Source organism: Streptomyces sp. CA-249302 (genome assembly GCF_050936785.1).
GTDB lineage: Bacteria > Actinomycetota > Actinomycetes > Streptomycetales > Streptomycetaceae > Streptomyces.
The window spans coordinates 2,274,133-2,499,562 of sequence record NZ_JBNJMG010000001.1 but is presented as its reverse complement, the minus strand read 5'-3'; the positions used below and the strand labels follow the sequence as shown (position 1 = coordinate 2,499,562).

The window sequence follows — 225,430 nt, the reverse complement described above, 5'->3', positions numbered from 1 at the left end:
CGCCTGACCGCCCCACACCTGCGAGGCACGCAGCACGGCGAGTACCAGGTTCACCCGCGGCTCACCGACCGGCCCGCCGCCGAGAATGTGCAGCCCGTCGCGGATCTGCACGTCCTTGATCTCGCACAGATAGCCGTCGATGTGCATCACGAACTCGTCGAAGTCGCCGTCGTCCGGCTGCTCGGCGACATGCAGGTCGTGGTGCAGCTCGGCCGCCTTGACCAGCGTCCAGATCTGCGCCCGCACGGCCGGCGCCTTGGTCGGGTCGAGGTCGGAGACGAGCGCGTACTCGTCGAGCAGCTGCTCCAGCTTGGCCAGGTCGCCGTACGTGTCGGCACGGGCCATCGGCGGCACGAGGTGGTCGACGACCGTGGCGTGCCCGCGCCGCTTGGCCTGGGTGCCCTCGCCGGGGTCGTTGACGATGAAGGGGTAGATGAGGGGGAGTTCACCGAGGACGGCGTCCGGCGCGCAACCACCACTCAGCCCAAGTCCCTTGCCCGGCAGCCATTCCATCGTGCCGTGCTTGCCCATGTGCACGATGGCGTCGGCCCCAAAGGAATTCTCCAGCCACCGGTAGGCCGCCATGTAGTGGTGCGAGGGCGGCATGTCGGGGTCGTGGTAGATCGCGATCGGGTTCTCGCCGAAGCCGCGCGGCGGCTGGATCATCACGACGACGTTCCCGAACCGGAGAGACGCGAGGACGATGTCGTCCCCGTCGACGTAGAGGTTGCCCGGTGGCTCGCCCCACGCTTCCAGCATTCCGTCCCTCAGCTCCGGGTCGAGCTTGTCGAACCACGCCCGGTAGTCCGCGAGGGGCACCCGCGCGGGCGCGGCGGCCAGCTGGTCCTCGGTCAGCCACTCGACGTCATGACCGCCGGCCTCGATGAGCCGGTGGATCAACTCGTCGCCGTTGTCGGGGTATTCGGTGAGCGAGTACCCGGCGGCGCGGAGCGAGTCCAGGACCCGTACCGCCGAAGCGGGCGTGTCGAGACCGACCGCGTTCCCGACCCGCGAGTGCTTCGTCGGGTACGCCGTGAAGACGAGCGCCAGCTTCTTGTCGGCGTTCGCCTTGTGCTTCAACCGGGCGTGCCGTACGGCGATCCCGGCGACCCGCGCGGCCCGCTCGGGGTCGGCGACGTACACCGGAACCTCGTCAGGGCCCTGCTCCTTGAAGGAGAAGGGCACGGTGATGAGGCGCCCGTCGAACTCCGGGATCGCGACCTGCATCGCCGCGTCCATGGGGGACAGTGCCGCGTCCGACTCGTCCCAGGCCGCCCGGGACGACGTAAGGCAAAGTCCTTGCAGGACAGGGACGTCGAGGTCGGCGAGGGCCCCGATGTCCCAGGCCTCCTCGTCACCGCCGGCCGAGGCCTGCGAGGCGTGGGTGCCGCCGGCGGCCAGGATGGTGGCGACCAGGGAGTCGGCCTCGGCGAGGATCTCGTACAGCCCCGCGTCCGCGCCGCGCAGCGAACCGCAGTACACGGGAAGGGCGTTGGAGCCACGGGCCTCGATCGCGTCGCACAGGGTGTCGACGAAAGCGGTGTTGCCGCTGAGCTCATGGGCCCGGTAGAAGAGCACGCCCACGGTCGGGCGGCCGTCGACCCTTTCGTACGAGCCGTGGACGCCGTACTCCGGCATCTTCCGCGGCTCGACGAACCCCTCACCCGTCAGCAGCACGGTGTCGGAGAGGAACCGCGCGAGCTCGGTGAGGTTCTCGGGCCCGCCCTCGACGAGGTACCGCAGCGCCTCCGCGACGACACCGGCCGGCACCGACGACTCGGCCATCAACTCCGCGTCGGGGACGGCCTCTCCACCGAGCAGCACCGTGGGGATCCCGGACGCCTTCAGCGCGGCCAGCCCGTCCTCCCAGGCCCGCTTGCCGCCGAGCAGCCGTACGACGGCGAGGTCGGCGCCGTCGAGGAGACCGGGCAGCTCCTCGGTCACGTCCACCCGGGTCGGGTTGCCGATCCGGTAGTCGGCACCGGCTGCGGCCCTGGCCGCCAGCAGGTCCGTGTCGGCGGTCGACAACAACAGCACTGTGCTCATGCGGGCGCTCCCGGTGGAATGAAAGGCAGTCCTTGCGGCGCGCCCGACTCGATGAGCCGCCACAGCGCGTCCGTGTCCGCGTGTTCTTCGATCAGGTCGCCGAGCCGCTCGAGCTGCTCCTCGCGCAGCGCGGCGAACGAGGTGTCGGGGGCCGGCACGAAACGACGGCCCGCGGCGGCCGCCACCTCCCGCAGGAACGCCCGCCGGAACCCGTCCGACTCCAGCGAACCGTGCCAGTGGGTACCCCAGGTCTGCCCGACCCGGCAGCCGTCCAAAAAGGCGCCCCCGCCCGTGACTTCGGCGACCCCGTGATGGATCTCGTACCCCTCGACCCGCTCGCCGAGGGCCTCGCCCACCGGCCGGGTGAGCGTCTTCTCGCGCGCGAACCGCACGCGCACGGGCAGCACCCCGAGCCCGTCCACGGCCCCCTTGCGGCTCTCGACCTCGTCCTCGATGTGCTCCCCGAGGATCTGGAAGCCACCGCAGACGCCGAGGATCGGCCGCTGCTCGGCGGCCCTGCGGACCAGGGCCTCGGCAAGCCCCCGCTCCCGCAGCCACTCCAGGGCCTTGACCGTCCCCCGGGTCCCCGGAATGACGACGAGGTCGGCGTCGGAGAGCTCCTCCGGCCGGTCCACGAACCGCACCACGACACCCGGTTCGGCGGCGAGCGCGTCCACGTCGGTGAAGTTGGACATCAGCGGGATGGCACAGACGGCGACCCGCAGTACGTCCTCGCCGAGGGGCGGAGCCGTGTTCGACTCCCGGACCGTCCCCCGCAGGGACACCCGCAGCCCGTCCTCCTCGTCGATCCCCAGCCCGTGCCGGAACGGAAGCACCCCGTACGTCCGCCGCCCGGTGAGCCCGTGCAGCATGTCGAGCCCCGGCTCCAGCAGCGAGACATCCCCTCGGAACTTGTTGACGAGGAACCCCGCGACGAGCCGCTGGTCCTCGTCCGACAGCAGCGCGACGGTCCCGAAGAAGGAGGCGAAGACGCCCCCGCGGTCGATGTCGCCGACGACGAGCACGGGCAGCCCGGCGTTCCGGGCGATCCCCATGTTCACGATGTCCGTCCGCCGCAGGTTGATCTCGGCCGGACTGCCCGCCCCCTCACAGATCACCGCGTCATAAGTGCCCCGCAACTCGGCGAGGCACTCCAGCACGGTCCCGAGCAGCTGCTGCTGCCGCCCCCCGTGATACCCGCGGGCGCTCAGCTCCCCCACGGGCTTCCCCATGAGCACGACCTGACTGCTCTGCTCGCTCCCGGGCTTCAGCAGCACGGGATTCATCAGCGCGGTCGGCTCGACCCGGCAGGCCTGCGCCTGCATGGCCTGCGCCCGCCCGATCTCCGCACCCTCGCGCGTCACGAACGAATTGAGGGACATGTTCTGCGCCTTGAAGGGCGCGACCTTGACCCCCTGCCGCACCAGCCACCGGCAGATCCCGGCGGTGACCACACTCTTGCCGGCGTCGGAGGTGGTACCGGCGACGAGCAGCCCCCCGCTCATTTCGTACGTCCCTTCACCAGCAGCCGCGCGGCGACACCGACGCCGAGCGCGAGGAGACCGACGCGCCGGGACAGCCGTACCGCCCGCTCGATGTCCTGTACGGCGACGGCGCGCCCCGGCGTGTTCAGCACGGGCCGGTGCTCGACCCGCCCGCCGTACGACAGCGTCCCGCCGAGCCGCACGCCGAGCGCCCCCGCGAAGGAGGCCTCCACGGGTCCGGCGTTGGGGCTCGGATGCTTTCCGGCGTCGGTACGCCAGGCACGTACCGCTCCGCGCGGATCGCCCCCGGCGACGGTCGCGAGCGCGGCGGTGAGCCGGGCACCGGGCCACCCAACGACGTCGTCGAGCCGGGCCGAAGCCCACCCGTACCGCCGGTACTTGGCCGACTTGTGCCCGACCATGGCGTCCAGCGTGTTCACGGCCCGGAACCCGAGAAGCCCCGGCACCCCGCCGACGGCCCCCCACACCAGCGCCCCGACGACGGCATCGGAGGTGTTCTCGGCAACGGACTCGACGACGGCTCGGGCGATCCCGTCGGCGTCCAGCGCCTGCGGATCCCGCCCGCAGAGATGCGGCAGCCGGGCCCGGGCACCCTCGACGTCCCCGGCATCGAGGGACTTGCCGATCCCGCGGGCCTCCCGCGCGAGCGAGGTCCCCCCGACAACGGCCCAGGTGGCGGCGGCGGTCAGTGCGACGGAAGCGGCACGGGACGGTCGTACGACTCGCTCCGCGACGGCACCGAGCCCGACCGTCCCCCCTGCACACACGGCGATGTGCAGCGCGCCCCACCCGCGGTGGTCCCGCCACAACACCCGTTCCACGGCGCCCGCGGCCCGCCCGAAGACGGCGACCGGATGCCCGCGGCGCGGATCGCCGAGCAGGTGGTCACCGAGAAGTCCGGCGGCGGCGCCGTACGCGAAGACGCGATCGGCACGCATCGGCTCAGCCGGCCGTGGGGTGGGGCAGTGCTCGGGCGTTGACGCTCAACAGGCAGCCGCGCATGGCGATATGTCCTCACTCAGGGTGTCCACGCCCTGGTTCGACGAGACCGGCGGTGGGAGTTCCTGGCTCCCGGGGCTACCTACCCCGGTGACAGTGGCGGGACCGCGCCGGACTCGCACCGGCTTCCTCCCTTGCCGCCGTAAATGGCTCCGGCAGTCCACCACGCCCCCGAACGGCAGTCAACTTGCCGTTGACCTGCGGTGGGGGAGTGTGCTGAGGCCCACAGCGCACATGACTGCGCCCCCTGGCGTGGATGCGGTCAGGGGGCGCCGTGCGCAGGTGAGTTGTGGGGTGGCCTCAGGCCACGATCAGTGAGATCCCGTACGCCACCGCCGCCGCGCACGCCGCGAAGCAGACGTACGCGCCGGTGACCGCGAGGGGCGCCGAGCCGCCCTCGGCGGTGGCCCGCTCGCGGCGGGACAGGCCCATGATGCCGAGGGTGAACAGGGCCACGAGGCCCACGGTGACCACGAGGCTGACGCCGAAGACGGAGCCGAGCGCTTCCCAGTCGATCTTCATGGTGAGGGTTCCTTCTACCGGGGTGCGGGGCTCAGACGGCGGCCGGCGGGGTGGCCGGCTCGGTCGTGGTGGGGGCCGGGGCGGCCGGCGCGGGCGCGGGGATCGTGGCCGTCAGGCCCTCGGTCACCGTGCCCGCCGGCGGCGGCGTCACGGCGGCGATCGCCGTGGTGACCACGCCGGCCGGCTCGTCCGCGTCGTTGACGTTCGACGCGTCGACGACCTCGCGGCGGGAGAGCTTCCAGATCGCGGCGCCGGAGGCGACGAGGAAGACGGCGACGACCGCCGTGCCCCAGTCGCCGAGGTCGGTGACCGACTCGGCGAGCGCGCCCACCAGGGCGGCGGCCGGCAGCGTCAGGGCCCACGCCACGAACATCCGGGTCGCCGTGGACCAGCGGACCACCCCGCCCTTGCGGCCCAGGCCCGCGCCCATCACCGAACCGGAGACCGAGTGCGTGGTGGAGAGGGACAAGCCGAGGTGCGAGGAGGCCAGGATGACCGTCGCCGCGCTGGTCTGGGCGGCGAAGCCCTGCTGCGGCTGGAGCTCGGTCAGGCCCTTGCCCATCGTGCGGATGATGCGCCAGCCGCCGAGGTAGGTGCCGAGCGCGATGGCCAGGCCCGCGGAGAGGATGACCCAGGTGGGCGGGTCCGAGTCGGGGGCGACGGCACCGCCGGCGACCAGGGCGAGGGTGATGATGCCCATCGTCTTCTGCGCGTCGTTGGTGCCGTGGGCCAGCGAGACCAGGCCGGCCGAGGCGATCTGGCCCGCCCGGTAGCCCTTCGCGGCGGCCTTGCCGTCGGCCTTCTTGCCGAGGGTGTAGGAGAGCCGGGTCGCGAGCATCGCGGCGACGCCCGCCACCACCGGGGCCGCGATCGCCGGGATCAGGACCTTGGTGACCAGCGCGTCACCGTGCACCGCGCCCAGGCCGGCCGAGGCGATGGTGGCGCCGATCAGACCGCCCATGAGGGCGTGCGAGGAGCTGGAGGGCAGGCCCACCAGCCAGGTCAGCAGGTTCCAGAGGATCGCGCCCACCAGGGCGGCGAAGATGACCTCGGGACGTATGCCGGTCTCGTCGACGAGACCCTTGGAGATCGTGTTGGCGACCTCCACGGAGAGGAAGGCACCCACAAGGTTGAGGACGGCGGACATGGCCACCGCGACCTTGGGCTTGAGCGCACCGGTCGAGATGGTCGTGGCCATCGCGTTGGCGGTGTCGTGGAAACCGTTCGTGAAATCAAACGCGAGTGCGGTGATCACCACAATCGCGAGGATCAGCGAGAAGTTTTCCATTTACCCAGGCAATCGTTCGAGGTCATTGGTCGTACGAACGTACGTAACCTGGGTAAACGGAAGGTGAACTGAGGTGGGCTTCGCGGTGTCCAGAACGGTCAGTAGCCGCGCGCGAACCGCTTCAGTTGGGCCAGGGACCCGTTGAAGAGATTCTGGTCACCCGGCAGGCTGCCGCTGTTGTCGTACTGCCAGAAGGTCCAGAACGACCAGCCGGCCGGCAGCGACCCCGCGTCCGCCGAGTCGTGCCGCGCGATCCACAGCGCGTGGTTGGCGGCGAAGGCGCGGCTGCTGCCGGTGCACGTGTTCCACCAGTGGGCGGTCGTGTAGATCACCGGGCGGCGGCCGGTCAGCCGCTTCACCTCGTTGCTGAACGAGGCGATCCAGTCGACCATGCTCGAGTGGCTCAGGCGGTAGCACTTGTGCTTCTTGTCGTACGGGTTGTACTCGATGTCGAGCGCGGGCGGCAGCGTCCAGCCGTCCGCGGTCCAGGCGCCGCCGTGGCGCACGAAGTACGCCGCCTGCGCCTTGCCCGACGACTTGTTCGGCAGCGCGAAGTGGTACGCCCCGCGGACGATGCCGGCGTTGCGGGCGCCGTTGTACTGCTGGCCGAAGTAAGGGTTCTGGTAGTTCGTGGACTCGGTCGCCTTGATGTAGACGAACTTGGCGCCCTTGGCCTTCGCCTTCGACCAGTCGACGTTCCTCTGGTGCGAGGAGACGTCGTGTCCCTTCGGCAGGCTCGCCGCCGAGGCCGGTAACCCGGCGAGGACGCTCCCCCCGGCCGTCAGCGCCGCGACGGCGACCGCGATGACGCGGGTGCGGCGGCGGAACGGTTTGCGATCACGGGCCATATTTCCCCCCGGAATGGCGACGTGCACGACAAATCACGGGGAGATTACTGGAAGATCCACGAACGCTCGCCGATCTCCGGCCAAGCATGGGGAAGGGTGGATATGTCAGGGAACGTACCCTGTCGGAGGCGCGCCTTCCGCCCTAAAGTGCGTCCGCCCGACGGCGACTTGCGGGCGTCCCTGGCAGGATCGCGGCATGGCTGAGCAGCGGCGGGACCAGCGGGACGGGCGGGATGCCGGGGAGGGCGCACAGCATGTGCCCGAGGGGTGGGGGAGGGGTGCGCTCCCTGAGGAGGCGCACGCCTGGGAGGCGCTCGTCGCCACCGCCCGCCGCACCGTGTCCGACGGGCTGGTCGTCGGCACCTCCGGCAACGTCTCCGTGCGCGTCGGCGACATCGTGCTGGTCACGCCCTCGGGCGTCCCGTACGACCGGCTCACGCCGCACGACATCACCGGCGTCGACCTCGACGGGTGGCGGCTCCTCGGCACCCTGGTCCCGACCAGCGAGCTGCCCATGCATCTCGCCGTGTACCGCACGACCGACGCCCGCGCGGTCGTCCACACCCACGCCGTGCACGCGACCGCCGTCTCGACCCTCGTCCCCGAGCTCCCGGCGATCCACTACATGGCCGGCGCCCTCGGCGGCCCCGTCCGAGTCGCCCCTTATGCGACGTACGGCTCCGACGAGTTGGCCGAGAACATGCTCCGGGCCCTCACCGACCGCACGGCCTGCCTCCTCCGGAACCACGGCACGATGGCGTACGGCGCCACCCTCGACCAGGCCTACGACCGCACGGCCCAGCTGGAGTGGATGTGCCACCTGTGGCTCACGGCGTCCTCGGTACCGGGCATGTCCCCGCACCTGCTGTCACGGGAGCAGGTGGACGAGGCGGGCGAGAAGCTGCGGGGGTACGGGCAGCAGCGCTGAACCGCTGCCTCGCCACACCTTCGGTGATTTTCTTCCGCCGCAACGGCGCTCGGGCACGACGCTCCTGCCCGGCGGTGCCGAACCCCGCCGCACCCCGAACGCTTCACCCGACCCCTCCCTCCCGCTGGCCGGTCGCCGTGTCGGCCAGGACACTGGACGGGTGCGCACTGTCAAAGCGACGGCCGCCGCCGTCACCGTAGCCCTGGCCGCCGGCGCAGCCTCCGTGGCGGTCGGCCGGTTTGCCAGCGACGCCGCACTCAAGGCGCCCGCGGGCCGGCCCCTGCCCACCGAGCCCCGGCTCACCGTGCACGCCACGGCCGCCGGCCAGATCGCCCTCACCCGCGACCTGGCGGCCCTGCGCCCCGGCGTCTACGGCCTCACCGGCGACGCCACGCACGCGGTCGTCGGCCCCGTCCTCGGCACCGCCGTCCACTCCGCCGACACCGTCGTACGCCGCCTGGAACGCGTCACGACCGGCACCCTCGAACCCGGCGACAAGGTGTGGCTCACCCCGAACACCCACGTCGGCACCCCGCGCACCGCCCTCGGCCTGGACCACCAGGACGTCGGGATCCTCGGCGAACTCGGCACCCTGCCCGCCTGGTTCGTGCCCAGCGTGCGCAACACCTGGGTGATCACCGTGCACGGCCTCGGCGCCACCCGCGAACACCCCATGAACGTCATGGACTTCCTGCACGGCCGGCGCTTCCCCGTGCTCGACCTCGCCTACCGCGGCGACCCCGGCGCCCCCCGCTCCCCGGACGGCCTGCACCACCTCGGCGAGACCGAGTGGCGCGACCTGGACGCGGCGATCCGGTACGCCGTCCAGCAGGGCGCGGACCAGGTCGTCCTGTACGGCTGGTCCACCGGCGCCACCATGGCGCTGCGCGCTGCCGCCCACTCCGGGCTGCGCGACCGGATCTCCGGGCTGGTCCTGGACTCCCCGGTGCTCAGCTGGCCGACAACGCTGCGCGCCCTCGCCTCGGCCCGCCGCACCCCGGGCGCCCTGCTGCCGCTCGCGGTACGGGCCGCGCAGGGACGCACGGGCCTGGAGGGCGACCGCATCGCCGAGTCGACGCGGCTGACCGTCCCGACCCTGATCTTCCACGGCCCCGACGACCACCTCGCCCCCTGGGAGCACTCCCGCCGCCTCGCCGACGCCCGCCCGAACCTCGTAGCCCTCCACACCGTCCGCAACGCCCCGCACGGCGCCATGTGGAACGCCGACCCGAAGGCGTACGAGGAGGCGCTCCGGCGCTTCCTGACGCCGCTGATGTGAGCCCTCGCGGTGGCGCCGAGGTAGACGGTCGCCCTGATTCCGTTTAATGCCGTACCGCTGGCCTGAACCCGTCCCCGAGGCCCCCTCAAGGGCCCGGCGTTGGCCAGTCCCGTCGCCCCCCGTGACATTCCGTTTGGGTTTTCGGACCGTCAACCGGAAGACTGCACCCGTGACGTCCCGTATCCCGCGCGACTCCAGGCTTCGACTCGTCCGCCCGCGACCCCTGGCCGCCGCCCCCTCAGCTGTGAACCAGCGGCGCCCACGCCGCCCCGCACCCCGCCCTCCGGAGGGCACACCGGCACCCGCGGAGCTGGCCAGAATGGCTCGCTCAGGTCTGGCCGCCGCGGCCCGCGTCGCCCACTGGGCCGACGCCGCGCTGGGCCCGGGCCGCGACAGCGCCACCGCCGACGGCAAGGCCACCCTCGCCGACGCGACCGCCGAACGGGCCGCCGCCGACCTGGGCCTGACCGTGGCTCAGGTCCGCGCCGACTGGGACACCGCCCGGCTCGCCGGTCTCGTCGAGGTGCACGGCGACAGCGCCCGCCCCGGCTGGCGGCTGCGCGCCTGGGACCGGGACGACAGCGCCGTACTGCGCGGCTGGGTCGCGCTCTTCGACGCCTGGTCGCTCGCCTACCGGGAGCCCGCGGACCACGAGCCCGCCGCCGTCGCCGAGGTCGTCTCGGCGATGCCGCAGGTGCTCTCCTTCCTCCAGCTCTCCGCCGGCCCCGTCCCCGTGGACCAGCTCCTCGACCTCCTGGAGCAGCGGGTCACCGAACTGCGCACGGAGCGCTGCGAGATCCCTTACGGCCCCCAGCCGGAACCTGTCGAGCAGCCGCAGCCCTCCGACGCGCCGCTCGCCCCGCTGCTCGACTGGGCGCTGCACGCCCTCGCCTCCGTCGGCGCCCTCACCTGCGGCGACGCACAGGCCACGCTCACCCCGCTCGGCAGCTGGGCGGTCTGGGTCAAGCTGGAGCAGATCTGCGTGGCCGCGCAGAGCCCGGCCGGCAACATCGAGGTCGCCGCCGACGAGATGCTCCGCGGCTGCGCCCAGCTCCGCCCGAACGCGGCCCGCGCCGAGTACCGCGCCTGGCTCGCCGCCCGCACCGTCTCCAGCGCCGTCAGCGAGCTCATCGACGCGGCCCGCGGCGACGACGCCCTGCTGCGCGGCCTCGCCTTCGAGGCGCTCCGGGTCGTTGGCGCCCCCGCCGAGCCGGACGTCCGCGCGGTGGCCGACGAGCCCACCCTGCGGCCGTACGCCCTGCTCTGGCTCGCCGAGCACGACGGCATCGACCCGGAGGACGCCCACGAGGTCCTCACCCGGGAAGAGGCCACCTGGCTGTGGGTCGACACCGCGGCCGCCGTCACCGACCACGGTGAATCCCCGATGCTGGTACGGCACCTGGAGTCCGCGGTGCAGCCCACGGTGCCGATGCTCCTCGACGAGATGCGCGCCGTCGGCCACCCCCGCACCGTCCAGGTCCTGGTCGCCCTCGCCGCCGCCCACCCCGATCCCGCACTGGCGAAGGCGGTCCGCCGGGCCGCCTTCCAGGTGCACACCGGCGGAAGTTAGGTCAGAAGGTGTTGCACCGGGCCATGTCCCCGGACCGGTACCCGGTGTAGAACCACTTCCGGCGCTGCTTCGCCGACCCGTGCGTCCAGGTCTCCGGCGTCACCCGGCCCTGGAACCGTTCCTGGATGCGGTCGTCGCCCACGGCCGCCGCCGCGTCCAGGCCGTCACGGATGTCGGCGTCCGTGAGGCTGGTGATCAGGGGGCGGCCGGTCGACTCGTCCCGTCCTGCGAGCGGCTCAGCGTGCCCACCAGGTCCTGCACATGGTGCCCGTACTCGTGCACCACGACATACGCACGACATACGCCTGCGCGAACGCCCCGCCGCTCGCGACGAACTTCGTCCGCAGCTCGTCGAAGAAGCCGAGGTCCAGACAGACTTGCAGTTGCACGCACCAGCCCCCGCTCGACTTGGCCGGTCAGCGCCGTTTCTCACAGCCGGCCTGATCCGCCGGACAGGTCCTGGTGCCCCCGGCCCTCGCCGTCCCCCACCAGGCCCGCCCGGCACCGTACGGAGACCGCTTCACTGCCCACGCGGGGGCGGACCACACCTGTGTCTTCGTGCCGGCGCGTGCCGTTCGTCACTCCGGGGCGCTGCTCGTCGCCCAGCCGTGCTGGACGGACGCCGCCTGGACCGCGCAGGTCGTCGCCGTGGACCACCTGGGCCGGATCACCCCGGACCGCAGACCCCTCGGCAACGGAGTCCCGGGGCGGCCGCCCGAACACCCGAGCGCAGAAAAAGTGCTTGCACACCCCCGTTAGACTTGGCCCATGGCCATTCTCCTCGCGCATTAGACGGCGGGAACGCCTCAGCCGCCCATCCGTCAACCTCATGTCCGCCTTGGAGTCTGTCCGTGATCTCCGCCTCCGGTATCGAGCTGCGCGCCGGCGCCCGAGTCCTCATCGAGTCCGCCAACTTCCGTGTCGCCAAGGGCGACCGCATCGGCCTGGTCGGCCGTAACGGCGCGGGCAAGACCACGCTCACCAAGTGCCTGGCCGGCGAGGGCATCCCCGCCGCGGGCACCATCACCCGCTCCGGCGAGGTCGGCTACCTGCCCCAGGACCCCCGCACCGGCGACCTCGACGTCCTCGCCCGCGACCGCATCCTCTCCGCCCGCGGCCTCGACGTACTCATCCGCAAGATGCGCGACAACGAGCAGCGGATCGCCAACGGCCAGGGTGCCACCCGCGAGAAGGCCCTCAAGCAGTACGAGCGCCAGGAGACCGAGTTCCTCACCAAGGGCGGTTACGCCGCCGAGGCCGAGGCCGCCACCATCGCCGCCGCGCTGAGCCTGCCCGACCGGGTGCTCGGCCAGCCGCTGCACACCCTCTCCGGCGGTCAGCGCCGCCGTATCGAGCTGGCCCGGATCCTGTTCTCCGACGCGGACACGCTGCTCCTCGACGAGCCCACGAACCACCTCGACGCCGACTCGATCATCTGGCTGCGGGACTACCTGAAGACGTACCGCGGCGGCTTCATCGTGATCTCCCACGACGCCGACCTCGTCGAGACGGTCGTCAACAAGGTGTTCTACCTGGACGCCAACCGCGCCCAGATCGACATCTACAACATGGGCTGGAAGCTCTACCAGCAGCAGCGCGAGGCCGACGAGAAGCGCCGCAGGCGCGAGCGGCAGAACGCCGAGAAGAAGGCCGCCGCCCTGCACTCGCAGGCCGACAAGATGCGCGCCAAGGCCACCAAGACGGTCGCCGCGCAGAACATGGCCAAGCGTGCCGACCGGCTGCTCGCCGGGCTCGAGGCGGTGCGCGTCTCCGACAAGGTCGCCAAGCTGCGCTTCCCGGAGCCCGCGCCCTGCGGCCGGACCCCGCTCACCGCGGAGAGCCTGTCGAAGTCCTACGGCTCGCTGGAGATCTTCACCGACGTCGACCTGGCCATCGACAAGGGGTCGAGGGTCGTCATCCTCGGTCTCAACGGTGCCGGAAAGACAACCCTGTTGAGGCTCCTCGCGGGCGTCGAGACCCCGGACACCGGCGCCGTCGTCCCCGGCCACGGCCTCAAGCTCGGCTACTACGCCCAGGAGCACGAGACCCTCGACGCCGACCGCTCCGTCCTGGAGAACATGCGCTCGGCCGCCCCCGACATGGACCTGGTCGAGGTCCGCAAGGTGCTGGGCTCGTTCCTGTTCTCCGGCGACGACGTCGACAAGCCGGCCGGCGTCCTCTCCGGCGGCGAGAAGACCCGCCTGGCCCTCGCCACCCTGGTCGTCTCCTCGGCGAACGTCCTGCTCCTCGACGAGCCCACCAACAACCTCGACCCCGCCAGCCGCGAGGAGATCCTCGGCGCGCTGCGCACCTACAAGGGCGCGGTCGTCCTGGTCACCCACGACGAGGGCGCCGTCGAGGCGCTCCAGCCGGAGCGGATCATCCTGCTCCCGGACGGCGTCGAGGACCTGTGGGGCGCCGACTACGCGGATCTCGTCGCCCTGGCTTGATCAACGGCGTATGGATCATTCGGCTTATCGGTGATCCATCATCTGTGTGAGATCTCCTCGTACCGAGGTGTGTCCTACATCCATTTCGCGGCCGAGCCCTTTATCGACAAGGGCTCGGCCGTCGTACGTCGCTGACCTGGTACTTCGCGAAAGAACCCGTTCGGCGGTACGAACGACACATGGTGGAATTACAGATTCCGCTTGTGGGGACCGGCTCCTGTCGTCAAAACCCTGTCTCACGGACCTTGCCGAATGGGTGGCCATGAAGCCCTGGAGGGGTGATCATGAGGAGACCAGAGCGCACTTCCCATGAGGAGGCACGGGTGGCCGAGACTCTGAAGAAGGGCAGCCGGGTAACCGGCGCCGCGCGCGACAAGCTCGCGGCAGACCTGAAGAAGAAGTACGACTCCGGTGCGAGCATTCGGGCGCTGGCCGAGGAAACCGGCCGCTCGTATGGCTTCGTACACCGGATGCTCAGCGAGTCCGGCGTCACGCTGCGTGGGCGTGGCGGGGCGACGCGGGGCAAGAAGGCCGCAGGCTGATTCGCGGGCGGCCATCGTCTTCGCTGGTGGCCACCCGGTCGGTTGTCCAATCGGCCGGGTGGTTACTGTGCAGTCACTTAGCAAGTAGCTTGCTCTGCTGACCGCACTCATCGGAGGCACCCATGGCCACGCCCGCGAACGACCTCGGTCCGCTGCTCGACAAGGACGGCGTACGGCTCACCGTCGACGACGCGATCGCCACGGTGACGCTGACCAATCCGGCCAAGCGCAACGCGCAGAGCCCCGCCATGTGGCGTGCGCTCGCCGAGGCCGGGCGGGTCCTGCCGGGGTCCGTCCGCGTCGTCGTGCTGCGTGCCGAGGGACAGTCCTTCTCGGCCGGGCTCGACCGGCAGATGTTCACGCCCGAGGGAATCGAGGGCGAGCCGACGTTCATCGACCTCGCTCGCAGCAGCGACGGTGAACTCGACGCGAGCATCGCCGGGTTCCAGGACGGCTTCACCTGGTGGCGACGGAGTGACCTCGTGTCCATCGCCGCCGTCCAGGGGTATGCCATCGGCGCCGGTTTTCAGCTGGCGCTCTCCTGTGACCTGCGCGTCGTCGCCGACGACGTGCAGTTCGCCATGCGCGAGACCAGCCTCGGCCTGGTGCCGGACCTGACGGGCACGCACCCGCTCGTCGGGCTGATCGGCTACGCCCGCGCGCTGGAGATCTGCCTCACCGGCCGCTCCGTCAAGGCCGAGGAGGCCGTGAGCACCGGCCTCGCCAACGTCGCGGTCCCGGCCGACCAGCTCGACGGCGCCGTAAAGGACCTGACGACTGCCATCCTGGCGGCGCCCCGGGACGCGGTGATCGAGACCAAGGCGCTCATTCGCGGTGCGGCCGGTCGTTCGTACGACGAGCAGCGCGCCGCGGAGCGGACCGCGCAGGCTCGTCGGCTGCGGGACCTGGCCGGTCTCGGGGAGTGACGGTTCAGCCGACGGCCGTCACCAACACCGCCACCGTCGGATGACGCGGTAGCGCCTCGGCGACCGCCGTACGGACCCGCCGGGCCACCTCCACGGCCCGGTGGTCCGCCTCCACCGCCAGCTCCACGCGCGCGTGGCGGTGCGCGAGGCTGCCCTCCGCCCGGTGCTCCTCGATCTGCACCGCGCGGCCGAGGCCGTGGGTCAGGTGGGCGACGCCCGGGACCATCAGCGCCGCGGACGCCGCCCGGTGCCCGTCCTCGTCGGCCGGCTCCGTGGCGCGGGGCGGGTCGGGCGGTCGTACCGGAGCCGGTTCCGGTTCCTCGTCCAGCAGAGCCGTCGCGAGCAGGTCGACCTCCGTCACCGTGAGGCCGAGCCCGTCCGCCGCGGCGGCCAGCGTCGTACGCAGCAGAGCCGCCGTCTCCGGCAGCGGCTCCGCCGCCGTGGCCGCGAACTCCGCCGTCACCCGCAGCGGTCCCGGCGGCAGCGCGCTCGGCGGCGGGGGTACGACGGGATCGTGCGCGTCCTCCGGGTCGGCCAGGGCGATGCGGAGCGCGTCGAGACGCAGCCCGCGCAGTTCCTCGCAGGCGCGCCGGAGCACCGCCTCGGCCGCCTCCTCCGTGATCCACGCGCCGTCGTGCGCGCCGCCCAGGGGCAGCAGTCTGCCGAGCCCCAGCCGATGCCGCACCGCCGCACGAGTCCATTGCTCCGCCGTCATTCCTCCAGCCTGCCGCATCCCCGGCGCGCGGGACCGCAACCCCGCATACGGTGGTTCGAGGACGACGAACCGGAAGGGACGTACGGCGATGAGCGACACGACGGAACAGAACCGCACGAGGGCCTCCGGAGGCGAGAAGGAGGCTCCCGACCCGCCCGCCACCCGCAAGTCACAGGTGACCCGGCGCGGCGGAGGCGACCCCGGCACCCGGGGCCGTACCACCATCGCCGACGGGGTCGTGGAGAAGATCGCCGGGCTGGCCGCCCGGGACGTGGTCGGCGTGCACGCCCTGGGCAGCGGGCTCAGCCGCACCTTCGGGGCCGTGCGCGACCGCGTCCCCGGCAGCTCGAAGTCCGTGACCCGCGGCGTGAAGGCCGAGGTCGGCGAGGTGCAGACGGCCCTCGACCTGGAGATCGTCGTGGACTACGGCGTCTCGATCGCCGACGTGGCCCGGGCCGTGCGCGAGAACGTCATCGCGGCCGTGGAGCGCATGACCGGCCTCGAGGTCGTCGAGGTCAACATCGCCGTCAGCGATGTGAAGCTGCCGGAGGAAGAGGACGAGGAGCCGGAGCCCCGGATCCAGTGACCGGCCGACGAGCGGACAACCGTGAGGGGAGCGCACGATGAGCATGGCCGTGGTCGGCATGATCGCCGGCATGGCACTGGGCTTCGCCGGATACTTCGGCGGCTTCGGGGCCTTCCTGCTGGTGGCCGCCCTGGGCGCCATCGGTTTCGTCGCCGGCCGGTTCCTGGAGGGGGACCTGGACTTCGGCGACTTCTTCCGTACGCGTGACGACCGCAGGCGGTGACCTCGGTGACCTCGGTGAGCGAGGGGGTCGGTGAACTGCGCAGACCCCCGGCCGCCGTCGCGCCCGGCGAGCGCGGCGCCACCAGGATCGCCGACCGGGTGGTCGCGAAGATCGCCGGCCAGGCGGCCCGCGAGCGGCTCGCCGACCAGTCCGCGGACACCGCCCGCCCGCAGGCCACCGTGGTGGTGCACCACGACGCCGTGCACGTCCGGCTCCACCTCGAACTCGACTACCCCTGCGACATCGGCGCCCGCTGCGCGGATGTGCGTCGACATGTCGCTTTGCGGGTACGCGCGTTGGTGGGCATGGAGGTGCCGGAGGTCGCCGTCCACGTGGAGCGGCTGCATCTGATCCCGGCGCACGGCGTGGCACAGGGGAGGGCGCGATGAGCGAGTCCCAGGGCACCGAGGGCACCACACAGCGGCTGCCGGTCATCGAACAGCAGGCACCCGCGCAGGAACCGGCATACGGACCGGCATACGAACCGACCCACGGGCCCCCGCCGGCCGGCCAGGACGGCGACCAGGGCCGCTTCTGGTCCGCGCGCCGCATCCCCGCGGGCGTCGTGGCGGTGCTGCTGCTCGCCGTCGCGGGCACCTTCCTCTACGACATCGCGGCCGTACGGGCGAACCGGCCCGCGATGAGCTGGCGCCGCGGGCTCGCCCACCAACTCGCCGAACGGCCCCTGGACGACACCTGGGTGCTCGTCGGCGCGGGCGTCGCGGTCGCCCTCGGCGTCTGGCTGATCGTGCTCGCCGCGACGCCCGGACTGCGCGCGGTCCTGCCGATGCGCCGGACGCAGACCGACGTACGCGCCGGGCTGTACCGCGAGGCCGCCGCACTGGTGCTGCGCGACCGCGCCATGGAGGTCGCCGGCGTCCAGTCGGTACGGGTCCGGGTGCGCCGCGCCCACGCCGACGTGTACGCCGCCTCGCACTTCCGCGAACTGGACGAGGTGCGCGCCGACCTGGACACCACACTCGCCGACGCGATCAAGGGGCTGGGGCTCGCGCGACCGCCCGCGCTGACGGTCCATGTACGCCGTCCCGGACGGAAGGGGTGACGGCGATGCTGAGGATCGTCAACCGTGTGCTGATCGGTCTCGTGGGCCTCGTACTCCTCCTGCTGGGCGGCTCCGTCCTCGCCGTCGGCCTGGGCGCGAAGCCGCCGTCCTGGTGGATCCACGACGGCCGCCACGACGTCCTGCTCACCGACGCCGAGCGCACCCGCTGGCAGGACCACGGCTGGTGGTGGCCGACGGTGATCGCCGCACTCGCGATCGTCGTCCTGCTGACCCTGTGGTGGCTCACCGCGAACCTGCGCCGACGCCGCCTGGCCGAGGTCCTGGTCGACACCGGCGACGGCGAGGGCGCACTGCTGCGCGGCCGGGCCCTGGAGGGCGTACTGGCGAGCGAGGCAGGCGACTTGGACGGCGTGGCCCACGCCCAGGTCCACCTGACGGGCCGCCGCGCGGCCCCCGAGACCCGCGTACAACTGCTGCTGGAGCCGCACGTGGACCCGGGGACGGCTCTGCAACACCTGACGGACGAGGCCCTCACGCACGCCCGCAACTCGGCGGGCTTGGCGGCGCTACCGGCAGAGGTCCGCATGAAGGCCGTGAAGCACCGCGCGGAGAGGGTCAGTTGAGACTCAGAATCCGTGTCGCGTTCCGCCGTCGACGGGAAGCATGATCCCGGTCAGGTAGGAAGCGGCGGGTGACATGAGGAATGCCGCCGCGCGTCCGAACTCCTCCGGCGTTCCGTAACGGCGCAAGGGAATCCGGGACTCGTGCGCGGCCCGGGTCGCCTCCGGGTCGGCGGACAGTCCGTCCAGCTCGCGCACGCGATCCGTGTCGATGCGCGAGGGAAGCAGACCCACCACCCGGATTCCCCGCGGCCCCAGTTCGTCCGCCAGGGACTTGGCGAAGCCGGCGAGTCCGGGCCGCAGCCCGTTCGAGATCGTCAGCCCGGGAATCGGCTCGTGCACCGACGCGGACAGCACGAACCCGATGACACCCCCGGCGTCCAGTTCGGAGGCGGCGGCCCGAGCCAGCCGTACCGCCCCCAGGAACACCGAGTCGAACGCCGCCTGCCACTGCTCGTCCGTGTTGTCGGCGACGAACCCCGGTGCCGGCCCGCCCACGCTCACGAGAATCCCGTCGAAGCCGCCGAACCGCTCACGCGCGGCCGCGATCAGCCGCCCCGGCGCGTCCGCCTCCGCGTTGTCCACGGCCACCCCCACCGCGTTCGGCCCCAACTCCGCCGCCGCGTCCGCGACCCGCTTCTCGTCGCGCCCGGTGACGACCACCTTCGCCCCGTCGGCGACCAGCTCACGCGCCGCGGCGTTGCCGAGGCCGCGGGTGGCCCCGGTGACGACGTACACCCGGTCCTTCAGTCCAAGATCCATGGCCCCTATCCTGCCTCCTCGTCCCCGAACAGGGCGAGGGCGGTGTTCACCAGCCCGATGTGGCTGAAGGCCTGCGGGAAGTTGCCGAGCTGGCGCTCGTGCACGGGGTCGTACTCCTCGGCGAGCAGCCCCACGTCGTTGGTGAGCCCCAGCAGCCGTTCGAACAGTTCCCTGGCCTCCTTGCGCCGGCCCGTCATGTGCAGGGCGTCCGCGAGCCAGAACGAGCAGACCAGGAAGGTGCCCTCGTCACCCGGCAGGCCGTCGACCGTGGCGCCCTCGGTGCTGTAGCGGCGCAGGAAGCCGTCGTGGTCCAGCTCCGCGCGGATCGCGTCGACCGTGCCGACGACTCGGGGATCGTCCGGCGGCAGGAAGCCGACGCGGGGGATGAGGAGCAGCGCGGCGTCGAGTTCGGCCGAGCCGTAGGACTGGGTGAACGTGTTCCGTTCGGCGTCGAAGCCCTTCTCGCACACCTCGCGGTGCACCTCGTCCCGCAGCTCCCGCCAGCCGTCGAGGTCGCCGGGCAGCTCGGGGTTCTGTTCGAGGGTGCGCACGGCCCGGTCGGCGGCCACCCACACCATCACCTTCGAGTGCACGAACTGCCGCCGCCCGCCGCGCACTTCCCACAGCCCCTCGTCCGGCTGCCGCCACTGGGACCGCAGCCACTCGACCAGCGAGACCTGGATCGCCCACATGTGCGGCTTCGTGGACAGGCCCGAACTCCGGGCCAGGTACAGCGAGTCCATCACCTCGCCGTACACGTCCAGCTGCAACTGGTCCACGGCTCCGTTGCCGATGCGTACGGGCGTCGAGTCCGCGAAGCCGGACAACCACGGCACCTCGAACTCGGGCAGCCGTCGCTCGCCGGCCAGCCCGTACATGATCTGCAGGTCGGCGGGGTCGCCCGCGACCGCGCGCAGCAGCCAGTCGCGCCAGGCCTCGGCCTCCTCCCGGTAGCCCGCCGACAGGCCCACGTTCAGAGTGAGGGTGGAGTCGCGCAGCCAGCAGTAGCGGTAGTCCCAGTTGCGGACGCCGCCCGGTTCCTCGGGGAGCGAGGTGGTGGGGGCGGCGACGATGCCGCCGGTCGGCCGGTAGGTGAGGGCCTTGAGGGTGATCAGGGAACGGACGACGGCGTCGCGGTGCGGGCCGTCGTAGCGGCAGCGCTTCACCCACTTGTGCCAGTCCTTGACGCTGGAACGCAGCGCCTTGTGCGCGTCGACGAGCGGTGGGCGCGGCTCGTGCGAGGGATGCCAGGTGAGCACGAACGCCACCTTCTCGCCCTTCTTGACCGTGAACTCCGAGTGCGTGCCCTGGTCTTCGCCCCAAGTGTGCACGGCGGGCTCACTGCGCAGCCACACCGAGTCCGGTCCGGCGACGGCCACCCGGTGGCCGCCGGACCTGCGCATCCACGGCACGACCGAGCCGTAGTCGAAGCGCAGGCGCAGGATGCTGCGGACGGTGACCCTGCCCTTGAGGCCCTCGACGATGCGTACGAGGTCGGGGGCGCGGTCGCGCTGCGGCATCAGGTCGGTGACGCGGATCGCGCCCTCGTCGGTCTCCCACTCGGTGTCCAGGACCAGGGTGTCGGGGCGGTAGGCGCGGCGGGTGCAGGGGCCCTCGGCGCCTTTGGGCGCGATGCGCCAGTGGCCGTTCTCCTCGTCGCCGAGCAGCCGCGCGAAGCAGGCCGCCGAGTCGAACCGGGGCAGACAGAGCCAGTCGACGGAGCCGTCCCTGCCGACCAGGGCCGCCGTCTGTTCGTCGCCGATGAGCGCGTAGTCCTCGATACGGGGGTGCACGGAGTTGCGGGTTCCCGGCGGGACGACGGAGCAATCAGGGGTGGGGCCGGGGGAGTGACGCGTGGCTCACCGCGGTCGTCGAGAAGATGATGCCCGGGTGCGCCGGCGCCTGGTTGAGCACCCACAGACCGATCAGCGTGGCCAGGGCGAAGACCACCGCGATCAGGACGGCCAGCACGAGCCGGCGCCTGCGCTCGCGGCGCAGCCACTCGCCGCGTGCCGTGCGGTAGGCGTCGGGGGCGGCCCGCACTCCGTCGGCGAGCGCGGCGAGTGCCTCGCTCAGTTCCCGTTCGGTGCGGTCGGGTTCGGTGCCGTGCGAGGGAGTCGCGTCGCGGTGCGTCATCGCCGGGCCTCCATCGCCTGGGTCAGGGCGGCGATGCCGCGTGCCGTGTGGGTCTTCACCGAACCGCAGGAGATGCCCATCGCGGCGGCGATCTCGCTCTCCTTCAGCCCGAGCCAGTGGCGCAGCACGAGCGCCTCCCGCTGCCGGGACGGGAGTTGCTGCAGCGCGTCGATGAGCACCCGCTGGTCGTCGCGGAGCAGCGCCGTGCTCTCGGCGGAGGCGACCGCCTCGTCCGGCACCACCGGCGGGTTCTCCACGTGCTTGCGGGCGACCTGCAGATGACGTATCCGCATCCGCGTCAGATTGCACACCGTGGAGCGCAGATACGCCTCCGCCGCCTCGACGTCCCTCAGGCGCCGCCACTTGCGGTAGATCTGGTAGAACGCCTCGGCCACCACGTTCTCCGGGTCGTCCGCGCCGAGCAGCACCGCCAGGCGCAGCATCGAGGAGTAGTGCAGCTCGAAGAGCCGGGCGAGGGTCGCCTCGCGCTCCAGTTCGGCCGGGTCGGGCAGCGCCGGCGCCAGCGGCTCGACGCGTGGCTGCGGTACGGGGACGGATGGTCTGCGTCTCACGGTCGGTTCGCTCCGGTCTCCGGACGCCGCCCGATGCGCAGGCGGGACGGCAGGTCGGTCAGGTCGGCACCGCGCGGGACGCCGAGACGTTCGAGGACGGCGGTGCCGGCCACCGTGACGGTCAGGTTGAGCAGCAGGGCGGCGAGGCCGACGTAGATCGCCGGCGCTCCGGAACCCAGCGGCACGATGGACGAGAAGCCCTCGCGCACGACCAGGTAGGTCCCGGCCGCCATGCCCGCGCCCCACCCGGTGAGCAGCGCGCGCGGATGCAGCCGTCCGGTGAACAGGCCGATGGCCACCGCCGGGAAGATCTGGAGGATCCAGACCCCGCCGAGCAGTTGGAGGTTGACCGCGTCCTGGTCGCGCAGCCCGAACACGAAGGCCACCGCCCCCACCTTCGCGGTGAGCGAGACGGCCTTGGCGATCCGCACCTGCCGCTTGGGAGTCGCGGTCGGGTGCACGTATTCGACGTACACATTGCGTACGAAGCTGGTGGCGGCCGCGATCGACATCACCGCCGCCGGGACCAGCGCCCCCACGGTGATCGCGCCGAACACCAGCCCGGCCAGCGGCCCCGGCATCAGCCGGTCGACCAGCATCGGTACGGCGGCCTCGGCGCCGCCCTTCGGCGCCCGCACCCCCGCCGCGAGCGCCGCGATGCCGAGGAAGCCGAAGAGCGCGAGCAGCCCGGTCCAGGCCGGCAGCGCCACGGACACCTTGCGCAGGGTTCGCGGGCCGTCGGCGGCGAACCCGGCGGTCAGCACATGCGGGTACATCAGCAGGGCGAGCGCGGAGCCGAGGGCGAGGGTGGCGTAGGCGGGCTGCTGGGCGGGGGAGAGCAGGAGCGCCGGGCTGCCGAGCCGTTCTGCGGCGCCGTCGAAGACGGGCCGCGGGCCGCCGAACCGTTCCAGCACCAGCCAGGTGACCGCGGTCAGCGAGACGAAGACGGCGACCGCCTTGAGCGCCGAGATGACCGTCGGCGCCCGCAGCCCGTGCCGGTAGGTGGCCACCGCGAGCCCCGCGAACAGCGCCACCATCACCAGGTCCCCGACCGCGCCCCGAGGATAGACGCCACCGGCCGTCAACACCGCCCGTATGCCGAGCAGTTGGAGTGCCAGATACGGCATGGTCGCGAGGATCCCGGTCAGCGCGACCACCAGGGCGAGCGACGGCGACCCGTACCGCCCGCGCACGAAGTCGCCGGCGGTGACGTAACCGTGCCGGCGGGCCACCTCCCACAGGCGGCTCAGCAGCACGAAGGCGATCGGGCAGACGATCACCGTGTACGGCACCGCGAAGAAGGCGGGCGCGCCGTTGCCGTAGGCCAGCCCCGGCACGGCGGTGAAGGTGTACGCCGTGAAGATCGTGCCGCCGAGCAGGAACCAGGTCCACACCGGGCCCAGGCTGCGGTCGGCCAGCGCCCAGCCCTCCAGGGACGGGAGGCGGTCGCTCGGCCGCAGCCGCCGCGCGGTCACGGCGAGCAGCGACGCTCCGCCGATCACGGCGAGGAACGTCGCGGTCATGGCGCCGTCGGCCATGGGTCACCGTCCTTGGTGTGGGCCCTCGCGGGAGAGTTGCGCGGAGGGCCGGAACGGATGACACGGAACCGGCGGGAAATTTCCCGGAAATTCGCTGTCAACCGGTCTCGGGGGGTGGGCAACTCTTGCACAGACCGACAGTGAGCGGGAGAGGAGCGCAGGTCATGGCACGGACCGGTCATCACCGGCTACGGCGCGTCGCGATCGCCGTACTGCTCCTCGCGCCCGCCGCAGGCCTGCTGTGGGTCCCCTGGTACGCCGGCGCGGAGCCGCGGATCGCAGGGACGCCGTTCTTCTACTGGTACCAGCTCGCCTGGGTGCCGGGGTGCGGCCTCTGCCTCCTCGCCGCGTACGCGCTGACGGACCGACATCGCCGCTGACCGTCCTGCCGACCTGCTTGTTGTCACACCGTTTCCGGTGAGTTTTCCGGTGAGTTTTCTGTTGAGGAGCCGCCATGCCCGCTACAGCCCTGCCCGAAATCGATCCTCAGGTGCCTGAAAAGTCTCGTATGTCACCGCGGTCGATCCTGCTCTGGACCACCGTCGCCCTGCTCGGCGCCGTCGCCTGGGGCGTCCTCGCCCTCGCCCGCGGCGAGAAGATCTCCGCGGTCTGGCTGGTGGTCGCCGCCCTCGGCTCGTACGCCATCGCCTACCGCTTCTACTCCCGCTTCATCGTCCGCCGGGTGCTGAGGCCGGACGACCGCCGGGCCACTCCCGCCGAGCGTCTGGAGGACGGCGTCGACTTCCACCCCACCGACCGCCGGGTGCTCCTCGGCCACCACTTCGCCGCGATCGCCGGGGCCGGACCGCTGGTCGGCCCGGTCCTCGCGGCCCAGATGGGCTACCTGCCGGGCACTCTCTGGATCGTCGCCGGAGTGATCTTCGCGGGCGCCGTGCAGGACATGGTGGTGCTCTTCCTCTCCATGCGGCGGGACGGCAAGTCGCTCGGTCAGATGGCGCGGGACGAGATCGGCCGGGCGGGCGGGGCGGCCGCACTGGTCGCGGTCTTCGCCATCATGATCATCCTGCTCGGGGTGCTGGCGTTGGTCGTCGTCAACGCCCTCGCGCACTCCCCGTGGGGCACCTTCTCCGTTGCGATGACCATCCCGATCGCGCTCTTCATGGGCTTCTGGATGCACCGCATCCGCCCCGGCCGGGTCGTGGAGACCAGCCTCATCGGTGTCGCACTGCTCCTGCTGGCGATCATCGGCGGCAGCTGGATCCAGGACTCCTCCCTGGCCTCCGCCTTCACCCTCAGCCCGACGACCCTCGTGTTCTGCCTCATCGGCTACGGCTTCGTCGCCTCGGTCCTGCCCGTGTGGATGCTGCTGGCTCCGCGCGACTACCTCTCCACCTTCATGAAGATCGGCACCATCGCGCTGCTCGCGGTCGGCGTGGTCGTGGCCGCTCCGGTCCTGCACGCGGACGCGGTCAGCAAGTTCGCCACGTCGGGCACGGGCCCGGTCTTCGCCGGCTCCCTCTTCCCCTTCCTGTTCATCACCATCGCCTGCGGCGCCCTGTCCGGCTTCCACGCCCTGGTCTCCTCCGGTACGACTCCGAAGCTGATCCAGAAGGAGTCCCAGGTCCGGATGATCGGCTACGGCGCCATGCTGATGGAGTCGTTCGTCGCGATCATGGCGCTGATCGCCGCGGCGGCCCTGGAGCCGGGCCTGTACTACGCGATGAACGCCCCCGCCGGACTTCTCGGTACGACGGCCGAGTCCGCGTCCCACGCCGTGGCCGGCCTCGGCTTCACCATCACGCCCGACCAGCTGACCCACGCGGCGAGCGCGGTGGAGGAGCAGACCCTGATCGCCCGCTCCGGCGGCGCCCCGACCCTCGCGGTCGGCATGTCGGAGATCTTCTCCGGAGTCTTCGGCGGCACCGCGATGAAGGCCTTCTGGTACCACTTCGCGATCATGTTCGAGGCCCTGTTCATCCTGACCACCGTCGACGCGGGCACCCGGGTCGGGCGCTTCATGCTCCAGGACATGCTCGGCAACGTGTGGAAGCCGATGGGCCGGGTCAACTGGAAGCCGGGCATCTGGCTGTGCAGCGGCCTGGTCGTGGCGGCCTGGGGCTACTTCCTCTACACCGGCGCCACCGACCCGCTCGGCGGGATCAACCAGCTCTTCCCGCTCTTCGGCATCGCCAATCAGCTGCTGGCCGCCGTCGCCCTCACGGTCTGCACGACGGTCCTGATCAAGTCCGGCCGGCTGCGCTGGGCCTGGGTCACCGGGATCCCGCTCGCCTGGGTCACCGCGGTCACCTTCACCGCGGGCTGGCAGAAGGTCTTCTCCGACGACCCCAAGGTCGGCTTCTTCGCCCAGCGTGCCAAGTACGCCGACGCGCTCGACGCGAAGCAGGTGCTCCCGCCCGCCAAGACCCTCGACGACATGCACACCGTGGTCACCAACTCCACCGTCGACGGTGTGCTGATCGCGCTGTTCCTGCTGCTGGTGGCGGTCGTGATCGTGAACGCGGCGGTGGTGTGCGTGCGGGCCGTGCGGTCGCCGGGCGCGCTGCCCACGACCGAGGCGCCGTACGTCGAGTCCCGTATCGACGTGCCCGCGCAGGCCGGCGAACCGCTGGTGGGGACCCGCTCGTGAACGCCCGGCAGTGGATGCGGGCAGTGACCTGGTATCTGCGCGAGCTGACCGGGGAGGCCGAGTACGACCGCTACTGCGAGCGTCACCGGCGCCATCACCCGCTCGCGCCGGTCCCGACCCGCCGCGAGTACCAGGTGCTGCGCACGCTGCACCGGGAGGCTCATCCGCAGGGCCGCTGCTGTTGACGGGGGCTCACCCGCTGGCAGTCGCTGTTTGGGGGGCTGGTCCGTCGGAGTTGCTGGTGAGCGGGGCTCGTTCGTCCGCAGTCGCTGTTGACGGGGCCTCGCCGCCAGTCGCTGTTGGCGGGGGCTCACTCGTCGGCAGACCTCGGGCGGGCGCCCCGACCGGCGCGCCGGCCCTTCCGCACGAGACCGGGACCGGGATGTTCAGACGCCGTCCACCTCTGCTGATCCGCCCCGAACTCGACGACCGGGCGCTGCACTCGACCCTGGCCGAACTCCGCCCCGGGCAGCAGCTGCACGGTCTCGGCGCGGGCCGCAGCCGCCCGCTCTGGCAGCCGGCCGCCGAGCTGCTCGCGAAGACGGGGCGGGACTGGGACCGCCGGGTGCACCGGGTTTCCGTGCTCGCGCGGAACCTGCCGCCCTCGGTCTGCGAGCACTGGTCCGTCGACCGTCCCGGCGACGGGGACGCCCTGGTGCTGGCGGCCTGGGTGCGGTCGGTCCGGGCCGCGACCGAGGGACGGGGCGCCGCACAGGATGCCGAACGGGCGTGTCTGCGGGCGGCCGAGCACTGCCCCGAGGATCCGACCCCGTGGCTGGCTCTGCTGGAGCTGATGTACTCCTTCGCCGTCCCGCCCCGGGCCGCGGTCCCGGTGTGGAGCGAGGCCGTCACCCGCGCCCCCTGGCTGCGGGCCGCCTACCACCAGCTGCTGCGCTACCTGTCCCCGCGCGGCCAGGGCACGGTCGTCGACATGCTGGACTTCGCCCGGCAGGGCGCGGCCCGCGCGCCGCACGGCTCACCGCTCGCCCTGCTCCCCGTCGCTGCCCGCGTGGAACTCGTCGCCCACCGGCAGCGGCAGCTGCCCCTCGGAGCGGAGAGCCACTGGAACGAACCCCGGGCGGCCGAGGAAGTGGCCGTGGCCCTGACCGACTGGTTCCTGTCCGCTGCCACGCCACACGCCGAGGCCGTCGCCGACCTCAACGTCCTTGCCTTCGCCCTGATCCGCGTCCATCGCCCGGCCGACGCCGCCGCCGTGTTCGCGCGCATCGGCCGCCACATGACGCCCCATCCGTGGGAGCTGCTGCCCGAACCGGAGCGCACGTTCCTGTACTGGCGCGACCGTCTCGGGCGATGAGCCGGGAGGCTGGGCGGTTCAGACCGCGGCCGGCTCCGCCTCCGCCTCGGCCTCCGCGGCCGCCGCCTCCGCCCGGTCCCGGCGCTCGCGCTTGACCAGCACCCACCAGCCGTACGGCACACCCGCCGCGAACAGCCACCACTGGATCATGTACGCGTAGTTCAGCGGCGCGTCTTCCTTGCCCGGGTCGGAGATCTGCTCCGGGGTGTCGCCCTTCGGCTCGGGCCCCGTCTGCTGGAGGTAGCCGCCGAGCACGTCGACGTGCAGACGGCGGGCCTGCTCCTCGCTGTTGATCAGCATGATCTGCCGGTCCGGCAGGCCCTTGAGGTCCTTGATGCCGCTGGCCGCGGTCGTCTCGTCCGGCATCAGCCGGCCCTTGATGGTGACCTGGCCGCTCGGCGGCGCGGGGACCTTCGGGAAGGTGGTCTGGCTCGGTCCGTCGGACGCGATCCAGCCCCGGTTGACCAGCACCACCTTGCCGTCCGTCAGCACGAACGGGGTCAGGACGTGGTAGCCGACCTCGTCGTCGGAGTTGGTGCGGCGGCGGACGACGACCTCGTCCTTCGTGTCGAAGTGACCCGTCGCCGTCGCCGTGCGGTACCGGTCGTGGGTGGTCACCGTGTGGCCCGGCGAGGTCAGCTCCTCCACCGGCACCGGCTTGGCGTGCAGCGCGTCGGAGACCAGCTGGTTGCGGGCGCTGCGCTCCTCGTAGCGGTGCATCTGCCAGATGCCCAGCCTGATCATCGTGGGGATGAGGAGGAGGGCGACCAGCGTGAGGATCACCCACTGCCGGGTCAACAGGAAGCGGTACACCCCACGACCGTACAACTCGGGTCGCGGGGTGCTGTCGCCAGGGGTGGTCCGGGAGGGTGCTCAGACCTTGTCGACGATGCCGGCCTTCCCGGCCGCACGGGCGCAGTGCGCACCGCAGTACCACTGGCCCTCGGCCTCCACGCCCTGTCCGATGATCTGCACCCGGCAGTGCTCGCAGATGGGTGCCATGCGATGGATCGCACAGGAGAAGCAGTCGAAGACATGCACCGCGCCCTGCGCGTGCACCTCGAAGGACATGCCGTAGTCATTGCCGCAAACTTCGCATCTCGCCATGCGCCACAGGGTGAGCCGTCGGCGCCGCGCGGGCGAGCGGGCGCCGGGCGAGTCGCGTGGCAATCACCCGTCCGTACGGGTCACGCACCCTCGCCGGTACGGGTCATCCGTCCGCCGGTTCGACATCCCTGAGCAGCTGTCCGAAGGCCGCCTCGTCCACCACCGGCGTCCCGAACTGGCGTGCCTTGACCACCTTCGAGGTGCCCGAGTCCGGGTCGTTGGTGACGAGCAGGCTGGTCAGCCGGGAGATGCTGGTGGCGACATGCAGCCCGGCCTCCACCGCGCGGTCCTCCAGCAGGTCCCGCTCTACGGAGGTGTCCCCGGAGAAGGCGATCCGCATGCCCTGCTTGAGCGGTCTGCCGTCCTCGTACCGCCCCGGGTTGGGATACGGGCAGGCGGGCCGCTTGCGGGCCGGGCGCCAACTGGTCGGCCGATAGCTCCCGTAGCCGCCGGACTGGCGCGGCACCGGCCGGTCGGTCCACTCCGTCAGCGGCCGGCACTCCAGCAGCGGCAGCCGTACGTCCCCCGCCGCCGCGGCCATCAGGCTCGGCCGGAACGCCTCCGCCAGCACGCGCGCGTCGTCCAGCGCGTGGTGCGCCCGCTGTTGTACGACGCCGAAGTGGGCCGCCAGTGACTCCAGCTTGTGGTTGGGCAGCGGCAGACCGAGCTCCTTGGAGAGTGCGATGGTGCACAGCCGCTGCCGCACCGGCGCCTCGCGCTCCGCGCGCGCGTACTCGCGCGCGATCATCTGCCAGTCGAAGACCGCGTTGTGCGCGACCAGCACCCGGCCTTCGAGGCGCGTCGCGAACTCCTCGGCGATGTCCGTGAAGAGGGGCGCGCCCTCCAGCATCTCGCTCGTCAGACCGTGGATCCACACCGGGCCCGGGTCCCGCTCCGGGTTGACCATGGTGTACCAGTGGTCCTCGACCTCGCCGCGCGCGTCCAGGCGGTATACGGCCGCCGAGATTATCCGGTCGTCCCGGGCCAGACCCGTGGTCTCGACGTCAACGACCGCGTATCCCTGGGGATACGCGGTCGGCCACGCCGTGGGGGAGGACGCTGCGGTCGTACGGTCTTCGAGCATGGTTCCTGAGGATACGGGCCGGGACTGACACTCCCGGCCAACAGGGGCCGCGCGCACGGAATGTCCGGGCTCGCGGCTATGGACCTTTCGCGCACCTGGTGCAAGCGTGCTCCCCGCCCGACGGTTGACGGTCTGTGAGGGGCGGGACGACGGATGACACGCGTACGGTACGGCCCACGCACCGAGGCGGAGATCACCGCCGCCCGCACCGCGAGCGCACGGCTCCCGGACATCTGGTCCACCGGGGTGGTGGCCGTCTGGGAGACCGACCCGGACGCGCTCGCCGCGGTCCTGCCACCCCCGCTGAAACCGGCCGACCGGCCGCTGGCCCGGGTCAACATCAGCAAGGTCGACCTGCCCGGATACCCGCTGGGCGCGGGCTCGTTCGCGGTCGCCGCCCGGCACGACGACGTCGACGGCTGGTATCCGCTCGTCATGCCGATGACCCACGAGCGGGCCCTCACGGGCGGGCGCGAGGTCTTCGGGGAGCCGAAGAAGCTGGGCGAGGTGACGGTGGAGCGGGACGGGCTCCTGGTCCGTGCCTCGATGACCCGGCACGGCATCGCCTTCGTCGAGGTGCGCGGCGCGGTGAGCGAGCGACTGCCCCTGCCGGAGCCCACCCGGAAGACCGACTTCTACTTCAAGTTCCTTCCCGCGGTGGACGGTTCGGGCTTCGACGACGACCCCGTGCTGGTGCACTGCGTCCGCAACGAGAAGGTGCGCCGACTGGAGCGCGTCACCGGCGACGTCGTCCTGCGCGAGTCCATGTACGACCCGGTGGCCGACCTCCCCGTCCGCCGCCTGGTGGACATCACCATCGGCGAGAAGACCAGCGATCAGCGGGGCAAGGTGGTCGAACGGGTCAGTGCGGAGGGCCTGTTGCCGTACATCCATCAGCGTTACGACGATCCGCAGCAGGTCCATGACGGGCCGCCCGCGTCTTCGGTGTCCTCAGAGTCCTCCGAGTCACCCGAGGTGAGCGCCTGATGGAGCTTCAGGCCGGACAGGTCGCCGTCGTCACCGGGGCGGCGAGCGGGATCGGGCTCGCGATGGCCCGGCGGTTCGCGGCCGAGGGGCTGAAGGTGGTCCTCGCCGACGTCGAGGAGACCGCGCTCGACAAGGCCGCCGCGGATCTGCGGGCCGATGGCGCCGATGTGCACGCGCGCGTGGTCGACGTCGGGGAGCGCCAACAGGTGCTGGACCTCGCCGAGTCGGCGTACGAGACGTACGGCGCCGTCCATGTGCTGTGCAACAACGCCGGGGTAGGCTCGGGCGCCGAGGGCCGGATGTGGGAGCACGAACCGAACGACTGGAAGTGGGCCTTCTCCGTCAATGTGTGGGGCGTCTTCCATGGCGTCCAGGCGTTCGTGCCACGGATGATCAAGTCGGGTCAACCCGGTCATGTGGTCAATACGTCCTCCGGAGACGGCGGCATCGCCCCGCTCCCCACCGCCTCCGTGTACGCCGTCACCAAGGCGGCCGTCGTCACGATGACCGAGTCCCTGTACGCCCACCTGAGGGCGGAGCACGCGCGCGTGGGCGCGTCGGTGCTCTTCCCGGGGCCGCACATGCTGCGCACCGGCCTGTGGGAGTCGCACCGCAACCGGCCCGAGCGGTACGCGAAGGAGCGCCCGCGGAAAACCCCGTACCGCACCCTCGACCAGTGGGAGAGCGCGATGCGCGCGGCCGGCAAGGAGGTCGACTTCACGCCCGTCGAGGAGGTCGCCGAGTTCGTGGTGGCGGGCATCCGCGCCGACCGCTTCTGGCTGCTGCCGCCCAGCGAGCACAGCGACGCCCAGATCCGCGCGCGGGCCGGATCGATGCTGGACCGCACGAACCCGTCGTACCTGGAGAGCTTCATCCTCGACTGACCGCATCCTGGACCGACTTGGGGGTCGATGTGACCGACCGGGAGCCGTATCTGATCATCTCCTCCGACTGCCACGCCGGACTGCCCACCGAGGAGTACCGGCCCTATCTGGACGCGCGGTTCCACCGGGACTTCGACGAGTTCCTCGCCGGACGCGAACGGCGTCGCGAGGACATGACCCGGCTCGGCATCCGCAACGAGGCGTTCGCCACCAAGTGGTTCCACGACAACGAGGAAGGCCTGCGTGGGGGTTGGGAGACCGCGCAGCGGCTGAAGGAGCTCGACGGCGACGGGGTGGCGGCCGAGGTGGTCTTCCCGGACGCCGACGCCGTGGACAGCCAGACGGCCGCGCCCTTCGGCGTGGGCCTGGGCCTCTCCGGCGACCACGACCCGGAACTCGGCATGGCGGGTGCCCAGGCGCACAACCGCTGGCTCGCCGACTTCGTCTCGGAGAACCCCGAACGGCACTGCGGAGTCGCCCTGTTGCCGATCACGGCCGAGGCGTCGAAGGTGGTCGCCGAGATCCACCGGGCCAGGGAGTCCGGACTCCGCGCGATCATGATCCCCTCGCTGTGGGGCAGCAAGGAGCCCTACCACGACCGCCGTTACGACCCCGTGTGGGCCGCCGCGGCCGACTGCGGGATGCCGGTGATCACGCACTCCGGTTCGGCGCCGCGCCACGAGTACGGCGACCATCTCGGCATCTTCGTCAGCGAGGTGACCTGGTGGCCGGCCCGGCCACTCTGGTTCCTCCTCTGGTCCGGCGTCTTCGAACGCCATCCCGGTCTCAAGTTCGGTGTGGCGGAGTCGGGTTGCTGGTGGCTGCCGAACCTCCTGTGGTTCATGGACCGCCTCTACCTGGGCGCGCACGGCGGCAAGAAGCTCTCCCCCTTCGAGGAGCTGAAGAGGCCCCCGAGCGAGTACCTCGACCGCCAGGTCTTCATCTGCGCGACCAACACCAAGCGCCGCGAGCTCGCCCAGCGTTACGAGATCGGCGTCGACAACATCCTCTGGGGCAGCGACTTCCCGCACCCCGAGGGCACCTGGCCCGACACGCGCGCGTGGCTGCGCCGCACCTTCCACGACATCCCGGTGGCGGAGACGCGCCGCATGCTGGGCCTGGCGGCGGCCGAGGTCTTCGGCTTCGACGTCGAGCGGCTGACCCCGCTGGCCCATCGCATCGGCCCCACCCCGGCCGACCTCGGCCAGTCCGACGACCAGGAGACGGTGGAGGCGTCATGGGCGCGCTCGCGCGAGGTGGGCCGGCACTGGCTGACAGAGCACGACTTCCCTGTGCTGGGCAACGACTTCCCCGAGTTGGGAGCGGATCGATGAGCGCTCAGGACCGCTACACGGTCATCTCGGCCGACTGCCACGCGGGAGCCGACCTCCTCGACTACAAGCCGTACCTGGAGAAGCGCTACCACGACGAGTTCGACATCTGGGCGGCCACCTACGTCAACCCGTACGAGGACCTGCTCGCCGACACGGCCGACAAGAACTGGAACTCCGAACGCCGGCTGGCGGAGCTGGAGCAGGACGGCATCGTCGCGGAGGTGGTGTTCCCGAACACCATCCCGCCGTTCTTCCCGTCCGGCTCCCTGATGGCGCCCGCCCCGGCGCCCGAGGAGTTCGAGCGGCGCTGGGCCGGCCTGCGCGCCCACAACCGCTGGCTCGCGGACTTCTGCGCGGCCGCACCGGGCCGTCGTGCGGGGGTCTTCCAGATCCTCCTGAACGACGTCGAGGAGGCCGTCAAGGAGATCCGCTGGGCGGCCTCGGCGGGCCTCAGGGGCGGCCTGATGCTGCCCGGCACCCCGCCGGGCTCGGGCCTGCCGGAGCTCTACTCACAGTCGTACGACCCCATCTGGGCGGTCTGCGAGGAGCTCGGCGTCCCCGTCAACCACCACGCGGGCTCGGCGTCCCCGCCGCTCGGCGACGAACCGGCCGCCCGCGCGGTCTTCATGGTCGAGACGACCTGGTTCTCCCACCGCGCCCTGTGGCACCTGGTGTTCGGCGGCGCCTTCCGCCGCCACCCGGGCCTGAAGCTCGTCCTGACCGAGCAGGGCTCCGGCTGGATCCCCGGGGTGCTCGACATGCTGGACTACTACCACGGCCGCTTGGTCGCCGCCGCGACGAAGGCGTCCACGGCCGAGTCCAAGTTCGGCGCGGGCCTCGCCGCGCGCATGGGCAGGCCGCCGTCCGAGGTGTGGCAGGACAACTGCTTCGTCGGCGCCAGCTTCATGCGCCCCCACGAGGTGCCCCTGCGCGACCGCATCGGCGTCGACAAGATCATGTGGGGCAGCGACTACCCGCACGACGAGGGCACCTACCCGTACACCCGCGAGGGCCTGCGCTTCGCCTACGCGGGCGTACCGCGCGAGGAACTCACGGCGATGCTCGGCGGCAACGCGGCCCGCGTCTACGGCTTCGACCTCGACCTGCTGGACCCGATCGCGGCGAAGGTGGGGCCGACGGTGGAGGAGCTCGCGGAGCCGCTGGAGGAGCCGCCGGCGGACGCGACGAGCCCGTTGTTCGCTCGGGGGGCGAGGGTGCGGGTCTGGTGACGGTGGGGAAGCGCGGCGGGTCCGACGAGGTCCGGGGCGGTGGCGCAGGCGGCGATCGCGACACGGAGTCGCCGATGCCGATGTGACCGCGGCCCGGGCGCGTCGGCGGCGGTGCTGCCGCGGCTGGGGGAGCGTCGGTGCCTGTGCGACCGCCGTCGGAGTGGCATCCTCCCCGTGTGACGGAACCAACGCACAGCGGCGAGGCCCACAGCGGTGCCCTGGCGGAGCGGCTGAACTGGCTGCGTGCCGCCGTGCTCGGCGCGAACGACGGCATCGTCTCCACCGCGGGCCTCGTCGTAGGTGTGGCCGGTGCGACGGACGACCGCTCGGCGCTGCTCACCGCCGGCCTCGCGGGGCTGCTCGCCGGGTCGATGTCGATGGCCGCCGGCGAGTACGTGTCCGTCTCCACCCAGCGGGACTCGGAGATGGCCGCCCTCGCCATGGAGCGGCGGGAACTGCGCGAGCAGCCGGAGGCCGAGCTGGAGGAGCTGACCGGGCTGCTCCAGGAGCGCGGGATGTCCCGCGAGGTGGCCCGGGAGGCGGCCGAGCAGCTGACGGAACGCGACGCGCTCAGGGCGCACGCGCGCGTGGAGCTCGGCATCGACCCCGACGCGCTCACGAACCCCTGGCACGCGGCGTGGGCCAGCTTCCTGTCGTTCACCGTGGGCGCGCTGCTGCCGCTGCTCGCGATCGTGCTGCCGCCCACCGACTGGCGGCTGTGGGTCACCGTGGTCTCGGTGCTGGCCGCCCTCTCCCTCACCGGTTGGTCCAGCGCACGACTGGGCGCGGCGGAGACGGGACGTGCGGTGCTGCGCAACGTTGTCGGTGGCGCACTGGCGATGGGCGTCACCTATGCGGCCGGAACACTGCTGGGAGCGGCCGGCGTTTAGCCGCGGGGGTGGGGCCGCGGGGCGCGCAGTGGCCTCCCTCGGGCCCTCGATGCGCGCCCCGCGCAGGTCACGGCGTACCGTGAAGTGCGCCCGACCACCCCCAGGGCGCGCCTCCCACCCCGCACGAGAAGGATCCTCGCCATGCGCGCCACCACCATCCACGCCCCGTACGACATGCGCGTGGAGGACGTGCCCGAGCCCGTGGTGCAGCTGCCCACCGACGCCGTGGTCCGGGTGCTGCGCGCCTGCATCTGCGGCAGCGACCTGTGGGCGTACCGCGGCGAGGCGGCCCGGCAGCCGGGGCAGCGGATCGGACACGAGTTCCTCGGCCTCGTCGAGGACACCGGCTCCGAGGTGGGCACCGTGAAGCGCGGCGACCTCGTGGTCGCGCCTTTCATGTGGTCCGACGGCGTCTGCGACTACTGCCGCGAGGGCCTTACGACCTCCTGCGAGCACGGCGGCTTCTGGGGCTCCGTCGGCCACGACGGCGGCCAGGGCGAGGCGGTACGCGTGCCGTTCGCCGACGGCACACTCGTGCAGCTGCCCAAGGAGGCCGCCTCCGACGACCACCTGCTGACCGCCCTGCTGACGCTCTCCGACGTGCTCGGCACCGGCCACCACGCGGCCCTCGGCGCGGGCGCCCGCCCGGGTGCCACGGTCGCCGTCGTCGGCGACGGAGCCGTCGGCCTCTGCGCGGTGCTCGCCGCCAGGCGGCTCGGCGCGGAGCGGATCATCGCGCTCGGCCGGCACGAGGTCCGCACCGACATCGCCCGCCGCTTCGGCGCCACCGACGTCGTCGCCGAGCGCGGAGACGCGGCCGTCGAGGCCGTCCGCGAACTCACCCGCGGACAGGGCGCACACGCGGTCGTCGAGGCCGTCGGTACCGAACAGTCAATGAATACGGCCGTCAACATCACCCGCGACGGCGGCGCCATCGGCTTCGTCGGCGTACCGCACGGCAGCGGCACCGGCCTCGACCTCGGCGTCATGTTCGACCGCAACATCGCGCTGCGCGGCGGCGTCGCACCGGTCCGCACCTACATCCCGGAGCTCCTGCCCGACGTACTGGACGGCACGATCGATCCCTCGCCGGTCTTCGACATGACGGTCGACGTCGAGGGCGTCCCGGACGGCTACAAGGCGATGGACGAGCGCACGGCACTCAAGGTGCTCGTCACCAATGGTTGATCATCAACTATTGACCACCAGGTATTGATGTCACGACCACCGGATCGGTAGCGGCAAGGCCGTCAACAATCCCGACACCACGACCACCACGCCCAGGGCCACGACCTCGGCACGCGCGGGGGAGTAGGCGGACAGCGGGTCGGCGGCGCGGCGCAGCCGGATCCGCGCCCACAGGGCGAGCACGGCGACGGCGGCCACGAGGAACACCTTGGCGAGCAGGGTGCGCCCGTAGGCCGTCGTCGTCAGCTGGTCCAGGATCGTCCCCGACGGCATACGGCGCAGCGCACTCCACACGCCGGTCGCGGTGATGAGGGCGAGCAGTACGGCCGCCACCCGCGCGTAGAGCCCGAGCAGGGCCGCGCCGGCCGCGCCGCCGGGCCGGTGCCGGAGCGTCCGCAGCGCGTGCAGCAGACCGCCCGCCCAGAGCGACGCGCAGGTCAGGTGCACCAGCGTCAGCCCGGACCCGAGCAGCGGGCTGTGCTCCGTTGCCGGATGGGCGCGCAACGCCTCGGCGACGATCACCGCGGCCACCGGCCACAGTTGGGTGGCGGGGCGGTGCGAACGGGCGCAGAGGGCGGCCGCGAGGAAGGCGTTGACCTCGACCAGCGCGAGCTTGCCGTCCCGCGAGTCGTAGAGGCCGCCGACGTCGATCTCGGCGAGGCCGTGCGGCACCAGGTTGCCCGTCGACACGACCGAGGCGAGCCCCAGGGCGGCGATGAGACCGGCGACGCCCGTGTACGGGGCCCAACTGCGCGGCACGTCATCGAGGGCTTCGGGCAGCGAACGGGCCAGACGGTTCACGAAGAGCTCGCCCACCGGGACGCACAGCGCGGCGAAGAGCACGGCCCGCAGCAGCGCGATACCGCCGACGCCGGGGGCGGCCGCCTCCCCGGTGCCGTGCAGCGCGGCGGAGGGGCCGAGGAGCGGTATCAGCGCGCCCAGCGCCGCCAGGACGAGGACGGCGACGGCCCGGCCCACACCGGGACGCCGTACGGGCCCGCTCGCGTCGGCCACCCCGGCCGTGGGTCTTATCAAGGTCACCTCAAGATCTTCACCAGCCGTCGCAGAACCGGGCAAGTGCAGTAAAACAACTGGGGGTACGGCATTCCGGCCGTAGGTACGTTTTTGGGCACCCCGTGACTCACCGCCACCGCGCCGGCTGTGATCCCCAGGGCACCGGCGGACGCGCCCAGTCGGCCGGCCCGCCCTCGAAGGAAACCGGTGGCAGTGCGTACCGCAGCCGCCCCAGCGCGCTGTCCGTCTCGCCGAGCCAGGGTTCGGGACCGTCGTACGAGAGCTCCCCGACCCCGCCCGTCCCCGTGCCGTTCACGAGCCACTGGGCCGTCCGGGCCAGCGCCATCCGCACGGACCGGCTGCCACCCTCGTCCACCTGCTCGGTCAACGCCCGCAGCACCGCGGCCGCCAGCAGATAGCCCGTCCCGTGGTCGAGAGCCTGCGCGGGCAGCGCGCCCGGCCGCTCCGCCGAGCCCTCCAGTGCGGCGATCCCGGTCGCCACCTGCACCAGGCTGTCGAAGCCCCGCCGCGCACCCCACGGCCCGTACGCGCCCCACGCCGACACCTGCGCCACGACCACGCCCGGCCGCCGTTCCGCGAGCGCCTCCGGCGACAGCCCGAACCGGTCCAGGGAGCCCGGCCGGTACCCGGTGACGACGACGTCCGCCGCCGCGAGCAGCTCCTCGAAGGCGCGCCGGTCGGCCACCAGGTCGAGGGTCGTGGACCGCTTCCCGAAGCCGGTGTCGGCGTGCTGGTCGGGGAGTTCGGGCAGGTGTGGGGAGTCCACCCGCAGTACGTCCGCCCCGAGCAGCGCGAGCGTGCGGGTGGCGACCGGGCCCGCGAGGACGCGGGTCAGGTCCAGGACGCGCAGACCAGCGGCGGGCAGCAGGGGAGACCCGTCGACCGGCGCGAGCACACGCGCGCGTGCGGAGTCGAGCCGCGCGCGCTCGACCAGCGGCCGGGCCGACACCGCGACCGCCTGCTCGTGCGCGGCCCACTCCTCGGGCGTCCGGAGCGCGACGGCCAGCCCGCCGGCCGCGTACACGGCCTCCTCGACGTCGAGCGCGGACCGCTCCGCGAGGGCCGCCTCGACGGCGCCCACGTCCTCCGGCACGCCCAACACGCCCAGCAGCCGGGCCCGGTGATGCGGATAGTTGGCGTGCGTCCGCACCCAGCCGTCGGCGGTCCGCCAGAACCGTGACAATGGCGCAAAGCCGACCGGCGCCCGCCCGTCGACCGTCAGCTGCCGCTCGCTGTGGAAGGCCGTGGCCACCGCCCCGTCGTCCACCCGCACCCCGGGCACCTCGGCGAGCCCGGCCCGCCGGGCCCCGAGCTCGGCGGCGGCCAGCGCACAGGCCCCGACACAGGCCCGCGCCAGCTCCCGTACGGGAAGGCACCCCTCAAGAGCGCCTTCCCGCACCACGGTCGACACCCGCGGGAGAAGGGCGGGATCGCCGCCCACCGCGGACCAAGCCAACTTGATTCGAGTCATTACTTCACTATGCAGTATTGACTGAATCAATATATGGAGGAGTCCAGTGCGGAAATCAGCTCTACTTCGTCACCGCGTCCAGCGCGTCCACAGTGCCCCAGCCGTAGAAGCCGTTGCGGTTCTTCGACCCCTCGCACACCGCGTCGACCTTGCCGTCGCCGTTGATGTCGTACGGATCCGTGCACGGCGTGGCGTCGGCCTCGGCGTACAGCAGGGCCTTCACCAGGGCCGCGGAGGCGTGCGGATGGGTTGACTTGATCAATGCGGCGACCGCCGCGACATGCGGCGAGGCCATCGACGTACCGGCCATGTAGCCCCACTTGCCGCCGGGGAGCGTGCCCAGGATCAGGCCGCTGGTGGCCGGCGGGGCCGGGGTCTGGTAGGCGGTCGCGTCGCCGCCCGGCGCGGCCACGTCGATGACGCCCAGGCCGTAGTTGGAGAAGGACGACTTGAGGCCCTTCGCACCGGTCGCCGCGACCGTCACCACACCCGGCAGCTGGGTCGGTATGTCGAAGCACTTCGACGGGTCGATCACCCGGTCCGAGGGCGTGCCGTCGTTCGGCGAGACCGGGTCGGTGATCTCGTCGGCGTTCAGGTCGTAGTTCTCGTTCCCGGCCGCCGCGACGTTGACCGTGCCCTTCCGCTCCGCGTACTGCGAGGCTCGGGTGATGGCGTCGACGAGCGCCTTCTGGTTCGGGTCGTCGGTGCAGTTGAAGTACCAGGGGTCGGTGTAATAGCTGTTGTTCGTCACGTCGACGCCGTGCTCGGCCGCCCACACGAAGCCGCACACCACGGCCTCGGTGTAGAAGTAACCGGCGGTCGTGGCCACCTTGATGCCGGAGACCTTCACCCCGGGCGCCACGCCGGTCATGCCGACACCGTTCTTCGCGGCGGCGATCTCGCCCGCCACGTGCGTGCCGTGCGGGCTCTCCCCGGTGGTCGGCCGCCAGGCGCCGTCCGTGGTGTCCGGCTTGCCCGACACGCAGTTGACCGACGCCTTGCGGTCGAAGTTCGGGGCGATGTCGGGGTGGGTGTCGTCGACGCCGGTGTCGATCACGCCGACGGTGACCTTCGGGCTGCCCAGGGCCACCTCGTGCGCCTTGTCCGCCTTGATGGCCGGCAGGTCCCACTGGAGGGGCTCCAACGGGTCCTGCCCGTCGGTGGCCTGAACATCCGTCACCTCGTCCGCGGTGAGCGCCTTCGGCGTGCCCACGTCGGTCGTCGACTGCGCGGGCAGCGGGGCGTTGCGCGTGTTGCCGGCCGACTGCACGCCCGGCACCTTGCGGATGATGAGGCCGAAGTCGGGGTTGGCCGAGTGGACGACGATCACGCCGATCTGGTCGTACGACGTCAGGATCGTGCCGCCGGCCTCGGCGATCGCCTTCTTGACGTGCGTCGAAGGGCCGTGCCCGGGGCGGACGTTGACGACATAGCTGAGCGAGGTCGCGTCCGCCGCAGCCGCGGTCGTGGTCGCGGAAGCGGGTTCCGCGGCCGACGCCGTGACGTTGGGCAGGAACGCGAGGGCCGTCGCCATCGCCATCCCGAGCGGGAGGGCGATGGCGCGACGGTGGCGCGGGTGAAGCGCGGTCATGTGTCTGTGTCTCCCTACTTCACCGCGCGCAGCGCGTTGACGATGCCGAAGCCGTAGAAGCCGTTGACCCGCTTGCCGCCCACGCAGGTGGCGTCCACGACGCCGTCCCCGTCACCGTCGTACGGGTCGGTCGGGCAGCCCGGGTTGTCCGCCTGCGCCTTCAGCAACGACTGCAACTGGGCCGGAGTCGCCCACGGGTGCGTGGACTTCAGCAGCGCGGCGACGGCCGCGACGTGCGGCGAGGCCATCGAGGTGCCCTGGAGGAAGCCGTACTCGTTGTTCGGCAGGGTGGACAGGATGCGGCCGTTCTTCGACGGCGTGTCCGGGATCTTGTACTTGTCGCCGCCCGGCGCCGCGACGTCGATCACGCCCTTGCCGTAGCTGGAGTAGTACGACTTGGCGCCCGTGACACCGACCGCGCTCACCGTCACGACACCCGGCAGCTGCGTCGGCACGTCGAAGCACTCGTGCGGGTCGACCGTCCGCGTCACCGGCGTCGAGTCGTCCGGGCTGGAGTCGTCGACGAGGGCGTCGGAGTCGAGGTCGTCGTTGGAGTTGCCGGCCGCGGCGACATTGAGCGTGCCCTTGCTCTGGGCGTACAGCTGGGCCCTGTTGACCGAATCAACGATGGCACGTTGATCGGGGTCATCCATGCAGTTGTACAGCCACGGGTCAACGTAGTAGCTGTTGTTGGTCACCTCGACGCCGTGGTCGGCGGCGAAGACGAAGGCGCACACGACGCTCTCCGGGAAGAACAGCACGCTCGCGTCCGGCTGCGCCACGGTGATGCTCGCGACCTTCACGCCGGGCGCGACGCCGGCGACGCCGATGCCGTTGCGGGCCGCGGCGATCTCGCCCGCCACATGCGTGCCGTGGTAGTGCTCGCCGTCGTTCACCGGCCGCCAGGAGCCGTACGTGGTGTCCGCCTTGCCGCTCACGCAGTTCGCGGACTGCGAGGCGGAGAAGTTGGGCGCGATGTCCGGGTGGGTGTCGTCGACGCCGGTGTCGATCACGGCGACGGTCACCTTCTTGCTGCCCGGGTCGATCTGGGCGGCCTTGTCGGCGCCGATCGCCCTGAGGTCCCACTGGTCGGCCTCCAGCGGCTCCTCCCCGGCCGCCGAACTCTTCGCGAGCTGCGCGACCTCCGCCTTGGAGAGGTACTGCACCCCGCCCTCGTCCGTCGTCCCGGCGGCCGTCACCGGCGCGGTCCGCGAGGCACCCGCCGACTGCACGCCGCGCACCTTGCGTATCTGTGCGGCGAAACCGGGGTCCGTCGAGTGGACGACGATCACGCCGATCCGGTCGTACGACACCACGACGGAACCACCGGCCGCCTTGATCGCCTTCTTGACCGACTCGATCGTGCGGTGGTCCGTCTTCGTGTTGACGAGATAGGCAAAGGTGTCCGCGTCGGCCGCCGTGGTGGCGGACTCCGCGCGCGGAGCGGCCTGCGCCGCCGCCGGCAGGAAGCCGAGCGAGGCCGTCAGGGAGAGCACGACGGGTACGGCGAGGGCGAGCCGGCGTCTGGAACGCAGATGAGCCATGGGGTCTCCACATCATCCGGAAACGAAAACCGCCCGAGACACAGGTGGTGCTCGGGCAGGTACATGACTGGCGGTACAGGCCCGAAGCTATCCCCCGAAGTCGCTGGTCAGCAATGAGTTCCCCATGGCGAGTTCGGAAAAGGGTCAAGGGTGTTGAACCTGCCCTCGCGTGGCGCCGTGACCTTGGGCAGGGAGCGCGAGCACGATCGAGGCCCCCTGATCGCAAACGAGGAACAGAGCCGCCATGTCCGTCGTACCGAACCCGTCCCCGACTCCGGAACAGCCGCCGTCCGCAGTCGCAACAGCATCCGCAACGCGAGGAGACTCCGTGGCCACCGAGACACCGCCACCCTCGAAATCCCCAGTCCAACTCCCCTCCACCGAGGAGTTCGAAGCGGTGCAGGAGAGCGCGGAGTTCGGTGAACTGCGCCGCTCCTACCGCTCCTTCGCCTTCCCGCTCACGGTCGGCTTCATCACCTGGTACCTGCTGTACGTCCTGCTCTCCAACTACGCGGACGACTTCATGGGCACCAAGCTGTTCGGCAACATCAACGTGGCCATGGTCCTGGGCCTCGCCCAGTTCCTGACCACCTTCCTCATCGCCTGGTGGTACTCGCGGCACGCCGCCGCGCAGCTCGACCCCAAGGCCGAGGCCATCAAGTCCCGGATGGAGGGCGGCGAATGAGCCCCGCGATCACCTTCGCGGCCGGTGAGGCCAGCGAGCACCGGCCACTGATCATCACCCTGTTCTCGATCTTCGTGGTCGCGACGCTGGTCATCACCGTCTGGGCCGGCCGCCAGACCAAGGACGCCGCCGACTTCTACGCGGGCGGCCGCCAGTTCACCGGCTTCCAGAACGGCCTCGCCGTCTCCGGCGACTACATGTCCGCCGCGTCCTTCCTCGGCATCGCCGGCGCCATCGCCCTCTTCGGCTACGACGGCTTCCTGTACTCCATCGGCTTCCTGGTCGCCTGGCTGGTCGCCCTGCTCCTGGTCGCCGAGCCGCTGCGCAACTCCGGCCGCTACACCATGGGTGACGTGCTGGCGTACCGCATGCGCCAGCGCCCGGTCCGCACGGCGGCCGGCACCTCCACCATCGTCGTCTCGATCTTCTACCTGCTGGCGCAGATGGCGGGCGCGGGCGTCCTGGTCTCCCTGCTGCTCGGCATCACCTCCGACGGCGGCAAGATCGGCATCGTTGCCCTGGTCGGCGTACTGATGATCGTGTACGTCACCATCGGCGGCATGAAGGGCACCACCTGGGTCCAGATGGTCAAGGCGGTCCTGCTGATCGCGGGCGCCCTGCTGCTGACCTTCCTGGTCCTGCTGAAGTTCAACTTCAACGTCTCCGACCTGCTCGGCTCGGCCGCCGACAACAGCGGCAAGGGCGCGGCCTTCCTGGAGCCCGGCCTGAAGTACGGCGCCACGGGCACCACCAAGCTGGACTTCATCTCCCTCGGCATCGCCCTGGTCCTGGGCACCGCGGGCCTGCCGCACATCCTGATCCGCTTCTACACGGTGCCCACCGCCAAGGCCGCCCGTAAGTCCGTCATCTGGGCCATCGGCCTGATCGGCGCCTTCTACCTGATGACCCTCGCCCTCGGCTTCGGCGCAGCGGCGCTGATCAAGCCGGACGAGATCATCGCCTCCAACAAGGCGGGCAACACCGCCGCGCCACTCCTCGCCCTCCATCTGGGCGGCGTCGACTCCAACTGGGGCGCGATCCTGCTCGCCACCATCTCGGCGGTCGCCTTCGCCACGATCCTCGCGGTCGTCGCGGGCCTCACCCTCGCCTCGTCCTCGTCGTTCGCGCACGACATCTACGCGAACGTCATCAAGCGGGGCCAGGCCACCGAGAAGCAGGAGATCGGCGCGGCCCGCTGGGCCACCGTCGGCATCGGCGCGGTCTCCATCCTGCTCGGCGCCCTCGCCCGCGACCTGAACGTCGCCGGCCTGGTCGCCCTCGCCTTCGCGGTCGCCGCCTCCGCCAACCTGCCGACGATCCTCTACAGCCTCTTCTGGAAGCGGTTCACCACCGGCGGGGCCCTGTGGTCGATCTACGGCGGCCTGGTCACCGCGGTCGGCCTGGTGCTGTTCTCGCCGGTCGTCTCCGGCAAGCCGACCTCGATGTTCCCCGACGTCGACTTCCACTGGTTCCCGCTGGAGAACCCGGGCATCATCTCGATCCCGGTCGGCTTCCTGCTGGGCGTCCTGGGCACCTACCTGTCCAAGGAAGAGCCTGACAAGGGCAAGTACGCGGAGCTGGAGGTCCGGTCCCTGACCGGCACCGGAGCCCACTGACGACCCCCTGGTACGCCCTCTGAGCGGCCGCGTCGTAGATCCCTACGACGCGGCCGCGTCGTACCTCGTGGGATCGGGCCGCTGTCGATGTCGGTCCGGTCACGTAGGCTCGCAAGTGACGGAAAACGATTGATCCACGCTGATCCGCTACGAGGGAGGGGGCCCACGTGCTCATCGACACATACGGCCGAGTGGCCACCGACCTGAGGGTTTCGCTGACCGACCGGTGCAACCTCCGGTGTACGTACTGCATGCCCGAGGAGGGCCTGCAGTGGCTGGCCAAGCCCGACCTGCTCACGGACGACGAGATCGTCCGCCTGATCGACATCGCCGTCACCTCCCTCGGCATCGAGGAGGTCCGCTTCACCGGCGGTGAGCCGCTGCTGCGCCCGGGCCTGGTCGGCATCGTGGAGCGCGTCGCGGCCCTGTCCCCGCGCCCCCAGATGTCGCTCACCACGAACGGCATCGGCCTCAAGCGCACCGCGACGGCCCTCAAGGCGGCGGGCCTGGACCGGGTGAACGTCTCCCTGGACACCCTCCGCCCGGACGTCTTCAAGACCCTCACCCGCCGGGACCGTCACCAGGACGTCCTCGACGGCCTCCAGGCCGCCCGCGACGCGGGCCTGACCCCCGTCAAGGTCAACTCGGTCCTGATGCCGGGCCTGAACGACGACGAGGCCCCGGACCTCCTGGCCTGGGCGGTGGAGCACGAGTACGAACTGCGCTTCATCGAGCAGATGCCCCTGGACGCCCAGCACGGCTGGAAGCGCGACGGCATGGTGACGGCGGGCGACATCCTGACGTCCCTGCGCACCCGCTTCGACCTCACCGCCGAAGGCGCGGGGGAGCGCGGCTCGGCCCCGGCGGAGCGCTGGCTGGTGGACGGCGGCCCCCACCGCGTCGGCGTCATCGCCTCGGTCACCCGCCCGTTCTGCGCGGCCTGCGACCGCACCCGCCTCACCGCGGACGGCCAGATACGCACCTGCCTCTTCGCGCAGGAGGAGACGGACCTCCGCGCCGCCCTCCGCTCCGACGCCCCCGACGAGGAGATCGCCCGCATCTGGCGCCTGGCGATGTGGGGCAAGAAGGCGGGCGCGGGCCTGGACGACCCGACGTTCGTACAGCCGACGAGGCCGATGTCGGCGATCGGCGGCTAGCCCTCCTCGGCTGCCCGCCACTCCTCGAACTTCACGACGTCCTTCAGGAACCCCCGTACGCCCAAGAACTGCGACAGATGCTCCCGATGCTCCTCGCACGCGAGCCACGTCTTGCGCCGCTCCGGCGTGTGCACCTTCGGGTTGTTCCACACCAACACCCACACGGCATCGGCACGGCAGCCCTTGGCGGAGCAGACAGGGGTCTCGTCACTCACAGATTCGTCTCACAAGCGCGCTGAACAACGGCCACAAAAGGCGACGCCGAGCAGCCACGGGGGGAGCTGCCCGGCGTCGGTCTGTCGCTCCGACGGGGGATGCGGAGCGCTTAGGAAGTATGTCACGGGTAGCCCGCCGCATGGCACTAGAACGGCATGATCAGTTCTGAGCTTCTTTTGAGGTTGGCGTGTAGCGCGGATTCCGTTTGTCGCCCGTCCGCGCCGGTCACGCCTGCTCGCGCGGCTCGCTTCGTGCGCCCGTCGCGGCCTCTCCCGGGACATCTTCCGGGACCGATTCCGTGAAACCGTCGTTCGTCCGCGGCGGCGCGATCATCGGCCGCATCGGAACCGTCACGAAGGTCGACGGAAGCGACGGCGCGTTCTCCCGCCCCGCGTTCGCGATCACCACGGCGATGTACGGCAGAACCAGTCCGAGGACCAGCGCAACGATCGCGACATGCCGTTCGACGTTCCACAGCGAGGCCGCGAGGATCACCGACACCGTACGGATCGACATCGAGATGACGTACCGCCGCTGCCGCCCGCGCACGTCCTCGTCGAGGCTGGTGCGCGCTCCGGTGATCCGGAACACCTGGCCGTTGCCGCCGCCGTGCTGCTTCCGCATCACATTCCACCATCCGCCCGCATCGGCCCCGCCCCGCCCCGTACACGGTCCGTACCCGATCGGGGAACGAGGTCCGGACACGTCCCACGTTACGCCGCGCCTGCGTCGCCTACGAGACCGGGTCGTCTCCTGCCTGGGCGAACGACGTCAGTCGTAGCACGTACGGCGGTACCCGACATGCGCCGTACGGCGTACGGGCCAACACTGGGCGTAATGCTCACGTCGAGCCGTACAAGGAGGCAGCCATGGGCTGGTTGTGGGCGATCATCGTCGGATTCGTGCTGGGCCTGATCGCCAAGGCGATCATCCCGGGCAAGCAGCACAGTCCCCTCTGGCTGACCACCATCTGCGGCATCCTCGGCGCCATGGCCGGCAACGCCATCGCACGGGCCTTCGGTGTGGACGCGACCCGCGGCATCGACTGGAGCCGCCACGCCTTCCAGCTGGTCGCCGCGATCGTCATCGTGTTCCTGGTCGACATGCTGTACATGGCGACGCTGGGCAAGCGCAAACAGACGACCTGAGAACAGCAGGGTGGGCCTCCCGCAGAGGAGGCCCACCCTGCTGTCGTCGTACCTAGGCGGACGTGACCTCGACCGCGGCGAGGTTCTTCTTGCCCCGCCGCAGCACCAGCCACCGCCCGTGCAGCAGGTCCGCCTCGGCGGGGACCGCGTCCTCGGCGGCGACCTTCACGTTGTTCACGTAGGCCCCGCCCTCCTTCACGGTCCGCCGCGCGGCCGACTTGCTGGCCACCAGACCGACCTCGGCGAACAGGTCCACGACCTGACCGAGCTCGGCGACCTGGATGTGCGGCAGCTCGGAGAGCGACGCGGCCAGCGTCTTCTCGTCCAGCTCCGCCAGCTCGCCCTGCCCGAAGAGGGCCTTGGACGCGGCGATCACGGCGGACGTCTGGTCGGCCCCGTGCACCAGCGTCGTCAGCTCCTCCGCCAGCGCCCGCTGAGCGGCCCGCGCCTGCGGACGCTCCTCGGTCTGCCGCTCCAGATCCTCGATCTCGTCACGCGACCTGAAACTGAAGATCCGCAGGAACTTGGAGACGTCCCGGTCGTCCGCGTTCAGCCAGAACTGGTAGAAGGCGTACGGCGTGGTCATCTCGGGGTCCAGCCACACCGTGCCGGACTCGGTCTTGCCGAACTTCGTGCCGTCGGCCTTGGTGATCAGCGGCGTGCCCAGCGCGTGCACCACGGCCTCGGGCTCGACCTTGTGGATCAGGTCGGTGCCCGAGGTGAGGTTGCCCCACTGGTCGCTGCCACCGGTCTGCAGCGTGCAGCCGTACCGCCGGTACAGCTCCAGGAAGTCCATGCCCTGGAGGATCTGGTAGCTGAACTCGGTGTAGCTGATGCCCTCCTGGGACTCCAGCCGCCGGGCCACCGCCTCCTTGGCGATCATCTTGTTCACCCGGAAATGCTTGCCGACGTCCCGCAGGAACTCGATGGCCGACATGCCCGAGGTCCAGTCCAGGTTGTTCACCATGACCGCCGCGTTCGGACCCTCGAAGTCCAGCAGCGGGGCAATCTGCGCGCGCAGCCGCTCCACCCACTGGGCGACGATCTCGGGGGCGTTGAGCGTGCGCTCCGCGCTCGGCTTCGGGTCACCGATCAGACCGGTGGCACCCCCGACCAGGCCCAGCGGACGGTTGCCCGCGTCCTGGATCCGGCGCATCGTCAGGATCTGCACGAGGTTGCCGAGGTGCAGGCTGGGCGCGGTCGGGTCGAAGCCGCAATAGAACGTGACGGGACCGTCCGCGAACGCCTTGCGCAGTGCGTCCTCGTCAGTGGAGAGGGCGATCAGCCCGCGCCACTTCAGCTCCTCGACGATGTCCGTCACGGTTCTCGTATCTCCTAGAAAGTGCCTCGGGCAGTCGAGTGACTACCGGCTACGAGGTTATACGCCCTGACTGACAGAACTCATATTGAAATCCGGCACCCGCAGCGCGGGCATCGCGGCCCTGGTGAAGTAGTCGCTCCACTCCCTCGGCAGCGTCTTCTCGGTGCGCCCGGCCTCCGTCGCCCGCCCCAGCAGGTCGACCGGCGACTCGTTGAACCGGAAGTTGTTGACCTCGCCGCTCACCTCGCCGTTCTCGACGAGGTAGACGCCGTCCCGGGTCAGGCCGGTGAGCAGCAGCGTGGCCGGGTCGACCTCGCGGATGTACCAGAGGCAGGTCAGCAGCAGCCCGCGTTCGGTGTTCGCGACCATCTCCTCCAGCGAGCGGTCCTCGCCGCCGGTGAGAATCAGGTTGTCGATGGCGGGAGCGACCGGCAGCCCGGTCAGACCCGCCCCGTGCCGGCTGGTGATGAGGCGCTTCAGCTCGCCCTCGCCCACCCAGTCCGTCGCCGTGAGCGGCAGCCCGTTGTCGAACACCGACTGGTCGCCGCCCGAGGAGTGCGCGATCACGAAGGGCGCCGACTCCAGCCCCGGCTCGTTCGGGTCGCTGCGCAGCGTCAGCGGCAGCTCGCTGAGCCGCTCACCCACGCGCGTGCCGCCACCCGGCTTGGAGAACACCGTGCGCCCCTCGACCGCGTCCCGGCCCGACGCCGACCACATCTGGTAGATCAGCAGGTCCGCGACGGCGGTAGGCGGCAGCAGCGTCTCGTACCGCCCGGCCGGCAGCGCGATCCGCCGCTCCGCCCATCCCAGGCGTACGGCGAGCTCGGCGTCCAGCGCGGCCGGGTCGACGTCCTTGAAGTCCCGCGTCGACCGCCCCGCCCACGCCGAGCGCGTACGGTCGGGCGACTTGGCGTTGACCTCCAGCGTGCCGTTCGGCTGGTCGTGACGCAGGCGCAGCCCCGTCGACGTACCGACATAGCTGGACACGAGCTCGTGGTTGGCGAACCCGTACAGCTCACGCCCACCCGCACGCGCGCGTGCGAAGGCCTCGCCGAGCGCGGGCGCGAAGTCGGCGAACACGGCGGAGGTGGTCTCCGCGGGCGCGTCCGTGAAGTCCGGAGACGCCGGTACGTCCGCCACCAGCGGCTGCGCGTCCTCGGCGGGCCCGGCACCGCGCGCGGCGGCCTCGGCGGCCCGCACCAGGGACTCCAGCTCGTCCGCGGTCACGGCCGACCGGGACACGACACCGGAGGCGGTTCCCTCCTTACCGCCGACGGTGGCGACGACCGTGAGAGTACGGCCCCTGGTCACCCCGTTGGTGGTGAGCGCGTTGCCGGCCCAGCGCAGGTTGGCGGTCGAGTGCTCGTCGGCGATCACGACACACCCGTCGGCGACGGACAGTTCCAGCGCCCGCTCGACGATCTCGTGCGGCTTGCTGCTGCGGGCGCTCATCGACCGGCCTCCTGCGTGGTGTTCAGAATGTTGACGCCCTTGAAGAGAGCCGACGGACAACCGTGCGACACGGCCGCGACCTGCCCCGGCTGAGCCTTCCCACAGTTGAAGGCACCCCCGAGCACATACGTCTGCGGCCCACCGACGGCCGCCATGGACCCCCAGAAGTCGGTCGTCGTCGCCTGATAGGCCACGTCCCGCACCTGCCCGGTGATCCGCCCGTTCTCGATCCGGAAGAACCGCTGACCGGTGAACTGGAAGTTGTACCGCTGCATGTCAATGGACCAGGACCGGTCCCCGACCACATAGATCCCGCGGTCGACCCCGCCGATCAGGTCCTCCGTCGCCATGCCGGCCGGGTCCGGCTGCAACGACACGTTGGCCATGCGCTGTACCGGCACATGGCCGGGGGAGTCGGCGAAGGCGCAGCCGTTGGAGCGGTCGAAGCCGGTCAGTTTCGCGATGCGGCGGTCCAGTTGGTAGCCGACGAGCGTGCCGTCCTTGACCAGGTCCCAGGACTGGCCCTCGACGCCCTCGTCGTCGTAACCGACGGTCGCGAGGCCGTGTTCGGCGGTGCGGTCGCCGGTGACGTTCATCAGGTCGGAGCCGTAGCGCAGCTTGCCGAGCTGGTCGAAGGTGGCGAAGGAGGTGCCGGCGTAGGCGGCCTCGTAGCCGAGGGCGCGGTCCAGTTCGGTGGCGTGGCCGATGGACTCGTGGATGGTCAGCCAGAGGTTCGAGGGGTCTACGACCAGGTCGTACAGGCCCGCCTCGACGCTCGGCGCGCGCATCTTCTCGGCGAGCAGCTCGGGGATCTGTTCGAGTTCGCTGTCCCAGTCCCAGCCGGTCCCCGTGAGGTACTCCCAGCCGCGCCCGACCGGCGGTGCGATCGTCCGCATCGAGTCGAACTCGCCGCTCGACTCGTCGACCGACACGGCCGTCAGCTGCGGGTGCAGCCGGACGCGCTGCTGCGTCGTCACGGTCCCCGCGGTGTCGGCGTAGAACTTGTTCTCGTGGACGGTGAGGAGGGAGGCGTCGACGTGGTTGACGCCGTTGGCGGCGAGCAGCCGCGCGCTCCAGTCCGCCAGGAGTGCCGTCTTCTGCTCGTCGGGCACCGAGAAGGGATCGATGTCGTACGACGAGATCCAGGTCCGGTCGGCGTGCACGGGCTCGTCGGCGAGCTCGACGCGCTCGTCCGAACCCGCCGCCTTGATCACCTGGGCGGAGAGTTTCGCCATGGCCACCGCCTGGGAGGCGACCTTGGCGGCGGCGTCCAGGCTCAGGTCCACGCCGGACGCGAAGCCCCAGGTCCCGCCGTGCACGACCCGCACCGCGTACCCGAGGTCGGTGGTGTCCGACGAGCCGGCCGGTTTGGCGTCCCGGAGGCGCCAGGACGCGCTGCGCACCCGCTCGAACCGGAAGTCCGCGTGCTCGGCACCGAGCGCACGCGCGCGTGCGAGTGCCGCGTCGGCGAGGGCGCGCAGAGGTAGAGCCGTGAAGGCTTCGTCGATGGTATGAGGCACCGAGGTCTCTCCTTGTTGTCGTGACCTGTGGTCGGACCGGCGGTACCCCGATCATTTCGTGCCGGCGGGGCCACGGGCCACAGGTTTCGGCCCCGTGCCGGGAACTTTCTGTAGGGACCCGACAGTGAGTCCCGTAAGCCACTGTCGGTGCCCGAATGTCCGTGGACGCGACCGGCCCGATAGGTTTTCGGAGAAGCCGCCTGTCCTTCAGCTGTTCGGGCGGGTGTGTCAGACCCCTATCGAAAGGGTGATCCGTTGAGCCGCTCGGTTCTCGTCACCGGAGGCAACCGGGGCATCGGCCTCGCCATCGCCCGCGCTTTCGCCGACGCCGGCGACAAGGTCGCCATCACGTACCGCTCCGGTGAGCCACCGGCGGGCTTCCTGGCCGTCAAGTGCGACATCACCGACACCGAGCAGGTGGAGCAGGCCTACAAGGAGATCGAGGCCGAGCACGGTCCGGTCGAGGTCCTGATCGCCAACGCCGGCATCACCAAGGACCAGCTCCTGATGCGCATGTCCGAGGAGGACTTCACGTCCGTCCTCGACACCAACCTCACCGGCACCTTCCGCGTGGTCAAGCGCGCCAACCGCGGCATGCTGCGGGCCAAGAAGGGCCGGGTCGTGCTCATCTCGTCGGTCGTCGGCCTGTACGGCGGCCCCGGCCAGGCGAACTACGCCGCCTCCAAGGCCGCCCTGGTCGGCTTCGCGCGCTCCCTCGCCCGTGAGCTGGGCTCGCGCAACATCACCTTCAACGTCGTCGCGCCCGGCTTCGTCGACACCGACATGACCAAGGTGCTCACCGACGAGCAGCGTGCGGGCATCGTGGCCCAGGTGCCGCTCGGCCGGTACGCGCAGCCCGAGGAGGTCGCCGCGACGGTGCGGTTCCTCGCCTCGGACGACGCCTCGTACATCACTGGAGCCGTCATCCCCGTAGACGGCGGACTGGGAATGGGTCACTGAACACCATGAGCGGAATTCTCGAGGGCAAGCGCATCCTGATCACGGGTGTGCTGCTGGAGTCCTCCATCGCCTTCCACGCCGCCAAGCTGGCCCAGGAGCAGGGTGCCGAGATCATCCTGACCGCCTTCCCGCGGCCCACGCTGACCGAGCGCATTGCCAAGAAGCTCCCCAAGGCCACCAAGGTCATCGAGCTCGACGTCACCAACGACGAGCACCTCGGGCGCCTGGCCGACGTCGTCGGCGAGGAGCTCGGCGGCCTCGACGGCGTCGTGCACTCCATCGGCTTCGCGCCGCCGGACGCCCTCGGTGGCAACTTCCTCAACACGCCCTTCGAGTCCGTGGCCACCGCCATGCACGTCTCGGCGTACTCCCTGAAGTCGCTGACCATGGCCTGCCTGCCGCTGATGCAGAACGGCGGCTCGGTCGTCGGCCTCACCTTCGACGCCCAGTACGCCTGGCCGCAGTACGACTGGATGGGCCCCGCCAAGGCCGCCCTGGAGGCCACCAGCCGCTACATCGCGCGCGACCTGGGCAAGCAGAACATCCGCTGCAACCTGATCTCCGCGGGCCCGATCGGCTCGATGGCCGCCAAGTCCATCCCGGGCTTCAGCGACCTCGCCGCCGTGTGGGACGAGCGCTCCCCGCTGGAGTGGGACCTCAAGGACCCGGAGCCGGCCGGCAAGGGCATCGTCGCCCTGCTGAGCGACTGGTTCCCGAAGACCACGGGCGAGATCGTCCACGTGGACGGCGGCCTGCACGCCATCGGCGCCTGATCTCCGGTACGTCGTCGACGCCCCGTTCCGCCGAGGAGCGGGGCGTCCCCCGTTCGGCCTAGCCGACCAGGCGCCGCCGGGCAACAACTGCGCACTCTGGATTACGCGTTCACCACACGCTCCCCTCCCCAGCCCGGCCGAGGAGGTCCCCTTGTGCGCCTGTCCCGCAGCCTGGCCTCAGTGACCGTCGCCGTCGCTCTCGTGCTGTCCCTGCCGTACGAGGCGGTGCCGCACGCGCGCGTGAAGAGATCCGTCTCGGTGCAGCCCTTCGGCGCCGAGTGCCGCACCAGGGTCACCGGGTCCCATGTGACCGCGTACTGCCACAACCCCTATCCGCAGACCGACGGCGTCACCCTGCACGTCGAGTGCGACAAGTGGTGGGACCTCGACACCGACGGCACCCGGGTCGACACCGGGCCGGCCATGACCGTACGGCTGACCGGCCGCTGCTGGGAGGACGTGCGCTCGGTGTGGGTCAGCCACCAGCGGCGGTGAACCGCCCGGGGCGGCACAGGAACGGATAGCTCGCCGCCTCCCGGCCCGCGGCCTCCGCGTCGCCCGCGCGGATCGCGTCCACCAGCCGGGTGTGGTCCATATACGTCTCCGGGGTCAGCTCCTGGCCCACGTCCTCGCGCAGCCAGTCCCGCAGCACCTCGCCGAGGTCGGCGTACATCGCCGTCATCACGTCGTTGTGGGACGCCGACACCACCGCCAGGTGGAAGGTGGCGTCCGCCGTTACGAACGCCTCCGCGTCGCCCGACCCCCACGCCTCCTCCCGGCGCACCAGCAGCGCGTCGAGCTGCTTGAGGTCCTTCTCCGTGCGCCGCTCGGCGGCCAGCCTGGCCGCGGCCGACTCCAGGGTGGAGCGCAGCTCGGCGACGTGTTCGGGGTCCGCGTCGGCGAACCGGCGGTGCATCACGCCCGCCAGCTCGCTGGTCGCCACGACATAGGTGCCCGAGCCCTGGCGGATGTCCAGCAGACCGTTGTGCGCGAGCGCTCGGACGGCCTCGCGGACCGTGTTGCGCGCGACGCCCAGCTGCTCGACGAGCTCCGGCTCCGTGGGGATGCGCGCCCCGACCGGCCACTCGCCCGAGGTGATCTGGTTGCGCAGCGCGGCGATGACCTGCTCGGAGAGCGCCGAACGACGGGGATGACTCAGGGGCATGGCACACCTTCGCACGAGGTGGCCGGGTGCGGCCGACCAAGGGGTGGACAACCAATCATCCCATGATTCTATGATGGACTCATGGCAAGCCAGGAAACCCGGATGACGACGTCCACGGCAATACGCAGTTCGGCCGCGGACGAGCCCCAGCCACCCACCACGCGCGCGTGGACGACACGTCTGCTGATCGTCGGCATCGTGCTGTCGGCCCTCAACCTCCGTCCCGCCATCACCAGCCTCGGCGCGCTCCTCGAAGAGGTCCGCGACGGGCTCGGCATGAGCGGCAGCGTGGCCGGGCTCCTCACCTCGGTGCCCCCGCTCTGCTTCGCCGTCTTCGGCGTCATGGCCCCACGCCTGGCCCGCCGCTTCGGCCCGGGCGCGGTGGTCTGCGCGGGCATGGTGGCCATCACCGCGGGCCTGTTGATACGGCCGTACGCGGGCGGTACGGCCGGATTCCTGGCCGCCAGCGCCCTCACCCTGATGGGCATCGCCGTCAGCAACGTCCTGATGCCGGTCATCGTCAAGCGCTGGTTCCCGGACCGGGTCGGCTCCATGACCGGCCTCTACTCCATGGCACTGGCCCTGGGCACCTCGGCCGCGGCGGCGGTCACGGTGCCCATGACCGATGCACTGGGCGGCAGTTGGCAGACCGGACTCGCGGTGTGGGCGGGGCTCGCGGCGGCGGCCGTACTGCCGTGGACCGCTTTTGTACGGGACCCGGGGCGGGCCGGGAAGCAACGGCACGCGCGCGTGGACGGCGCGGGGGCCGCTGTCGACGGGCACACGCGCGTGGAGGTCGCCGGAGGCTCGGCCGGTGCCCACGCGCGCGTGGAGGCGCCCGCGCTGCGGATCACCCGGAGCCGTACCGCCTGGGCGCTCGCCGTCTTCTTCGGGCTCCAGGCCACCGCCGCCTACATCACCATGGGCTGGATGGCGCAGATCTTCCGGGACGCGGGCGTGGCCGCGAGCACGGCCGGGCTGCTGCTCGCCGTCACCATGGTGATGGGCGTGCCGCTGGCCTTCGTCATCCCGCGTGTGGCCGCCAGGCTGCCGCACCAGGGGCCGATCGTGCTCGCGCTCGGCGCGTGCGGCCTCGCCGGTTACGCCGGTCTGTACTTCGCGCCGGCCGGCGGCGCCTGGGCCTGGGCGCTGCTGCTCGGCGTCTCCAACTGCGCCTTCCCGCTGGCCCTCACCATGGTCGGCATGCGGGCCCGCAGCGGCGCGGGCGTGGCCCAGCTGTCCGCCTTCGCGCAGAGCACCGGCTATCTGATCTCCATCCCGGGGCCGCTCCTGGTCGGTGTGCTCTACCAGCACAGCGGCGGCTGGGGCCTGCCGATCGCGCTCATGGCCGCGCTGATGGTGCCGCAGATGGTGGTCGGCGTGCTGGCCGGGCGCGACCGCACGGTGGAGGACGAGGCGGCCCGCTGACCTCACCCCGGCGGAGCCGGTGCGGGGGAGGGGTGCGAGACTTGCCGTATGCCAGTGCTCGACCCGAACCCCAAGAACGGCCAGAGGAAGATGCTGCTCGTCTTCGGCTCGTTCTTCGCCATCTTCGTGATCATCGCCGTCGTCGCGACGATCGCCTCGCCCTGACGCCAGGATCATCTCGTTCCCGGTCGATGGTGGGGCTAGCCCCACCATCCCCTAGGGGGTGAGTGTCAGGGTCAACTGGGTGGACCTCCGGATGGGTTGGGGGCCGCGGATTCCGTAACTTCGAATCGTGACCGCGAGACGCGGACCACGGACCACTCGAAGACCAGCGGAGGCACCCATGTCGGCCCCTACGTACCCCCGGCCCCGCCCGGCGACCACGGGCGGCGTCGACATACGGCTCCCCTGGTGGGCCCTCGCCCTGCCGGCGCTCGCCTTCATCGTGCTCCTGGCGCTGATGCTGAACCCCACGGACGCGCACGCGGCGAGCGACCCCGCGATCACCCATCTGTTCGAGCGCGCCCAGCAGCTGCTGGGCCGCTGAGCACCGGCTGAGCCGCCGGTCAACTCCCTGCGCCCCATGGCCTGTTTCATGCGAAGCTGGGTTCCATGAGCGTCGCAGAACCCCGCAGGATCGTCCTCTTCCGCCATGCGAAAGCCGACTGGCCACAGGTGACCGACCACGAGCGCCCCCTCGCCGAGCGGGGCCGTATGGACGCCGCAGTCGCCGGACGCAAGCTGACCGACACCGCCATCCCCTTCGACCTGGCACTGTGCTCCACCGCGATCCGGACCCGCGAGACCTGGAAGCTCGCCGTCCACGAGTTCCCGCAGCGGCCGAAAACCGTCTACGAGGAGCGGATCTACGAGGCCTCGCCCGGCGAGCTGATCGCTCTGCTGAACGAGACGCCCGACGACGCGCAGAACCTCGTCCTGATCGGCCACAACCCGGGCGTGCAGGGTCTCGCCGACATCCTGGCCGGCGCCGCCGAGAGTGACGCCCGCGAGCGGATGAACCGCCGCGGCTTCCCGGCCGCCGCCTTCGCAGTCCTCTCCTTCGAGGGCTCCTGGAAGAGCCTGGAGCCGGGCGTGGCCACGCTGCGCGACTTCTGGGCGCCGACCGACTGAGCCCCATGGACGCGAAGGGGCCCGGCACCGTCGCGGTGCCGGGCCCCCTTCACTGTGCGCCGTACGGCTGCGGTCGGCTCACTCCTCGTCGTGCGTGTCCGCCGCCTCGACCTCTTCGCGGGTGACGCCCAGCAGATACAGGACGGTGTCCAGGAAGGGCACGTTCACCGCGGTGTGCGCGGCCTCCCGGACGACCGGCTTGGCGTTGAAGGCGACACCGAGACCGGCCGCGTTCAGCATGTCCAGGTCGTTGGCGCCGTCACCGATCGCCACGGTCTGCGCGAGCGGTACGCCCGCCTCGGCGGCGAACCTGCGCAGCAGACGTGCCTTGCCCGCGCGGTCGACGATCTCGCCGGTGACCTTGCCCGTGAGCTTCCCGTCGACGATCTCCAGGGTGTTGGCCTGGGCGAAATCCAGCCCGAGCCGCTCCTTGAGGTCGTCGGTGACCTGCGTGAACCCGCCGGACACCACGCCCACTTGATAGCCGAGCCGCTTCAGCGTCCGGATCAGGGTCCGGGCACCCGGTGTCAGCCGCACCTCGCTGCGCACCTTGTCCACCACCGACGCGTCCAGCCCCTCCAGCAGCGCCACGCGCGCGTGCAGCGACTGCTCGAAGTCCAGCTCCCCGCGCATCGCGGCCGCGGTCACCTCGGCGACCTTGTCCTCGCAGCCGGCGTGCGCCGCGAAGAGCTCGATCACCTCGTCCTGGATGAGCGTCGAGTCGACGTCCATGACGACGAGCCGCTGCGCCCGCCGGTGCAGCCCCGCGGCGACGACCGCCACGTCGACACCGAGTGCCGCCGCGTCCGTCACCAGGGCGGTGCGCAGGGGCTCGGTCTCGACGCCGGACACCGCGAACTCGACTGCGGTGACGGGGTACTTGGCGAGGCGGAAGATACGGTCGATGTTGCCGCCGGCCTTGGTGATCCGCGCGGCGATCTGGGCGGTGGCCTCCGAGGTGAGCGGGTGGCCGAGGACGGTGACCAGGGAGCGCCCGAGGCCGCGTGGCCGGTTGTCGCCGCGGCCGGAGATGATCTCCGCCTGCATCTTCATCGAGTCCGCCCAGCTGTGGACGGTCGCGCGCAGGTCGCCCTCCAGGCCGGCGGGCGGCGGGGTGACGAGCGCGCACAGCACGATCCGGCCACGGGTGACGACCTGCTCGATGTCGACCACGTCGACGGAGTAGGCGGCGAGGGTGTCGAAGAGTCCGGCCGTGATGCCCGGCCTGTCCTTGCCGAAGATCTTGACGAGGAGGGTGGGAACGTCAACAGGGACGTCAACGGGAACGTCGGGGGTCTGTGAAGCGCTCATGGTGTATCCACCGTATCCGGCACCCAGTGCCGACCGCCGCCGCGGTCCGCCTAGCGGACACGGAACAGTGGGTGTCGACACGGTGGCGATCACCTTACGCGCGGGCCACGGGGGTGCCATTGGGTGACGCCTGCCTCTTTCGTCACGCGGGAGGTGGTGGGGTGGTGGGGCGTGGCGGGCTGTGGTGGGTCGCGGTGGTGGGGCGCGGTGATGGGGCGCGGTGATGGGGCGAGGGGGGCGTGGTGGGGCGAGTGGGTGTGGGGCAGCGGGAGGGCGGACGTATGGCGGTGTACGGCTGGTGCGTCGCCGATCAGCAGCGTGGTCGGGGGCACGGCGAGGGCTGGGGGATGGCGATGGCCGCGGGGGCGGTGATGGCTGGGGGAGGGGACGGAGATGGCAGGGGCGCGGAGACGGCTGAGGGCTCCGGTGAGTGCTGAGGGCCCCGGTGCGAATCGGTGGCCCTAGCCATCTCCGGGGCGAATCGGTGCCCCTCGCAGCCTCCGGGGCGAATCAGTGCCCGTCGCAGCCTCCGGGGCGAACCGGCCGTCGCCGACGCTGAGCCGTATCCGTCGTCGCGGCCGTCTCCCTGTGGTGCCCGGTCCGCCGCGTCCGTTCCCCGGGATGCCTACTCGTCGTCCTCCGGCCTCCTCGGGGGCGGCGGTGGCTGCGGTGGTGGTGGCGGCTCGTTCCGTGGGCGGTATCCGCGGCGGGGGCGAGGCGGCTGGCGTGGCGACCGGGGCGGGGGGCCGTCGAAGGGCCGGGCCTTGGTGGGGGCGCCGTACATGTCGGTGCTCCCGGCATCGGGCGACGACGCCTCGTCGGGCTCCCGACCCTCCTGCCCCCGCGACCGCGCCCACCGCCCGAACCGTCCGGTCGCCTCGGACCGACCTGCCGCGTCGGACTGCCCCGCCGCATCGGGCCGACCGGTTGCCCCGGACCGACCCGTCGCGTCGGGTCGACCCGACATGTCGGACCGCCCGGCCGCATCAGACTGCCCGGTTCCGCCGAGCTGACCCGCCTCGCCGGCAGGCCCGGCCTTACCGAACAGACGCCCGCGCCGATGCGACGGCGAGCCCTCACCTGGTCGCGCCGCGCCGGGCGCTGGAGCATTCCCGGCCCAGGGCGCGCCCGGTGGAGGGCCCTGGCCTGCCCGACCTGCGCCTGGCGACTGACCTGCGCGGCCTGCACTTGGTGACTCGCCTGGCGACTGACCTGCGCGGCCTGCACTTGGTGACTCGCCTGGCGACTGACCTGCGCGGCCTGCACTTGGTGACTCGCCTGGCGGCCGACCTGCGCGGCCTGCACCTGGCGGCTGACCTGCCCAGCCTGCGCCTGGTGGCGGCTCGCTGGCCCCCGTCCAGCCCCCGCTCGGCGCTGTTCCGTCCCCCGCCCGGCCCGTACCGGCTCCCGTCCAGCCCCTGCCCGGCGCTGTTCCGTCCCCTGCGCGGCCCGTGCCTGGTGGCTGGCCCGTGTCCGCCCAGCCCGAGCCCGGCGGCACTCCCTCGCCCGCCTGGCCCCGGCCCGGCGGCCTCCCCCCACCTGCTCGGCCCCCACCGGACGGCGTTCCCCCACCCGCCCGGCCTCCGTCCGGTGGTCGCGCATCCTCCGGTTCCCGGAGTTCGTACGGCAGTTGGAGGTACGGGTTGGTGGAGGGGTTGGGCGGCCGGTACGAGGTGCTGGGTGTGTACGGCCCCGAGGTGTCACCCTCGTACGTCCCCGCCTCCCTCACCGGCACCCCCGACTCCCGCGCGTACTGCGGCTGCCCGGCGCCCACACCTTGCGCTGCCCCGGCTCCCGCTCCCGCCGCCAGTGCCAGCGGCGCCGCCCGCCGTCCCGCCGCCCCGGTCGCCCACGCCAGCAACCCCCCGACGCCGCCCGCTCCCGCACCCCACAGGGCACCGAGCAGCAACGCCATCCCGAGGTTCCCGTGCAGCTGAATCCCGGCCCCGAACGCGTCGAACCCCAGCACCGACAGCGAGGCATCCACCGACACCTCCGTCAGCCATGCGAGCAACGGCAAGGTCAGCGCCGTAACAACCCCCAACCGCAAGGCACAACGCCCGGCAAAGCCGAGCGCCCCCGGACCCCGAGCACCCCCTGCGCCCGTACTCCCCGAACCCCCACCTTCCGCGCCACCGCCGCCCCAGGCCGGGCCGCCCCCAGAACCCCCAGCTCCCGCCGCACCGCCGCTCCAACCTTGGCCGCCCCCAGCCGCACTACCTGCCCAGCCCCCAGCCCCCGCAGGACCCGCCAAACCGCCGCCGCCCCCAGCCCCCGGCCCCCAACCGGCACCGCTCCCGTGCTCCCCCTGCCCCGCACTCGTCCCGCTCCCGGCAGCCGTACCCCCGGCAGCCGTACCTCCAACCGCCCAGCCCCCGCCGCTCCCCACCGGCGTCCGCACCGCCGTCAGCACCCCCGCCAGCAGCATCATCAGTGCCGCTGCCACCGCCAGTAGCCACACCCTGCCGTCCAGGTCGGCCAGGCGGCTCAGGGTCACCGACTGGTTTGTCTTCGCTGTGAGGAGGTCGTCCAGGGGGTCGGGGAGGAGTTTTGTCAGGGCGCCCGTGGCCTTGCCGTCGTACGGGACGAAGAGGCCGATCGGGATGCCCAGCCACGTGCCGTTCGGGGCGCCCAGCAGTGCCGCTCCGAAGATCCTCTTCGGGTGGTCGTCGCCGATCGCCGCGTACGCCGCCGCCGCGAGGCCCGCCGCGACCGCCACGAGGAGGACCGTGACCAGGGCCGAGGCCGCCGGTCGTACCACTCGGTGGACCGCTTCCCAGCCGTGCGGCAGGGGCGTGCGGCGTGAGGCCAGCAGGGCGATCAGGAGGATGCCGGCCGACCAGGCGAGGCCGCCGAGGAGGGTCGGCGCCGTGTCGACCGTGAAGCCGACCGCCGCCTTCGCGTCGATGAGGTTGCCGATGTTGTCCGGAAGCAGGCCGCCGATGTCCCCCAGGTCGCCCAGGCCCGGGATGTCGACCCCGCCACCGCCGCCACCCGCGCCGGGGAGTTTGTCCAGGCCCAGCGAGGCGCCGTCGATCGTGATGACGTCGTGGCCCGCCCACGCCAGCCCACCCAGCGTCGCCACGAAGAGGGCGACCACCGCGCCCGCGCGGGCCAGGAGTTCGGCCGGCTCGATCACAACTCCGGCCGCCCGCAGGGACCGTAGGAAGAACCAGGCAAGCAACAACGCCCCCACCAGGCTGACGCCCAGTGGTGTGATCGTGACGGCCGTGTGCGCCTCCGCGCCTTTCAGGCCGAATGCCGACACATCCCCGGACGGTGTGACCGAACCACCCGCCGCAAGAGCCACCGCAGCCGCAGTCATCGGGCCCAACGAGCCCGCCGAATCCGCCTCCAGCAGATGCAGGGCGAGCGCCGCCGTGCCCGCCATCCCGATCAACGCCCAGCTCACGGAGGCGATCGCGGACAGCAGAACATCTCCCCACGGCACCCTCGAGCCCCTGCTCACGGACCCGACACCCGACGACGCGCTCATGGCAGACCCCCCGATCCGCGGCGCGGCACGTTGGCCGCGCATGTCCCCCTCGCGTGGATTACCACTCTCCGGGTCGGTTTCAACCCCGTCAACGGAACCGGTCGATGCGTCCGTGCGTGGTCTTCAAAAGGCCCGACTTTCGGTCAGGGGGGCGAGCCTGAAATAGTTCCCGACGATGTTCGACATCCCTAGACTCCCTGTGTTGGGGGTAACTCGGGGGACTACTCAGTGGGGCTTGGAGTGCCGGAACTCGTACTGGAATTGAATGGCCGCACCTGGACGCTCGATCCGTCCAGGCCGTACACCCTCGGACGCGATCCGCAGGGCGACATCGTGCTGGACGACGCGAGGGTGTCCTGGCGTCATGCCACGATCAGCTGGGGGGGCCGTAGTTGGGTCATCGAGGACCACGGCTCGACCAACGGCACGTTCGTGCAGGGCCAGCGGGTCCATCAGATGGAGATCGGCCCCGGCTCGGCGGTCCATCTGGGCAACGCGAACGACGGCCCGCGGCTGACCGCCTCGGGCACCGCCGCGGCCGTCCCGACACCGCAGGCCCAGCCGCAGCAACAGCCGTACGCCGCCCAGGGCGCGGCCCCCGGCTGGGCGCAGCAGGCACCGCCGCAGCAGGCACCTCAGCAGCACGCGGCCCCGCAGGCCGGCTGGCAGCAGCCGCAGCAGGCCGCCGCACCGATCCCGCAGCAGCCGGGCCCCGGTGGTGGCGCGGGGGCGCCGCCGGTCTACGGCGACCGCAGCCCGACCACGTTCCACCAGTTCTCCATCGGCCGTGTGATGCGCATCGGCCGTGCCCTGGAGAACGAGCTGGTCGTCTCCGACCTCCAGGTCTCCCGGCACCACGCCGAGTTCCACTCGACGCCCGACGGGCGCATGGAGATCCGCGACCTGGGCTCGCACAACGGCACGTACGTCAACGGTCAGCCGATCGCCAAGGGCGGCTCGGCGCTGCTCGGCCCGACCGACATCGTCGGCGTCGGCCACTCCACCTTCCGGATCGTCGGCGACCACCTCGAGGAGTTCGTCGACACCGGTGAGGTCTCCTTCTCGGCCCGCCACCTGACGGTGACCGTCGACGGCGGCAAGCAGATCCTCAAGGACGTCTCCTTCGGCGTACCGGAGAAGTCGCTGATCGCGGTCATCGGACCGTCCGGTTCCGGCAAGTCGACCCTGCTCAAGGCGCTGACCGGCTACCGGCCCGCCAACCAGGGCGACGTCCTCTACGACAACCGGAACCTCTACAAGCAGTTCGCCGAGCTGCGCCAGCGCATCGGTCTGGTCCCGCAGGACGACATCCTGCACAAGGAGCTGACCGTCAAGAAGGCCCTCAAGTACGCGGCCAAGCTGCGCTTCCCGGCCGACACCACCGGCGCCGAGCGCGAGGCCCGCATAGACGAGGTGCTGCGTGAGCTGAAGCTCGACGTGCACAAGGAGAAGAAGGTCACCTCCCTCTCCGGCGGCCAGCGCAAGCGCGTCTCGGTGGCCCTGGAGCTGCTCACCAAGCCGTCGCTGATCTTCCTGGACGAGCCGACCTCGGGCCTCGACCCGGGCATGGACCGCGACGTCATGCAGCTGCTGCGCGGCCTCGCCGACGACGGTCGCACGGTCCTCGTCGTCACCCACTCGGTGGCCGAACTGGCGCTGTGCGACAAGCTCCTGGTGATGGCCCCGGGCGGCGCGGTCGCCTACTTCGGTCCGCCGGAGGAGGCACTGAACTTCTTCGGCTACGACACCTGGGCCGACGTCTTCTCCGCCTTCGAGAACTACCGTGACTACGACTGGGCCGGACGCTGGAAGGGCTCGCAGCACTACCAGATGTACGCCGCGGACATCGACGCGGTCGCACCACAGTCCGTACAGATGCCGCCGATGCAGGCGATGAAGCCGCCGAAGCCACAGGGCTGGATGAGCCAGCTGGGCACCCTGGTGCGCCGCTATGTCTCGGTCATCGCCTCCGACAAGGGCTTCCTGGCGCTGACGGTGATCCTGCCGCTCGTCCTCGGCTCGGTCAGCCTGCTCATCGACTCGGGCAAGGACCTGCTGGTCAACACGGAGATCAACCCGGCGACCAAGCAGCCCGTCCCGAACGGCACGGCCACCACGGTCCTGCTCATCCTCGCGGTCGGCGCCTGTTTCGCCGGCGCCGCGAACTCCGTCCGTGAGCTGATCAAGGAACGGGTGATCTACGAGCGGGAGCGCGCGACCGGCCTGTCCCGCTCCGCGTACCTGATGTCCAAGGTCCTGGTGCTCGGCTTCATCACGGTGCTCCAGGGCCTGATGGTCGGCATGATCGGCTTCGCCAGCCGGACCATCCCGAAGGAGGGTGTGGTCCTCGGCAAGCTCACGCTCCTGGAACTCTCCATCCCGGTCATGGCGCTGGGCTTCACCTCGATGATGTTCGGTCTGATCATCTCCGCGCTGGTGAAGACCTCGGAGAAGACCATGCCGCTGCTGGTCATGTTCGCGATCGTCCAGGTGGTCTTCACCGGCTGCCTGTTCGCGCTGAACGGCGCGGTCGGCGTCAACCAGATCTCGTACCTGATGCCGTCGCGCTGGGCGGTCGCCGCCGCGGGCGCCACGCTGGACTTCAACCGGATCAGTCCGCCCGGCAAGGGCAAGCCCGACGACCCGCTGTGGGAGCACACCGCGGCCGCCTGGAGCATGGACATGATCGCCCTGATCGCCCTCGGCGTGATCTGCGCCTTCTTCGTGGCCCGCTTCCTGCGCCGCCACGAGCCGGAGGTCATGCGGAAGTAGTCCGGATACGACCGCGAAGGGCGGCACCCGTCAGGGGGTGCCGCCCTTCGGCGTTCGCGTGCAGAGGTCCGCGCCGACCTCAGTACGCGCTGTTGACGTTGTCGATCGAGCCGTACTTGTCGGCCGCGTAGTTGGCGGCGGCCGTGATGTTGGCGACCGGGTCGTAGATGTTCGTCGACGTACCGGAGACGTGGTACGCGTTGAAGGTCGGCTGGATGACCTGGAGCAGACCGATCGACGGGGTGCCGTTGATCGCGTTGACGTCCCAGCCGTTGACGGCGTTCGGGTTGCCCGAGGACTCGCGGATGATGTTGCGGTACAGGCCGTTGTAGGTGCCCGGGATGCCCTTGGCCTTCATGATGGCGAGGCTGTGCTTGATCCAGCCGTCGAGGTTGTTGGCGTAGGTCGGCGTGGCGGCGGCCTTCTTGAGCGCGGCACGCTTGGCGGACCGGCTCGCGGCCTCCTTGGCCTTGCGCTCGGCGGCGGCCTTTGCCGCGGCCTTCTTCTGGGCGGCAGCTGCGGCCGCCTTCTTCTTCGCGGCGGCCTCGGCGGCGGCCTTCGCCTGGGCCCGGGCCTTGGCGGCCTCGGTCTTCAGGCTGTCGGCGGCGAGCTGGTCGGTGACGCTGGCCTTGACGCCCTTGATCTGCTCGGAGCTGTAGGCCACGTGGGCCGAGGAAGCAGCCTCGCTCGTGGTGGTCTCGGCGTTGCTGGGCACCGCGGAGAAGGCGAGGGCGGCGGCGCCGAGGGTGGCGACACCGGCGATCGCGATCTTGTGCTGGCGGGTCAGCTTACGACTGTGACCACGAGTACTGGAGTTCTTCGGCATGGCAGACGGACCTCTTCGAATAGCGCGGAGGTCGCTCGACGTCCGGCGGGGGACACGGGTCCTTCCCGCACGAACGCCGCGGGGGAGACCCGCGGCGCTGAGCGACGGCTGCCATTCTTAGCGGCCGCAAAATGTGGTGGCAAAGGTGTGACGTACGATCCCGGGTAGTTGATCCGTGAAGGGCAAAACCGGACAGAGTGGACCGTCTATCCCGCTCATGTGGTGAGTCCGTATCTCCTATCGACCTTCGTACGTGACGTGCGCCCTATGCGCGGGCTCACATCGAGCGCGTAACGGCCTCACCGGTAGTTGCTGGAGCAATGCTCTGCGTGAGGATCCTCCTCCGGGAGGAGGAGATGGGCGTCCCCGAACTCGTGCCACAGGTAGAGCCCGCGCAGCGCCTCGTCGTAGCCACGGTCGATCGCGGCCCGTCCGGCGATCGCCTCCAGCATCAGCAGATGCGAGGCCTCCGGCTCGTGCAGCCCGGTCAGCAGCCCGTCCACGACCCGCACCCCGCGCTCCGGGGTCACCACGAGGTCCGTCCACCCCGCACGCGCGCGTACGACGCCGTCGTCGCCGACGGCCGACTCCACGGCCCGCACGGCGGTCGTCCCGACGGCGACCACGCGCCCGTCCCCGGCCTTCACGGCGTTGATGAGCCGGGCCGACGCCTCCGGCACCGAGAACCGCTCCGGATACGGTGGCTCGTGTGCCTCCTGCGAGGCCACTCCGGTGTGCAGCGTGATCGGCGCGAACTGCACGCCCCGGCTCACCAGCTCCGCCACCAGCCGCGCCGTGAAGGGCCGCGCGGCGCTCGGCATCTCCGCACTGCCCGCCCCGTCGGCGGACGGCAGCGCGAACACCGTCTGGTAGACGGACAGCGGCTGGTCCCGCTCCGTATAGGAGTACCGAATGGGCCGCCCGTGCTCCCGCAACATCCCGAGCACGTCCGCCCCGGCGACCCGCGCCCACCACAACCGCCCACTGCTCGCGCTCAGCGGCTCCTCCAGCACCAGCCGCACGCCCCCGGGCAGCCGCACCTCCAAGCCGACGAGCCCACCGACACCCGAGCCGACCGCGCCCGCCCCGGCGGCCGTGTCTGCCCCGGCGGTCGGCCCTGTCCCTGCGGCCGTCCCCGTCCCCGCGGCCCGTTCGGCCTCTGGGGCTCGTCCTGTGCTCGCGGCTCGTCCCGTCTCTGAGGGTCGTCCTGTCCACGCAGCACGTCCCACCCCCGCGCCCGGTCCCCTCTCTGCGGCCAGCCCTCTCTCCGCGTCCCGCCCCGTCCACGCGCGCGTGGTCCCCTTCCCGTCCGGCTCCCGCAGCTCCACCGCCCACTGGCCGTCGTCCCCGCGTGTGGAGAAGTGCACCACCACGCGCGCGTGCCCGACCCGTCCGTCCACGGCCGCCGCCAGCGTGGGCGACGTGTTGACGACGAGCAGGTCCCCGGCCCGCAGCAGCCGCGGCAACTCCGTGAACACGTGGTGCGACACCTCCGTCCCACGCGACACCAGCAGCCGTACGGCGTCCCGGTCGAGCCCGGGACCGCGCTGCTCGACCGGAACCCGCGCCGAGAGCTCCTCCGGCACTCTTACCGCCAGCGTCATCGCCCCTCCACCAGGAGCGACGGCGCCGAGTAGCGGCCGCTCGCCGGCCGCTCGTCCAGCAGCCGCAGGAAGGCCGGCACCACACTGGCCGGCGCCGGCCGAGGATCCCCGTCGTCCGGTACGGCCGCCGCGTACAGGTCGGTCGCCATGTCCCCGGGGTCGACCGCCCACACCCGCAGCCCGGGCTCCTCCGCGCCGAGCACGGCCGCGAGATGGTCCAGGGCAGCCTTGGACGCCCCGTACCCGCCCCAGGTCTCGTAGGCCTCGGCCGCCGCGTCCGAGCTGACCGTGATCACCGCGCCCGCCCCGGACGCCCGCAGCAGCGGCAGCGTCTCCTGGACCAGACCCAGCGCGGCCACCACGTTCACCTCCAGCGCCGTCCGCAGGCCCTCCAGTGGCAGCCCGGCCAGCCGGACGAGCGGCTCGGCGCCCAGCGCGCTCGCGTTGTTCACCAGCAGATCGACGCCGCCGAGCTTCCAGGCCGCCGCCACCAGCTCGGACCGGTGGGCGGCGTCCGTGACGTCCCCGGGCAGCGCCGTCACGCGCGTGCCGTACGCGTCGAGCCCGGCCGCCGTCTCCTGGAGGACCTCCGCCGTCCTGGCGTCGAGCACCAGGTCCCAGCCGCGCGCGGCGAGCGCCTCGGCGAGCGCCCGCCCCAGCCCCTTCGACGCCCCCGTGATGATCGCTACCGGCATGACCCACGTCCCCTCGTCTCGCCCGCCCCTCGATCGGCGGTGACCTCAACGTAGGAACCGGGGCACCCGCCCCGCCTCGGACGCGGGCCGCAAAGCACCGGGGCCCTTCGGCCTACGCCGCCGGTCCCGGGTCCCCGGCCTAGGTCACCGGTCCTAGGCCCAGCGCCCCGGTCCATGCCGTCACAGGTCCGATCCGCGCTGTCACACCCCGCCGGTACCTTGAGGTCATGAGTCACGGCCCCCGGTCCGGCCTCGCAGCGGTCAGTGCCGCGCTGCTGGCCATGAGCAGGCACCTGGAGGTGCGCGACGTCCTCAAGACGATCGTCGCCTCGGCCCGCGAGCTGCTCGGCGCGCAGTACGCCGCGCTCGGCGTCCCCGACGACCACGGCGGCTTCGCCCAGTTCGTCGTGGACGGCGTGAGCGACGCCCAGTGGAAGGCCATCGGCCCGCTCCCGCGCCAGCACGGCATCCTCGCCGCGATGCTCCAGGAGGCCAAGGTCGAGCGCCTGGCCGACGTACGCAACGACCCTCGCTTCGAGGGCTGGCCTTCCGCCCACCCCGACATGTCCGACTTCCTGGGCCTGCCGATCAGGGACGGCGATGAGGTGATCGGCGCCTTGTTCCTCGCAAACAAGAACTGCCCGAAGCCGGAAGGCGGTTGCGGCTTCACCGAGGAGGACGAGGACCTGCTCGCCATCCTCGCCCAGCACGCCGCGATCGCCCTCACCAACGCCCGCCTCTACGAGCGCAGCCGCGAGCTGACCATCGCCGAGGAGCGGTCCCGCCTCGCCCACGAACTGCACGACGCGGTCAGCCAGAAGCTGTTCTCGCTGCGCCTGACCGCCCAGGCCGCCGCCGCACTCGTCGACCGCGACCCGGCCCGGGCCAAGGGAGAGATGCAGCAGGTGGCCGCGCTCGCCGCCGAAGCCGTCGACGAACTGCGCGCCGCCGTCGTCGAGTTGCGCCCCGCGGCCCTCGACGAGGACGGCCTCGTCGCCACCCTGCGCACCCAGATCCAGGTCCTCGACCGCGCCCACACCGCGCGCGTGACCTTCGACAGCCACGGCGTGCGCGCCCTGCCGGCCGCCCAGGAGGAGGCGGTCCTGCGGGTCGCCCAGGAGGCCCTGCACAACGCCCTGCGGCACTCCGGCGCACAGCACGTGGACGTGACCCTGGCCCGGTGCGGCACCGCTGCCGTCCTCCGCGTCACGGACGACGGCAGCGGCTTCGACCCGAGTTCGACCCGGCGGGCGGGCCGCCACCTGGGCCTGGTGTCCATGCGCGACCGCGCGAGCGGGGTCGGCGGCGCGCTGACCGTCGAATCGGCGCCCGGAAAGGGCACCACGATCGAGATGGAGGTCCCCGGTGGCTGACGCAATCAAGGTGCTCCTCGTCGACGACCACCAGGTGGTCCGTCGCGGACTGCGCACCTTCCTGGAAGTGCAGGACGACATCGAGGTCGTGGGCGAGGCCGCCGACGGTGCCGAAGGGGTCGCCCGCGCCGAGGAGCTGCGGCCCGACGTCGTCCTCATGGACGTCAAGATGCCGGGCATGGACGGCGTGGACGCCCTCCGCAAGCTCCGCGAACTGGCGAACCCCGCGCGCGTACTGATCGTCACCAGCTTCACCGAACAGCGCACGGTGGTCCCGGCCCTGCGCGCCGGCGCCGCCGGATACGTCTACAAGGACGTGGACCCGGACGCCCTCGCCGGCGCCATCCGCTCGGTGCACGCCGGCCACATCCTGCTCCAACCCGAGGTGGCGGGCGCCCTGTTGTCCCAGGAGGAGGCCAACTCGGGCCAGGGGAGAGGCGGTTCGCTCACGGAACGGGAGCGCGAGGTACTGGGCCTGATAGCGGACGGCCGCTCCAACCGCGAGATCGCCCGCGCCCTCGTGCTCTCCGAGAAGACCGTCAAGACCCACGTCTCCAACATCCTGATGAAGCTCGACCTCGCGGACCGCACCCAGGCCGCGCTCTGGGCCGTACGACACGGCGTGACCGGCTGAAACGCGCCGTGCGCGCCGGTACGGCGACGGCAATACGGAGGGTTCCGTTCCGGGCTGAGATTCATACCGTCGTGGGAATGTCCCCCGGATGGCGCATCCTCCGTGGATCTCCGCCGTTCTCCAGTGCGTGCTGCGGCGACTGCCGCGGCAATCGCTAGGAGGGGTCAGAAGTGAAGAACCTGAAGAAGGCAGCGGCCGTGACGATGGTGGCCGGCGGGCTGATCGCCGCCGGGGCCGGGATGGCCTCCGCCACCGACGGCTCGCACGCCGACGGCCAGGCCGTGGGCTCCCCGGGCGTCGTCTCGGGCAACCTCGTCCAGGCCCCGGTGCACATCCCGGTGAACGCCGTGGGCAACAGCGTGAACGTCATCGGCGTGCTCAACCCGGCCTTCGGGAACCTGGGCATCAACCGCTGACGTCCGCCACGCGGCGGACAGTGACCTCCGGTCTCCCGGGCGCCCCCGGGAGGCCGGTCAGCTAGTCGTTCGAATGATCCGAACGGGCAGTTGACGTCAGTTTTCCGTGCCATCGCTCCACCCTCCCGCGTTGAGCCATGCACGACCCGCGGCCGGGTCGTCACGCAATCGCAGGAGGAACGCTTCTCATGAACATCGCCAAGAAGGCCGCCGTGGCCCTCACCGTCGCCGGTATGGCTACGGGTGCCGCTGCCGGTGCCGCTGTCGCGGACTCGAGTGCCGACGGCGCGGCCGTGAAGTCGCCGGGCGTCGGCTCGGGCAACCTCGTCCAGGTCCCGGTCCACGTCCCCGTCAACGTGGTCGGCAACACCGCCAACCTGATCGCCCTGCTGAACCCGGCCTTCGGCAACAAGGGCATGAACGACTGACGCAGGCAGACCGAGAAGGGCCCCACCAGTCAACGACGACTGGCGGGGCCCTTTTGCACGTACGGGACTCCCCAGCCCGTCTGGGGGTACCCCCTCTGGGGGAGTTTGAGGACAAGGCCCCTTCAGGGCCGAAGCGGGGGCCTGGGGGCGGCAGCCCCCAGTGGGCGGCCACATCAACGCAGGCTCACCGGCAAACCGAGGGTCACCCCCGCTCCCGCTCCTCCACATACGCGTTGTACGCAGCCACCAACGCCCGCCGAGCCGTCCGCTCCACCGGGCGCAACGCAGCACCCCGCGCCGCCATCTCCCCGGCGCTCACCGCAGCCCCGTGCCCGTTCTCGGACGCGAGGGACACCAGCAACCCCACCCGCTGCGCCAGCTCCAGCACCCGCACCGCCCGCGGCGGATACCCCGGCGCCAACACCTCCCGCCCGCGCTCGGCCCGCGCCCGGTACGCGTCGATCGCCGCCTCCGCCACCGGCCCCGACCCGGCCACGTCCAGTCGCGACAACACCTCCGTCGCGTCCCGCAGAGCCTCCGCCAGCTCCCGCTCGGCCTCGCCCAGCGAGGGCACATCGGCCGGCGGCGCCTCCCGTACCGGCAGGCAGTGCCAGACGACCTCGACATGGACATCGCCGTCGGGCCCGGCCTCGTACACCTCGGGAACCAGCCCGAGCGCGGCGCCGTAACAGATCACTGCCTCCTCGGCCTCCATCGCCCGCGCGTTGAACTCCGGCGGCCCGCTCAGTCCCAGCGGATGCCCGGGCGCGGGCAGCGCGACCCGCAGTCCGGTCACCCCGAGCGCCCGCAGCCGGCCCAGCGCGAGGGTGAGCCCGACCGGCCCCGACTCGCCGGGCAGCCCCTCCATCCGGTGCACGGCATCGTCCCCGACGATCGCCAGCACGGCGTCGTCCGGTGAGACAAGTCCGGCCAAGAGGGCGTTTCCCCAAGCCGCGAGGCGTCCTGAACGTGGTTCCGAGAGCATGCCCCCACCCTAAGGACCACACCGATGGATTGGACCGGCCGACCGGTGGCGTAGATTTCATCGAGGGCTGCGCCCGAAAGCGCGCACGCGACAGCCGAGACGCCGAGACCGGTCACACTGCAAGGGGAGACAACGCGCTCATGAGCGATGTTCTGGAGCTTCAGGACGTATCCGTGGTCCGGGAGGGCCGGGCTCTGGTGGACCAGGTCTCCTGGTCGGTCAAGGAGGGCGAGCGCTGGGTCATCCTCGGCCCCAACGGCGCCGGCAAGACCACCCTCCTGAACGTCGCCTCCAGCTACCTCTACCCCAGCAAGGGCACCGCGACCATCCTCGGCGAGACCCTCGGCAAGCCCGGCACCGACGTCTTCGAACTGCGCCCCCGCATCGGCATGGCCGGCATTGCCATGGCCGACAAGCTCCCCAAGCGCCAGACCGTCCTGCAGACCGTGCTGACCGCTGCCTACGGTATGACCGCCGGCTGGCACGAGGACTACGAGGACGTCGACGAGCAGCGCGCCCGCGCCTTCCTCGACCGCCTCGGCATGACCGAGTACGTCGACCGCAAGTTCGGCACCCTCTCCGAGGGCGAGCGCAAGCGCACCCTCATCGCCCGCGCCCTGATGACCGACCCCGAGCTGCTCCTGCTCGACGAGCCCGCCGCCGGCCTCGACCTCGGCGGCCGCGAGGACCTGGTCCGCCGCCTCGGCCGCCTCGCCCGCGACCCGATCGCCCCTTCGATGATCATGGTCACCCACCACGTCGAGGAGATCGCCCCCGGCTTCACCCACGTCCTGATGATCCGTCAGGGCAAGGTCCTGGCCGCCGGCCCGCTGGAGCTCGAACTCAGCTCCCGCAACCTCTCCCTCTGCTTCGGCCTCCCCCTCGTCGTCGAACAGGTCGGCGAGCGCTGGACCGCCCAGGGTCTCCCGCTGTCCTGACTCCCCTTGCAAAGAAGCCGGTTACGGGATTTGCGCCCTGTCCGTGACGTGACCGGCGGTCATACCATGACCATGTGAACGACATCGACGCATGGGTGTGGTGGCTGGTCGGCGCGGCCGCGCTCGGAATCCCGCTCGTGGTGACGGCGATGCCGGAGTTCGGCATGCTCGCAGTGGGCGCCCTCGCCGCCTCGGCCTTCGCCGGACTGGGCTTCGGCGTCGTGGCCCAGGTACTCATCTTCGTCGTCGTCTCGGTCGCGCTGATCGCGGTCGTCCGGCCCATCGCGGTCCGGCACAGCAGACAGCGTCCCCAACTGGCCACGGGAGTGGACGCGTTGAAGGGCAAGCAGGCCGTCGTACTCGAACGCGTCGACGGCTCCGGAAACGGCCGGATCAAGCTGGCCGGAGAAGTCTGGTCGGCCCGCGCCCTCGACACCGAACGTGCCTACGAAGTAGGGCAGGAAGTGGATGTCGTGGAGATCGAGGGAGCGACCGCGATCGTCATCTGACCTCGTAGGACTCAACTGAACCGAACGGCACACGAGTTGCACGACGGTCTGTCACACTCGACCAGCAAGATCTTCAACAAGCATAAGATCTTCCGAGAGCGCCGAGGCGGAGAAGGGTACGGGGAACGACGATGGAACCGGTCATCATCGTCCTGATCATTCTGGTGGTGTTGGTCTTCATCGCCCTGATCAGGACAATCCAAGTCATCCCACAGGCCAGCGCCGCGATCGTCGAGCGCTTCGGCCGCTACACGCGCACGCTGAACGCGGGCCTCAACATCGTCGTCCCGTTCATCGACACCATCCGCAACCGCATCGACCTGCGTGAACAGGTCGTCCCGTTCCCGCCGCAGCCGGTGATCACCCAGGACAACCTGGTGGTCAACATCGACACGGTCATCTACTACCAGGTGACGGACGCCCGCGCGGCCACCTACGAGGTCGCCAGCTACATCCAGGCGATTGAGCAGCTGACGGTCACCACGCTCCGCAACATCATCGGCGGCATGGACCTGGAGCGGACCCTGACCTCCCGCGAGGAGATCAACGCGGCCCTGCGCGGCGTCCTCGACGAGGCCACCGGCAAGTGGGGCATCCGCGTCAACCGCGTCGAACTCAAGGCGATCGAACCGCCCACCTCCATCCAGGACTCGATGGAGAAGCAGATGCGCGCCGACCGTGACAAGCGCGCCGCGATCCTCACCGCGGAAGGTACGCGACAGGCGGCCATCCTCACCGCCGAGGGCGAGAAGCAGTCCCAGATCCTGCGCGCGGAGGGTGAGGCCAAGGCCGCGGCCCTGCGCGCCGAGGGCGAGGCCCAGGCGGTCCGCACGGTCTTCGAGGCCATCCACGCCGGCGACCCGGACCAGAAGCTCCTCTCCTACCAGTACCTCCAGATGCTCCCGAAGATCGCCGAGGGCGACGCCAACAAGCTCTGGATCGTCCCCAGCGAAATCGGCGACGCCCTCAAGGGCCTCTCCGGCGCCATGGGCAACTTCGGCCCGATGGCGGGCGGTTCGGGCGGCGGAGGCGGCGACAAGACCCCGGAACGCCGAGAGAAGCCGTCGATCGACTGACCTGGACTTCTCCTGTACGACACTGGGGCCCACCTCTCAGGAGGTGGGCCCCAGTTCCACGTACGCTCTAGGCGGCCTCGCGCGCCAGCCAGTCAGGCAGCGCCTCGAAGTCCTCGGTCCCCAAAGCAAGCAGCATCGCATCCTGCGGCGTCGGCTCGAACGGCTGCCGCAGCAGCGGCATACCCGCCTGCTCCGGAGTCCGGTCCGCCTTGCGGTGGTTGTCCTCCGCGCAGGAGGCAACCGTGTTCAGCCACGCGTCCTGACCACCCTGCGCCCGCGGCACCACGTGGTCCACGGTCGTGGCCCTGCGCCCGCAGTACGCGCACCGGTGCCGGTCCCTGATCAGCACACCCCGCCTCGACCACGGAGCTTGTCTTCGGAACGGCACCCGTACATACCTGCACAGTCTGATCACCCGCGGCGCCGGTATGTCGACCGCGGCTCCGCGCATACGCAGTTCGGGGTGGGCCTGCTCGACGACGGCCTTGTCCTGGAGCACCAGAACGACGGCTCGATTCAACGTCACCGTAGACAGCGGCTCGAAGCTCGCGTTCAGCACCAGCGTGTCCCGCATCCAGCCCACCTCCCATGCTCACCGGCCCACCCCCTGGCGGGCTTGGATCAACTCTGGCCGGGCACGCCGAGATGGACAACGCAATAAAAACTGCCCGCCCCTGATCACTTCCATGACCAGAGACGGGCAAACGTTCAATGAACGCTCGGCTTATTCAGCTCTCCGCTTCAGCTCTCCGCGGGGTGCTCGTACTCACCGATCAGCTGGGCCCGCGCGATCGCGTGGAACCGCAGGTTGAAGCCGACATAGGCGGGAGACGCATCGGCATCCGGACCGAGCTTCTCCTCGTCCACGGCGTACACCGTGAACACGTACCGGTGCGACCCGTCCCCGGGCGGCGGCGCGGCACCGCCGAAGTCCTTGCTCCCATAGTCGTTACGAGCCTGCACCGCACCCTCGGGCAGCCCCTCGAACTTCCCGCTGCCCGCGCCCACCGGCAACTCGGTCACCGAGGCCGGGATGTCGAACAGGACCCAGTGCCAGAACCCGCTGCCCGTGGGCGCGTCGGGGTCGTAGCAGGTCACGGCGAAGCTCTTGGTCTCGGCCGGGAAACCCTCCCACCGCAGCTGCGGCGAGGTGTTGCCGGCCGCGTAGACCTGAGCGTCCTTGAGCGTGCCGCCCTCCTGCACGTCCTCGCTCGTCACCGTGAACGACGGCACGGGCGGGTGGAAGTCATGGGGGAGCGGCCGCCGCTTGAGCTCGGTCACCTCGGTACCTCCTGATCGATTACGGAATCAGCAGCTCCGAGCCTAGAACCAGTTCCGCTTGCTGCCGACCTCGGACAGCCACTGGTTCAGGTACGCCGCCCAGTCGGTCCCGTGGAAGTCGTGCAGACCCACCTGGAAGGAACGGAAGGTGTCACTGCCCTCGCTGAACAGCCCCGGCTTCTTGTCCATTTCGAGGATGACGTCCATGGCGTGCTCGTCGGCCACGAAGCTCAGCTCGACCTGGTTCAGCCCCCGGTACTGCGACGGCGGGTAGAACTCGATCTCCTGGTAGAACGGCAGCCGCTGCCGCGTGTTGCGGATGTGACCGCGCTCCATGTCCGCGTTCTTGAAGCGGAAGCCCAGCTGGATGAAGGCGTCCAGAATCGCCTTCTGCGCCGGCAGCGGGTGCACGTTGATCGGGTCCAGGTCACCGGAGTCGACGGCACGGGCGATCGCCAGCTCCGTCGTCACCCCGATGTTCATCCCGCGCAGCGCCTGCCCGTCGATCATCGTGACCGGCGTCTCCCACGGGATCTCGAGCCCGAACGGCACGGCGTGCACGGCACCGGCCTGAAGCTCGAAGGCCCCACCGAGCCGCACCTTGGTGAACTCGATGTTCTGCTTGTACTCCTCGTCGCCGCTCTCCACCTCGACCTTGGCCTGGAGGCCGACGGACAGGCCCTCGATGTCCTGGTTGACGGACCCGCCCTGGATCCGCACCTCACCCTGGACGACGCCACCCGGAACCACGTTGACCTCGGTCAGCACCGTCTCGACCGAGGCCCCACCGGCCCCCAGGCTCGCGAGCAGCTTCTTGAACGCCATGTCTCTCCCTATACGAGATACGAGCTATTACGACTGGACCCTTGATCCCTACAAACGCGATCCGGGTACGACCGGTTCCGCGCCCTCACCCTGGCAACCAGACCGAAGCTTGACCACCCCTTGGCCCCCACCCGTCTGGACTAGGCTCGGACGCCATGATCACGCCCCCGGACCGTACGCCACTCCCAAGGGACTTCTTCGACCGCCCCGTCCTGGAAGTCGCCCCCGACCTCCTGGGCCGCATCCTCGTGCGTACGACACCGGACGGTCCGATCGCGCTGCGCCTCACGGAGGTGGAGGCGTACGACGGCCCGAATGACCCCGGCTCCCACGCCTATCGCGGCCGCACGGCCCGCAACGGAGTGATGTTCGGTCCGCCTGGGTACGTGTACGTCTACTTCACCTACGGCATGTGGTTCTGCATGAACCTGGTGTGCGGTCCCGAAGGCCGGGCGAGCGCGGTCCTCCTCCGGGCCGGAGAGATCGTCGAGGGTGCCGAACTCGCCCGTAAACGTCGACTCTCGGCCCGAAATGACAAGGAACTGGCCAAAGGCCCTGCCCGCCTGGCCACGGCCCTGGGTGTGGCCCGTGACCTCGACGGCACGGACGCGTGCGCTCCGGGGGACACCCCCTTGCGCATCCTGACGGGTACTCCGGTCACGTCCGACCAGGTACGCAACGGTCCCCGCACGGGAGTGGCCGGCGACGGGGGCGTCCACCCGTGGCGCTTCTGGGTCGCCAACGACCCCACGGTGAGCCCTTATCGGGCCCACGTCCCGAGGCGTCGCTCAAGTTGACGCGTCCTTGGAAGCTGCGTAATGTAGCCCGAGCCGCTTGACCCGGGTACGGCAATCGCCAGCAGCCGGAAGCGGCCAAACCACTACCAACGATCACCCCTTAGCGGGGGCGAATTCGGCGTGCCCGCATGCCTGAATTCGAACTCGCGGAACTCGATTATGAGTTGCCAGGGGAATCGGCTAACGTAGTGAATGTCGAAAGGCCCCGCCGACAGGGAATCAGGCCCGAAAGGATCTGATAGAGTCGGAAACGCAAGATCGAAGGGAAGCCCGGAGGAAAGCCCGCGAGGGTGAGTACAAAGGAAGCGTCCGTTCCTTGAGAACTCAACAGCGTGCCAAAAATCAACGCCAGATATGTTGATACCCCGTCTCCGGCCGTCATGGTCGGGACGAGGTTCCTTTGAAACAAAACACAGCGAGGACGCTGTGAACTGCCGGATCATTCCTCCGGTGGTTCCGCTCTCGTGTGTGTGGTCCCGATTACGGGAAAACATTCACGGAGAGTTTGATCCTGGCTCAGGACGAACGCTGGCGGCGTGCTTAACACATGCAAGTCGAACGATGAACCACTTCGGTGGGGATTAGTGGCGAACGGGTGAGTAACACGTGGGCAATCTGCCCTTCACTCTGGGACAAGCCCTGGAAACGGGGTCTAATACCGGATATCACTCCTGCAGGCATCTGTGGGGGTTGAAAGCTCCGGCGGTGAAGGATGAGCCCGCGGCCTATCAGCTTGTTGGTGAGGTAACGGCTCACCAAGGCGACGACGGGTAGCCGGCCTGAGAGGGCGACCGGCCACACTGGGACTGAGACACGGCCCAGACTCCTACGGGAGGCAGCAGTGGGGAATATTGCACAATGGGCGGAAGCCTGATGCAGCGACGCCGCGTGAGGGATGACGGCCTTCGGGTTGTAAACCTCTTTCAGCAGGGAAGAAGCGCAAGTGACGGTACCTGCAGAAGAAGCGCCGGCTAACTACGTGCCAGCAGCCGCGGTAATACGTAGGGCGCAAGCGTTGTCCGGAATTATTGGGCGTAAAGAGCTCGTAGGCGGCTTGTCACGTCGGGTGTGAAAGACCGGGGCTTAACCCCGGTTCTGCATTCGATACGGGCTAGCTAGAGTGTGGTAGGGGAGATCGGAATTCCTGGTGTAGCGGTGAAATGCGCAGATATCAGGAGGAACACCGGTGGCGAAGGCGGATCTCTGGGCCATTACTGACGCTGAGGAGCGAAAGCGTGGGGAGCGAACAGGATTAGATACCCTGGTAGTCCACGCCGTAAACGGTGGGAACTAGGTGTTGGCGACATTCCACGTCGTCGGTGCCGCAGCTAACGCATTAAGTTCCCCGCCTGGGGAGTACGGCCGCAAGGCTAAAACTCAAAGGAATTGACGGGGGCCCGCACAAGCAGCGGAGCATGTGGCTTAATTCGACGCAACGCGAAGAACCTTACCAAGGCTTGACATACACCGGAAACGGCCAGAGATGGTCGCCCCCTTGTGGTCGGTGTACAGGTGGTGCATGGCTGTCGTCAGCTCGTGTCGTGAGATGTTGGGTTAAGTCCCGCAACGAGCGCAACCCTTGTTCTGTGTTGCCAGCATGCCCTTCGGGGTGATGGGGACTCACAGGAGACCGCCGGGGTCAACTCGGAGGAAGGTGGGGACGACGTCAAGTCATCATGCCCCTTATGTCTTGGGCTGCACACGTGCTACAATGGCCGGTACAATGAGCTGCGATACCGTGAGGTGGAGCGAATCTCAAAAAGCCGGTCTCAGTTCGGATTGGGGTCTGCAACTCGACCCCATGAAGTCGGAGTTGCTAGTAATCGCAGATCAGCAGTGCTGCGGTGAATACGTTCCCGGGCCTTGTACACACCGCCCGTCACGTCACGAAAGTCGGTAACACCCGAAGCCGGTGGCCCAACCCCTTGTGGGAGGGAGCTGTCGAAGGTGGGACTGGCGATTGGGACGAAGTCGTAACAAGGTAGCCGTACCGGAAGGTGCGGCTGGATCACCTCCTTTCTAAGGAGCAATAGCCGACTGCAGGCAAATGTCTTGCACGGTTGCTCATGGGTGGAACGTTGATTATTCGGTCCGGTTCACGGGTCGGAGGCTGTGAGTACTGCCCTCTCGGGGGCGTGGAAAGCATGATCTCCGGGCGGGACCGGTCCGGGCACGCTGTTGGGTGTCTGAGGGAATGAAGTCCCTCGACGCCGGCCCCAGTGAACTCGAGCCGATGGCTTGGGGTGATGGGCGACTGGTCGTTGTTTGAGAACTGCACAGTGGACGCGAGCATCTGTGGCCAAGTTTTTAAGGGCGCACGGTGGATGCCTTGGCACCAGGAACCGATGAAGGACGTGGGAGGCCACGATAGGCCCCGGGGAGTCGTCAACCAGGCTTTGATCCGGGGGTGTCCGAATGGGGAAACCCGGCAGTCGTCATGGGCTGTCACCCTTGCCTGAACACATAGGGCAAGTGGAGGGAACGCGGGGAAGTGAAACATCTCAGTACCCGCAGGAAGAGAAAACAACCGTGATTCCGGGAGTAGTGGCGAGCGAAACCGGATGAGGCCAAACCGTATGCGTGTGAGACCCGGCAGGGGTTGCGTATACGGGGTTGTGGGATCTCTCTTCTGTCGTCTGCCGGCGGCAGGACGAGTCAGAAACCGTTGATGTAGGCGAAGGACATGCGAAAGGTCCGGCGTAGAGGGTAAGACCCCCGTAGTCGAAACGTCAGCGGCTCGTTTGAGAGACACCCAAGTAGCACGGGGCCCGAGAAATCCCGTGTGAATCTGGCGGGACCACCCGCTAAGCCTAAATATTCCCTGGTGACCGATAGCGGATAGTACCGTGAGGGAATGGTGAAAAGTACCGCGGGAGCGGAGTGAAATAGTACCTGAAACCGTGTGCCTACAAGCCGTGGGAGCGTCGGGCGAGCACTTGTGCTTGCCTCGTGACTGCGTGCCTTTTGAAGAATGAGCCTGCGAGTTTGCGGTGTGTTGCGAGGTTAACCCGGGTGGGGTAGCCGTAGCGAAAGCGAGTCCGAACAGGGCGTTTTAGTAGCACGCTCAAGACCCGAAGCGGAGTGATCTAGCCATGGGCAGGTTGAAGCGGAGGTAAGACTTCGTGGAGGACCGAACCCACCAGGGTTGAAAACCTGGGGGATGACCTGTGGTTAGGGGTGAAAGGCCAATCAAACTCCGTGATAGCTGGTTCTCCCCGAAATGCATTTAGGTGCAGCGTCGTGTGTTTCTTGCCGGAGGTAGAGCACTGGATAGGCGATGGGCCCTACCGGGTTACTGACCTTAGCCAAACTCCGAATGCCGGTAAGTGAGAGCGCGGCAGTGAGACTGTGGGGGATAAGCTCCATGGTCGAGAGGGAAACAGCCCAGAGCATCGACTAAGGCCCCTAAGCGTACGCTAAGTGGGAAAGGATGTGGAGTCGCACAGACAACCAGGAGGTTGGCTTAGAAGCAGCCACCCTTGAAAGAGTGCGTAATAGCTCACTGGTCTAGTGATTCCGCGCCGACAATGTAGCGGGGCTCAAGCGTACCGCCGAAGTCGTGTCATTGCAGCAATACTCCCAACGGAGGCTGTGATGGGTAGGGGAGCGTCGTCTGCCGGGTGAAGCAGCCGCGGAAGCGAGTTGTGGACGGTTGACGAGTGAGAATGCAGGCATGAGTAGCGATTCACACGTGGGAAACGTGTGCGCCGATTGACTAAGGGTTCCTGGGTCAAGCTGATCTGCCCAGGGTAAGTCGGGACCTAAGGCGAGGCCGACAGGCGTAGTCGATGGATAACCGGTTGATATTCCGGTACCCGCTGTGAAGCGTCAAACATCGAACCAGGCGATGCTAAGTCCGTGAAGCCGCCCCGGAGCCTTCGGGTGAAGGGGAGTGGTGGAGCCGACGGACCAGACCTGTAGTAGGTGAGTGATGGGGTGACGCAGGAAGGTAGTCCAGCCCGGGCGGTGGTTGTCCCGGGGTAAGGGTGTAGCCCGAGTGGTAGGCAAATCCGCCACTCACATGGGGTGAGACCTGATGCCGAGCCGATTGTGGTGAAGTGGATGATCCTATGCTGTCGAGAAAAGCCTCTAGCGAGTTTCATGGCGGCCCGTACCCTAAACCGACTCAGGTGGTCAGGTAGAGAATACCGAGGCGTTCGGGTGAACTATGGTTAAGGAACTCGGCAAAATGCCCCCGTAACTTCGGGAGAAGGGGGCCATCACCGGTGATGAGTCTTGCACTCTGAGCTGGGGGTGGCCGCAGAGACCAGCGAGAAGCGACTGTTTACTAAAAACACAGGTCCGTGCGAAGCCGTAAGGCGATGTATACGGACTGACGCCTGCCCGGTGCTGGAACGTTAAGGGGACCGGTTAGTCACATTTCGGTGTGGCGAAGCTGAGAACTTAAGCGCCAGTAAACGGCGGTGGTAACTATAACCATCCTAAGGTAGCGAAATTCCTTGTCGGGTAAGTTCCGACCTGCACGAATGGCGTAACGACTTCTCGACTGTCTCAACCATAGGCCCGGTGAAATTGCACTACGAGTAAAGATGCTCGTTTCGCGCAGCAGGACGGAAAGACCCCGGGACCTTTACTACAGTTTGATATTGGTGTTCGGTTCGGCTTGTGTAGGATAGCTGGGAGACTGTGAACTCCGGACGCCAGTTCGGGGGAGTCGTCGTTGAAATACCAGTCTGGTCGTGCTGGATGTCTAACCTGGGTCCGTGATCCGGATCAGGGACAGTGTCTGATGGGTAGTTTAACTGGGGCGGTTGCCTCCTAAAGAGTAACGGAGGCGCCCAAAGGTTCCCTCAGCCTGGTTGGCAATCAGGTGTTGAGTGTAAGTGCACAAGGGAGCTTGACTGTGAGACCGACGGGTCGAGCAGGGACGAAAGTCGGGACTAGTGATCCGGCGGTGGCTTGTGGAAGCGCCGTCGCTCAACGGATAAAAGGTACCCCGGGGATAACAGGCTGATCTTCCCCAAGAGTCCATATCGACGGGATGGTTTGGCACCTCGATGTCGGCTCGTCGCATCCTGGGGCTGGAGTCGGTCCCAAGGGTTGGGCTGTTCGCCCATTAAAGCGGTACGCGAGCTGGGTTTAGAACGTCGTGAGACAGTTCGGTCCCTATCCGCTGCGCGCGCAGGAATATTGAGAAGGGCTGTCCCTAGTACGAGAGGACCGGGACGGACGAACCTCTGGTGTGCCAGTTGTTCTGCCAAGGGCATGGCTGGTTGGCTACGTTCGGGAGGGATAACCGCTGAAAGCATCTAAGCGGGAAGCCTGCTTCGAGATGAGTATTCCCACCCACTTGATGGGGTAAGGCTCCCAGTAGACGACTGGGTTGATAGGCCGGATCTGGAAGGCAGGTAACTGCTGGAGGTGACCGGTACTAATAGGCCGAGGGCTTGTCCATATTTGCTCGCGTCCACTGTGTTAGTTCTGAGGCAACGACCGTTGCCGGCTTTGAGCTGAACGCATAATTGAAGAGTGTGCTTGTTCGCTCGAAACCATTAGGGTTTCGGTGGTTATAGCGTGAGGGAAACGCCCGGTTACATTCCGAACCCGGAAGCTAAGCCTTACAGCGCCGATGGTACTGCAGGGGGGACCCTGTGGGAGAGTAGGACGCCGCCGAACAATCTTTGGAAGGACCCCTGGTCCCAGCGTTCAGCTGGGCCAGGGGTCCTTTTTGTTTTTACAATGCTTGTGGTACCGAAGACAGGAGTCACCGATGTCCACCAACTCTCCCGACGACCGACCGGAGCGCGACCAGCGGCGACGGGACAGTGGGGACCGCGGAGACCGCGGCGACCGTGGGGGTTACCGCGGGGACCGCGGCGCTCGAAGTGACCGTGGTGGCTTCCGACGGGACGACCGTCGTGATGACAACCGTCGTGACGACAGTCGTGGTGGGTCCGACCGCGGTGGCTCCGGCCGGCGTGACGACCGTGGTGGCTTCCGGCGTGACGACAACCGGGGCAGCGGTGGCGGTTACGGACGGCGTGATGACCGTCGGGATGATCGCGACCGTGGTCCCCGTCCGTCGTTCCAGCGTGACGATCGTGACCGTGGGCCGCGTCGGGACGACCGCGATCGTGACCGTGGTGGCTTCCGGCGTGACGACCGTGGGGACCGCGGTGACCGTCCGGCCTTCCGCCGCGACGATCGACGTGACGACCGCCGCGATGACCGCCGCGATGACCGTGGCGAGCGTCGTGACGGTGACCGTGGTGGCTTCCGCCGCGACGACAACCGCGGTGGTGGATACGACCGTGGCGGCTACGGCCGGCGCGACGACCGCCCCAGTGACGACCGGGGCGACCGTGGCGGGTTCCGCCGTGACGACCGGCGTGATGACCGTCGTGATGATCGCGACCGTGGTCCCCGTCCGTCGTTCCAGCGCGATGACCGGGACCGTGGGCCGCGTCCGTCGTTCCAGCGTGACGATCGTGACCGTGGGCCGCGTCGGGACGACCGCGACCGTGACCGGGGTGGCTTCCGGCGTGACGACCGTGGGGACCGCGGTGACCGTCCGGCCTTCCGCCGCGACGACCGGCGAGACGACCGGCGTGACGATCGCCGCGATGACCGTGGCGAGCGTCGTGACGGTGACCGTGGTGGCTTCCGCCGCGACGACAACCGCGGTGACCGTGGTGGGTTCCGTGGCCGGGACGACCGCGGTGGACGCGGGCCCCGGCGCGACGACCGTAGGGACGACCGTGGCGGGCGTCCCGGAGGCTTCCGTGGCCGTGACGACCGGCGCGGTGGTGGAGGCGGCGGTGGCCGGTTCCGTGACGACCGGGACCGTGACCGCGATCGCGAGCCGATCAGGCGGCTGCCGATCCCCGAGGACGTCACCGGCGAGGAGATCGACAAGGACGTACGGCAGGAGCTGCAGAGTCTGCCGAAGGGGCTCGCGGAGGACGTCGCCAAGAACCTGGTGATGGTCGCCCGGCTCATCGACGAGGACCCCGAGGGCGCCTACGGCTACTCCAGGGTGGCCCTGCGGCTGGCGTCACGCGTTGCCGCCGTACGAGAGGCCGCCGGGTTCGCGGCGTACGCGAACCAGAAGTACAGCGAGGCGCTCGCCGAGTTCCGGGCCGCGCGGCGGATGACCGGCAGCGCGGAGCTGTGGCCCGTGATGGCCGACTGCGAGCGTGGGCTCGGGCGGCCGGAGAAGGCGTTGGACATGGCCGGCGCTCCCGAGGTGCACAAGCTCGACAAGGCCGGGCAGGTCGAGATGCGGCTCGTCGCGGCCGGCGCCCGGCGTGACCTGGGCCAGCTCGACGCGGCCATCGTGACGCTGCAGAGCCCCGAGCTCGCCTCCAACTCCGTACAGCCGTGGACCGCTCGGCTGCGGTACGCCTACGCCGACGCACTGCTGGCCGCCGGCCGGGAGGGCGAGGCGCGGGAGTGGTTCGCCAAGGCCGTGGAGTCGGACAAGGACGGCAGCACCGACGCCTCCGACCGGCTCGCCGAGCTGGACGGGGTCGAGTTCGTCGACGCCTTCGACGAGAGCGAGAGCGAGAGCGACAACGAGAGCGACAACGAGGTCGAGGTCGAGAACGAGAGCGAGGGGGACGGCGAGAGTGAAGACGTCGTCGTCGGCGCCGAGGTCGAGACCGATGTCGAGGACGACAACAAGGGCTGATCTCTGAGCGAGGGGCGGGGCCGTATGGTCCCGCCCTTTCGCGTTTTCAGACGTCCAGCGTGCGCAGGACCAGGCCCGAGGCCGGTTTCGGGCCGAAGGACGTCGACTTGCGGGGCATCGTCACGCCCTGGCGGGCCAGGTCGCGTACGACCTCCTCGCGGACCGGGTGCATGAGGACGGCCGTACCGCCGTCGCGTTCCGCCTTCTCGACCGTGGCCGCCGTGTCGTGGATGTAGGCGATGTGGGCCGGGGAGTCCTCGGGGATGTGCCACACGTGGTCGAGGAGGGTGGCGTGCAGGACCGTCGCGTCCAGGGTTCGCCAGGCCGTGGGGCGGTCGGCGGGGATCGTGCGGGCCAGGAGGTCCGGGTCGGGGCGGTCGACGAGGTGGAAGGCGCCGTCGCCGGTGAGAAGGAAGGCGTTGCCCGCGCAGGCCGCGTCGGCGAGGACGTCCAGGGCCTCGGCCAGGGGCACGTCCAGGCGTCGTATCCGGAACAGGCCATCGAGGGCGGCGAGCGCGTCCGCCACCGGCAGGCCGTGCAGGAGGCGGTGGATGGCGCGGACGCGCAGCGGGTAGCGGGCCGTGTCGACCAGGAGGACCAGGCCGTAGTCCCAGGGGCTGGGGGAGGGGTGCTCCGCGCGTAGACGTCGATAGGTCGCCCAGCGGTGGTGGCCATCGGCGATCAGGGCCTGGTGCTGGGCCAGGTCGGACTGGACGCGGGCCAGGTCGGACGGTGCCGTGATCGCCCACAGGCGGTGGCTGTAGCCGTCCTCGGTGGTCGTGGAGAGGATGGGGGGCTCGGCGGCGATGCGTTCCACGGCCTGGGTCGCGGCCGCCGTCGAGCCGTTGCCGCGGTACGTCAGGAGCAGCGGCTCCAGGTTCGCGGAGGTCGCGCGCATCAGGGCCGCGCGGTCGGCGACCACGTGCGGCATGACGTCCTCGTGCGGCAGGACCACGCCTTCGGAGGGGTCCGAGACGCGCAGGGCGCCGATGATGCCGCGCTGGAGCATGCCGTCGTCGTGCCGTTGCTCGTAGACGTACAGGCCGGGATCGGTGTCGGCGGCCAGGACGCCCTCGGCCTGCCAGCGGCGCAGGGTGTCCGACGCCTGCTCGTTGCGGGCGGTGGGCGTCGGGGCCTGCGGCAGGATCAGGCGGACGATGTTGTGCGGATCGGAGTCCTGGAGATGGTGCAGGCCGTCGGGGCGTACGACGACGTCGTACGGTGGTGACGTCACCGCGGCCAGGCTGCCGACCCGGTCCGGGTCGTAGCGAAGGCCTCGGAACGGGGTGAGTTCCAGGCCTCGGCGCTCCGTTGCTTCCGAGTGACCTGCAGTGTTCATCCCGGCATCGTACGTGTGTCAGTGGCGTGAGGGATGATCGGGGGAAAGCCGTCGAACGAGGAGCGATGCGGAATGAGCCAGGTCGTCAGGACGAGGCCCGAGGGCAGTGGGCAGGCCCTGAACGAGGCGTACGACACCGCACTGCTCGATCTCGATGGTGTGGTGTACGCCGGTGGCAATGCCATCGTGCATGCCGTCGAGTCGCTGGCCACTGCTCGCGCCGGCGGGATGCATCTCGCGTACGTCACCAACAACGCGCTGCGGACGCCGGACACGGTGGCGGACCACCTGACCGAGCTGGGGATACGGACGGGTGCGGACGACGTCATCACCTCCGCCCAGGCGGTCGCGCGGCTGATCAGTGAGCAGGTGCCGGCGGGGTCGCGGGTGCTGGTGATCGGCGGCGAGGGGCTGCGGGTCGCGCTGCGCGAGCGCGGGCTCGTGCCCGTCGAGTCGGCGGAGGACGAACCGGCGGCGGTCGTACAGGGGTACGGCGGGCCCGAGTTGCAGTGGGCGCGCTTCGCCGAGGCCTGTTACGCGATCGCGCGCGGGGTGCCCTGGTACGCGTCCAACACCGACCTCACCATTCCGAGCGCGCGCGGGATCGCGCCGGGCAACGGCGCGGCGGTGGAGGTCGTGCGGATCGCCACCGGCGCCGAACCGCAGGTCGCGGGCAAGCCTTTGCCCCCCATGCACCGCGAGACGATCCTGCGCACGGGCGCCGAGCGGCCGTTGGTCGTCGGCGACCGGCTGGACACGGACATCGAGGGGGCGTTCAACGGTGAGGTCGACTCGCTGCTCGTCCTCACCGGCGTCACCGACGGAGCTCAGCTGCTGGCCGCACCGCCGCAGCACCGGCCGACGTATGTCGACGCCGATCTGCGCGGACTGCTCACGGGACAGCCGGAGGTCGGCGAGGCGGACGGCGGCTTCCGGTGCGGGGGTTGGACGGCCACGGCGGGCGCGGACCGGCTGGAACTCGACGGTGACGGGGAGGCCTTGGACGGGCTGCGGGCGCTGTGCGCGGCGGCCTGGACGGCGGCCGGGGACGGTGTGTGCCGGCTCGACTCGGGGAAGGCGCTGGCGCGGCTGGGCTTGTGAGGCGGGGCGGGTGCTTCACCGTGCGTGTGAGTACGGGGAGTTGTGAGCCGTACCACACGGCTGGCGGCCGTATCGATCCTGTGAATCCGGAAGCCGTCGCGACCAGGGATCGAAGGGGAATGCGAGGGTAGGCTAACCTAACTGCGTGTTGGTCGACAGTCCTCCAGAACAGCGCGCGGAGACCGCTCCCGCGCCCCCAACCCGCCGGGCGGTACGTGGCCTTGGGCTGCTCGCCTCCGTCGCGGTGCTCGCGCTCGTCGCCGTGGCGAGCATCGCGATCGGGGCGAAGGGGCTGTCCCTGGAACAGGTGTGGCACGGGCTGTTCCAGGACACGGGGACGTACGGCGACGTCGTGGTCGACGAGCGGCTGTCGCGGACCGTGCTCGGGCTGCTAGCCGGCGCCGCGCTCGGGCTCTCCGGGGCCGTGTTGCAGGCGCTCACCCGCAATCCGCTGGCCGATCCCGGGCTGCTCGGCATCAACGCGGGCGCGTCCGCCGCGGTCGTCACGGCGATCACGTACTTCGGTGTCACCTCGCTGACCGGGTACGTCTGGTTCGCCTTCGGCGGTGCGGCGGCCGTCGGGGCGCTGGTCTGGTTCCTCGGGGGCAGCCGGGGGGCCACGCCCGTGCGGCTCGCGCTCGCCGGGACCGCGATCAGCGCCGCGCTCTACGGCTATCTCCAGGCCGTGATGATCACGGACCAGGCGGCGCTCGCCAGGATGCGGTTCTGGACGGTCGGTTCGCTGTCCTCGGCGAACGACTCGACCATCCTTCAGGTGCTGCCGTTCCTCGCGGTCGGCACACTGCTCGCCCTCGGGCTCGCCCGGCCGCTGAACGCCGTGGCCATGGGCGACGACACCGCCAAGGCCCTCGGCGCGAACCTCAACCGCACCCGGGCGCTGTCCATGCTGGCCGCGACCGTGCTGTGCGGGGCGGCGACCGCCGCGTGCGGGCCGATCGCCTTCGTCGGGCTGATGGTCCCGCACGCCGTACGGTCCTTCACCGGCCCCGACCTGCGCTGGATCCTGCCGTACGCCACGATCCTGTCACCCGTGCTGCTGCTCGGCGCCGACGTCGTCGGCCGGGTCGTGGCCCGTCCCTCGGAGTTGCAGGTCGGCATCGTCACCGCGCTCATCGGCGGGCCGGTCTTCATCTTTCTGGTACGACGGCGGAGGACGGCGCAGCTGTGAAGGGCAACCGTGTGCTGAGGACGCCGGGCGGGCTCTCGCTGCGTCTGGACGTCCGTGCCGCCACCGTCGTGGGCCTGCTGGTGCTCGCCGCGTTCGCCGCGAGCGTCGTGCTGATCGGGACCGGGGACTTTCCGATCTCCGCGAGCGACGTGGTCAGGACGCTGGCCGGGAACGGCGACGCCGGGCAGGAGTTCATCGTCAACGAACTGCGGCTGCCGCGGGTCCTGGTCGGGCTGCTGGTCGGCGCCTCGCTCGGGCTCGGCGGCGCCCTGTTCCAGGCCCTGACCCGGAATCCGCTGGGCAGTCCCGATGTGCTCGGGCTCGGGCAGGGGGCGACCGCCGGGGCGCTCGTGATGATCGTGCTGTTCAGCGGCAGCGCGGCCCAGGTGACCATCGGTGCCCTCGTGGGCGGGCTGGTGACCGGGCTCGCCATCTATCTGCTCGCCTGGAAGCAGGGCGTGCACGGATATCGACTGGTCCTGGTCGGTATCGGCGTCTCCGCGATCGTCACGGCGGTCAACGGCTATCTGCTCACGATCTCCGACATCATCGACGCCTCCCGCGCGCTCGTCTGGATGACCGGGTCGCTCAACGGCCGCGACTGGGAGCAGGTCTGGCCGCTGCTCGCGCTGTGCGCGGTCCTCGTGCCGTTCGTCCTCGGCAACGCGCGCGGGCTGCGGATGATGGAGATGGGCGACGACGTGTCCAACGCGCTGGGCGTGCGCGTGGAGCGGGTGCGGGCGCTGCTGATGGTGGCCGCCGTCCTGCTCACCGCGACCGCCACCGCCGCGGCCGGCCCGGTCGGCTTCGTGGCGCTCACCGCCCCGCAGCTCGCCCGCCGGCTGACCCGCTCGCCCGGCCCGAACCTGCTGGCCTCCCTGTGCATGGGCGCCGCCCTCCTGGTCACCGCCGACTGGGCCTCCCAACGCGCCTTCGGCGCCGACCAGCTGCCCGTGGGCGTGGTCACCGGCGTCCTCGGCGGTGTCTACCTCCTGTGGCTTCTCGTCACCGAGCGCAGGGCGGGCCGGATATGAGCAACGACAGCACCACCAACAGCGGGCTGAACAACCGAAGGAGCACCGTGAACCGTCTGTCCGCCGAGAAGGTCACCCTCGCCTACGACCAGCGGGTCATCGCCGAGCAGCTGTCGGTGGAGATCCCCGACAACTCCTTCACCGTGATCGTCGGCCCCAACGCGTGCGGCAAGTCCACGCTGCTGCGGGCCCTGTCGCGGATGCTGAAGCCGAGCCAGGGCCGGGTGCTGCTCGACGGGCAGGTCATCCAGTCGATGCCGGCCAAGAAGGTCGCCCGGACGCTCGGCCTGCTGCCGCAGTCGTCCATCGCGCCCGACGGCATCACCGTCGCCGACCTCGTCGGCCGCGGCCGGTACCCGCACCAGGGCATCCTGCGCCAGTGGTCGACCGAGGACGAGCGGGTCGTACAGGAATCGATGGCCCAGACCGGGGTCGCCGAGCTCGGCGACCGCTATGTCGACGAGCTGTCCGGCGGTCAGCGGCAGCGGGTGTGGATCGCCATGGCGCTCGCCCAGCAGACCCCGCTGCTGCTGCTCGACGAGCCGACGACCTACCTCGACATCCAGCACCAGATCGACGTCCTCGACCTCTGCGCCGAGCTGCACGAGGAGCAGGGGCGCACCCTGGTCGCCGTGCTGCACGACCTCAACCACGCCGCCCGGTACGCCACCCACCTGATCGCGCTCAAGGACGGCCGGATCATCGCCGAGGGCGCGCCGAACGACATCGTCACGGCCCAGCTGGTGGAGGAGGTCTTCGGACTGCGCTGCCAGGTCATCGACGACCCGGAGACGGGGACACCGCTGGTGGTGCCGGCGGCGCGGAAGGCACGCGCGCGCGTGGTGGCTACAGAAGCTTCCTGAGCTGGAACAGGTCGCGCAGACCGGCCTCCAGCTTCACCCGGCCCGAGCCCCAGGCCTTGGCGAAGTTCAGCTCGCCGTTCACCAGGGCCACCAGGTCGTCGCCCTTCATGGTCAGTCTGATCTGCGCCTTGTCGGGCGGCGGCCCCTGAAGGGTGTCGTCGACCCTGATCCGCCCGCCGGTCATCCGGCCGACGAAGGTCACGTCCAGATCGGTGATACGGCAGCTCACCGAGCGGTCCAGCGCGGCCGCCGCGCGGACGTCGCCCTCGGCGCCCTGCATGTTGTCCGACAGTTTCTCGAGTGCGGCGCGGCACTCCTCGATCGTTGCCATCGCGATCGACGGTACCCCAGGGCTTCGGGGTAGCGTCTGGGCATGAGCGACTCTGTGCCCGAGGCCACGGCCGAGGAGACGCCGGTCGAGGTCGAACCCGCGTACGACCCGGCCGTCCCCGCCCCGCTGAACGTGGTCCGCACCCCCACCGGCAACGCCGAGATCGACGCGCAGCTGGAGCGGCTCGGCGACGCCGACCACCTCGCCACGGACGGACATGTCGAGGTGTACGAGGATGTACACCGGGGGCTGCGCGACGCGCTCACCGCGCTCGACGCCCGCCCGGGACCTCCGGCGCCCTCACCGTCGTATGACCAGAGGGCCCCTTCACCCTCGTATGGCAATAGGAGCTGAACCGAACGTGGCAGGAGTCGCACGTCGTCGTCTGGACGCCGAGCTGGTGCGGCGGAAGCTCGCGCGCTCGCGCGAGCATGCCGGCCAGCTGATCGCGGCCGGGCGGGTCAGCGTCGGCAAGACCGTCGCGACCAAGCCGGCCACCCAGGTGGAGACCGCGGCGGCGATCGTGGTGTCGCAGGACGACGGCGATCCCGACTACGTCTCCCGAGGCGGGTACAAGCTTGCGGGCGCGCTACAGGCGTTCGTACCGCGGGGGCTCGTCGTCGAGGGGCGGCGGGCGCTCGACGCCGGCGCCTCCACCGGCGGTTTCACCGATGTGCTGCTGCGGTCCGGGGCCGCGCACGTGGTCGCCGTCGACGTCGGGTACGGGCAACTCGCGTGGACTCTGCAGAGCGATGAACGCGTCACCGTCAAGGACCGTACGAACGTACGCGAGTTGACGCTTGAAGCGATCGATGGGGAACCTGTGGATCTTGTCGTGGGTGATCTGTCCTTCATTCCGCTCGGGCTGGTGCTGCCTGCCCTGGTGCGTTGTGTGAAGCCGGACGCCGACCTGGTGATGATGGTCAAGCCGCAGTTCGAGGTGGGGAAGGAACGGCTGGGCAGCGGGGGAGTCGTACGCAGTCCGCAGTTGCGGGCGGAGGCCGTCCGGGGAGTGGCCCGGAAGGCGGGGGAACTCGGGCTCGGGGTGCAGGGTGTCACCGCGAGTCCGCTGCCCGGGCCCTCCGGGAATGTCGAGTACTTTCTGTGGCTGCGGGCCGGGGCACCCGAACTGGACCCGGCCGATGTCGATCGTGCAGTGGCGGAGGGGCCGCGTTGACTCAGAAGTTGACACAGAACCGAGCTCGTACTGTTTTCCTGCTCGCCCACACCGGCCGGCCCGCGGCGATCCGCAGCGCCGAGCTGGTCGTGAAGGGGCTGCTGCGCGAGGGCATCGGGGTACGGGTCCTGGAGTACGAGGCCGCCGACCTGCCGCTGCCCGAAGAGGTGGAGCTGGTCAAGGAGGCGACTGCGCAGTGCCTCGAAGGGTGCGAGCTGCTCATCGTGCTCGGTGGTGACGGGACGCTGCTGCGGGGCGCCGAGTTCGCCCGTGCGTCCGGGGTGCCGATGCTCGGCGTCAACCTCGGGAGCGTCGGATTCCTCGCGGAGGCCGAGCGGGACGACCTCGACAAGGTCGTCGACCGGGTGGTCTCCAAGTCGTACGAGGTCGAGGAGCGGATGACCGTCGACGTCGTCGTTCACCGGAACGGGGACATCGTCCACACGGACTGGGCGCTCAACGAGGCCGCCGTGCAGAAGGCCGGCGCCGAGAAGCTGCTCGAGGTCGTGCTGGAGATCGACGGGCGGCCGGTCACCGGGTTCGGCTGCGACGGGATCGTGCTGTCCACGCCCACCGGGTCGACGGCCTACGCGTTCTCCGCGGGCGGGCCCGTGGTGTGGCCCGAGGTCGAGGCGCTGCTGATGGTGCCGATCAGTGCGCACGCGCTGTTCGCGAAGCCACTGGTGACCTCGCCGAACTCCGTGCTCGCGGTGGAGCTGCTGCCGCACATTCCGCCGGGGGTCCTGTGGTGCGACGGGCGGCGGACGTTCGAGCTGCCGCCGGGGGCCAGGGTCGAGGTGCGGCGGGGGGCTGTGCCGGTGCGGCTGGCCCGGCTGCATCACGCTTCGTTCACGGATCGGCTCGTCGCGAAGTTCGCGCTGCCGGTGTCCGGATGGCGGGGAGCGCCTCACTAAAACCTCCACTCGCCCGGGTGACAGGGTGCCTCGCGCTCGTCCTGCCCTACCTCGTAAGGTCTTCATCGTGCTGGAAGAGATGCGGATACGGTCGCTCGGCGTCATCGACGATGCGGTGGTCGAGCTGTCGCCGGGGTTCACCGCCGTCACCGGTGAGACGGGTGCGGGCAAGACCATGGTGGTCACCAGCCTCGGGCTGTTGCTGGGCGGACGGGCCGATCCGGCGCTGGTGCGGATCGGCGCCGAGAAGGCCGTGGTCGAGGGGCGGATCACCGTGCCCTCGGGCGCCTCGGCCGTGGTGCGGGCCGAGGAGGCCGGGGCCGAGCTCGACGACGGCGCCCTGCTCATCAGCCGTACCGTTTCCGCCGAAGGGCGGTCGCGGGCACACGTCGGTGGGCGCAGCGTGCCCGTGGGGCTGCTCGCCGACCTCGCCGACGACCTCGTGGCCGTGCACGGGCAGACCGATCAGCAGGGGCTGCTGAAGCTGTCCCGGCAGCGGCAGGCGCTCGACCGGTACGCCGGTGACGCCGTGGCCGGGCCGCTCGCCAAGTACGGCGAGGCCTATCGGCGGCTGCGGGCCGTGGCGGTCGAGCTGGAGGAGATCGTCACACGCGCGCGTGAACGGGCCCAGGAAGCCGACATGCTGCGCTATGGGCTCGAGGAGATCGCCGGGGTCGAGCCGCGGGCCGGTGAGGACGTGGAGCTCGCGGAGGAGGCCGAGCGCCTTGGACACGCGGAGGCGCTGTCGTCCGCCGCAACGGCCGCCCATGCCGCCCTCGCCGGGAATCCCGAGGACCCCGAGGGCATCGACGGCGGCACGCTCGTCGCGGGCGCCCAGCGGGCGCTGGACGCCGTGCGGTCCTACGACCCGGCGCTGTCCGTGCTCGCCGACCGGATCGGGGAGATCGGGATCCTGCTGGGCGACGTGGCGGGGGAGTTGGCGGGATACGCCGACGATCTCGACGCGGATCCCCTGCGGCTGGCGGCAGTCGAGGAACGGCGGGCCGCGCTCACCGCGTTGACCCGGAAGTACGGCGAGAACGTCAACTCCGTGCTGGCCTGGGCCGAGCGGAGTGCGGCGCGGCTGACCGAGCTGGACGGCGACGACGACCGGATCGACGAACTCACGGCCGAGCGGGACGCGCTGCGGGCCGAACTCGGGGGTCTCGCACAGGCGTTGACCGATGCGCGGGCCGAGGCGGCCGAGCGGTTCGCCGCCGCCGTGACCGCCGAGCTGGCCTCGCTCGCGATGCCGCACGCGCGTGTGTCGTTCGAGCTCCGGCAGACCGAGGATCCGGAGGGCGTCGAGGTCGGCGGCCGTACCGTCGCCTACGGCCCCTCCGGGGTCGACGAGGTCGAGCTGTTGCTCGCCCCGCATCCGGGGGCGCCGCCGCGGCCGATCGCCAAGGGCGCGTCGGGCGGTGAGCTGTCGCGCGTGATGCTCGCCGTCGAGGTCGTGTTCGCGGGCACCGACCCCGTGCCGACCTACCTCTTCGACGAGGTCGACGCCGGTGTCGGCGGCAAGGCCGCGGTCGAGATCGGGCGGCGGCTGGCGAAGCTCGCGAAGACCGCGCAGGTCGTGGTCGTCACCCACCTTCCGCAGGTGGCCGCGTTCGCCGACCGGCAGCTGCTGGTCGAGAAGACCAACGACGGATCGGTGACCCGGTCCGGCGTGAAGGTGCTCGAAGGCGAGGACCGGGTACGGGAGTTGTCCCGGATGCTGGCCGGTCAGGAGGACTCGGAGACGGCCCGGGCGCACGCGGAGGAGCTGCTGGCGACGGCCAGGGCGGACGCGTAGGGCGGTCGGCCGACCTGGGTTCTAGGGTGTTCGGATGGTCAACCTCGTACGCACGACTGCCTCGTTCGGACTCGCCGCTTCCCTCACCCGTGCCGGGATCGCCGGGCTGCGCGCCAAGGCGCCCGGTGGGCGCGGGCGTTGGGAGCGGAAGAACTACGCCGGGCGGACGGTCGAGCTGTACGCCGGTCCGGCCACCGCGGTCGGTACGGCCGTCGGGGTCGGGCGGGTGCGGCCCGCCGCGGGGCTCGCGGTGCTGGTCGCCGGGGTCTGCGGGGCGTACGACGATGTCGCCGGGGCCGGTGATTCCCGGCGCGGGTTCCGGGACCATCTCGGGGCGCTGCGGGACGGTGAGATCACCAGCGGGGCCGTGAAGCTGTTCGGGATCTCGGCGGCCGGGCTCGTCGCGGGGGCGCTGCTCAGGGAGCGGGCCGTCGACAAGGTGCTCGCGGGGGTCGTGATCGCCGGGGCCGCGCACTTCGTCAACCTCGTGGACGTACGGCCGGGGGCGGCCGCCGGCGCGGTCCTCGCGCTCGGCGTGCCGGGGCTGCTGCGCTCCGGTCCCGGCGCGGAGATCGCCGCCGCCACGATGGGCGCCGCCGCGGCCGTACTGCCGGACGACCTCGGCGAGCGCGCGATGCTCGGCGACACGGGGGCGCATGCGCTGGGCGCGGCTCTGGGGGCGGCCGTGGTCGTGGGCAACGGGCGGGCCGGGCTGGCCGCCCATGCCGTCGCCTTGGTGGCCGCGGCGGCCTGCGGGGAGCGGGTGAGCGAGGCCGCGCGGACGGTGGTCCTGCCGGGGGCGCGCAGGCCGGCGTGAGGTGTGGCGGTTTGCTGGGGTGCGCGGGCCGGCGTGAGGTGTGGGGTTGCTCGGGCGGCACGCGGCGTGAGGTGCCGGGCTTGTGATCCGATCCGGTCCATTCCCTCCCCGGCTCCTTCACCGGCCCACCCCGGAACCACCCCCTCCTCACCCGTGTGAGTGACGCCGGGCCCCGTCCTGTCCGGGCCCCGTCGTCTCCGCGTTGCCCGAACCCCCGTCCGTGCTGGCATCCTTGGCGTAGTACGTGGAGGAAACCGCGCGGTACACCCCCTCCGCCCGGTCCTTCTGTACCTTCTTCGTGACCGCCCGACGCCGAACCAGGAGCCCCGGCCACGTGAGCCCCGTGAGCAGCCACTCACCGCACGGCCAGTCGTCGCTGCGCACCGTGCAGGTGCTGGGCGGCGGCAACGCCGGCAGCAGCGCGCACGTGCGCTCGCTGGCCTCCGGGCTCGTCGCCAGGGGCGTGCGGGTGACGGTGTGCGCCCCCGTCGAGGCGGATCGCGCCTACGACTTCACGGGCGTCGGCGCCGAACACGTGCACGTGCCGCGCAGCACCGACCCGGGCTCCGTGGCCGCCCTGCGGGATGTGTGCAAGGACGCCGACCTGGTCCACGCGCACGGCCTGCACGCCTCCTTCCGGGCCGTTCTCGCGCTCAGCGGCCGCAGTACGCCGCTCGTCGTCACCTGGCACAACCGCGCCCACGCCGAGGGCGCCCGCGCCCATCTGCTGCGCCTGCTGGAGCGGCGGGTCGTGAAGGCGGCCACCGTGGTGCTGGGCACCAGCTCCGACCTGGTGGACCGGGCCCGGCGCACCGGCGCGCGGGACGCCCGGCTCGCCGCCGTCGCGCTGCCCGGCCCGCGCCGGTCCGAAGGGCCCGAGGACCCCGACCCGAGCTCCAAGATCCGGGCCGAACTCGGCGCCACCGGCCGCCCGTTGCTGATGGCCGTCGGCTCCCTCGACCGCCATCGCGGTTACGACACCCTGCTGGACGCCACGCGCGCGTGGCGCCGCCTCGACCCCGTGCCGCTTGTGGTGATCGCGGGGGAGGGGCCGCTGCGGACGGTCCTGCAGCGCCGTATCGAGGACGAAGGGCTGCCCGTACGGCTGATCGGGCGGCGGGACGACGTGGGCCGGCTGCTCGCCGCCGCCGACCTCGCTCTGCTGTGCAGTAGTTGGGAATCCCGGTCGGTGCTCGCCCAGGAGGCGCTCCACGCGCGCGTGCCGCTCGTCGCGACCCGGGTCGGCGGCATCCCCGAACTCGTCGGCGACGCCGCGGAACTCGTCCCCTACGGGGACGCGGAGGCTCTCGCCGACGCCGTGGCCGGGCTGCTCGACGACCCCGAACGGCGTGACGTGCTGCGGGAGAAGGGCACCCGGCAGGCGGCCACCTGGCCGACCGAGGACGAGACGGTCGCCCAAGTGCTGAGCATCTACGACGAGTTGACGCAGCCCCTGCCGTTGATCTGACCCGGAGACGCTAGGACACGTGTCTGCGGGCCCGCAGCGCCAGGCTCAACGCCAGGACCGTCTGCGGGTCGTCGAGGTCGGTGCCGAGCAACTCGCCGATACGGGCGAGGCGGTTGTAGAGGGTCTGGCGGTTGAGGTGGAGTTCGCGGGCCGTCTCCGCCTTGCGGCCCGCGTGCGCCAGATACGTCTCCAGGGTGGGGAGCAGCGGCGGGCGGGAGCGGTTGTCGTGGTCGCGCAGGGGGCCGATCGCGCGGTCTACGAAGGCCGCCAGATCGGGGTGGTCGCGCAGCCGCCACAGCAGGAGGTCGATGTCGAGGCGGCGGGCGTCGTACCAGGGGCGGTCCGTGAGGCCCTGTGCCGCGGTCGCCGTCTCCGCCGCGTGCCTGAGCCCCGCCGAGGCCGCCGCCCAGCCGCCCGCGACGCCCACCACCACGACCGGCGGCTGTGCGCCCGGCCGCTGCATGCCGGCCCGCTCCACCCCGGCCCGCAGCGCCGCCGAGACCCGGTCCGCGACGGCCGACCGCTCCGACTCCGAACGCAGGCCCAGCAGCACCAGGACACGGCCCTCGACGGGTCGTACACCCAGAAGTACGGGTACTCCGACCGAGGCCAGCTCCTCGGAGACCGCGCGGGCCAGTACCGCCCAGCCTCCGCCGGGGGAGAGGGCGTCGCCGAGCCGCATGACGACCGGGAGGAGGGGGCTGTTGCCGGGCTTGAAGCCCAGGACGCGCGCCTGCGCGGGGGCGTCCTCCGCGGCGATACGGCCCTCGGCGAGGTCGGTGAGGAAGTCGCCGCGCCCGCGCGCCGCCAGCTCCTCCTCCTGGCGGGCCTGCATCAGGACGACGGCGAGTATGCCGGCGGCCCGCTCGGCGGCCATCCGGTGCACCGGGCCGAGCGGGGCGCGTACGGGGAGCAGGACCAGCCGCGCCCGTACCGAACCCGTGCCCGGACCACCGCCGGGCACGTCCACCAGCGCGGAGCCGGCCGGGGGCGTGTCCTTGTGCTGGCCGCGCAGCCCCTCCCACACCTGGAGCGGATCCGCGCCCTCGGGACCCGCGCCGGCCGCGTACAGCAGCTGGCCGTCGGTCGTCTCCAGGAAGACCGGGTTGCCGCTGAAGTCGGCCAGGATGCCCAGGACTTGGGGTACTCCACCGCCGCCCAGGAGGGCCTCGGTACATCGGCGGTGCACCTCCTCGGCGCGCTGGAGCAGGGCGTAGTGGCCGTTGACGATCTCGGTGTGGATCTCCTCGGTGACCGTCACGAAGGGCACCTCGCGGTGCAGCTGGACCAGCGGGAGGCCGGCCGCGCGGGCCGTGTCGACCAGGGCCGCGGGGAGGCGGGTGAAGCGGGGGCCGAGTTCCATGACGAGGGCGGCGATGCCGCGTTCGGCGAGGGTGCGGACGAAGGCGCGCTGTTCGGCCGGGCGGGTGCCGAGTCCGTAGCCGGTGGTCAGCAGGAGTTCGCCGCCCTTCAGCAGCGAGGCGATGTTGGGCACCTCACCGGCGTGCACCCAGCGCACGGTGCGCTGGAGCCGGTCGGCGCCCGCGAGCACCTCGGGCAGCCCACTGCGCAGCCCGGGCAGCTCCAGCGCCCGCTGCACGGTGATCCCTGCGCCCTGGGTGTCGAATCTGCTGTCCGTAGCGCTGTCCATAGGCGGACGCTACCTGCGGAGACCGGGTGGGGACATCTCCGGGGGGTTGACGTGTATGCCGTCGGGTAGCGGGCCCGGCATGGACTTCAGTGTGGTCGCCGTGGCGCGGGAGGACGACAGTCCGGTCGAGGAGCCGTTGCGGGTGGCGGTGGTCGCCGATCGGCTGGGATACCGGGAGGTGTGGGCGGGGGAGGGGCCGACGTGGGACTCCTTCGTCCTCGCGGCGGCCATCGGGCGGGCCACGGAGCGGATCGCGCTGACCGCGGGGCCGGTGCCGGTGTCGGTGCGGGACGCGTACACCGTCGCCCGGGGTGCCGCCTCCGTCGCCGCGGTCACCGGACGGGCGGTCGGCGTGGCGCTGGGTACCTCCAGCAGGCGGGTCGTGGAGGGCGTGCACGGGCGGCCGCGGGTGCGCCCCGCCGCCGTACTGGAGGAGACGGCGGCGGCCGTGCGGGGCCTGCTACAGGCCGCGCCGGGTGGGCCCGTCGTGCCCGGCAGCCCCTTCCGGCGCCGGCTGCCACCGCCCGGTGGGCCGCTCACCGTCGCCGCGTTCGGCGACCGTGCGATCGCCACCGCCGCCGCGCACGCGGACCGCATGCTGCTGGACGTGGTCTCGCCCGAGCAGGTGCGTGAGCTGCGCGGCAAACTGGACGCGGCGGCCGGGCGGGTCGGCCGTACGCCCCCGACGCTGGCCGCGTGGCTGCCGGCCGCCGTCGACCCCGCCCCCGAGTCCCTCGCCCAGGTCCTGGGCGGCATCGCCGGCTATCTGACGGTGCCGGGCTACCGCGAGGTGTTCGCCGAGGCGGGCTTCGCCGAGGCCGTCGAGCTGGCCGCGTCCGGCGCCGACCGCGGCACGCTGGTCCGCGCGCTGCCACCGGAGGCGGCCGGCACGGTGGGCCTGGTCGGCGACCTCGCGACGGTACGCGCGCGTGTCGCCGACTACGCGGAGGCCGGGCTGGACGAGATCGCCCTGGTCCCGGCGACGGCGGGAGACCGGGCGGGGGAGCGCACCCTGACGGCGCTGAGGCCGGCGGCGTCCTGAGACGGGCGCGCGGTGCGGGGCGGCCCGGCGTCCGCGCCGCCCCGCGGGACCCTCACCCCGGCTTGATGTTGTGGTTGAAGCGGAACACGTTGTCCGGGTCGTACCGCCGCTTCACCGCGCCCAGCCGCGCCGTGTTCTCCGCGCCCAGGCCCGCCACCACCCGCTCCTCGCCCTCGTCGCCGATGAAGTTCAGGTAGGTCGCGCCGGTGCTCCACGGCTGTACGTCGGCCCGGACGTCACGGACCCACCGCATGCAGCGTTCGTCGTCCGCCGGGTCCTCCCAGATGCCGAACGGGTGGACCGCCCAGGGGGCGTCGCGGTACGGGACCGGGAACTCGTGCGGGCCCGAGGCGATCGCGCCGCCCTGCGGGAACAGGACGTGCTGGGTGCCGGTCGGCGCGGGAATCGAGTCCGCGCGGGCGCAGAAGACGTCCACCAGCTCGTCGGGGAGGCCGGTCAGGTACTCGGCCGACCAGTAGTTCCGCATGCCCTCCGGGTCGTCGAACATCGTCTGGAAGTCGGCGTACGGGACCGCGGTGACGATCTCGCCCTCGTGCGGCAGGGCGAGCAGCGGCTCGGCCGTCTTGCGCATGTCCTCCTCGGCACCGGCGTAGGCCACCAGCGCACCGCACATCAACTTGCCCACCAGAGACGGCGGTACGAACTCCTCCGGCGGCCCGGTCACGTACAGGACCCCGCCGCTCGCCTCCGCCGGACCGGACTCGATGACCTCCCGGTAGACGCGGGCGACCTCGCGGCCGTACTCCGGCTGGTACAGCACCATCGCGATGGAGAACGCCGGGAGCGGGTGGAGCTTGAGGGTGATCGCCGTCGCGACGCCGAAGTTGCCTCCGCCGCCGTGCAGCGCCCAGAAGAGTTCCGGGTTCTCGTCGGCGTTCGCGTGCACGCGCGTGCCGTCGGCGGTGACCAGTTCGACGCCGAGCAGGTTGTCGACGGCGAGCCCGCAGGAGCGGTCCAGCCAGCCCGTGCCGCCGCCGAGGACGTACCCGCCGACGCCGGTGGTGGAGGCCCGGCCGCCGGTGGTGGCGAGGCCGTGCGGCGCGGTCGCGCGGTCCAGCTCGCTCATCGTGGCGCCGCCCGCGACCCGTACCGCGCGGGCCGCCGGATCGACGGTGACCGCACGCATGTGGCGCAGGTCTACGACGACACCGCCGTCGCCCAGCGCCATGCCGGCCACGCTGTGTCCGCCGCCGCGCACGGCGATCGGCAGGTCGAGGTCGCGGGCGAAGCGGACCGTCCGTACGACGTCCTCGTCGGTCACACACTGGGCGATCACCGCCGGACGCCGGTCGATCATCGCGTTGAAGACGGTCCGGGCCTCGTCGTAGCCCGCGTCCCCCGGGGCGAACACGTCGCCGACCAGATCCTCGCGCAGCGCGGCGAGGGCCGCGCCCGCCTTCGAGAGGGAAGCCATGGCCGCCCCCCTTTCCGGAAAGGGGGAATTGTCGGCTTCCAGCCTAGGTGTAGCGCCCCAAAGGGGCGCGGGGAACTGCGCGACCAGCCATGATGAGACCGTCGGACGGCCGCGCAGCTCCCCCTCGCGGCCGCTAGCCTCCGTACGCGCCCGACGCAGTCAGTCGCAGCGCCGTGTCGATGAGCGGAACGTGGCTGAACGCCTGCGGGAAGTTGCCGACCTGGCGCTTGAGGCGCGGGTCCCACTCCTCGGCGAGCAGGCCGAGGTCGTTGCGCAGATCGAGGAGCTTTTCGAAGAGCTTGCGGGCCTCGTCCACGCGGCCGATCATCGCGAGGTCGTCCGCCATCCAGAACGAGCAGGCCAGGAAGGCCCCTTCGTCGCCGGGGAGGCCGTCGACGCCCTCGCTGGAACCCTCCGTCGGGTAGCGCAGGATGAAGCCGTCCGGCGTGGACAGCTCGCGCTGGATCGCCTCGATGGTGCCGATGACACGCTTGTCGTCGGGCGGCAGGAAGCCCATCTGCGGGATCAGCAGCAGGGACGCGTCCAGCTCCTTCGAGCCGTACGACTGCGTGAAGGTGTTGCGCTCCTTGTCGTAACCCTTCTCACAGACATCCCGGTGGATGTCGTCCCGCAGCTCGCGCCACCGCTCCAGCGGGCCGTCCGCGTCACCGGACTCGATGAGCTTGATGGTGCGGTCGACGGCGACCCAGGCCATGACCTTGGAGTGCACGAAGTGTCGGCGCGGGCCGCGCACCTCCCAGATGCCCTCGTCCGGCTCGTCCCAGTGCTGCTCCAGGTAGCGGATCAGCTTGAGCTGGAGCAGGGAGGCGTAGTCGCTGCGGGCCAGGCCGGTCATGTGGCCGAGGTGCAGGGCCTCGGTGACCTCGCCGTACACGTCGAGCTGGAGCTGGTGGGCCGCGCCGTTGCCGACGCGGACCGGCGCGGAGTTCTCGTAGCCCGGCAGCCAGTCCAGCTCCGCCTCGCCGAGCTCGCGCTCGCCCGCGATGCCGTACATGATCTGGAGGTTCTCGGGGTCGCCGGCGACCGCGCGCAGCAGCCACTCGCGCCAGGCGCGGGCCTCCTCGCGGTAGCCGGTGCGCAGCAGCGAGGAGAGGGTGATGGCCGCGTCGCGCAGCCAGGTGTAGCGGTAGTCCCAGTTGCGGACGCCGCCGATGTCCTCGGGCAGGGAGGTGGTGGGGGCGGCGACGATGCCGCCGGTCGGGGCGTACGTCAGGGCCTTGAGCGTGATCAGCGAGCGGATCACCGCCTCGCGGTACGGGCCGTGGTACGTGCAGTGTTCGACCCACTCGCGCCAGAAGTCCTCGGTCGCCTCCAGCGAGGCCTCCGGCTCCGGCAGCGGCGGCGGCTCCTTGTGCGAGGGCTGCCACGAGATGGTGAACGTGATCCGGTCACCGGGGGCGACCGTGAAGTCCGAGTACGTGGTCAGGGACTTGCCGTAGGTCTCGCACTCGGTGTCGTACCAGACCGAGTCCGGGCCGGCCACGGCGACCGTGCGCCCCTCGTGCTTGTGCACCCACGGCACGACGCGGCCGTACGAGAAACGCATGCGCAGGGCCGAGCGCATCGGGACGCGGCCCGAGACGCCCTCGACGATGCGGATCAGCTGGGGGGCGCCGTCACGCGGGGGCATGAAATCGGTCACCCGGACCGTGCCGCGCGGGGTGTCCCACTCGGATTCCAGGATCAGCGAGTCGCCGCGGTAGGTGCGCCGGGCCGCCCTCGGCGGCTGGGCGTCGGAGGCGTGGGCCGGGCCCAGGCGCCAGAATCCGTGTTCCTCCGTGCCCAGCAGACCGGCGAAGATGGCATGCGAGTCGAAGCGGGGCAGGCACAGCCAGTCCACTGTGCCGTCCCGACAGACCAGGGCTGCGGTCTGCATGTCTCCGATGAGTGCGTAGTCTTCGATGCGCCCGGCCACGTGCAACTCCAGTCGAACGGCCACGTCACCCCCCGAGCAAAAAGGGGGCTGTCGCTGGTGCGGTCAAGGGGTCGTTGTAATGCGTCGTTGAGCGGTGAAGCAAAGCAGTCGTTCCGGCCGTGTGGCAAAACGACAATCGATGCTCAACGAACTGACGAGCTCTCGTTGTTCCGGGGCGTACGGACGGGGGTGGTGCCGTGTCGCCGGCCGGGCTCGGCAGCGAGTGTCCGAGCAGGATACGACGCACGTAGATGATCTGTGTGCCGCTCCGGGCAACCCGGATCGGCCGATCGGGTGAGCGCCGGGTGAGAAACCGGTGCGGTGGTGCGGGTTCGTGTCGACGCGTGTGCAGAGCGTGGCCGGAAGCCATCGGTCCTCGTCGCTGATACCCTGGTAGCCCGTGGACCGGTGGGAGAGAAACCCCCGAACCGCCACCCCAGACCGCGACCACGGGAGCCCCCTCTTGGCCATGACGCCCAAATCCACGACGACCAAGCACATCTTCGTCACCGGGGTGTCGCCTCCTCGCTCGGCAAGGGCCTCACGGCCTCCAGCCTGGGGATGCTGCTCAAGGCCCGGGGCCTGCGCGTCGTGATGCAGAAGCTCGACCCGTACCTGAACGTCGATCCCGGCACGATGAACCCCTTCCAGCACGGCGAGGTCTTCGTCACCAACGACGGCGCCGAGACCGATCTGGACATCGGACACTACGAGCGCTTCCTCGACCGTGACTTGGACGGCAGCGCCAATGTCACTACAGGCCAGGTCTACTCGACCGTGATCGCCAAAGAGCGGCGCGGCGAGTACCTCGGGGACACCGTGCAGGTCATCCCGCACATCACCAACGAGATCAAGCACCGCATCCGCCGCATGGCGACCGACGAGGTCGACGTCGTCATCACGGAGGTCGGCGGCACGGTCGGCGACATCGAGTCGCTGCCGTTCCTGGAGACGGTCCGCCAGGTCCGCCACGAGGTCGGCCGGGACAACGTCTTCGTCGTCCACATCTCCCTCCTCCCGTACATCGGCCCGTCGGGAGAGCTGAAGACGAAGCCGACCCAGCACTCGGTTGCGGCCCTGCGCAACATCGGTATCCAGCCGGACGCCATCGTGCTGCGCTGCGACCGCGAAGTCCCCACCGCGATCAAGCGCAAGATCTCCCTGATGTGCGACGTCGACGAGGCCGCCGTGGTCGCCTGCCCCGACGCCCGCTCGATCTACGACATCCCCAAGACCGTGCACGGCGAGGGCCTGGACGCCTATGTCGTCCGCAAGCTGGACCTGCCGTTCCGCGACGTGGACTGGACGACCTGGGACGACCTGCTCGACCGCGTCCACAAGCCCGACCACGAGATCACCCTCGCCCTGGTCGGCAAGTACATCGACCTGCCCGACGCCTACCTCTCGGTCACCGAGGCGCTGCGCGCCGGCGGCTTCGCCAACCGGGCCCGCGTGAAGATCAAGTGGGTCACCTCCGACGACTGCAAGACCCCGGCCGGTGCCGCGGCGCAGCTCGCCGACGTCGACGGCATCTGCATCCCCGGCGGCTTCGGCGACCGCGGTGTGCTCGGCAAGGTCGGCGCGATCAGGTACGCCCGCGAGAACAAGATCCCGCTGCTCGGCCTCTGCCTCGGCCTCCAGTGCATCGTGATCGAGGCGGCCCGCAACCTGGCCGACATCTCCGACGCCAACTCCACCGAGTTCGACTCCGCCACCGGTCACCCGGTCATCTCCACCATGGCCGAGCAGCTCGACATCGTCGCCGGCGAGGGCGACATGGGCGGCACCATGCGCCTGGGCATGTACCCGGCCAAGCTGGCCGAGGGCTCCATCGTGCGCGAGGTGTACGACGGAAAGGAGTACGTCGAGGAGCGGCACCGTCACCGGTACGAGGTGAACAACGCCTACCGCGCGGAGCTGGAGAAGAAGGCCGGCATCGTGTTCTCCGGCACTTCGCCCGACGGCAAGCTCGTCGAGTACGTGGAGTACCCGCGCGAGACGCACCCTTACCTGGTGGCGACCCAGGCCCACCCCGAGCTGCGCTCGCGCCCGACCCGGCCGCACCCGCTCTTCGCGGGCCTGGTGAAGGCGGCTGTCGAGCGGAAGACGTCGAACTAGCACAACAGTTGTACGGTGGCCGGGGCGCGCACATTCAAAAGGTGAGCGCCCCGGTTTCTTTTGCGCACGTCGGGAAGGGCAGGGCATGACGATCAAGGACACCCCCGAGGAGTGGGAGATCCGGGCGACGGAGACCCCCTTCCGGGGCAACAAGACCTCCGTGCGCACCGACGACGTGGTCATGCCCGACGGCTCGGTCGTCCGCCGCGACTACCAGGTCCACCCCGGTTCGGTCGCCGTGCTCGCCCTCGACGACGCCGGCCGCGTCCTGCTGATCCGTCAGTACCGCCACCCCGTGCGCCAGAAGCTCTGGGAGATCCCGGCCGGCCTGCTCGACGTGCCCGGCGAGAACCCGCTGCACGCCGCCCAGCGCGAGCTGTACGAGGAGGCGCACGTCAAGGCCGAGGACTGGCGGGTGCTGACCGACGTCTACACCACGCCCGGCGGCTGCGACGAGGCCGTGCGCGTCTTCCTCGCCCGCAACCTGGCCGAGGCCGAGGGCGAGCGCTTCGCGGTCGAGGACGAGGAGACCGACCTGGAGTACGCGCGCGTACCGGTCGACGAACTCGTCCGGGGCGTCCTCGCGGGTGAACTGCACAACAACTGCCTCGTGGTGGGCGTCCTTTCACTCGTCGCCGCACAGAACGGCGACGGCCTCGACGCACTGCGCCCCGCGGAGGCGGAGTGGCCGGCGCGTCCGTTCGAGTCCTGAACGCCTCCTTCCGCGTGCCGGTGTGACCATCGGCTGATCCGATCGAGGGACCTGCCCGCCGCGCTCCACCAGGAACGTTGCAGAGCGTGAACTAGGCTCTGTAAACGCCCGACACCGGAGTCCCGGCGGGCTTGCGCGTGCGGTGGGACGGGAGCGTGGCCCGTGACGGATCAGGCGGTGGACACAGGCGGCGTACGGCTGTCGGGGCACGCTGTGGCGGAGAGTCAGTTCCTGGGCCGTACACGGGAGTTGAAGGAGCTGCGCGCCGACATCGAGCGCGCGGGCCTGGACACCCTGTCCGGAAAGAAGCCGCCACGCGCGCGCGTGCTGCTCATCGCGGGCCGCTCCGGCTCCGGCCGCACGGCCCTCGCCGAGGAGCTCGTACGACAGGTCGCGGACGGTTACGGCGACGGGGTGCTGCGCGCCCGGCTGAGCGAGCCCGACGGCACGCCCGTACCGGTCGAGCGCGCCGCCCGCGAACTCCTCGCAGCCCTCGACCGGCCCACTCCCGCCGGCGCCGCCGAGGACGACCTCACCGAGGCGCTCCGCACGGCCCTCGCCGACCGCCGGATGCTGATCCTGCTCGACGACGCCACGGACGCCGAACAGGTCGACGCGCTGCTGCCCGACACCCCGGACTGCCTGGTCGTCGCCGTCTCCGACGGCCCCCTGACCGGCATCTCCGACGTCCGCCCCTGCACGCTCGGCGGCCTCGACACCAAGTCCGCCATCGAGCTGCTCACCCGGTACACCGGCTCGGTCCGCATCACCGTGGACCCGCGGGCCGCCGAGGGCCTGGTCGAGGAGTGCCAGGGCCAGCCCGCCGCGCTGACCCTGGCCGGCGGCTGGCTCGCCGCCCGCCCCAAGGCGGCCGTCGCCGACCTCGCCAAGCAGCTGCGCGCGGAGGTCGACGACGGCACCCCGCTCAGCCGGGCGTTCCGCCTCGTATACGCCTCCCTGCCCTCGGTGGCCGCCCGGATACTGCGACTGCTCTCCCTCGCCCCGGCCGGCCTGGTCGACCCGCACACCGCCTCCGCGCTGGCCGGCTGCTCGGTGAACGGCGCGCGGACCACCCTGGACGACTTCGTCGCCCTCGGCCTGCTGCGGGCGGTGGAGTCACCGCTGCCGCAGTACGAGGTCCCGGCCTGTCTGCACCCGTTCCTCAAGGCCCTCACCGAGACCCAGGACCGCCCCGGCGAGCTCCAGCTGGCCCGCGCCCGGATGCTGGAGCGCACGGTACGGCTGCTCCAGTCCTGCCGGGCGATCACCGAGACCGACAACCCCGAGGCCCGCGAGAAGCTCCAGGGCATGCCCCGCTCGCTGCGCTTCCCGAACCCCCGGGCCGCCGAGGACTGGCTGCGCGTCCGCAGGCCCGCCCTGCTGGCCGCGGCCCGGCTCGCGGTGGCCGACGGGGAGCTCGACACGCTGGCCCGGCGGCTGATGTCCCAGCTGGTCAGGGCCATGGTCGCGCACTTCGGCACGCAGGCCGCCGCGCCCGACCTGTACGGCATCCACGGGCTGGTCCTCGATGTCGCCGAGCGTCGCAAGCTGCCCCGGGAGAAGGCCGCCGCGCTGCTGAACCTCGGCGACCTGGACGCCCAGACCGGCCGCACGGCGGACGCTCTGCTGCGATACCGGTCGGCTTTGGATGCCGGACGCCAGGCAAATGACCCGTACGCGACCGGCCGCGCAATGGAATCCGTAGGTGGTGCGCATCAGGAGCTCGGGGACTACGACCGGGCGGCCGACTGGTTCGGCCGCGCCCTGGCCCAGCGGCTGGCCCGGGACGAGCGCGCCGAGGCCGCCCGGCTGTACGGCCGTATCGCCGCCGCGTACACCTACGCGGGCCGTTACGGCGAGGCGCTGCGGAACTGGAAGGCGGCGGTCGCCGGATACCGCAAGAACGGTGATGTGGCCGCCCACGCACGGGCGTTGAGCGAGCTCGCGCGGGTCCAGGAGTACGCCGGGCGGCCCGAGGAGTCGCTGCGCACCTGCCACGAGGCGGTGGAGTGGGCGCGCCGCGCCGAGGACGTACGACTGCAGGCGGCGCTCCAGCTGCGGCTCGCCGACACGCTCGAGCACCTCGGGGATCCCGCCGCCGCTCAGCTGCACCGCGGCACCGCCGAGCGGCTGCTCGGCGAGGAGCCCGAGCAGGGCGATGAGGCGAAACAAGACGCTGATGCCTGCGAAATCCGTAGTACATCCGCAGAAGATTGATGCAATGAAAGGCTAGACAGCGGGAACACCTTCATTAAACTGGATCCGCCGCACCTTCTCCTGCGGTGCATCCTGGTGTGCTCATGCATGGCCGGGTATGTGTTGTATTGCCCCCTGTATCGCCCCATACCCTCTGAGCCAAGGACCGTGATCGACGTGAAGGTCGGCATCCCCCGCGAGGTCAAGAACAACGAGTTCCGGGTGGCCATCACCCCCGCCGGTGTGCACGAGCTGGTGCGCAACGGTCATCAGGTCGTCATCGAGCGCAACGCCGGTGCCGGCTCGTCGATCACGGACGCGGAGTACGTGGCGGCGGGCGCGAAGATCCTGGAGACCGCCGACGAGGTGTGGGCCACCGCCGACCTGCTGCTGAAGGTCAAGGAGCCCATCGCCGAGGAGTACCACCGGCTCCGCAAGGACCAGACGCTCTTCACCTACCTGCACCTGGCCGCCTCCAAGGAGTGCACCGACGCGCTCATCGAGTCCGGCACCACCGCGATCGCATACGAGACCGTCGAGCTGCCCTCCCGCGCGCTCCCGCTGCTCGCCCCGATGTCCGAGGTCGCGGGCCGCCTCGCCCCGCAGGTCGGCGCCTACCACCTGATGCGCTCGGTCGGCGGCCGCGGTGTCCTGCCCGGCGGCGTCCCCGGCACCCAGCCCGCGCGCGCCGTCGTCATCGGCGGCGGTGTCTCCGGCTGGAACGCCACCCAGATCGCCGTCGGCATGGGCTTCCACGTCACGCTGCTCGACCGCGACATCAACAAGCTCCGCGAGGCCGACAAGGTCTTCGGCACCAAGGTCCGGGCGATCATGTCCAACGCCTTCGAGCTGGAGAAGGCCGTCCTGGACGCCGACCTCGTCATCGGCGCGGTGCTCATCCCGGGCGCCAAGGCCCCGAAGCTGGTCACCAACGAGCTCGTGTCGCGCATGAAGCCCGGAAGTGTCCTTGTCGACATCGCCATCGACCAGGGCGGCTGCTTCGAGGACTCCCGTCCGACCACTCACGCCGAGCCGACCTTCCAGGTCCACGACTCGGTCTTCTACTGCGTCGCCAACATGCCCGGCGCGGTGCCCAACACCTCCACCTACGCGCTCACCAACGCGACGCTCCCGTACATCGTCGAGCTCGCCAACCGCGGCTGGGTCGAGGCGCTGCGCCGCGACGCCGCGCTCGCCAAGGGCCTCAACACGCATGACGGCAAGGTCGTTTACCGCGAGGTCGCGGAGGCGCACGGCCTGGAGCACGTGGAGCTCGAGACCCTGCTGGGCTGAGCCCCGACCTCGCCGAACTGCTAAGTCACCTTTTCGTAAAGGCGATACGTCAACAAGGCGCGTCAACCACGCACATGCGGCCGGACCTTGCCCACAAGGTCCGGCCGGATGTGTGTATGGTCACTTTGCGACGCTCGGTCAACTCGCCTCGAACGTAACCCTTTGGTCGATTCGCGCACCGGTGAAACCTGCCGTGCGACGGCCGTACGCCCTTGACAGAGGGATGTTTCATTGCCGACACATCCTGCCGGGTCCGGCGGATTGTGTTGCTGCGGACGCCCGACACGCCATAGAGTCGCCAACCGTCGGCATGGTGCCACGCCGACCTGTCTAGAAGTTTCCTGGTCACCAAGGAGGTAAGACGACTTGTGAATGAGTCGACATTTTCTCCCGGGGGTGGTCAACCAGGAACGCCGGTAGGGGACCAGGGTCCCGCGGGGTTCGAGGCTGTCGGCTCCGTTGCTGTGCGCACCTTCGCAGCCCGACAGAGCCCGGGTCCGCAGGTGATCCGGACAGCACACAAGAGCATGGATGGCCATCACGTGAACGCCATGGCCGGCGACGGAAGTGGCGCGCCCCACAACCACTTCGCCGACTACGACGAACTGCCCGAAGGGCACTTCTACGACCCCGACGCAGAGTACGAGCCCGACCCCGAGTACGCGGCCACCCTCGCGCCCGACGCTGCCCGGCAGCGCCGCGAGCGCATCGGCCCGACCGGGCGCCCGCTGCCGTACTTCCCGATCCCGGGCCCGCTGACCGACCACGGCCCCGCGAAGATCATCGCGATGTGCAACCAGAAGGGCGGCGTGGGCAAGACCACGTCGACCATCAACCTGGGTGCCGCGCTCGCGGAGTACGGCCGGCGCGTGCTGCTCGTGGACTTCGACCCGCAGGGCGCGCTGTCGGTGGGCCTCGGTGTCAACCCGATGGAGCTCGACCTCACGGTCTACAACCTGCTCATGGAGCGGGGCATGGCGGCCGACGAGGTGCTCCTGAAGACGGCGGTCCCGAACATGGACCTGCTGCCCAGCAACATCGACCTGTCCGCCGCCGAGGTCCAGCTGGTCTCCGAGGTCGCGCGCGAGTCGACGCTCCAGCGGGCCCTGAAGCCGCTGATGGCCGACTACGACTACATCGTGATCGACTGTCAGCCCTCGCTCGGCCTGCTCACGGTCAACGCCCTGACGGCCGCGCACAAGGTGATAGTGCCTCTGGAGTGCGAGTTCTTCGCGCTGCGCGGTGTCGCCCTGTTGACGGAGACCATCGAGAAGGTCCAGGAGCGGCTCAACCCGGAGCTGGAGCTCGACGGGATCCTGGCCACGATGTACGACTCGCGCACGGTCCACAGCCGCGAGGTCCTGGCCCGTGTGGTCGAGGCGTTCGACGACCACGTCTACCACACGGTCATCGGACGCACGGTCCGCTTCCCGGAGACCACGGTCGCCGGCGAGCCGATCACCACGTACGCCTCCAACTCCGTCGGCGCCGCCGCCTACCGCCAGCTCGCCAGGGAGGTGCTCGCCCGGTGTCACGCCGAGTGAGTCTGCCGGGGGCCGACGAACTCTTCCGTACGACAGGGGGAATGGCGCTCCAGCCGTCCACTCCGCGGCGGGGGGCCAACGGCGAAGCCCGTGTGCCCGCGCCCGCCGGGGAGAGCGACCCGGCCGCGAACGCGTCGGAGGACGCGCCGCAGTCGGTGCCCGCGCAGGGCGGCGACGGCGAGGGCGCGGAGCATGTGGCGGCGGAGCCGGACGCGGCCGACGCGGGCGAGTCCCGCAGCCGGGCCGCGGCCGCGGAGCGCTCCGGTCGGCGTCCGGAGGCGCAGGAAGGTTCTGCCCAGGCCGACCCGAACGCCCAGCCGCGCGGCAAGCGCGGCCGGGCCGCCAACCGGCGCCCCAGCGGGCGGGAGCGGCACGACGAGAAGATCACCGTGTACGTGTCCGCCGAGGAGCTGATGGACCTGGAGCACGCCCGCCTGGTGCTCCGCGGCGAGCACGGGCTGGCCGTCGACCGCGGGCGGATAGTGCGTGAGGCGGTCGCCGTGGTCCTGGCGGATCTGGAGTCCCGCGGGGACGCGAGCATTCTGGTACGCCGGCTGCGCGGGCGGTAGGCGGTAGCCTGCGGGGGCCATGACCTCGAACGACGTTCCCGCCCCCGGCCCAGCAGCCGGCCGTCGGCGTGCGCTGGGCAGGGGAGCGGCCGCGCCGGAGGCCGAAACGGTCGCAACGGTCGAACCGGCGGCTCCGGTGGAGGAGCCGCCCGTCGAAGAACCTCCGGTCGTCGTACCGGAACCCGAGGAACCGGGCGGACCCGACGAGCCCGACGACGGCGTCTTCAAGGTCCGCCTCGCCAACTTCGAGGGCCCCTTCGACCTGCTCCTCCAGCTGATCTCCAAGCACAAGCTGGACGTCACCGAGGTCGCGCTGTCCAAGGTGACCGACGAGTTCATGGGGCACATCCGGGCGATGGGCCCGGACTGGGACCTGGACCAGACGACCGAGTTCCTGGTCGTCGCCGCCACCCTGCTCGACCTCAAGGCCGCCCGGCTGCTGCCCTCCGCCGAGGTCGAGGACGAGGCCGACCTGGCCCTGCTGGAGGCGCGGGACCTGCTCTTCGCGCGGCTGCTCCAGTACCGCGCGTACAAGCAGATCGCCGACATCTTCAACGCCCGCCTCGACGAGGAGGCCCGGCGCTACCCCCGTACCGTCGGACTCGAACCGCACCACGCCGAGCTGCTGCCCGAGGTCGTCATCAGCATCGGCCCCGAGGGCTTCGCCAAGCTCGCCGTCAAGGCGATGCAGCCCAGGCCCAAGCCGCAGGTGTACGTCGACCACATCCACGCCCCGCTGGTCAGCGTGCAGGAGCAGGCCGGGATCGTGGTCGCCAGGCTGCGGGAGCTCGGGGAGGCCAGCTTCCGGGACCTCGTCGAGGACACCGACGACACGCTCACCGTCGTGGCGCGGTTCCTGGCGCTGCTTGAGCTGTACCGGGAGAAGGCCGTCGCGCTCGACCAGGAGACCGCGCTCGGCGAGCTGATCGTGCGGTGGACCGGCGGGGAGGGCGAGGAGACGCCCACGGTGACGGACGAGTTCGACCGGCCGCCCGAGGTGCCCAAGGAGGAGAAGAAACCATGACCGAGGAGACCGAGGAACTCCCGGCAGGGCTCCGCGGCGTCGCCGACCTCGACCTCAAGCCGGCCCTGGAGGCCGTCCTCATGGTCGTCGACGAGCCCGCGACCGTCGAGCACCTGGCGAAGATCCTGGAGCGGCCCAAGCGGCAGATCGCGGACGCGCTGCGGGCGCTGGCCGACGAGTACACCGTGCAGGGGCGCGGATTCGAGCTGCGGCTGATCGCCGGCGGCTGGCGCTTCTACAGCCGCGCCGAGTACGCGCCCGCCGTCGAGCGGCTCGTCCTGGACGGCCAGACGGCCCGGCTCACCCAGGCGGCGCTGGAGACCCTCGCCGTCGTCGCCTACCGCCAGCCGGTGAGCCGCAGCCGTGTCTCGGCCGTACGCGGAGTCAACTGTGACGGGGTCATGCGGACCCTGCTCCAGCGTGGTCTGGTCCAGGAGGCGGGCACGGAACCTGAAACAGGTGCGATCCTGTACACGACGACGAACTACTTCCTGGAGCGGATGGGCCTGCGCGGCCTGGACGAACTCCCGGAGCTCGCGCCCTTCCTCCCGGAGGCGGAGGCGATCGAGGCCGAGACACTGGAAGGGGTCCCGTCGTTCGATCCGGACGCTCCGGATTCGGAAGACGCAGACGACAAGACGGAAATTTGATGCGAAGCAGCAGCGGCAGGAACAGCAGCGGAAACAACGGCGGGAGCCGTGGTGGCAACAGCGGCGGCCGCGGCGGGAGCAGCGGGGGCCGCGGAAACTACCGTGGCGCCGGCAACGACCGCGATGACAAGCAGGGCGGCCGGCCGAAGAAGCCCCGCCCGGAGGAGCGGCGCTACGACGTGGGCCCCGGCGCCTCCCCGGAGGGCCCCAAGTCCGGGCGCGGCGCTTCGGCGCGCGGCGGGGCCAAGGGCGGCCCGAAGCAGTCCCCGGGCACCGGGCGGGGGCGCTGGGCGCCCGCGACCTCCCGTGAGTACGACGCCCGCGCCGAGGAGCGCAACCGGGAGCGGTACGCCGGCAAGAAGGACGTCAAGCTCCCCAAGACCTTCCCGGGCGCCGAGCAGGAGGGCGAGCGGCTCCAGAAGATCCTCGCCCGCGCCGGCTATGGCTCCCGGCGCGCCTGCGAGGAGCTCATCGAGCAGGCCAGGGTCGAGGTCAACGGCGAGATCGTCCTGGAGCAGGGCAAGCGGGTCGACCCGGAGAAGGACGAGGTCAAGGTCGACGGCCTGACGGTCGCGACCCAGTCGTACCAGTTCTTCTCGCTGAACAAGCCCGCCGGTGTCGTCTCCACCATGGAGGACAACGAGGGCCGGCAGTGCCTCGGCGACTACGTCACCAACCGGGAGACGCGGCTCTTCCACGTCGGCCGGCTCGACACCGAGACCGAGGGCGTCATCCTGCTCACCAACCACGGCGAGCTGGCCCACCGGCTGACCCACCCCAAGTACGGCGTGAAGAAGGTCTACCTCGCGCACATCGTGGGCCCGATCCCGCGCGACCTGGGCAAGAAGCTCAAGGACGGCATCCAGTTGGACGACGGGTACGCGCGTGCGGACCACTTCCGGGTCGTCGAGCAGACCGGCAAGAACTACCTCGTCGAGGTCACCCTGCACGAGGGCCGCAAGCACATCGTCCGGCGCATGCTGGCGGAGGCCGGCTTCCCGGTCGACAAGCTGGTGCGGGTCGCCTTCGGCCCGATCACCCTGGGCGACCAGAAGTCGGGCTGGCTGCGGCGGCTGTCGAACACCGAGGTCGGCATGCTGATGCAGGAAGTCGACCTGTAGACACCACGGGTGCTGTGAACGGCCGGTTCCGGATTCTCTCCGGGGCCGGCCGATTCGTTTTCGGTCCGCCGCCGGTCTGTACTGATGACCGGCGAGAGGAATGGCCATGCCCGCGACGACGACGGACCGCGACGAGTTCGTACGGCTGACGGACCCGTACCGGCGGGAGCTGCTGGCGCACTGCTACCGGATGCTGGGCTCGGTCGACGAGGCCGAGGACCTGGTGCAGGAGACGTATCTGCGGGCCTGGCGGTCCTACGACGGCTACGAGGGACGCGCGTCGCTGCGGACCTGGCTGCACCGGATCGCCACCAACACGTGTCTGACGGCTCTGGAGGGCCGCGCGCGGCGTCCGCTGCCCGCGGGGCTCGGGGGGCCGTCACAGGCGCCCGAGGAGCCTCTGAGGGGCCCTGTGACGGATGTTCCGTGGCTCCAGCCGCTGCCCGACGCGCTCGTCGACCCGGCGACCGTGGTGGCCGCCCGGGGCAGCCTGCGGCTCGCGCTGGTCGCCGCGCTCCAGCACCTGCCCGCGCGGCAGCGGGCGGTGCTCATCCTGCGGGACGTCCTGGCATGGCGGGCGCCCGAGGTCGCGTCGCTGCTCGGGACGTCGACGGCGGCCGTCAAGAGCAGCCTCCAACGCGCGCGTGCCCGGCTCGACGAGGTCGCCCCGGACGAGGACCTCGTCGTGGAACCCGACGGCGCGGCCGACCGCGAGGTGCTCGACCGGTACATGGCCGCCTTCGAACACGCCGACATGGACGCCCTGCTCGACCTCCTCCAGGACGGCGTCGAACTGGAGATGCCGCCCAACCTGGAGTGGTTCAGCGGCCAGAAGGACGTCCTGCTGTTCCTGCGCTCGCGCGGACACGGCGAGGGCCGCTACCGGATGCTGCCCACGCGCGCGAACGGACAGCCCGCCGTCGTCATGTACGTGCGCGGGGTGGACGGCGTACTGCGGGCGCACTCGGTGCAGGTGCTCACCGTGGCGGGCGGCACGGTGGCCCGCATCACCGCCTTCATCGACCTCGACCAGGTCGAGCGCTTCGGGTTCCCCAGGGTGCTCGGGTGAACGCCGGGGAGCTGCTGGAGCGTTCGCTCGCCTACGCGCTGGGGAGCGTCGCCGAGGTGGCGCCGGACGGGCTGGAGCGGGGCACGCCGTGCGGGGAGTGGGACCTGGGCGAGCTGCTCGGGCATCTCGACGACTCGCTGGACGCCCTGCACGAGGGGCTCACGGGCGGGCGGATCGGGCTGGTTCCGGGGCACCCGGGTGCCGATCTCGCGTGCGCGTTCCGCACGCGCGCGTGCGCCGTGCTCGGCGCCTGGGCGGCCGGACCGGGGGAGCGGGTGCTCGTGGGTGAACTGCCGCTGGACGTGCGGGTGATGGCGGCCGTGGGGGCCGTGGAGATCACCGTCCACGGTTGGGACGTGGCGCAGGCGTGCGGGCGGCCCCGGCCCATACCCCCCGGGCTGGCGGCCGACCTGCTGCCCGTGGCGCGGTGCGTGGTGGCGACCGAGGACCGGGGCGTGCGGTTCGCCGCACCGGTCGCCGTGCCGCCGTCCGCGGGGCCCGACGCGCGGCTGCTGGCCTTCCTCGGGCGGCGCGATTCCTTTCCGGGGTGAGCGTGGTCTGCCTTCCGTGAGCGACCTCAAGAGCTCATGGAAGGAATCCCCGTCATGACCGACACACTGAGTGTCTCCGTACCGAAGACACCCGCCGAACCGCCCCCGACCCGACGCGTCTGGACCGTGCTCCTGGCCGGCCTCGGCGCCCTCCTGTGCTCCCTCGACGTGGTGGTCGTGTCGACCGCGCTGCCCGCGCTGCGGGCCGATTTCGGGGCGAGCCTGTCGGACCTGGAGTGGACGATCAACGCCTACAACCTGGTCTTCGCCTGCCTCACCCTGACCGGCGCCGCACTCGGCGACCGCTTCGGGCGGCGGCGGATGTACGTCGTCGGGCTCGCCGTCTTCACCCTCGGCTCCGTGACCTCCGCGCTGGCGGGCGGCCCGGGCCAGCTCATCGGTGCACGCGTGGTGCAGGGCGCCGGGGCGGCCGTACTCCTCCCGCTCACCCTCACCCTGATCAGCGAGGCGTTCCCGGCCGAGAAGCGGGGCGTCGCCATCGGTGTCTGGGGCGGGGTGACCGGCCTCGGCGTGGCCGCCGGACCCGTGCTCGGCGGAGCCGTCACCGAGGGCCTGTCCTGGCAGTGGATCTTCTGGCTGAACGTCCCGATCGGCCTCGCGATGCTGCCCTTCGCAGCCACCAAGCTCCACGAGAGTTACGGCACCCGGCCCCAACTCGACCTCGTCGGGCTGGTGCTGGCCGCCGCCGGGCTGACCGGACTGGCCTGGGCGCCGGTCCGGGCGCCCCAGGTGGGCTGGGGGAGCGCCGAGGTGCTGTCCGCGCTGGCCGCGGGGATCGTGTTCACGGCGGCCTTCCTCGTCTGGGAGCGCCGGGGCGCCCGCTATCCGATGCTGCCGCTCGGGCACTTCCGCAACCGCGGCTTCTCCGCCGCCAACGCGGTCGCGTTCCTCCTCTTCGGCTCCCTGCTCGGCGCCCTCTTCATGATCACGCAGCTCTTCCAGACCGGGCTCGGCTACTCCCCGCTGGAGGCCGGCGTGCGCATCCTCGTCTGGACCGGCATGCCGCTGCTGATCGCGCCGGTCGCGGGCGCCCTCGCGGACCGCTTCGGCACCCGGCTCTTCATGCTGGCCGGCCTGCTCCTCCAGGGCACGGGCCTCGCCCTGCTCGCCCGGCAGGTCGAACCCGGCGTCGGCTACGACCAGTTGGTCCTCCCGCTGATCATCGCCGGCATCGGCATCTCCATGGTCTTCCCGAGCGTCGCCAACGCCGTGACCTCCGCCGTCCCCCTCGGCGACGCGGGCGTCGCGGCCGGCGTCAACAACGCCCTGCGCGAACTCGGCGGTGTCTTCGGAGTCGCCGTCGCCGCCCTGGTGTTCACGCAGTACGGCGGCTACGGCTCACCCGCGTCCTTCCTGGACGGCTGCGCACCGGCGCTGTGGGTGTCGGCGGGGGCCGCGGGGGTCGGGGCCCTCGTGGCGGCGTTCGCGCCGTCCAGGGCAACGGAGTTGTGACGTAGGGGTTGTGCCGCCACACCCACCCTCTTTATAGTCGTGTTGACTATTAAGAGGGTGGGTGTGGAGTACGACAAGTACGCGTACGAGCCCTTCGCCGTCACCGTCGACCTCGCCGTGCTCACCGTCCGCGACGGCGCCCTGCACGTCCTGCTGGTGGAGCGCGGTCAGGAGCCGTACGCCGGTCGCTGGGCGCTGCCCGGTGGCTTCGTGGAGCCGGACGAGTCCGCCGAGACCGCCGCCCGGCGGGAGCTCGCCGAGGAGACCGGGCTCGCGGACGTCACCGGACTGCACCTGGAGCAGCTGCGGACCTACAGCGAGCCCGGCCGTGACCCCCGTATGCGAGTCGTGTCCGTCGCGTTCGCGGCGCTGCTGCCGGACGCGCCGGAGCCGCACGGAGGGAGTGACGCGGCGGACGCGCGCTGGGTGGTATGTGACATAGCACTGTCGCTCGCCTTCGACCACGACCGGATCCTCGCCGACGCCCGCGAACGCGTCGGCGCCAAGCTCGAGTACACCTGCCTCGCCACCGCCTTCTGCCCGCCCGAGTTCACGCTCGGCGAGCTCCAGCACGTCTACGAGACGGTCTGGGGCACCGCCCTCGACCGGCCCAACTTCCGCCGCAAAGTGCTCGCCACGCCCGGATTCGTCGAACCGGTGCCGGGGGGCGCCCGGTTGACCGGCGGCCGCGGCAAACCGGCCGCGCTGTATCGCGCGGGCACCGCCGCCACCCTCCAGCCGCCATTGTTCCGGCCGAACCGGGAAGGAAACACCGTATGACCATCACGATCGTCGACAAGCGCGCCGCCACCGGGGCGTTGGCCGGGCTCGCCCTCGGGGACGCGCTCGGTTTCCCGACCGAATTCAACGACGTGCCGTCGATCCTCGCCAAGTGCGGGCCATGGCGGCAGATGCGGCTGCCGGAGCCCGCGATCGTCAGCGACGACACGCAGATGACGCTGGCCCTCGGGCGGGGCGTGCGGACGGCGATGGACCGGGGTGTGCTGACGCCGACAAGGCTGGAGCGGCCGGTGCGCGAGGAGTTCGTGGACTGGTATCAGTCCCCGCAGAACAACCGGGCGCCCGGGAACACCTGCCTGCGAGCCTGCAACCTGCTCAAGGACGAGGGCCGTCCTTGGCAGGACGCCAGCCAGATCGGCTCCAAGGGCTGCGGTGCCAACATGCGGGTCGCGCCGGTCGGGCTCGCTCCCGGTCTGAGCGACGAACAGCGCGCGGGCGCCGCCCAGTTGCAGTCCGCGCTCACCCACGGGCATCCCACGGCACTGGCCGCCTCCGACCTCACGGCACGTGCCGTACGCCTGCTCGCACAGGGCACCCAGCCGGCCGAACTCGTCGACCTGCTGCAGCTGTACGCGCACGACAACCGCAGCCAGTACCACCAGCGCTGGCTCGGCGATCTGTGGACCCGCAGCCAGGACCCCACGCCCGAGCACTTCATCGCCCGCGGCTGGGACGAGTGCCTGGAGATCCTCGCCCGCCTCCGGGACGCCGTGCAGTCGGTCGACCCGGAGACCGACCCCTGCCTGGCCACCGGCGCGGGCTGGATCGCCGAAGAGGCCCTCGCCACCGGCCTGTTGTGCTTCCTGCTGTTCCCCGACGAACCGGTCACGGCCATCCGCCGCGCCGCCTGCACCTCCGGCGACTCCGACTCCATCGCCTGTCTCACGGGGGCCTTCGCGGGCGCGTGGCTGGGCGCTGACGCCTGGCCGACGGAGTGGGTGGACCGCATCGAGTACCGGGGCGACCTGCTGACCCTGGGAGCCCTCTGGGACGCTTGACGGATGATCGACGCCCTGGACATCGACCTGGCGCCGGTGGTCGCCGAACAGCCCGACCCGGTGCTGTTCGCGACCGTCTCCGGCGCGCACCTCTACGGCTTCCCCTCCCGCGACTCGGACGTGGACCTGCGGGGCGTGCACCTGCTGCCCACGGCCGCCCTCGTCGGCCTGCGCGAGCCGGACGAGACCCGCTCCCGCATGTGGGACCGGGACGGCGTCGAGATGGACCTCGTCACCCACGACCTGCGCAAGTTCGTACGGCTCATGCTGCGCCGTAACGGCTATGTGCTGGAGCAGCTGCTCTCGCCCCTGGTCGTGCATACGACGGACGCGCACCGGGAACTGGCCGCGCTCGCGCCGGGCGTCCTGACCAGTCACCACGCTCACCACTACCGGGGGTTCGCGACCACCCAGTGGCGGCTGTTCGAGAAGACCGGCGAACTCAAGCCGCTGCTCTACACCTTCCGGGTGCTGCTGACCGGCGTACATCTCATGCGCAGTGGTGAGGTGCAGGCCCATCTGCCCACGCTGCTCGGCGAGGTCGGCGAGGCTCCCGGGTATCTGCCGGAGCTGATCACCGCGAAGGCCGAACGGGAGCACGGGGGCGCCGATGTCGACCACGCGCGCGTGCAGGCCGATGTCGAGCGGCTGCACGGCGTGCTGGACGAGGCGCAGGCCGCCTCAGCGCTGCCCGACGCCCCCGCCGTCCACGACGCGCTCCACGACTTCGTCGTAAGGATCCGGCTGGAGCGCTGACGCGCGGCGGACGCGGACCAGGAAGTCCTCGACCCGGCGGTGGTCCGGGCTCTCCGGGAGCGGGCTGCGAGCGAGGGCCTCGTCGGCCTCCGTGGCCAGGCGGTTCATCCACGACTCGACCTCGGGCCAGGAGACCTCGCCGCGCTTCACCGCCAGCAGCGGCTCGCGGCGGTCTCCCACGTCGATCGTGAGCGTGCCCGTGCGGAGCAGGTCGGCGGCGGTCGTCAGGAGGCGCAGCAGGTGCATCGCGTGTTTCCAGCGCGGGGCGCCGTGGGTGCGGACGTCGGACTCCAGCTTCTTGCGCTGGCCGAGCGCGTAGCGCGTGAAGGTCTCGTGGGTCCGGCGGGAGAGGAACGCCCCGCGCAGGGCGAGGAGTTCGCGGCCGGTGTCGGTGACGTGCTCCACGAGCGGGGAGTGCAGGCACTCCAGGATGTTCGGGTTGGCGCGCAGGGCCAGCTCGCAGAAGCGCTCCAGCTCCCAGCCGAACTGCTCCTCGGCCGGCCCCTCCACGTGCGTCGGCGGCTTCTCGAAGCGCCAGAACAGGGCGGTGGGCGCCAGGTAGACGCCCCGGCGGTCGGTGTCGCTCCCGTCCGTCGCGAGGCCGAAGGCGCGCGAACCCATCACACAGGCGTAGATCGTGTGGTCGCGTACCAGGGTCTCGGGCTGCATGGACGGGAGCGTACGCGGTACCTCACGCCAGCTTGATCGAATTTCCCTCCACCTTGATCTGCTCCGCGGGCAGCGGCTTCGGCGCCGGGCCGCCCGCCACCGAACCGTCGGCGATGCGGTACTTGCTGCCGTGGCAGGGGCAGTTGATGGTGCCGTCCGCCACGGCGCTCACCGTGCAGCCCTGGTGCGTGCAGATCGCCGAGAAGGCCTTGAACTCGTCCTTCTTCGGCTGGGTGACGACGACCTTCTCGTCCTTGAAGATCTTTCCGCCGCCCACCGGGATGTCGGAGGTCTTCGCCAGCTCCTGGCCTCCGGAGGCTTGCACCGACGAGGATCCGGAGTCGCTGTTGTCCCCGTACTTGCTACAGCCCGCGGCGAGCGCCGACGCGCCCGTCGCGAGGAGAACCGTGCGCCGCGTCGAGCGGTGGGTCATGTCGTCACTCCGAACGTACGGAAGAACCAGAGGGCCGAGGTCAGCCAGATGAGCGTGAGGACGGTGAAGACCAGCCCGCCGACGAGCGGCAGCAGCCAGCCGGGCAGCCGCTGCGAGCGGAGCAGCAGCATCTTGGCACTGAAGGCACCGAAGAAGAAGCAACCCAGGATCGAGTGGAGCAAAACGCGCGTTTCGTACGTCTGATAGCCCAGCGCGTACAGGCAGTGCACGGCGACCGGGACGGCCACCAGGAACGCGATCCGGCCCGACCAGCGGTGCAGCTTCGACGCCCAGCGCGGGCCCGGCAGCTTGCCGTACACCATGAACGCGCTGACCAGCTGGACGAGCGCGAAGAAGAACGCGGTCGTCGCCAGCCACGACTTCACCGCGCCGGTGCTGCTGAACCCGGCGATGTTGAAGGCGGTGCCGGCCGGGTCGTGGACCTTGCCGTACACGCCCAGGCCGACGGCCACCGCGGCGGCGACCAGGGCCGGGACGAGATAGCGGGCCGGGCTCGGCGGGCGGCGAGCCGGTTCCGGCGGCGGGAAACTCTGGGTGGCGGCGTTCGGATCGACACTCATGTCGGCTCCCTGGTCAGAAGGGTCAAGGAGTTACGGGACGTGCCGTGAGCTGCTCTCCGTCGACCGTCACCGCGCCCGTGTCCGGGTCGATGGCGGGCGCGGCGGATGGTTTCCCGTCGCGGGTGAGGATGCCGACCTGCTTGCCGTTCGGCAGGATGATCCAGCCGCCCTCGATCCGGGCGCCGGCCACCTGGCTGTTCGCCCGGAACAGTCCCGACGGTTTCTTCGCCCGGTCGATGGTGAAGGCGTAGTGCCCGCCGCCGACGTCGGCCGAGCCGCTGATCCGCTTGTCCTCCTTCACCGTGCCGGTCAGCTTCGCGCCGTCCTTGCCGGTGAGCCGCATGGTGCCGTCGGCTTTGACGTCGCCCTGCAGCCAGGACTCGATGTTGTGGCCGTCGCAGAAGTACGCGATCGCCTTGCCGCCCTTCAGCGAGACGGCGACCGCCGAGGAGTCGTCGTCGGTCCGGCCGGTGTAGACGCCGGTGTGCGTGGCCGTCGGCGACGGCGACGGGCTCGGTGGCGCGGTGGTCTTCGTGGGAGCCGGTGACGACTTGGGCGTCGGCGACTCCTCCTGGTACGAGGACGAGGCCGTCTTCGTCCCCGTGGTCGCGTTGAGCGACAGCATGAACAGGCCGAGCAGCAGTCCCGCGAGCAGAGTCAGCAGCGGTCCAGGACGCTTCATGTAAGGGCCTCCCCCGAGGCGAGTTTCCTGCCATGAGAGCGGACCGGCGGCCCCGGAGTAAAGAGGCGCACGGGGGCGGCCCACGCCAAGTAGCGAAATTGGGGCGATTCGGTGACATTGGCAAGATCCCGGCGACATGTCTCAGCGGGCGGGCGGCGCGCACCCGCCCGCGCGTCGCTGACTACGCTGGACGGGCGAAGAGCCGATCCGTGAGCAGTCGTGAGCAAGGAGCAGAGCCGTGGCGGTACGAGCGGTCCGGGGAGCCGTCCAACTGGAACGGGACGAGGCCGGACACATGGACGAGCAGGTCGGCGCCCTGCTCACCGCCGTCCTGGAGCGGAACGGGCTGACCTGCGACGACCTGATCAGCATCTGGTTCACGGCCACGCCCGACCTGCACAGCGACTTCCCGGCGGCCGCCGCCCGCAAGCTCGGCATCGTCGACGTGCCGCTGATCTGCGCCCAGGAGCTGGACATCGAGGGCGCCATGCCCCGGGTCGTCCGGATCCTCGCGCACATCGAGTCCGACAAGCCCCGCGCCGACATCGCGCACGTCTACCTCGGCGCCGCGGCCGCCCTGCGCAAGGACATCGCCCAGTGAGAACCGCACTCGTCATCGGCACCGGCCTCATCGGTACGTCCGCCGCGCTCGCCCTCTCCCAGCGGGGCGTCGTCGTCCACCTCACCGACCACGACCCCGAGCAGGCCCGTACCGCGGCCGCGCTGGGCGCCGGCACGGACGAGGCGCCCGAGGGCCCGGTCGACCTCGCGATCGTCGCCGCCCCGCCCGCGCACGTGGCGGCGGTCCTCGCCGACGCCATGGGCCGGGGCCTGGCCCGCGGCTACATCGACGTGGCCAGCGTCAAGGGCGGCCCGCGCCGCGAGCTGGAGGCCCTCGGCCTCGACCTGTCCGCGTACATCGGCACCCACCCCATGTCCGGCCGCGAGAAGTCCGGCCCGCTGGCCGCGACCGGCGACCTCTTCGAGGGCCGGCCCTGGGTGCTCACGCCCACTCGTGACACCGACACCGAGGTCCTCAACCTCGCTCTGGAGCTGGTCTCGCACTGCCGTGCCGTGCCGGTCGTCATGGACGCCGACGCCCACGACCGCGCGGTCGCCCTGGTCTCCCACATGCCCCACCTGGTCTCCAGCATGGTCGCCGCGCGCCTGGAGAAGGCCGAGGAGGCGGCCGTACGGCTGTGCGGTCAGGGCATCCGGGACGTGACCCGGATCGCCGCCTCCGACCCCCGGATGTGGATCGACATCCTCTCCGCGAACCCCGGGCCGGTCGCCGACCTGCTCTCCGACGTCGCCGCCGACCTGGAGGAGACGGTCGAGGCGCTGCGGTCCCTTCAGTCCTCCGACGAGGCCAAGCGGGGCGAGGGCGTCGCCGGGATCGAGGACGTGCTGCGGCGCGGGAACGCCGGGCAGGTCCGGGTGCCCGGCAAGCACGGGTCCGCGCCGCGGGTGTACGAGGCCGTGACCGTCCTGATCAGCGACGAGCCGGGCCAGCTGGCCCGTATCTTCGCGGACGCCGGCCGGGCCGGGGTCAACATCGAGGACGTACGCATCGAGCACGCGACCGGGCAGCAGGCCGGTCTGATCCAGCTGATGGTGGAGCCGCAGTCGGCGCCGGTGCTGACCGCGGCGCTCCGCGAGCGGGGCTGGTCCATCCGGCAGTGATCCTCCCGATCATCCGCCTGTAAGAGGGGACCCGGGAAGCCAGTAACCTTGTGCGGGGCGCTTTCGCGCCCACCACCACTCGCCACACCGCACCAGGAAGGTGTCCCCACGTGGAAAACGGCGCCGCCCAGTCCGTGATCGTCGCCATCGACGGTCCCTCCGGCACGGGCAAGTCGAGCACGTCGAAGGCCGTGGCCGCGCAGCTCGGCCTGAGCTACCTGGACACCGGTGCGCAGTACCGGGCGATCACCTGGTGGATGGTGGCCAACGGGATCGACATCGAGGACCCGACCGCGATCGCCGCCGTGGCCGGCAAGCCGGAGATCGTCTCCGGCACCGACCCGGAGAACCCGACGATCACCGTCGACGGCACCGACGTGGCCGCCCCGATCCGCACCCAGGAGGTCACCTCCAAGGTCAGCGCCGTGAGCGCGGTGCCCGAGGTGCGGGCCCGGATCACCGAGCTGCAGCGCTCGATCGCGGCCGCGGCCGAGAAGGGCATCGTCGTCGAGGGGCGTGACATCGGTACGACCGTGCTGCCCGACGCCGACCTGAAGATCTTCCTCACCGCCTCCGCGGAGGCCCGTGCGGCCCGCCGCAGCGGTGAGCTGGCGGGTGCCGACGTCAACGCCACCCGTGAGGCGCTGATCAAGCGGGACGCGGCCGACTCCTCCCGCAAGACCTCGCCGCTCGCCAAGGCGGACGACGCGGTCGAGGTGGACACCACCGAGCTCACCCTCGCGCAGGTCATCGAGTGCGTCGTCACGCTCGTCGAGGAGAAGCGGGCCGGGAAGTGACCGAGGCCACGTCAGCGAAGCCCGCGTCCGAGCGGGGTGCCGAGGTCGGGCGCCGGATCGGCGTCGGCCTGATGTACGGGCTGTGGAAGCCGCGTGTGCTGGGCGCCTGGAAGGTGCCCGCGACCGGCCCGGTGATCTTCGCCGTCAACCACTCCCACAACATCGACGGCCCGATGGTCATGGGCGTGGCGCCCCGGCCGACGCACTTCCTGATCAAGAAGGAAGCGTTCATCGGCCCGCTCGACCCCTTCCTGACGGGCATCGGCCAGGTCAAGGTGGACCGGTCGGGCGCCGACCGTACGGCCATCACCCGGGCGCTGGACGTCCTCGCGGCCGGCGGCGTCCTCGGGATCTTCCCCGAGGGCACCCGCGGCGAGGGCGACTTCGCCGCGCTGCGCGCCGGGCTCGCCTACTTCGCGGTCCGCAGCGGTGCGCAGGTCGTGCCGGTCGCCGTCCTGGGAAGTTCCGAGCGGGCCGGACGGTTGATAAAGGGGCTGCCTCCGCTGCGCAGCCGTATCGACGTCGTCTTCGGCGACCCCTTCGAGGCGGGCGACGGAAGCGGACGGCGTACCCGCAAGGCCCTCGACGAGGCGACCGAGCGCATCCAGAAACAGCTCACCGGCCACCTGGAAAACGCCAGGCGCCTCACCGGGCGCTAGGCGACACTAAGTAGTGGATCAACCGGGAGAAACCGGGTGGTCCACCGATCACCACGAATGAACGACGAGGTACGGACTTCATGAACGACCACATCCACTCCGACGGCTCGGGCGCAGAGCACGACCACGGAGCGCTTGGCGATGCCGAGTACGCGGAGTTCATGGAGCTCGCCGCGGAAGAGGGCTTCGATCTCGAGGACGTCGAGGGGGCCATCGAGGCGGCCGGTCATGGGCCGCTGCCCGTGCTCGCCGTCGTCGGGCGGCCGAACGTCGGCAAGTCGACCCTCGTGAACCGGATCATCGGGCGCCGCGAGGCCGTCGTGGAGGACAAGCCCGGTGTCACCCGCGACCGGGTGACCTACGAGGCCGAGTGGTCGGGCCGCCGCTTCAAGGTCGTCGACACCGGCGGCTGGGAGCAGGACGTCCTCGGCATCGACGCCTCCGTGGCCGCCCAGGCCGAGTACGCGATCGAGGCCGCCGACGCCGTCGTCTTCGTGGTCGACGCCAAGGTCGGCGCGACCGACACCGACGAGGCGGTCGTACGACTGCTGCGCAAGGCCGGGAAGCCGGTCGTGCTGGCCGCCAACAAGGTGGACGGGCAGAGCGGCGAGGCGGACGCGGCCTACCTGTGGTCCCTCGGCCTCGGCGAGCCGCACCCTGTCTCCGCGCTGCACGGCCGCGGCACCGGCGACATGCTCGACGCCGTCCTGGAGGCCCTGCCGGACGCCCCCGAGCAGACCTTCGGCGCCGCCGGGATCGGCGGCCCGCGTCGTATCGCGCTCATCGGCCGCCCGAACGTCGGCAAGTCCTCCCTCCTCAACAAGGTGGCGAACGAGGAGCGCGTCGTCGTCAACGAGATGGCGGGCACCACCCGCGACCCGGTCGACGAGCTGATCGAACTCGGCGGCGTCACCTGGAAGTTCGTCGACACCGCCGGCATCCGCAAGCGCGTCCACCTCCAGCAGGGCGCCGACTACTACGCCTCGCTGCGCACCGCGGCAGCCGTCGAGAAGGCCGAGGTCGCGGTCATCCTGATCGACGCCTCCGAGTCCATCTCGGTGCAGGACCAGCGGATCGTGACGATGGCCGTCGACGCCGGGCGTGCGCTGGTCATCGCGTACAACAAGTGGGACACCCTCGACGAGGAGCGCCGCTACTACCTGGAGCGGGAGATCGAGACCGAGTTCGGCCAGGTGGCGTGGGCGCCGCGGGTCAACGTCTCGGCGCGCACCGGCCGGCACATGGAGAAGCTGGTCCCGGCGATCGAGACCGCGCTGGCGGGCTGGGAGACCCGGGTTCCGACGGGCCGGCTGAACGCCTTCCTCGGCGAACTCGTCGCCGCCCACCCGCACCCGATCCGCGGCGGCAAGCAGCCCCGCATCCTCTTCGGCACCCAGGCCGGCACCAAGCCCCCGCGGTTCGTGCTCTTCGCCTCCGGCTTCATCGAGGCGGGCTACCGCCGCTTCATCGAGCGCCGGCTGCGCGAGGAGTTCGGCTTCGAGGGCACGCCGATCCACATCTCGGTGCGGGTGCGCGAGAAGCGCGGCAACAAGAAGAAGTAGGCGCGGACAGCGAGAGGGCGGCCCCGGTGCGGGGCCGCCCTCTGCTGACGTCCGGGACGCCTCAGATGCCTCTGCGCGAGCCGGGTGGCAGGGCCGCCGGCACATGGTGCATGCCCGTGGGCTGCGGCCCGATGTGCCCGATCCGCTGCCACTGCGACTGCTGCCGGGCGCTGTAGGCCCCCGCGCTGTACGCACTGTAGGAGCTGCTGAACGAGCCCGGCCGGTGTCCGCCGAATGCCCCCGCGCCGTGCGGAATGCTCCCGAAGGCGGTGAAGCCCAGCTCCTCCTCGCCGCTGCGGTCACCCGGCAGCGTGCGGAAGGACTTGACGTACTCGGCGTAGAGCGCGTCGTAGATCGGCGTGGCCGATGGCCCACTCTGGAAGGAGGGGCGGAGGGGAACGTCGTATGCGTGCACGTATGTCCAAACGACCCCGCACCTGAAGAGATGCGGTTCGCGACGCTCCCCGTTGTCTTCCTCAGGTCCCCGCGAGAGGCATCGCCGCGGCGACCAACTTCCCGTTCGCGGCCGCCTTGTCGAGCGCGCCGCGCAGCAGGTCCTCGCGCGGCTGGCGCCCGATGGACCCCACCGGCGCCGCGAACATCAGCACCTGCTGGTGCTTGTTGGCGGCAGCCCGCCAGCTCTCGGTGACCTGGAGCGGCTGGTGCGCCTGCCACCAGGCGACCGGCTGGCCGCCGTTGGCGTTCGGCTGCAGCACCGCGTGCAGCTGGCCGACGGCGAGCAGTACCGACCAGCCGTGCAGCACCGGCGGCACCTCGGTGATCTCCGGGAGCGGCATGAACCCCTGCTCGATCAGCAGCGGCAGGAAGTCGTCGCCGAGTCCCGTCGCGCCGGGACGGACGATCGGGCCGGTCGGCTCGACCACCAGCGCCGGGTGCAACTCCCCGGCGATCAGGACCAGTCCGCTGGTCACGCCGAGCACCGCCTGCTCGGGTACGACCTTGTCGGGGTCGAGGTCCACGGTGTCTCCGGAGATCGAACGGACGGCCCCCTGGAGCTGCTCCTCGGTGACCTGGACGACCTGTGAGGGCAGGCAGGTGGCGTGGGCGAAGGCCAGGACGGCGGTCTCGTCGCCGATGAACAGGACGGTGCTGGTGCGCTCCTGTCCGGAGTCGCCCGGGGTGCGGCAGGACGTGCAGTCGTAGCTGCCGGGGGCGTTCTCTCCGGCGAGCAGCCGGTCGGCTTCTTCGTCGCCGATCTCGGCGCGTACCTCGTCGCTGACGTCGAGCATGCGCGGCACGGGTGGCTCCCCTCGGGAAGTGTGAACCGGGCGGGTCCCGGGCTCATGAAGAAGACAACGGGCGATCTGTGGCGAGAGTCACGCTCCAGGGCGAACGGAATCAATCCATCCAGCCCAGACCGTCACCTCGGGCACGGAATTGGTCACTCACCGTCAACTGCTTGGAAATGCAAGAGAGTTGGTTGCGTGAAGTGAGTCACAGTCAGATGGGGGCGCTGGTCGAAATATCGGGAAATCACGGAATGAAGTGGGTGGCCGGAAATCACCGCTACCCCCGGTAACGGTCAACTGGCCTGCCGCGACGGCCCGTTGGTTGTCGTCCGCCCCACCGCTCCTTAGATTCCTCGGCCGTGTGCAACGAGCACCGCTCGGGAACGTCCGTCGGCCGCACCAAGCCAGCAAGCAGCAAGACCTCCGGCGGACGGGGCGGAGCGCGAGGACCGCGCAGATGCGTGGGAGACGCGCCCCGCTCTGGGGGACCCCGGGTTGTTCGAGAGGGAACTTCATGTCCGAATGTGCCGATACCACCCGCAACAGCGCTCGTGACGACAACGCTCGCAAGACGCAGAATCGTACGACGGCGGTCCTCGCCGGGGCCGCGCTGCTCGCCGCCCCCCTCGGACTGCTCGCCGCGACCGGCAACGCCGTGGCGGCGGACGGCGGAGTGTGGGACCGCATCGCCCAGTGCGAGAGCGGCGGCAACTGGCACATCAACACCGGAAACGGCTACTACGGCGGACTTCAGTTCTCCGCCGGCACCTGGCGCGCATACGGCGGCTCGGCCTACGCGCCGACCGCCGACAAGGCCTCCAGGGAAGCGCAGATCGCGGTGGCCACCAAGGTCCAGCGCGCCCAGGGTTGGGGCGCCTGGCCCACCTGTTCGGCACGGGCCGGAGCGTACGGCAGCGCACCCGCGGCCTCCACCGGCGGCTCGGCGACCACCAAGTCGGCCCCGGCCAAGCCGGCGGCGAAGCAGTCCAAGAAGCAGACAAAGAAGGTCACCCGCGCCACGGGCCACACCAACCGCGGGGCCTCCCGGGGCGACTACACCGTCCGCGCGGGCGACACGCTCAGCAAGATCGCCGCCCGGCACGGCACCACCTGGCAGAAGCTCTACGCGGCCAACAAGGCGGTCATCGGCGGCGATCCCGACCTGATCGTGCCCGGGCAGCAGCTCGAACTCTAAGGGCGCTCCCCCCCCTGATCCGGGCACGGGGCCCCGTCCGGTCGTCCGACCGGGTGGGGCCCCTCGGCACACCGGACGCGCCGGGACGGCCGTACCGCATCGGCTGCTTAGCGTGGGCCGATGTTCCGCACGTCGATCGTCCTCGCCGCAGCCCTCCTCACGGCCCTGGTCCCCGCAACCGCGCACGCGGCTCCACCGCCGCCGGTGCCGGGCCCGGTCCTCGCGCGCGTGTCCTACGACTGCGTGCGGGACGAGTGGCCCTGGGGTGCATCGCCGAGTGCGAGAGCAGCGGGCGGTGGGACGTCGACACCGGCAACGGCTTCTACGGCGGGCTCCAGTTCTGGCCGTCCACCTGGGAGGAGTTCGGCGGTCTGAAGTACGCCCCGCGCGCGGATCTCGCCACCCGTGAGCAGCAGATCGCCGTCGCCCGCGAGGTGCTCGCCGTGCAGGGCTGGGAGGCCTGGCCGTCCTGTTCCCGGCGGTACCGGCTCAAGGGCCGCATGTACACGGTCCGGTCCGGCGACACCCTGGTATCCATCGCCGCCGAGTACGGCGTCCAGGGCGGCTGGCGGGCGCTCTACCGGGCCAACAAGGACATGATCGGCCGCCGCCCGGACCGGCTGAACCCGGGCACGCTGCTGCTCATCCCGAAGGGCTCGGCCCGCGCCCGGGAGCCGCACCGGGCCCCCGCGGTGTTCGGACCGCCGCTCTCCGCCGCCCCAGCTCGCCCGCCTCTCCGCTGAACACGACGGCCCCGCGCCGCAGTTCGTGCACGAAGACGGGTGTACGGCCGTGCAGGCCCGGTGGCAGGCGCTGCTCGGCGACGATCACGCACGCGTCGAGTCCGCTCAGCAGCTCGTACGTGCGGGCCGCGACCGCGGGCGACATGCCCTGGGCCGGTTCGTCGACGAGCACCACGCGCGCGCGTGCCAGCAGGGCGCGGGAGAGGGCGAGCATGCGCTGCTCGCCGCCGGAGAGGGTGCCGGCCCGGCGGGGGAGCAGGGGCTTGAGCTGGGGGTAGGCCTGGAGGGCGAAGTCGTGGTCCCGGGCGGCCAGTTCGAGGTTCTCGTGGACCGTGAGCGAGCCGAAGACGGCTTGGCGTTCGGGGACCATGCAGATGCCGCGGCGGGCTCGTTCGTATGCGGGCATACGGCTCACGTCGGCGCCGTCCCACACCACGGCGCCGCCGGACAGCGGCACGGTGCCGGCCAGGGCGCGCAGGGCCGTCGTACGGCCTGAGCCGTTACGGCCCAGCAGGACCGTGAGGCCCTTGGCCGGGGCGGCGATCGTGACGCCGTGCAGGGCCTCCAGGGGGCCGTAGCGCACGCGCGCGTGGCGCAGGGAGATGGTCGTGGCGGCCGTCATGGGGCGGGCTCTCTCGCGCCGAGTGTGTCCAGTACGTGGTCCGGTGGGCCGGAGGCGATGATGCGGCCGGCCGCCATGACGTGGACCACGTCGGCCAGGTCGGCCACCAGGTCGAGGTCGTGTTCCACGACGAGGAGGGCGGTGCCGTCGGCCGCGAGGGCCTTCAGGATGCGGGCCATGGCGGTGACTTCGGCGTTGTCGAGGCCGGCTGCGGGTTCGTCGAGGAGAAGGACGCGGGGGGTGCCTGCGAGGGCTCTGGCGAGTTCGACGCGGCGGAGGGTGCCGGTGGGGAGGGCCGCGGCGGGGGCGTTGCGCAGGCCGTCGAGGTTGAGGAGACGGAGGGTTCGTTCTACGGCTGCCGGGTCGGGGATGTGGCCTTGTTCTGCGCCTACCCGGACGTTATCGGCGACTGTGAGGGTGGGGAAGACGGAGAGTTGCTGGAAGGTGCGGGCGATGCCGAGGCGGGTGCGGGCGTGGGCGGGGAGGTGGGTGATGTCGCGGTCGGCGAAGTGGATGTGGCCGGTGGTGGGGCGGAGGGTGCCGGCCAGGCAGTGGAAGAGGGTGCTCTTGCCTGCGCCGTTGGGGCCGATGATGGCGGTGACCTGGGCGGGGTGGACGGTGAGGTCGACTCCGTCGAGGGCGGTGAAGCCGTTGTAGCGGGCGTGGAGGTGGTGGGCTGTGAGGGCGGGCCGGCCTTCGGCCGGATTTGTTTTCCCACCCGCACCACCCGTGACGCTTTCGTGGTCGGGTGCGGGTGGCCCTGGTGGGTGTGGCCCGCCGTCGGCGGCTGCGGGTCGGGTTTGCGCTTGGGCGGTTGCGGGTCGGGTTCGCGCTTGGGCGGTTGTGGGTTCAGTGGCCTCGGATGGTTCCGTCGGCCTCAGCCTCGCCCGCACCCGTGCCCCCACCTCCGTCAGTTCGGCCCTTCTCCTCAGGCGCAGTCGGCCCGCCGCCGTGCGCAGCGCCTCGTACGGGCCCCCGGGGAAGCGGCCCACCAGTACCGCCAGTACGCCGATCAGGGCCGCCGCCACCCCGCCCCTCGCGCCCGCGTCCAGGCCCACCAGAAGGGCTGCCGCCAGTAGTGCTCCCAGTGTGCTGTCCGCGCCCAGGACCACCACCGCCGCGAACCACAGCAGGCTGCGTACGGGGTCGTAGGCGCTCGGGTCGAAGGCTCGTACTCCCATCGCGAGCATTCCGCCGCCCAGGGCGGCCAGCGCGGCGCCCGCCACGAAGGCCAGTAGTTTCAGGGACGGGACCCGGACGCCGGTCGCCGACGCTCCTGCCTCGTGGTCCCGCATCGCGGCCAGCGCGCGGCCCGTGCGGCCCCGGCGGAGGGCTCGGGTGGCCAGCAACGCGACCGTCAGCAGGGCCAGTTCGAGGACGTAGTAGGCGTGGTCTCCGTCGAAGCCCGCCGGGCGGTCCAGGGACAGGCCCGACGTGGCGTACGGCTGGGCGAAGACGAAGCGGCTCACCCCGACGCCGACCGCGAAGGTCGCGAGGGCCAGGGCCAGGCCCTGGCGGCTGATCGCCGGCCAGCCGGTGAGGAGGCCCAGGGGGGCCACCAGGATCACCGCCAGGGCGAGGGCCGCGAGTTCGGGGAGGCGGGGAAGGCCCGGGAAGCGGCCTGCCGCCAGGAGGGCCGTGAACAGGGCGCCCAGGCCCGCGTAGGCCGCCTGGCCGAGGGAGATCTGGCCGCCGCGGCCCGTCACCACGACCAGGGACAGGAGGACCACGCCGAGGGCCGGGACCTGGACCGACGTGTGGAGGTCGGAGCCCGCGAAGCCCAGGGGGAGGAGGAAGAGGACGATCGCCACGATCCAGGCGCCGGGGGGCGTGGGGACGCGCGCGGTGGCCGTGCGGGGCAGGGCGTCCCGGGTGCCGATGCGGGGGAGGGCCAGCGCCGTCACCAGGAGGGCCACCACGAACAGGTTGGCGCCCACCGCCTGGAGCAACGGTTCGGCCCAGCCCGACGGGTGCAGGCGCGTCAGCTGGCTCTGCGCGACCCCGATGGCGAGGGCCACGAGGACGGCGACCGGCAGGCTGCGCATGCGGGCGGCCACCGCTACCGCCACGACCTCCATGACCAGCAGCGGGAGCCCGTACGGGTCGAGGCGTACGTACGGTGCCAGGAGCACGCCCGTCAGGCCCGCCGTGAACGACCCGAAGGCCCAGCCGGCCGCGGCCACCCGGTCCGCGTCGATCCCGCCGAGCACGGCGAGTCCGCGGTCGTCCACCACGGCCCGCAGTTCCCGCCCGAACCGCGTCCAGCGGATGACCATGCCGACCCCGGCCGCCAAGACGAGGACGACGGTCAGTTGGCCCCAGGGGTCGTCCGACACCAGTTCCGGAGCGTCGTCCCGGGCGCCCTGGCCCCAGAGCAGCGCCGCCCCGCCGACCAGGAGCACGAAGACCCCGATCGACGCGACCAGGGTCTGCGCCGGATCGCTGCCCAGGACGGCCAGGGGGCGGAAGACGAAGCGTTCCAGCGCGACGCCGATCGCCGGGGCCAGGAGGACGAGCGTGACCGTTGCCGCGAGCCACGGCGGCCAGCCCCACTCGACCACGCACTGCCGCAGCACGTACGCGCACACCATGGCGATCGCGCCGTGCGCGAAGTTGAGCACGCCGGTCGCGCGGTACGTCACGATCAGGCCGATTCCGGTGAGCGCGGCGGCGCTGCCGACGGAGAGACCGGCCAGGGTGAGGTCGTACGTGAGGGAGGACATCGGGGACGTCAGCCGGTTTCCTCGGCGGGGTCGCAGATGGGGCACGGGCCCAGCTCGCCGCTGGTCAGGAGCTTGGCGTCGACCGGGACCGCCTCCACCTTGCCGGCGACCAGCGGGCAGTCCGCGCGGTGCCACAGGGTGCCTCCCGGCACCATCAGCAGGTCCCCGCTGACCGCCAGGGGGATCGCGGCCACCTGCCCGGACTCCTCGGCGTCGGCGGGCTCCGCGGCGACCAGCAGGCCGTACAGCTCCTCCACGCGCGCGGCGGCGAGGGCGCCCCGGCCATGGGTGAGCAGGACCGCGCCGGCGACGATCAGGGCCGCGCCCGGGACGGTGCAGGAGGCGAGGTAGGGGAGCTGGCGCTCGGCGTAGCGCTCGCCGGAGACGCCGTACCAGCCGATGACGCACAGCACCGCGCCCGCGGCGAGCGCGGCCCAGCCGGCCCACAGCACGGGGTGCACGGTCCGCAGTCGGCCTGTCCGCATCGTTGGCTCCTCGTCCGTTCACACACGTCGTGTGTCTGTCCATGTCAGCCAATGGCTTGCACTATGCCTTCTGGAAGCTGACCCTGAAAGCACCGGGCGCACCTTGCCCGGACCGACACCCGGTGGTGAGCCAATTGGTTCTCGGGAGCGACCTCAGGCGGGGGACGGCCGGACGGGGTGCGGTGGTCGTCGCAGCCCTTGTCGTCGTCCTTGTGGCGTGCAGCGACGACAGCGGTGGAGGGAGTTCCGGCCCACCGCCCACGCCGACCGTGGAGAAGCCGACGACCAGCGCGCCGGCCACCGCGCCCGCCGATCCGGCCGCGGCGAAGCAGCAGGTCACGGAGAACTGGCAGAAGTTCTTCGATCCGAAGACGTCCCTGGCCGAGAAGCAGAAGGTGCTGGAGAACGGCACGAAGATGGCGCCCGTGCTGAAGGCCTTCAGCGGGGACAAGCGGGGCGGGCAGGTGCAGGCGAAGGTCCAGAAGATCGAGTTCACCTCGCCGACCCAGGCGACCGTCACCTACGCGCTGACCCTGAACGGCGCCACCGCCCTGCCGAACGCCTCCGGGACCTCCGTCGAGCAGGACGGCACCTGGAAGGTGTCCGTCAACACCCTGTGCGCGCTGGTCCAGCTGAGCGGCGATGCGTCGGGCTCGCCCGCAGCGGGCTGCTGAGGCCGCCGCCGCGGTGCTGCTGCTCGCGCTGGGCACGGCCTGCGGCAGCCGCCTCCCGGAGAGCGACTTCGAGCACGGAGGGCGGACCGCCACGCCCACCAGCGGTACGCCGATTCGTGTCGGCATCGTCACCAGCGCCACCAGCCCGGTCGGCGGCGACACCTTCACCGGCCCCCGCGACGGCGCCAAGGCGTACTTCGACCGCCTCAACGCGCGCGGGGGCATCGACGGTCACCCCGTCGAGGTGCACGAGTGCGACGACGGCGGCAGCGGCGTCGGCGACAACACGTGCGTGCAGAGGCTGATCGAGGAGGACAAGGTGGTCGCCCTGGTCGCGACCACCGCCCTCGACTACGCGGGCGCCTCCCGTGTCTCCGACGCCCGCGTGCCCGACGTCGGCGGCCAGCCCATCGGCGCCGCCTACGACACCTGGCCGCACCTGTACGGCATCTACGGCAGCCTGGCGCCCAGGAACGGCACCCCCGGCTGGGACGGGAAGCTGTACGGCGGCACGGAGGTCTACCGCTACTTCAAGCGCGAGCAGGGCGCCCGTACGGCCGCCGTGGTGTCGTACAACCAGGCCTCCTCCGCCGCTTACGCCCGCCTTGTCGAGCAGGGGCTGAAGGCGGAGGGCTACAAGGTGGTCACCGAGCAGGTCGACTTCGCGCTGCCCAACTTCCGTGCCGTCGCGGCCGACCTGAAGGAACAGGGCGCCGACCTGGTCTTCGACGCCATCGACACACACGGCAACGCCCAGCTGTGCAAGGCGATGGACCAGGTCGGCGCCAAGGTCATCGCCAAGGTGACGAACGTACAGAACTGGACCTCCACCGTCCCCGAGGACTACAAGGACTCGCCGCGCTGCCGCAACGCCCTCTGGGCGACCGGCTCCAGCCGGAACTTCGACGACACGGACGACGCGGCCGTACGGGAGTTCCGGGACGCCACGAAGGGGCTGAAGACGCATTCCCAGTGGCAGTTGGAGGGCTGGGCGGCGGCGATGTGGTTCACGGACGCGGCGAAGTCGTGTGCGAAGAGCGGCGTCACGCGCGCGTGCGTGGACGGCTTCATGAACCGCAGCGAGAACTACACCGCCGACGGTCTGCTGGTTCCCGTCGTCTTCCAGCGGCTGGCCGAGCCACCGAAGACCCGCAGGACGTGTCTGTCGGTGGCCCGTTGGCAGGACGGCAAGGGGTGGGTCGCACAAGGGGACATGGACCACACCTGTTTCGATGTGCCGCAGCTGCCGTACGCCCCCTGATAGACACATGACCATGCTGGAGACCTCGGCCCGACTGCTGCGCCTGCTCTCGCTCCTCCAGGCCCACCGCGAGTGGTCCGGCGCCGACCTCGCCGACCGGCTCGGTGTCACCGCGCGCACGGTCCGCCGGGACGTGGACCGGCTGCGCGAGCTCGGCTACCCGGTCAACGCCAGCCCGGGCACCGGCGGCGGCTACCAGCTGGGCGCGGGTGCCGAGCTGCCGCCGCTGCTCCTTGACGACGACGAGGCTGTCGCTGTGGCCGTCGGCCTGCGCACGGCCGCCGGGCAGGGCATCGAGGGCATCGGCGAGACCTCCGTACGCGCCCTCGCCAAGCTGGAGCAGGTGCTGCCGAGCAGGCTCCGCCGACGCGTCGGCGCCCTCAACGCCTTCACCGTGCCGATGTTCCGCGGCCCCCAGCCCTCCGCCGTCGACCCGGCCGTCCTCACCGAACTCGCCAACCTCTGCCGGGACTCCGAGCGCCTCCGCTTCGAGTACAGCGACCACGGGGGCTCCACCACCCGCCGTACCGTCGAACCCCACCGCCTGGTCTGCACCGAGCGCCGTTGGTACCTGGTCGCCTGGGACCTGGACCGCGACGACTGGCGTACCTTCCGGGTCGACCGCGTCACCCCGAAGCCGCCGCACGGCCCGCGCTTCGCCCCGCGCACACCGCCCGCCGAGGACCTCGCCGCGTATGTCTCGAAAGGCGTCTCCACGCGCGCGTACGCCTCGCACGCGGTCGTGCGGCTGCTCGTGCCCATCGAGCAGGCCGCCGAGCGGATCTCGCCGAGCGCCGGGCAGCTGGAGGCGGACGGCCCCGGCGCCTGTCTGCTGCGCACCGGGGCGGCGAGCCTCGACGTGATGGTCATTCACGTGATGCTGATGGGCTTCGAGTTCGAGGTGCTGGAGCCCGCCGAGCTGACCGAGTCGATCAGGACGGCTCGTGACCGGCTGTCTCGCGCTCTGGCGCGGAGTCCGCGGGAATCGCGCCGTACTCCGGATGGTGCAGGTCGAACGCCGGGGACTCGGAGCGGATCTTCGGCAGTGACGTGAAGTTGTGCCGCGGGGGCGGGCAGGAGGTCGCCCACTCCAGGGAGCGGCCGTAGCCCCAGGGGTCGTCGGTGTCGACCTTCTCGCCGTACTTGGCGGTCTTCCAGACGTTGTAGAGGAACGGCAGCGTCGACATGCCGAGCAGGAACGCGCCGATCGTCGAGACGGTGTTGAGGGCCGTGAAGCCGTCGGCGGCCAGGTAGTCGGCGTACCGGCGGGGCATGCCCTCCGCGCCGAGCCAGTGCTGCACCAGGAACGTGGTGTGGAAGCCGACGAACAGCGTCCAGAACTGGATCTTCCCGAGCCGCTCGTCGAGCATCTTCCCGGTGAACTTGGGCCACCAGAAGTAGAAGCCACCGAAGATCGCGAAGACGACCGTGCCGAACACGACGTAGTGGAAGTGCGCGACCACGAAATAGGTGTCGGAGACGTGGAAGTCCAGCGGCGGCGAGGCCAGGATCACCCCGGTCAGACCGCCGAACAGGAACGTCACCAGGAAGCCCGTGGCCCACAGCATCGGCGTCTCGAAGGACAGCGAGCCCTTGAGCATCGTGCCGGTCCAGTTGAAGAACTTCACGCCCGTCGGGACCGCGATCAGGAAGCTCATGAAGGAGAAGTACGGCAGCAACACCGCGCCGGTGACGAACATATGGTGCGCCCACACCACCACCGACAGACCGGTGATCGCCATCGTCGCGCCGACCAGCGTCAGATAGCCGAAGATCGGCTTGCGGCTGAAGACCGGGATGATCTCCGAGATGATGCCGAAGAACGGCAGCGCGATGATGTACACCTCGGGATGGCCGAAGAACCAGAACAGGTGCTGCCACAGGATCGCCCCGCCGTTGGCCGCCTCGAAGACCTGCGAGCCGAACCGCCGGTCGGCCTCCAGGACCAGCAGCGCCGCCGCCAGGACCGGGAACGCCATCAGGATCAGGATCGACGTGAACAGCGTGTTCCAGGTGAAGATCGGCATCCGGAACATCGTCATGCCGGGGCAGCGCATCCCGATGATCGTGGTGATGAAGTTGACCGCGCCGAGGATCGTGCCGAAGCCCGCCAGCGCGAGCCCCATGATCCACAGGTCGGGGCCGATCCCCGGTGAGTGCACCGGGCTGTTGAGCGGCGCGTAGGCGAACCAGCCGAAGGCGGCCGGGCCGCCCGGCACCAGCAGCGAGCCCAGCACGATCAGACCGCCGAACAGGAACAGCCAGTACGACAGCATGTTGAGGCGCGGGAACGCGACGTCGGGCGAGCCGATCTGCAGCGGCATCAGCTCGTTGGCGAAGCCCGCGAAGCTCGGGGTCGCGAAGAGCAGCAGCATGATCGTGCCGTGCATCGTGAACAGCTGGTTGAACTGGTTGTTGTCCACGAGCTGCAGCCCCGGCCGGGCGAGTTCGGCCCGCATCAGCAGCGCCATCACCCCGCCGGCCAGGAAGAACAGGAACGACGTGATCAGGTAGAGATGCCCGATCTTCTTGTGGTCGGTGGTGGTCAGCCAGTCCACGATCAGCCGGCCGTGCCGCCTCTTCGGTACGGGTCGCGCCCAGGTCTCCATGGTCTCGGTCCCCATCACGTCATGATGCTCGCGCCGCCGCGCGCTCCGACAGGGTGCGTGCGGGGGTTCTGTGCTCGAACCGTGTATTTCTCATGCGGCGTCAGCTCCCGCGGACCCGCGCCGAATCGGCCGGGAAAGCATTCCCGGCGGCGTCCCGGCGCAGTTCTCACGGCACTTTCCGACGGGGTATTCGACAAGCCGTCGCGACACGCGGGAATTACGTTCGAAAGCGTGCGTAAGGCCTACGCAACCGCCCGTCCGTGTGACGGAGAGCGGTCGAAACCCGTGTCGTGATCCTGTGACAGAAGCGTGACCGGAGAGGGACGCGTGACGTGTGGGAACAGGCCGGACTTCCCCGCCCGCGGGGCAGGGCCTAGCGTGGCCGCATGGCACCGATTCCCACTCCGCAGGCGGAGCCCCAGGACAGTCCGGAGTCGTACGTCGGCCTCGACGCGGCCGGCGCCGAGCGGCGCGCGCGAGAGCGCGGCTGGCAGACGGTGCGCTCGCTGCCGCCGGGGGCGATCATCACGATGGAGTACCGCACGGGCCGGCTGAACTTCGAGGTGAAGGACGGCCGCGTGGTGCGGTCCTGGAAGGGCTGAACCGGTTGATACGGGACGAAGGCCCCGGTTCCTGTGACAGGAACCGGGGCCTTCGTCGTGCGGGGGTTGGCTGTGCGTACCGGACCCCGCTGCTTCGGTGGCGTCAGCCGCCCGTGAGAGGGCGGGCCGGCGCCGGCGTGCCGCGTGGCACGCGGTCCGAGTGGGGTGGTCTCCGGCTGCCGACGGGAGTGACCGGCGTGCGCTCCGAGCGGGCCAGGTGCGGGCCCGGGGCCAGGTGGACCGGCGCTCGCGGGGAGCGGGCCGCGGGCTCGCGCGGCGCGGACTCCTCCTGCGCGGGCGTACGCGGCTTGAGCAGCACCGGCGTACCGACCGGGGCCGGGGCGGTGGCGTCGCCACGGGCGCGCCAGCGGTCGCGGAGGTCGAAGAGCCCGACCTCGGCGCGGGCGATCAGCGGCTCGCACCACGGGAGGGCGAGCAGGACCAGCAGACCGGCGGCCCAGCCGAGGAGCACGTCGCTCAGCCAGTGCGTACCGAGGTACACGGTGGCCATCCCGACGCCGAGCGAGGTGAGTGCGGAGATCGCGGACAGCCAGCGGCGGGCTCTCGGGGTGGAGGCGAGATAGGCCAGGATTCCCCAGGTCACGACGGCGTTGGCGGTGTGGCCGCTGGGAAATATATCGCCGCCCAGACCCATCTCGTTCGAGCCGATGGTGGTCGCGTAGTGCGGGCCGAGGCGGCCCATGCCGAGCTTGGCGGCGCCGACCGTTATGTTCAGCAGCAGCAGCGAGGCGCCCAGGGTGAGCAGCGGACGCAGGGTGTGCTGCCGCCAGGAGCGCCAGCCCAGCCAGGCCGCGACCATCACCGCGGTCGGGCCGCGCTGGCCGAGGACGACGTAGTAGTCGACGAACCAGTGGATTCCCTGCCACTGCTGGTACGGCCGGAAGAACATGACCTGCCAGTCCAGGCGGACCAGCCACGAGGTGGTCACCACGGCCCACACGATCGCCAGGTAGAACGCCAGGGTTCCGGTCAGCAGCGCCACCCGGTGCCGGCTCATCTTCGGCACGTCGATGAGGGCCGGTCGTTCCGGCTCCCTGTCGAGTCTGGCGAACACCCGGTCCAGACGGGTGAGCCTTCGTTCGGTACGCACCCAATCGACGTTACAGCGAGTGAGCTCGGTACCCGGTCGAATCAGCGGCTTTGTGATGACGATGTGATGTGGGATTCCTCTCAGGTGGGGGTTTATTTCCTAGGAATCCGCAATGCGCGGTGCGACCCTCCTTCAATTCCTTTGATCATTCTGGGAATCTGTTTTATGGGACTTATGAATTCGTTCACCGAATGATGGGGTGGATTTACCCGGCCGGTCACGGCGGACCGGAGCCGTTCAGCCAGAACGCTCCGTACACGGCCGACGCCACCGCGACACCGCCCACCACCAGCGCCGACCTGGAGGTACGCAGCCGGGACAGGGGCAGGGCGAGCGGCAGCAGCAGCGGGAAGGCGGGCAGCAGCAGGCGCGGTTTCGAGCCGAAGTAGCTCGACGCGCACAGCGCGAGCGCGGTGACCGCACCCGCGTACACCAGCAGCGGGAGCGGCTGGCGCTGCCGCACGCAGACGACGTACAGCCAGACCACGAGGCCGACCCCGACGATGATCCCGACGCCCGCGAGGGCGCCCGGGAACGACGTGAACCTGTCGGCGACGAAGCGGGCGAAGGCGGCGCCGCCGTCGAAGCCGTTGCGCCAGCCCGCCTGGACGTCGAGATAGCCCAGGGGGCCCTTGCCGGTGCGGTGGCCGACCCACAGGACGTAGCCCGCGGCGCCCAGGGGGGCCAGGAGCAGCGCTAGGGCGCGTCGCGCGGCCGAGGAGGCGCCCGGCGCGTCCGGGGCGCTCACGGCCGCCTCGACGCGCTCCCCGGGGCCGTCTCCGGCCGGCGCGGGGGCGCGTCCGCCCGCGTGGGCGCCGTCCGGGTCCGCCGCGCTTCGCTCCCGCACGAAAGAGGTGATCCCGGCGACCCAGACGGCCGCCACGACGGCCAGCCCGACCGGCCGGGTCAGCCCCGCGAGCGCGGCCAGCGCGCCCGCCGTCAGCCAGCGGCCCGTCAGCACCGCGTACAGCGACCACGCGGCCAGCGCGGTGAACAGCGACTCGCTGTACGCCATCGACTGCACGATCCCGACGGGCAGTACGGCCCACACCAGCACCGCGCAGACCCCCGCCCGGCGGCCGTACACGTGCTCCGCGACCGCGAAGATCCCCCAGGCCGCCGCGAGCGAGGCGAGCAGGCTCACCGCGAAGCCCGCGTCGGCGTACGACAGCGGGGTGACGGCGTGCAGCAGCCGCTCCAGCCAGGGCAGCAGCGGGAAGAAGGCGAGGTTCGAGTGGACGTCGCCGTTCGGCAGCCGGACCTGGTAGCCGTAGCCCAGCTCGGCGACCCTGACGTACCACAGCGAGTCCCAGCGGGCCGTCAACAGCGTGTACGCGCTCTTGCCGCGCGCCGCGCTCCACAGGGCCAGCACGAGCAGGCCCAGGGCGCGCACGGCCGCGTACCCGAGGAGGGCCGGGGCCGCGCGGCGCAGGGCGGTGCCGCGGGGTGGCGCCACGCGCGTCGCAAGATCGGTCACGGGCTCGATTATCGACCGCTCGCGGAACCGGGCGTCCGGTCGGGGCGTGGTCGCAGGTGAGGGGGAGTGGCGTACGCCACACCAGTTCCGTACCAGTCTGAGAGGTCCGCCACGTGACCGTGGCGCGAACTCGCGTACGCTGACGTGTCACTCGCCTTCGTTGCGCGGGCCGGAGACCACCGCTCCTCTCCGGCCGAGATCACGGGGAGTCCCCACCCCGTGTGCCCGCCGACCGCGAGGGAACATCTGGGAGGTACGTACATGTCCGGGACGACCACGGCCGCCACTGCGCTACGCCGTCGGGCGGCCGGGGCCGGTGCCAACCGCTGGGTCGTCCTCGTCGTCCTCTGTACGAGCCTGCTGCTGGTCGCGGTCGACGCGACCGTGCTGCACGTGGCCGTGCCCGCCGTCACCGAGGACCTCAAGCCCGGCGCGATAGAGCTGCTCTGGATCGTCGACATCTACCCGCTCGTCTGCGCCTCGCTGCTGATCCTCTTCGGCACGCTCGGCGACCGGGTCGGCCGCAGACGGATCCTGCTGCTCGGATACGCCCTCTTCGGCGTCGCCTCCGGTCTGGCCGCCCTCGCCCACGACCCCCAGGTGCTGATCCTGGCGCGGGCGCTGCTCGGCGTCGGCGGCGCGATGATCATGCCCGCGACGCTGTCGATCCTGCGCCAGGTCTTCCCCGACCGACGGGAACGGGCCCTCGCGATCGGCGTGTGGAGCGCCGTGGCCGCGGTGGGCGCGGCCGTCGGACCGCTCCTCGGCGGCTTCCTCCTCGAACACTTCTGGTGGGGCTCGGTCTTCCTCGTCAACATCCCGCTGATGCTGGTCAGCCTCCCGGTGGGCCGTCTTCTGCTGCCGGAGTCACGGGGCGCGGGCGACGGCCCCTGGGACGTCACCGGCGCCCTGATGGCGGCGGCCGGCCTGTTCGGCGTCGTCCTGGGCGTGAAACGGCTCGGCGGCGGAGAGGCCCCGACGGGTGTGTTCACCCTCGGGTCGCTGCTCCTCGGCGCGGTGCTCCTGGTTCTCTTTGTACGACGTCAACGGCGGCGCACGCATCCGCTGGTGGACCTCGGCATGTTCGCCCGGCCGGCGTTCTCCACCGCCGTCGGCTGCATCGTGCTGGCGATGCTGGCCCTGGTCGGCCTGGAGCTGATCGCGGCCCAGTATCTGCAACTGGTCCTGGAACTCTCCCCGTTGGAGACCGGTCTACGGCTGCTGCCGCTGACCTTCGCCGCGATGGCGGCCGGGCTGGCGGGCGCGCGCATGCTGCGTCGCTTCGGCCCGCGCCGGATGGTCTGCTTCGGCTTCTCCCTGACGGCCGGCGCGGTGGTCCTGATGACCGCGATGGGCAGCTCGGACAACACGGGACTGCTGGTGTCCGGCTTCGTACTGCTCGGCTTCGGCCTGGAGACCACGCTCTTCGGGGCGTACGAGTCCATGCTGAGCGAGGCCCCGCCGGAGCAGGCGGGCGGCGCGGCCGCGATCGGCGAGACCTCGTACCAGCTGGGTGCGGGCATCGGCATCGCGCTCCTCGGCAGCGTGATGAACGCGGCGTACGCGCCCGGGCTGAAGTCCGTGCCCGGCGTTCCGGCGTCGGCGTCCGCCTCGGCCGGGCACTCGCTGGGCGAGGCCTACGACGTCGCCGACCACCTGAGCGGCCCGGTCGGCGTCGCCCTGCGCCGGGCGGCCCGCGACTCCTTCGTGCACGGCCTGCACGTGACCCTGCTGGTCAGCGCGGGGCTGCTGGTGCTGGGCGCGGTGATGGCGCTGCGCCTGCCGCGGACGATGCAGTGCGGGGAGGTCGTGGGGCCGGTGGAGCTGCCGGCACCCCGGGAGGTGGCGGAGTCCCGCGTCTCGGCCTGACCTTCGATCCGCGCTCCGGTTCTCAGCCGTAACTAGCGGTGCTAGTTTCGTGGTATGTCTTCGTCCTCGAAACTGCCGCCGTTCGACCCCGCCGACCCCCTCGGCATCGACGACCTGCTGGAAGCGGAAGACCTGGCCATCAGGGACACCGTGCGCAGCTGGGCGGCGGACCGGGTGCTGCCGTATGTCGCCGAGTGGTACGAGAGCGGCGAGCTGCCCGGGATCCGCGAACTCGCCCGTGAGCTGGGCGGGATCGGTGCACTCGGCATGTCGCTCAGCGGGTACGGGTGCGCGGGCGCCAGCGCCGTGCAGTACGGCCTCGCCTGTCTCGAACTCGAGGCCGCCGACTCCGGGATCCGGTCCCTGGTCTCCGTGCAGGGCTCCCTCGCCATGTACGCCATCCACCGCTTCGGCAGCGAGGAGCAGAAGCAGACCTGGCTGCCCCGCATGGCCGCCGGCGAGGTCATCGGCTGCTTCGGGCTGACCGAGCCCGACCACGGCTCCGACCCCGCCTCGATGCGCACGTATGCCAAGCGCGACGGCGGGGACTGGATTCTCAACGGCCGCAAGATGTGGATCACCAACGGCTCCGTCGCCGGCGTCGCCGTCGTCTGGGCGCACACCGACGACGGCATCCGCGGCTTCGTCGTCCCCACCGACAGCCCCGGCTTCTCCGCCCCCGAGATCAAGCACAAGTGGTCGCTGCGGGCGAGCGTGACGAGCGAGCTGGTCCTCGACGACGTGCGGCTGCCGGCCGATGCCGTACTGCCGGAGGTCGTCGGGCTCAAGGGTCCGCTGAGCTGTCTGTCCCACGCCCGGTACGGGATCGTGTGGGGCGCGATGGGCGCGGCCCGCAGCTGTTTCGAGACCGCCGTCGAATACGCGAGGACGCGGGAGCAGTTCGGGCGGCCGATCGGGGGCTTCCAGCTCACCCAGGCCAAACTCGCCGACATGGCGGTCGAACTGCACAAGGGGATTCTGCTCGCCCATCACCTGGGGCGCCGCATGGACGCCGGCCGCCTGCGTCCCGAGCAGGTCAGCTTCGGCAAGCTCAACAACGTACGGGAGGCCATCGACATCTGCCGGACCTCACGGACCATCCTCGGTGCCAACGGGATCTCGCTCGAATACCCCGTCATGCGGCACGCCACCAACCTCGAGTCGGTGCTGACGTACGAAGGCACCGTCGAGATGCACCAGCTCGTGCTGGGCAAGGCGCTCACCGGACTCGACGCGTTCCGGTAAAGCCTCCGACAACCCTGCGCGGGGGCAGGGCCGGTGAGCGGCCCTGCCTCAGCTCTGGTTGAAGAAACCGTCCTCCCGGCGCGCGGCCGGCTCTCCGCTGACGATCTCCGTGTTGGCCGGGGTCAGCAGGAAGACACGGGTCGCGACCCGCTCGATGGTGCCGCGCAGGCCGAAGGTCAGCCCGGCCGCGAAGTCCACGACACGCTTGGCGTCGGTGGCCTCCATGGCCGTGAGGTTCACGATGACCGGCACGCCCTCGCGGAACAGCTCGCCGATGGCGCGCGCGTCCCGGAAGCTGTCCGGGGTCACCGTGCCGATCCGGCGGCCCTTCTCCTCGGCGACGTCCGTGGCCACCTTGACCCGCGGGTCGGTGACCCAGGCATCCCCGGGCTGCTCGGTCCCTTCGGAGTAGTCGTCGTCGTAGTAACGCTCGTCATCGTTGTCGTCGACGAGGCCAAGCCAGGCACTCGCCTTGCGTACCGATCCCATGGACGCCTCCTCTCACAGCGGTCTCTCTTGCTCTTCGCATCCCTATGGTCATCCATGATGCGGATCGCGCGCCAAGTGGATAGACGCCGCGCGGGGGGTTTGTGACGGTACTGGTGCACAGCGAATACGTCGAGAGCCCGGATACCCCAAGGGTCGTGCAGTACACCGCTGCTGACTGTGAGTGAAATATGATTCTTCGCGGCGTACGGGTGAGTATCGGTCCGTACGGGTGAACGGGGTGGTCGTTACGATGCTGCAGCTCAACGCAGTGTCAGGAGCGCTACGGATCACGGGGGATGGTCATGTTCGGAATCGTCAGGCCCTGCCGTCACCGGCTCGGAGAAAATCTCAAGACCCAGTGGATGGCGCATTTGTGCGGGCTGTGCCTCGCGCTGCGCAAGGATCACGGCCAGTTCGCCAGAGTCGTCACGAACTACGACGGCCTGCTCATATCGGTTCTGACGGAGGCTCAGGCGGGGAAGGCGGGCGGCCGGCGGCGCAAGGCGGGCCCTTGTCCACTGCGCGGGATGCGTACAGCGTCCGTCGCCCAGGGTGAGGGTGCGCGGCTCGCGGCCGCCGTGTCTCTGGTGCTCGCCTCGGCCAAGGTGCGTGACCATGTGGCCGACGGGGACGGGCTACTGGCCCGCAGGCCGGTGGCGGTCGCGGCGCGCCGGGTGGCCGCGAGCTGGGGTGCGGCCGGGGCCCGTACCGGATCCGACGTCGGATTCGATACGGCGGTGCTGGTCGACGCGGTGGAACGGCAGGCCGGCGTCGAGGCGCTGGCCGGGCCCGGGACGTCGGTGCTGACGGTCACCGAGCCGACCGAGACCGCGACGGCGGCCGCCTTCGCGTACACCGCGGTGCTGGCCGGGCGGCCGGGGAACGCCGAGCCGCTCGCCGAGGCGGGGCGGTTGTTCGGGCGGCTCGCGCATCTGCTGGACGCCGTGGAGGACGGGGAGGCCGACGCGGCGGCCGGGGCGTGGAATCCGCTCACGGGGACCGGCACTTCACTCGCCGAGGCGCGGCGGCTGGCCGACGACGCGGTGCGGGGGATCCGGCTCGCGCTGCGGGAGGTGGAGTTCGCGGACGGGAAGTTGGCGCACCGGCTGCTCGTGCACGAACTGCCCACGTCCGTCGACCGGGCCTTCGGCGGCGCGTCGTGCGCGCACGGGAGCCGGGCGACCGGGCCGACGCTCGCGGGACCGTACGCGCCACCCGGCGGCCCCTTCGGCCCGCCGCCCCCGCAGCCGCCCCGACGGGACCGCCGCGGGCTGCTGGCGGGGTGCGCGGTGTGGGCGGGGCTGGCCTGTACGTGCCAGATGTGCTGCGGCGAGTACGAGGATCCGTGGAGCCGTGACCGCAAGGACGGGCTGTGCAAGGGCACGGACTGCGGCGACTGTTGTGACTGCTGTTCGTGTTGCGACTGCGATTGCTGCGACGGTTGCGATTGCTGCGACTGCGGCTGCGACTGCTGAGCCGCCTACCGAGGGTGTCGTATACGGGATACGGCGGGTCCGTCGGCCACCTGGCGGTTCCCGGAGATCCTGTTTCCGCAACGTAAAACAAAAACATGATCCGGTGACCGGTGCCTCGTGAGCTTCGTTGGGCGGGAGCAGAACCATTTCTGCCCCTGTCCCAACTCGCCCCCATATAAGGCACCTCAGTGGACGTCACAGCAAAAGCGACCACCAGCATCCGCACCAGGCTGCTGAGGATCCTGATCCTCGCCCTGGCGGTACTGCTGGCGCTGCTCGGCCTCGCGGCCGCCGATCAGATCTCCGCCTACCGCAACGCCGCCGCCACGCAGGGCAACGCGCGACTGGAGATCACCCTCCAGGGCCTCGTGCACCAGTTGCAGAAGGAGCGCGGCCTCACCACCGGATACGTGGGCGGAGTCTGGCAGTTCAAGGCCAAGCTGCCCGCCCAGCGCAAGGCCACCGACACCGCGCGCACCGAGCTCGGCACAGCATTGAAGGGCCGCGACGACAGCGCCGCCGACTCCGTGCGCGAGTCCCTCGGACGGCTCGACGGACTCGCCGGGATCCGCGGCCACGCCGACGACCACACCGGCGTCGTCAAGGACACCTTCGACTACTTCACCACCACGATCACCGTCCTCGACCGGCTCGACCTCGGCCTCGACGAGGTGCACGACGGCACCCTGCGCAACGCCTACCAGTCCCTCCAAGTACTGGGCAACGCGAAGGAGTTCATGGGCGAGGAGCGAGCGATCGTGCTCGGCTCGGTGCGCGCCCGGGGCGGCCGGTTCCGCGGTGACGACTACAGCCGCTTCATGCAGATCAGGGCCGGCCGGCTCGCCGCCCTCGCCGTCTTCCCGCGCACGGCCACCGGCGCGCAGGAACGGCGCCTGGACGCGGGCCTGACCACGCCGGACGCGGAGCGCGCCTTCGCCTACGAGAGCGCCGCGGTGCACGGCGCGGGGCGGCTGAGCTCCCGCGACATCCCGCCCATGGCCTGGTGGGACGCGACCACCTCGACCATCAACGGGCTCCGGGACGTACAGATCGGGCTCGGCGCGGACGTCGAGAACCGCGCCACCGCACTGGAGAGTGACGCCCAGCGCGACCTGCTCCTGTTCGTGCTGCTCGCCCTCGCCACCGTCGGCGCGCTCGGCGCCCTCGCCCTCGACTGCGTCCGCTCCGTCTCCACACCGCTGGCCGAACTCGCCCAGCAGGCACGGGAGATGGCCGGAGAGCGGCTGCCGCGAGCGGTGGCCGCCGTGCAGCACGGCGGCTCCGGGCAGAGCCCCGAGGCGCCGGCCCCGCTCGTCCTGCCGGGCCGGGCGGGCGCCGAGGTCCGGGACGTCGCCGAGGCCTTCGACCGGGTGCAGCGCTCCGCCTTCGAACTCGCCACCGAACAGGCCGTACTGCGGCGCAACGCCACCGACTCGCTGGTCAGCCTCGGCCGTCGCAACCAGAACCTGGTACGCCGTCAGATCAGCTTCATCAACAAGCTGGAGCACGAGGACGCCGACCCGGCGACGCTGGCCAACCTCTTCGAACTCGACCACCTGGCCACCCGGATGCGCCGCAACGCCGAGAGCCTGCTCGTGCTCGCCGGGGAGTCCAGCCCCCGGCCCTGGGCCACCCCGCTGGCCGTCACGGACGTGCTGCGGGCCGCGCTGGCCGAGGTCGAGGAGTACCGCCGGGTCACCCTGCGGCGCATCGAGCCCGTCCACGTCACCGGCTCGGTCGTCTCCGAAGTCGCCCATCTGCTCGCCGAGTTGGTCGAGAACGCGCTGAGCTTCTCGCCGCCGGACTCCGACGTGGAGATCGAGGGGCGGCGGACCAGCGCCGGGTACCTGGTCGCGATCGTCGACCACGGCCTCGGCATGGACGCCCAGGCGCTCGCCGAGGCGAACGTACGGCTGTCCGGCACGGCCAGCTTCATGGCCGAACCCACCCGGTTCCTCGGCCACTTCGTGGTCGGCGCCCTCGCCCGCAAGTGCGGCATCGAGGTACGGCTGGGCGAGGCGCCGGCGGCCGGTGTGGTGGCCCGGGTGCTGATCCCGGCAGCACTGCTGACGGATGCTCCGCAGGGGAAGGCGGCGGAGGTCGCGGTGCCTGCGCCACGTGAGGAACGGCCAGTGGTCGAGGGCGAGTTGGCGGCCGTCGCCGCCGAAGCGGGGGAGAGCGCAAAGGTGAGCGAGAGCAAAGGCGCGGGCGCCAAGGGCACTTCGGCGGCCCGTACCCGTAACGGACTGGTCAAACGGCCGCAGCGCAGTGCCATCTCGGACGCCGTCAGCGAGACCGACCGGCCCGGGCGTCCGGCGCCCGCCGGGCCCACGACCGAGCGCAGCCCCGAGGAGGTCTCCGGGATGCTCGCCACCTTGCGCAGTGCGCACATGCGGGGCGGGATCAGCGTGGAGAAGGAGAAGCAGCAGAAGGCCGAGAAGCAGGGCGAGGGTGACGCCAAGTGACCACCGTCGACGCCCACAGCGAGTCCCGGACCTTCAACTGGCTGCTCGCCAACTTCGTCAAGAGCACCGACGGCGTACGGGACGCGGTCGCCGTCTCCTCCGACGGGCTGCTGATCGCCGTGTCCGACGGGCTCGGGCGGACCGAGGCCGACCATCTCGCCGCGATCGTGTCGGGGCTCAGCGGTCTGGCGCGCAGCGCGTCCCGGCGGTACGGCTTCGACGGGGTCAAGCTCATCATGATCGAGATGGGGCGCGGATTCCTGCTCGTCTCCGCGATCCGGGACGGCAGCTGTCTCGGTGTGCTCGCCGACAGCAGCGGTGAACTGGGCCTCGTCGGCTACGAGATGGCCGTGCTCGCGGAACGGGCCGGCGATCTGCTCACGCCGGCGCTCATCGCCGATCTGCGGCAGGCGCTGCCGCGGTGAACGACGGGGAGTCCATGGACGTACAACTCATGGAGGACGACGCGACGTTCGTCCGGCCGTTCATCATCACCGGCGGCCGGGCCGAGCCGCTCCAGGCCGATCTGCGGCTCGAGACGCTGGTCGTCGCCGTCGGGGTGCCCGACGAGACGCTGACGTTCGAGCGGCGGCACATCGTCGCGGTGTGCGAGGAGCCGACGACGGTCGCCGAGGTGGCGTCGCGGGTCGGGGTTCCTCTCGGAGTCGCCAAGGTGCTGGTCTCCGACCTCGTCGTGGCCGGTCGGCTGGACTGCCGGCAACCCGCGGAGCTGCCGCTCCAGACGCTCGAAAGGATCAGGGACCATGTCCGGGCGCTCTGACAGGATCGTTCCGCTCGCCGTGAAGGTCGTGGTGAGCGGGGGACTCGGGGTCGGCAAGACCACGTTCATCGGGGCGATCTCGGAGATCGAACCGCTGGACACGGAGGCTGCCATTACGCAGGTCTCCGTCGGCGTCGACTCGTTGGACGGGGTGGAGTCGAAGACCACGACGACGGTCGCGCTGGATTTCGGGCGGATCACTCTTGATCCGACGATCGCGCTGTATCTGTTCGGGACGCCCGGGCAGGACCGGTTCTCGTTTCTGTGGGACGACCTGGTGGAGGGGGCGTTGGGGACGGTCGTCCTGGTGGACACGCGGCGGATCGAGGAGTGTTTTCCGGCGGTGGACTACTTCGAGGGGCAGGGGGCGCCGTTCGTGCTGGCGGTGAACCGGTTCGACGGGGCGGAGCGGTTCGAGGTGGAGGAGATTCGGGAGGCGTTGGGGTTGGGGGTGATGTGCCTGTGCTGGAGTGTGATGCGCGGGAGCGGGGGTCGGTGCGGGATGTGTTGGGGGCCCTGATGGATCGGGTGATCGGGGTTCGGGCTGCGCCGCCCAGGAGGAGGGCGATGGTTGCGCGCTAGTCGCCGTGGGTGCGCGGGTGGTGCGGCGAGTGCCGGTCCGTCGTGGCTTGTCGCGCAGTTCCCCGCGCCCCTTGGTCGGCTGTCGCCTCGTCAGTTTCCTAGTTCTGGGGGTGAGATCTGCGATTTCTCGATCGCCGAGCCCGTCGTTCCCCACTTCTTGAGGATCTTCTGGTAAGTCCCGTCCGCTATCAGCTTGTTGACCGCTGTCTGGAAGGCCGGGGCCAGCTTTGTGTTCTTCTTGAAGGCGAAGCCGACGTCCAGGCGGTGGTATTCGTTGAGGAACTTGACGCCCTGTTGGTGGGCCACGGCGTAGCGGAGGCCGTTGATCGTGGACATCAGCACGTCGCTGCGGCCCTGCTGGAGCGAGGACCAGATGGCGCCCTGTTCGCTGTAGGTCTGGATCTTGTACGGCTTCTTGCCGGCCTGCGTGCAGAGCTTCTTGTTCTCCTCCAGCGTGGCCTCGAAGGTGGTGCCGGCGCCGGTCGCCACGTTCAGGCCGCACAGCTGCGTCAGGTCCGTGACCTTGGCGAGCTTGCTGTCCGAGCGGGTGGCGAAGCCCTGGCCGTCGTTGATGTAGGTGACGAAGTCGATGGTCTTGCGGCGTTCGTCGGTGACGCCGAAGTTGCTCGCGCCGAAGTCGTACTTGCCGCTGTCGAGGGCCGGGAGGATCGCCTCGAAACTGGCCTGCTCGGTCTTGAGCTTGATGCCCAGGACCTTGGCCACCGCGTCCGCGAAGTCGACGTCCTGGCCGGTCAGCGTCTTGCCGTCGTCCAGATAGGTGGTGCCGGGCGGGGTGCCGCCGACGCTGATCGCGACGGTGAGGGACTTGGTGCCGGCGGGCAGCAGGGCGGCGGCCGACTCGTCCTTCTGGATCGCCGAGACGACGTCCGTGGTCGGGATCTTGTCCGCCTTGGCCGAGGTGCCTGCGGCGTCGGCCGGGTCGTTCGAACCGGAGCCGCACGCGGTGAGCAGCAGAGCGGTCGAAGTGATTAGGGCAAAAGGGGCAAATCCATGTCTGCGGGTACGCGTGGGCGTGCGCATCGTGTGCGGTCTCCTGGGAGCAGAAAGGAGCAGAGAGGAGCTGAAAACGGCGAGAGGGGAGGGGTGCGCGTGTGAAGGCGGAAAAGGGAGAACGCGAAGGGCGCTCCGTCAGGAGCGCGCAGTGGGTCGGCTCAGCTCAACAGGAACAGGACCACACTCGACCGAAGTCGATGTGGGAGCGCGTGACCAGCCACTGCTGTGGATGCATGGGCCAAGTGGAACAGGCATCCGGTTCCGCGTCAACCGACCTGAGACGTGCGGCTCACATGATGGACAGCCTTGACAGTGAGGGGAAACGGCACCGTACAGTCGACGGACGGTCCTGCTGAGGGGCTCGACCGTAGCGCGCCGCGAGGCGCGCCCGTGTGAAGGCAATCACCGTGCATGACTCACGTCATGGAGCCTTCGCATGTCTTCCGACACCCTCGCCAAAGTCCCGGCGGCACCGGACATACCCGAGCGGGCCGACCCCCTGCGGATCGTTCCGCAGCGGCGGTACGGGCAGTGGACCGCCGCCGTGGTCGTGCTCGCGCTGCTCGGTCTCGCCGTCAACTCCGTTCTGCGCAACCGGGCGTTCCAGTGGGACGTCGTCGCCGACTACTTCACCTCGGACTCCGTGCTGCGCGGGCTCTGGCTCACGCTGTGGCTGACCGCGGTGGTGATGGTGCTCGGATTCGCGCTCGGCACCCTGCTCGCCGCGTTCCGGCTGTCCGCCAACCCCGTGCTGAGATCGGTCAGTTGGGGGTACGTGTGGCTGTTCAGGTCGATTCCGATCCTGGTGCAGCTGCTGCTGTGGTTCAACATCGGGGCCCTGTATCCAGAGTTGTTCGGCGTGCGGACCGTCAACCTGCTCGGGCCCGTCGAAGTCGCCATCGTCGGACTGACGTTGCACGAGGCCGCGTACGCCGCCGAGGTGGTGCGCGGCGGGATCCTCGCCGTCGACCGCGGGCAGATCGAGGCCGCGCAGGCGCTCGGGCTGAGCCGGTGGCGGCGCTGGCGGCGGATCGTGCTGCCGCAGGCGATGCGCTCCATCGTGCCGCCCGCCGGGAACATGCTGATCGGCACCCTCAAGGGCACCTCCATCGTCAGCGTCATCGCGGTCAGCGACCTGCTCTTCTCGGTGCAGCTCGTCTACCACCGCACCTACCAGGTCATCCCGCTGCTGATGGTGGCCACCCTCTGGTACACGATCGTCACCTCGGTGCTCGGCGTCGGTCAGTACTACGTGGAGAAGCACTACGCACGCGGTTCGGAGCGGGCGCGATGAGGGCCTCGTTGGTGATCGTCGGGGCCGGGCCGCGGGGGACCGGTCTGATCGAGCGGATCGCCGCCAACGCGCCCGATCTGTACGCCGGTTCGGGACTCGACATCCATCTCGTCGACCCGCATCCGCCGGGCGCCGGACGGATCTGGCGGGCCGCGCAGTCGCCGCTGCTGTGGATGAACTCCCACGCCGAGGACGTCACCATGTTCACCGACGAGACGGTGGCCATGGAGGGCCCGGTGCGCGAGGGCCCCACACTGCACGAGTGGGCCGGCATCGACGGCAGCGTCTTCGCCGACCGGCAGCTCCAGGGCTCGTACCTGCGCTGGGTGCACGAGCGGGCCGTCGTCGGCCTCCCCCCGGACGTCACCGTCCACCACCATCCGCGCCGCGCCCTGCGGATCAGCGGCCCGCGCGAGGGGCGTCAGCAGGTGTGGCTGGAGGGCCGGTCGCGACCGCTCCTCGCCGACCTGGTCGTGGTCGCCATCGGCCATCTCGACGCCGAACTCGACGAGCAGCAGGGTGAGTTGGCGGAGTACGCGCGCACCCACGGGCTCGTCCATCTGCCGCCCGACTTCACCGCCGACAGCGACCTGTCCGCGCTGAAGCCCGGCGAACCCGTCCTCGTGCGCGGCTTCGGGCTCGCCTTCGTCGACCTGATGGTGCTGCTCACCGAGGGGCGCGGCGGACGGTACGAGGGGGACACGTACCTGCCCTCGGGACGGGAGCCGGTGCTGTACGTCGGGTCGCGGCGCGGAGTGCCGTACCACTCGAAGATCGGTTACGAGTGGAGCGGTGAACGGCCGCCGCTGCCACGGTTCTTCGGCCCCACGCAGGTGGCGGAGCTGCTGGCCCGGCCGGAGCGGTTCGCCTTCCGACGGGACGTGTGGCCGCTGGTGGAGAAGGAGTTGGGGTTCGCCCACTACCACCGGCTGTTCACCGTTCATCCCGAGCGCACCGGCATGGCCTGGGCCGACTTCGAGGAGAAGTACGCGGCCGTCGAGGACCCGGCCGAGCGGGCGGCGCTGGTGGAGGCGGCCGTGCCCGATCCGGCGGACCGGCTGGACCTGGACGCGATCGACCGTCCGCTGGAGGGGATGCGCTACGGATCCTTCGAGGAGTTCCAGGAAGGGCTGCGCGGGTATGTCGAGCGGGATCTGAGCAGGAGTCATGATCCCGAGTACAGCCAGGACCTGGCCGTCTTCCTCGGACTGCTTTCCGTCTACGGGCAGTTGATCCGACTCGGGGATGTCGGGCCCTGGTGGCACGGGTTCTTCAGCTATCTGGCCTCCGGTCCGCCCGGACCGCGGCTGCGGCAGCTGCTGGCGCTGTCCCGGGCGGGGATCGTGAAGTTCCTCGGCGCCGACATGGCCGTCACCGCCGAGGACGGGGTGTTCCGGGCGTCCAGTGTCACCGTGCCCGGTGCCTTCGTCGAGGCGCGGGCGCTGGTCGAGGCGCGGCTGCCCGAGCCGACCGTCGGACGGGCCCGCGACCCGCTGCTGCGTGAGCTGGCCGCCGACGGCGCCGCCGGGACACCGGACGGGCTGCTGCGGGTGGATCCCGGCGACGGACGTGTCCTCGACCGGGCCGGGCGACCGCACCCACGGCGCTTCGCGCTCGGCCCGTTCACCGACGGACGTACCCCCGGCGCCTTCACCCGGCCGCGCACCGGCGGGCCCGCGTTCCGGCAGAACGACGCGACCGCGCGGGCCGCACTGCGGTTCCTGGCCGAGCTGACCGCCCGGGCGGCCGCGTGAACTCCCCGCGCAGGCAAGCGACTTCACCGAACCCCGACGTCAAGGACCCCGCGATGAGCGTCATGGTCGACATCAGATCCGTCCACAAGAGCTTCGGCTCGCTCGAAGTCCTCAAGGGCATCGACCTCCAGGTGCGCACCGGCGAGGTCACCGTCGTCCTCGGCCCGTCCGGCTCCGGCAAGTCGACGCTGCTGCGCACCATCAACCACCTGGAGAAGGTGGACCACGGTGCGATCAGTGTGGACGGCGCGCTGATCGGCTACCGGCGCGCCGGGGACAGGCTGCACGAACTGCCCGAGCGCGAGGTGCTCAGACAGCGGACGCGGATCGGCTTCGTCTTCCAGAACTTCAACCTGTTCCCGCACCTCACCGTGTTGGAGAACGTGATCGAGGCGCCGGTGTCCGCGCTGAAGCGGCCGCGAAAGGAGGCCGTCGACAGTGCGCGTCGGCTGCTGGAGCGGGTGGGGCTCGGGGAGAAGACGGACGCCTATCCCAAGCAGCTCTCCGGTGGCCAGCAGCAGCGGGTCGCCATCGCGCGGGCGCTCGCCCTGGAGCCGAGACTGCTGCTCTTCGACGAGCCGACCTCCGCGCTCGACCCCGAGCTGGTCGGCGAAGTCCTCGACGTCATACGGGACTTGGCCCAGCAGGGCACCACGATGATCGTCGTCACGCACGAGATCGGCTTCGCCCGCGAGGTCGCCGACACCGTTGTCTTCATGGACGACGGACGGATCGTCGAAGAGGGCGCACCGGCGGACGTACTGGACAACCCGCGGCACGAGCGCACGCGGGCGTTTCTCTCGAAGGTGCTGTGATGCTGCATCTCTCTGCCGCACTCGACCAACCGTCCGCCTACGACGCCGGTTCCTACGTCGAGCTGGCGCGGCTCGCCGAGCGCGGCGGGCTCGACTTCGTGACCCTCGGCGACACCTTCGCCCGCCCGGGGCCCGACGCGCTCGCCGTGCTGTCCCGCGTCGCGCCCGCAACCAGCCGGATCGGCCTGGTGCCCACCGTGACCACCACGCACACCGAGCCCTTCCATGTGCAGGCCGCCGTCGCCACCCTCGACTGGGTCAGCCGGGGCCGGGCCGGCTGGCGGATCGACGTGTCGACCACCGAGGGCGAGGCCCGCCTCTTCGGCCGCCGGCACGCGGCCCCCGTCGAGGCGCTGTGGCACGAGGCCGGCGAAGTCGCCGACGTGGCCGCCAGGTTGTGGGACAGCTGGGAGGACGACGCCGAGATACGGGACCTGCCCACCGGCCGCTTCATCGACCAGGACAAGCTGCATTACGTCGACTTCGAGGGCGCCGACTTCTCGGTGAAGGGCCCCTCGATCGTGCCGCGCCCGCCGCAGGGCCACCCGGTGCGGGTGGTCGACGCCACCGAAGGACACGCCCGGCGCACCGCCGCCCGGTACGCCGACGTGGCCCTGGTGCGCGCCGCGAGCCCCGCGCAGGCGGCCGCCGTACGCGAGCAACTCCGGGAGGAAGCCGGTGAGTTCGGGCGCGACCCCGACACCCTCCGGGTCCTCGCGAGCCTCCTCGTCGACCTCGGCGACGGCGAGCACGCGGCCGAGCCGGGCCACGGCGGGGGCGGCCCCCGGCAGACCGCGCAGGGCCCGCTGTACCGGGGCGGCCCGGTGGACCTCGCCGAACTCGTCGCCGCCTGGCACGCGGACGGCATCGTCGACGGCTTCCACCTCACGCCCGCCGAGCCCCGCCGTGACCTGGAGCGGCTCGTCAACGGCACGGTCGCGCTGCTTCAGCACCGCGGCCTGTTCCGCACCTTCTACCCGGGCAGCACCCTCCGGGAGCACCTGGGCCTGGCCAGGCCCGCCAACCAGTACGCCGGGCAGTACGCCGTGACAGGGGGAGCGTCATGACCGTACGGCCTCGGAGGCAGATGCATCTCGCGGCGCACTTTCCCGGCGTCAACAACACCACGGTGTGGGCCGATCCGCGGTCCGGGTCGCAGATCGAGTTCTCGTCCTTCGAGCACCTCGCCCGCACCGCCGAACGTGGTCTGTTCGACTTCTTCTTCCTCGCGGAGGGGCTGCGGCTGCGCGAACACAAGGGCCGTATCCACGACTTGGACGTGGTGGGGCGGCCCGAGTCGCTGACCGTGCTGAACGCCCTGGCCGGGGTGACCGAGCGGCTCGGGCTCGCCGCCACCGTCAACGCCACCTTCAACGAGCCGTACGAACTCGCCCGCAGACTGGCCACGTTGGACCACCTCAGCGGCGGCCGGGCGGCCTGGAACGTGGTGACCTCCTCCGACGCCTTCACCGGTGAGAACTTCCGCCGCGGCGGCTTCCTCGACCGTGCGGACCGGTACACGAGGGCCGCCGAATTCGTCGCCACGGCACGGGAGTTGTGGGACTCCTGGACGCCGGACGGAGTCTCCCGGCCCTTCGCGCACCGCGGTCGACACTTCGACATCGCGGGCGAGTTCACCGTCCCGCGCTCGCCGCAGGGGCACCCGGTCGTCATCCAGGCCGGCGACTCCGACGAGGGGCGGGAGTTCGCCGCCGCCACGGCCGACGTGGTCTTTTCCGGCTGGGGGTCCGGGGGTTATCCCCCGGGAAGACGCAGCACCAGGCAGAGCTCGCTGGAGTCGGGGCGTGCCTTCTACGCCGATGTGAAGCGCCGCCTCGCGAAGTACGGCCGTACATCCGACGATCTCAAGATCATGCCCGGGGTCTCGGTTGTTCTCGGGGACACCGCCGCCGAGGCTCAGGAGAAGGCCGCCGAGATCCGGCGGCAGCAGGTCTCCCCGCAGAACGCCGTCCTCGCGCTGGAGCAGATCTGGGGCGTCGACCTGTCCGCCTACGACCCGGACGGGCCCCTGCCCGAGATCGACCCCGTGGACGGGACCGGCATCACCCAGGGCCGGACCCGGCGCGGTGACACGGTCGCGATCGCCGAGAAGTGGCGGGCGCTGTCGAAGGAGAAGGGGCTGTCGATCCGGCAGACCGTGATCGAGGCGGGTGCCCGGCAGTCCTTCATCGGCACCCCGGAGGCGGTCGCCACCGAGCTCGACGGGTTCGTGCGGCGCGAGGCCTCCGACGGCTTCATCCTCGTACCGCATCTCACCCCGTCCGGACTCGACGAGTTCGTGGACCGGGTGGTGCCGCTGCTCCAGGAGCGCGGCGCGTTCCGCACGGAATACCGGGGCGCCACCCTGCGCTCGCATCTGGGGTTGTCCGACCCGGTAGGGAAGAGTTGATCACTATGGCGACAGGAATGATCGCATGAGTTCGGACGCGTCCGACGAATGGAAGAAGTGGCATGAGCAGCGGGTGGAGGCCGTCTCGGAGCCCTATGGGCCGCTCGCGCTGACCGGCACGCACTGGCTCGACGACCATCCGGGCGGGCGACTTCCGGACATCCCCGGGATCTGGGCCGCCGACGGGGACGGTCTGGTTCTGACGGCCGCCGCGGCGGACGGTCTGACGGTGGACGGGCGGACGCCGGCCGGTGAGGTGCGGCTTGCCGCCGACACCGGGGCGGTGGCCGCGGCCCGGGTCGCGTACGGGGAGCGGCGGCTGGTCGTGCTGGTGCGGGAAGGGCTTTGGGGGGTACGGGACTTCGACCCCGGGGCCGAGACGCGGCGGGTCTTCGGGGGGATCGACGCGACGCCGTACGATCCGCGCTGGTCGGTGCCGGGGCGGTTCACGTCGTATGGCGAAGACCGCACGGTGCGGGTGAAGAACCACGACGGACGTGAGCGCGGGCTGGAGCTCGTCGGCTCGCTGGCTTTCGCGTTGGGCGGGCGGGAGTTCAGCCTTCAGGTCGCGGCTCAGGGGGATGTCCTGTGGGCGGTGTTCGCCGACTCGACCAGCGGTGACGGCAGTTTCCGCTTCCGGTTCCTCTATCCGGCGGCGCCGGACGCGGAGGGGCGTACGACGGTCGACTTCAACCGGGCCCAACTGCCGCCCTGCGCCTTCGCCGACCACTTCATCTGCCCCTTCCCGCCGCCCGGGAACACCCTCGACATCGCGATCGAGGCGGGGGAGCGCAACCTGGTCTGAACCAGGGCGCAAGTGGCCAAAAAGCATGGTTCGTTCAGCGGCCGACGGCCGAAAGGCGCCCTTGCGTCTACCGGTCGTTCGGCCGAATACTCCCCGGAAGCGCTTGTCAGGGGCACGGCGTGTCCGAAATCCGGACGATCAGAGCCCTGGCTGCGCCTCACGGGGCCCCGACCCCACGCGGGCCCCCCGACTTCCCCTTGGGAGGAACGAACGTGAGGATCAAGCGCACCACCTCCCGCAGTGGCATTACGAGACGGACCCGGCTGATCGCCGTCACCACCGGACTCGTGGCCGCCGCAGCGATCGCGGTCCCCAGCGCGAACGCGTCCACCGCCACGCCCTTCAGCACGGCGCAGCTCAAGACCGCCAACGCCTCGGTGTTGAAGGCCGACGTCCCCGGCACCGCCTGGGCCGTCGACAGCAAGACCAACCGCGTTGTCGTCACCGTCGACAGCACCGTCTCCAAGGCCGAGATCGCCAAGATCAAGAGCGCGGCGGGGAGCAACGCCGGCGCCCTCACCATCAAGCACACGGCGGGTCAGTTCAAGAAGCTGATCACCGGTGGCGACGCGATCTACGGTGGCGCCTACCGCTGTTCGCTCGGCTTCAACGTGCACAGCGGGAGCACCTACTACTTCCTGACCGCCGGGCACTGCGGTGAGGTCGCCTCGACCTGGTACTCCAACTCCGGGCACACCACGGTGCTGGGTACCAACGTCAGCTACAGCTTCCCGACCAATGACTTCGCGCTGGTCAGGTACACCAACACGTCGATCGCGCACCCGAGCGCGGTGGGCAGCCAGACCATCTCCAGCGCGGCCACGCCGAGTGTCGGTACGACCGTGTACCGCCGCGGCTCCACCACCGGCACGCACAGCGGTCGGGTCACCGCCCTGAACGCCACCGTCAACTACGGCAGCGGTGACGTGGTGTACGGCATGATCCAGACCACGGTCTGCGCCGAGGGCGGCGACAGCGGCGGTCCGCTGTACGGCGGGACCGTGGCGTACGGTCTGACCTCCGGTGGCAGTGGCAACTGCACCTCCGGCGGTACGACCTTCTTCCAGCCGGTCACCGAGGCGCTGAGCTACTACGGCGTGAGCGTGGGCTGACGATCCTTTCAGTGGCCCCCGTGCGCAACAGGCGTGCGGGGGCTCCCTCTTGCCCGGGTGACGGAGTTACCTTCGAAGTACAGATTGCTCAGTCCCCTGGGGGCCGGCATGGTCGAGGAGCTGGTGGCGGCGGGAGTGACCCTCGCGTCCGCCGGCGTGGTGTACGCGATGGCCGCGGCACGGGTCGTCAAGCAGTACGAACGTGGTGTGGTGTTCCGGTTGGGCAGACTCCGGGACGAGGTGCGTGAGCCGGGGTTCACGATGATCGTGCCGTTCGTGGACCGGATGCAGAAGGTCAACATGCAGGTCGTGACGATGCCTGTGCCCGCACAGGAGGGCATCACCCGGGACAACGTCACGGTGCGGGTGGATGCCGTTGTGTACTTCAAGGTGACCGGGCCGGCCGAAGCGATCGTGCGGGTGGAGGACTACCGGTTCGCCGTGGCGCAGATGGCTCAGACTTCGCTTCGGTCGATCATCGGCAAGAGCGAGCTGGATGATCTGCTGTCGAATCGGGAGAAGCTCAATCAGGGGCTGGAGTTGATGATCGACAGTCCTGCCGTGGAGTGGGGGGTGACGATCGACCGGGTCGAGATCAAGGATGTCTCGTTGCCCGAGACCATGAAGCGGTCCATGGCCCGGCAGGCCGAAGCCGATCGGGAGCGGCGGGCTCGGGTCATCAACGCCGATGCGGAGTTGCAGGCTTCCGTGAAGCTGGCCGAGGCCGCGCAGCAGATGGCGGATACGCCGGCTGCGCTTCAGTTGCGGCTGTTGCAGACCGTGACCGCGGTGGCTGCGGAGAAGAACTCCACGCTTGTTCTGCCGTTCCCGGTGGAGTTGTTGCGGTTCCTGGAGAGGGCGCAGCAGCCGGGGCAGCCTCAGGAGCCGGTGCAACCTCAGCAGCCGGTGCCGCCGCAGCAATCGGTGCCGTCGCAGCAATCGGTGCAGCCGCAACTTTCGGCTGGTGAGGATCGTTCGGATGAGGGTTCCGAGGGGGCGAATTCAGGACAGGGCTAGACCTCACGGAGTGCGCATGGGGCATTCGCTTGCTGTGTTTGCAGTGCGAAGATGTGGGGTGACCGTGGACAGTCAAGTGGGTGGGGGCGTGCGGGGGGCTGTTCTACGCGCGTCCTGAAGACGCCCTTGTGTGCTCCCTGTGAGGCTCGGAATAGTGGGCGCCGTTCAACGCCTTCCGGTCCGGCGGGGTCCCCACAACCTCGCGGGCCGATCCCCCCACAGGAGGACGCAAGTTGAAGCATCGACGCATACCCAAGCGGCGTGCGGCCCTGGCGGGTGCGGGTGTCGCCGCGCTCGTGGCGGCCGGAGTCACCTTCCAGTCTGCGAACGCCAGTGAGCCGGTGAAGACCTCGGCGCCCCGGACCCTGTCTGTCGCTGCGGCCGGAAAGCTCGCCTCCACGCTGGGCGCGGACCTCGGCGCCGCGGCGGCGGGAACGTATTACGACGCGAAGGCCAAGAGCCTCGTCGTGAACGTTCTGGACGAGAGTGCCGCGAAGACCGTTGCGGCGGCCGGCGGCACGGCCAGAATCGTCGCCAACTCGCTGGCCGAGCTTGATGGTGCCCGGGCAGTGTTGACCGAGGACGCGACTATCGCGGGTACGTCCTGGTCGACCGATCCGGTCAGTAACAAGGTTGTCGTGACGGCTGACAAGACCGTCTCGCAGGGGGAGTTGGCCAAGCTCTCCAAGGTCGTGGACGGGCTGGGTGCCAAGGCCGAACTCAAGCGCTCGAAGGGGGAGTTCAAGCCCTTCATCGCCGGTGGCGACGCCATCTCCGGGTCGGGTGGGCGGTGTTCGCTCGGGTTCAACGTGACCAAGGGCGGGGAGCCGTTCTTCCTGACCGCCGGGCACTGCACCGACGCGATCTCGACGTGGTCGGACTCCAGCGGGAACGAGATCGGTACGAACGCCGACTCTCAGTTCCCCGGGAATGACTTCGGGCTGGTCAAGTACACGGCGGACGTGGACCATCCGAGTGCGGTCGATCTGTACGACGGGTCCTCGCAGGACATCACGCATGCGGCCGAGGCCACGGTGGGCGAGAAGGTGACGCGGAGCGGGTCCACGACGCAGGTGCACGACGGTACGGTCACCGGGCTGAACGCGACCGTGAACTACTCCGAGGGCACGGTCAGTGGGCTCATCCAGACCGATGTGTGCGCGGAGCCGGGGGACAGCGGGGGTCGCTGTTCGACGGGGACGCGGCTGTCGGGCTGACGTCGGGGGTAGTGGTGACTGCACCTCCGGTGGGGAGACGTTCTTCCAGCCTGTGACCGAGGCGTTGTCGGCTACGGGGACCTCGATCGGCTGAGGCGGCTGGTGTGATGGCCCGCTCCCGTGGTGGGGGCGGGCCTTTGCGCTTTCGGTGGGTTGTGGGTCGGGGTCGGGGCGGTACGGCGAACCCGCCGCCGACGGTACTGCTGTGGGTCGGGAGGGGAACGAGCCCAACGAACCACGTAAGCGGCGGGTTGCGCCGTACCGCCCCGACCCGCTCCTGTGCGAGAGCGGCTGCGGGTGTGTGGGGCGGCCCGAACCGCTCCCGGTGCGTTCGCGGCTGCGGGGGGCTTCCCGGCAGGGTTACGGCGCCTGGGTCGGTAGGGGGGCGTTGTCCTGGCGTTTTGCGCGCAGCGTCGAGGCGAGGAGCGTGATGGCGATGCCGGCTGCTGCCCAGGCGGACAGGACCAGCAGGGCGCCTGTTGTGTCGTTGCCCTTGAAGTAGGCGATCGAGCGGGCCACCCAGGTGCCGGCGCCCGGGGGGAGGGCTGGGCCGATCGCCTTCCAGAACGGGGGGAGCATGGGGAGGGGGAAGGCTCCGCCCGCGCTCGGGTTGCCCGCGATCACCACGAGGAGGATCGCCAGGCCGATGCCTACGATTCCGAAGATTCCCTGGAGGGCCAGGGTTGCGGCTCCTACGGCGAAGGTGACCAGGGCGCCGAGGCCCCAGTAGGCCATGACGCTGCCCGGCAGGGCGCCCAGGATCGGGCCTACGATCACCGCGCCGCCCAGGCCGCCGACGATCGAGACCAGTGCCATCACGGCCAGGCGGATCGCCGCGCGGCGCGGGTTGGCGGGGCGGGCGCCCGTGCTGATCGCCAGGATCGAGGCGCACAGGTAGCCGCCTACGCACCAGCCGACGACCACGTAGAAGGACGACAGTCCGTCGAAGTCCTCTGCGGAGGCCGGGGCCACGTCCACCGTCTTGATCGCGCGTTGCTGGGACGCCTCCAGGACGGTGAGGTATTTCTCGAGCGTGGTGGCCAGGACCGTGCCGCCGCCGCTGGCCACCAGGAGGGTGTCGGTGGTGCGGGCCGGGTTGATGATCAGCGCGCCGTCGATGTCCCGGTTGAGGATCTTGGCGCGTGCCGTCGCTTCGTCGGAGACCGTCCGCGGGTCGAAGGGGGAGCCCGGCAGTTGGTTCAGCCGGGTCACTGCTTGTTGGGCCACGGCTTGTGGTGCGACCACTCCGAAGGGCACGTCCTTCGGTTTCGGGTTGTGCAGTGCGCCTACGTAGGAGGCGATGAACAGCAGCTGGAGGGCGAGCACACCGAGGACGAGGAGGGTGGCCCGCGGTGTGACGGCGTCCCTCACCTCACCGAGGAAGGAGGGCGGTGGGGGTGTGCCGGCGCCGGTCGTCTGCGTCATGTCCTCAAGATCGGGGGCGCTCGGGGTTCGCGCAGGTGGGGCGCGCCCGAATGGATGGCGTGTGGATGTGTTTGGTGGTGGTGGTGTCTGGTTTTGGGCGGTGCTTGTCTTGTTGAAAATCGGTTCCGTGTTCGAGTTGTGTCGCTGACCGGGGCTGATGGGGTTAGAGTAATCGAACGCGAGTACGATGAACATATCGGATGTATGGCTGAAAAGGGGTGGAGTGATGGAGGTGCGGCATGGCGGGCTTCGTCCACGTGCACGTCGCGTCCGGTTACTCCGCCCGCTACGGCGCGTCTCATCCCGAGCAGCTTGTTCGGCGGGCTGCCGAGCGGGGTATGTCCGCGCTCGCGCTCACCGATCGGGACACGGTCACCGGGGTCGTTCGATTTGCGCGGGCGTGTGGGAAGGAGGGGGTCCGGCCGGTTTTCGGGGTCGATCTCGCGGTGGAGGCTCTTGCGCCCCCGCCGCCCGTCCTGCGGCGACGTACTCCGGTGCGCGGTGGTGCGCATGTGGCTGAGCCGCCGTTGCGGTTCGTGCTGCTTGCCCAGGATCGGGAGGGGTGGGCGCGGCTGTGTCGTATCACCTCGGCCGCTCATGTGGGGGCCCTGTCCGGTACGGCACCGGTGGTGCCCTGGGAGGCCTTGCGCGAGTACGGCGGTCCGGGGCTGGTGGTGTTGCTCGGGCCGCTTTCGGAGCCGGTGCGGGCCTTGTCGGTGGGGCGTGAGGATGTCGCGATGAGGCTCTTGGCGCCCTGGAAGGAGGTCTTCGGGGGAGGGGTTCGGTTGGAGGCTGTTGCGCAGAAACGTTTCAGCGTAGGGCCGGGGTCCCTGCGGCTCGCTGCCCGGACTCTTGCCCTGGCCGACCGCACCGGCACCACCGCCGTGCTCTCCAACGCCGTCCGCTACGCCGACCCGGACCAGCACCGGCTGGCCGATGTCCTGGATGCCGCGCGGCTGCTGAGACCGATCGACCGGCGTCGCCTGGACAGCGGGCAGCGCTGGCTCAAGGACGAGAGGGGAATGGCGGGCGTGGCGCGGATGATCGCCGAGTGCGCGGGGGCGGACGTCCGCCGGGCCCGGCGTCTGATGGCGGACACCGTCGCCGCGGGGGCCGAGTGCACCGTCGACCCGGCGGCGGACCTCGGACTCGGTACGCCGCACCTCCCGGAGCCGTCGCTCTTCGGCGCCGGGCCCGGGGACGGGGGCGCGGCTCGGCTGCTCCGGCTGCGCTGCGAGGCCGGTCTGGTCCGGCGCGGCCTCGACCGGGACCGGGAGGCGCTCGCCCGACTGGACGAGGAGCTCGCCGTCATCTCCCACTGGAACTACGACGCGTACTTCCTCGCCATCGGACAGGTCGTCGCCGACATCCGGGCCAAGGGCATTCGGGTCGCGGCCCGTGGGTCGGGGGCCGGCTCGCTGGTCTGCCATGCCCTGGACATCGCCACCGCCAACCCGCTCGACCACAGCCTGCTGTTCGAACGGTTCCTGAGCATGCGCCGGGAGTCGCTGCCCGACATCGACATCGACGTGGAGTCCGCGCGGCGGCTGGAGTGCTACGACACGATCTTCGAGCGGTTCGGGAAGGAGCGGGTGGCGGTCACCGCGATGCCCGAGACCTATCGGGCGCGCAGGGCGCTGCGGGACACCGGCCTGGCGTTGGGGATCGCCCCGGCGGAGGTCGACCGGATCGCCAAGAGTTTCCCGCACCTGCGGGCCTCGGACATCACCGGCGCTCTCGCCGAACTGCCCGAGCTACGGCAACTGGCAGGAGAGAAGGGCCGGTTCGGGCCGTTGTGGGAGCTGGCCGAAGGCCTTGACTCGCTGGTTCACGGCATGGCCATGCATCCCTGCGGCGTGGTCATCAGTGACGCGACTCTGCTGGACCGGCTGCCGGTGCAGCCCACCCCGCAGGGCGACTACCCCATGGCCATGGCCGCGAAGGAGGAGATCGAAGCGCTGGGCAACATCAAACTCGATGTTCTGGGGGTACGGATGCAGTCCGCGATGGCCCACGCCGTCACGGAGATCGAACGTACAACGGGTCGTCATATCGAGCTGGACGACCCGCAGCAGGTGCCGCTCGACGATGTCTTCGCCTTCAAGCTCATCCAGGAGAGTCGGACGCTGGGGTTGTTCCAGCTGGATTCTGTGTCAACTCCTGGCGTGTTGCCCGCGCTGAGGCAGGTGTACGCGACCGGATCGGACGGCGGACGGTTGCCGGGGTCATGTTCATCGATCACGTGTCGTCTTCCGCTGCCCGTATGTGTCTCGCTGCGCCGTAAGAGCTGCAGGACTGAAGCCTCTTCAGACTGCGGCAGGAGGCGGTTTGCCGGTAAGGGCGGATCACCTGACCTCGATCGCAGACTTATACCCTCCCGTTTCGAGACGGTCATATGTCACGATGGACGGGTGCGTCGCCGGATCACGAACCCTTCCGATCACCACTGCAGGGGATATGGGAAGCGCCCCCAACAGATGGAGGCGTCGAATGTTCTTGTGGTGAACCTCCAGTTCCCCCAGGAATCTGCGAAACATTGCTTCAAATGATTTGAGCGATGCTCGCGATTTTATGATTTCCGGTACTGGTGTGGCTTGGGAGGGGAACAGCTTGAAAACGGGGAGGCTTGCGATCTGTGCAGGAATTTCCCGAGGATGGATGGTGCCCGATATGTTCGCGATCAACACGGCCTCGGTCTGATTTTTTTGAGGGCGAGGAATGGTGAACGAAAATTGTACCGGCGTAAAGTCCTCCCCTTCTGGCCAATGCCAATTATCTGTGCCACGGTGTCGTTGATATATGTCAAGTTGGTGATCATCGTCGAGTTTCGCTCCGAGATAGACCAGGAGGGGTAGGCGTGCGAAACTGAAGAGGCTGACGTGTTCGATTTCGCCTCTTGAAATCCCGTCTTGAAGCGTATGGTCGACAACCTGGTCGATTGCAGCTGTGGCGGCCCGGTAGTACTCAAGCGATGGTCCAGCCTCACCGCTTATTGACTGCAGATCGATCGAAATTTCCATGGATGCGGAAGGTGTGCTTGATTCACCGGGCAGGGGGCGCAAGTCAATTTCAACTCCCTGACGGTCGTAGCTGAGAGTGAACATGGGGTAGCGCTCTCCAGAGGCGATCACTGCTTGCATAGCTGTCTTCCTCGAGAGCTCAACGGGGCGCCCCCGCAGACGACCGATCATCCGAAGGACCACGGTCCTATTGTCGCTGGCTAGGCCGGTGACGTGAAGAACTCTCTCCTCGTGAAGCTTCTTTATCCTTCGAAGCTTTTCGACGGTGAATACATCCAACGTGGCTGGATCGTCAATCTCGTCGTGGCAGTCGGCGCAAGCGAGCAAGATATTATCCGCCTTGTCCCGCTCGCTTGTTGGGTACGGCGTGGTTCCTCGCGGTGAGCTAACGGACTCTTTCTGGCCGACGATATGGGCGAGCTCACCAAGCGATATGGGCTCATCGGTAAGGTGGCCATCCAGTAGATAGCGATTACATACGGCGCACCGCCCACCGGACCGAACCCAGACGCGCCTTTTTTCAAGTTCCTTGAGCGCAGGCCTGCTGCCTACCCTGCGACGCTTTCGTGGTCCGTCTGACACCTGTACCGCCCTTTCCTTGCAGGCCGTCAGTGATTACTGTTAACCCTTGGTTCGTGCCCTCCTCCTCTCTATTGCTCCGTGATCAGCCAAATTTCGTAGTGCAGTAGCCACTCGGCAGCCCAGGGCAAGATTGTGTAAGCGATCAACATGCCGTCGTTCCATTCCGCAGGCAAGTGAAGGCACAGCTTATCGCCCGGGAAAACGTGTGGAAGTCTTTTTGCTTTCGGGTGAAGATCCAGGGGTGGATCAATGACTGTCACTGTAGGGCGAACTCGGTGGCGATATGTGATGCGCAGTGTATATATCTGACTCAAGGGCGTAGGTTGCAAGCGCACTATGCAAGTGAGCGTGCCCCCTTTTGCCACTCGGCATATGGCGTCAGGCGTCACTGACTTGACTGCCACTACTTGCTTGGCCAGATTAAGAGCTGGTCTTCTTGCTCTCATGGGAACCAAAGAAGTTGTGGTCGCGTAGCGGGATTGAGAGGCTGGTTGCCCCAGTAAGGAGGCCTGATCCGCGAGCCATATGGAGGTTTCCACTTGCACGTTTCTCAAGCATGTTATCGCCCATTGCTAGAGCGGCCTTCTGGACGGGAGCCGTGCCGAACTCTGGGGTCAGCCTTTCGGCAACGCGATGGATGCCTGCGTTCTTAAGGGTATAGGCGTCTTTGAGAGTCTCGGAGATTTCAGCGAGCCACGCATGAAACGCATCCCGCCTCTCGGGATACTCATTCCATTTGTCCGCGAAGTTCTCGCCGGGGTGCGCAGGACTAGGCACCCACAGCTGGCCACTTCGGTTCTCGATGTACCGCGGCATACGTGAGAGGCTGGACAGCAGGGCGCTGAGCAGGTCTTCGTCTCCGTCGTAAGCCTTTGCGGCAAGCGTGGTTACGAGAATCGACGGAGGCCGGTTGTCGAGGTCATCAGAAAACCGCACAGCACTGTGCAACTTGAGGACCTGCACCAACCTCTGCAGGGTTGTACGCACCCGCCAGACGGGCACATCGGCGACGTCCGCCTTCGTGTCTCGTGCTACCTTCTCGATCTTGCGTTTCATCTCATCGGACCGGGTGCGAAACCAGTCGGAGTAGCCGATGGGGTTGCTGAGCTGCCAAGGTCGCAGTTTCCGGTCCGTGAGCCGGATCCCTGTCGGCGGAAGATCTTCGTCAGGAATCGCCGGCAGGACGTCCATGTGGAAGCCGTCGTCTGGATACTTCAGCGTCCAACACCGACGGCTGTCCTTGCACTCGTCCGGTCCGTCGTCGTCCTCGACTTCATCCTTCGCCCTCATGTACGCCTTGAGCATGGTGCCGACTCTGTTCTTGAGCGCCTTCTGAGTTGTGCTCTCCTTGGCGATGTCCAGATGGCAGACGAGGTCGATGTCGTACTCGCTGTCGGCAGTGGGCGGCCGAGTCACTGTGCCGAGGCGGAAGGAACCTTGCGGATAGATCGACCACCCCTCTCCCCCCATCTCTGCGAGCCAGGTCCCGACTTCTTCATAGCGCTCGACAGCCAGCTCCTGCATGTCCGATGGGATGTCCATCGATTCCACCATGCCAGTCAGCAGGCAAGACAGGAGTTGTTCAACGGAGTACGTCATCTGCAGATCCTTCGGTGCACCTACGGGAACATAGCCCGATCTGTCTCGGTTCACCGGTGGAGCTCACGACGCATGATCAATTGGCGCTGCCGACGTACTTGCACGTGATGCCGTGCTGAGACGAGGCGACATACCTGTCCTCAGCACGTATTTCCGGTGTAATACTGCTTAGCGAAAAAATGTACCATCTGCTTCCCATCCGTAACTCGGTTCGGCCGCAAGTTGATTGATCATCCGACGGTCAGAGATCGTTTTAGTGCCTACCTGGTGAGGGAGCTGATGGGTCGTCTTCAGGCACCTCAGCACCACCACCTGACATCGTGAACCATGTATCGATCCAGGACAGGCCGCCCAGGTCGAGTTGCTGCCGCGCGCGCGTGACAGCAACGTAGGCGAGCCGGGCGTCGCTGTCGTTGACGGGTTCAGGGATTGGGCGGCCTTGCGCGTCGTGTTCGTCGGTGTCCTTGGGGGGAGGGAAGTCGTTGCCGATCTTCACCTTTGGCCATTCGCGCCCCTTCGCTTTGTGTGCGGTGGACACGGTTACGTCGGCGTGCTCTTCGTCGAGGAGTTCGTGGACTGCCGAGAGGATGGCCTCGGGCCCGTGTGTATCGACGAGATCGACGAAGGGCTGGAGGTCGCCGCCGGCGGGGTCGTACGCCGCGTAGTCCTGTACCTCGCCCCAGGAAGCGAAGAGGACCAGTTCGGGATGGCTGGTTCGGCGGCCTTCCTTGAGGTCACGTGCGGCCATCGCCAGTGCGGCGAGTGTGTGTCCGCCGCGGGCCAGGGCGACGCGACGGCCTTCGGAGAGGAGCCGCATGACCTCGGCCATGGCGCCGATGTTGGTGCGGCACAGCACTGCATCCGGGTCGGCGATGTCTCCGACTTCCGTGGGCATCGTCTCGCTTCCGGTCAACCGGATGGGGGCCTCGGCGAGTTCGAGCCAGCGGTTGGCCTGTTCGGCGAGGAGGGGGCCGAATCGGAAGGAGCGGGTGAGGGTGAGCGCGGTAGCGTCGTCGAAGGCGGTCATCACGTCGCGGGCGCCGCGCCAGCCGTAGATGGCCTGGGCGGAGTCGCCCACCATGACGAGCTGGGCGTGGTCGCGCTGGGCATGGAAGACCTGTTCCAGGACGGGGTTGGTGTCCTGGGCTTCGTCGAGGAAGAGGAAGTCCGCTTCGATCTTCGGCTGGGTCAGGGCCCACATCTTCAGATAGTGGTCGTGTTCGAAGTGGACCACACCATGGTCCGGATTCTGAAGGTCGGCCCACGCTTTCACCGCGAACGGAAAGACCGCGTCGGCGAGTTGGGTGTGCTCGGCGGGTGTCGCCAGGCGGCGAAGTCGCGGTACATGATGGCGGCTCAGAGCCCGGTCGGCGGAGTAGCAGAAGCGCTTCACGGCGCGTAGCGCCGTGTTGGAGAGCGTCCTGTGGCTGATCTCGTGATCGCCGATGCGAACGGGCCGGGTGATGCCGAGGGCTTGGCCGGTTTTCCAGGCGGGTTGGCGTGGACCGTTGAGCCGACCGGCATAGCGGTGGCCGAGGGCGGCGTAGGCGGTCGCATGGGCGGTCCTGCATGTCACCGTACGAGGGAAGCGCGTAGCGGCGTGGGAGGCGATGTCCTTGTTGAAGGCGACGTAGCGGCCGCGTCGTTCGGTGCTGGCGGCGAGCATCTCAAGGGTGGTGGTCTTGCCGGTACCGGCTCCCGCTTGCAGGGCGAGGTGGTGTCCTGCTCGGAAAGCGTCGACGGCATGGACCTGTTCGTCGGTCGGGGTGGACACAAAGGCTCCTCAAGAAGAGGTGGAGGCGCACTTGCCTCTTGACCGGCGATGGAGGGCGTTCGCTGCACAGCGCAGCAGCTCTTCGGGGGTGTGGTCAGTGAGCAGTTCTTCCAGCCGACTTGTCAGATGGCGGGCGCGCTGTTCGCCGTGCCGGGCGATGGCATCGGTGATGATCTCGCTGAGGAAGTCCCGGGGCCGTTGGCCGCGGGCTGCCGCAGCGTGGCGGACGGTAGTACGGGTGGCGGGGCTGAGGGCGACGTTCAGCAGGACCCGGCCCTGTCGGTCCGGGTAGTGGGTGGTGAGGACGTCGATGGGCAGCATCACGTCGAGCCGGTGACGTAGCGTGCGCAATGCGCGTTCAGGTGTCCTGGCGCGCTGCAGGGCCAGCAGTCTGGTGCGGTTGGTGTCGCTGGCTAGAGCTACGACACGACGGGCGCGGCACAGTTCATCGTCGGTGGCGGGCCGAGTCAGGGCGATCTCGATCGCGTGGTGTGCGGTCACGGCTGCGGGGCCCTCCTGCTCCGGTCAGCAGGCCCTGGACGTCGGGTGATCGCCGGGAGCCGGGTGTGGATGTGTTCGTGGTGGAGGAGCGGGTCGAAGGGCTCCCACTCGGCCACCGTCATGTCGGGGGCCGTGGGAATGGCGGCGTGCTCGGGGCAGCGCTGGGCCCTCCAGCGCAGTTGATCGGCATAGGGCAGATGAGTGAGCGTGTAGACAGCCATGACCTCCCCCCGCAAAGGAAGTTGGCCGCGGGTGACAGTGGTGGACACGAGGGTCCAGATCCCCGCCGGAGCCTCAGGAGTGAGCAGTGGACTGGTGCAGCGGCGGCGTCGGCGGGTCTGAGCGACGCACTGGATCTCGTCCACCGGGCGATTGGCGAGATAGCGGATGTACAGGAGCTGCACGACAGGTCGGGCTGGCCGACACGTGGTCGGCGGGGAGGTCTCGGCGTTCGGCTGAGCTGAAGAGGGAACGAACGCACCGTGGTCGATCAGACGGCGGGTGTTGACCGCCAGAGCACGACGTAGGCCTGTCAACTCGGGTGCAGCCGCAGGGACTTCGCGGGCAGGGCAGAGTAGGGCGTGCGGCAGTCGGCACCAGTGGCTGCCGTCGCCCGCCGGATGAGCGACACCGCGGCTGACATGCCAATGGCAGGTCGAAGGCACCTTCTCGGCAGGCAGTTCGTCAGGGTGTAGTCGGACCGGCTGCCCGTTGATGCGGTGATACCACTCGATGCGGTTGCCGCAATCCCGGCAGCGGTCGCTCTGACCGCACCGCAACAGACGGCTGGCACTGTCGCCGCTTACACGGAGAGAACGCCTCGCGTGGACGTGACCGGGGCTGCCGTTCCGGCGATGCGGGGAAGGGGGTGTGGAGCGCATGCGGGCGAACCTGCCAGCCAACACGCCGCTCGGCAGGTGTCGCTGCCGCAGTGTCCCCTGGACGGCCGTATCCGTTGAAACTGACTTTCGAGGATGCGAGTGCGCGTTCGCTTCGGGTCACCAATTCGGGCGGTTGGCGAATGCCATCTCGGAGCTGATCAGCCGTCGGTTTTTGCGGGTGGTTCGTGTCCTTTGCACAGGGTGGAGAAGAACTCGTCGAGCGGAGTGCTCAGAGCGTGCGCGAGGGCATGCCAGGTCTTCAGAGTTCCGATCGTGCGGCCCTGCTCGATTTCGATGAGAGTCCGTCTGGCGAGGCCGCTACGGGCGGCGAGCTCGTCATAGCTCCACCCTCGGGCCGCCCGCAGGCGCGCGAGCTCCTGGCGGAGCGCCTCGAAGTCCGGGTCGGGCGGAAAGATCGTCACCCGACCATCCGACGGGGCAGACACCTGCCCTGTCAGTGCAGACCTCTGCCCTATTTCCCCAGGTGGCGGCGTGAGCGATAGGGCAGATATCTGCACTACCGTGTGCTGCCGCTCTCTCTGAGCGGGCAACGGCGCGGGACAGGACTGGGAGGAGCGCGCCCTATGAGGCTCCGCACGACATGCCCGACGGCGCGGCGCGCCTGGACCGTGGAGCTGCGGCCCGGATCCGGCGGCCCCCGGCTCGTATGTCAGCAGTGCAATCACCGGGACGTACTGCTCGCTCCCGTATCCGCACGCTCCGCCGCACTCGAGCATCTGGCCGGGCACGCCCGACATGATGCTCTGCCGTCGTACCTGCGCACCTGCCAGTGTCACGAACGGGGGTGTCGCTGGCATCCTCGGCACCGTGGGTGCGCCGGCCCGGTTCGTCTTCTCCTCGCCCGTGAGCAGGGTGGGCGACTTTGGCGACTTGCCGATGCCTGCACGGCCTGCGCGTCGGTGACGGTGCAGGCCGCCGTGGTTCCGGAAACCTTCCTGCGCACGGCCGCGGTACTGGCGGACAGTGCCTCGCGGCGGCGCAGACGACAGCTCAAAGGGCCGGGCGACCAGGTCCGGGTGCGGGACATACTCAGCTACTTGGCCGCAGCCCTACCGAGCCATACCGGGGCCGCGGCCCGGCTGCTCGCCGTGCAGTGCGCCCTGCGCATGAATGCCGACGGGCGGGTCCGGTTGCCGATCGGGGTGCTGCGCAGTCTCCGCCTGGGCCGAGATCTGCGCCCATGGAGTGAACTGGAGCAGGCGCGATGGCTCCGCAGAACACCAGCCCTCCTGGACTCCGAAAGTGGCGGGATGGCCGCCCAGGTCCTCGACAGCGGGCTGTTTGCCCAGCATCCCGCACGCCCGGACCGCAGGAGGGCCGCCGACTGGGCGCTGCGCATGGCGAGAGACGGCGGCGTGGGCGCCGACGACCCGACGATGCGACTCACTGTCCTCTGCCTTGTGGCGCACACGGACTTCTCGGTTGGTCACGGATGTGCCGAGACGGACCGGATCGCACATGAGTGTGGGCTCACCCCCGAGGCTTTGATCCGCGCGCTCGGCCGATTGGCGGCCTCCCTCGCCTCCTGGAGCGTGGCTCCCGACTCAGGAGATCTGCGCTGGGAGCTGCCGATGGGCCGGCCTGAGGCTGCCCGCCCGCTCTGAAGCACTGGCTGGCGGGGCGGCGCGGGGACGGTTTCTCCAACTGCTCCTCCCTGCTGAGGGGGTGGGGGTGGTGTCTGGTTTCAGATGTTCTCACCTCACCAAAGAATCGCTGACACGTTCGAGTCTGGTCGCTGACCGGGGACGATGAGGCTAGAGTAATCGAACGAGCGTACGATGAACATATCGGGCGCATGGCTGAAAAGGGGTGGAGTGATGGAGGTGTGGCATGACGGGCTTCGCCCATCTGCACGTCGCGTCCGGTTACTCCGCCCGCTACGGCGCCGCCCACCCCGAGCAGCTCGCCAGGCGGGCCGCCGAGCGGGGCATGTCCGCGCTCGCACTCACCGACCGGGACACGATCACCGGAACTGTTCGATTTGCGCGGGCCTGCGCGAAAGAGGGGGTCCGGCCGGTCTTCGGTATCGACCTCGCGGTGGAGGCCCTTGCGCCCCCGCCGCCCGCCCGGCGGCGCCGTACCCCGGTGCGCGGAGGCGCGCACGTCGTCGAGCCGCCTCTGCGGTTCGTGCTGCTCGCCCAGGACCGGGCGGGATGGGCGCGGTTGTGTCGCATCACCTCGGCCGCCCACGAGGGCGCCATGTCCGGTACGGCACCGGTGGTGCCCTGGGAGGCGCTGCGCGAGTACGGCGGCCCCGGCCTGACCGTGCTGCTCGGACCGCTCTCGGAACCGATGCGAGCACTGGCGGCGGGCCGGGAGGACGTCGCGAGGAAGCTGCTAGCGCCCTGGAAGGAGATCTTCGGAAACGGTGTTCGATTGGAAGTCGCCGCACAGAAACGTTCCGGCGCCGGTCCGGGAACCTTGCGCCTGGCCGCCCGCACCCTGGCACTGGCCGATCACACCCACACCACCGCGGTCCTCTCCAACGCCGTCCGCTACGCCGACTCCGACCAGCACCGTCTCGTCGATGTCCTGGACTCCGCGCGGCTACTGCGCCCCATCGACCGACGTCACCTGGACAGCGGGCAGCGCTGGCTCAAGGACGAGAGAGGAATGGCGAACGTGGCGCGGATGATCACCGAGTGCGCGGGGAGGGACATCCGCCGGGCCCGGCGCCTGATGGCGGACACTGTCGCCACGGCGACCGAGTGCACCGTCGACCCGGTGGCGGACCTCGGACTCGGTACGCCGCACTTCCCGGAGCCGTCGCTCTTCGGTGCTGAATCAAGAGAGGGAGGAGCTGCCCGGCTGCTGCGCCAACAGTGCGAGGCCGGCCTGGTCCGACGCGGTCTCGACCGAGACCGCGTGGCGCTCGAGCGGATGGCCGAAGAGCTGAAAGTGATCTCCGCGCTGTCCTACGATTCGTACTTCCTCGCCGTCGGACAGGTCGTAGCCGACATCCGCGCCAAGGGCATCCGGGTCGCGGCCCGCGGCTCCGGCGCCGGCTCGCTGGTCTGTCACGTGCTGGGGATCGCCACGGCCAACCCGCTTGACCACCGTCTATTGTTCGAACGGTTCCTCAGTGTGCGCCGGGCCTCGCTGCCCGACATCGACATCGACGTGGAGTCCGCCCGCCGCCTGGAGTGCTACGACACGATCTTCGAGCGGTTCGGCAAGGAGCGGGTAGCGGTCACCGCGATGCCCGAGACCTACCGGGCCCGCCGCGCCCTGCGCGACACCGGCCTCGCCCTCGGCATCGCGCCCGCCGACGTCGACCGGATCGCCAAGAGCTTCCCGCACCTGCGCGCCTGCGACATCACCGGCGCCCTCGCCGAACTGCCCGAACTACGGCAGCTGGCAGGCGAGATGGAGCGGTACGGACCCCTGTGGGAGCTCGCCGAGGGCCTGGACTCCCTGGTCCACGGCATGGCCATGCACCCCTGCGGCGTGGTCATCAGCGACGCCACCCTCCTGGACCGGCTGCCGGTCCAGCCCACCCCGCAGGGCGACTACCCCATGGCCATGGCGGCGAAGGAGGAGATCGAAGCGCTCGGCAACATCAAACTCGACGTCCTGGGCGTACGGATGCAGTCCGCGATGGCGCACGCCGTCGCCGAGGTCGAGCGGGTAACCGGTCGCCCCATCGATTTGGACGACCCGAAGCAGGTACCGCTCGATGACGTCTTCGCCTTCAAACTCATCCAGGAAAGCCGGACCCTAGGTTTGTTCCAGCTGGAGTCGCCTGGCCAGCAAGATCTTTTGTCCAGGCTGCAGCCACGCGACGCGCAAGATGTCATTGCCGATATCAGCCTCTTCCGCCCCGGCCCGGTCGCCGGCGGCATGCCCGAGCGCTATATCGCCGCACGCCACGGTGGCGTGCCCACCTACGCCCATCCCGATCTGGAGCCGGTGCTCGCCGACACCTACGGCGTGACCATCTGGCACGAGCAGATCATCGAGACCCTGTCGGTCATGACCGGCTGCGACTACGCACTGGCGGAGATCGCCCGAAGGGCACTCGGTGACAAGGGCCGGCTTCCTCGGATCAGGGACTGGTTCCACCGCATGGCACACGCCCGCGGCTACACCCCGCAGGTCCGGGACGAGGTCTGGAAGACCGTCGAGGCCTTCGGCGCGTACGGCTTCTGCCGCGCCCACGCGGTCGCCTTCGCCGTACCCGCCCTGCAGAGCGCCTGGCTCAAGGCCCACCACCCGGCGTTCCTGCTGGCGGGTCTCCTCGAACACGACCCCGGGATGTGGCCCAAGCGAGTCCTGGTTGCCGATGCCCGCCGCGGCGGTGTGCAGGTCCTGCCCCTCGACATCAACCGCTCCCAGGTGAAGCACACCGTGGAGAGGACCGACGAAGACCAGTGGGGCGTACGGCTCGCGCTGTCCGCGGTGCACGGGATCAGCGAGGCCGAATCCGCGCGGATCGAGAAGGGGCAACCGTACGGATCGCTGTCGGACTTCTGGCAGCGGGCCCACCCCAGCAGACCGGTGGCCGAACGCCTCGCCGAGATCGGCGCCCTGAACTGTCTGCACGACGGCCGCCTCACCCGGCGTGATCTCCTGCTCCAGATAACGGAGTTGCACCGGCAGTCCCGCAGCCGATCCGCGCACGAGGGTCAACTGCCGCTCGTGGCCGGGGCCGTGGGCGGTGCGGAGCCGAGCGGGCTGCCGGAGATGACCGGACGCGAGGCCCTCAGCGCCGAGTTGACCACCCTCGGCATCGACGTCTCCAGACACCTGATGGAGCACCACCACCGGCTGCTGCGCGAGATCGGCGCGACCGACGCGGCCCATCTGACCGGGCTGCGTGCCGGGCAGCGGGTGTTGGTCGCCGGGGTGCGCGCCTCCACCCAGACCCCGCCGATCGCCAGTGGCAAGCGGATCATCTTCGTCACCCTGGAGGACGGGTCCGGCCTGGTCGACCTGGCCTTCTTCGAGGACTCCCATCCGGCCTGCGCGCACACCGTCTTCCACAGCGGGCTGCTGCTGGTGCGCGGCACGGTCCAGGTGCGCGGCACCCGCCGTACCGTCGTCGGCACCATGGCCTGGGACCTCGACGAGATCGCCGCCGCCCGCCGCGACCACGGCCCCGAGGCCGCCCTCGCCCTCCTCGGCGAGAGCCGCCCGCACCCGACCCCCGCCCAGCCGCACCGCACCCTGGACAACGGCACGACCGGCGCCCGCCTGCACCCCTACGCCGACCTCCAGCCGGCCGGCACCCGCTCGGCCGACCTGAAGAAGTTCGGCCACCGGAGTCCCGGGAGTGCGGGATGAACGGGATGAGCGCACGTCAGCGGTACATCGCCCACCTCCACCTGCACGCCTCGCTGACGGGGGATCAGTACGGCGACGTAATAGAACTGATGTCCGGTATCACGCCTCATGTGCAGCCGGTGCCGCCCAACGCCGTTCAACTGGACCTGACTTCGGCGCTTCGCTACTTCGATCTCTCTTCTTATGACACGGTCCAGATGACGATGATGAGACTGAAGGGCCTGTACGGCATCGACAGCAGCGCCGGACTCGCGGGCAACCGGATGCTTGCGGCGATGGCGGCCGACGCCTCCGCGCCCGGCGAGACCACCTGGGTCCCCGCCGAGCAGGTGGCTGACTGGCTGTACCCGAGAGCGGTCACCGTACTGCCGGGGATCGGCCGCGCCACAGCGGAAACGCTTCGCAGATACGGCCTGCACACCATCGGTCAGATCGCAGGCCTGCCCGCCGGAACCTTGCAGCGGCTCCTTGGCGTCGGCCAGGCGCGGCTGCTGGCCGAATGGGCCCGCGGCCACGACCCCCGCCCGGTCACCCCGTCAGAACCGGCGGCCTATTTGGTCTCCGACCTGATGCTCGAGCAGGACTGCCTCGACCCGGCACAACACCACCGAGCGGTCTTGGGACTCGCCGACCAGATCGGCCAACGCCTGCGCCGTGAACGGCAGATCACCAGTCGGCTCACTCTCACGGTGCGATATGCCGACCGCAGCTCCACTACACGCACGCGCGCACTGGCGGAGCCCACCAGCCACTCACCCGCCCTCGCGACAGTTGCCCTGAGCCTGCTGAACGTTCTCGGGCTGCAGCGGGCGAGAGTCCGCGCCTTCGTGATCCGCGCCGACGACCTGCTACCGGCTGGCAACGCCTACCGTCAACTCTCCTTGGACCCCGGCAACGAGCGTGCCCGCGCAGCTGAAGCCGCCGCTGACCGTGCGCGCCGACGCTTCGGGCCCGAGGCCGTACGTCCGGCGACTCTCGCTGAGTGACTGGGGTTGTCGCAGGTCAGGGAAGTGGCAGGGTGATCACGCAACCGTCGTCGGTACGTCCGTGTCGGCGAGGGTGTCCGCGGCTTCCGCGAGCCTGCGGTTGCGGCGCGCGGAGGACCAGAAGGACCAGCCGATCAGGACGACGCCGACGAGGCCGGTGATGATCTCGTTGATCTGGTACTGGATGGTCACCATGAGGATCACGGCCAGGGCGCCGATCGCGTAGTGGGCGCCGTGCTCCAGGTAGACGTAGTCGTCGAGGGTGCCCTGGCGGACCAGGTACACGGTCAGCGACCGGACGTACATGGCGCCGATGCCGAGGCCGAGGGCCATGAGCACGATGTCGTTGGTGATGGCGAAGGCGCCGATCACGCCGTCGAAGGAGAACGAGGCGTCCAGGACCTCCAGGTAGAGGAACATGAAGAACGCGGCCTGCCCGGCCAGTACGACCGCCGGCTTCTTCTTGCCGCTGCGCTCGGCCTCTTCCTCCTCCTCGTGCTCCCGCTCCTCCTCGGCTTCGAGACGGTCCTCGAAGTAGCCGGAGAGACCGCCGACGACCATGTACGTGATCAGACCGGCGATGCCGGAGATCAGCACCGTCTGCGCCTTGTCGGCGTGGCCGCCGCCGTGCTGGTGGGCGTGGGCGGCGAAGGTGAAGGACGTGATCAGCAGGACCACCAGCGAGATGCAGACCGCCAGCATGTCGACCTTGCCGAGCTTGGCCAGCGGGCGCTCGATCCAGCGCAGCCACTGGATGTCCCGGTCCTCGAAGATGAAGTCGAGGAAGATCATCAGCAGGAACATGCCACCGAACGCGGCGATCGCCGGGTGGGCGTCGGTGACCAGTTCCTTGTAGTGGTCCTTGTTGTTCAGGGCGAGGTCGACCGCGTCGATCGGCCCGATCTTGGCGCTGATGGCGACGATGACGACCGGGAAGACCAGGCGCATGCCGAAGACGGCGATGAGGACACCGACGGTGAGGAAGATCTTCTGCCAGAAGGCGTTCATCTTCTTCAGGATTCCGGCGTTGACCACCGCGTTGTCGAACGACAGCGAGATCTCGAGGATGGAGAGGATCGCCACGATGCCGAAGGCCTCCCACCCCCCGTAGAGGACGGCCGCGGCCAGGCCGAGCGCGGTAATCGCGAACGACCAGCCGAAGGTTTTCAGAAGCACAGGTCACCCCGTCGTGAGGTCGGTAGGCAGGAGGACGATGCCGTCGTCGTCGGCGTGGAGCCGGTCGCCGGGGTGGAAGGTGAGGCCGCCGATGGTGACGGGCACGTCGACAGCACCCTGGGCCGCCTTGCTGCTCTTGCGTGGGTTGGTGCCCAGCGCCTTGATGCCGAGTTTCAGGCCGGCGAGCGCGGCGGAGTCGCGGACGACCCCGTGCAGAACCAGTCCGGCCCAGCCGTTCTGCTCGGCGGCGCCGGCGATGAGGTCGCCGACCAGGGCGGTGCGCAGGGAGCCCTGTCCGTCGACGACGAGGACACTGCCGTGGCCCGGGGTTCGCAGCAGGTCGCGCAGCAGGCCGTTGTCCTCGTGGCAGGAGACCGTACGGACGGTGCCGGCGAAGGAACGGTGGGCGCCGAACTGGCGGAACTGCAGGTCGCAGACGCGCAGTTGGTCGCCGTACTCGTCGACGAGGTCGGCGGTGGGCGCCGGGGTGAGGGCTTCGGACATGGGACAGGAATCGCCTTCCGGGAAGGTGGCCGCCGTGCTCACGCCGACTCCGGCCGTCGGGGTGGGACCGGCGCGAGCACGGCAGCCTGCTCAGGGGTGAGGGGACGGGTGGCATGGCCCTGGAGGAGGAGGTGCAGCTTGGCGGTTTCCTCCAGTTCCTCGATGGCGTCGACCGCGTTCTCCAGCGTGGTGCCGGCCACCACGGGGCCGTGGTTGGAGAGGAGGACGGCGTGGTGGGTGCGGGCCGTTGCCTCGGCGAGCGGTTCCAGGGCGCTGTCGCCGGGCGCGTGGTACGGCAGGAGCGGCAGGGTACCGACGCGCATGGCGTAGTACGCGGTCAGCGGGGGCAGGGCGTTGGCCGGGTCGAGCCCGTCGAGGCAGGAGACGGCGGCGGCGTGTGTGGAGTGCAGGTGCACCACCGCGTGAGCGTCGGGCCGTGCGCGGTAGAAGGCGGCGTGCAGGAACGCCTCTTTGGTGGGCCGGGGGCCGTCGAGGTGGCGTCCGCTCAGGTCCGTACGGGACAGCTCGTGCTCCTCGACGGTGCCCAGGCTGGAGCCGGTCGGGGTGAGCAGCAGACTGCCGTCGGCGAGACGGACCGACAGATTGCCGGTGGAGCCGTGGGTGAGGCCCCGAGTGAAGAGGGAGCGTGCGGTACGGACAATCAGAACGCGGGCCTCTGCTTCGTTCACTGAGCCTCTCCGCTGCCGTCGAGGGCCCGGGTGAACAGGTCGGGTGCGCCGAAGTTGCCGGATTTCAGCATCAGGGCGAGGTCACCCGCCTTGGTGGCGGCGTGCGTCCACGGCACGCCGGGGTCCGCCTCCTCGCCGACCAGTACGGCCCGGACACCGAGGGCGGTGGTGACGGCGCCGGAGGTTTCCCCGCCCGCGACCAGAAGTCGGCGTACGCCCCGTTCGACGAGATGGGTGGCTAGTGCGCCGAGGAGTTCCTCGACCCGCGCGGCAGCCTCGGTGACACCCAACTGGGCCTGGACCGCCGCGAGTTCCTCCGTCGAGGCGGAGGCGTAGATCAGCACGGGCAGTCCGGGGTCCTGGGCGTCGAACCAGGTCAGCGCTTCTTCGACGACTTCGTGTCCCGCCGCGGCGGCGAGGACGTCGAGGTGGAGGGAGGGCAGGCCGGCGGCGTAGAAGTGGGCGATCTGCTCCAGCGTGCGTGCCGAACAACTGCCCGCCAGCACCGCGGCACGGCCCTCCCGCGGCACCGGGACATCGGTGCTCAGACCGCTGTCCGGACAGGCGTGACCGAGCCCTTCGGCCAGCCCCGCGGCGCCTGCGACCACCGGCAGTTCCCGGCAGGCGGCACCGAGGACGGCGAGGTCGGCGTCGGTGATCGCGTCGGCGATCACGTGCCGTACGCCGTCCCGCTGGTGGGCGAGGAGGGTGTCCCGGACGGCGTCGCCACCACGCTGGACGGTCGCCCACTCGATCAGGGCGACGCGGTGGCTGGTCTGCGCCGACAGCAGGCGCACCAGTGCGGAGTCCGTCATGGGGTTGAGCGGGTGGTGACGCAGCGGTGAGTCGGACAGCAGCTGGTCGTGGACGAAGAGGTGGCCCTGGTAGACGGTGCGGCCGTTGGGCGGGGAGGCCGGGCAGTGCAGGGTGATTCCGGCTCCGGCGGCGTCCATGAGGGCGTCGGCGACCGGGCCGATGTTGCCCTCGGGAGTGGAGTCGAAGGTGGAGCAGTACTTGAAGTAGACCTGTGCCGCGCCCTGCGTCCACAGCCAGCGCTGGGCGTCCAAGGATTCCGCGACGGCCTGGTCCGCGGGTGTGGAGCGGGACTTGAGGGCCACGACGGCGGCGTCGCAGTCGGCGGGCAGCGCGGTCGTGGAGTCCGGGGCGCCGAAGACCAGGGCGGTGCGCAGTCCTGCGCGCCGGAAGGCGGCGGCGACGTCGGTGCCGCCGGTGAAGTCGTCGGCTATGCAGCCGATGCGCAGGGGCATGGTCGGGGTTTCTCCAGGTCGTACGAGCGGCGGGCGGGGCCCGGGGCTGGCCGGGACGGCTGGCGGGGTCCGGGGCTGGCGGGGACCGGGAGCCTTCTCGTTGCCGTGGGGACTCGGTCGCGAAGACGCGGCGGGCACCTACCCCGGATGAGGCGTCAGTTCTGGCCGGTGCCGGCGGTGATGGCCTTGATGACAGCGGCGGTGAACTCGGTGGTGGAAGCCGAGCCTCCCAGGTCACGGGTGGAGGTGCCGGAGGCGATCACGTCAGCGACACCCTTCTCGATGACCTTCGCCACGGCGGCGAGCTTCTCGTCGCCGTGCTTGGCGGCGAGCCACTCGAACAGCATGGCACCGGAGAGGATCATGGCGACGGGGTTGGCGCGGTCCTGGCCGGCGATGTCGGGGGCGGAGCCGTGGGAGGCCTGGGCCATCGCGGTGGTGGCGGAGGCGTTGATGGAGGGGGCGGTGCCCAGGGATCCGCTGATCTCACCGGCGAGGTCGGAGAGGATGTCGCCGAACATGTTCTCGGTGACGATGACGTCGAAGTCCTGGGCGCGGCGCACCAGGTGGACGGTCATGGCGTCGATGTGGAAGTCGTCGACAGCCACGTCCGGGTAGTCCTGGGCGACTTCCTTGCACACGGTGCGGAACAGACCGGTGGTGAGCTTGAGGACGTTGGCCTTGTGGACGATGGTGAGCTTCTTGCGGCGCGAGCGGGCCAGGTCGAAGGCGACCCGGGCGACGCGCTCGGTGGCCTCGCGGGTGATGATGCCCAGCATGATCGCGGTGTCGGGGGTGGGCATGAACTCGCCGGTGCCCGCGAAGGTGTTGCGGTCGGCGTAGAACCCCTCGGTGTTCTCGCGGACGATCACCAGGTCGGCGCTGTCGCAGACGGCCTTGGCGCCGGGGAAGCTCTTGGCGGGGCGGATGTTGGCGAAGAGCTGGAAGTGCTTGCGCAGGGTGCCCGACGGATTGAGAGCCGACTTGTGGGGCTCGGGGTAGCTGACGGAGTCGTGCGGGCCGAGGTACCAGCCGTCGAGCTCGGCCAGGGCCCGCTTGGTCTCCTCCGGGACGGGAGTGCCGTGAGTCTCGATGGCGGTGGCGCCGAGCGGGAGCGTGACCCAGTCGACGGTCACACCGGCGGCCTGGGCGGCGGCGGTGGCGATCTCCACGGACGAGGGGACGATCTCCGGGCCGATGCCGTCGCCCTCCAGGACGCCGAGGCGGTAAGTGGTGCTCATGTGCGGGTTCCTCTCAGGACAGAGTGTGAGCGGGATGGTTCAGGTCAGGGTGGTGGCGGCGTCCGTCAGGGCTGTCCAGGACCGGGCTGCGGCCTTGCGGCTGTCACCGTCCTGGGTGTGTTCCAGCGTCAGCCAGCCCGCGAAGCCGCCCTGTCGCAGCCCGTGGAGCAGAGCGGGCAGCCGCGGGTCACCGATGGCCAGCGGCCCTCGTGTGACGGGGGCGGCGAGTTGGAGACAGCCGGTGACGTCGGCGAACTCGGTGACGGCTTGCACGGGTTCGATGCCCTCGGCTTCGAGGTGGTGGGTGTCCAGCACCAGCCGGGCGTCTGTCTTCAGTGAGCGGAGCACGGTGACGGCCTCGTCGGGCGTGTGCCACAGCGAGGTGTTGCTCCGCGACTGCGGTTCCAGCAGCAGGCTGCTGCCGTGGGCGACCGCTTCCTCGGCGAGTCGCTGGACGCCGCGTTCGGCCCAGGCGCGTTGCACGTCCTCCAGCCCCGGCAGGAAGGTGCCGCGGGTCTGGCCGAGCGTCACGGGCACGCCCAGCGCTCCGGCGAGGCGGGCCGCGCCCAGCAGCCGGTCCAGCGCGTGTCGTCGTACGTCGGCGGAAGGGTCGGTCAGGGTCAGCCCGTCCTGCAGGGCGACGGGACCCGTCCCGATGCCCAGCACCGCCAGACGGCCACCCTCCACGGTGCGGACCAGGGCGTCGGCGTCGCGTGCGGTGACCTCGCGGACCTGCACTTCCACACCGTCGTAGCCGAGTTCGGCCAACTGCCGGACCGCTTCGGCGAGCGGGGCGCCGAACCCGAGCGGAACGGGCGTACGGCAGTCGTCGCCCGAGACGGTGTAGGCCAGCGGCCACGGCAGCCGCGCGGTCACGGCGCGACCACCTCGGCCCGCTCGGGTGCGGGGACGGCCAGCAGGTCACGCAGTTCGCGCGCGGCGGCACCGGCACCGTCGAGGACCGGCACCCCCAGCAGTTCGGCGAGAGCGTCGCGGGCGGGAGTCAGGGAGTACTGCGCGAGCAGCACCATGTCGGTGTCACCGCCGCCCGCGGCATATAGTGCGGCGGCGAGGTGGCGCGCGGTGTCCTCGGCGCCGTCCGCCGCGGCCGCTTCCTCGTTCAGGGCGGTCACGATGTTGACGGGGCGATCGGGGCGCACCGCCGACACGAGTGCCTGGAGCTGGGCGACCGCGGCCGGCACCGCGGGCGGAGTGGAGGCGACGACGGCGATCCGGCGGTACGGGCCGGCCAGCGCGGCCTTGAACATGGCCTCGTCCGACTTGAGGACCGGCACTTTCCAGAGCGTGCGGGCGGTCTCCACCACCTCCCCGTACGAGGAGCAGGTCAGCAGCAGGCCCTGGGCGCCGCCGTCCATCACATGGCCGATCAGCCGGAGCATGCGCCGCCGCAGCGAGGCGGTGAGGCCGCCGGCGGAACGGGCGTCGTCCAGAAGGCGGTCGTCCAGCACGTTCCAGACGCGGGCTTCGGGAAACTCGCGTGCGAAGGCTTGCTGGGCGATGTGGGCGCCGGACGGCACGGCGTGGATCATGGCGACCAGGGGGCGGGGTTCGAGCACCGGGTTCGTTCCTCTTCCGGTAGACGGGGACCAGCGCGGGTCCCGGCCCCGGGCCCGGCGCCTTGGGCAGGGCACACCCTGAAGGCGCAGCGCGGCTCGGGGATGGATGACGGCAACGTTTCGCTGTGCTGCCGCGGTCGCCACTCTAGGACTATCCGGTAAACCGGTCAACCGGTTAATCGCGCGAAGGGCTGCCGGATACGTTCCGGCAGCCCTTCGGCCCTAGTTCTTGCGCTGCTCCAGAGCCTCCATCAGGCGCTGGGACGCTCCCTCCATGTGGGCCGCCATGGCCGCGCGTGCCGCCTGGGCATCGCCCCTCTCGACCGCCTCGAAGATCGGTACGTGGTCCGCGTACGCCACTTCCCGGGAGCGCACCGCCCCGGTGCGCTCCACCCAACCGCGCTGGATCATCGCCCTCATGCCCTTGAGCATGTCGCGCAACACGGTGTTTTCGGCCAGCTCTCCCAGGGTGGCGTGGAAGGCGGTGTCCGCCTCGGCGAACGCCTCGTCCGGGCAGTCGCGCATCGCTGCCAGCTTGGTGCGCAGCAGGTGTACGCCCGCCTCGTCACGCGACTGAGCGGCCAGTCCCGCCACGACGACCTCCAGCTCGGCGCGGGCCTGGACCATGTCCCGCGCCCCGCGCTCTCCGAGCACCAGGCCCAGCTCGAACAGGCGGTAGAGGACTTCGGAGTCTGCGCCGCGGAAGTACGTTCCGCTGGACTGGCGGATCTCCAACAGGCCCAGGAATCCCAGGGACTTGATGGCCTCGCGCACGGTGGGACGGTTCACCCCGAGCATCTCGGTGAGCTGTCGCTCGGAGGGGATGCGGTCTCCCGGCTGCACCTCGCCCGACATCAGGTAGTCGATCAGGCGCCTGGAGACCTCGGTGGCCAGAGGCTCCCGCGGCTCGACCATGATCCTTCCGAGTTCGGCCATGGATTTCCTCGCTTCGGTATTGACGTGATGGCTGAATTCTAGTTACCTACCGGCCATCCGGTAAACCAGTTGTCCGGCTGTTCGAAGGTGTCCCTCCGCACCTGGCGCATGAGCTGCCGCCGGATACATCTGGAATGCATGGCGCACCCCCGAACGCCCCTCGCCGGGCTCTGCCCGGACGTGTGCCGCCACGCCTACGCACGTAACAGGAGCCGCACGCATAATGACCGATCCACGCACGAGCCGAGAACGGCACCGCGTGCGCTGAAGGGCGCAGCCCTGTTCGCCACGCGCTGACCGCGAGTCCCATGCCGCCGACGAATCGGTGGCCCTCAGTACTGCCCCAAGGAGCAACGATGCTCGCCGTTCTCGGCTTCGCCACCCTGGGCAGCTTCATGCTGCTCGTGATGCGGAAGTACCTTTCCGCGTTCACCGCCATCATGATCACGCCGATCGCCGCCGCCCTGATCGCAGGGAAGGGCGCCAAGCTCGGCGACATGATCATCAACGGTTTGGACACGGTCGCCCCCACCGCCGCACTCCTGCTGTTCGCCGTCCTCTACTTCGGCCTGATGATGGAGGCCAAGCTCTTCGAGCCGGTCTCCCAGGCCATCGTCCGCGCCTCGAAGGGTGACCCGGTCCGTATTGTCGTCGGCACCGCCGTCCTGGCCCTGCTCGTGGCCCTCGACGGCGACGGCACCACCAGTTACATGATCATCTGCTCGGCGTTCCTGCCCGTCTACCGGCGCCTGGGCATGAATCCGCTCATCCTCGCCACGCTCGCCGCCATGGCACTGGGCACCATCTCCGGCACGACTCCCTGGGGCGGCGCCGCCACCCGGGGCGTCAGCGTGCTGCACCTGGACGCCACCGAGTACTTCGTCCACATGATCGGCCCGATGGCCCTGACCTCGCTGGCCATCATCGCCGTCGCCTACTGGCTCGGCCTGCGCGAACGCGGCAAGATCGACCCCGAGAAGCTCGCCGCCTACAAGCTCGACATCGCTTCAGGAGAGGCGTTCGAGCCGGTGAAGGCCGACTGGCGCATGTGGTTCAACGCCGCTCTCACCCTGGTGCTGATGGTGCTGCTGATCCTCGAAGTGGCCGAACTGCTGGTGCTGTTCATGGTGGCGTTCGTCATCGCCCTGCTCGTCAACGTCCGCAGCATCAGTGACCAGCAGGACCTCATCAAGCGCCAGGCCGCCAACGCCGTCCCGGTCATGATCCTCGTCCTCGCCGCCGGCGTCTTCACCGGCGTCATGACAGACGCCGGCATGATCAAGGCCATGGCCAACGCCGCCCTCTCCGTGGTGCCGGACTCCATGGGCAGCGCCATCCCGGTGTTCACCGCCGTCCTCGCGCTGCCGCTCGGCTTCTTCATGTCCAATGACGCCTACTGGTTCGGCGTCGTCCCTGTGCTCGCGGAATCGGCCGCGCACTACGGCATCGCGGCCAACGAGATCGCCCGCGCCGGGGCCATCGGGCAGATCCTCCACATGATGGGCCCGACCTCGGCACCCCTGTGGGTCCTCCTGGGCCTGATGAAGGCCGAACTCGGCGACTTCCAGAAGCACGCCCTGCGCTGGGGCATCCCGGTCTCCATCGCCTACATCGCCTTCGCCGCCCTCACCGGCGCGATCAGCTTCGCCTGACAGCGCCGGCGGCGGCGTCGCTCGATACCGCAGAGCCCGGTGGGACCGCACAGCTCCGTGCGGTCCCACCGGGCCGGGCTGCCACGGGTCCGTCATCGATGGCGAGCGGCGGCCTGGAGATCGAAGCCCTCCGTCTGAACGTCGCGGAGGGTTATCGGCCGTGCGCTCCCGAGTGCCGCGCGAGCGGCGAGGTGCTGCGCCGCCGCGTTGAATGTCTCGACCGCGACAAGACGGTCTTGCTCGAACGAGAAGACGGTGCGGCGTCCGCGGCTGTCGGTGAGGACGTGCACGGCGCTGTGCGCCGACGGATCGTCGGGGATCACCCCGGCGATCTGAAGACTGCTCGGGCCCTGCCGGGTCCAGAACCAGGCGAGCGCATCGTAGGGCGCGCCGTGGCCGAGCAGCTGGTTCGCGACGCACTTCGCCTGGTCCGTGGCGTTCTGGACGGACTCGAGACGGAGCAGGCGGCCCGACCGACGATACGGAAAGCGTGCGCAGTCGCCGATGGCGTGGATCCGCGGATCCGAAGTGCGCAGGTTCTCGTCCACGACCACCCCGTCGTTCACCACGAGTCCGCATGCGCTCGCGAGTTCAGTGTTGGGGACCACTCCGGCCGCGACGACCAGCATCTGGGTAGGGATCCGCCGGCCGGAGGTGGTGCGGACCGCCCGAAGAGCCCCACCGCCGTGCTCCAGCCTCTCGATGCCCTCACCGAAGTGGAAGGTGACTCCGGCGTCGCGCAGTGCCTCGGTGAGGATCGCCGCCGAATGCTCGGTCACCCCACGTGCGAGTGCGCGTCGGCCGATGTCGACGACCGTCACGCCCTGGCCCTTCACGGCTGCGTGTGCCGCGAACTCCATTCCGACGAATCCGGCGCCGAGCACCGTGATGTGATCGGTGTCGGGCAGGCGCGCGCGAATGCCGTCGGCGTCCGCACGGGTGCGCAGTTCCACGACCCCCTCGGCCGTCACCGGGACGTCCGGTATACGTTGGCTTCGGGCGCCGGTCGCCAGCACCAGATGGTCGTACGCCAGACACTCGCCGCCGACCGTGAGCACCCGACGGGCATCGCGGTCGACGACGGTGGCGCGGTCGTGGTGGAGGCGGACCGCGCCGTCCTCGAAGAACCCGGGATCACAGAGGTCGAGCGCACTCGCAGGGATGCTTCCCGCCAGGTACTCCTTCGACAGGGGTGGCCTGCTGTATGGAACTCCCGGCTCCGCACCGATCAAGGTCACCGTGCCGTCGTAGCCGCCGTGGACCAGCGACTTGGCGAGCTGACAGGCCGCGTGCCCCGAACCGATGACGACCACGCGGGCCGAGGCCGCGGGCATCAGTACTGGTTCTCAGGCAGGGCGACGACCAGACCGTCCAACTCGGGCCCGACCCGGATCTGGCAGCTGAGCCGGCTGTTGGGCTTCCGCTCGGCTGCGGCGGCGTCCAGCATCTCGTCCTCCTCCTCGGCCGGCGGGTCGAGTCGGTCGAGGTACTTCGGCTCGACGTAGACATGGCAGGTCGAGCACATCATGGAGCCACCGCACTCGCCCACGATGCCCTTCACACCATGGGAGACGGCCGTCTGCATGACGCTCGCTCCGTCCTCCGCGCCGATGGTGACGATCGCCCCGTCGGAACCGATGTACGTGATCTTGCTCATCAGGCGCTCCTCACCGCGTCCCACGTCACGGGCAGGTTCTCGATACCGCGATAGGTGAAGCCGAACCACTCGGTCGCGTCGGGATCGACGACACGGAATCCCTCCAGCCTGTCGAACAGCACCGTCCACGCCACCTGGGCCGCCACGCGTGAGGCCCAGATCCCGGCGCACAGGTGGTCTCCTCCGCCGAAGGCGAAGTGGGGCCTGCGCTCCCGGAACACGTTGAAGGAGTCTGGGTCGTCGAACTGCTCGGGATCCCGGTTCGCTCCGCTGATCTGAAGGACGACGATGTCGCCGGGCCGGAAGGCGATGCCACCCACGGTGACCGAGTTCAGTGCCTCGCGGGCCACGGTTGTGATGGGCGGCAGCCAGCGGACCACCTCGTCGAACGCCTGGGAGAAGCAGAGGGGGTTTTCCAACAGACGTGCCTTCTGGTCGGGGTGTTGCTCGAAGGCCCACAGGCCGTGGAGCAGGGAGTGCTGGGGCTCGTTCACGCCGCCGGTCACGGCGAGCCGCATGGTTCCCCGGATGACGTCGATCGGGAGCGGTTCCGGACGGTTGACCATGGCCGAGAGCATGGAGTCGTCCGGTTCGCGCTTCAGTCGCTCGATCGCCACGTCGATCGCGGCATCGACCTCCGCCCTCGCCTCCTCGGCGGGAGGCCAGAGCGCGGGGTCGTCGAGCTGGTTCTGGGCGGCCGCGATGAAAGCGTGCGACCAACGGGCGATGTCTTGCCACGGCACCTGGGTGAGTCCTGAGATCGCGGCGAGGTTGAGAGCCGCGTAGGGCACCGCGAAGTGCTTGTTGACGTCTGCTCCCGGGCCCTGCTCCATCAGCTCGTCGACGAGCTGCTCGGCGTGCCGACGGAAGACCGGCCGCCAGGTGTCCGTGACCGTCTTCGGACGCAGACTGGGGTTGACGACCGCCCGTTCGTCCGCGTGCTCCGGGTCCTGCTTGAACATCAGGTTCGGCCCGATCGCCTTCACCAGGGGGATCTCGCCGCGCAGGTTGCACCAGTTGCCGGTGTCCGACCAGATCGCGCGGCCGACCGCGTTGCTGCAGGTGAAGTGCAGGTTGAGCAGGGGGACGAAGACGATGTCGTGTCCCTCCTGACGCATCCGCCTGGAGATCTCCAGCGGATCGCCGAACAGGTGGCTGACCTCGAACCAGTCCGCGACCGGCGCACCGGCGGCCTGCGGGGAGTCGGAACTCAGGGTGCTCATCGCTCTTCCTTCATCGCAAGAGGGGCCGTACCGACGGTCAGTGACACGTCTGCTGGATCGCGCCGATCCCGTTGATGCTGCTCACCACCACATCGCCCGGGCGGAGGAAGAGGGGTGGGTTTCGGGTGGCGCCGATACCGGCGGGCGTCCCCGTGAAGAGCACGTCGCCCGGAGCCAGCGGGCAGATCGCCGACAGGGACTCGATCAGTTCCGGAACCGTCCAGAGCATCTCGGAGGTCCGAGCCTTCTGCACGGGCTCACCGTTGACCTTGCAGGCGATCTGGAGGTCGAGTGCGTCGTCAACCTCGTCTTTGGTGACGATCCATGGGCCGATCGGTCCGTACCCGGGGAAGGACTTGGCCAGCGAGAACTGCGGTGCGCCTCCCACGAATTGCAGCGCTCGGTCGGAGTAGTCCTGTCCGACGGCGTAACCCGCCACATGGTCGAGTGCCTCGGATACCGGTACGTGGTCCGCGGCGCGCCCGATGACGACGACCAACTCGACCTCCCAGTCCACGGTTCCGCTTCTCAGGGCCAGGTCCCCGAAGGGCGGGGCGAGGGAGGACCGGAACTTGGTGAAGGTCGGCGGCACGCCGTCCTTCACGCAGCCCAGGCCACTCTCGACCCCGTGCTCGGCGTAGTTGAGACCGATGGCGAACACCTGGCCCGGGCGTGGAACCGGGCATTCGAGAGCGGTGAGTTCGACGAGGGTCGCCTGGGCCCGCTGGTCGAGGGTCGCCGCCCAGGCACACAAGTCGTCCCAGACCGCGAACAGTTCCTGGACGTCCGCCGGGAACCGGCCCTCGCTCGCCTCATGGACGTCGAGGCCGAGAATGGCGCCGTCCGGGGTGTCGTGCACCAGAAGTGCCCGGCCCGCACTGGATGCCAACCGCATGTGTTTCGTTTCCTTTCCACGAGTTCCTGTCGGCGCGTCAGGCTTCGGGCAGCCCGACGACCGCGTCGATCTCGACCTTCAGGCTCGGATGGATGAGGCCCTTGACCTCGACGAGCGTGCTCGCCGGCAGATGAGGGCCGAAGAAGTCGGCGCGGACGGGTGTCACGAGGACGTGATCGGAGACGTCCGTCAGATACACGTTGACCTTGAGGATGTCCGCGGGGCTCGCGCCGACAGCGTCGAGGACTTTCCCGAGATTCACGAAAAGCTGCCGGGCCTGTTCCGTCACGTCGGACGAGACCGTGTTGGCCTGCGGGTCGTGGCCGACCACTCCGGATATGAAGACCAGATTCCCGAAGGAGACGGCGTGTGCGTAATGGCTGACGGGGTCGGAGAGTTCCGGAATCACGATCTCGCGCTTCGTGACGCTCTGGGTCATGGGTGTGCTCCATTCGGTTTCGACAGGAAGCGCAGAACGATGTCGTTGAACTCGCCGGACTTTTCGAGATAGGGGGCGTGTCCTGCCTCCCGGACGAGCAGGAGGGGCACAGGCCCCAGGAGGCGCTGGGCCGCCTCCGCGACGGCGACGGGCACGACGATGTCGTCGGCTCCCCACACCAGCAGGAGGGGAAGGGTGTCCACCCGCTCGGCGAGCTGCGGGCCGACGACGTCGTCGTCCAGGCGGGTCCGGAAGTACTCCGACAGCAGTGCGGCGGCTTCATGGGCGCCGGGCGAGTTGTTGACGCGGTACTCCTCGTGCACCAGGTCCTCGGTCACCAGCGACGGGTCGCGGAACACGAAGCGCAACTTGCCCTCGATGCCGTCCCGGGTCGTGTTCAGGACCGATGCGCCGATGAGTTCGCGCGCCTGTTCACCGGCCGGTAGGAGCCCGACCGCCCCCACGAGGACCAGTCCGACGGCGATGCGCGGATGGCGGGTGACGGCGTACGCGCACACGTGACCGCCGAGCGACGTGCCGACCAGCACGACCTTGTCGAGGGCTAGGGCGTCGATCACGCCTTTGAGGTAGTCGGCGTAGAACGGTACTGAGTACGGCAGTTCGCCCTTCTGCGCAAGGCCGTGACCGGGGAGGTCGAAGGCGAGGACGTGACAGCCCTCGGCCGCCAGGGCGTCGATGTTCTCGCGCCAGCGGTCCGCTCGGGCTCCCAGACCATGCACCAGCACGAGGCTCGGTCTGCCGGGGGCGACGTTCTCCGGTCGCGCTTCGAGCACCCTGGTCGTCACGCCGTTCACGCTGATCAGGTACTGGATCATCGGGTCGCCCCCGTCGGCCGGGGCTCATTCGCCGACAAGGTTGCCCTCCGAGAGCTGACCGTCTTCCTGCTTGCGGATCTCCCGGGCGATGTCGTGCGAATCGGCCTCGGTCCACAGGAAGTTCGGTGACACCATGTTGTCGGTCGAGGGAAGGCCCTCGTAGACGTTCTCTTGACGGAGGTCGCCGATCGAGTGGACCAGCGCTCGGTCCCTGCGGAACCTGAACCGCTCCAGGTCGATGTCCTCCTCGCTCGTGTCGACGACCTTGCCGTCCTTGATGACGACCTTGTCCACCGTGTGCCGCCACAGGACGGACAGGTCCTTGAGCGGGTCCCCGTCGACCACGAGGATGTCCGCGATCTTGCCGACGCCGATCTCGCCGAGCCAGCCCTCCAGGTTGACCGTGACCGCGGCGTTCTTGGTGGCGGCCTGGATCGCCTCCAGGGGCGTCAACCCCGCGTACTGGACGAGGAGTTCGATCTCCCGGGCATGCCACTCGCCGTACGGAGTGACCGAGAAGCCGGAATCGGTGCCCGTGATGAAGGTGACGCCGGCCTCGTGGGCGCGATGCATGCTGTCCGCGGACAGCTCCAGCAACGCCTTGCTGCCGTCGCGGGCCACCTTCGGCGCTCCGCAGTGGGAGCCCCAGTCGGCGAAGTTCGCCAGCAGGAGCAGGGTCGGCACCAGCGGCGTCCCGGTCTCCACCAGACGCTCGATGGCGTGGTCGTCGAGGATGTTGCCGTGCATGATCCAGTCGAAGCCGGCGTCCGCCGCGGCGGCGGTCTCCGCCGCTCCGCGCGCGTGGATCGTGATCCGGCGCTTGTGCTGGTGGGCGAGGTCGGCGGCCAGTTTCATCTCGTCGTCGGTGAAGGCCTGGAACTCGCCGAAGGGGCTGTCGGCCAGCTTGATCAGGTCGACGCCTGCCTTGATCTGGTGGCGGATCTCGCGCTTGATCTCGTCGGCGGTGTTCGTCAGCACGCCGATGCTTCCGTCGGGGACACCGACACTGTCGGGGTACCAGTCGGTCAGGCTGTTGCTGGTGCTCAGGTAACGCCCCGCCGAGATGGTCCGCGGCCCCTCGATCATGCCGCGGTTGACCGCCTCGCGCAGACCCACGCCGATGAAGTAGCTGCCGCCGGGCTGCGAGATGCTGGTGACGCCCGACCGGAGGACCTTCTTCATGTGCCAGGCCGCGATCAGGGTGCGCAGTTCGTGGCTGGTGTAGAGGTCGATCTCCTCCTCGGTGCGCGCCTCGCCGTACGTCATATGGCAGTGGCCGTCGATGAGACCGGGCAGCACCGTCTTCCCGGTCGCGTCGATGACGGTGAGAGGCTCGCCGCGCGGCACTCCGGTACGGTCCGCCCCCTCTCCGACCGCCGCGATGAGGTTGTCCTTGACGAGTACGGGGGTGTCCTTCAGGACGGGATTGGCGTCACCGTCGATGACGTCGCCGTGCTCGATGAGAATCCATGAGGACACCATTCGCTCTCTCTCCTCAAAGCCGCCTTTGCCACTCGGGATATCACCGCTCAAGTGGGTAGACGGCAGAGTAGAAAGAGCGCGGAACGCGGACCATATGGTGGGCGCACGAAAAGCGGCCGTGGGCTGTGCGCTCCGCACAACACCCCTCAGTCCCCGGCCGATCCCAGAATCGTCGAGCCCAGCCAGCGGCAGGCCAGCAGCGCGATCTCCAGGTCCAGGCGGCGGTCCCGGACGGGGTGCCCGAGGAGTGATTCCGCCTTGCGGATGCGGTACTGCACAGTGTTGCGGTGCAGCAGCAGTCGTTCGGCGGTCGTCTGGAAACTGCCCCCGGTGTCCAGGAAGACCCGCACGGTGTCCCGCAGTCCGGCGGTGGCGTCGTCGTCGCGTGCCAGCGGCCCGAGTACCGCGCGGACCCATGCCTTCGTCGCACCGAGATCCCCGCACATCAGCGCGATCGGCCCGACCTCCGCCGAGCATGTCACCGCGGCCCGCTCCGACACCGCGGCCGCCATGGCGACGGACTGCGCCTGCCGCGCCTGCTGGTGGGTCAGACGGAACCCCGCCAGCCCGGTCGCGGGCGTGCCGACCGCCACCCACATGGCCTCCGGCCCGGCAACGGCGATCCGGTCCACACCGGATTCCGGCTCGGGCAGCCAGGCCCACAGCGTCGACTCGTCGGCGGGAACCAGCAGCGGCTCGCCCTGGCAACGCGCCTGCTCGGCCAGCTCCGCCACCAGGTGCTTCAACTCGCGCAGCCGGTCCGTTCCCGCCTCGGCCCAGGCCACCATGCCGAGATGGGCCCGGGCCAGCCGATATCCGAGCACGCGTTCACTGTCGGCCACGTCGACCCAACCCGTGCCGAGAAGCGCCCGCACCCGGGCGGAGCGGACCGCGATCTGGGCGTGCAGGCGCCGGTCGCGTTCCTCCTGATAGGCCGTCACGACCTGCTCGGAGACCCGGTCGATGTATCCGAAGGACAGCCGGGTCAGCTCCGTCAGTGCCGCCGCCACCAGCATGGGATCGGAGGTCGTGGTCCTGACCTCGCCTATGAGCCGGTCGGCGAGGAACCGTTGGCCGATGCGATAGGCCCGCAGCAGCACGGTGATGGGTGTGCCTCGCTGTGCGAGCCGACGCGCGTGCTCCAACGCCTCGGCCGGGGCGTCGGTCTGGTCGACGCCGAGCCCGAACTCGTTCATGTGCAGGGCCGTCACCACATTGCCGCTGACGGTGGCTCGCAGCAGGGGCACCATATGGCCGTCGCCCCGGAGTTCGGGTTCCTCGGCGAGGAGTTCACCGAGCAACTGCTCGGTCAGATCGGCGGCCTGCCGGCTCAGCCCGGCGGAGACCCTGGCCAGCAGCTCGTTGGAGTCGTCGTCCGGCATGCGAGCAGACTACGAGCCGGGGCACGCCCGGGCCTACGGTTCCCCGGACCTCCGCCTGCGCCGGTCTCGGGTGGTCCTGGCCGGGCCGGGAGACGGGGCGGGCGGTGTGGAGGGCGGTTTGACTAGGCCGTGGAGGTGGGCGTAGGCGACGGCCTGGACCCGGTCGCGGAGGTCGAGTTTGGTCAGGATGCGGGAGACATGGGTCTTCACGGTCTCGTCGCCGATGCCGAGGCGGTCGGCGATCTCGGCGTTGGTGTACGCCTCGGCGACCAGCAGCAGCACGTCGCGCTCCCGCGAGGTGAGGTGTTCCAGGCCCGCGGGGACGACCGGCGGGGCGACCCCCTCGGCGAGGCGGTTCAGGAGGCGGCGGGTGACCGAGGGGTCGATGAGGGCGTCCCCGCGCGCGGCGACCCGGACGGCGGCGATGAGTTCCTCCGGGGGGAGGCTCTTGAGGAGGAAGCCGCTGGCTCCGGCGCGCAGGGCGCGGTGGACGTAGGCGTCCTGGTCGTAGGTGGTCAGCAGGATGACCCGGGTGGTGTTGTCCGGGTCGGCGAGGATCGTCTCGGTGGCGCGCAGGCCGTCCAGCAGGGGCATGCGGATGTCGAGGATGGCGACGTCGGGGCGGAGCCGGCGTACCTCGCTCACCGCGCTGCGGCCGTCCGAGGCCTCCGCGACGCACTCCAGGTCGGGCTGGCTGTCCAGGACGCCGCGCAGGCCGGAGCGGAACATGGCGTGGTCGTCGGCGACCAGGACGCGCACGGTCATGACCGATCCAAGGGGTTGAGGGGGTCGTGGGCTTCGAGAGGGAAAGTGACGGTGGTGGTCCAGGCGGTGCCGTCGGGCGTTGGGCCGTACATGACGGAGCCGTTGAAGAGGGCGGCGCGGCTGCGGATGCCCTGTAGGCCGCGGTGCGGTGAGTCCGGACGGCTGCGTGTTCCGGCGGGGAGGGGGTTGGTCGTGGTGACGGTGAGGGCGGAGGGGGCGTACCGCAGTTCGACCTCCGCGGTGCCGCCGTCCCCGTGCCGCAGGGCGTTGGTGAGCATCTCCTGCACCACCCGGTAAGCGGCGATGTCCAGGGACTCCGGCAGCTCGGGCGGCACGCCGTGCACGCTCACCCGGGTCTTCAGCCCCACGGCACGGACGGTGTCGAGGAGCCCGGAGAGGTTGTCCAGACCCGGCTGGCTGTCCTCCCCGGCCGGGTCACCGTGCAGGAAGTCCAGCAGGCGCCGCAGATCGACCATGGCCGCCCGGCTGGACGTCTCCACCGCGGTCAGCGACTCCGTGACGTCGACGCCGCCCGGTGCCGCCCCGCCCCGCAGCCGGGCGACCCCCGCGTGCATGCTGATGGCGCTGACGTGGTGGGAGATGACGTCGTGCAGATCGCGGGCGATGCTGCTGCGTTCCTCGGCGATGGCCTCGGCCAGGGCCTGCTGCCGCTCGTGCCGCTCCCGCTCGGAGCGCTGCTCCAGTTCGGCGATGTAGGCGCGGCGGGCCGTGGTGTACCGCCCGACGAGCCAGGGCAGCAGGGCATCGCCCAGGGCGCCGAGGAGGAGCCCGCCGTGCCCGAAACCCTCTCCACCGACCAGCTGGCTCCCGACCACCCCGGCCATCAGACAGGCCAGGGACGCCACGGCGGGCCCCAGCTCCAGCCAGGCGCCCACCCGGTACGCGGACACCAGCATGCCCGCGTTGTTGAGCTGGGGCAGCGGACCGTGACCGGGAAGCAGGACGCTGCCGCCGACCGCGACGACCGCCTGGGCGACGGCCACCACTCCCGACAGCCGGGGCGAGGTGGCCAGGGCGGCGTCGGCCACGACGATGGCCGCGAGGACCACCCAGTGCCATGCCGTCAGCGGGCGGGACGTGTCGGCGAAGAGGAAACCGAGGCAGTCCACGACGAGGGTGGTCGCCGCGACCAGGAGCGACTGCCGGGTCAGTGATCCGCTGACGTCGCGGGCACGGACGGACGCGGCCCGGCGCACGCCGGGTGCTGCACCGCTCTCGCTCTCGGGCACGACGCTCTCGGGCAACAGGAGCACACCTTCCCTTTCCGCTCCGGACCGCTTCGATTCCCCATGATGCCTGGTCACGGACGCGGGCGGGTCCCCCGACCGGGGGATGCGGACCCCCCTGTCACAGTGACGACAACGGCGCGGTGCCTTCGTAGCGTGGCCTCACCATGAACGACACGACCGCTCGTACGACGGCGCCCCCCACACGCCCCCGTACGGCCCACCCCCACCGCCATCGCCGCCTCTGGGCCGCGCTGTCCGTCCTGGTGTGCGCCGTGGCCCTGCTGTTCGGGTCGAGTTCGGCCGCCACGGCGGACTCCGCGTCCAGCGGCAACGACGTACAGGTCGCCCAGACGCTCGGTGACCGGGAGCTGACCGTCATCCTGCGCCGGATCACCGGTGTGCCGGGTCCACTGCACGTGGACGTGATCACACACAAGGGCACAGCCGCCGGAAGCATCAAGCTGGCGGTGATCCCGACCGGTGTCTCGACGTCCGCGTCCAAGGGTGAGGCGTCCGGGACGACCGTCGACACGGCCGTCGTGAAGCTGGGCAGCACCCCCGGCACCTACTCCGCCCAGATGGACGTCGACGAGGTCGGCCCCTGGGAACTGACGCTCGACGACGGCGCCGGGCACACGGCGAAGATCCCCTTCGTCGTGTCCAAGACGGTCACCTCACCGGCGGAGAAGGCGGTGTACGCCGGCTTCATCGGCGCAGGGGCCCTCATCCTGGTCACCATCGTCGTCGCCGTACGCGTGCGGCGCGGCTGGTGGACGTTCGTACCGTCCGGTGGCGTGCTCGCCTGTCTCGCCGTGGCGGTCACCGGCGCCGTCCTCTCCTCCAGCCTGCCGTTGCCGGTATCCCAGGGCGGCACGGTGGACGCCACGATCGACGGTGTCGGCAACCCCTACACCTCCGTCGTCCAGCAGGCCGCCGACTACTCGCGCCCGCCCGCCACCATGCTGCTGAGCTCCTCCACCACCCGCGCGGGCGAGACCGGCACGCTGAAGCTGAAGCTGACCGACGCCTCTACGGGCCTGCCCGTCGACGACCTCGTCGTCCACGACGGGGCATTGGTGCACCTGCTGGTCGTCGGACCCTCGGGCCAGCTGTACCACCTGCACCCGGTCATGACCGAGTACGGCACCTTCGAGGTACGGCTGCCCCTGCCCGAGGCCGGCCACTACGCGGTCTCTGCCGAGTTCGCCCGCCGGGGCGGCGGCGTCCAGGAGGTCCGCTCCGCGACCGGCATCGACGCGACCGGCTCGACGAAGGGCGCCTCCACCGACGTATCGACACCGGAAGGAACCGGCACCCGGACGGTCGACGGGGTCAGCGTCAGCATGACCGCGTCGTCGCTCGTCGCGGGCAAGGCGGCCGTCCTGACCGCCAGGATCGGCGACTCGGCGACACTCCAGCCCTGGCTCGGCATGGTCGGGCACATGATCGTCGTCGGCCCGCTCAAGTCGAAGACGGCCGCGGTGGGCGAGGAGACCCAGAACGCCGAGGTGTGGGCGCACTCCCACTCCATGGGCGCGGTGTCCGACAGCAGCTCCGATGACATGTCGGGGATGGAGGGCATGGACGGGATGGAAGGGATGGACCACTCTTCGTCCTCCACTTCCTCCTCGTCCTCGACCACGGATTCCTCGTCCTCGTCCTCTGACATGGACATGGACTCGATGAGCGGCCTGACCTCCGTCAACGGCGACAGCACCGCCGACGAGACGGTCGCCGCCTACGGACCCGACGTCTCCTTCGTCTACACCTTCCCGACCGCCGGCTGGTACCGGGTCTGGATCCAGGCCGAGCGCGACAACGCGATCATCACCGTCCCCTACCTGCTGCACGTCACCGACGCCACCACGGAGAAGACCCGATGAGCGGGCCCATGTCACCGTCCCGCCGCCGACGTCTCCGGATGGGTGCGGTCCTTCTGGCCACGGTGCTCTTCACCGTGCTGGCGCTTCGCCTGATGGTGTCGTCGGGTACGACGGACTCCTCGTCCGGCGACACGACGTCCGGCGGCACGACCCTCACCGGCGGCACCACCCACGACGTGGTGGCCCTGACGATCGCGTCCCCGAAGACCGGCATGACGGCGGTCGAGGTCCGGCTCACCCCGCGCGAGGGGACCAAGACGACCGGATCCGCGCCGGTCGTCACCGTCTCGGGCGTGCTGCCCACGATGGGCCACGCGCTGCCCGACTACACCGCCGTACGCACCGCGAGCAACCGCTACCGCGTCGCTTCCCTGCCGCTGATGATGACCGGCCGCTGGGAAATCCTCGTCGACATCGACGGCCAGGGCCGTGACGACCACCTCGTTTTCCCGCTCACCCTCACTCGCTGACCCAGCCGAAAGGCAGTGCCGATGGACTCCCTCCCCGATTCCACGCTCACCGTCGCACCCGACGAACCCTCGCCACCAGACAACCCGCCCGGCCACAGGCGAACTGGGCCAGCCCCGTCGCCGCCTTCACCGTGCTGATCGGCACGCTGACCTCGCTGATCGGTATCAGCTGGGACATCGAGTGGCATGTCGACGTCGGCCCGGACACCTTCTTCACCCTCTCCCACCTGCTGCTGTACGCCGGCAGCGCACTCGCCGGCCTCGCCAGCCTGACGATGGTGCTGCGCTCCACCTTCGCGCAGCGCGCCGGACGTTCCGCCGACCGGGCCGTGGGCGGTGCGCCGGTCCGCGTCTTCGGCGGTACGTTCACCGCGCCGCTCGGCTATCTCGTCTCCGGCAGCGGCGCCGCGATGTTCCTGCTGTACGGACTGATGGACCTGTGGTGGCACTCCCTGTACGGCTTCGACGCCGTGCTCAACTCCCCGCCGCACGTAGCCCTGTTCATCTCCATCAGCGTGACCATGATCGGCAGCATCACCGTGTTCGCCGCCGCCCGGGAGCAGCTGTGGGGGCGGATCGGCCTGATCGTCAGCACCCCGATCCTGATCACCTTCTGCCCCCTCACCACGTACGCCTTCCAGGGGGTGTCCCAGACCATCGACCCGCAGCTCGCGGGCAACATCTTCTTCTCCGTCTGTCTGCTGATCACGGGGGCGCTGACCCTGCGCCGCCGGGGCATCGCGGTGTGCATCGCCGCCGTGCTCGGTGCCATGCAGCTGTTCCTGTGGTGGTTCTCGCCGTGGGCGGCCAAGTGGTACGCGGGCTACGTCGGGCTGCCGCTGCGCGACAACCTCATGGACGCGGCGCCCGTACTGCCCTCCGGCATCCCCATGTTCATGCTCGCCGTGGCCGTGGTGATCGAGGCCCTGCTGCTCCTCGGCCGCAAGCAGGGCTGGTCGGCGCGGTGGCTCCCGCAGGTCGTCGGCGCCGTCGGCGGCGTGCTCGTCAGCCTCTCGATGCTCCTGCAGACCAACCTTGTCAGCGGAGGTGGCGGAGGCGGCGGAGGCGGTCCGATGGGCCAGTCCGGCACCTCCGCGAGCACGATCCTCACCGACGCCGTTCTCGGGCTCGTGATCGGCACGCTGGCCGGCTACCTCGGCTCCCGCTTCGCCGTTCTGCTTCGCCTCAACACCCCCGTCACCGACCAGGAAGACAGCCTGCCCCGATGAACACGCGATCACTGCTTCGGGTACGGCCGCGCCCGGCACGTACCGAGCGCCGGACGGTACTGCGCCGTGCCCGCTCCCTCGTCCTCGCCCTGTGCGCGATGGCGGGCCTGCTCTTCGTCTCCGCCCCGTCCGCCCAGGCCTACGCGCCGGTCGACATCGTCCACACCGAGAAGGTGAAGGTCGGCCCCTACAACCTGACGGTCGGCTTCTCCAAGTGGCCGTTGCGTGCCAACCAGTCCCTCGATTTCACCTTCGCCCCCGACGGAGGCATCAAGGGCAAGTCGGGCACCCTCTCCATGAGCCTGGTCGGCCAGAAGAGCGGCATGGGTGGCCCGGGCGGCGGGGGTGGTGGAGGCATGGGCGGTCAGCTGGCCCGGCACCCGCGCAAGCTGTCGGTGTGGGGTCTGGACGTCCAGTCGCTGTCCACCGCCGGCAAGTGGAACTTCACCTTCACCATCAAGGGCTCCCAGGGCACGGGAACAGGCACACTGAAGAACATCACCGTCCTCTCCCAGCCCGGCCCCCCGTACGCGGTGAGCTGGACCGCGTCCACTCTGCCGCCCGTCGGTGGCCTGATCACACTCCTGGTCGTGGCCTGGCGCCGCCACCGCCCGGGCCGCGACCTCGCCGCACTGAGCTACTGACGAACAGATCCCCTTTGGGGGGATACACCGACCGGCGAGGGTGCAGTCGCACCCTCGCCGGTCGTTCTTTCACGCTCCTGCGGGAGGTGTCAGGTGAGGGTCCACTTCTGGTTGCTCTGGCCGTTGCAGGCCCACAGGATCAGTTTGGTGCCATTGACGGTCGCGGCGCCCGAGGCGTCCAGACACAGGCCGGAGAGGTTGTTGGTGACGGTGCCGTCGGAGTTGACGGTCCACTTCTGGTTGGTGCCGTTCGTGCAGTCCCAGATGATGACCTTGGTGCCGTTGGTGGTGCCGTTGTCGTTGGCGTCGAGGCATTTGGTGCCGTAGACGACCAGTTCGCCGCGTGAGGTCCGGGTGAGGGTCTGGTTGCGTCCGCCGGAGCAGTCCCAGAGCTGTGCCTGGGTGGCGTCGACGTAGGTGTTCTTCTCGATGTCCACGCAGCGGCCGGAGGCGGTGCCGACGAGGGCCACGCCGCCTGTGCCGGGGATGTCCTGAACGCGGATCGCGTCGATGTCGGGAGCCGTACTGCCGGAGACCGCGGCGAACTTCACGGAGTTCGTGCCCTTGGCCAGGTGGGCGAGCACGGAGACGGTGCGGTAGGTGGTGGCCGAGCCCGTCGGCGGGAAGGAGACGACGTACGAGTACTGGCCGCCCACCTGGATGGTTGCCTTGCGTGCCGTGGTGCCGCCGTTGGCGTAGGTGATGTCCACCAGTTTCGTGCCGGCCGCGGAGGCGGTGACGCTGAAAGTCGGAGTGGTGGCGGTGGTGGTGTCCTCGTACGCCGTGCCGGACGCCTCGGCGCCGGAAACGGTCAGCAGCACCGCGTCGTTGGCCGGTACGGACGTGGTGTAACTGGTGGCGAAGGAACCGGCGTCGGTGCGGGTCCAGGCGTTGCGCACGGTCGCGGAGGCCGAGGTGAGGCCGAGGTCGGTCCAGCGCACGGTGATGTCCGCCGCGGACGAGGTGCGGTTGAACAGCATCACCGCGCGCTTGCCCGTACCGGCGAGCACCTTGCCGTACACCTGCAGGTTCCGGGTGTCCTCGGCGACCTTGACGCCCTGCAGTCCGCGCGGGTCCTGGTCGATGGCGAGGACCTCGGGGTTGGTGAGGATGTCGCGGGTCTCGGTGGTCATGGTGGCCACGTTGTTGCCGGCCAGCAGCGGGGCGCCGGCCATGGACCACAGGCTCATGTGCAGCCGGTTGCGGGCGGCGGTCATGCCGCTGAGGCCGACCATCAGCATGTCGGGGTCGTTGTAGTAGCCGGTGTGCTGGGCGGCGGGCTGGAGGGCCTGGTCGAAGTTGCGGTACATCTTGGTCAGGCCCGGGGTCTCCTTGTACAGGAGCACGTCATGGCTGGTGCGCCACAGGTCGCCGTATCCGGTGGCCCAGTTCCACGGCAGTCCGGTGCCCCACTCGCAGAAGGACAGGACGAGGTCGCGGCCGGTGACGGCACTGGCGGCGTCGTTGGCCGCGGCGATCGTCTTGTACGTGGTCTCCTGGTCCAGGCCTTCCGCCTGCCCGCCGCACCAGTCGATCTTGACGTAGTCGAAGCCCCAGCGCTGGAAGGTCTCCAGGTCCTGCTGGTAGTGGCCCTCCATACCGGTGTCGGGCGCCGCCGCCCGGGTGGTGGGGTAGTAGTAGCCGCAGCCGTTCTTGCCCGCGTCGGTGTAGATGCCGGCCTTCAGGCCCTTGCTGTGGATGTAGTCGGCGATCGCCGCCATGCCGCCCGGCCAGAGCGTCTCGTCGACGACGATGTTGCCGTCCGCGTCCCGGTCGCCCTGCCACCAGCCGTCGTCCAGGTTGACGTACTTGTAGCCCGCGTCGGCCATTCCCGAGGAGACGAGGGCGTCGGCCTGTTGCTCGATGACGCTGTGGTCGATGCTGCTGAAGAAGCTGTTCCAGGACGCCCATCCCATCGGCGGGGGTGTGACGCCGATCTGAGTGGTGCTCACGGCGGCCAGCTCCATGGACAGGGGCGTCAACGCGTCCTGTCGGTCGAGGCTCGCCAGGCCCGCGACGGCGAGAGCGGCGGCCAGGACCTGGGCGGCGATGCGCCTGGTCCATCTTCGTACAGCGGGGTGCGACATGCGGCTCTCCAAGGGGGTGGAGGGATGACGGTTGCCGGTGCGCTGCGGCACGGCGCCGTGGGCAGATATGCACGGCCACCGGCTCGGGTTCGGTATGTCGAACGAGGTTCGGTAAGGCGGTCAGAATGTAGGAGTGAGGCAGTGGCGGGTCAATGGTTCTGTCGTTTTCCGTTGGATTCTGTGTGACTGACGCGTGACGCAGGGCATGCGTCTGCGCCGGGTCGCATCCCGGGGTGGATGCGACCCGGCGCGGTGACCGGAACGGGCTGTATGACGGGAGGCCGACTCCGGTCACGTCATGGGAGTCACCGGTGGTGAGGTGACGTCAGGTAGTGCTGCCGGAGGAGTTCCTTGCCGTAGTCGTTGCCGTTGGGCGTGCGGATGATGGAGTGGACGTGCTTCTGCGTCGCGCCGCTGCCCTGGGTGGCGCCGTAGGCACCGGCGAGGGGGCCCGGGGCCTGGCAGTCGACCTCGACCCAGACGACGGGGCTGTGGACGCGGACGTAGAAGGCGTCGGAGTCGCCGGTGCCGCCGGCCCAGGTGACGTAGGTGTCGGAGAGGTGCTGGGCGACCTCCGACATCCGCACCTTCGCGGCGTCCGCCTTGGCGCGGCCCACGAACGCCTCGACGATGCCGAGGAGCTTCTTGCGCTGGGCGGCGGTCAGCTTGCTGCCCTTCAGGCCCGTGTACTCCTGGACGGTGTTGTCGGAGAAGGCACCCGCCTTCATCGACTCGTTCGACTTGGTGGTCGACTCGATGGCGACCGCCTGCTGCGCCTCGGTGAGGGAGTTGATGAAGGCCAGTGACGCGACGACCTCCTCGTGGCAGACGGTGACCGTCTCGCCGTCGATCTCCATCGAGGTCGGCTCCGAGCCCCAGAAGCAGGGGCTCATGACGACCTGGCTGCCCAGGACGAAGTAGTTGACGACGAGGTGGTGGCCGTCGAACTGGAAGCCCCAGGGCTCGGTGGCCGACGGGGTGCCCATCACGGTCCAGTAGTAGGCGTCCTCGTTGAAGGAGTTCGTGTTGCCGATCGCCTCGCCGGCCGCCTGGTTGATCTTGCGGATCTTCTCCGTCGTCTCCAGGCCGTCCGCGCTGAGCGCGGCGTTCAACAGGGCGGTGCCGAGCGCCTTCTGGTCGTCGCTCAGGTCGGCGAGCGAGACGCCCTGGCGCTCGTAGGAGTCGATGTTGCTCCACAGCCGCCACTCGGTGGAGTGGACGGTGAACTGCGTGGACGTCTTCTGGGTGTCGGTGAGCCCGGCGAGGAACGCCGTCGCCGCCGTGATCACGGGCGCGGTGGCGACCTTGGTGGAGTGGATCGTGAACAGGTCGTCGATCTTCTTGCCGTCGGTGGTCAGGCCGAAGAAGTCCTCGGTGATCGTCTGGTTGCCGGGGCCCCCGGCACCGCCGCCCGGCCCGCCGCTGGGGGCATCGCTGGGGGCGGCGGAGGCGTCGGTGGTGGTGTCGTCGGCCATCGCTGCCCAGGCGCCGGCGCCACCCATGGTCGCGACGGCGGTGGCACCGCTGGCGAAGAAGACCTTCCGCATGAAGTTGCGGCGGCTCGCGTGAGCGCGGTGGCCGGCCTCGGACTGCGGCTCCTCGGCGGTCGGCTCTCCGGTGTCGAGCTCGGTCATCGTCGCTTCGGTCCCTTCGCCGTGGGCGCGTCCCCGCTGGACGGCCACCGGCGGTCACTGTGGAGGACCGAACTGAGGCTGACCTGAAGTGATGGGCGACATATCCGGCGAAGTGCCTGCGCGGATGGCTGAAGAGTGGCCCTGACCTGGGTTTCTGTGCGGCCGATTAGAGTTCTTCGGCGGGCGGGGAACCCTCCCGGGGAGCGGCGTCGGCACGTGGGAGCGTCACCGTGAACTCCGTACGTCCAGGCTCGCTCTCGACGTGGACGTGGCCGCCGTGTGCCGACGTGACGGCCGCCGCGATGGCCAGACCAAGACCCGAACCGCCCTTCGCGCCGGGTGCGCGGGAGCGGGAGGCGTCGCCCCGGGAGAAGCGTTCGAAAACCGAGGGGAGCAGGTCCGGCGGGATGCCGGGGCCGTTGTCCCGGACGCGGATGACGCACTCCTCCTCGGTCGTCTCCACGCCAACGGTGATCTCGGTGCCCGCGGGTGTGTGCAGGCGGGCGTTGGCCAGGAGATTGGCCACCACCTGGTGGAGCCGGGACTGGTCGCCGACGACCGGGGCGTGGCCGTCGGGGAGGCGGAGCGTGAGGCGCCAGTCGTGGTCGGCGCCGGCCGCTCGCGCGTCCCACACCGCCTCGGCGACCAGCGTCGCGAGGTTCACCTCGTCCGACCGCAGTGGCCGCCCCTCGTCGAGCCGGGCGAGCAGCAGCAGGTCCTCGACCAGCCCGGTCATGCGCGCCGACTGGGCGGTGACACGCTTCCAGGCGAGTTCGGAGGGGATCTGCTGGTCTCCCTGGTTCATGAGCTCGGCGTATCCGGCGATCGAGGCGAGCGGTGTGCGCAGTTCGTGGCTGGCGTCGGCGAGGAGCCGCCGCATGCGGTCCTCGGTGCGCTGACGCTCGCCGAGCGAGGACTCGACGTGGTCGATGAGACGGTTGAGCACGACGCCGACCTGGCCGGCTTCGGTGCCGGGGTCGGTGTCCGCCGCGGGGACGCGGGTGAGCCCGGCGACCTCGCCGCGGTCCAGCGGCACCTGGGCGACCTCGGCGGCGGTGGCGGCGACCCGGTCGAGGGGACGCAGCTGGCGTCGGATGACCGTCGTCGTGGCGGCGGCCGCGGCCACCAGACCGAACGAGGCGATGGCGGTCTCGACGACGACCAGCCGGTCCAGGACTCGCTGAACACCGGCGGTGGGGAGCCCGGCCAGAACGGGTTCGCCGTCCCCGCCGATGGCGGTCACACGGTAGGTGCCGAGTCCGGGGAGGGTGCGGGTGTGCAGTGATCCGTCGGGGGTGATCCCGTCCAGGGCCGCACGCTGGACCGCGGTGAGAGACTGCTGGTGCCCGCCCTCCGTCACCACCTCGGCGGCCACGATCCGCCCGTCGGCGAACCGGGCCGCGACGGTGCCCGTGGGCTGTCCCCGCTCGTTGAGGAAACCCAGGTCCGTCGGGCCGCCCGGCCGGTGCTCCAGCCCGCCCTGGCTCCGCTCGGCGGCGTCCGTGACGCGTTGGTCCAGATCCTCGTACAGATAGACCTGCTGGACGAGCACTGTGGTGAACGCCATGGCTCCGCAGACGGCGGCCAGGGTCAGCGAGACGAAGAGCACCAGGCGGAACCGCAACGAGCGTTTTCCCAGACTGGTACGGGGCCGTCCGTCCGTACGACGCGGGAGACCTCTCATGCCCCGCCGTCCGCGGCTCTGATCGAGTAGCCGACGCCGCGCACGGTGCGGATCATCGGGGCCCGCCCTTTGTCGATCTTCGAGCGGAGCGCGTAGATGTACACCTCGACCAGGTTTCCTTCGCCGTCGAAGGAGGCGTTCCAGACGTGTTCGAGGATCTGTGCCTTGCTGAGAACCTGGTGCGGGTGGTCCATGAGGAACAGGAGCAGGTCGAACTCCTTGGCGGTGAGAGGGATCGGTGTGCCGTCGCGCTGTACCTCGCGGCTCTGCTCGGCCAGTACGAGGTCGCCCAGCACCCTTACGGACTCGTCGCGCTCGGGAGTCTCGGCGGGCCTCGCGCGCCGGAGCAGTCCGCGCAGCCGGAGCATGACCTCTTCCAGCGAGAACGGCTTGGTCACATAGTCGTCCGCACCCGCGGACAACCCGTCGAGCCGGTGTTCCAGCGCGTCGCGAGCGGTGAGCATCAGCACGGGCAGCCGGGGGTACTCGCCGCGGAGACTGCGTAGTACGTGAACACCGTCCATGCCGGGCAGCATCCCGTCGAGGACGACGATGTCGGGAGCGCAGTCTCGCGCGAGACGCAGCGCGCTGTTCCCATCCCGGGCGGGGAGGGCACGCCAGCCGGCCGCAGTGACGGCCGCGGACAACAACTCCGTCAGCTCGGGCTCGTCATCGACGATCAGCACGCGAACCGGGCCCTCGTGGGTCCCTGAGGTACCAGCCATGGTTCGCCATTGTGGCAGTACGGCGTCGGAAGAACCCGCGCATGGCCCGCGCGGCCCGGTAACACCGTCTCCTGTGCACTTCCTCTGCGGTTGGATGTCCCGTAACGGAACGGGATTTAGGCGGCTGTCGCACGAAACGTCGAAACTGAAATCCAGAAGCGGGAGCCAGAGGTATTTCTACCTGGGATTTATCCTCCTCCGATCTCCTGGCGACGTTTCAAAAAGGTCTTTTTCAGGTGTGTTGACAGTAAATCAAGAGGAAATCAAAGTCCTCTCAGGCGTCCGCCACAGTGCCCGGCGATCGAATGCCGCCCTCGGTGCTCCTGCTCGACGTGCACGTGGCGTCGGTGACCGCCGAACTCGAACTGCCGCTCAACGACCTCTCCCGGGCGAGCGGCATCGGCTTGGACGACGGCTCGACCGCGAAGCGGCTGGCGGCGCGGAAAGCGGCGATCCGCCGCTACCTGACCGCCCCCTGCGCCCCACCACCGTTCAGGGCAAGGCTTGGACCGTCTCCATCGGTGACATCGCACTGAGCCGGGCCGAGCAACGTCCACCGGCCCCTACCGTGAGCTGAGCGTCCAGGAGACGCTCACCGCGCCCACCGGCGGCGGCACCTGTCACTTCGTCCTCGGCTACGACGCCGTGGTCCACCAACTCGTCACCCACACCGTCCTGGTGTCGATCCGTCAGGACTGGGCCACCGGACGTGTCGAGGGAAGGGGACGAGGGGCGGCCACGCAGATGGGTGTCATCCGCACCGACACCCACACCATGAAAGTCACGCCGCTCACCATCGACCTGGAGGTGGGGAGTGTCTGGAGCGGAACCAACGCCATGTTCCTGCTCGGCGCGGTGCACGCGATCCGCCCGCTGTTCCCACGGCATGAGGCCGTGGTAGCCGGCTTCTTCGGTCTCGGACACGGCCTGGTGTTCTCCTTCGTCCTGGCGGAGATGCACCTCCCCACGGTCCAACTCGCCCTCAGCCTGGCCGGCTTCAACCTGGGTATCGAGGCGATGCAACTCCTCCTGGTCCTCCTCGCCATGCCGAGCCTGCTTGTCCTCGCCCGGCTTCCACTGACCGTCGTCGCCTGCGTCTGTGCCGCCCTGGGCTGGCTCCTCGACCGCCTCGGCTTGGCCAACCCGGTGGCCCGAGCAGCGGACAGCGCCGGAACACACGTCCGAGCTGTTCGTCGTCCTGACCGGCGCCGCGGTGCTCTGGACGGCTGTCAGTCACCGCCGGGGGCGGGGGCCGGTCCAAGGCGGCCCGGACCCTCCCGAGGGCAGTGGGCGAATCCCGTCCGTCAGCGCCCGATGGCATCGGGATGCACGCCTCGGGTGTCTCCTGCGTCCTAAGGCGTGGACGGTGCGTAATCTCCGTCCGCCAGGGCTCGCAGGAGCGGTTTGACTCGCGTCGTCATCTCGGTCGGTGTGCCCGGGCAACCGCGCAGCAGCCAGTCGGTGGCCACCCCGAGGAGCGCGCCTGCGACGAACGCCGCGGGGACGTCGTGCGGGTTGCCGGAGGTGTCCGAGGTGTCCGGCGGTGAAGCCTCGTCCATGGCCGGAAGCCGCCCGGAGGAGTGGGCGGCCACGGTGGTGCGCAGGCGTACGTGTTCGATGACGCGGGCGCTTCCTGTTGGTCCGAGCAGGCTGCGGTACAGACCGGCGTGCTCGGCGAAGTGCGCGAAGAACGCCGTCAGCGTGGGGTCGGGATCCTCAGGCGGACCTGACGGCGTGGGGCGGATGGGGGCGAGGGCGACGACGACCCCGATCAGGTCGTCGATCATCGAGGTGCAGGCGGCCTCGGCCAGTTCGTGCACGTCCCGGTAGTGGTCGTAGAACGTGGAGCGGCTCACCTCGGCCCGGTCCACGACGTCGGCAACGCTGATCTGCGAGAGGTCCCGTTCCTCGACGAGGCCGATCAGGGCGTGCTGCAAGGTCGCCCGGGTGCGCCGTACGCGTCGATCGGTCGGCGGAGCGCTGCTGCTGTTGGCCGTGGTCATCTCCCGGAGCCTACCTTCTCCTACGTATGAGGGATTTCCTACATACGCAGGTTTGCAGTCATCTATAGGAAAGGCTACATGTGTTGCCTAAGCTGGGTTCGCAGCCGTCGCCGCTGTCGACAACGGACTCATCCATGCCGTTGGCCGGGCAGGAGGCGGCGCTCAGCGCACGCCCACGCAAAGGAGAGGGACATGAGGGGACTGAAGGGCAAGCGGATCGTCATCGCCGGCGGCGCCGCGGGGATCGGCGCCGCCACGGCGGAGCGGCTCACCGAGGAAGGGGCCTTGGTCGTCATCGGAGACAGGAACCTCGACGCCGCGCACGCCACGGCCGAACTTCTCAACGACTCCGGCGGCAACGCGGTCGCCGTCGAGTTCGACCTCGACGACGAATCCTCGATCGGGGCGCTCGTCGACACGGCCGTCAACGAATTCGGCGGAATCGACGGGCTGTTCAACGTCGGAGCCGATCTCTCCCCGCAGAACCTGGGCCGGGACACGAACGTGCTGGACATGGACCTGGCCGTATGGCGTCGCACATTCGAGGTGAACCTGTTCGGCTACGCCCTCACCTGCCGCGCGGTCCTTCCCCACCTGCTGGCCCAGAACAGTGGCGTCATCGTCAACACCTCGTCGACTTCGGCCTGGAGGGGCGACCCCGAACGCCCGGCCTACGGCGCTTCCAAGGCCGCCGTCAACGCCCTGACCCGGCACATAGCCTCCGCCTGGGGCAAGGAGGGGATCCGCTGTAACACGCTCGCTCCCAGCGTGACCATGACCGAAACGGCGCAACAGCAGATCAGTGACGAAATGAGGGCCTCGATCATGCCGCTGTACCGCAGCCCGCGGCTGGGCAGGCCCACCGATCCGGCCGCCGCCGCTGCCTTCCTGTTGTCCGACGACGCGGAATGGGTCAACGGGCAAGCCTGGTCGGTCGACGGCGGCATCACCATCCGCGACTGAAGTCTCCCGCCGGCCGGGTGACCGGGGGTGCCCGGCCGGCACGAGGGCGGAACCCGTCCGGTACCAGCCTGGAAGCGGCCAAGGTGTGTGCGCCGAGCACCGGCCTCGCACACCCTGGACGACATCGACTCCGCCGACACCACAACGCCCGCCGCCCCTCGTCAGCACGGCCGTGGGGAGGCGCGGCACCCTCGAACCGGGCGCGCGCTCGGGCGGACAATTCCTCAGGCGCAGGTCAAGCAGTTGATCACGCTTACCGGGACGGGCGTCCGAACAGGCACGTCGCCTCGGGCGGCGTCGCCTGTCGCGTTCGGACCGGACCGTTCCTGGAACCGCTGTTATCCGTGCGAAGCGGTCCGGTCCTCTTCTGCCGCAGCACTCCCGAGGGCAATCCGGATCTGGGCGCGACCGGTCCCCTTCCAGGCGGATTCTCCGTCGGCGGGCTTCGGGTTCAGACCGTCTTGATCGTGCCGCCGTCGATGACGTAGTCGGCACCGTTGATGTTTCCGGCCACGTCGGACAGGAGGAACGCGATCAGGGCCGCAACCTCTTCGGGTTCGGCCATGCGGCCGGTCGCGACGTTCTGGGACTTCGCCATCTGCTGGACGAATTCGGCGAGGCTCTGGCCGGACGTGGCCGCCCACTGGGCGACCTGGCCGTCGGGGTCCTCGTAGACCGACGTGCGGACCAGGCCGGGGGAGATGGTGTTCACACGCACGCCTCGGGGACCGAACTCCTCGGCCAGCGACTTGCCCACGGCGGTGAGCGCTGCCTTGGCCGCGGCGACAGCGACGGGGAAGCCGCCGGGCATCCGGGCCAGGATGGAGGAGACGTTGACGATGGCTCCGCGGCGCTCGACGAGGCTTGGCAGGGCGCCGCGGGTGGCACGGATCGTGCTGAGCAGGTTGATGTCGAACGCGCCGGCCCATTCCGCATCGTCGATGTCGAGGAAGTTGACGGTTGCCGAGTCGCCGCCTCCGACGTTGTTGACCAGGAAGTCGATGCCGCCGAGCTCGGTGAGGGCGGTGTCGATGAGGGCGGAGACTCCGTCCGTGGTGCTCAGGTCGGCCGACACCGTATGCGCGCCGGTTTCCTTGAGCTCGGGAGTGATGGTGCGGGCGGCGCCCACGACACGGACGCCCTCGTCTGTCAGGGTCCGGACGGTGGCGAGTCCGATGCCCCGGCCTGCGCCGGTGACGACGGCTGTCTTGGCGGTGAGATTGAGGTTCACGGCACTCCAATTGCTGATGGGTGGTTGGTCGACGCCGGGTGCCGAGCCTCCGGCGGCTTCGCCGGGACTCGGCACCCGCGTCCGGCTCAGGCGTCGACCGGGTGCCAGACCGGCCGGCTGTCGTCGATCTGCACGCGGCCGAAGGGCACGTCCGCGAAGTGGATGCCGAATCCGATCGTGTCGGGCTTGGCGAGTTCGAGGACGAGGTCGTGGCGGAGGCTGGTGGCCTGCTGATGGTCGTGGTCGAAGGTGTTCTCCCAGAGCGGGTGGGTGATCTGGAGGGGGGAGTGGAAGGCGTCGCCGAAGGCGATGACCCGCCGGCCGTCGGCGTCGATGACGTAGGCGGTGTGTCCGGCGCTGTGGCCGGGAGCGAGCCTGACCCGGACGTCCGGGAAGATCTCCTCGCCGTCGGCCACGGTGCGTACCCGCGGTTCCAGGCCCTTGATCATGTCGCCCATGCCCTGTGCTTCGGCGTGGTGGCGGTGGGCCCACTCGGCTTCGGCCACGAGGCAGTCGGCGTGGGCGAAGGGCGGCTGGTCGCTTCCGGGAGCGGGGTGCCAGGCCCAGCCGAAGTGGTCGACGTGCAGGTGGGTGAGGGCGACGGCCTCGATGTCCGCGGGGTTGCGGCCGATGGCGGCGAGGCTGTCGAGCAGGGCGCCGCCGCTGAGGACGCCGAACGGGTTCTCCGGGGGGCCCATCGTCAGCGGGCCGGTGCCGACGTCGATGAGCAGGGCGCGGCCGTCGCGTTCCACGAGCAGGCCGCCGTTGCCGGTGACCAGGTGTCCGCCCTCGTCGAGGTATTCGGCGTGCTGTGCCCAGTCCTCCTCGGTGGGCTCCGTCAGCAGCATCCTGGCGTTCAGTGTGCCGACGCCGTCGGGGACGTAGGTGAGCTTGGTGTCGCCGAGGGTGAGGGAGCGGATGCCCGAAGGGCGCCGGAGCCGCTCGTTCGGGTGCGATGTCGTGTGCGTCATGGGTCCGACCTCCATATGGCTATGACTTGAAAGGTTATGGCTATAACTATCATGGCTTGAAAGAGCTTGCTAGCCTGGGACCATGACGACGACGGATGCGCAGGCGGCGGCGCTGTGGGAGCTGGGCAAGTTGGTGAACCAGCTGGACCTTCAGATCACCGCGCATGTCCGTGAGCGGGTGGCCAGGATCGGTCTCACCCCGGCGCAGGCAGCGGCGCTGCGCGAGCTGACGAGTCCGATGACCCTGAGCGAGCTGGCCGGGCGGATGGTCTGCGAACCGTCGAACGCCACCGTCGTGATCGACAAGCTGGAGAGCCAGCAGCTGATCGAACGGCGCCCCCACCCCTCCGACCGCCGGGCCAAGCAGCTGAGCCTCACCCCCGAAGGCACCCGGCGCCGGGAAAAGCTGCTGGAAATCCTGCGGGAGGGACCTCCGTCGCTGGGCCTGACCGAGCAGGAACAAGGCCTGCTGCAGGACCTGCTGCAGCGAGCCGTTTCCCACCGCTGAAACGCGGGGGCACCTCGGATGACGGGCCGAAGCGGCCCAGGAAAGGTCGGACGGGAACGTCGATGGCGCGGCGTCCTGTTGAAGCCCACCGTGCTGGAGCCTTCGCGCTCACACGGCGGATCAGGCCCCCGGAGATCTCACGGTGTACGGAAGCCGCGGAAGGTCACCTGTGTGCGGCTTTCGAAGCCGAGCCGTTCGTAGAGCGCGATCGCGGCGGTGTTCGTGTCGGCCACGTGCAGGAAGGGGCGTTCGCCCCGGGAGCGGATGCGTGCGGTGAGCGCGCTCACCAAGCGGAGCGCGTGTCCTTGCCCGCGTGCCTCGGGAGCTGTGCAGACGGCGCTGATCTCGGTCCATCCCGGAGGCCGCAGCCGCTCGCCCGCCATCGCCGCCAGCCTCCCCCCTTCGCGGATGCCGAGATAGGTCCCGAGTTCATGTGTACGAGGCCAGAACGGCCCCGGTTGGGCCCGTGCCACGAGGTCCAGCATCTCCGGCACGTCGGCCGCACTCAGCTCGACCACGCTCGGGCCGGTCGCGGCACGCGCCTGGACCGGTCGGTCGCCGCGCCAGATCATCTGCCGGCCCTCCAGGACGAAAACCGGCTCCCAGTCCGGCGGCGGGGTGGCTCGACAGCTGAACATGTCGGCGAACTCGCCGCTACCGAGCAGTCCGGCGAGGTCGGCCCAGTCCGTCGAGTCCGCGGCGGTGGGCACCGCCGAAAACGTCGCGACGTCCGGCCGGTAGGTCACGGCCCGGCCGAGGCGGCGGGCGAGTCCCGCATGACGGTCGCGCAGCGACTCGCCCACCGGGTCGTCGAGTACGGCGGCGTCCCCACTCGTCATCATGGTGCGCTTTTCTCCGACCGCTTCGTAGATCCTGATCTCCGGGTGAGGGTGATTTCCAGATGCACCATGCCCGGGAGGTTAGCTGCGTGACTGTGATTCAGGTAGGGGCTGCAGAGTGATGGAGCCATAACCTCTGTCAATCGCCTATGGCCTCATTGCCGTGCTGGGCGAGAGTCGCGGCGAAGTCCTCCAGGTCGGCGGCGAGTGGGGTGCCGTTGTCCCAGACGGCCTCGTAGGCGATCTCGACGGGAACCCCGGCCCGGAAGAGGGGGCGGCTTCCGCCGTGCTCGGGTGTGGTCTTGGACTGGGGCAGCAACGCGGCGCCCACACCCATGCGCGCCCACTCGTCCAGCACGCGGTAGTTGGAGGCTTCCCCGGGGTAGGTGCGCAGCGCCAGGTCGTAACTGCGGAAGAGCTCGGTGGTGAAGGTCGTCAGTCCGCAGCTGTCCGGTACGAGGATGTAGGCGGCGTCGGCCGCGGCGTCGAGCTCGACCGGGCTCTCGGTCCGCGAGTCGGCGGGGTCGATGACGACGACCGGCTCGCGGGCGATGACTCGGCGCCGGAACGTGAGCATGGCCTGCACAGCGGGCACGAGCACGATGTCCAGCTCACCTGCTCGCAGGTCGTCGCGCAGGTGGGTGAGATCCGCCTCGCGCAGGACCAGGTCGCGCGGCCGGTCCAGCGTGCGGGCGGCGTCGAAGGCGCGGGCGACGAGGTCGGCGCCGATCAGCGGGGAGACGCCCATGCGGATCGTGTCGGCGGGCGGGTGGGCCAGCCGGCGGGCCTCGGCGGCCACCGAGTCGAGGGCGTCGAGCGCTCGGTCGATCATGGGCAGGATCCGGGCGCCGTCCGGGGTCGGCGTGACTCCGCGCGGCGAGCGATCGAACAGCGCCACGCCCAGTTCCCGCTCCAGGCGGGCGATGCCGTTGGACAGGGCCGGCTGGGTCACGCCGTAGGCTCGGGCGGCGGCGCTGAAGGACTTCGTTGTGGAGACGGCCCGCGCGTAGCGCAGCCCCTCGATGTTCATACTGCCCCCTCCTGGCTATAACTTCCCTTTATACCCCCATTCCCGGTGATCCTCTACCGGGATATGCCGGGGCGCCCTACGGTGCAGACGAAGCCGCAGACGCGGTAAAGCGTGGATTTCCACGCTCCCTTTTTCCTTTCATGGAGCGATTCTCGTGGCCCACGATGCCAACCGTGTTCACCGGGCCGCACAGGTGGCGGAGCCCGGGGCCGCTGTACGGGTCGTCCCGGTGGAGGCGCGGCCTCCCGGGGCCGGCGAGGTGCGTGTCGACGTGGCGGCGACCGGCATCTGTGGCGCTGACATCGGCACGGTCCGCAATCCCGCTCCGGCGGCCGGCTTCCCGGTCACTCCGGGCCACGAGGTTGCCGGGGTGATCGCTGAGCTGGGTCCCCAGGTGCGAGGGTGGGGCGTGGGGGAACAGGTGACCGTCGGCTGGTTCGGCGGCGGCTGCGGGCACTGCCCCGCCTGCCGTACCGGGGACGTCGTCCACTGCCCGGAGCGGAGAGTGCCGGGATTGTCGTATCCCGGTGGCTGGGCGAGCACCATCACGGTTCCCGCCACCACCCTCGCCCGGATCCCCGAGGGGCTGTCCGCGGCGGAAGCCGCGCCCTTCGGATGCGCGGGCGTCACCACCTTCAACGCGCTGCGCAACTCCGGTGCCGGGCCCGGTGACTTGGTCGCCGTCCTCGGGATCGGCGGCCTGGGGCATCTGGCGGTGCAGTTCGCCGCGGCAATGGGCTTCGAGCCGGTGGCGATCGGGAGGGGTGAGGAGAAGCGCGAGCTCGCCGAGGAACTGGGCGCGCGGCACTACATCGACAGCGAACAGCGGGAACCCGGAGCAGCGCTGGGGAAGCTGGGCGGAGCACGGCTGATCCTGTCCACGGCCGCCAGCAGCAAACCGCTGGCGGAGCTGGTGGACGGGCTCGCCCCGCACGGGCGGCTCACGGTCGTCGGCTTCGACGGAACTCCCCTCGAACTGCCCCTGGCCAAGCTGGTGATGGGGGCGCGCAGCGTCACCGGTCAGCTGACCGGCAGCCCCGCCGACACCGAACAGGCCATACGCTTCGCCGTCGCCACCGGCGTCCGCCCCCGGGTGCAGACCGTCCCGCTGGAGGAGGCACAGCAGGCGCTCGACACCCAGCAGGACGGCAAGGCCCGCTTCCGGATGGTCCTCACCACAGATGTCTGACCGCCGTCGCAGAGCAGAGAAGCAGCGCAGAGAAAGGGAGCCGTACATGCTCCAGCAGGACGGCCACGACGTGGTCGTGATCGGTGCCGGGATCGCCGGACTGGCCGCGACCGCCGCTCTGACGGATGCCGGACGGGATGTCGTCTGCCTGGAGGCGCGGGACCGCTGCGGCGGGCGTCTGCTCAGCGCCGCAGCCCCGCCAGGGGCGCTCGACCTGGGCGCCACCTGGTTCTGGGACGGCGAGCAGCGGGTCGCGAAGCTCGCCGCCCGGCTCGGCATCGACACCTTCGAGCAGCATCTCGCGGGGGACACGATGCTCCAGGACTCCACCGGGGTCCGCAGACTGGCCGGCAACCTGATCGACGTCCCCGCCCGTCGCTTCGCGCCGGGAGCCGATTCCCTCGCGCGCGCTCTCGCGGTCAAGCTGCCGCCGGAAGTTCTACGGCTCGTTACCCCGGTCACCGCGATCCACCGACGCGCCACCGGCGGACTCGACGTTCGTACGCCGGACATGGTGCTGCATGCCGAGCACGTCGTCCTCGCCGTACCGCCCGCGCTCGCCCTCTCACGCATAGCGTTCGATCCGGAGCTGCCCCCGGACCTGGCCCGCCTCGCCCGGGCAACTCCGGTATGGATGGGGGCCGTTGCCAAGGTCGTCGCCCGCTACTCCACCGCCTTCTGGCGGGACGCGGGGCTCGCCGGGGCGGCGTTCAGCAGAACCGGCCCGCTGCAGGAGCTGCACGACATGTCGGGGCCCGACGGGCGGCCCGCCGCACTGTTCGGCTTCGCCCCGGCCCAGGCCGTCGGCCCCGGCTTCGAGCAGGCGGTGACCGCCCAGCTCACGCAGCTCTTCGGCCCCGCCGCCGCGGAACCCGAGTCGCTCCATGTACAGGACTGGAGCAGCGAGCCGTGGGCCGCGCCGCCCGGCGCGCATCGCCTCGCCGACTACTCCCTGTTCGGGCACCCCCTCTACCAGCGGCCCGCGCTGGACGGCAGATTGCACTGGGCCACGACCGAGACATCCGTCCAGTACGCCGGGCACATCGAGGGGGCCCTCGCCGCCGCCGAGCGAGCGGCGCACGCCGTTCTGTCCACGCCCCCCGCCCGCGCGGCCGCTCCCGCTCCGTGACAACGGCACCCCTGACCGCAGAAGAGGCGAATCCATGCACGAGATCGAAGCACTGCTGCGTGAGTACGACCGCGCCCGCGCCTACACCGACGACCTGTGGAGGGATCTCACCCCGGACGAGGTGACCTGGCGCCCGCACGAGAACTCCAGCGCCATCGGCTGGCATCTCGGCCACCAGGCCCACGTCGCCCACTTCATGATCCGCAACCTGACCGCGGCCGAGCCCAGCCCTGATCCGGACCTGGACGCCCTGATGGACTCGGCGAACCCGGAGAAGTTCCGCGGCACCCTTCCCACGGTCAAGCGGCTCACCGAGTTCCGTACGACCGTCGCCGAACGCGTGCACGCCCGGATGGGCGACATCGCCGCCGGCCGGGTCGGCGCCCCCGCACAACTCACCATCGTCGCGACGCACTTGCTCACGGCGCTCATCAACCACGAGTACCAGCACGACCAGTGGATCAGTGAGGTGCGCGGAAACGACCTCGGGCACGCACTGCCGCCGGATCCCGACTGCGCCCACGTCCGGCGCATCGACGGCTACCTCGTCGTCAACGGGTTGTAGTCGGCTTCTGGCGCGTCACCACCAGCCCGGCGCTGCCGCCCATCCCGCAGCGCCGGGCGATGCCGTCCCCTGTCGGCCTCGGCCGCCCCACCGGAAAGAGAAGAAGCCCCCGTGACGAGTACCGCCTCAGACACCCCGGCTGGTATATCCCCCCGGTCCGAGGCACAACGTCGAGTCCTCGTGGTCCTGGTCAGCAGCCAGATCCTGAGCGGGGCCGGACTTGCCGCCGGTATCACCGTCGGCGCCCTGCTCGCGCAGGACATGCTCGGCTCCAGCGACCTCGCGGGCCTGCCCAGCGCCCTGTTCACCGCCGGCTCCGCCCTCGCCGCCGTCAGCATCGGCCGCATCTCCCAGGCACGGGGCCGCCGACCGGGCCTGGCCGCCGGATACCTGACCGGCGCCGTCGGCAGCGCGGGCGTCATCGCCGCCGCGGTCGCCGACAACCCCGTGCTGCTCTTCGTCGCCCTGTTCGTCTACGGCGCCGGAACGGCCACCAACCTCCAGGCCCGGTACGCCGGAGCCGACCTCGCCGCACCCGCGCACCGCGCCCGCGCCGTCTCCACGGTCCTGGTCGCCACCACCCTCGGCGGCGTTGCCGGCCCCAACCTCGCCGCGCCGATGGGCGACGTCGCGGACGCTCTCGGCATCCCCACGCTGGCCGGACCGTTCCTTCTGGCCGGCGCCGCCTACGCGCTGGCCGCCCTCGTCCTCGCCGTATGGCTGCGCCCCGACCCGCTGCTGCTCGCCCGCACCCTCGACCTCCAGCAGCCGCCGCAGGCCGCCGTCGCGACAGCTGCGCGCCCCCGTGGTCCGGGGCTGATACCGGGCGCGCTCACGATGATCCTCACGCAACTCGTCATGACCGCCGTGATGACCATGACGCCCGTACACATGCATGACCACGGCCACGGCACCGCCGCCTCCGGCCTCGTCATCGCCATCCATGTCGGCGCGATGTACCTGCCCTCACCGTTGACCGGCTGGCTCGTCGACCGATACGGCCCCACGGTCGTCGCCGTCGCCTCCGGACTCACCCTCCTGGCCGCCGGCGTCACCGCCGCCGCGGCGCCCGCGGATTCCGTCGCCCTGCTCGCCCTCGCCCTCGCCCTGCTCGGACTGGGCTGGAACCTCGGGCTGGTCTCCGGCACGGCGATGATCACCGATGCCGTGCCGCTGGCCACCCGCGCCAGGACCCAGGGCCTGGTCGACGTCTCCATCGCCGTCGCCGGGGCCACCGGTGGCCTGAGCTCCGGTCTCGTCGTCGCGGCCGCCGGCTACCCGGTGCTCGCCCTCACCGGCGGCATTCTCGCTCTCGCCGTCCTTCCCGCGATCGCCGTCAGCGCGAGTCGTCGGTGAGTCGGCCCACCTCGGCCGCCGGTGCCGACCTCACCGTGGACGGCACCGGCCTGCTCTGCGTCACCCTGCTGCTGCGTCTGCGCCAGGCCATCGACGGGGCCGCACCGGGCACTCTGGTCCACGTCGTCGCCACCGACCCGGCCGCACCGCTCGACCTGCCCGCCTGGTGCCATATGACCGGGCACACGTACCTCGGTCCTGTCCGGGGCACCGACCGGGCGGTGTACGCGCTACGGCTCGCCGCCGACGCACACCCCACCCGTCCGGACGCCCCGTGGCGGCGGGCCGAACGCTGAGGTCCGGACCTGTACCAGGGGGCCGGAGAAGATGTCCGGCCCCTGGCAGTTGCCCGCTCCGATCACTCGGCAGGCGCGCTCTCGACCCGGGCCGGTTGCGGCTGGGTCTTCTGGTTCTCACCGCCTCTTGTGCGGATCTTGTAGGCGATGAAGACCACCAGCACCCAGCTCCCGGAGACGTACAGCGAGGTGCGCATGTCCGGCAGGATGGCTATGCAGACCATGACCGCGGCCACGAACGCCAGGGAGAGGTAGTTCGCGTAGGGGTAGAACGGCGCCTTGTAGCGGATCTGGTGGTCCTGCCCGTTCCGGATCCTGATCTTGCGGAAGCGCAGGTGGCTGATCGCGATGGACGCCCACGCGCAGGCCAGGCCGTAGACGGTGACCGAGGAGAAGATCGAGAAGACCTGCTCGGGCATCAGGGCGTTGAGCAGGACGCTGCCGAACACCGTGACGAACACGAGGGTGATCGCCTTGGACGGAACGTTCCGCTGGTTGACGGTTCCGAGGAACTTCGGCGCGTTGCCCTGCAGCGACAGGTTGTAGAAGGTGCGGCTGTTGGTGAACACGCTCGCGTTCACCGCCGACAGCACGGCCGTGATCACGACCAGGTTCATGATGGTCGCGGCCGCCGGGATGCCGATCTTGGTGAAGACCGTCACGAAGGGGCTGCCGTCGCCGGTCAGATCGGTCCACGGGAAGACGGTGACGAGAACGGTGATGGCGCCGACGTAGAAGATCAGCAGCCGCCAGAAGGTCGCGTTGACCGCCTTCGGCATGGTCGTGGCGATGTCCTTCGCCTCACCGGCCGCGAGCCCGAGGTTCTCCACGCCGCCGAAGGAGAAGGCGACCATCACGATCGCCAGGACGACTCCGCTCAGACCGTGCGGGAAGAACCCGCCGTGGTCGGTCAGGTTGCCGAAGCCGACCGGGTGGCCGTCGTTGCCGACACCGAAGACGATCATGGCCACACCGAAGAGGATCATCGCGACGATCGCCACGACCTTGATCACCGCGAACCAGAACTCGGCCTCGCCGTAGACCTTCACACCGATGATGTTGACGACGAACATCACGCTGACGGCCGCGGCCGCGGTCACCCAGATCGGCAGCTGGGGAAACCAGTACTGGGCGTAGCGGCCCAGGGCGTTGAGTTCGGCCGCGCTGGTGGCGAGGAGGAAGACGAAGGCGTTCCAGCCGTTGAGGAAGCCGGCGAAGCGGTGGATGTAGCGGTTGGAGTAGGAGATGTAGGCGCCCGAGACGGGCTCCTCCACCGACATCTCACCCAGCGCGCGCATGATGAAGTAGATCGCCACGGACGCGACGACGTAGGTGAGGATGATCGCCGGACCGGCCGTCTTGACGGCCCAGCCGGAGCCGTAGAACAGGCCTGTGCCTATCGCGCCGCCGATGGCGATCATCTGGATGTGGCGGCTCTTGAGGTCGCGTTTGAGGTTTTCCTTCTCGTACGCCTCGGGGTTGACGCTTGCCATCGCATTGCCTCCTGGGGACGGATCAGTTCGATCTCTGATGACTGGCCGTCGGAGCTCGTCGACCAGGTGAAGAGGGCGTGGCCGAGCCGGATCGCGGCTGGGGAGGGGAGGGCGCGCCGGGTACGCGGATGGCGACTCCGGCGCATGGACGGCAGGTGCGGGCTGCCAGGGGAAACCGGCCGCTGAGCGGGGTGGCGGGCCGGTTCGACCAGCTGCCGGGCCATTTCGGGCTTCGGGCCGGCAGCGCAGGTGCGTGTGGGTGTGTGCAGGTGTGGCGCAGTGGGCTCTGGCACTGACCGGCGAGAGGGAGAAGGGCCTCGGCGGAGTCGGCAGCGGCTGATCACCGAGGCCCCTCTCCGGGGGCGTCGCGGTGGGAGGCACCGGCAGGCGGGCGCCCGATGGAAGGGGCAGGACTCGGAGAGGGCGAGACCCGGAGGGGATACCGCCTCAGCGGATTTCGAAGACGGCTTCGACCTCGACCGGTGCGTTCATGGGCAGCGCGGCCACCCCGACGGCCGAGCGGCTGTGCCTGCCGTTGTCGCCGAGCGCGTCCACGAACAGGTCGGAGGCGCCGTTGGCCACGAGCGGTTGCTCGGTGAAGCCCGGAGCGCTGGCGACGAACACGGTGATCTTGAGCAGCCGCTTGATCCGGTCGAGATCACCGAGGACGGCTCCCGCCTGGGCGAGGACGTTGACCGCGCACCACCGTGCGGCGAGCTGTCCGGTGGCGATGTCCACTTCCCGGCCGAGGAGCCCCGCGGAGACGAGTGCCCCGTTGCGCAAGGGCAGTTGTCCAGAGGTGTAGAGCATGTTGCCCGCCTCCACGCACGGCAGATAGTTGGCCACGGGCACGGCGGGTTCGGGGAGTGTCACGCCGAGATCGAGCAGGCGTGCTTCAACGGCGGATGTCATGACGGTGTCTCCTCAGCGGGTTTCATGAGGTCTTCGTTCGGTCACAGGTCCTCGACGGCCGAGGTCAGTCGTCGGACCGCTTCGTCGACCGTGGAGCGGGGGCAGCCGAGGTTCACGCGCATATAGCCGTGGCCGTCGATGCCGAACTTCTGGCCCTTGTCCAGCCACAGGCGGGCCTTGGTGAGCATGAACTTGTCGAGGGACGCCGCGTCCATGCCGAGGCCCCGGCAGTCCATCCACGCCAGGTAGAGCGAGTCGGCCGGCAGCACGCGCACCTTCGAGGTGGCACTGTTGATTGCCTGCGTGAAGTGGGCGTGGTTGCCGCGCAGGTAGGCCAGCTGCTCTTCGAGCCAGGGCTCACCGTAGGCGTAGGCGGCCTCGGCGGCGACCATGCCCAGTACGTTGACCAGTGGGAACAGATTGCGCTCGTACTGCCGGGCCAACTCCTCGCGCATCCTGCGGTTGGGCACGAAGAGATTCGCGCTCTGCAGTCCCGGAAGGTTGAACGTCTTGCTCGGGGCCGTGCAGGTGATGCTGTTCTGCGCGAACTCCTCGCCGAGCGACGCGAACGGGACGTGCTTCTTGGCCGGGTTGATGATCAGGTCCTGGTGGATCTCGTCGGAGATGACCAGGACGCCGTGCCGGGCGCAGATCTCTCCCATCGTCCTGAGCTCGTCCTCGGACCAGACGTTGCCGGTCGGGTTGTGGGGGTGGCTCAGGATGAAGAGCTTGGTGTCCGGCCGGATGGCGGCCTCGAAGGTCCGGGCGTCGAACCGGTATCCGTCCTCGGTGCGCTCCAGCGGAGCGAAGGCCAGGTGGCGCCCGTTGAGCAGCACGTCGTTGTGGAAGTGCGCGTACACGGGCGGCTGGATCAGGACCGAGTCACCGGGCGCGGAGAACGCCTGCACCGCGGTCTTGAGCGAGGTGATGATGCCGGCGGTCTGCAGCACCCACTCCCGCGGTATCTCCCAGCCGAACCGCCGGGCCTGCCAGCCGGTCACGGCGTCGAGGTAGCTGTCGGTCGCGCCGCCGGGGTACCCGAAGACACCGTGGTCCACGGCTTCGTGCAGGGCGTCGAGCACGGCCCGGGGCGCCTTGAAGTCGGTGTCGGCGACCCACATCGGCAGTGGATCGGCCGCGATCTCGTCCGGAGTGAGGAAGTCCTTGGCGAAGGACCACTTCATGGAGTTCGAGCTGCTCCGGTCGACGGCCTCATCGAAGACCGAACCCTGCTGGCCGCTGTCGGCGGAGCCCACTTGATTCGTACTGAGAAGGGTGATTTCGCATGCCATGGCGGGATGCTAGCCAGAATGGGTGGCAAAAAGTTCGCGAACTTTGCCTGAAATCCCGCTTGCGGAGCTAACATCTGAGCCATGGACGCCGTGGATCGCCAGATTGTTGCCATCCTGCAGGCGGAGGGGCGCATCACGCTCACAGATCTGGCCGACCGGGTCCGGCTCAGCGTCTCCAGATGCCAGCGCCGTGTCAGGGAGCTGGAGGCGGACGGGGTCATTCGCGGATACAGCGCGCTCATCGACGGCGCGACCCTCGGGTACGGCTTCGAGGTGCTGCTCTTCGCCACGCTCGGCCGCCCGGACGCGGTGGACGAATTCGACGCCGCGCTGGCGGAGGTTCCCGAGGTCATCGAGGCCCAGCGGCTGTTCGGCGAACCGGATTACCTGATCCGCGTGGTCAGCGCCGACCTGCCGTCCTACCAGCACCTCTACGAGACCGTGCTCATCCGCCTCCCCGGAGTGCGCGGCCTCAACTCGACTATCGTCATGAAGAACGTCGTGAGCCCTCGCCCGTTCCCGGGCCGACCGCCACGCGAGCGTTCGCCCAAGGGCTCCGCCATGTGACACTTCAGCCAGACCGCATCTGACGCGGACCTACCAGGCCTGAGCCGGTGCCGTCCCCTCCGGCCTGGAGGTTCGAGGAGTCCGGGACAAGGAAGATCAGATCGCGACATACTCCGCGGTCGACCAGGACGCGGATCTTGGTCTCGAATACAACCTCAGTGCCACCATCGCGCGTTGGGACGGCCAGAGCTTGTGGCGCCGGTCGCCCTCACGGGTGACGACAAGCATCGTCACCGACTTCACGAGCACATGCGGCAGGATAGATGATCAACCAGACTCCCGAGCAGCGCGATTGAGACGTCAGACATCTCGATCAACAGTCGGGGGCCTCGCTCGTTGCGTTTCGCAGGCCGTCACCTAATCAGTGGCCAGCTCGAAGAAGCTCAGTCTCGATCCGTTGCACGCCGCATTGGTAGGACACGAATGACGCCATTTTCGTCTGCTGAGCTCCGCAATTCATAGTTTTCTACTTCCAGGACATGGATCACGCGAGAGAGCAGTTTTACGTCATCCTTCAACTGGTCACGCTCGAGACGAGTCTTTGCGAGCTTGCGCTTCAGCTCGTTGTTCTCATGGTGAAGTGCATCCACGACCTTCGGACGGGTCTCTTGCGTACGTACCAACGCGTAGAAGAGATCCTTGAGATGAGTGTACTTGTGGGTGAGTTTGTTGCGTTTTAGATCGGCTTCCTCAGCCAGGGACTTCACAGTCAACTTGCCGTCAGAGCGCATGGGTATGCCGACGAGGAGGCGAACCATGGCGGCGGTGATTGCTTCGATCTCATCTGCGTCCTCGGGCCGCCCTGCGCGCGCCACGGAAGCAGTCTGAGCGAGGACGGTTCCCACCGTCTCGGCAATGCTTGCAGCAGAAGGGGTCGTGGGAACTGGCATAGTCACGCCGTCCTGGTCGGGTTCGACGTGTTCCATTGTCATACGTTCTCCCCGCTACCAGATGCGGGCCATCGACTGGTGGAGCGATGTTTCTCAATGGTTTCTTCGCAGGAGGCACGAAGCTGCTGGAGTCGGACCCTGAGGGGATGCGGAAGAAGCGGGTCGGCGCTCTCGGCATCGAGCAGTTCGATCTCTGCTTGGGCTCGGCGCATGTGTGTGTCTGAGCGGGAGATGTTGGCGCATGCCGGGTTGCAACGACTCCAGTTCGGAGTCCGCTGTGATTGTGCAGTCTTTGTGGATTGCCCGGGATCGCAGAGCGCCTTGAATGGGTCGAAGTTGCATGTCAGCAAGGCCTGTGGGTCCTCGAATATCTGCAAGCGAGGGTTGTTTCTCAAGCCTTTCATCTGAGCCTTGGAGACGAATCCGCCCTCGTAGCGTGAGGCGAACTCTCTTGCTGCGGCGACGTAGCGATCTCCAGCCGGCCCGCTGACGACCTCGCCAGCCTCGATGCGGTCGCTTGCTTCGGCCAGGGCGTCGGCCATTGCGAGTGTCTTCTCGAAGTCGAGAATCTCGAGCATGTCGGCTTTGGTGCGGCCGCCGTACGACTCGGCCATGGAAGTTCCAACATGGCCGTACTGCAGCCCCAGCGCGATCCGCCCGCCTGGTCGACGGTAGATGAACCAGGCGACTGTGCGCCGCAACCGCCGCAGGGTGATCGGACCATGAGGGTCATCTGGAATCAGTTCGTGATCACGCGAAAGGCGAGCGGCTGTCGCATTAACCCAAGCGATAAAGGATACGAAGCGCTGACGAACTATCTGAGTGTTAAGGCCCTCTACGGGGATTGAAGTGTGTGCTGGCTCACGCAATCTGACGGTCAATGACCGGGGAAACAACAGGCGATCCTCGTGGAGTCTCTCCAGAACGCTTACCGCGCGGTCGACCAGATCGATGACCGTCCATGATTCTGGACGGATTTCCCCGCCTGGAAGGGTGTTACCGTCCTCATCAGTAACCCCCTTGAAGTGCTTTCCGGTAATGCGGTAGCGGACAGTTCCATCCGCGCGTTCCTCGCGACGGGAGCATCCACGTTCAAGGTGGAGGACCTCCTCAGGGCGCATACCCGACAGATACGCGATGGTTATCAGCGCCGCTGTCACCAAGTGCCCCGCCAGGCGCTGCGCCTCAGCGAAGTCGACTGCTTCCTTCCATGGTTCCCCATCGATTCGACCGGTGAGGTGTACCGGCAGAGGTGCTCCATCATCAAAGATTAGGCGGCTTGAGTCAGGAAACAGTTCGGTCAGACATTGCGACGCTTGCTGGATGGTCACCCCTAACTGCCCGGCGAGCATAGACGCACTGATGGGTGGCCTCTCGCCAGCGGGTAGGCACAGCTTTTCGTTCGTCTTGCCAACGCCGCCGATAAAGATAGGCACCTTTCCGCCCGCGGCCATCAGTCTCTCGATATGTGCGCGTACGAGTTCACGTCCGTCGGGCGGCGCATCGCCAGGCTGGCGGATCCGCGTGGTCAGACGTTGCCACTCGAAGTACGCGGCTGTGATGTCGGGAGCAAGATCGATTACCATCCGCAAACACCAGACCAACAGAGGTGACATGGTGGCCGGATGGATGACGACTTCACGGTTCTCGCCGCCTGAACTCCTGAAATCGTCGCCAAGGAAGTCCGTAATCGCTGCTCCGGGATCCTCCCATGGCGGCATCACTAGCCGATCCTCGGGGAGCAGGAATGGTGCATAGGCCCAGATGCGAGAGATCGCAAACAGCTGCCGCTCGTCATGCGGATCGGTCCACCCCTTCTCGCCCAAGTAGTCCGCGTACTGGACGAGTAGATCCTGATCGATTTCACCGATGCGAGTGATTCCTCCTTTCTCTAGCCACCGCGCGAACTTTCGGAAAGCGGTGAACGCCGACAGCAACGAACTTCCTCCAAGCACGGCACGAGACCTTGATCCAAGACTTTGATGCAGTACCTCTGGAGTGGGAATGTTGATCAACGCCCACGAGATCCGCATGAACGACCGCCGTAGAGCCGTGGGGAAGTTCGACCACAAGTACGCCTTGCTCCGCGCGGTTTCTTCCTGGCTCAGGTGGGCCAGTTCCCAGCGCAG

203 protein-coding genes, 3 rRNA genes, 7 pseudogenes and 1 riboswitch (2 of these 214 running past the window's edge) are annotated in these 225,430 nt (G+C 70.1%); of the genes and pseudogenes, 119 read left to right on the top strand and 94 right to left on the bottom strand.

Going from position 1 to position 225,430, the window contains the following annotated elements:
• The 6 genes from cobN to ACQEWB_RS11235 all read right to left on the bottom strand — a co-directional run.
• Window positions 1-2,046, bottom strand: partial view of a cobaltochelatase subunit CobN gene (gene cobN, locus ACQEWB_RS11260; protein ID WP_432829670.1) — the 5' portion only. The gene continues 1,611 nt to the left of window position 1, outside the view; the window shows 2,046 of its 3,657 coding nt (coding positions 1-2,046); it begins with the start codon at window positions 2,044-2,046; its stop codon lies beyond the left edge, outside the window.
• Window positions 2,043-3,551, bottom strand: a complete 1,509-nt coding sequence (locus ACQEWB_RS11255; protein WP_432829668.1) for a cobyric acid synthase — start codon at window positions 3,549-3,551, stop codon at window positions 2,043-2,045. The genes cobN and ACQEWB_RS11255 overlap by 4 nt, the downstream gene beginning before the upstream one ends.
• Window positions 3,548-4,489, bottom strand: coding sequence for a cobalamin biosynthesis protein (locus tag ACQEWB_RS11250; RefSeq protein WP_432829666.1), 942 nt, complete (start codon window positions 4,487-4,489; stop codon window positions 3,548-3,550). Before ACQEWB_RS11250 ends, ACQEWB_RS11255 begins: the two co-directional genes overlap by 4 nt.
• A gap of 101 nt (window positions 4,490-4,590) precedes the next feature.
• A riboswitch (cobalamin riboswitch) is annotated at window positions 4,591-4,730 on the bottom strand.
• 120 nt (window positions 4,731-4,850) lie between these two features.
• A complete protein-coding gene (locus ACQEWB_RS11245) occupies window positions 4,851-5,072 on the bottom strand; it encodes a hypothetical protein (protein WP_432829664.1) in 222 nt (73 codons plus the stop codon).
• 31 nt (window positions 5,073-5,103) lie between these two features.
• On the bottom strand, window positions 5,104-6,360 hold the full coding sequence (locus tag ACQEWB_RS11240) for an anion permease (RefSeq protein ID WP_432829662.1): 1,257 nt from the start codon (window positions 6,358-6,360) through the stop codon (window positions 5,104-5,106).
• 98 nt (window positions 6,361-6,458) lie between these two features.
• Window positions 6,459-7,208: a lysozyme gene (locus tag ACQEWB_RS11235; RefSeq protein ID WP_432829660.1), complete on the bottom strand. Its 750-nt coding sequence runs from the start codon at window positions 7,206-7,208 to the stop codon at window positions 6,459-6,461.
• Window positions 7,209-7,404: 196 nt separating this feature from the next.
• Here ACQEWB_RS11235 and ACQEWB_RS11230 point away from each other — a divergent pair, with 196 nt between their 5' ends.
• The 3 genes from ACQEWB_RS11230 (at window position 7,405) to ACQEWB_RS11220 (ending at window position 10,985) form a co-directional block, all read left to right on the top strand.
• Window positions 7,405-8,136 (top strand): class II aldolase/adducin family protein, encoded by a 732-nt coding sequence (locus ACQEWB_RS11230; RefSeq protein ID WP_432829658.1) that lies wholly within the window; start codon window positions 7,405-7,407, stop codon window positions 8,134-8,136.
• A 160-nt stretch (window positions 8,137-8,296) separates the two neighbouring features.
• On the top strand, window positions 8,297-9,415 hold the full coding sequence (locus ACQEWB_RS11225) for an alpha/beta hydrolase (protein ID WP_432829656.1): 1,119 nt from the start codon (window positions 8,297-8,299) through the stop codon (window positions 9,413-9,415).
• Between the two features lie 169 nt (window positions 9,416-9,584).
• On the top strand, window positions 9,585-10,985 hold the full coding sequence (locus ACQEWB_RS11220; protein ID WP_432829654.1) for a hypothetical protein: 1,401 nt from the start codon (window positions 9,585-9,587) through the stop codon (window positions 10,983-10,985).
• A 1-nt stretch (window position 10,986) separates the two neighbouring features.
• Here the strand turns inward: ACQEWB_RS11220 and ACQEWB_RS11215 are convergent.
• Window positions 10,987-11,365 (bottom strand): annotated as a pseudogene (locus tag ACQEWB_RS11215) (neutral zinc metallopeptidase); the annotation flags it as partial.
• Between the two features lie 82 nt (window positions 11,366-11,447).
• On the opposite strand from ACQEWB_RS11215, the gene ACQEWB_RS11210 reads away from it, so the two are divergent.
• The 4 genes from ACQEWB_RS11210 to ACQEWB_RS11195 all read left to right on the top strand — a co-directional run bounded on the left by ACQEWB_RS11210 (window position 11,448) and on the right by ACQEWB_RS11195 (window position 14,903).
• Entirely contained in the window at window positions 11,448-11,744 is a 297-nt protein-coding gene (locus tag ACQEWB_RS11210; RefSeq protein ID WP_432829652.1) for a hypothetical protein, read from the top strand.
• 92 nt (window positions 11,745-11,836) lie between these two features.
• Entirely contained in the window at window positions 11,837-13,435 is a 1,599-nt protein-coding gene (locus ACQEWB_RS11205; protein ID WP_432829650.1) for an ABC-F family ATP-binding cassette domain-containing protein, read from the top strand.
• A 323-nt stretch (window positions 13,436-13,758) separates the two neighbouring features.
• Window positions 13,759-13,977, top strand: a complete 219-nt coding sequence (locus ACQEWB_RS11200; protein WP_019758351.1) for a helix-turn-helix domain-containing protein — start codon at window positions 13,759-13,761, stop codon at window positions 13,975-13,977.
• Window positions 13,978-14,099: 122 nt separating this feature from the next.
• A complete protein-coding gene (locus ACQEWB_RS11195; RefSeq protein ID WP_432829647.1) occupies window positions 14,100-14,903 on the top strand; it encodes an enoyl-CoA hydratase/isomerase family protein in 804 nt (267 codons plus the stop codon).
• A gap of 4 nt (window positions 14,904-14,907) precedes the next feature.
• On the opposite strand, the gene ACQEWB_RS11190 is transcribed toward ACQEWB_RS11195, so the two are convergent.
• Window positions 14,908-15,618 carry a nucleopolyhedrovirus P10 family protein gene (locus ACQEWB_RS11190; RefSeq protein WP_432829645.1) on the bottom strand — a complete coding sequence of 237 codons (711 nt, stop codon included), beginning with the start codon at window positions 15,616-15,618 and terminating at the stop codon, window positions 14,908-14,910.
• 88 nt (window positions 15,619-15,706) lie between these two features.
• On the opposite strand from ACQEWB_RS11190, the gene ACQEWB_RS11185 reads away from it, so the two are divergent.
• From ACQEWB_RS11185 to amaP, 5 genes are read left to right on the top strand one after another with little or no spacing between them, the layout of a single operon-like run.
• Window positions 15,707-16,204 (top strand): Asp23/Gls24 family envelope stress response protein, encoded by a 498-nt coding sequence (locus tag ACQEWB_RS11185; protein ID WP_432829643.1) that lies wholly within the window; start codon window positions 15,707-15,709, stop codon window positions 16,202-16,204.
• Between the two features lie 37 nt (window positions 16,205-16,241).
• Window positions 16,242-16,427 (top strand): hypothetical protein, encoded by a 186-nt coding sequence (locus ACQEWB_RS11180; protein WP_432829641.1) that lies wholly within the window; start codon window positions 16,242-16,244, stop codon window positions 16,425-16,427.
• Between the two features lie 5 nt (window positions 16,428-16,432).
• Window positions 16,433-16,816, top strand: coding sequence for an Asp23/Gls24 family envelope stress response protein (locus ACQEWB_RS11175; protein ID WP_432829639.1), 384 nt, complete (start codon window positions 16,433-16,435; stop codon window positions 16,814-16,816).
• On the top strand, window positions 16,813-17,490 hold the full coding sequence (locus ACQEWB_RS11170; protein WP_432829637.1) for a DUF6286 domain-containing protein: 678 nt from the start codon (window positions 16,813-16,815) through the stop codon (window positions 17,488-17,490). The genes ACQEWB_RS11175 and ACQEWB_RS11170 overlap by 4 nt, the downstream gene beginning before the upstream one ends.
• A 5-nt stretch (window positions 17,491-17,495) precedes the next feature.
• Window positions 17,496-18,074 carry an alkaline shock response membrane anchor protein AmaP gene (amaP, locus tag ACQEWB_RS11165; protein ID WP_432829635.1) on the top strand — a complete coding sequence of 193 codons (579 nt, stop codon included), beginning with the start codon at window positions 17,496-17,498 and terminating at the stop codon, window positions 18,072-18,074.
• 3 nt (window positions 18,075-18,077) lie between these two features.
• On the opposite strand, the gene ACQEWB_RS11160 is transcribed toward amaP, so the two are convergent.
• From ACQEWB_RS11160 to ACQEWB_RS11140, 5 genes are read right to left on the bottom strand one after another with little or no spacing between them, the layout of a single operon-like run.
• Window positions 18,078-18,833 carry an SDR family oxidoreductase gene (locus ACQEWB_RS11160; protein ID WP_432829633.1) on the bottom strand — a complete coding sequence of 252 codons (756 nt, stop codon included), beginning with the start codon at window positions 18,831-18,833 and terminating at the stop codon, window positions 18,078-18,080.
• A 5-nt stretch (window positions 18,834-18,838) separates the two neighbouring features.
• Window positions 18,839-20,626 carry a glycoside hydrolase family 15 protein gene (locus ACQEWB_RS11155; protein WP_432829631.1) on the bottom strand — a complete coding sequence of 596 codons (1,788 nt, stop codon included), beginning with the start codon at window positions 20,624-20,626 and terminating at the stop codon, window positions 18,839-18,841.
• A gap of 34 nt (window positions 20,627-20,660) precedes the next feature.
• Entirely contained in the window at window positions 20,661-20,969 is a 309-nt protein-coding gene (locus tag ACQEWB_RS11150; RefSeq protein ID WP_432829629.1) for a hypothetical protein, read from the bottom strand.
• A complete protein-coding gene (locus tag ACQEWB_RS11145; RefSeq protein WP_432829627.1) occupies window positions 20,966-21,541 on the bottom strand; it encodes an RNA polymerase sigma factor in 576 nt (191 codons plus the stop codon). Before ACQEWB_RS11145 ends, ACQEWB_RS11150 begins: the two co-directional genes overlap by 4 nt.
• Window positions 21,538-23,079 (bottom strand): sodium:solute symporter family protein, encoded by a 1,542-nt coding sequence (locus tag ACQEWB_RS11140; protein WP_432829625.1) that lies wholly within the window; start codon window positions 23,077-23,079, stop codon window positions 21,538-21,540. Before ACQEWB_RS11140 ends, ACQEWB_RS11145 begins: the two co-directional genes overlap by 4 nt.
• 164 nt (window positions 23,080-23,243) lie before the next feature.
• Here ACQEWB_RS11140 and ACQEWB_RS11135 point away from each other — a divergent pair, with 164 nt between their 5' ends.
• The 4 genes from ACQEWB_RS11135 (at window position 23,244) to ACQEWB_RS11120 (ending at window position 27,002) form a co-directional block, all read left to right on the top strand.
• Window positions 23,244-23,459 (top strand): DUF3311 domain-containing protein, encoded by a 216-nt coding sequence (locus tag ACQEWB_RS11135; protein WP_432829623.1) that lies wholly within the window; start codon window positions 23,244-23,246, stop codon window positions 23,457-23,459.
• Between the two features lie 74 nt (window positions 23,460-23,533).
• Window positions 23,534-25,687 carry a carbon starvation CstA family protein gene (locus ACQEWB_RS11130; RefSeq protein ID WP_432829621.1) on the top strand — a complete coding sequence of 718 codons (2,154 nt, stop codon included), beginning with the start codon at window positions 23,534-23,536 and terminating at the stop codon, window positions 25,685-25,687.
• Between the two features lie 14 nt (window positions 25,688-25,701).
• Window positions 25,702-25,872, top strand: coding sequence for a YbdD/YjiX family protein (locus ACQEWB_RS11125; protein WP_432843750.1), 171 nt, complete (start codon window positions 25,702-25,704; stop codon window positions 25,870-25,872).
• A 197-nt stretch (window positions 25,873-26,069) separates the two neighbouring features.
• On the top strand, window positions 26,070-27,002 hold the full coding sequence (locus tag ACQEWB_RS11120; protein ID WP_432829619.1) for a hypothetical protein: 933 nt from the start codon (window positions 26,070-26,072) through the stop codon (window positions 27,000-27,002).
• Between the two features lie 18 nt (window positions 27,003-27,020).
• Here the strand turns inward: ACQEWB_RS11120 and ACQEWB_RS11115 are convergent, their stop codons facing one another.
• The 3 genes from ACQEWB_RS11115 to ACQEWB_RS11105 form a co-directional block, all read right to left on the bottom strand.
• Complete coding sequence (locus ACQEWB_RS11115; protein ID WP_432829617.1) at window positions 27,021-27,815, bottom strand: SURF1 family cytochrome oxidase biogenesis protein; 795 nt, start codon at window positions 27,813-27,815, stop codon at window positions 27,021-27,023.
• A gap of 60 nt (window positions 27,816-27,875) precedes the next feature.
• Window positions 27,876-28,109 (bottom strand): hypothetical protein, encoded by a 234-nt coding sequence (locus ACQEWB_RS11110; RefSeq protein WP_432829615.1) that lies wholly within the window; start codon window positions 28,107-28,109, stop codon window positions 27,876-27,878.
• Window positions 28,110-28,212: 103 nt separating this feature from the next.
• Window positions 28,213-29,193 (bottom strand): DEDDh family exonuclease, encoded by a 981-nt coding sequence (locus tag ACQEWB_RS11105; RefSeq protein ID WP_432829613.1) that lies wholly within the window; start codon window positions 29,191-29,193, stop codon window positions 28,213-28,215.
• A gap of 153 nt (window positions 29,194-29,346) precedes the next feature.
• On the opposite strand from ACQEWB_RS11105, the gene ACQEWB_RS11100 reads away from it, so the two are divergent.
• The 6 genes from ACQEWB_RS11100 (at window position 29,347) to ACQEWB_RS11075 (ending at window position 35,705) form a co-directional block, all read left to right on the top strand.
• Entirely contained in the window at window positions 29,347-30,180 is an 834-nt protein-coding gene (locus ACQEWB_RS11100) for an acetoacetate decarboxylase family protein (protein WP_432829611.1), read from the top strand.
• The gene (locus ACQEWB_RS11095) at window positions 30,180-31,064 is read left to right on the top strand and encodes an SDR family NAD(P)-dependent oxidoreductase (RefSeq protein WP_432829609.1); all 885 of its coding nucleotides are present in this window, start codon (window positions 30,180-30,182) and stop codon (window positions 31,062-31,064) included. The genes ACQEWB_RS11100 and ACQEWB_RS11095 overlap by 1 nt, the downstream gene beginning before the upstream one ends.
• Before the next feature lie 29 nt (window positions 31,065-31,093).
• On the top strand, window positions 31,094-32,398 hold the full coding sequence (locus ACQEWB_RS11090) for an amidohydrolase family protein (protein WP_432843748.1): 1,305 nt from the start codon (window positions 31,094-31,096) through the stop codon (window positions 32,396-32,398).
• Window positions 32,395-33,627 (top strand): amidohydrolase family protein, encoded by a 1,233-nt coding sequence (locus ACQEWB_RS11085; RefSeq protein WP_432829607.1) that lies wholly within the window; start codon window positions 32,395-32,397, stop codon window positions 33,625-33,627. Before ACQEWB_RS11090 ends, ACQEWB_RS11085 begins: the two co-directional genes overlap by 4 nt.
• A gap of 176 nt (window positions 33,628-33,803) precedes the next feature.
• The gene (locus tag ACQEWB_RS11080; protein WP_432829605.1) at window positions 33,804-34,517 is read left to right on the top strand and encodes a VIT1/CCC1 transporter family protein; all 714 of its coding nucleotides are present in this window, start codon (window positions 33,804-33,806) and stop codon (window positions 34,515-34,517) included.
• A gap of 141 nt (window positions 34,518-34,658) precedes the next feature.
• The gene (locus tag ACQEWB_RS11075) at window positions 34,659-35,705 is read left to right on the top strand and encodes a zinc-dependent alcohol dehydrogenase family protein (protein ID WP_432829603.1); all 1,047 of its coding nucleotides are present in this window, start codon (window positions 34,659-34,661) and stop codon (window positions 35,703-35,705) included.
• Window positions 35,706-35,735: 30 nt separating this feature from the next.
• Here ACQEWB_RS11075 and ACQEWB_RS11070 read toward each other — a convergent pair whose 3' ends face one another.
• The 4 genes from ACQEWB_RS11070 to ACQEWB_RS11055 form a co-directional block, all read right to left on the bottom strand.
• Complete coding sequence (locus ACQEWB_RS11070) at window positions 35,736-36,746, bottom strand: CopD family protein (RefSeq protein ID WP_432829601.1); 1,011 nt, start codon at window positions 36,744-36,746, stop codon at window positions 35,736-35,738.
• 100 nt (window positions 36,747-36,846) lie between these two features.
• The gene (locus ACQEWB_RS11065) at window positions 36,847-38,211 is read right to left on the bottom strand and encodes a CoA transferase (RefSeq protein ID WP_432829599.1); all 1,365 of its coding nucleotides are present in this window, start codon (window positions 38,209-38,211) and stop codon (window positions 36,847-36,849) included.
• 61 nt (window positions 38,212-38,272) lie between these two features.
• Window positions 38,273-39,802, bottom strand: a complete 1,530-nt coding sequence (locus ACQEWB_RS11060) for a S8 family peptidase (protein WP_432829597.1) — start codon at window positions 39,800-39,802, stop codon at window positions 38,273-38,275.
• Between the two features lie 14 nt (window positions 39,803-39,816).
• A complete protein-coding gene (locus ACQEWB_RS11055) occupies window positions 39,817-41,346 on the bottom strand; it encodes a S8 family serine peptidase (RefSeq protein WP_432829595.1) in 1,530 nt (509 codons plus the stop codon).
• 328 nt (window positions 41,347-41,674) lie between these two features.
• On the opposite strand from ACQEWB_RS11055, the gene ACQEWB_RS11050 reads away from it, so the two are divergent.
• From ACQEWB_RS11050 to moaA, 3 genes are all read left to right on the top strand, one after another.
• A complete protein-coding gene (locus ACQEWB_RS11050) occupies window positions 41,675-42,031 on the top strand; it encodes a DUF485 domain-containing protein (RefSeq protein ID WP_432829593.1) in 357 nt (118 codons plus the stop codon).
• Window positions 42,028-43,647, top strand: coding sequence for a solute symporter family protein (locus ACQEWB_RS11045; protein WP_432829591.1), 1,620 nt, complete (start codon window positions 42,028-42,030; stop codon window positions 43,645-43,647). Before ACQEWB_RS11050 ends, ACQEWB_RS11045 begins: the two co-directional genes overlap by 4 nt.
• Before the next feature lie 167 nt (window positions 43,648-43,814).
• Window positions 43,815-44,804, top strand: a complete 990-nt coding sequence (gene moaA / locus ACQEWB_RS11040) for a GTP 3',8-cyclase MoaA (protein WP_432829589.1) — start codon at window positions 43,815-43,817, stop codon at window positions 44,802-44,804.
• Here moaA and ACQEWB_RS11035 read toward each other — a convergent pair.
• Complete coding sequence (locus tag ACQEWB_RS11035) at window positions 44,801-45,019, bottom strand: hypothetical protein (protein ID WP_432829586.1); 219 nt, start codon at window positions 45,017-45,019, stop codon at window positions 44,801-44,803. The two genes, moaA and ACQEWB_RS11035, sit on opposite strands and share 4 nt — an antisense overlap.
• A 226-nt stretch (window positions 45,020-45,245) precedes the next feature.
• Window positions 45,246-45,644, bottom strand: coding sequence for a DUF3099 domain-containing protein (locus ACQEWB_RS11030; RefSeq protein WP_432829584.1), 399 nt, complete (start codon window positions 45,642-45,644; stop codon window positions 45,246-45,248).
• Window positions 45,645-45,889: 245 nt separating this feature from the next.
• Here ACQEWB_RS11030 and ACQEWB_RS11025 point away from each other — a divergent pair, with 245 nt between their 5' ends.
• Window positions 45,890-46,168, top strand: coding sequence for a GlsB/YeaQ/YmgE family stress response membrane protein (locus ACQEWB_RS11025; RefSeq protein WP_432829582.1), 279 nt, complete (start codon window positions 45,890-45,892; stop codon window positions 46,166-46,168).
• Window positions 46,169-46,220: 52 nt separating this feature from the next.
• On the opposite strand, the gene tyrS is transcribed toward ACQEWB_RS11025, so the two are convergent.
• Genes tyrS through ACQEWB_RS11010 form a run of 3 tightly spaced genes read right to left on the bottom strand, consistent with a single transcriptional unit; the run spans window position 46,221 to window position 50,461 of the window.
• The gene (gene tyrS, locus ACQEWB_RS11020; protein ID WP_432829580.1) at window positions 46,221-47,489 is read right to left on the bottom strand and encodes a tyrosine--tRNA ligase; all 1,269 of its coding nucleotides are present in this window, start codon (window positions 47,487-47,489) and stop codon (window positions 46,221-46,223) included.
• A 57-nt stretch (window positions 47,490-47,546) separates the two neighbouring features.
• A complete protein-coding gene (locus tag ACQEWB_RS11015; protein WP_432829578.1) occupies window positions 47,547-48,941 on the bottom strand; it encodes a metallopeptidase TldD-related protein in 1,395 nt (464 codons plus the stop codon).
• Window positions 48,938-50,461 (bottom strand): TldD/PmbA family protein, encoded by a 1,524-nt coding sequence (locus ACQEWB_RS11010; protein WP_432829576.1) that lies wholly within the window; start codon window positions 50,459-50,461, stop codon window positions 48,938-48,940. Before ACQEWB_RS11010 ends, ACQEWB_RS11015 begins: the two co-directional genes overlap by 4 nt.
• A 255-nt stretch (window positions 50,462-50,716) precedes the next feature.
• On the opposite strand from ACQEWB_RS11010, the gene fabG reads away from it, so the two are divergent.
• The 3 genes from fabG to ACQEWB_RS10995 all read left to right on the top strand — a co-directional run bounded on the left by fabG (window position 50,717) and on the right by ACQEWB_RS10995 (window position 52,689).
• Window positions 50,717-51,421, top strand: coding sequence for a 3-oxoacyl-[acyl-carrier-protein] reductase (fabG, locus tag ACQEWB_RS11005; RefSeq protein WP_360841187.1), 705 nt, complete (start codon window positions 50,717-50,719; stop codon window positions 51,419-51,421).
• Between the two features lie 5 nt (window positions 51,422-51,426).
• On the top strand, window positions 51,427-52,194 hold the full coding sequence (fabI, locus tag ACQEWB_RS11000; RefSeq protein ID WP_432829574.1) for an enoyl-ACP reductase FabI: 768 nt from the start codon (window positions 51,427-51,429) through the stop codon (window positions 52,192-52,194).
• A gap of 153 nt (window positions 52,195-52,347) precedes the next feature.
• Window positions 52,348-52,689 (top strand): hypothetical protein, encoded by a 342-nt coding sequence (locus ACQEWB_RS10995; RefSeq protein WP_432829572.1) that lies wholly within the window; start codon window positions 52,348-52,350, stop codon window positions 52,687-52,689.
• Here the strand turns inward: ACQEWB_RS10995 and ACQEWB_RS10990 are convergent.
• Window positions 52,670-53,359 (bottom strand): FadR/GntR family transcriptional regulator, encoded by a 690-nt coding sequence (locus tag ACQEWB_RS10990; protein ID WP_432829570.1) that lies wholly within the window; start codon window positions 53,357-53,359, stop codon window positions 52,670-52,672. The genes ACQEWB_RS10995 and ACQEWB_RS10990 overlap by 20 nt on opposite strands.
• Before the next feature lie 81 nt (window positions 53,360-53,440).
• Between ACQEWB_RS10990 and ACQEWB_RS10985 the strand changes: the two genes are divergently transcribed.
• The 4 genes from ACQEWB_RS10985 (at window position 53,441) to ACQEWB_RS10970 (ending at window position 55,918) form a co-directional block, all read left to right on the top strand.
• Window positions 53,441-54,787, top strand: a complete 1,347-nt coding sequence (locus tag ACQEWB_RS10985) for a CynX/NimT family MFS transporter (RefSeq protein ID WP_432829568.1) — start codon at window positions 53,441-53,443, stop codon at window positions 54,785-54,787.
• A 48-nt stretch (window positions 54,788-54,835) separates the two neighbouring features.
• The gene (locus tag ACQEWB_RS10980; protein ID WP_432829566.1) at window positions 54,836-54,952 is read left to right on the top strand and encodes an SGM_5486 family transporter-associated protein; all 117 of its coding nucleotides are present in this window, start codon (window positions 54,836-54,838) and stop codon (window positions 54,950-54,952) included.
• Between the two features lie 178 nt (window positions 54,953-55,130).
• Entirely contained in the window at window positions 55,131-55,334 is a 204-nt protein-coding gene (locus ACQEWB_RS10975) for a hypothetical protein (protein WP_432829564.1), read from the top strand.
• Between the two features lie 65 nt (window positions 55,335-55,399).
• On the top strand, window positions 55,400-55,918 hold the full coding sequence (locus tag ACQEWB_RS10970) for a SixA phosphatase family protein (RefSeq protein ID WP_432829562.1): 519 nt from the start codon (window positions 55,400-55,402) through the stop codon (window positions 55,916-55,918).
• A gap of 78 nt (window positions 55,919-55,996) precedes the next feature.
• On the opposite strand, the gene serB is transcribed toward ACQEWB_RS10970, so the two are convergent.
• Window positions 55,997-57,229, bottom strand: coding sequence for a phosphoserine phosphatase SerB (serB, locus tag ACQEWB_RS10965; protein WP_432829560.1), 1,233 nt, complete (start codon window positions 57,227-57,229; stop codon window positions 55,997-55,999).
• A gap of 625 nt (window positions 57,230-57,854) precedes the next feature.
• Window positions 57,855-60,725, bottom strand: a complete 2,871-nt coding sequence (locus ACQEWB_RS10960; RefSeq protein WP_432829558.1) for a streptophobe family protein — start codon at window positions 60,723-60,725, stop codon at window positions 57,855-57,857.
• Window positions 60,726-60,965: 240 nt separating this feature from the next.
• On the opposite strand from ACQEWB_RS10960, the gene ACQEWB_RS10955 reads away from it, so the two are divergent.
• Entirely contained in the window at window positions 60,966-63,497 is a 2,532-nt protein-coding gene (locus ACQEWB_RS10955; protein ID WP_432829556.1) for an FHA domain-containing protein, read from the top strand.
• Window positions 63,498-63,576: 79 nt separating this feature from the next.
• Here the strand turns inward: ACQEWB_RS10955 and ACQEWB_RS10950 are convergent, their stop codons facing one another.
• The 3 genes from ACQEWB_RS10950 to ACQEWB_RS10940 form a co-directional block, all read right to left on the bottom strand.
• Window positions 63,577-64,323 carry a transglycosylase SLT domain-containing protein gene (locus ACQEWB_RS10950; RefSeq protein ID WP_432829554.1) on the bottom strand — a complete coding sequence of 249 codons (747 nt, stop codon included), beginning with the start codon at window positions 64,321-64,323 and terminating at the stop codon, window positions 63,577-63,579.
• A 299-nt stretch (window positions 64,324-64,622) separates the two neighbouring features.
• Window positions 64,623-65,927, bottom strand: coding sequence for an S-adenosylmethionine:tRNA ribosyltransferase-isomerase (locus tag ACQEWB_RS10945; RefSeq protein ID WP_432829551.1), 1,305 nt, complete (start codon window positions 65,925-65,927; stop codon window positions 64,623-64,625).
• A complete protein-coding gene (locus ACQEWB_RS10940) occupies window positions 65,924-66,622 on the bottom strand; it encodes an SDR family NAD(P)-dependent oxidoreductase (protein ID WP_432829549.1) in 699 nt (232 codons plus the stop codon). Before ACQEWB_RS10940 ends, ACQEWB_RS10945 begins: the two co-directional genes overlap by 4 nt.
• A gap of 227 nt (window positions 66,623-66,849) precedes the next feature.
• On the opposite strand from ACQEWB_RS10940, the gene ACQEWB_RS10935 reads away from it, so the two are divergent.
• The 4 genes from ACQEWB_RS10935 to ACQEWB_RS10920 all read left to right on the top strand — a co-directional run bounded on the left by ACQEWB_RS10935 (window position 66,850) and on the right by ACQEWB_RS10920 (window position 69,473).
• Entirely contained in the window at window positions 66,850-67,995 is a 1,146-nt protein-coding gene (locus ACQEWB_RS10935) for a GAF domain-containing sensor histidine kinase (protein ID WP_432829547.1), read from the top strand.
• Window positions 67,988-68,629, top strand: coding sequence for a response regulator (locus ACQEWB_RS10930; protein WP_242774252.1), 642 nt, complete (start codon window positions 67,988-67,990; stop codon window positions 68,627-68,629). Before ACQEWB_RS10935 ends, ACQEWB_RS10930 begins: the two co-directional genes overlap by 8 nt.
• A gap of 170 nt (window positions 68,630-68,799) precedes the next feature.
• Window positions 68,800-69,045 (top strand): chaplin ChpE, encoded by a 246-nt coding sequence (gene chpE, locus ACQEWB_RS10925; protein WP_432829544.1) that lies wholly within the window; start codon window positions 68,800-68,802, stop codon window positions 69,043-69,045.
• Window positions 69,046-69,233: 188 nt separating this feature from the next.
• A complete protein-coding gene (locus tag ACQEWB_RS10920; protein ID WP_242774250.1) occupies window positions 69,234-69,473 on the top strand; it encodes a chaplin in 240 nt (79 codons plus the stop codon).
• Window positions 69,474-69,675: 202 nt separating this feature from the next.
• Here the strand turns inward: ACQEWB_RS10920 and ACQEWB_RS10915 are convergent, their stop codons facing one another.
• The gene (locus ACQEWB_RS10915) at window positions 69,676-70,458 is read right to left on the bottom strand and encodes a hypothetical protein (RefSeq protein ID WP_432829542.1); all 783 of its coding nucleotides are present in this window, start codon (window positions 70,456-70,458) and stop codon (window positions 69,676-69,678) included.
• Window positions 70,459-70,598: 140 nt separating this feature from the next.
• On the opposite strand from ACQEWB_RS10915, the gene ACQEWB_RS10910 reads away from it, so the two are divergent.
• The 3 genes from ACQEWB_RS10910 (at window position 70,599) to ACQEWB_RS10900 (ending at window position 72,981) form a co-directional block, all read left to right on the top strand.
• Window positions 70,599-71,396: an ABC transporter ATP-binding protein gene (locus tag ACQEWB_RS10910; RefSeq protein ID WP_432829540.1), complete on the top strand. Its 798-nt coding sequence runs from the start codon at window positions 70,599-70,601 to the stop codon at window positions 71,394-71,396.
• A 74-nt stretch (window positions 71,397-71,470) separates the two neighbouring features.
• Window positions 71,471-71,905, top strand: a complete 435-nt coding sequence (locus tag ACQEWB_RS10905) for an NfeD family protein (protein WP_432829538.1) — start codon at window positions 71,471-71,473, stop codon at window positions 71,903-71,905.
• Window positions 71,906-72,036: 131 nt separating this feature from the next.
• Window positions 72,037-72,981: an SPFH domain-containing protein gene (locus ACQEWB_RS10900; RefSeq protein ID WP_383587001.1), complete on the top strand. Its 945-nt coding sequence runs from the start codon at window positions 72,037-72,039 to the stop codon at window positions 72,979-72,981.
• 67 nt (window positions 72,982-73,048) lie between these two features.
• Here the strand turns inward: ACQEWB_RS10900 and ACQEWB_RS10895 are convergent, their stop codons facing one another.
• The 3 genes from ACQEWB_RS10895 to ACQEWB_RS10885 all read right to left on the bottom strand — a co-directional run bounded on the left by ACQEWB_RS10895 (window position 73,049) and on the right by ACQEWB_RS10885 (window position 75,087).
• Entirely contained in the window at window positions 73,049-73,555 is a 507-nt protein-coding gene (locus ACQEWB_RS10895; protein ID WP_432829535.1) for an HNH endonuclease, read from the bottom strand.
• A gap of 167 nt (window positions 73,556-73,722) precedes the next feature.
• A complete protein-coding gene (locus ACQEWB_RS10890) occupies window positions 73,723-74,262 on the bottom strand; it encodes a YbhB/YbcL family Raf kinase inhibitor-like protein (RefSeq protein WP_432829533.1) in 540 nt (179 codons plus the stop codon).
• Between the two features lie 42 nt (window positions 74,263-74,304).
• Window positions 74,305-75,087, bottom strand: coding sequence for a sporulation protein (locus ACQEWB_RS10885; protein WP_432829531.1), 783 nt, complete (start codon window positions 75,085-75,087; stop codon window positions 74,305-74,307).
• A gap of 155 nt (window positions 75,088-75,242) precedes the next feature.
• Here ACQEWB_RS10885 and ACQEWB_RS10880 point away from each other — a divergent pair, with 155 nt between their 5' ends.
• The 6 genes from ACQEWB_RS10880 (at window position 75,243) to ACQEWB_RS10855 (ending at window position 83,535) form a co-directional block, all read left to right on the top strand.
• The gene (locus ACQEWB_RS10880; RefSeq protein WP_432829529.1) at window positions 75,243-75,884 is read left to right on the top strand and encodes a DNA-3-methyladenine glycosylase; all 642 of its coding nucleotides are present in this window, start codon (window positions 75,243-75,245) and stop codon (window positions 75,882-75,884) included.
• A gap of 493 nt (window positions 75,885-76,377) precedes the next feature.
• Window positions 76,378-77,903: ribosomal RNA gene (locus ACQEWB_RS10875) — 16S ribosomal RNA — on the top strand.
• Window positions 77,904-78,181: 278 nt separating this feature from the next.
• Window positions 78,182-81,300: ribosomal RNA gene (locus tag ACQEWB_RS10870) — 23S ribosomal RNA — on the top strand.
• A 104-nt stretch (window positions 81,301-81,404) separates the two neighbouring features.
• A 5S ribosomal RNA gene (rrf, locus tag ACQEWB_RS10865) occupies window positions 81,405-81,521 on the top strand.
• Together the 16S, 23S and 5S rRNA genes form the textbook arrangement of a ribosomal RNA operon.
• Before the next feature lie 245 nt (window positions 81,522-81,766).
• Window positions 81,767-82,828, top strand: a complete 1,062-nt coding sequence (locus ACQEWB_RS10860; protein WP_432843746.1) for a hypothetical protein — start codon at window positions 81,767-81,769, stop codon at window positions 82,826-82,828.
• Window positions 82,720-83,535: a hypothetical protein gene (locus ACQEWB_RS10855; protein ID WP_432843744.1), complete on the top strand. Its 816-nt coding sequence runs from the start codon at window positions 82,720-82,722 to the stop codon at window positions 83,533-83,535. The genes ACQEWB_RS10860 and ACQEWB_RS10855 overlap by 109 nt, the downstream gene beginning before the upstream one ends.
• Window positions 83,536-83,581: 46 nt before the next feature.
• Here the strand turns inward: ACQEWB_RS10855 and ACQEWB_RS10850 are convergent, their stop codons facing one another.
• The gene (locus tag ACQEWB_RS10850) at window positions 83,582-84,874 is read right to left on the bottom strand and encodes a DUF1015 domain-containing protein (protein WP_432829527.1); all 1,293 of its coding nucleotides are present in this window, start codon (window positions 84,872-84,874) and stop codon (window positions 83,582-83,584) included.
• A gap of 72 nt (window positions 84,875-84,946) precedes the next feature.
• On the opposite strand from ACQEWB_RS10850, the gene ACQEWB_RS10845 reads away from it, so the two are divergent.
• The 4 genes from ACQEWB_RS10845 to ACQEWB_RS10830 all read left to right on the top strand — a co-directional run bounded on the left by ACQEWB_RS10845 (window position 84,947) and on the right by ACQEWB_RS10830 (window position 89,061).
• On the top strand, window positions 84,947-85,975 hold the full coding sequence (locus tag ACQEWB_RS10845) for an HAD hydrolase-like protein (RefSeq protein WP_432829525.1): 1,029 nt from the start codon (window positions 84,947-84,949) through the stop codon (window positions 85,973-85,975).
• Between the two features lie 145 nt (window positions 85,976-86,120).
• A complete protein-coding gene (locus ACQEWB_RS10840) occupies window positions 86,121-87,164 on the top strand; it encodes a FecCD family ABC transporter permease (RefSeq protein WP_432829523.1) in 1,044 nt (347 codons plus the stop codon).
• Window positions 87,161-88,198, top strand: coding sequence for a FecCD family ABC transporter permease (locus tag ACQEWB_RS10835; RefSeq protein ID WP_432829521.1), 1,038 nt, complete (start codon window positions 87,161-87,163; stop codon window positions 88,196-88,198). The genes ACQEWB_RS10840 and ACQEWB_RS10835 overlap by 4 nt, the downstream gene beginning before the upstream one ends.
• Window positions 88,195-89,061 carry an ABC transporter ATP-binding protein gene (locus ACQEWB_RS10830; RefSeq protein WP_432829519.1) on the top strand — a complete coding sequence of 289 codons (867 nt, stop codon included), beginning with the start codon at window positions 88,195-88,197 and terminating at the stop codon, window positions 89,059-89,061. The genes ACQEWB_RS10835 and ACQEWB_RS10830 overlap by 4 nt, the downstream gene beginning before the upstream one ends.
• On the opposite strand, the gene ACQEWB_RS10825 is transcribed toward ACQEWB_RS10830, so the two are convergent.
• Entirely contained in the window at window positions 89,045-89,392 is a 348-nt protein-coding gene (locus ACQEWB_RS10825) for an SCP2 sterol-binding domain-containing protein (RefSeq protein WP_432829517.1), read from the bottom strand. The genes ACQEWB_RS10830 and ACQEWB_RS10825 overlap by 17 nt on opposite strands.
• A 42-nt stretch (window positions 89,393-89,434) precedes the next feature.
• Between ACQEWB_RS10825 and ACQEWB_RS10820 the strand changes: the two genes are divergently transcribed.
• The 6 genes from ACQEWB_RS10820 to ACQEWB_RS10795 all read left to right on the top strand — a co-directional run bounded on the left by ACQEWB_RS10820 (window position 89,435) and on the right by ACQEWB_RS10795 (window position 95,566).
• A complete protein-coding gene (locus tag ACQEWB_RS10820) occupies window positions 89,435-89,746 on the top strand; it encodes a hypothetical protein (RefSeq protein ID WP_432829515.1) in 312 nt (103 codons plus the stop codon).
• Between the two features lie 7 nt (window positions 89,747-89,753).
• Entirely contained in the window at window positions 89,754-90,569 is an 816-nt protein-coding gene (locus tag ACQEWB_RS10815) for a TlyA family RNA methyltransferase (RefSeq protein ID WP_432829513.1), read from the top strand.
• An 8-nt stretch (window positions 90,570-90,577) separates the two neighbouring features.
• Window positions 90,578-91,483 (top strand): NAD kinase, encoded by a 906-nt coding sequence (locus ACQEWB_RS10810; protein WP_133047303.1) that lies wholly within the window; start codon window positions 90,578-90,580, stop codon window positions 91,481-91,483.
• A gap of 79 nt (window positions 91,484-91,562) precedes the next feature.
• The gene (recN, locus tag ACQEWB_RS10805; RefSeq protein ID WP_432843742.1) at window positions 91,563-93,281 is read left to right on the top strand and encodes a DNA repair protein RecN; all 1,719 of its coding nucleotides are present in this window, start codon (window positions 91,563-91,565) and stop codon (window positions 93,279-93,281) included.
• Between the two features lie 34 nt (window positions 93,282-93,315).
• Entirely contained in the window at window positions 93,316-94,098 is a 783-nt protein-coding gene (locus tag ACQEWB_RS10800) for a hypothetical protein (RefSeq protein WP_432829510.1), read from the top strand.
• A 334-nt stretch (window positions 94,099-94,432) separates the two neighbouring features.
• Window positions 94,433-95,566, top strand: coding sequence for a glycosyltransferase family 4 protein (locus ACQEWB_RS10795; protein WP_432829508.1), 1,134 nt, complete (start codon window positions 94,433-94,435; stop codon window positions 95,564-95,566).
• A gap of 10 nt (window positions 95,567-95,576) precedes the next feature.
• Here the strand turns inward: ACQEWB_RS10795 and ACQEWB_RS10790 are convergent, their stop codons facing one another.
• Entirely contained in the window at window positions 95,577-97,217 is a 1,641-nt protein-coding gene (locus tag ACQEWB_RS10790) for a PucR family transcriptional regulator (protein ID WP_432829506.1), read from the bottom strand.
• 79 nt (window positions 97,218-97,296) lie between these two features.
• Between ACQEWB_RS10790 and ACQEWB_RS10785 the strand changes: the two genes are divergently transcribed.
• Window positions 97,297-98,259 carry an LLM class F420-dependent oxidoreductase gene (locus tag ACQEWB_RS10785; RefSeq protein ID WP_432829504.1) on the top strand — a complete coding sequence of 321 codons (963 nt, stop codon included), beginning with the start codon at window positions 97,297-97,299 and terminating at the stop codon, window positions 98,257-98,259.
• 52 nt (window positions 98,260-98,311) lie between these two features.
• Here ACQEWB_RS10785 and ACQEWB_RS10780 read toward each other — a convergent pair whose 3' ends face one another.
• Window positions 98,312-99,694, bottom strand: a complete 1,383-nt coding sequence (locus ACQEWB_RS10780) for an FAD-binding oxidoreductase (protein ID WP_432829502.1) — start codon at window positions 99,692-99,694, stop codon at window positions 98,312-98,314.
• 133 nt (window positions 99,695-99,827) lie between these two features.
• Window positions 99,828-101,630: a glycoside hydrolase family 15 protein gene (locus tag ACQEWB_RS10775; protein ID WP_432843740.1), complete on the bottom strand. Its 1,803-nt coding sequence runs from the start codon at window positions 101,628-101,630 to the stop codon at window positions 99,828-99,830.
• Window positions 101,631-102,099: 469 nt separating this feature from the next.
• On the opposite strand from ACQEWB_RS10775, the pseudogene ACQEWB_RS10770 reads away from it, so the two are divergent.
• The 15 genes and pseudogenes from ACQEWB_RS10770 (at window position 102,100) to ACQEWB_RS10700 (ending at window position 118,505) form a co-directional block, all read left to right on the top strand.
• Window positions 102,100-103,748, top strand: a pseudogene (locus ACQEWB_RS10770) (CTP synthase).
• Between the two features lie 85 nt (window positions 103,749-103,833).
• Window positions 103,834-104,460, top strand: a complete 627-nt coding sequence (locus ACQEWB_RS10765) for an NUDIX domain-containing protein (RefSeq protein ID WP_432829500.1) — start codon at window positions 103,834-103,836, stop codon at window positions 104,458-104,460.
• A gap of 162 nt (window positions 104,461-104,622) precedes the next feature.
• Window positions 104,623-106,677 carry a tetratricopeptide repeat protein gene (locus ACQEWB_RS10760; RefSeq protein WP_432829498.1) on the top strand — a complete coding sequence of 685 codons (2,055 nt, stop codon included), beginning with the start codon at window positions 104,623-104,625 and terminating at the stop codon, window positions 106,675-106,677.
• Between the two features lie 147 nt (window positions 106,678-106,824).
• Complete coding sequence (ald, locus tag ACQEWB_RS10755) at window positions 106,825-107,949, top strand: alanine dehydrogenase (protein ID WP_432829496.1); 1,125 nt, start codon at window positions 106,825-106,827, stop codon at window positions 107,947-107,949.
• Between the two features lie 551 nt (window positions 107,950-108,500).
• Entirely contained in the window at window positions 108,501-109,493 is a 993-nt protein-coding gene (locus tag ACQEWB_RS10750; protein ID WP_278196802.1) for a ParA family protein, read from the top strand.
• A complete protein-coding gene (locus ACQEWB_RS10745; protein ID WP_432829494.1) occupies window positions 109,478-110,062 on the top strand; it encodes a hypothetical protein in 585 nt (194 codons plus the stop codon). The genes ACQEWB_RS10750 and ACQEWB_RS10745 overlap by 16 nt, the downstream gene beginning before the upstream one ends.
• 19 nt (window positions 110,063-110,081) lie before the next feature.
• Window positions 110,082-111,086 carry a segregation and condensation protein A gene (locus tag ACQEWB_RS10740; RefSeq protein WP_432829492.1) on the top strand — a complete coding sequence of 335 codons (1,005 nt, stop codon included), beginning with the start codon at window positions 110,082-110,084 and terminating at the stop codon, window positions 111,084-111,086.
• Window positions 111,083-111,736, top strand: coding sequence for an SMC-Scp complex subunit ScpB (gene scpB / locus ACQEWB_RS10735; protein ID WP_432829490.1), 654 nt, complete (start codon window positions 111,083-111,085; stop codon window positions 111,734-111,736). The genes ACQEWB_RS10740 and scpB overlap by 4 nt, the downstream gene beginning before the upstream one ends.
• Entirely contained in the window at window positions 111,736-112,857 is a 1,122-nt protein-coding gene (locus tag ACQEWB_RS10730) for a pseudouridine synthase (RefSeq protein WP_432829488.1), read from the top strand. Before scpB ends, ACQEWB_RS10730 begins: the two co-directional genes overlap by 1 nt.
• Before the next feature lie 106 nt (window positions 112,858-112,963).
• A complete protein-coding gene (locus ACQEWB_RS10725; protein WP_432829486.1) occupies window positions 112,964-113,926 on the top strand; it encodes a sigma-70 family RNA polymerase sigma factor in 963 nt (320 codons plus the stop codon).
• The gene (locus ACQEWB_RS10720; RefSeq protein ID WP_432829484.1) at window positions 113,923-114,477 is read left to right on the top strand and encodes a TIGR03086 family metal-binding protein; all 555 of its coding nucleotides are present in this window, start codon (window positions 113,923-113,925) and stop codon (window positions 114,475-114,477) included. The genes ACQEWB_RS10725 and ACQEWB_RS10720 overlap by 4 nt, the downstream gene beginning before the upstream one ends.
• A 54-nt stretch (window positions 114,478-114,531) precedes the next feature.
• Window positions 114,532-115,950: a DHA2 family efflux MFS transporter permease subunit gene (locus ACQEWB_RS10715; RefSeq protein ID WP_432829482.1), complete on the top strand. Its 1,419-nt coding sequence runs from the start codon at window positions 114,532-114,534 to the stop codon at window positions 115,948-115,950.
• Between the two features lie 63 nt (window positions 115,951-116,013).
• The gene (locus ACQEWB_RS10710; protein WP_432829480.1) at window positions 116,014-116,730 is read left to right on the top strand and encodes an NUDIX domain-containing protein; all 717 of its coding nucleotides are present in this window, start codon (window positions 116,014-116,016) and stop codon (window positions 116,728-116,730) included.
• Complete coding sequence (locus tag ACQEWB_RS10705) at window positions 116,727-117,749, top strand: ADP-ribosylglycohydrolase family protein (protein ID WP_432829478.1); 1,023 nt, start codon at window positions 116,727-116,729, stop codon at window positions 117,747-117,749. Before ACQEWB_RS10710 ends, ACQEWB_RS10705 begins: the two co-directional genes overlap by 4 nt.
• A 3-nt stretch (window positions 117,750-117,752) precedes the next feature.
• Entirely contained in the window at window positions 117,753-118,505 is a 753-nt protein-coding gene (locus ACQEWB_RS10700) for a nucleotidyltransferase domain-containing protein (protein ID WP_432829476.1), read from the top strand.
• Here ACQEWB_RS10700 and ACQEWB_RS10695 read toward each other — a convergent pair.
• From ACQEWB_RS10695 to ACQEWB_RS10680, 4 genes are read right to left on the bottom strand one after another with little or no spacing between them, the layout of a single operon-like run.
• Entirely contained in the window at window positions 118,431-119,174 is a 744-nt protein-coding gene (locus ACQEWB_RS10695; RefSeq protein WP_432829474.1) for a nucleotidyltransferase domain-containing protein, read from the bottom strand. The genes ACQEWB_RS10700 and ACQEWB_RS10695 overlap by 75 nt on opposite strands.
• Window positions 119,175-119,196: 22 nt before the next feature.
• Window positions 119,197-119,607 (bottom strand): Rieske (2Fe-2S) protein, encoded by a 411-nt coding sequence (locus ACQEWB_RS10690; protein WP_432829472.1) that lies wholly within the window; start codon window positions 119,605-119,607, stop codon window positions 119,197-119,199.
• Window positions 119,604-120,188 carry a DUF6529 family protein gene (locus ACQEWB_RS10685; protein WP_432829470.1) on the bottom strand — a complete coding sequence of 195 codons (585 nt, stop codon included), beginning with the start codon at window positions 120,186-120,188 and terminating at the stop codon, window positions 119,604-119,606. The genes ACQEWB_RS10690 and ACQEWB_RS10685 overlap by 4 nt, the downstream gene beginning before the upstream one ends.
• A gap of 22 nt (window positions 120,189-120,210) precedes the next feature.
• Window positions 120,211-120,870, bottom strand: a complete 660-nt coding sequence (locus ACQEWB_RS10680; protein ID WP_432829468.1) for a hypothetical protein — start codon at window positions 120,868-120,870, stop codon at window positions 120,211-120,213.
• Between the two features lie 238 nt (window positions 120,871-121,108).
• Here ACQEWB_RS10680 and aroH point away from each other — a divergent pair, with 238 nt between their 5' ends.
• From aroH to der, 5 genes are all read left to right on the top strand, one after another.
• Window positions 121,109-121,471: a chorismate mutase gene (gene aroH, locus ACQEWB_RS10675; protein ID WP_432829466.1), complete on the top strand. Its 363-nt coding sequence runs from the start codon at window positions 121,109-121,111 to the stop codon at window positions 121,469-121,471.
• Complete coding sequence (locus ACQEWB_RS10670) at window positions 121,468-122,553, top strand: prephenate dehydrogenase (RefSeq protein ID WP_432829464.1); 1,086 nt, start codon at window positions 121,468-121,470, stop codon at window positions 122,551-122,553. The genes aroH and ACQEWB_RS10670 overlap by 4 nt, the downstream gene beginning before the upstream one ends.
• Before the next feature lie 110 nt (window positions 122,554-122,663).
• Window positions 122,664-123,350 carry a (d)CMP kinase gene (gene cmk, locus ACQEWB_RS10665; protein ID WP_432829462.1) on the top strand — a complete coding sequence of 229 codons (687 nt, stop codon included), beginning with the start codon at window positions 122,664-122,666 and terminating at the stop codon, window positions 123,348-123,350.
• A complete protein-coding gene (locus ACQEWB_RS10660) occupies window positions 123,308-124,009 on the top strand; it encodes a lysophospholipid acyltransferase family protein (protein ID WP_432829460.1) in 702 nt (233 codons plus the stop codon). The genes cmk and ACQEWB_RS10660 overlap by 43 nt, the downstream gene beginning before the upstream one ends.
• An 80-nt stretch (window positions 124,010-124,089) precedes the next feature.
• Entirely contained in the window at window positions 124,090-125,571 is a 1,482-nt protein-coding gene (gene der, locus ACQEWB_RS10655) for a ribosome biogenesis GTPase Der (protein ID WP_432829458.1), read from the top strand.
• A gap of 61 nt (window positions 125,572-125,632) precedes the next feature.
• Here der and ACQEWB_RS10650 read toward each other — a convergent pair whose 3' ends face one another.
• Together ACQEWB_RS10650 and ACQEWB_RS10645 are read right to left on the bottom strand one after the other, a co-directional pair.
• Entirely contained in the window at window positions 125,633-125,986 is a 354-nt protein-coding gene (locus tag ACQEWB_RS10650; protein WP_432829456.1) for a hypothetical protein, read from the bottom strand.
• Between the two features lie 61 nt (window positions 125,987-126,047).
• On the bottom strand, window positions 126,048-126,830 hold the full coding sequence (locus ACQEWB_RS10645) for a hypothetical protein (protein WP_432829454.1): 783 nt from the start codon (window positions 126,828-126,830) through the stop codon (window positions 126,048-126,050).
• Between the two features lie 505 nt (window positions 126,831-127,335).
• Here ACQEWB_RS10645 and ACQEWB_RS10640 point away from each other — a divergent pair.
• Entirely contained in the window at window positions 127,336-128,016 is a 681-nt protein-coding gene (locus ACQEWB_RS10640) for a transglycosylase family protein (RefSeq protein ID WP_432829452.1), read from the top strand.
• Window positions 128,017-128,270: 254 nt separating this feature from the next.
• Window positions 128,271-128,759, top strand: coding sequence for a transglycosylase family protein (locus ACQEWB_RS10635; protein WP_432829450.1), 489 nt, complete (start codon window positions 128,271-128,273; stop codon window positions 128,757-128,759).
• Here ACQEWB_RS10635 and ACQEWB_RS10630 read toward each other — a convergent pair.
• From ACQEWB_RS10630 to ACQEWB_RS10620, 3 genes are read right to left on the bottom strand one after another with little or no spacing between them, the layout of a single operon-like run.
• Window positions 128,659-129,381 (bottom strand): ATP-binding cassette domain-containing protein, encoded by a 723-nt coding sequence (locus ACQEWB_RS10630; RefSeq protein ID WP_432829448.1) that lies wholly within the window; start codon window positions 129,379-129,381, stop codon window positions 128,659-128,661. The genes ACQEWB_RS10635 and ACQEWB_RS10630 overlap by 101 nt on opposite strands.
• Window positions 129,378-132,104 carry an ABC transporter permease subunit gene (locus ACQEWB_RS10625; RefSeq protein ID WP_432829446.1) on the bottom strand — a complete coding sequence of 909 codons (2,727 nt, stop codon included), beginning with the start codon at window positions 132,102-132,104 and terminating at the stop codon, window positions 129,378-129,380. The genes ACQEWB_RS10630 and ACQEWB_RS10625 overlap by 4 nt, the downstream gene beginning before the upstream one ends.
• Before the next feature lie 8 nt (window positions 132,105-132,112).
• On the bottom strand, window positions 132,113-132,589 hold the full coding sequence (locus tag ACQEWB_RS10620; RefSeq protein ID WP_432829444.1) for a hypothetical protein: 477 nt from the start codon (window positions 132,587-132,589) through the stop codon (window positions 132,113-132,115).
• A 122-nt stretch (window positions 132,590-132,711) separates the two neighbouring features.
• Here ACQEWB_RS10620 and ACQEWB_RS10615 point away from each other — a divergent pair, with 122 nt between their 5' ends.
• Genes ACQEWB_RS10615 through ACQEWB_RS10605 form a run of 3 tightly spaced genes read left to right on the top strand, consistent with a single transcriptional unit; the run spans window position 132,712 to window position 135,578 of the window.
• On the top strand, window positions 132,712-133,263 hold the full coding sequence (locus ACQEWB_RS10615) for a hypothetical protein (RefSeq protein WP_432829442.1): 552 nt from the start codon (window positions 132,712-132,714) through the stop codon (window positions 133,261-133,263).
• Window positions 133,232-134,524 (top strand): ABC transporter substrate-binding protein, encoded by a 1,293-nt coding sequence (locus ACQEWB_RS10610; RefSeq protein WP_432829440.1) that lies wholly within the window; start codon window positions 133,232-133,234, stop codon window positions 134,522-134,524. Before ACQEWB_RS10615 ends, ACQEWB_RS10610 begins: the two co-directional genes overlap by 32 nt.
• A 13-nt stretch (window positions 134,525-134,537) precedes the next feature.
• On the top strand, window positions 134,538-135,578 hold the full coding sequence (locus ACQEWB_RS10605; protein ID WP_432843738.1) for a helix-turn-helix transcriptional regulator: 1,041 nt from the start codon (window positions 134,538-134,540) through the stop codon (window positions 135,576-135,578).
• 1 nt (window position 135,579) lies between these two features.
• Here the strand turns inward: ACQEWB_RS10605 and ctaD are convergent.
• Window positions 135,580-137,133, bottom strand: a pseudogene (ctaD, locus tag ACQEWB_RS10600) (aa3-type cytochrome oxidase subunit I); the annotation flags it as partial.
• 386 nt (window positions 137,134-137,519) lie between these two features.
• Here ctaD and ACQEWB_RS10595 point away from each other — a divergent pair.
• Entirely contained in the window at window positions 137,520-137,735 is a 216-nt protein-coding gene (locus tag ACQEWB_RS10595) for an I78 family peptidase inhibitor (RefSeq protein ID WP_432829438.1), read from the top strand.
• Between the two features lie 103 nt (window positions 137,736-137,838).
• Here ACQEWB_RS10595 and ACQEWB_RS10590 read toward each other — a convergent pair whose 3' ends face one another.
• Both ACQEWB_RS10590 and ACQEWB_RS10585 read right to left on the bottom strand, forming a co-directional pair.
• A complete protein-coding gene (locus ACQEWB_RS10590) occupies window positions 137,839-138,846 on the bottom strand; it encodes a phosphatase PAP2 family protein (protein WP_432829436.1) in 1,008 nt (335 codons plus the stop codon).
• A gap of 217 nt (window positions 138,847-139,063) precedes the next feature.
• On the bottom strand, window positions 139,064-140,323 hold the full coding sequence (locus ACQEWB_RS10585) for a glycosyltransferase family 39 protein (RefSeq protein WP_432829434.1): 1,260 nt from the start codon (window positions 140,321-140,323) through the stop codon (window positions 139,064-139,066).
• Window positions 140,324-140,584: 261 nt separating this feature from the next.
• Between ACQEWB_RS10585 and ACQEWB_RS10580 the strand changes: the two genes are divergently transcribed.
• Both ACQEWB_RS10580 and ACQEWB_RS10575 read left to right on the top strand, forming a co-directional pair.
• The gene (locus ACQEWB_RS10580) at window positions 140,585-142,192 is read left to right on the top strand and encodes an MFS transporter (RefSeq protein ID WP_432829432.1); all 1,608 of its coding nucleotides are present in this window, start codon (window positions 140,585-140,587) and stop codon (window positions 142,190-142,192) included.
• Between the two features lie 54 nt (window positions 142,193-142,246).
• Window positions 142,247-143,437: an acyl-CoA dehydrogenase family protein gene (locus ACQEWB_RS10575; RefSeq protein WP_432829430.1), complete on the top strand. Its 1,191-nt coding sequence runs from the start codon at window positions 142,247-142,249 to the stop codon at window positions 143,435-143,437.
• Window positions 143,438-143,485: 48 nt separating this feature from the next.
• Here the strand turns inward: ACQEWB_RS10575 and ACQEWB_RS10570 are convergent, their stop codons facing one another.
• Window positions 143,486-143,926 carry a cell division protein SepF gene (locus tag ACQEWB_RS10570; RefSeq protein ID WP_432829428.1) on the bottom strand — a complete coding sequence of 147 codons (441 nt, stop codon included), beginning with the start codon at window positions 143,924-143,926 and terminating at the stop codon, window positions 143,486-143,488.
• Between the two features lie 302 nt (window positions 143,927-144,228).
• On the opposite strand from ACQEWB_RS10570, the gene ACQEWB_RS10565 reads away from it, so the two are divergent.
• The 5 genes and pseudogenes from ACQEWB_RS10565 (at window position 144,229) to ACQEWB_RS10545 (ending at window position 149,229) form a co-directional block, all read left to right on the top strand.
• Entirely contained in the window at window positions 144,229-145,401 is a 1,173-nt protein-coding gene (locus ACQEWB_RS10565; RefSeq protein ID WP_432829426.1) for a DUF5685 family protein, read from the top strand.
• A gap of 188 nt (window positions 145,402-145,589) precedes the next feature.
• Entirely contained in the window at window positions 145,590-147,866 is a 2,277-nt protein-coding gene (locus tag ACQEWB_RS10560; RefSeq protein ID WP_432829424.1) for a sensor histidine kinase, read from the top strand.
• Window positions 147,863-148,291 carry a roadblock/LC7 domain-containing protein gene (locus ACQEWB_RS10555; protein WP_432829422.1) on the top strand — a complete coding sequence of 143 codons (429 nt, stop codon included), beginning with the start codon at window positions 147,863-147,865 and terminating at the stop codon, window positions 148,289-148,291. Before ACQEWB_RS10560 ends, ACQEWB_RS10555 begins: the two co-directional genes overlap by 4 nt.
• 14 nt (window positions 148,292-148,305) lie before the next feature.
• Window positions 148,306-148,647: a DUF742 domain-containing protein gene (locus tag ACQEWB_RS10550; protein ID WP_432829420.1), complete on the top strand. Its 342-nt coding sequence runs from the start codon at window positions 148,306-148,308 to the stop codon at window positions 148,645-148,647.
• A pseudogene (locus ACQEWB_RS10545) lies at window positions 148,631-149,229 on the top strand (GTP-binding protein). Before ACQEWB_RS10550 ends, ACQEWB_RS10545 begins: the two are co-directional and overlap by 17 nt.
• 90 nt (window positions 149,230-149,319) lie before the next feature.
• Here the strand turns inward: ACQEWB_RS10545 and ACQEWB_RS10540 are convergent.
• Complete coding sequence (locus ACQEWB_RS10540; RefSeq protein WP_432829418.1) at window positions 149,320-150,270, bottom strand: ABC transporter substrate-binding protein; 951 nt, start codon at window positions 150,268-150,270, stop codon at window positions 149,320-149,322.
• Between the two features lie 409 nt (window positions 150,271-150,679).
• Between ACQEWB_RS10540 and ACQEWB_RS10535 the strand changes: the two genes are divergently transcribed.
• The 9 genes and pseudogenes from ACQEWB_RS10535 to ACQEWB_RS10495 all read left to right on the top strand — a co-directional run bounded on the left by ACQEWB_RS10535 (window position 150,680) and on the right by ACQEWB_RS10495 (window position 160,761).
• Window positions 150,680-151,537 (top strand): amino acid ABC transporter permease, encoded by an 858-nt coding sequence (locus ACQEWB_RS10535; RefSeq protein WP_432829416.1) that lies wholly within the window; start codon window positions 150,680-150,682, stop codon window positions 151,535-151,537.
• Entirely contained in the window at window positions 151,534-153,291 is a 1,758-nt protein-coding gene (locus ACQEWB_RS10530) for an FAD/NAD(P)-binding protein (RefSeq protein ID WP_432829414.1), read from the top strand. The genes ACQEWB_RS10535 and ACQEWB_RS10530 overlap by 4 nt, the downstream gene beginning before the upstream one ends.
• Before the next feature lie 53 nt (window positions 153,292-153,344).
• Window positions 153,345-154,106, top strand: a complete 762-nt coding sequence (locus tag ACQEWB_RS10525) for an amino acid ABC transporter ATP-binding protein (RefSeq protein ID WP_432829412.1) — start codon at window positions 153,345-153,347, stop codon at window positions 154,104-154,106.
• Window positions 154,106-155,173, top strand: coding sequence for an LLM class flavin-dependent oxidoreductase (locus ACQEWB_RS10520; RefSeq protein WP_432829410.1), 1,068 nt, complete (start codon window positions 154,106-154,108; stop codon window positions 155,171-155,173). Before ACQEWB_RS10525 ends, ACQEWB_RS10520 begins: the two co-directional genes overlap by 1 nt.
• A gap of 20 nt (window positions 155,174-155,193) precedes the next feature.
• Entirely contained in the window at window positions 155,194-156,516 is a 1,323-nt protein-coding gene (locus ACQEWB_RS10515; protein ID WP_432843736.1) for an NtaA/DmoA family FMN-dependent monooxygenase, read from the top strand.
• Between the two features lie 25 nt (window positions 156,517-156,541).
• Window positions 156,542-157,321, top strand: coding sequence for a DUF1684 domain-containing protein (locus tag ACQEWB_RS10510; RefSeq protein WP_432829408.1), 780 nt, complete (start codon window positions 156,542-156,544; stop codon window positions 157,319-157,321).
• Between the two features lie 212 nt (window positions 157,322-157,533).
• Window positions 157,534-158,433, top strand: a complete 900-nt coding sequence (locus ACQEWB_RS10505) for a S1 family peptidase (RefSeq protein ID WP_432829406.1) — start codon at window positions 157,534-157,536, stop codon at window positions 158,431-158,433.
• A 108-nt stretch (window positions 158,434-158,541) separates the two neighbouring features.
• A complete protein-coding gene (locus tag ACQEWB_RS10500) occupies window positions 158,542-159,450 on the top strand; it encodes a slipin family protein (protein WP_432829404.1) in 909 nt (302 codons plus the stop codon).
• A gap of 233 nt (window positions 159,451-159,683) precedes the next feature.
• Window positions 159,684-160,761 (top strand): annotated as a pseudogene (locus tag ACQEWB_RS10495) (S1 family peptidase).
• A 266-nt stretch (window positions 160,762-161,027) separates the two neighbouring features.
• Here the strand turns inward: ACQEWB_RS10495 and ACQEWB_RS10490 are convergent.
• Window positions 161,028-162,092 (bottom strand): DUF3533 domain-containing protein, encoded by a 1,065-nt coding sequence (locus ACQEWB_RS10490; RefSeq protein WP_432829402.1) that lies wholly within the window; start codon window positions 162,090-162,092, stop codon window positions 161,028-161,030.
• 239 nt (window positions 162,093-162,331) lie between these two features.
• Between ACQEWB_RS10490 and ACQEWB_RS10485 the strand changes: the two are divergent.
• A pseudogene (locus ACQEWB_RS10485) lies at window positions 162,332-164,275 on the top strand (PHP domain-containing protein); the annotation flags it as partial.
• 162 nt (window positions 164,276-164,437) lie between these two features.
• Here the strand turns inward: ACQEWB_RS10485 and ACQEWB_RS10480 are convergent.
• From ACQEWB_RS10480 to ACQEWB_RS10450, 7 genes and pseudogenes are all read right to left on the bottom strand, one after another.
• Complete coding sequence (locus ACQEWB_RS10480) at window positions 164,438-165,112, bottom strand: SAVED domain-containing protein (RefSeq protein ID WP_432843734.1); 675 nt, start codon at window positions 165,110-165,112, stop codon at window positions 164,438-164,440.
• A gap of 1,002 nt (window positions 165,113-166,114) precedes the next feature.
• On the bottom strand, window positions 166,115-167,293 hold the full coding sequence (locus ACQEWB_RS10475) for a cyclic GMP-AMP synthase DncV-like nucleotidyltransferase (RefSeq protein ID WP_432829400.1): 1,179 nt from the start codon (window positions 167,291-167,293) through the stop codon (window positions 166,115-166,117).
• Between the two features lie 253 nt (window positions 167,294-167,546).
• Complete coding sequence (locus ACQEWB_RS10470) at window positions 167,547-169,067, bottom strand: UvrD-helicase domain-containing protein (RefSeq protein ID WP_432829398.1); 1,521 nt, start codon at window positions 169,065-169,067, stop codon at window positions 167,547-167,549.
• Between the two features lie 9 nt (window positions 169,068-169,076).
• Window positions 169,077-169,568 carry a hypothetical protein gene (locus ACQEWB_RS10465; RefSeq protein WP_432829396.1) on the bottom strand — a complete coding sequence of 164 codons (492 nt, stop codon included), beginning with the start codon at window positions 169,566-169,568 and terminating at the stop codon, window positions 169,077-169,079.
• Window positions 169,565-169,789 (bottom strand): hypothetical protein, encoded by a 225-nt coding sequence (locus ACQEWB_RS10460; protein WP_432844409.1) that lies wholly within the window; start codon window positions 169,787-169,789, stop codon window positions 169,565-169,567. Before ACQEWB_RS10460 ends, ACQEWB_RS10465 begins: the two co-directional genes overlap by 4 nt.
• A gap of 276 nt (window positions 169,790-170,065) precedes the next feature.
• Window positions 170,066-170,449, bottom strand: a pseudogene (locus tag ACQEWB_RS10455) (DUF6083 domain-containing protein); the annotation flags it as partial.
• A 158-nt stretch (window positions 170,450-170,607) separates the two neighbouring features.
• Entirely contained in the window at window positions 170,608-170,871 is a 264-nt protein-coding gene (locus tag ACQEWB_RS10450) for a helix-turn-helix transcriptional regulator (RefSeq protein WP_432829394.1), read from the bottom strand.
• 516 nt (window positions 170,872-171,387) lie between these two features.
• Between ACQEWB_RS10450 and ACQEWB_RS10445 the strand changes: the two genes are divergently transcribed.
• The 3 genes from ACQEWB_RS10445 to ACQEWB_RS10435 all read left to right on the top strand — a co-directional run bounded on the left by ACQEWB_RS10445 (window position 171,388) and on the right by ACQEWB_RS10435 (window position 176,739).
• Complete coding sequence (locus tag ACQEWB_RS10445) at window positions 171,388-172,074, top strand: hypothetical protein (protein ID WP_432829392.1); 687 nt, start codon at window positions 171,388-171,390, stop codon at window positions 172,072-172,074.
• A 226-nt stretch (window positions 172,075-172,300) separates the two neighbouring features.
• Window positions 172,301-175,753 carry a DNA polymerase III subunit alpha gene (locus tag ACQEWB_RS10440; protein ID WP_432829390.1) on the top strand — a complete coding sequence of 1,151 codons (3,453 nt, stop codon included), beginning with the start codon at window positions 172,301-172,303 and terminating at the stop codon, window positions 175,751-175,753.
• A 5-nt stretch (window positions 175,754-175,758) separates the two neighbouring features.
• Window positions 175,759-176,739, top strand: coding sequence for a DNA polymerase Y family protein (locus tag ACQEWB_RS10435; RefSeq protein WP_432843732.1), 981 nt, complete (start codon window positions 175,759-175,761; stop codon window positions 176,737-176,739).
• A gap of 36 nt (window positions 176,740-176,775) precedes the next feature.
• Here the strand turns inward: ACQEWB_RS10435 and ACQEWB_RS10430 are convergent, their stop codons facing one another.
• The 8 genes from ACQEWB_RS10430 to ACQEWB_RS10395 form a co-directional block, all read right to left on the bottom strand.
• Window positions 176,776-177,915 (bottom strand): DUF475 domain-containing protein, encoded by a 1,140-nt coding sequence (locus ACQEWB_RS10430; RefSeq protein ID WP_432829388.1) that lies wholly within the window; start codon window positions 177,913-177,915, stop codon window positions 176,776-176,778.
• Between the two features lie 3 nt (window positions 177,916-177,918).
• Entirely contained in the window at window positions 177,919-178,419 is a 501-nt protein-coding gene (gene rraA / locus ACQEWB_RS10425; protein ID WP_432829386.1) for a ribonuclease E activity regulator RraA, read from the bottom strand.
• Window positions 178,420-178,457: 38 nt separating this feature from the next.
• A complete protein-coding gene (gene otnC / locus ACQEWB_RS10420; RefSeq protein WP_432829384.1) occupies window positions 178,458-179,108 on the bottom strand; it encodes a 3-oxo-tetronate 4-phosphate decarboxylase in 651 nt (216 codons plus the stop codon).
• Window positions 179,105-180,376 (bottom strand): 3-oxo-tetronate kinase, encoded by a 1,272-nt coding sequence (otnK, locus tag ACQEWB_RS10415; protein WP_432829382.1) that lies wholly within the window; start codon window positions 180,374-180,376, stop codon window positions 179,105-179,107. The genes otnC and otnK overlap by 4 nt, the downstream gene beginning before the upstream one ends.
• Before the next feature lie 155 nt (window positions 180,377-180,531).
• Window positions 180,532-181,617 carry an isocitrate/isopropylmalate dehydrogenase family protein gene (locus ACQEWB_RS10410; RefSeq protein ID WP_432829380.1) on the bottom strand — a complete coding sequence of 362 codons (1,086 nt, stop codon included), beginning with the start codon at window positions 181,615-181,617 and terminating at the stop codon, window positions 180,532-180,534.
• 39 nt (window positions 181,618-181,656) lie between these two features.
• Window positions 181,657-182,493, bottom strand: coding sequence for a sugar phosphate isomerase/epimerase family protein (locus tag ACQEWB_RS10405; protein WP_432829378.1), 837 nt, complete (start codon window positions 182,491-182,493; stop codon window positions 181,657-181,659).
• Window positions 182,490-183,194 (bottom strand): aspartate/glutamate racemase family protein, encoded by a 705-nt coding sequence (locus tag ACQEWB_RS10400; protein WP_432829376.1) that lies wholly within the window; start codon window positions 183,192-183,194, stop codon window positions 182,490-182,492. The genes ACQEWB_RS10405 and ACQEWB_RS10400 overlap by 4 nt, the downstream gene beginning before the upstream one ends.
• 222 nt (window positions 183,195-183,416) lie before the next feature.
• Complete coding sequence (locus ACQEWB_RS10395) at window positions 183,417-184,130, bottom strand: FadR/GntR family transcriptional regulator (RefSeq protein WP_432829374.1); 714 nt, start codon at window positions 184,128-184,130, stop codon at window positions 183,417-183,419.
• 356 nt (window positions 184,131-184,486) lie between these two features.
• Here ACQEWB_RS10395 and ACQEWB_RS10390 point away from each other — a divergent pair, with 356 nt between their 5' ends.
• Window positions 184,487-185,782 (top strand): CitMHS family transporter, encoded by a 1,296-nt coding sequence (locus ACQEWB_RS10390; protein ID WP_432829372.1) that lies wholly within the window; start codon window positions 184,487-184,489, stop codon window positions 185,780-185,782.
• 92 nt (window positions 185,783-185,874) lie between these two features.
• On the opposite strand, the gene ACQEWB_RS10385 is transcribed toward ACQEWB_RS10390, so the two are convergent.
• The 10 genes from ACQEWB_RS10385 to ACQEWB_RS10340 all read right to left on the bottom strand — a co-directional run bounded on the left by ACQEWB_RS10385 (window position 185,875) and on the right by ACQEWB_RS10340 (window position 195,726).
• Window positions 185,875-187,116, bottom strand: coding sequence for an NAD(P)/FAD-dependent oxidoreductase (locus ACQEWB_RS10385; protein ID WP_432829370.1), 1,242 nt, complete (start codon window positions 187,114-187,116; stop codon window positions 185,875-185,877).
• Entirely contained in the window at window positions 187,116-187,439 is a 324-nt protein-coding gene (locus ACQEWB_RS10380; protein ID WP_432829368.1) for a 2Fe-2S iron-sulfur cluster-binding protein, read from the bottom strand. Before ACQEWB_RS10380 ends, ACQEWB_RS10385 begins: the two co-directional genes overlap by 1 nt.
• Window positions 187,439-188,662: a cytochrome P450 gene (locus ACQEWB_RS10375; protein WP_432829366.1), complete on the bottom strand. Its 1,224-nt coding sequence runs from the start codon at window positions 188,660-188,662 to the stop codon at window positions 187,439-187,441. Before ACQEWB_RS10375 ends, ACQEWB_RS10380 begins: the two co-directional genes overlap by 1 nt.
• Window positions 188,663-188,699: 37 nt before the next feature.
• On the bottom strand, window positions 188,700-189,557 hold the full coding sequence (locus ACQEWB_RS10370; protein ID WP_432829364.1) for a fumarylacetoacetate hydrolase family protein: 858 nt from the start codon (window positions 189,555-189,557) through the stop codon (window positions 188,700-188,702).
• 37 nt (window positions 189,558-189,594) lie between these two features.
• Entirely contained in the window at window positions 189,595-189,996 is a 402-nt protein-coding gene (locus ACQEWB_RS10365; protein ID WP_432829361.1) for a RidA family protein, read from the bottom strand.
• On the bottom strand, window positions 189,993-190,832 hold the full coding sequence (locus ACQEWB_RS10360; RefSeq protein WP_432829359.1) for an alpha/beta fold hydrolase: 840 nt from the start codon (window positions 190,830-190,832) through the stop codon (window positions 189,993-189,995). The genes ACQEWB_RS10365 and ACQEWB_RS10360 overlap by 4 nt, the downstream gene beginning before the upstream one ends.
• 24 nt (window positions 190,833-190,856) lie before the next feature.
• The gene (locus tag ACQEWB_RS10355; RefSeq protein WP_432829357.1) at window positions 190,857-192,314 is read right to left on the bottom strand and encodes an amidohydrolase family protein; all 1,458 of its coding nucleotides are present in this window, start codon (window positions 192,312-192,314) and stop codon (window positions 190,857-190,859) included.
• Between the two features lie 146 nt (window positions 192,315-192,460).
• Window positions 192,461-193,696 (bottom strand): PucR family transcriptional regulator, encoded by a 1,236-nt coding sequence (locus ACQEWB_RS10350; protein WP_432829355.1) that lies wholly within the window; start codon window positions 193,694-193,696, stop codon window positions 192,461-192,463.
• A 33-nt stretch (window positions 193,697-193,729) separates the two neighbouring features.
• Window positions 193,730-194,461: a response regulator gene (locus ACQEWB_RS10345; protein WP_432829353.1), complete on the bottom strand. Its 732-nt coding sequence runs from the start codon at window positions 194,459-194,461 to the stop codon at window positions 193,730-193,732.
• Complete coding sequence (locus ACQEWB_RS10340; protein ID WP_432829351.1) at window positions 194,458-195,726, bottom strand: sensor histidine kinase; 1,269 nt, start codon at window positions 195,724-195,726, stop codon at window positions 194,458-194,460. The genes ACQEWB_RS10345 and ACQEWB_RS10340 overlap by 4 nt, the downstream gene beginning before the upstream one ends.
• 149 nt (window positions 195,727-195,875) lie before the next feature.
• Between ACQEWB_RS10340 and ACQEWB_RS10335 the strand changes: the two genes are divergently transcribed.
• The 4 genes from ACQEWB_RS10335 to ACQEWB_RS10320 all read left to right on the top strand — a co-directional run bounded on the left by ACQEWB_RS10335 (window position 195,876) and on the right by ACQEWB_RS10320 (window position 199,937).
• Window positions 195,876-197,594 (top strand): hypothetical protein, encoded by a 1,719-nt coding sequence (locus tag ACQEWB_RS10335; RefSeq protein WP_432829349.1) that lies wholly within the window; start codon window positions 195,876-195,878, stop codon window positions 197,592-197,594.
• Window positions 197,591-198,064, top strand: coding sequence for a hypothetical protein (locus tag ACQEWB_RS10330; RefSeq protein ID WP_432829347.1), 474 nt, complete (start codon window positions 197,591-197,593; stop codon window positions 198,062-198,064). Before ACQEWB_RS10335 ends, ACQEWB_RS10330 begins: the two co-directional genes overlap by 4 nt.
• Window positions 198,065-198,195: 131 nt before the next feature.
• On the top strand, window positions 198,196-199,293 hold the full coding sequence (locus ACQEWB_RS10325; RefSeq protein ID WP_432829345.1) for a hypothetical protein: 1,098 nt from the start codon (window positions 198,196-198,198) through the stop codon (window positions 199,291-199,293).
• The gene (locus ACQEWB_RS10320) at window positions 199,290-199,937 is read left to right on the top strand and encodes a hypothetical protein (protein WP_432829343.1); all 648 of its coding nucleotides are present in this window, start codon (window positions 199,290-199,292) and stop codon (window positions 199,935-199,937) included. The genes ACQEWB_RS10325 and ACQEWB_RS10320 overlap by 4 nt, the downstream gene beginning before the upstream one ends.
• Window positions 199,938-200,026: 89 nt before the next feature.
• Here ACQEWB_RS10320 and ACQEWB_RS10315 read toward each other — a convergent pair whose 3' ends face one another.
• The 4 genes from ACQEWB_RS10315 to ACQEWB_RS10300 form a co-directional block, all read right to left on the bottom strand.
• Window positions 200,027-202,024, bottom strand: a complete 1,998-nt coding sequence (locus ACQEWB_RS10315) for a ricin-type beta-trefoil lectin domain protein (protein WP_432829341.1) — start codon at window positions 202,022-202,024, stop codon at window positions 200,027-200,029.
• Window positions 202,025-202,329: 305 nt separating this feature from the next.
• Window positions 202,330-203,658 (bottom strand): DUF3500 domain-containing protein, encoded by a 1,329-nt coding sequence (locus tag ACQEWB_RS10310; RefSeq protein ID WP_432829339.1) that lies wholly within the window; start codon window positions 203,656-203,658, stop codon window positions 202,330-202,332.
• Window positions 203,659-203,824: 166 nt separating this feature from the next.
• Window positions 203,825-205,342 (bottom strand): sensor histidine kinase, encoded by a 1,518-nt coding sequence (locus ACQEWB_RS10305; protein ID WP_432829337.1) that lies wholly within the window; start codon window positions 205,340-205,342, stop codon window positions 203,825-203,827.
• Window positions 205,339-206,067 (bottom strand): response regulator transcription factor, encoded by a 729-nt coding sequence (locus ACQEWB_RS10300; RefSeq protein ID WP_432829335.1) that lies wholly within the window; start codon window positions 206,065-206,067, stop codon window positions 205,339-205,341. Before ACQEWB_RS10300 ends, ACQEWB_RS10305 begins: the two co-directional genes overlap by 4 nt.
• A 305-nt stretch (window positions 206,068-206,372) precedes the next feature.
• On the opposite strand from ACQEWB_RS10300, the gene ACQEWB_RS10295 reads away from it, so the two are divergent.
• Window positions 206,373-206,603 (top strand): hypothetical protein, encoded by a 231-nt coding sequence (locus ACQEWB_RS10295; RefSeq protein WP_432829333.1) that lies wholly within the window; start codon window positions 206,373-206,375, stop codon window positions 206,601-206,603.
• Between the two features lie 109 nt (window positions 206,604-206,712).
• A complete protein-coding gene (locus tag ACQEWB_RS10290) occupies window positions 206,713-207,423 on the top strand; it encodes a HupE/UreJ family protein (RefSeq protein WP_432829331.1) in 711 nt (236 codons plus the stop codon).
• Here ACQEWB_RS10290 and ACQEWB_RS10285 read toward each other — a convergent pair.
• Window positions 207,420-208,070: a TetR/AcrR family transcriptional regulator gene (locus ACQEWB_RS10285; RefSeq protein WP_432829329.1), complete on the bottom strand. Its 651-nt coding sequence runs from the start codon at window positions 208,068-208,070 to the stop codon at window positions 207,420-207,422. The genes ACQEWB_RS10290 and ACQEWB_RS10285 overlap by 4 nt on opposite strands.
• A gap of 192 nt (window positions 208,071-208,262) precedes the next feature.
• Between ACQEWB_RS10285 and ACQEWB_RS10280 the strand changes: the two genes are divergently transcribed.
• Entirely contained in the window at window positions 208,263-209,033 is a 771-nt protein-coding gene (locus ACQEWB_RS10280) for an SDR family NAD(P)-dependent oxidoreductase (RefSeq protein ID WP_432829327.1), read from the top strand.
• Between the two features lie 451 nt (window positions 209,034-209,484).
• Here the strand turns inward: ACQEWB_RS10280 and ACQEWB_RS10275 are convergent, their stop codons facing one another.
• Window positions 209,485-210,264, bottom strand: a complete 780-nt coding sequence (locus tag ACQEWB_RS10275; RefSeq protein WP_432829325.1) for an oxidoreductase — start codon at window positions 210,262-210,264, stop codon at window positions 209,485-209,487.
• A gap of 86 nt (window positions 210,265-210,350) precedes the next feature.
• Window positions 210,351-211,235 (bottom strand): MBL fold metallo-hydrolase, encoded by an 885-nt coding sequence (locus ACQEWB_RS10270; RefSeq protein ID WP_432829323.1) that lies wholly within the window; start codon window positions 211,233-211,235, stop codon window positions 210,351-210,353.
• 82 nt (window positions 211,236-211,317) lie between these two features.
• On the opposite strand from ACQEWB_RS10270, the gene ACQEWB_RS10265 reads away from it, so the two are divergent.
• On the top strand, window positions 211,318-211,743 hold the full coding sequence (locus ACQEWB_RS10265; RefSeq protein WP_432829321.1) for a MarR family winged helix-turn-helix transcriptional regulator: 426 nt from the start codon (window positions 211,318-211,320) through the stop codon (window positions 211,741-211,743).
• A gap of 137 nt (window positions 211,744-211,880) precedes the next feature.
• Here ACQEWB_RS10265 and ACQEWB_RS10260 read toward each other — a convergent pair whose 3' ends face one another.
• Both ACQEWB_RS10260 and ACQEWB_RS10255 read right to left on the bottom strand, forming a co-directional pair.
• Window positions 211,881-212,582, bottom strand: coding sequence for a GNAT family N-acetyltransferase (locus ACQEWB_RS10260; protein ID WP_432843730.1), 702 nt, complete (start codon window positions 212,580-212,582; stop codon window positions 211,881-211,883).
• A 139-nt stretch (window positions 212,583-212,721) separates the two neighbouring features.
• A complete protein-coding gene (locus tag ACQEWB_RS10255) occupies window positions 212,722-213,612 on the bottom strand; it encodes a LysR family transcriptional regulator (protein ID WP_432829319.1) in 891 nt (296 codons plus the stop codon).
• Between the two features lie 154 nt (window positions 213,613-213,766).
• On the opposite strand from ACQEWB_RS10255, the gene ACQEWB_RS10250 reads away from it, so the two are divergent.
• The 5 genes from ACQEWB_RS10250 (at window position 213,767) to ACQEWB_RS10230 (ending at window position 218,147) form a co-directional block, all read left to right on the top strand.
• Window positions 213,767-214,801 carry an alcohol dehydrogenase catalytic domain-containing protein gene (locus ACQEWB_RS10250; protein ID WP_432829317.1) on the top strand — a complete coding sequence of 345 codons (1,035 nt, stop codon included), beginning with the start codon at window positions 213,767-213,769 and terminating at the stop codon, window positions 214,799-214,801.
• A 46-nt stretch (window positions 214,802-214,847) separates the two neighbouring features.
• Window positions 214,848-215,930, top strand: coding sequence for a flavin monoamine oxidase family protein (locus tag ACQEWB_RS10245; protein ID WP_432829315.1), 1,083 nt, complete (start codon window positions 214,848-214,850; stop codon window positions 215,928-215,930).
• Between the two features lie 34 nt (window positions 215,931-215,964).
• On the top strand, window positions 215,965-216,495 hold the full coding sequence (locus ACQEWB_RS10240) for a DinB family protein (protein ID WP_432829313.1): 531 nt from the start codon (window positions 215,965-215,967) through the stop codon (window positions 216,493-216,495).
• A 111-nt stretch (window positions 216,496-216,606) separates the two neighbouring features.
• A complete protein-coding gene (locus ACQEWB_RS10235; RefSeq protein ID WP_432829311.1) occupies window positions 216,607-217,851 on the top strand; it encodes an MFS transporter in 1,245 nt (414 codons plus the stop codon).
• Window positions 217,848-218,147 (top strand): sulfurtransferase TusA family protein, encoded by a 300-nt coding sequence (locus ACQEWB_RS10230; protein ID WP_432829309.1) that lies wholly within the window; start codon window positions 217,848-217,850, stop codon window positions 218,145-218,147. The genes ACQEWB_RS10235 and ACQEWB_RS10230 overlap by 4 nt, the downstream gene beginning before the upstream one ends.
• A 62-nt stretch (window positions 218,148-218,209) precedes the next feature.
• Here the strand turns inward: ACQEWB_RS10230 and ACQEWB_RS10225 are convergent, their stop codons facing one another.
• The 3 genes from ACQEWB_RS10225 to ACQEWB_RS10215 form a co-directional block, all read right to left on the bottom strand.
• The gene (locus ACQEWB_RS10225; RefSeq protein WP_432829307.1) at window positions 218,210-219,640 is read right to left on the bottom strand and encodes an amino acid permease; all 1,431 of its coding nucleotides are present in this window, start codon (window positions 219,638-219,640) and stop codon (window positions 218,210-218,212) included.
• A 447-nt stretch (window positions 219,641-220,087) separates the two neighbouring features.
• Window positions 220,088-220,552, bottom strand: a complete 465-nt coding sequence (locus tag ACQEWB_RS10220; protein WP_432829305.1) for a RidA family protein — start codon at window positions 220,550-220,552, stop codon at window positions 220,088-220,090.
• Between the two features lie 41 nt (window positions 220,553-220,593).
• Entirely contained in the window at window positions 220,594-221,844 is a 1,251-nt protein-coding gene (locus tag ACQEWB_RS10215) for a MalY/PatB family protein (protein ID WP_432829303.1), read from the bottom strand.
• Window positions 221,845-221,925: 81 nt separating this feature from the next.
• On the opposite strand from ACQEWB_RS10215, the gene ACQEWB_RS10210 reads away from it, so the two are divergent.
• Window positions 221,926-222,411 (top strand): Lrp/AsnC family transcriptional regulator, encoded by a 486-nt coding sequence (locus ACQEWB_RS10210; protein WP_432829301.1) that lies wholly within the window; start codon window positions 221,926-221,928, stop codon window positions 222,409-222,411.
• A 383-nt stretch (window positions 222,412-222,794) separates the two neighbouring features.
• Here ACQEWB_RS10210 and ACQEWB_RS10205 read toward each other — a convergent pair whose 3' ends face one another.
• The gene (locus ACQEWB_RS10205) at window positions 222,795-223,343 is read right to left on the bottom strand and encodes a hypothetical protein (RefSeq protein ID WP_432829299.1); all 549 of its coding nucleotides are present in this window, start codon (window positions 223,341-223,343) and stop codon (window positions 222,795-222,797) included.
• Window positions 223,340-225,430: the 3' portion of a hypothetical protein gene (locus ACQEWB_RS10200; protein WP_432829297.1), read on the bottom strand. The gene runs 123 nt beyond the window's last position; 2,091 of the gene's 2,214 nt are visible here — the last part of the coding sequence; its start codon lies off the right edge, out of view; the stop codon is at window positions 223,340-223,342. Before ACQEWB_RS10200 ends, ACQEWB_RS10205 begins: the two co-directional genes overlap by 4 nt.

Excerpts from the sequence above, each read along its gene's own strand:
- ACQEWB_RS10315 (WP_432829341.1), bottom strand. The coding sequence starts at position 202,024 with ATGTCGCACCCCGCTGTACGAAGATGGACCAGGCGCATCGCCGCCCAG.
- ACQEWB_RS10830 (WP_432829519.1), top strand. The coding sequence starts at position 88,195 with ATGAGCAACGACAGCACCACCAACAGCGGGCTGAACAACCGAAGGAGC.
- ACQEWB_RS10680 (WP_432829468.1), bottom strand. The coding sequence starts at position 120,870 with ATGAAGCGTCCTGGACCGCTGCTGACTCTGCTCGCGGGACTGCTGCTC.
- recN (WP_432843742.1), top strand. The coding sequence starts at position 91,563 with ATGCGGATACGGTCGCTCGGCGTCATCGACGATGCGGTGGTCGAGCTG.
- ACQEWB_RS11130 (WP_432829621.1), top strand. The coding sequence starts at position 23,534 with ATGCCCGCTACAGCCCTGCCCGAAATCGATCCTCAGGTGCCTGAAAAG.
- ACQEWB_RS11195 (WP_432829647.1), top strand. The coding sequence starts at position 14,100 with ATGGCCACGCCCGCGAACGACCTCGGTCCGCTGCTCGACAAGGACGGC.
- ACQEWB_RS11015 (WP_432829578.1), bottom strand. The coding sequence starts at position 48,941 with ATGAGCGCCCGCAGCAGCAAGCCGCACGAGATCGTCGAGCGGGCGCTG.
- ACQEWB_RS10540 (WP_432829418.1), bottom strand. The coding sequence starts at position 150,270 with ATGCGCACGCCCACGCGTACCCGCAGACATGGATTTGCCCCTTTTGCC.
- ACQEWB_RS10350 (WP_432829355.1), bottom strand. The coding sequence starts at position 193,696 with ATGCCGGACGACGACTCCAACGAGCTGCTGGCCAGGGTCTCCGCCGGG.
- ACQEWB_RS10920 (WP_242774250.1), top strand. The coding sequence starts at position 69,234 with ATGAACATCGCCAAGAAGGCCGCCGTGGCCCTCACCGTCGCCGGTATG.
- ACQEWB_RS10800 (WP_432829510.1), top strand. The coding sequence starts at position 93,316 with ATGGTCAACCTCGTACGCACGACTGCCTCGTTCGGACTCGCCGCTTCC.
- ACQEWB_RS10780 (WP_432829502.1), bottom strand. The coding sequence starts at position 99,694 with ATGGCTTCCCTCTCGAAGGCGGGCGCGGCCCTCGCCGCGCTGCGCGAG.
- ACQEWB_RS11190 (WP_432829645.1), bottom strand. The coding sequence starts at position 15,618 with ATGACGGCGGAGCAATGGACTCGTGCGGCGGTGCGGCATCGGCTGGGG.
- ACQEWB_RS11060 (WP_432829597.1), bottom strand. The coding sequence starts at position 39,802 with ATGACCGCGCTTCACCCGCGCCACCGTCGCGCCATCGCCCTCCCGCTC.
- ACQEWB_RS10280 (WP_432829327.1), top strand. The coding sequence starts at position 208,263 with ATGAGGGGACTGAAGGGCAAGCGGATCGTCATCGCCGGCGGCGCCGCG.
- ACQEWB_RS10530 (WP_432829414.1), top strand. The coding sequence starts at position 151,534 with ATGAGGGCCTCGTTGGTGATCGTCGGGGCCGGGCCGCGGGGGACCGGT.
- ACQEWB_RS10490 (WP_432829402.1), bottom strand. The coding sequence starts at position 162,092 with ATGACGCAGACGACCGGCGCCGGCACACCCCCACCGCCCTCCTTCCTC.
- ACQEWB_RS10510 (WP_432829408.1), top strand. The coding sequence starts at position 156,542 with ATGAGTTCGGACGCGTCCGACGAATGGAAGAAGTGGCATGAGCAGCGG.
- ACQEWB_RS10565 (WP_432829426.1), top strand. The coding sequence starts at position 144,229 with ATGTTCGGAATCGTCAGGCCCTGCCGTCACCGGCTCGGAGAAAATCTC.
- ACQEWB_RS11230 (WP_432829658.1), top strand. The coding sequence starts at position 7,405 with ATGGCTGAGCAGCGGCGGGACCAGCGGGACGGGCGGGATGCCGGGGAG.
- ACQEWB_RS10945 (WP_432829551.1), bottom strand. The coding sequence starts at position 65,927 with ATGACGCTGGCGGTAAGAGTGCCGGAGGAGCTCTCGGCGCGGGTTCCG.
- ACQEWB_RS11180 (WP_432829641.1), top strand. The coding sequence starts at position 16,242 with ATGAGCATGGCCGTGGTCGGCATGATCGCCGGCATGGCACTGGGCTTC.
- ACQEWB_RS10475 (WP_432829400.1), bottom strand. The coding sequence starts at position 167,293 with ATGACGTACTCCGTTGAACAACTCCTGTCTTGCCTGCTGACTGGCATG.
- ACQEWB_RS10725 (WP_432829486.1), top strand. The coding sequence starts at position 112,964 with ATGCCCGCGACGACGACGGACCGCGACGAGTTCGTACGGCTGACGGAC.
- ACQEWB_RS10395 (WP_432829374.1), bottom strand. The coding sequence starts at position 184,130 with ATGGCCGAACTCGGAAGGATCATGGTCGAGCCGCGGGAGCCTCTGGCC.
- ACQEWB_RS11075 (WP_432829603.1), top strand. The coding sequence starts at position 34,659 with ATGCGCGCCACCACCATCCACGCCCCGTACGACATGCGCGTGGAGGAC.
- ACQEWB_RS11235 (WP_432829660.1), bottom strand. The coding sequence starts at position 7,208 with ATGGCCCGTGATCGCAAACCGTTCCGCCGCCGCACCCGCGTCATCGCG.
- ACQEWB_RS11150 (WP_432829629.1), bottom strand. The coding sequence starts at position 20,969 with ATGACGCACCGCGACGCGACTCCCTCGCACGGCACCGAACCCGACCGC.
- ACQEWB_RS10245 (WP_432829315.1), top strand. The coding sequence starts at position 214,848 with ATGCTCCAGCAGGACGGCCACGACGTGGTCGTGATCGGTGCCGGGATC.
- ACQEWB_RS10360 (WP_432829359.1), bottom strand. The coding sequence starts at position 190,832 with ATGATCCAGTACCTGATCAGCGTGAACGGCGTGACGACCAGGGTGCTC.
- ACQEWB_RS10685 (WP_432829470.1), bottom strand. The coding sequence starts at position 120,188 with ATGAGTGTCGATCCGAACGCCGCCACCCAGAGTTTCCCGCCGCCGGAA.
- ACQEWB_RS10690 (WP_432829472.1), bottom strand. The coding sequence starts at position 119,607 with ATGACCCACCGCTCGACGCGGCGCACGGTTCTCCTCGCGACGGGCGCG.
- ACQEWB_RS10260 (WP_432843730.1), bottom strand. The coding sequence starts at position 212,582 with ATGACGAGTGGGGACGCCGCCGTACTCGACGACCCGGTGGGCGAGTCG.
- ACQEWB_RS10900 (WP_383587001.1), top strand. The coding sequence starts at position 72,037 with ATGGAACCGGTCATCATCGTCCTGATCATTCTGGTGGTGTTGGTCTTC.
- ACQEWB_RS10695 (WP_432829474.1), bottom strand. The coding sequence starts at position 119,174 with ATGCAGCCCGAGACCCTGGTACGCGACCACACGATCTACGCCTGTGTG.
- ACQEWB_RS10950 (WP_432829554.1), bottom strand. The coding sequence starts at position 64,323 with ATGCCGAAGAACTCCAGTACTCGTGGTCACAGTCGTAAGCTGACCCGC.
- amaP (WP_432829635.1), top strand. The coding sequence starts at position 17,496 with ATGCTGAGGATCGTCAACCGTGTGCTGATCGGTCTCGTGGGCCTCGTA.
- ACQEWB_RS11245 (WP_432829664.1), bottom strand. The coding sequence starts at position 5,072 with ATGAAGATCGACTGGGAAGCGCTCGGCTCCGTCTTCGGCGTCAGCCTC.
- ACQEWB_RS11045 (WP_432829591.1), top strand. The coding sequence starts at position 42,028 with ATGAGCCCCGCGATCACCTTCGCGGCCGGTGAGGCCAGCGAGCACCGG.
- ACQEWB_RS10525 (WP_432829412.1), top strand. The coding sequence starts at position 153,345 with ATGAGCGTCATGGTCGACATCAGATCCGTCCACAAGAGCTTCGGCTCG.
- ACQEWB_RS11100 (WP_432829611.1), top strand. The coding sequence starts at position 29,347 with ATGACACGCGTACGGTACGGCCCACGCACCGAGGCGGAGATCACCGCC.
- ACQEWB_RS10705 (WP_432829478.1), top strand. The coding sequence starts at position 116,727 with ATGACCATCACGATCGTCGACAAGCGCGCCGCCACCGGGGCGTTGGCC.
- ACQEWB_RS10390 (WP_432829372.1), top strand. The coding sequence starts at position 184,487 with ATGCTCGCCGTTCTCGGCTTCGCCACCCTGGGCAGCTTCATGCTGCTC.
- ACQEWB_RS10385 (WP_432829370.1), bottom strand. The coding sequence starts at position 187,116 with ATGCCCGCGGCCTCGGCCCGCGTGGTCGTCATCGGTTCGGGGCACGCG.
- ACQEWB_RS10985 (WP_432829568.1), top strand. The coding sequence starts at position 53,441 with ATGGCAAGCCAGGAAACCCGGATGACGACGTCCACGGCAATACGCAGT.
- ACQEWB_RS11185 (WP_432829643.1), top strand. The coding sequence starts at position 15,707 with ATGAGCGACACGACGGAACAGAACCGCACGAGGGCCTCCGGAGGCGAG.
- ACQEWB_RS10960 (WP_432829558.1), bottom strand. The coding sequence starts at position 60,725 with ATGAGCGCGTCGTCGGGTGTCGGGTCCGTGAGCAGGGGCTCGAGGGTG.
- ACQEWB_RS11135 (WP_432829623.1), top strand. The coding sequence starts at position 23,244 with ATGGCACGGACCGGTCATCACCGGCTACGGCGCGTCGCGATCGCCGTA.
- ACQEWB_RS11085 (WP_432829607.1), top strand. The coding sequence starts at position 32,395 with ATGAGCGCTCAGGACCGCTACACGGTCATCTCGGCCGACTGCCACGCG.
- scpB (WP_432829490.1), top strand. The coding sequence starts at position 111,083 with ATGACCGAGGAGACCGAGGAACTCCCGGCAGGGCTCCGCGGCGTCGCC.
- ACQEWB_RS10980 (WP_432829566.1), top strand. The coding sequence starts at position 54,836 with ATGCCAGTGCTCGACCCGAACCCCAAGAACGGCCAGAGGAAGATGCTG.
- ACQEWB_RS11065 (WP_432829599.1), bottom strand. The coding sequence starts at position 38,211 with ATGACTCGAATCAAGTTGGCTTGGTCCGCGGTGGGCGGCGATCCCGCC.
- ACQEWB_RS10610 (WP_432829440.1), top strand. The coding sequence starts at position 133,232 with ATGCGTCGGGCTCGCCCGCAGCGGGCTGCTGAGGCCGCCGCCGCGGTG.
- ACQEWB_RS10785 (WP_432829504.1), top strand. The coding sequence starts at position 97,297 with ATGGACTTCAGTGTGGTCGCCGTGGCGCGGGAGGACGACAGTCCGGTC.
- ACQEWB_RS10570 (WP_432829428.1), bottom strand. The coding sequence starts at position 143,926 with ATGGGATCGGTACGCAAGGCGAGTGCCTGGCTTGGCCTCGTCGACGAC.
- ACQEWB_RS10515 (WP_432843736.1), top strand. The coding sequence starts at position 155,194 with ATGCATCTCGCGGCGCACTTTCCCGGCGTCAACAACACCACGGTGTGG.
- ACQEWB_RS10220 (WP_432829305.1), bottom strand. The coding sequence starts at position 220,552 with ATGACATCCGCCGTTGAAGCACGCCTGCTCGATCTCGGCGTGACACTC.
- ACQEWB_RS10380 (WP_432829368.1), bottom strand. The coding sequence starts at position 187,439 with ATGAGCAAGATCACGTACATCGGTTCCGACGGGGCGATCGTCACCATC.
- ACQEWB_RS10310 (WP_432829339.1), bottom strand. The coding sequence starts at position 203,658 with ATGACCGAGCTCGACACCGGAGAGCCGACCGCCGAGGAGCCGCAGTCC.
- ACQEWB_RS10345 (WP_432829353.1), bottom strand. The coding sequence starts at position 194,461 with ATGACCGTGCGCGTCCTGGTCGCCGACGACCACGCCATGTTCCGCTCC.
- ACQEWB_RS10330 (WP_432829347.1), top strand. The coding sequence starts at position 197,591 with ATGAGCGGGCCCATGTCACCGTCCCGCCGCCGACGTCTCCGGATGGGT.
- ACQEWB_RS10640 (WP_432829452.1), top strand. The coding sequence starts at position 127,336 with ATGTCCGAATGTGCCGATACCACCCGCAACAGCGCTCGTGACGACAAC.
- ACQEWB_RS10595 (WP_432829438.1), top strand. The coding sequence starts at position 137,520 with ATGGCACCGATTCCCACTCCGCAGGCGGAGCCCCAGGACAGTCCGGAG.
- ACQEWB_RS11160 (WP_432829633.1), bottom strand. The coding sequence starts at position 18,833 with ATGGATCTTGGACTGAAGGACCGGGTGTACGTCGTCACCGGGGCCACC.
- ACQEWB_RS10210 (WP_432829301.1), top strand. The coding sequence starts at position 221,926 with ATGGACGCCGTGGATCGCCAGATTGTTGCCATCCTGCAGGCGGAGGGG.
- ACQEWB_RS10820 (WP_432829515.1), top strand. The coding sequence starts at position 89,435 with ATGAGCGACTCTGTGCCCGAGGCCACGGCCGAGGAGACGCCGGTCGAG.
- ACQEWB_RS11170 (WP_432829637.1), top strand. The coding sequence starts at position 16,813 with ATGAGCGAGTCCCAGGGCACCGAGGGCACCACACAGCGGCTGCCGGTC.
- ACQEWB_RS10790 (WP_432829506.1), bottom strand. The coding sequence starts at position 97,217 with ATGGACAGCGCTACGGACAGCAGATTCGACACCCAGGGCGCAGGGATC.
- ACQEWB_RS10885 (WP_432829531.1), bottom strand. The coding sequence starts at position 75,087 with ATGGCGTTCAAGAAGCTGCTCGCGAGCCTGGGGGCCGGTGGGGCCTCG.
- ACQEWB_RS10975 (WP_432829564.1), top strand. The coding sequence starts at position 55,131 with ATGTCGGCCCCTACGTACCCCCGGCCCCGCCCGGCGACCACGGGCGGC.
- ACQEWB_RS10625 (WP_432829446.1), bottom strand. The coding sequence starts at position 132,104 with ATGTCCTCCCTCACGTACGACCTCACCCTGGCCGGTCTCTCCGTCGGC.
- ACQEWB_RS10500 (WP_432829404.1), top strand. The coding sequence starts at position 158,542 with ATGGTCGAGGAGCTGGTGGCGGCGGGAGTGACCCTCGCGTCCGCCGGC.
- ACQEWB_RS10285 (WP_432829329.1), bottom strand. The coding sequence starts at position 208,070 with ATGACCACGGCCAACAGCAGCAGCGCTCCGCCGACCGATCGACGCGTA.
- ACQEWB_RS10850 (WP_432829527.1), bottom strand. The coding sequence starts at position 84,874 with ATGAACACTGCAGGTCACTCGGAAGCAACGGAGCGCCGAGGCCTGGAA.
- ACQEWB_RS10305 (WP_432829337.1), bottom strand. The coding sequence starts at position 205,342 with ATGAGAGGTCTCCCGCGTCGTACGGACGGACGGCCCCGTACCAGTCTG.
- ACQEWB_RS10880 (WP_432829529.1), top strand. The coding sequence starts at position 75,243 with ATGATCACGCCCCCGGACCGTACGCCACTCCCAAGGGACTTCTTCGAC.
- ACQEWB_RS10620 (WP_432829444.1), bottom strand. The coding sequence starts at position 132,589 with ATGCGGACAGGCCGACTGCGGACCGTGCACCCCGTGCTGTGGGCCGGC.
- ACQEWB_RS10575 (WP_432829430.1), top strand. The coding sequence starts at position 142,247 with ATGTCTTCGTCCTCGAAACTGCCGCCGTTCGACCCCGCCGACCCCCTC.
- ACQEWB_RS11125 (WP_432843750.1), top strand. The coding sequence starts at position 25,702 with ATGCGGGCAGTGACCTGGTATCTGCGCGAGCTGACCGGGGAGGCCGAG.
- otnK (WP_432829382.1), bottom strand. The coding sequence starts at position 180,376 with ATGCCCCTGCGCATCGGCTGCATAGCCGACGACTTCACCGGCGGCACC.
- ACQEWB_RS10910 (WP_432829540.1), top strand. The coding sequence starts at position 70,599 with ATGAGCGATGTTCTGGAGCTTCAGGACGTATCCGTGGTCCGGGAGGGC.
- ACQEWB_RS11030 (WP_432829584.1), bottom strand. The coding sequence starts at position 45,644 with ATGCGGAAGCAGCACGGCGGCGGCAACGGCCAGGTGTTCCGGATCACC.
- der (WP_432829458.1), top strand. The coding sequence starts at position 124,090 with ATGAACGACCACATCCACTCCGACGGCTCGGGCGCAGAGCACGACCAC.
- ACQEWB_RS10270 (WP_432829323.1), bottom strand. The coding sequence starts at position 211,235 with ATGACGCACACGACATCGCACCCGAACGAGCGGCTCCGGCGCCCTTCG.
- ACQEWB_RS11095 (WP_432829609.1), top strand. The coding sequence starts at position 30,180 with ATGGAGCTTCAGGCCGGACAGGTCGCCGTCGTCACCGGGGCGGCGAGC.
- serB (WP_432829560.1), bottom strand. The coding sequence starts at position 57,229 with ATGAGCGCTTCACAGACCCCCGACGTTCCCGTTGACGTCCCTGTTGAC.
- ACQEWB_RS10630 (WP_432829448.1), bottom strand. The coding sequence starts at position 129,381 with ATGACGGCCGCCACGACCATCTCCCTGCGCCACGCGCGCGTGCGCTAC.
- ACQEWB_RS10255 (WP_432829319.1), bottom strand. The coding sequence starts at position 213,612 with ATGAACATCGAGGGGCTGCGCTACGCGCGGGCCGTCTCCACAACGAAG.
- ACQEWB_RS10740 (WP_432829492.1), top strand. The coding sequence starts at position 110,082 with ATGACCTCGAACGACGTTCCCGCCCCCGGCCCAGCAGCCGGCCGTCGG.
- ACQEWB_RS10935 (WP_432829547.1), top strand. The coding sequence starts at position 66,850 with ATGAGTCACGGCCCCCGGTCCGGCCTCGCAGCGGTCAGTGCCGCGCTG.
- ACQEWB_RS10845 (WP_432829525.1), top strand. The coding sequence starts at position 84,947 with ATGAGCCAGGTCGTCAGGACGAGGCCCGAGGGCAGTGGGCAGGCCCTG.
- ACQEWB_RS10225 (WP_432829307.1), bottom strand. The coding sequence starts at position 219,640 with ATGGCAAGCGTCAACCCCGAGGCGTACGAGAAGGAAAACCTCAAACGC.
- rraA (WP_432829386.1), bottom strand. The coding sequence starts at position 178,419 with ATGTCCGAAGCCCTCACCCCGGCGCCCACCGCCGACCTCGTCGACGAG.
- ACQEWB_RS10765 (WP_432829500.1), top strand. The coding sequence starts at position 103,834 with ATGACGATCAAGGACACCCCCGAGGAGTGGGAGATCCGGGCGACGGAG.
- ACQEWB_RS10860 (WP_432843746.1), top strand. The coding sequence starts at position 81,767 with ATGACAACCGTCGTGACGACAGTCGTGGTGGGTCCGACCGCGGTGGCT.
- ACQEWB_RS10700 (WP_432829476.1), top strand. The coding sequence starts at position 117,753 with ATGATCGACGCCCTGGACATCGACCTGGCGCCGGTGGTCGCCGAACAG.
- ACQEWB_RS10440 (WP_432829390.1), top strand. The coding sequence starts at position 172,301 with ATGACGGGCTTCGCCCATCTGCACGTCGCGTCCGGTTACTCCGCCCGC.
- ACQEWB_RS10825 (WP_432829517.1), bottom strand. The coding sequence starts at position 89,392 with ATGGCAACGATCGAGGAGTGCCGCGCCGCACTCGAGAAACTGTCGGAC.
- ACQEWB_RS10480 (WP_432843734.1), bottom strand. The coding sequence starts at position 165,112 with ATGGAAATTTCGATCGATCTGCAGTCAATAAGCGGTGAGGCTGGACCA.
- ACQEWB_RS11250 (WP_432829666.1), bottom strand. The coding sequence starts at position 4,489 with ATGCGTGCCGATCGCGTCTTCGCGTACGGCGCCGCCGCCGGACTTCTC.
- ACQEWB_RS10300 (WP_432829335.1), bottom strand. The coding sequence starts at position 206,067 with ATGGCTGGTACCTCAGGGACCCACGAGGGCCCGGTTCGCGTGCTGATC.
- ACQEWB_RS10265 (WP_432829321.1), top strand. The coding sequence starts at position 211,318 with ATGACGACGACGGATGCGCAGGCGGCGGCGCTGTGGGAGCTGGGCAAG.
- ACQEWB_RS11055 (WP_432829595.1), bottom strand. The coding sequence starts at position 41,346 with ATGGCTCATCTGCGTTCCAGACGCCGGCTCGCCCTCGCCGTACCCGTC.
- ACQEWB_RS10520 (WP_432829410.1), top strand. The coding sequence starts at position 154,106 with ATGCTGCATCTCTCTGCCGCACTCGACCAACCGTCCGCCTACGACGCC.
- ACQEWB_RS10335 (WP_432829349.1), top strand. The coding sequence starts at position 195,876 with ATGAACGACACGACCGCTCGTACGACGGCGCCCCCCACACGCCCCCGT.
- ACQEWB_RS10320 (WP_432829343.1), top strand. The coding sequence starts at position 199,290 with ATGAACACGCGATCACTGCTTCGGGTACGGCCGCGCCCGGCACGTACC.
- ACQEWB_RS10915 (WP_432829542.1), bottom strand. The coding sequence starts at position 70,458 with ATGCTCTCGGAACCACGTTCAGGACGCCTCGCGGCTTGGGGAAACGCC.
- ACQEWB_RS10355 (WP_432829357.1), bottom strand. The coding sequence starts at position 192,314 with ATGGTGTCCTCATGGATTCTCATCGAGCACGGCGACGTCATCGACGGT.
- ACQEWB_RS10370 (WP_432829364.1), bottom strand. The coding sequence starts at position 189,557 with ATGCGGTTGGCATCCAGTGCGGGCCGGGCACTTCTGGTGCACGACACC.
- ACQEWB_RS10295 (WP_432829333.1), top strand. The coding sequence starts at position 206,373 with ATGCCGCCCTCGGTGCTCCTGCTCGACGTGCACGTGGCGTCGGTGACC.
- ACQEWB_RS11240 (WP_432829662.1), bottom strand. The coding sequence starts at position 6,360 with ATGGAAAACTTCTCGCTGATCCTCGCGATTGTGGTGATCACCGCACTC.
- ACQEWB_RS10240 (WP_432829313.1), top strand. The coding sequence starts at position 215,965 with ATGCACGAGATCGAAGCACTGCTGCGTGAGTACGACCGCGCCCGCGCC.
- ACQEWB_RS10940 (WP_432829549.1), bottom strand. The coding sequence starts at position 66,622 with ATGCCGGTAGCGATCATCACGGGGGCGTCGAAGGGGCTGGGGCGGGCG.
- ACQEWB_RS10750 (WP_278196802.1), top strand. The coding sequence starts at position 108,501 with ATGGCCGGCGACGGAAGTGGCGCGCCCCACAACCACTTCGCCGACTAC.
- ACQEWB_RS10580 (WP_432829432.1), top strand. The coding sequence starts at position 140,585 with ATGTCCGGGACGACCACGGCCGCCACTGCGCTACGCCGTCGGGCGGCC.
- ACQEWB_RS11255 (WP_432829668.1), bottom strand. The coding sequence starts at position 3,551 with ATGAGCGGGGGGCTGCTCGTCGCCGGTACCACCTCCGACGCCGGCAAG.
- ACQEWB_RS11105 (WP_432829613.1), bottom strand. The coding sequence starts at position 29,193 with ATGCTCGAAGACCGTACGACCGCAGCGTCCTCCCCCACGGCGTGGCCG.
- ACQEWB_RS10410 (WP_432829380.1), bottom strand. The coding sequence starts at position 181,617 with ATGAGCACCACTTACCGCCTCGGCGTCCTGGAGGGCGACGGCATCGGC.
- ACQEWB_RS10205 (WP_432829299.1), bottom strand. The coding sequence starts at position 223,343 with ATGACAATGGAACACGTCGAACCCGACCAGGACGGCGTGACTATGCCA.
- ACQEWB_RS10895 (WP_432829535.1), bottom strand. The coding sequence starts at position 73,555 with ATGCGGGACACGCTGGTGCTGAACGCGAGCTTCGAGCCGCTGTCTACG.
- ACQEWB_RS11120 (WP_432829619.1), top strand. The coding sequence starts at position 26,070 with ATGTTCAGACGCCGTCCACCTCTGCTGATCCGCCCCGAACTCGACGAC.
- ACQEWB_RS11025 (WP_432829582.1), top strand. The coding sequence starts at position 45,890 with ATGGGCTGGTTGTGGGCGATCATCGTCGGATTCGTGCTGGGCCTGATC.
- ACQEWB_RS10435 (WP_432843732.1), top strand. The coding sequence starts at position 175,759 with ATGAGCGCACGTCAGCGGTACATCGCCCACCTCCACCTGCACGCCTCG.
- ACQEWB_RS10550 (WP_432829420.1), top strand. The coding sequence starts at position 148,306 with ATGGACGTACAACTCATGGAGGACGACGCGACGTTCGTCCGGCCGTTC.
- ACQEWB_RS10715 (WP_432829482.1), top strand. The coding sequence starts at position 114,532 with ATGACCGACACACTGAGTGTCTCCGTACCGAAGACACCCGCCGAACCG.
- fabI (WP_432829574.1), top strand. The coding sequence starts at position 51,427 with ATGAGCGGAATTCTCGAGGGCAAGCGCATCCTGATCACGGGTGTGCTG.
- ACQEWB_RS10970 (WP_432829562.1), top strand. The coding sequence starts at position 55,400 with ATGAGCGTCGCAGAACCCCGCAGGATCGTCCTCTTCCGCCATGCGAAA.
- ACQEWB_RS10375 (WP_432829366.1), bottom strand. The coding sequence starts at position 188,662 with ATGAGCACCCTGAGTTCCGACTCCCCGCAGGCCGCCGGTGCGCCGGTC.
- ACQEWB_RS10535 (WP_432829416.1), top strand. The coding sequence starts at position 150,680 with ATGTCTTCCGACACCCTCGCCAAAGTCCCGGCGGCACCGGACATACCC.
- ACQEWB_RS10460 (WP_432844409.1), bottom strand. The coding sequence starts at position 169,789 with ATGGCTGTCTACACGCTCACTCATCTGCCCTATGCCGATCAACTGCGC.
- ACQEWB_RS10605 (WP_432843738.1), top strand. The coding sequence starts at position 134,538 with ATGCTGGAGACCTCGGCCCGACTGCTGCGCCTGCTCTCGCTCCTCCAG.
- ACQEWB_RS10365 (WP_432829361.1), bottom strand. The coding sequence starts at position 189,996 with ATGACCCAGAGCGTCACGAAGCGCGAGATCGTGATTCCGGAACTCTCC.
- ACQEWB_RS11110 (WP_432829615.1), bottom strand. The coding sequence starts at position 28,109 with ATGGCGAGATGCGAAGTTTGCGGCAATGACTACGGCATGTCCTTCGAG.
- ACQEWB_RS10730 (WP_432829488.1), top strand. The coding sequence starts at position 111,736 with ATGCGAAGCAGCAGCGGCAGGAACAGCAGCGGAAACAACGGCGGGAGC.
- ACQEWB_RS10215 (WP_432829303.1), bottom strand. The coding sequence starts at position 221,844 with ATGGCATGCGAAATCACCCTTCTCAGTACGAATCAAGTGGGCTCCGCC.
- ACQEWB_RS10990 (WP_432829570.1), bottom strand. The coding sequence starts at position 53,359 with ATGCCCCTGAGTCATCCCCGTCGTTCGGCGCTCTCCGAGCAGGTCATC.
- ACQEWB_RS11140 (WP_432829625.1), bottom strand. The coding sequence starts at position 23,079 with ATGGCCGACGGCGCCATGACCGCGACGTTCCTCGCCGTGATCGGCGGA.